Origin of the sequence: Actinoalloteichus hymeniacidonis (assembly GCF_014203365.1) — a bacterium.
GTDB lineage: Bacteria > Actinomycetota > Actinomycetes > Mycobacteriales > Pseudonocardiaceae > Actinoalloteichus_A > Actinoalloteichus_A hymeniacidonis.
The window spans coordinates 5,234,699-5,465,384 of record NZ_JACHIS010000001.1; the positions used below are offsets into that span (position 1 = coordinate 5,234,699).

Below are 230,686 nucleotides of genomic sequence, written 5' to 3' on the forward strand. Positions count from 1 at the left end.
TGAGCCTGCCGAGGTTCTCCTCGGCGATCAGGGCGTCGGTGCCGCCGGGGAAGTCGGCGAAGGCGTCCTGGCACAGCGGGGCGACCTCGGTGACCAGGTCGGCTACGCGGTACTCCTCGCCGTAGGCCTCCCAGTCCCGCGAGTCACCCTCGTTGGCGGTGACCAGGTAGGTCGAGCCGGCTGCCTGGAAGGCGGCCATCCCGTCGGGCTGGTACATGCCCTTGATCGGCCACGACTTCAGCGCGATCTCGTCGTCCTTGTTGGAGACGTCCAGCTCGTTGCCCGGCAGCAGGTGGTCCTTCTGGCCCAGCGGGAGGATGTCGAGGACCTCGGCGGCGGCGATGTCGACGACCGCGATGGCGTTGGCCTCCTGCAATGCCGCGTAGGCGCGGGTGCCGTCGGCGTCGACCGCGATGTACTCGGGTTCGAGGTTCTCCGAGACGCGGGCCGCAGGGTCGGTGTTGGGGCCGAAGACCCGCACGTCGGCGGGCAGTTCACGGTCGCCGCCCGCGTCCCAGGCGTGGAAGTCGGCGGTTCGGACGGACTCTTGGCCGATGCTCTCGATGTCTCCCGAGACGTCGACGACGGCGATGGAGCCCTCCGGGTCGACGGAGTAGTCCTCGGCGGGCTCGCCCTCGTTGGCGATGAGCAGCGTGCCGCCGTCCTCGGTGAAGGTGAGCATGTCGGGCAGCGAACCGACCCGTAGCGCCGAGAGCCGCGCGCCGTCGGTGTCGTAGAAGACGACCCAGCCCGGGTCGGTCTTCGGGTCGGCCTCCACGGCCACCGCGACCACGCCGTCGGCGCGGACCGCGACGGAATTGACCACCGCACCCGCCCCCACCTGTGAGCCGTCGGCGGCGGGGATTCCCACCGTGTCGAGGCTCTCGACGAGGCTCGGCCGGGTCGGGTCCGCGATGTCGAGCACGTCGATCTGCGCTGCGGCCGCATTGACCACGAAGAGGTGCTGGGTCTGTGGGTCGTGCGCGACGATCTCCGCGGCGCTGGCGTCGAAGACACCGGTCTCGTGGGTGCCGAGGACCGACAACTCCAGCGGACCCGGACCGATGGCACCGGGCTCGGCGGACTGCGCGAACACGGGCGGTGCGGCGAGCGCCGCGATGGTGGTCACGGCCAGTGCCGCGACTGCATGACGTCGCATCAGAGGGACTCCAGATTCGATGGGCGCACCCATCACAGGTCAGCCACATGAGGCTCACGTGGAACACACATGTCCGGCCGGTGAGCGCTGACCATCCGCTGGGTGAACAGCCGTGGATCTTGCCCGACTTGCGGAAATACGCTCGCATTCCCGCCACAGGCTGCGGCCGATTCGCCGCAATCGGTATCGGCGCGGGCTCGGCCGGCTAGCGTGTAGCCCGTGATGACCAGGCACCCGGACGACGGCACGCAGCTCAATGCTCCGACGTCGGCCCAGGCGCTGACCCCAACCGTCCTCGGCCTCGTCGCGAGCACAAGCCGGCGGACGGGCAAGCTGCTTCTCGGCATCCTCCTGGGAGCCAAAACGTCCCTTATGGGACTGGCCTTCCTACTGGTCGCCGCCACGATCTTGCTTGCTTCCCGAGTCCACGCCGTGCCACCGGACTGGACGCCCGCGATGGCGCGCCGACTCGTCGGGATCGAACAACGCAGGCTACGGCATTTCTTCGACATCGCACCCGCCGAACGCGATGCCGATGAACGCCTCGTGCGGTACCTGGCGGCGCGAATCCCCATCGGACTGCTCGGTGGGGCGGTGCTGTTCCTGCTGTTCTGGGGCTTGGTGAGCGCGGCGGTATGGGCCCAGGAACTGCTACTGGGCCATAGCACGACGGCAAGGGTGTTATCCCAGGTCCTCGCAGGCGTCGTGCTGTTGTTCCTGGCGGTCCAGGGAATGCTGGGGATTGTCGCGGGCGAGGAACGCATCGTTCGCCGGTTCTTGCATCCGAGCGAGCGGGAGTTGTTGCACCGCCGGATCACCGAGTTGGCCGACAGCCGGGCGGGCATCGTCGCCGCCGTGGACGCCGAACGTCGACGCATCGAACGAGACCTGCACGATGGCGTGCAACAACGGGTGGTCGCCCTGGCGATGCTGCTCGGCCGGGCAGGCCGAGGCAAGGACCCGGCGCGCCGCGACGACCTCCTCCACCAGGCACATGCGGAGTCTCAACGTCTGTTGGTCGAACTGCGGGAGGTCTCCTGGCAGGTCTACCCGACCGCGTTGGACGAACTCGGGTTGGCCGAGGCGTTACAGGAGGTCGCTGCGCGCTCCGCCGTGCCGGTGCGGCTGCGGCTGGCGGACACCGAGGGCTTGCCGCCGACCGTGCAGACGGCCGCCTACTTCGTGGTGCGGGAGGCCGTGACCAATGCCGCGAAGCATTCCGGCGCCCGGTCGATCGACGTGTCGGTACACCGACAGGAGACGATGCTGGTCGTGCGGATCGACGATGACGGCCGGGGCGGCGCCGACGCGGACGGCGGTGGCTTGGCGGGCCTGGCCAGACGGGTGGCTGCGGTGGATGGCGATTTCACGGTGCACAGCCCGATGGGCGGGCCCACGACGATCGGAGCCGACCTGCCATGCGCGTGATCCTGGCCGAGGATTCGACACTGCTGCGCGAGGGCCTGGTCCGGCTGTTGACCGAGGAGGGCCACCAGGTGCTCGCGGCGGTGGGCGACGGTGCCGCGCTGCTCGACGCGGTCGGGCGGGACACGCCGGATGTCGTGGTGGCCGATGTGCGGATGCCGCCGACCCATACCGATGAGGGGCTGCTCGCAGCCCTGGAGATCCGCCGACGTGATCCCGGGATCGGCGTCCTGGTGTTGTCGCAGTATGTCGAACGCCGGTACGCGACCGAGCTGATCGCCGAGGGCACCGAGGGAATCGGCTATCTACTCAAGGATCGGGTGGCCCAGGTCGACGAATTCCTGGCGGCCCTCGATCAGGTGGGCGCGGGCGGGACCGCCCTGGACCCCGAGGTGGTGCGCAGACTGCTGGCGAGCAGCAGCCGAACCGATCCGTTGAGCACCCTGTCCGCGCGGGAGCAGGAAGTGCTCCATCAGATGGCACAGGGCCGGACGAACGCCTCGATCGCCGCCGCCCTGCATGTCTCGCAGAGCGCGGTGGAGAAACACGTCAACTCGGTCTTCGCCAAGTTGGGGCTGTTCGAGAGCACCGGATACAACCGACGGGTGTTGGCGATCCTGCGCTATCTCCAGTCCTGAGAAGCCGAACGGGGCCCGTCCCGATTGGGACGGACCCCGCCGACGATCGAAGCGTCTCAGTTGTCGCGGTAGCGCTGGATCTGCTGGGTGCTGTCGTCTGCGGTGATGATCTGGGTGCGTTCCGGGTCGTTCTCCTCGGCGGCCGGGTCGATGCCCTGCGCCTTGAGCCGACGATTCTTCAGGATTCGCAGCGTCACGAAGGTGACGAGCGCGAGCAGGACGATGATGACCACGGCACGGGAGAACACTCCGGCGTACTCGTCGACGACATGCCAGTTCTCACCGAGCTGATAACCGGCCACCACGAAGATGGTGTTCCAGATAGCGCTGCCCAGCGTGGTGAACAGGATGAACGTCGGCATCGACATCTTCTCGACGCCTGCGGGAATCGAGATGAAGCTGCGGAAGATCGGAATCATCCGGCCGAAGAACACGGCTTTCACACCGTGCTTGAGGAACCATGCCTCCGTCTTCTCGATATCCTGGATCTTGACCAGGGGTAGCCGTTTGGCGATGGCGATGGTGCGCTCGCGGCCGAGCATGGCACCGATGTAGTAGAGGACGATCGCACCGACGAGAGAGCCGATCGTGGTCCAGATGAGGGCACCGACCAGGCTCATGTCGCCCTGGCTGGCGGTGAAGCCTGCCAAGGGCAAGATCACCTCGCTCGGCAGCGGCGGGAAGATGTTCTCCGCTGCGATGGCAAGCCCCGCGCCGGGTCCGCCGAGCGCCTCCATCAGGCCGATGGCCCATCCGGCGAGCCCTCCCGGCGACTCGGACGTGGCCTCTGCCGCCAGGGCGGTGAGATTCATGCATGACTCCTTCGGCTCATGCTGGGAAACGCTAAGAGATCAACCGGCTGGGAAACATGGGGGCCACCATCGTATTACCGAGGACCACACCGCAGCGCCGAGCTGTGGTTCTCCACAGTAGTCGGACACACAGTGTCATTCGGGCACACCGCCCCCTGGCGCATTCAAGGCGGGCACGCTGCTGCCTGGCGACGATTGGAGCGCATATTCCATTCTGACTATATTCCGAGAATGGCAAGTGCATTCGAGGTGCTGGCGGAGCCACGCAGACGCGAGATCCTCGACCTCCTCCGAGCCGGTGAACGCCCCGTCGGCTACCTCGTCGACCGGCTCCGGCTCAGTCAGCCCGCCGTCTCCAAGCACCTCAAGGTGCTGCGGGAAGCGGGCCTGGTGGAGGTGCGGCACGATGCCCAACGTCGTTGGTATCGGCTGCGGCCCGGACCGCTGGCCGAGATCGACGCCTGGCTAGACCCCTATCGACGGCACTGGAGCGAACGACTGGACGCGTTGGAGAGCCGACTCGACGCCATGCCCGACGAGCCGAACACGCCCGATCCCTGATTCGACGACGGAGATCACCCTCCGCTGCAACACCGACTCCCATCGTATCGCTGTCACACCTTCCGCCCCCGTCTCGTCCACCTTGGCGAAGCACCACATCGGCCGAGGAGAGGGACCGGAGATGACCAGAGAGATCACCGTCGTCGGCGGCGGGCTCGCGGGCTTGACCGCCGCGATCACCTGCGCGGAACAGGGCGCCGTCGTCACCCTGCACGAGGCGCATCGGGAGCTGGGCGGCCGAGGCAGAGCCACCGACGGCCCCTATGTGGCGCACGACGGCCCGCACGTCTTCTACGCCGATGGCCCGCACTGGAACTGGCTGGCCGATCGCAGTCTCACCGGACGGCTCGGCACACCGCCCGCCCGCGCCTGGCTGCATGCGGGACTGCGTTACCAAGGCCGGATCGGACGCCGACTGCCCGCGGGTTTCCTGCGGATGATCCTGCAACGCCGCCGCCCCGCCCCGGTGGATCGGGACTTCCTCGGCTGGGCGAGCGAGCACTTCGGCGAACAGGCCGCCCGCGCCGCCGCGAACGCCATCAGCGTGGTCACCTACGACGCCGACACCGGCAGGCTGTCCGCCGCCTTCGTCTGGGAACTGCTGCACCGGGTCTTCGCTCCGAAGCCCCCGGCGGTTCGCTGGGTCGTCGGCGGTTGGCAGGCCGTGATCGATCGGCTCGCCGACCGCGCCCGCGAACTGGGCGTCCGCATCGAACTCGGTTCGCGGGTGCGGGAACTGGACGGCCGACCGACCATCGTGGCCACCGAGTTGAGTTCGGCCCGCGTACTGCTCGACGATCCTTCGCTGCACTGGGAGAGCGGCCATTGCCAGAGCCTCGACCTCGCCGTGCGACAGGATCCCCGCCGCGACTGGTTCGTCGTGTTCGACCTCGATGAGGGCGGCTTCCACGAGTGCTACTCGGCACAGGATCCGACGGTGGCACCCGAGGGCGAGTCGCTGTTCCAACTCGACATACCGGTGCGCGCCGGCGAGTCCACCCGGGAGGCACGCGACCGGCTGGTCGCCTTCGCCGACCTCACGGTGCCGGGCTGGCGCGATCGGCTGAGCTGGCGGCGCAACACCACCGCGCGCGGCCGGACCGGTGCCATCGATCTCCCCGGCACCACCTGGCGAGACCGGCCGAGGATCGACCGGGGCGACGACGTCTGGCTGGCCGGTGACATGGTCGCCGCGCCCGGAATGCGCGGTGAGATCGCCATGAACAGCGCGGTCGCTGCCGCGCGGGGCGCCCTCGCCTCGGTCGGTGTCCGGTCGTCCTGATCAGCGATTGGCGATCCGCAGCACGTCCTCCAGCGCCGCCGAGGCCACGTCGACATCCGGCGGCGGGAACAGTCCGATGCTGTGCACGCCCGCCTCTTCCAGGGCCGCGATGTGGGTCAGCGCGTCCTCGTGGGTGCCGACCGGACCCAGTTCCATCCACCACTCCGGCGGCATTCCGACCAGGCCGTCGACACCGTCCTTGGCGAACAGTTCCACGAGTTCGCCGAAGAACGGCAGCACCGTGAGCCCGGGGGTCTGCTCCGTGATCTTCGTGGCCAACCACGGTGCCATCCGGCGATAGGCGGTTCTGCGGTCCTCGGCGATGCCCAGGAAGGAGAAGACCGTGACCTGGAAGTCGTCGGGGGCCGCCGCCTGCGCCAGGGCAGCACGTACATAAGAGGGACTGGTCGGCTCGGCCAACACGATTCCACCTGCGGCCCGACCCGCCAACGCCAGCGACTTCGGCCCCTGCACCCCGGCCAACAACGGCGGCGGGTCGGCAGGTGGCTGGTCCAGCTTGACGCGGTCCAGCTTGACGTAGCGCCCGTCCACGGTGACCTCTTCACCGGCCAACAGGCGGTTGACCGCCGTGAGCACCTCTTCCAACGCGGTCAGCGGCGAGGCGGGTCGGACACCCATCTGACGCATCCAGGACTGCACGCCGTGTCCGATACCGGGCAGCACCCGACCGGGCGCCAGCCCACACAGCGTGGCGATCTCCATCGCGGTGATCGCGGGGTTCCTGGCCACCGCAGGCAGAATGCCGATGCCCACCTTCAACCGCTCGGTGACGGCCAGCGCCGTGGCGGTCAGGCTGACGCCCGCTGTGTAGAAACAGTCCTCGATAATCCACAGCTGATCGGCACCGCCCGCCTCCAGACGTCGGGCGAACTCCACGACCCGACCTGGGGCGAAAGTCCGGTCGAAACACATCCCGATGTCCGCACGGCGTGTCGTCATGATCACACCCTAGACGTCGCAAACCCGGGTCGAAACCGCCTGCGAGACGCAGGATCGGGCCCACCGCGCGGGACGGCCTCCGGTCGATCAGCCGCGTCCCAGGGAACGACGGATCTCGTCGAGCTTCGCCCGGCCGGCCTCCTCGCGCTTCTCCCACTGCTCGTTCAACGAGTCGGCGCTGGGCCTCGAGCCGCCGAGACCGGCCAGCTCGATCGAGCCCACCGCCGTGTTCGACCGGTTCTCGATCTTGTCGCGGACGTAGTCGAAGCTGGGGACGCCGCCGGTGGTGTAGTCCGTGGCAGGCGCCGCGACGGGCGGCACCGATGTCGACGGCGTGGCGGGTACGGGCGCTGCCGACCCGGAGGTGCCTGGTTCGTCGACGATCTCGGCGTCCACCACGTTCGGATCGTTCTGCTGGGGCCCGCTCATTACTGCCTCCCGGCGTCGGCTGTCGCTTCCTCGACCCTACTTGGGGCCCAGGACCGCAGGCACTCGATCGCGGGGGCATCGGCAGCGGCGCACGGACAGCGCGAACCTCCGCTCACGGTCCCGAGTGGATATGGGCGGCCCAGATCGACGGGTCGCTGGGCGCGCAGGCGCACTGGGTCCGCCTCATCGAGTTGATCAGACCTCGGGTGCAAACTCGGGTCGATCCGGTCAGACCCTTTCGGCAGGTAGTTCTGGAATCAGTCGCGATGCCAAGCCGGACCGGACCGATTCGACGGCGATCTCGCTGGTGGCGTACAGCTGGCTCTCCGCGTCCAGCAGTCCCAACAGTGCTCCGATCTCCCGTTGGCTGGACAGATCGGGCAGCATCAGGGGCATTCGGGCCAGGGTTCGTTGGCTGACATTCTTGATCGCCGATCCTGTCGCGTTGCGTTGCAACCATGCGAGCGCCGAAGTACTACTCAAATAGTAGGTGAGATAACCGGGATCGACACGCTGCATATCCGGACGGAGTCGCAAGCAGCCCGACCCGAGTAGCCATCGTCCTGTGGCCTCGACCAACGCATAGCGCCCGAGATCTCCGGTGCGGGTACAGACGATGTCGCCGGGCCGAAGTCGATATCTCGGATGCTGATCGGCGAAGGCGTCTGCGACGAACATATCGAGAGTCAGCAGGCGGTGGTGCCTGATGTTACGAGGTAGGACAAGCCGCACCGCGTCCGCAGAATCCGCACCGCCTGCCCGCGTGACGGTTGCGGGCCCTGAGATCAGCTCGCACACATCGCCAAGGCTCGCCTCGGTCGCTCGTATGTCAGCGCCCGTCTGCTCCATCAGTCCCGAAAGCCGCGACTCGATATCAGCATGCGTCTGCACTATGTCTGCTCGGAGTTTCGCCAATCTGGATCGTTGTTCGGTTACTTCCGCCAGAACCCGGTGATGGTTCACCGTCACGGGTCGACGCTGTACGTAGCTGAGCGGATTGAGTAGGTATTGCTTCGATCTGATCTCGTCGTAACTCCCCGTCCTCGCGAAGCCGTCCGCGCTGGAACGCTGCCGAGAAACACGCTGCGTCGCCCACGAGAGGTAGGTCTCGATGATGCGGTCGGTGTCGTCCTCGGACAACACCCGTTGGACGCGGTCGACCATCGTGCCCAGTTCGGTGGCATCGATGAAGAGCACTTCCCTGTCATGACTTTCGCGCTTCGAACCCAGGAGCCACAACGACACCGGAACTCCAGTGGTGTGAAACAGCCGAGGCGGCATCGCCACAATGCAGCGGACTACGCCCGCCTCGATCATCCGCTTGCGGATCTCCACTTCTGCACGGTGCTCCGAGCTCGTGGTTAGATTCGGCATCAGTACGGCCGCGCTTCCACCAGTTTCGATCTTGCTAATCGCATGCTGCAACCAGGCGAAATTCGCGTTGTGCGCGGGTGGTTCGCCATAAGGCCAGGCACGCGGCCCGCCGGACAATGGTGGATTGGGTGCGTTGAACGGCGGGTTCGCGAGGACAACCCGGAACTTCCTACCCCGATGCAAGTCCTGTTGTAGCGAGTTCGCGGCTCTGTCACCGAGGTCGACCGAAGCTCCGTGCAGCTCCGCCCGCAGTTTGGTCAGGTCTCTGGACCGTTCGGTCGTTGCCTGTCCGACGACCTGCGAGTGTGCGGGTCCGGATTTGTCGACAGCCGCAATGACGAGTTCCCCTGCACCGCAGAAGGGGTCGTATACCGTGTCTGACGCATCCAGCCTGGTCAGGCCCGTCATACAGCGAACGAGCGATGGAGGGGTGACATGAACCCAGTAATGCGAGCCGAGGGCATGTTGCGCTCGCAGGAGCAGCCGATCGGCTAGCTCAGCAGCGGTCTCCCCGGGTCCCGCCCCGTCAGGCAGTGCGACATCGTCTATTACCTCGACCAAAACGGACAACGATGTCGGATCGGAATCAACCCAACGAGACAACTGTGGATACTGGGTAGATCCAGCCTGTCGCGGCGTATCGGATTCCGGTTGGCCGATGGCTGCGACCACGGAGCCTGCGGCTTTGGAATCGACGAGGAGGCGCCACATTTCCGGCTGACGTGACCGCAGGTGCCACAGCTCCAGTATCAGCTCGATGGTGGTTTCCGACGTGGGAGGGACACCTGCCCCGGCGAGGTTCCGCCACAACCGATCCACCGTCTCGGTGAGTGCCTGCTGCCGGATCTCCTCCTCAGTCGGCTCAGCGGCCGCTTTCGAGTACGCAGCGCGACGGAACCTCAGTCCATAGGTCGTGCCTGGTATCTCATCGTCGAGGAGCCCGTTCTTCGCGATCCGCCGTTCATCCAACCAGCGAACGATCTCGGTAACCGTGAAGCGCTCCCGACCGCCCGTACGTTGGGGCTTGGGGAAATCGGGATGGCGCTTGCGCCAGTTGCTGACGGTCGTCACTCCCACGCCGATGAGATCAGCCAATTGCTTCGCGGTCAAACGCTCACCGACTCGGCGTACAGTCGCACCGACGGTGGTCGTCGTCTCGCCGCTCACCGTTCCACCTCCCGTCGAAGGGTGTCCTCGACACGGTCCACCTCGGCCAGCATTTCGACCATCATCGGCGATATGTAGCCGAGCAGGCGAAGGATCTTCGTGTGGTCCGCAGCCAGATCACGGTGGTGAACGGGCTCGTGGTGCATGATGCGGTTGCGCAGCAGCAACATCGCGGTCAGGTTGTCGTGCAACTGAGCACGACCACCCCGGTAATGCGGGAACGCCTTGTGCAGCGCAGGCACCCACAGCGTCCTGTCATAGGCCGCGCCCCTGCTGACCAGCGATACCCAGAAGCCGAAGGTCAACTGCGCAACGATGTCATCGGCGCTGTGGTCCTTGCCTGCACGACCCCGTACCTTTCGATGTGCTTCCTCGAGGTTCCGGCTGCCCTGCGCGGTCAGCTGCACTGCGACCCACCAGTCCGACCGGGCGAACCGCTCACGGAGCCGTGAGTTCAGAGCGTTGCGCAGCGCCAACTCCAGGCAGTGCAATGGCGTGTAGAACGCCTCAGAGACTCGGACGTTCCACCAGTACAGCCTGACTGCTGCCTCGTGGTCCGAACCCGCAGCTTCCAGGTAGGGCGTGAAGCGAGGAATCGAGAGCGTTGCGGAGACCCATGAAGGAAGGTCAGCGGGCATTCGGTCAACGAAGTCGGCCATTGGTCTTCTCTCCTGGCGTGAAGGAGTGGGCATGGTAGGGTGGCCGAGTAAGCCCCGGGTTCGCCTCTGCTTCGGCATGCCACCCGGGGCACGGCTTTTTCCAGCGGCAACTCGGGATGAACTCACCCTTGCCAGCTAGCCAGCCCTCGTGCTCGTTGATCGTCACCCTAGCGACACACAAGACCCTTCTGCCAGAAGAATAGTACTCATTATTCGTGGAGAGAAGGAGCAGCAGGTCAACTTCGCCAAGCCGAAATCAGCCATACGTGCAGTTCAAGCGAACACTATCCGGTCAACACCAGCACCGAAGCAGTCCAGAATTTTCAATAGTGAACAAAACTGTGAACTTTCTGATTAGGGTAGTCAGCGGATATGCGTGTACCCCGGTGAGCGGGAGGTTGGCGCGTACTGCTGTATGGGAGGTGCGCTCGGACCCCAAGGCAGCTCGCGGCGGGACGGCGACCCACCCTATCCGCGAGCTTGGCCCGGCCCGCCTCCTCGCGCTTCCCCCACTGCTCGTTCAGCACGAAACCGCCGGCACTCGATCGCGGGGGCATCGGCAGCGGCGCACGGACAGCGCGAACCTCCGCTCACGGTCCCGAGTGGATGTGGGCGGCCCAGATCGACGGGTCGCGCGGAGCGGCGGACCGCAGGGCGCGCACGGCGTCGTGCAGCACGCGCGCGGTGTCGCGTAAACGAAGTCCGCCGGAATCCCGCAACGCGGTGTAGAGCGTTGCCGTCACCTCCGGTGCGGTGCGGTCGGGAATGTTCCACAGGGTCGCGATCACGTGCCGGTATCCCGCGAGTTGGAGTGCGGCGGCCAGGTGAATGGCCTCGTCGGGCAGCGTTGTGCCGCCCGTCGCGGTGCTACAGGCCGACAGATAGGCGAGTTCGGCACGTTCCAGACGTAGCTCGGCGACGTCGAGCACCGTCAACGGCCCGTCCCACAGGTGCAGTGCACCGGTCGACGGATCGCGAGGGTCATGACCGCCGTGGCAGGCGAAATGCGCGTAGGCGTGGGTCTGCAGATCGACGGTGATCGCGGCGCGCGTGGCGGTGTCGGCGGTGCGCAGCGTGTGCCCGTTCGGGAAGGCGGTTCGGAAGAACTCGGCCTCCGTCCGGGCGCCGGGCAGTGGGGCCAGAGCCGCCTGTCCCGGGCGGGCCGGAATGTCCGGCAGGCTGACGACCAGTACTCGTCCATCGACAGGCGCAGGCGGGTTCGCCGTGTTCGCCCGAGCCAGCCCGCGCAGGGTCGGCGTGTACGAGGACACGACACGGTCCAGCACCGTGCGTCCGGCGGGGCCATCGGCCGGATCGTGGTAGCCGGCGGCGTGCAGGGGCAGCAGGGTCAGCAGGCCGGTCGGACACCACCAGAGTCGCGGCAGCGGGTCGTCGGCGCCGGTCATGCCGAGGCTGCCGAGCACTGGTTCGGCGATGGTGTCCCACAGCCATTCCAGCGTGGCATGCAGCGTCTGCCGTGCTCCGATGGCAGTCAGTCCGCCGGAACCGCCGGAACGCTCCCACACCCGCAGGGCCTCGCCGTAGGCGCGGGCCCGGTTCACGACCTCGGCTTGGGACAGCGCGGGCAACGGGACGTGCTCGACGGCGCGATCGCGGCGGACGATCAGTGCATCACAGCGCGATCGCTCGATGTTGATCAGGACGACGGGACCGTCGGGCAGCTCCGCGCGCAGCGTCGAGATCGGCGGGATCCGCAGCAGGTACTGCAATCCGGGCAGCGCACGGGCCTCGGCGAGCAGACGATCCCAGTCCTGGGCCAGGCGGATGCGGTCGAATCGGTCCTGGTGGCCACGGTCGGCCCACGGCTCGCTCATGATGCCGCTCTCGGGCACGTCGATCTGCGTCGTGGCCGACAGCCTCGTGGCCACGGCCCGAAGCCGATCGTGCAGCGCGGCGTCCCGCTCCCGTAGTACCGAGAAGTCGTCCCGCGTCTGCAACGCCTGAGACCACAGCATCGACCGTCCCTGTTCGAGCAGCTCCACAGCGCGCTCCGGATCGCCCGCCGACAACGCCGCAGCGGCGGCCTCGGTGGCCAGCCCCTCCCAGGTCCGCAGCCTGCGCTCCCGCGCGCCCCGTTCGATGCCGTGCCAGGCCAGCTGGGGCAGTTCGGCGACGGCTACGGCGAAGGCCGCCGTCGCCTCGGACCATCTCCGAAGCCGGACGGCCGTCTCGGCCCACAGCCGTGCCGCGACGGCGCGAACCAGCGGGGCGGCGGCGGGCGATTCGGCCGCCGTGCGGTAGGCCTGTGCTGCGGCTTCGTCCTCTTGTCGTTGTTCGTGCAGTGTGCCGACCACCCATACGGCCGCGGCCGATCTGGGGTCGCCCGCATCGAGACCCTCGATCGCCCGTTCCGCCCGTTCGATCGCCTCGATTCGATCCTCCTCCCGGCCATCGCGGGCGTAGCGGTCCCGCAGCGTCATGGCGAAGGAGAATTCGACCAGCGGGGCAAGCGGGTGGGTTGCGTCGCAGGCAGCCCGTGCCTCGCTGAGCAGTTCGACGGCGCGGCTCAGATCGTCCGATTCCGACCTTCGACGACGACGGGTTCGCAGTACCTGGGCCAGGTTGACCAGGATCAGCGTTCGATCCCGTGTCCCCGGACCGCTGCGCGCGAGTGCCTGCGACATGACGGTGATCGCCGCCTCGCCGTCCCTGCCGTCTCGTTTCTCCTGCGCGCGAACAGTGAGCGCAGCTCCGAGGTTCATCAGTAACAACGGCGCCCTCGAATAGTCCGATGGCGCGGCGTCGACAGCGGCCCGCCCTGCCTCGACTGCGGCGTCGAGGTCGCTGGTGGAGCCCAGATGCGCCGCCCGCGTGCGCAGCGCATTGGAGAGATCGGTCAGCAGGACGGGTCGCATGGTGTGTGCGGCATGGGCGATGCGCGCTGCTTCCCGCAGGATCTCGATGGCATCGTGGAGGTCGGTGACATTCCCGGTTCGGTCGAAGCGGACCGAGAGCGCCGTCCCCAGAGTGGACAGGGTGATCACACCGCTCACGCGTGCATTGGGCGCTGCCGCCGCCTCGCGGCAATGATCGATGGCCGCATTCAGGTCGTCGAGGTCGCCGGCCCGCAGGAAGCGCATCACCAGGCCACTCGCCAGTGCTGTGCGGTGCATGGCCCGTTCGGATGGGCCTGAGGTAATGATGGACAGGCCGCGTTCGGCGACGGCGATCACCTCGTCCGGATTCCCGCTTTCGGTCAGGATCAGCTGCCGGGCGCGGAGGGCGTTGGCCAGCTCGATCAGTGCGGAGGCCGTCATCGGCTGCGTACTCGCAGTACTCACGGCGCGAGTCAGTACCGCGACGGCCTCGGCGATGACGGTGGCAGTCCCCGTGCGATCGAACCGCAGGGTCGACAGCGTGCCCAGCAGGACCAGCGCGTGGGTGTGGTTGAGGTGTCCCTCGGGAAGGACTTCGATCAGGTTTCGGGCGATCCGAATCGCCTCGGTAAGCAGCTCGGGATCGCCGGAATCCAGGAAGCGCAGGTGCAGTGCGTTCGCCGCGACGATGTCGGCGCTGGTCCGCAGTACGTCCAGCCCCGACGCTCCGTCGATGGCACGGGCCAGGTCACCCGCTTCGACCAGCGCGTCCTGATCATCCGACCAACGCCCCCGCTGCAGCAGCGCCTCCGCCAACATCAGTTGCCCGGTGTGGTCCTCGCCGAACTGTTTCGCAATGACGAGGCCAGCTCGCAGTAGCTCGATCGCTTCGGCCAGGTCGGCGAGCTGAGTCGTGTTCCGGAAGCGAGTGAGCAGGGCTTGGCCGAGGAAGAGTCGGAACGTCCAGGAGATCGGTGCGTCGCTCGCAACGGTCCGGAGCGCGGATCGCAGCGTGGTGATGGCCTCGACGATGTCGGCGGGGTCCCGGGTTGCCCCGTACCGGTCGCTGCGGGCGGCGGCCACCTGCGCGGCCAGCATCACCGTATCCGGCACGCCCGGTGTTGCCTCTTCGAGAACGGACCGGCCCAGGTGGATCGCCTCGGTGAGGTCGCCGACAACACCGCCCCGCCAGAAGCTGCTCCGCAACGCCACGACCAGGCCGATGGCCGAGGCGGTCCCGCTGGGTCCCGCAACGCGCGCTGCGGTGAGGCGGCGCAGGATGGGCAACGCCGCTGCCAGATCAGCGGTGTCACCCGTGATCTCGGCGCGCACCGCCAGCGCACGACCGAGGATGCCCGCGACAGACTCCGGAGGAAAACCTCCCTCCGGAGTCATGGCGCGGCACACGTCGATGGCCTCGGTCAAGCCCGCCACGTCTCGGGACGGGATGGCCACCACCATGAGGGCGGCAGCCAGGATGCCCCGTATCTCGTCCCGATGGGGGTGCTCGTCGCCGGCAGCGGCGACCGCGCGCCGCGCCATTGTTCTCGCGCGCGCCAAATCATCGAATCCGCCTCGGATTTCGAACCGGCGCAGCAGGGCGAGCGCGGCGTCGGCCTGGACAGCGGACAGGGCGGGGTCGTCCTCGGGAAGCAACTCCACGAGGCGGCAGCGGATGGTGGCGATCTCATCGTGGTCGGACGGATTCCAGGTCCGTTCGGTTCGAGCGCTCAATGCGTTGGCGAGCACGGACAGACACTGGAAGAGCGCGGTCTCGTGCTGCGCCAACGGGGCTGCGGTACGCAGGACTGCGATCTGCTCGTCCAGATCCTCGAATCGCCGCGTGTGCTCGAAGCGCATAGCCAGCAGTTCCGCCAACTGCCACAGCTGTCCGCCGCGAACCACGTCGCTGGGCAGGTCGTCGATGACGGCGCGGGTCGTCTCGATGGCCTCGTCGAGAAGGTCGGCCCTGTCGTCGAGGACATCCGAACGCCGGAGCGCCTCGGACAACGCCATCGAGAAGGCCGTCAGCACGGGTGTCCGGCCGAGCGGGCCTGCCGTTCCGGCCTCCGTCGCGGCACGCAGGACCTCCACCGCCTCGCGCAGCATCTCCTGCTCGCCGGTGTGCTGGTGCCGGACACGGAGCGCGTTACCAAGCGAGAACAACGCGGTTCCTCGGTAGGGCGAGCCCGGCGGCAGCCCGGCCAGCACCGCTCGTGCCGCCCGGATCGCGCCGTCGGGGTCGGTACCGGTCTCGGTCGAATCGGAGTCGGCATCCGACACGGTCAACACGCTCGCCAGCATCACGTCGACGGCCGAACGACTCGGGTGATCCCGGGGAACGGCCACATCGAGCCGCCGAACGAGCGCGAGAGCCTCCGCGTGCTCGGCTGGGTCCGCGCCACCGGAATCACCGTGCGCGCGGGCGATGCCGAACTTGGCTTCGAGCGCCCGGACAAGGACGAGTCGTGCGGACACGGCGAGCTCGTGATCCTCGGGGACTCCTGCCACCGCCGCACGCCCACATCGGATGCTCTCCTCGATATCGGCAGGCTCGCCATCGCGAAGGAACCGGGCGCGCAGCGCGTCGCAGCGCAACGCCAGGGCCTCCCCGCGCGCTAGTCCGTCGAGCCCGTCGATCGCACCGAGTGCCTCGGTCACGGCGACGTATTCCGTGGTGAAAGCCGGCGGAGCGCCCAGGTCGCAGCGGATCTGCAAGGCGGCGGCGAGCTGCCCGAGGCAAGCCGCGTACTCCGGTTGGTCGGGCGGGAGGGAGACCGCCGCCGCTCGCAGTTGGTCGATGCCCTCGGTTAGATCGTGCTCACCACCGCGCAGCCCGAATCGGGTGACCAACGCGAGTCCGAGCTGTAGGCGGATCGGCGCGGCGGAACCGGTCGATGTGTCTTCTTCGACGGCGAGCAGTGACATCACCGCAGCAGCACCCGCCGCGATGCCCTCATCCAGATCGGTGTCCTCATTCGTGGTCTCGAGCCGCCGAAGCGACAGAACGAGAAGGTTGTATCGGTGTGCGAGACGATCCACCGTTGGACTCAGCCGTATCGCGGCACGGCAGGAATCGATCGCCAGTCCGATCAGGATTGCATTCGACGACGTCAACGCGACAGCGGCGACCACGGTCGCGTAGAAGGAACCGATCTCCGCGCAAGTCGGTTCCGCAGCGGGGTTGGTGCGAAACCACTGCAGTAGCTCGGGAGGCAACGCGGTGGGGAATTCGACCACGAGCCCGGCGAACAACTCCATACAGACTTGGAGATCGGGGCCGTCATCGACACCGAGGGTGTGATAGCGCAACCAGTGCAGATAGGCGACGTCGCGCAGGTGCTCGGGCGGCAGGCTTCCGCCGATGGCGGGCAGCATCACGCGAGCAGCTTCGACGAGCGCGTCGTCGGCGAGGACTCCCGTGAAGTCACCGTGCTCTGCCGCACGAATCAGGTCCCCCAGCGAAGTCAATTCTTCCTCCCGATTGCGCGGACAATTGGTTTCCAACCGGAGAGCAGTACTGACTACGATTCTGCGCAGGGAGTCGGGGTGGCACAAGAAAGGCGGCGCAATGGCGGAATTCAGCGAAGGAGACGCCCTGGTCTTATGGTGCGCGATGTTGCCGGATCTGCGCCGCGTGGCCGCTGCGGGCAGTTGGAGCGAACGTCTCGAACGCGCCGCGACCCGGGTCCGCGATGGGGGCGCGGCCTTGGATGCCTGCCGACAGTTCGACCTCGTGGACGCCGCAGCCGCCTCGGAACCGACGAGGAGCACGGACGGCTCCGGCGCCCTACCGATCTATCCGACGACGCGGAGCCCGCTCTCGCCGAGAACCGGCCGTGGCGACTACCGCTGTCCTCGGGGCCGGTGTGCACGCCGGGATCGTCGCAACGCTGCCGGACACCCGCCGGTATGCGCCTTGTTCGACGACGAGCCGATGTTGCCGACGGGTGCCACCCCGTGAACCAGTTCCTCTCCACCGTCAGCGGCAAGCTCGCCGAACGGTGGGTGACGACCCTGGTGCTACCGGGCGTGTTCTTCCTGCTGGCGGTGTTGTGCGCGGTTCGTCTGGGCCACGAGCAGGCTTTCGACATCGCCTCGGTGGCCGACTGGCTCGCCGCGCACGCCGACAGCGCCCCGATCGCACTCGCGGCCGTGGCGGTACTGCTGGGCGCGTCGGCAACGGCGATCGCCGCGCAGTCACTCGGCGGACTGGCCGAGGCGATCTGGACCCGGCCATGGCGCGGCCCGGCAGCCTGGATCGCGCGACCGCTGGTGTTCCTGCGCGGCAGGCGGTTCGACCGTGCGGCGGCGCGGGCCGAGGTGGACCCCGTCGCCGTCTACCGTCCCCGGCACCCGATGTGGGTCGGCGAACGGTTCCGACTTCTCGACACACGCATCGCCGCGCAGTACCACGGTCTACGGCTCGGGCCGCTGTGGCCACGGCTCTGGCTGCTCCTGCCGGATACCGTCCGTGCCCCGGTGCAGGCGGCCGAATCGCGGCTGGTCGCGGCGCGCACGCTTTTCGGCTGGGGTGTGCTCTACCTCGGTCTTGGCGCATGGTGGTATCCGGCGGCGATCCTCGGTCTCGTCGCCGCCGTACTGGGGTGGGCGCGAACCCGAGCGGCCGTGGTCGCGGTCACCACCTGGATCGAGGCCACAGTGGACACCCATCTCGGCATGGTGTGCGAGGCACTCGGCCATGCCGTGCCCGAGTCGGGTATCACCAGGGAATTCGCCGCGTTGATCAATGATCGGCTGACCAAGGGCGACTGAGCCCGGGCCCGTCGAAGTGGCCGCGTGACGGGCGCGGGCCACGCCATCGCCGCATCGAAGCGTTGTGCGATCGCAGTCCCGTCCGACCCAACAGTCGTCAGGCTCCTCGATTCCCTGTTCTATCTACCGATCCACCGAAGTTGACCTTGACTTGGGTTGAGGTTCCACCATGTCGGTATGAACCCTGCGGACGAGCAAGAGATCCGGAACATTCTGGCCAGGTACACCGGCCTGTGGATCGAGCATGAGATGGCGGGGTGGGGCCGGTTGTTCAGCGCGAACTCCGATTTCATCACCCATCGCGGGGTTTGGTGGCGGTCGCGCAGCGAGAACGTGGCGGGACATCAGGACATACCCGCCGCCGTGATTGCGCAGAAGGCGAGCTATCAACAGGAGATCGTGAGTCTGCGCGCCATCACCGCCGATGTCGCGATCGTCCACACCGAGTGGAGCTGGCCGAATCACGTTCCCATCGACGGCACAGAACCCGAAGACCGCCGTGGACTCATCACCTTGGTGCTGGCACGAGGTCAAGGCGGCTGGCTGATCGAGGCAGCCCACAACACCCGCCTGGACGGGCTGGAAACTCGTTCCGACTAAGACGACGAGCAACCCTGCGAGCGCGTGCCCGTGGTCGCAGGGTTCGACGTCAGCCGCCCGCCAACCCGACTTCTCCAGGTCCCTTCCCTGCGGTGCTGGCGTGTGGGTGTCGGCGACCGTCGTGGATCAGGCGCGCGTCACATCGCATCCTTCGTGGCTTCAGCCAGCACGCGGGAGAGGCCGCCCGCCGTCGGGTTCTCCAGGATGGTGCGCACCGGCACCCGCAGTCCCAGCTCGCTCCGCAATCTCGCCGCCATCCGAACCGCGAGCATCGAATGCCCGCCCAGCGCGAAGAAGTCGGCGTCGGCATCGACCCGCGGCACGCCGAAGAGCTCGCACCAGACCGAGGCGACAACGGTCGCGACCTCGGCGGATCGGGTTTCGCTATCGGAGGTCACGATGTTCTCCTCGGGTGCGCTCACTCGCCGGTCCCCTGTCTGTTCCGTCGTTGCTGCAACCGGTTCCGGCGGTCACGCAGCCGCGCTCGTGCCTGGTTCGCCGGTTCCGCCACCGGTTGTTCCGGGCGGGAGCCGCCTGCCAGTTGTCGCGCGAGTGCGGTGATCGTCGGGAACTCCAGCAGGGACACCAGCGAGGTCCGCACCCCGATCCGAGCACCGATCAGGGTGTGCACGGTGGCCAGTGCGAACGAGGTGCCACCGAGATCGAAGAAGTTCTCGTCGAGGCCGACGTCCTCGCGGGCCAGTACCTCACGCCAGATCCGGGCGAGGTTCTGCTCCATCTCGGCGAGGTCCGACGCCGGGAGATCAAGATGGGCGGCCGGCGTCGGTGTCGGGGCCTGCGGCGGAGGTGGCACCGGTTGCGGTGGGCGCGCGGCCGGACCGGGCAAGGTTCGGATCGGCGTCGCCGGGTCCGCGACCGCCCCGACGAGCAGCTGTACGAATCCCTCGGCCATCCCGGCGATCGTGGTCGGATCGAACAGGTCGGTCCGGTAGGTGATCGTCAGATCGAAGTCGTCGGGGGCCTCGGGCGACCGGAAGATCATCAGGTCGATGTCGACCTTCGCCCCGGTCGGCGGCAGATCGATTGGAGTGGCGCGCAGCCCGGAGAGGTGTGGGCGCACGATCGGATCCGGTTCGAAGGAGAAGAACGTCTGGACCAGCGGGGCGTGGCCGGGATCGCGGTCGGGCGCGAGTTCCTCGGCGAGCTGCTCCATCGTGACGTCCCGGTAGGTCAGGATGTCCAGCAGCTCCGACTGGACCGACCGGCAGAGCTCGGCGAAACTTCGGTCCCCGTGCGCCTCGACGAGAACCGGGAGGGTGGTGGCGAAGAACCCGATCATGCTGTCCAACTCGGCGCGGTCGCGGGCACTCACCGGGACGCCGACCAGCACGTCCGCAACGCCCGCCAAGCGCGAGAGGAGCACGCCGTAGGCGCTGAGGGCCAGCACGAACGGCGTCACCCGCAGCTCCTGCGCCAAGCGCAGGGCCGGACCCATCACCGCCGCGCCGAGCACCTGCCGATGGTTGCCGCCGTGCGAACCGGCGACCGCCGGACGGGGCCGGTCGGTCGGCAGACGCAGCACGGTCGGAATCCCGGACAACCGCTCCCGCCACCGGTCGAGCTGTTCGGTGTCCACTGGTCGGGTTCGCTGCCAGCTTGCGTAGTCGACGAACCGCAGGGCAGGCGCCGCGCATTCGGGGGCACCGGTGTATCCCTCGGCCAGTTCGTCGAAGAAGACCTGGAGCGACGGACCGTCCGAGACCAGTTGGTGCATCGTGACGACCAGCAGGTGTCTCTCGGGCTCCACGACGAGTAACCGGGTGCGCAGCAGCGGCCCGCGCTCCAGATCGAAGGGCTCGTCGGCCCACGCCTGAGCGCGTCGCAGCGCCTCGGCGTCGGCCGGTTCCTCAGCGGCCGGTTCGGCGGTACCCAGCGCGACGACCGGTAACGCGATATCCGGATCGCCGATCCGTTGGACCGGTTCGAACGGCGGCTCGGTGTTGGGTGCGAAGGTCGTCCGCAGCGCAGCGTGCCGCGTGACGACCCGCGTGATGGCGCGGCGCAGTGCCTGCACGTCGAGCGGGCCCTCCAGCCGGACGGCCACCGTGATGTTGTACATCGGAGTGCCCGGTTGCAGCAGTTCCGCCAGGTACAGCGCCCGCTGAGCACCGGACAGCGGTAGTCCTACCGCCGCCCCGCCCAGCGCCGGGATGCTGTCCGATCCCGCCGGGACGACCCTTTCGATCACGCTGCTCCCCCGCCCGCTGCCGACACCTGTTCCTCGGCGACCAAGGCGAGCCGGTCGACCTTCCCGCTGGGCGTGCGCGGCAGGGAATCGACGACGTCGACCCGCACCGGAACCATGTAGGCGGGCAGCCGGTCGCGCAGCTGCGCGAGCAGACCCGCTGTCCAGGTCGAGGTGTCGGCGGGCGCCGATTTCGGAATGAGGAACGCACGCAGGTTCCGATCCTCGGCAGCGGAGCCCGCGACCACCACCACGGCCTGCGCCACCGAGGGGTCGGCGGCCAGTGCGCTCTCGATCTCGCCGAGCTCGATACGGAAACCCCGCACCTTGACCTGGGTGTCCTGTCGACCGAGGAATTCCAGAAGACCGTCGGGCAGAACGCGGCCGAGATCACCGCTGCGATAGGCGGGCACGGCCGGATCCAGCGGATCGGTGCGGTAGCTGAGCGCCGTTCGCTCGGGGAGGTTGAGATAGCCGGGTCCGACGGCGGCGCCGGTGATCCACAGTTCACCCACCTCGCCGTCCGGAACCGGCGTGCCATCGGGGTCACACACCCGGATGCCGGTGTCGGTGATCGGCCGACCGATCGAGGGCAGGTCCGGCCAGCCGGCCACGTCGGCGGGCAACTCGTGCCAGGTGGCGACGTGGGTCTCGGTGGTGCCCCACTGGTTGACCAGCCTGCAGTCCGGCAGCCGGGTGAACATCGCCCGGATCGTCGCCGTCGACTGCACCTGCTCCCCCGAGGTGAGGATCTCGCGCAACGGATGTCGTTGCGGGGTCACCTCGTCGGCGAAGAGCGCGAGCGACTGGATCATCACGAAGGGCACGAAGAGCCGGTTGATCCGTTCGCGTTCGATGAGATCCCAGAGCAGCTGCGGATCCAGGCGCTCGTCCTCGTCGCAGCAGATCACCGTGCCGCCCGCGCCGAGGGTGGGCAGCACCTCCTGATAGGTCACATCGAAGGAGGCCGGGGCGAACTGCAGCGTCCGGTCGCCCGCGCCGCAACCGCTGGCCTCGGTCTGCCAGGACACCAGGTTGGCCAGGTTGCGATGGGTATAACGCACGCCCTTGGGGCGGCCGGTGGATCCGGAGGTGTAGACGAGGTATGCGTCCGCGTCCTCGTTCACCTCCGGAGCCTCGAAGGGTGCGAGGGGCGCCGGTTGCAGTGCGGTTCGGGCGCAGGCATAGCCCAACCTCCGATCGGTGAGGACGGTGGTGAAACCGCCCAGCCGGTCGAGAGGACCCTGATGGCCGATCACCAGCCCCACCCCGGCGTCGGCACACATGAACCGCAGCCGCTCGGCCGGATATCCGACGTCCAGCGGAACGGCGACGCAACCGGACCGCAGCAGTCCCACCAGCGTCACGATCAGATCCACCGACCGCTCCAGGTGGACGCCGACGGCTGTGCCGCCGACGGCGCCGAGCTGGACGACCCGCGCCGCGACCTGCGCGGACCGCTCCCACAGGGTGCGATAGTCGATGGCCTCGTCTGCCGAACGCACCGCCTCGGCCTCCGGGGTCCGACGCACTCGCTCGGCGACCGCACGCAGCTCGGGCACCGTCGGGTCGGGGTCGGGACTCATTTGCGCCACTCCTCGGTTGTCGCCCGGCACAACGTGATCCGGTGCGGTCGCTCCGCGCGCAGCAGGACGCGGTTGAGCTCGTGCTCGATCTCGGCCGCCTGCCTCGGCCCTGGTTCGTCCACCGCGACGTTCAACCCGTAGCGCAGTTCGTTGCGGTCGTCGCGATAGACGGTGGTGGCGGCGTGCCGCACGCCGGGCACGCCTGCGGCGATCCGGCGGATGGAGGGCAGCCAGATCTTCTCGCCGCCGATGACGACCGAATCGCCCGAGCGGCCCCGGAAGAAGTGGTAGCCCTCGTCGTCGATATCGAAGCGGTCGCCGGTGCCGACGGTGCCCTCGGTGTTGGGTGCGCCGCCGGGAAGTCGTCGGCGCAGCACGGTGTCTGACTCGACGACGAGTTCGGCGCCCGGTCCGTCGCCCGCGAAGTCACGTAGGTAGGTGCGCACGCCCGGTAGGGGCACTCCGACGGAACCCCAGCGGTGGGCGGGCTCGCGGTGGGCGGCCAACGTCGTGACCCTCGGACCGGCCTCGGTGAGGCCGTAGGTGAGGTAGAGCTCTTGCTGCGGACCGTCGGCCAGCAGCGCACCGACGTGGGTCGGTTCCAGGGCATCGCCGCCGACGGTGAGCACCCGCAGGTCGACCGGCCCGTCGAGCGGTTCCCCCGCGAGCCGCACCGCCGCGCTGGGAGTCAGTGCGGACACCGTGACGTCGTGGCCGCGAATGGTCTCTGCGAAGGATCGGGGTGTGAACGGCGGTCCGGAGACGACCAGCCGCGAACCCCGCACGAATGCGGCCAAAGCCTGCGCGACCAGACCATAGGAGTAGTACAGCGGCAGCGACACCAGGACGGTGTCATCCGCGCGTTGGCCGATGGCGGCGGCGTGCCGCTCGGCGTTGCGCAGCAGCGCGTCGACGCCGTGCAGGCAGCCGGTGCCGATTCCGGAGGTGCCGGAGGTCATCAGGACGACCTCGCCCGGCTGGTAGCGCGTGGCCGTGGCCCACTCCCGGCCCGGGAGCACCGCCTCGCAGCGGCCGCCGAGTGGATGTGTCGTCGTCGCGTCGTATCGCGCCGGGTCGATTCGGGGCGCGATCAGGGCCGCGCCGCCGAGCCTGCCGCCGATCTCGGTGATCCGCCGCGCGCCCGCGCCCGGTGGGAGCAACACCGGAACCGCGCCCGCGAGCAGCACGCCGAAGAAGGCGGCGAGGGTGATCTCGCTGTTGGGCATGGCGATCAGCACCGGCGAACCGGGCGGCAGCCCCAGCGCGGCGATCGCGTCCACGACGGCCTCGCAGTCGGAGGTGCCCGCGCCCGGCTCGACGGCGGAAACAGAGCCGTTCAGAAAGGCCAGTACCTCGGCGCGGTCCGGGATACCGGTCCCGGTCGGCCTCACCGCCCCGCTCCCGCCGGACGCAGTCCCCGGGCCGCCTCGATCAGGACGCCGTGCACGTGGTGTCCCCGCTGCGGATCGTGGTCGTGCACGGCGAGCACGACGTGGCTCACCGAAGCGGTCCGCAGCCAGTGTCGGGCCATCGTCACCGCTGCGGGCACTCCCTCGGCCGGTTCGGTGGTGAGCACGAGGGTGGGCCCGCGCAGGCCGTGCACCATACAGACCAGGCTCAGCGGGCCGCCCGCGTTCGCCCCGGCGAACCGCAATGGAGAGACACGTCCGCTCGGTACCGCAGCGGCGATCGCCGACATCGTCGACACGGTGCTGTACGTGCTGATCAGGATCAGGGCGGTGGTTCGGGCTGCCTGCAGCACATCGGGACGACCCTCGATCAATCGGTCGACGGCGGCGAGCACCGTCCAGGACGCCGGATCGGCGTAGAAGGAGGGAATCCGCCGGGGCGGGGGCGCCGTGGCGGGTCGGGTGAGCCGCACCGTGCCCAAGGTGGTCAGCGTGTCCTGCGATCGCGCCAGCAGTTCCTCGATCGACGTCGACTCGTGGGGGTGTGTCACGCGGGAACCTCCAGCGCGAGGCAGGTGGTGAAGCCACCGAAGCCGAGCGTGATGCTGAGACCCACCTCGCCGGTGTCCGGCAGTGGCGTGGCGGCGGTCGGCACCGGCAGCGGGAACTCCGGCGATACCGTGCGCAGACCCGGTATCGGTGGCACCCGCCGGTCCCGCAGGGCCAACAGCACGGCGATGGCCTCCAGGGCCCCGGTGGCGCCCAGGGTGTGGCCGAAGTTGCCCTTGGTGGCGAACACGATGGGGCCCGTCTCACCGGGGAAGGTGCGCGCCAGACCGCGACTCTCGGCCTCGTCGTTGACCGGCGTGCCGGAGCCGTGCGCGTTGACCACCACTACCTCGTCGATGCCTCGGCCTGCGGTGGAAAGCGCGGCGGTGACGGCTTGCACGATGGTGTCGCCGTCCGGATCCGGTGCCGTCGGGCCCGCGGCGTCGTTCGCCGATCCGGCGCCTGCCACTCGACCTCGCACGCGAGCGGATCGGGCTCGGGCCGAGCCGGCTCGCTCCAACACGAGGAAGGCGGCTCCCTCGCCGAGGATCGTGCCGTCGTGGTCGGCGTCGAAGGCCCGCAGGGCGTGCGGCGACATGGTGCCGAGCGCGGAATGTCCGAGCCGTTTGGCCGGTGTCAGCACGTCCGCACCGCCGACGACGCAGCGATCCAACTCGCCCTCGGCGATCAACGCGGCGCCGAGCAGGATCGCATCGGAGGCCGCCGAGCAGGCGGTGTTCACCAGCAGGGGCCTGCGCGCCATGCCCGACTCCGCCGCGAGTCCGATGCCCCAGCGGTCCAGCCGTTCGGGCGGGACGTCCAGGTGTGATCCGTAGCTGGTGCCCGCCACCAGCTGTAGCCCTGGATCGGTGAGGTCGAGTCCGGCGTCGGCCACCGCCGCCCGCAGGGCCCGCGCACCGAGTTCGTGCTGACGCCGTTCGGGACCGAGGTCCATCGGCAGGTCCGACAGGATCGCCGCGTGGTCGTTGCGCAGTCGATGTTGGCTGGGCACCGGGATCATCCCCGTCGTACCGGCCAGCAGCGCCCGCCACACCTGATCCAGATCGGAGCCCAGCGCCGTGGACCAGGCCATTCCGGTGATCAGCACATCGTCGTCGCCGGTCACCACCACTGCGGCCCCAGGTCGGCTGCCTTGCGCCGGACGAGGTTGGCACGGAAGGCCGCGACCGGCGTCGAATCGACGGCCGCCCGACCGGAGAAGAAGAAGGTGTTGTCGATGAGCCGGTCGACCGTGACCGTGATCGTCACCGTGTCGCCTGGCGCGATGATCCGGAAGTACCGCGAGTTCATCGCGCCGACCAGCGTGAGCTCGTCCTCGGCCAGCGGCGAGGTGCTGAGCTGGAACAGGATGATCCCGGACTGCGCGAACGCCTGGCTCAGGTGGCTGGCGGGGTAGATCGCGCGTTCCGGGAAGTGTCCGGCGATCGCGTCCAGCTGTCCCGACGCCGAGAGTCGGCTGACCAGCCGGACACCGGGTTCGTAGTCGAGCACGCGGTCGAGGTAGAGCATCGGGTGCCGGTGCCGCAGCCAGTTCTTGATCTCGGTGAAGCCCATCGACCGGCCCGGAACGGGCGCGGCGGGGTCGGCCGGGGCAACCATGGCGGTGTCATCGGCGGGCATCGGAGCGGCTCTCCTCGAGGATGGCGTGCAAGGCGGGGTGAAGCGCGCAGGGGGCACCGGTGGCGCGGTCGGTCACGGCGATCAGCAGGGAACCCGTGGCGAGTTCGGTGTCCTCGTTGCGGCGGCGGATCGTCGTGTCGATTCGGGCTCTGGCCGCCCCGAGGTGTCCGACGGTGGGTGCCAGGACCAGTTCGTCCGGATAGCGGGCCGGGGAGCGGTATTGCGTCCTGACCTCGGTGACGACCAGGTCCAGTCCGTCGCGGGCGAGCACGGCGAGGCCCGCCCCGAGGCGTTCGAGGTTGGCCAGCAGTGCGGTTTCCAGCAGGACGGGGTACCGGGCGAAGTGCATGACGCCGGACGCATCGGTGTCGGCGTGTTCGACGCGTCGGTGGACCGGCAGCAGCCGCGAGTCCGAGTTCGCCGACGGGGTGGCCGTCATGCCGAGAGCTTCCGCACCGCGCGGGAGCCCTCGACCAGGCGGTCCACGATCTCCGCCGCCTGTCCGGCGGTGACCACCAGGGGCGGGGCCACCCGCATCGTCGGGTACAGATAGCGCAGTCCGCGCGAACGACGGCCCGCACCGGACATGAACTCCACGTAGACGCCGCTGCGGATCATGCAGGTGCGCAACTCGCCGATACGGGTGGCGGCGGTCTCGGTCAGCTCGATCCCGTGCAGCAGCCCCACTCCCCTGGACTCCTGGTAGAGGTCCGGGAACTGCGCCACCAAGCGGTCGCGGAGCAGGTCGCCCAGGTGCGTGCCCACCTCGGCGGAGCGTTCCACCAGCCCTTCCGCGACGATGTGGGCGAGACCGGCCCGGATCACCGCGCAGGTGAGCGGGCGCAGGTCCGAGGTGGACACGGTTCCGGTCGGACGCACCCCGAGTTCCCGGCGGGCGATCACCATCGAGGTGGACAGCACGCCCATGCCGAGGCTCTTGCCGATGACGGTGATGTCGGTGCTGATCGGGCCCTCGTCGTCGGACATCGCGAAGAATCGGCCGGTCTTGGCGAAGGTCAGGACCTCGTCCGCGATCAGCACGGCGCCGTGACGCTTGGCGAGCGCGGCCAACTCGCGCAGGTAGCCGGGCGGCGGCACCAGGATTCCCGCGTCGCCCTGGACCGGTTCGACCACCACGGCCAACACCCGATCCCCGTTGCGGGCGAACCACTCCTCGGCCGCCTCGCGATCGCCGAAGGGAATGTGGTCGGTGCTGAAACCGAACGGCTCCGGCGCGATCCCGGGCAGGCCGACCCGGTAGTGGCGGCGGTTGACCAAGGGCAGCAGCCCACCCGACCAGCCGTGCCACGCCCCTTCGAAGGCGAGCACCAGGTCACGTTGCTCGGCGCCTGCGGCAACCCGCATCCGACGTCGGTCGAAGCGCGATTCCAGGGCAAGCCGCAGGGCGAGTTCCACCCCCTCGGAACCCGAGTTCCGGCCGCTGACCCGGTACTCCGTCGCGGGGAACCGGTCGGCGAACAGCCCGCCGGTGCCGAACAGACCCGCCAGCAGTGTCGAACGCTGCGCGGAGGCGATCTCGTCGGTCACATAGCCGACCTCCCGCACCGCGTCCGCCAGCGCCGTGGCGATCACGGGCGATCCCGCACCGAGACAGGCGGATCCATAGCCGCCGCTGGCATCCAACACCTCGAAGGAACGTCCGGCCTGGTCGCCCGACAACTCGACGAAGTGTTGGACGATGCCGTTCGCCCCGGTGCAGCCGAACGGCAGCGGATCGCCGCCGTAATGGTCGAACTGGACGTCACGGTCGAACCAGGGCCGGTCCGCTTCCCTTCCGGGGAGTCCGATCACCTCGGCGGCTGACATGGATGTGTCCTTTCGGCGGAGCTGGTCAGGGGCCGTAGACGTCCGGGGCGGTCAGTCGCCCGCGACCGACGTCTTGCTCTGCAGGGAGCGGACGAGACCGGCGACGGTGCCGATGCTGGTGAAGTTCTCCGGGGTGAAATCGGCGTCGGAGATGGTGACGCCGAAGGTGTTCTCGCACTGGACGCGCAACTCGACGAAGCCCAGGGAGTCCAGTCCGAGATCGCCACGCAACCGGTCATCGGGGTTCATCCGGTCCTCCGGGACCTCGACGAACAGGTCGGCGGCCAGCATGGAGCCGATGGCTCGCTCGATGTCGTTCACGGAAGACGTTCTCCTTCGGTCGAGGGACTGACGTGGTGGGTGGCGGCGAAGGTCGGATGCGGCACCAGATAGGGGCGCCGCTCGAACGGGTAGGTGGGCAGCTCGACGCGGCGCCGCCGTTCACCCGCGTGCAGGGCCGCGAAGTCGACGGCTGCCCCGGCCACCCAGACTCGGCCTGCGGCGGCCAACGCCGTCCGATAACCGGTAGGCGTCCGGTCGGGCGCGTCGCGGACGTCGACGAAGACCGACTGGCCGAGGTCGGGCGCGGGCGCCTCGGTCTGCCGGGCCCCGAGGTGCACGAGGAGTCGGCCGGGTTCGGCTGCCAACGCCGCCTGCACGTCGCAGAGCCGAGGTCGGTCGGACCGGACCTGCGCCTCGGCGGCGTGGTCGGCATCGGGAGCGCGTCGGGGTTCGGGCCGGGCCGCCGTGCCGAGGCTGCGGGCGAAATCGGCCGCACTCGCGCCCGAGGCGATCGCCTCGGCGCAGTGGGAGCCGAGGCCCTGCCCGGCGACGAGGTCGGGCTGCAGTCCCCAGGACATCAGCAGCTGCGCCGTGGCGTACTGCACGGCCAGCTGTGCCACGGGCGTACTCGCCGAGCCGGGCTCAGTGAGTAGGTGATCGCGCAGGTCGTAGCCGAGATGGGGCTGCGCGGCCTCGGCGATCTCGTCCAGCCGGGCGCGGAACACCGCCTCGGCGGCGTGGATCGCGGCGAGGGAACCTGTGGTGTCGTCGCCGTCGGGCTGGGGCTCGGCGAAGAGGAAGACGGTGCGCGGTCGATGGGCTCGGTCGGCGGCCGGTCCGCCCGACGACGGGCAGGCCCGTAGTGCCGCGATCGCCTCCGGCAGGTTTGAGGCCAGCACGAAGCGACGTTCGGTGTGCCGGGTTCGGCCCGTCTGCAACGTCCAGGCGACGTCGGCCAGGTCGGTTTCCGGGTGCCGTTCCAGGTGATCGGCGAGCGAGTGAGCGAGGTCGCCGAGCGCGGATTCGGTCCGGGCCGAGAGAACCAACAGCTGGGTGGGACGACCGGGGCTGGTCGGCGGCGCGGCGGGCGGCTCGGCCAGCACGGCGTGTGCGTTGGTTCCGCCGTAGGCCAGCACGTTCGTGGCGCCGATCCGAGGGCGGCCCTCGGTCTCCCACGGCACGGTCCGGTCGTTGACGACGAACGGGGTGGCCGCGAGATCGATCGCCGGGTTCGGCTCGCGGAAGTTCACCGTGGCCGGGAGGACACCGCGTTCCACGCACAGCACGGTCTTGATCAGGCCGACGATGCCTGCGGCCGCGTCGGCGTGGCCGATGTTGCCCTTGACCGAGCCGAGCCTGCAGTACCCCGTTCGATCGGTGCTCTGTCGAAACGCCTTGGTCAATCCCGCGACCTCGATCGGGTCGCCGAGCGCGGTGCCCGTGCCGTGCGCCTCGACGTAGCCGATCTCGTCGGCATCGACATCGGCCACCAGCGCGGCGGTGCGGGCCGCCCCGGCCGAACCGGGCACGCTGGGGGCGTGGAAGCCCATCTTGCGTCTGCCGTCGTTGTTCACGGCGGTGCCCCGGATGACCGCGTGCACGTGGTCGCCGTCGTCGAGGGCGTCGGCGAGTGGGCGCAGCACCACCAAGCCGACCGCGCTGGCCCGCACGGTGCCTCGACCGTGCGCGTCGAACGGACGACACCGCCCGTCGTCGGCGAAGATGTCGTCCGGATCGTGTTGCAGCGGCGGGATCGCGGCCAGTACCGAGGCGCCGCCCGCGATCGCCATCTCACAGTCGCCTGCGAGTAGGGCACCGATGGCGACGTGCACGGCCACCAGGGACGAGGAGCAGGCCGACTGCACCGCCATGGCAGGCCCGGTCAGGCCCAGCTTGTAGGCGACCCGGGTGGCGAGGAAATCGACGTCGTTGCCTTGTTGGACACGGGAGTCCGAGATAGGAGCGCCGCGCCTGCGCCCCCAGTCCCGGACGAACGCGGCGTGGTCGGTGACCGATCCGCCGACGAACACGCCGGTCGATCGGCTCTCCGGGCCGCCGTGCCCGGCTCGTTCGAGGGCCTCGTGGGCGCACTCCAGCAGCAGTCTGTGCTGCGGGTCCAGAATCAGGGCGTCCTCGGCCGAGTAATCGAAGTAGTCGGCGTCGAAGAGGTCGGCACCACTCAGTAGTCCGTAGGACGGCACGTACCCGGCGGGAGCCGTCGACAGTTGGTCGGACAGTACCGAAACGGATTCCCGACCGTTGCAGAGGTTGTCCCAGAATTGCTCGACATCCGCTGCCCCCGGGAAACGACCGGCCATCGCAGTGACGGCAATGAAACCGCTGTCGCCAACGTCTTCGGTACTCATACCTCGGTCTTTCATGGAATCGATCTGAGCGCAGACACAACGAAAGGAACGCGAATAGCCACTGCCTCTGACTGCGTGGGTGGGTGACGGTCGGTGGAGCATAATCACACGTCAGCACACGCGAAGGGGGGCACCGAGTGAACAACAGTAAAACTTTCAACGAAGCTGGAGCATTACGCCTGATACATTCCCCATTCCTATGATTCAAGCCCCAAGGCCACTACTGTCCACAGAAGATCCGGGCGGCCGAACTCGCCCCCGGCCGCCCGGCTTGACAACCACGCAAACGACTGGGTCTACTGAGATCGGCCAGCTTATGCGAACGCCATACAGGCCACCATGCGTGCAATCAAGAACGCCGATATAGTCGGTCCGCGCAGCCAGTCGAGGAGACGTTTGTCCCGCAATTCCCGCAACCGTCGGGTATTCGCGCCCGCATTCCACTCGCGGCACGATTCGCGCGCCGGAGTCGACCGGACCGCCCCACGGCATGGTTCGCCGCACGCGCCATGGACCAGCCCCGCTCGCCGCCACCGCCCGCAGGCGCCCGCGTCCGCAAGCGCCGTCGTCGGCCGAGCCTGCGAAACCGCTCCGCCAGCCTGACGATCACCACTCATCGCGAAGGAAGACCAATGCCCAAGACGACCGGATGGCGGTCGGGCCTGCGCCGGAGCCTGTGGGGCGTCGCGGATTACCGCAACCTCTGGATGTCCCAGACCGTCAGCCTGTTCGGCACCGGCATCACCCTGCTGGCGCTGCCGCTGATCGCGTTGTCCCTGTTGGAAGCAACGCCCTTCGAGATCGGCCTGCTCTGGGCGTTCGAGTACCTGGCCATCCTGCTGATCGGTCTGCCCGCCGGCGTCTGGGTGGAGCGGTTACCCCTGCGGGCGGTGCTGGTGGGCGCAGATCTGATCCGGGCGGTGGCGCTGCTCACCGTGCCGATCGCGTTGCTGCTTGGCGTGCTCAGCATGCCGCTGCTCTACCTCGTCGCATTCCTGATCGGCCTCGGCGCACTGTTCTACGACGTCGCACAGTTGTCGATGTTGCCGGTGCTGGTCGCCGAGGACCGCCTCGTCGACGCCAACGGGAAGTTGGAGCTCTCCCGTTCCGTGGCGCAGATCGGCAGCCCGGCAGTCGGTGGTTTCACGGTGCAGCTGCTCACCGCCCCGTTCGCGGTGCTCGCCGATGCGGTGACGTACCTGGCGTCGGCGTTCTACGCGTTGCGGATTCGCAAGCCTGCGCCGGTCGCCCAACCGGTCGAACGCAGTAGCCTGCGCAAGGAGATCCGCGAAGGCGTGCGGTTCGTCTTCGGGCACTCGCTGATGCGCCCGCTGCTGTTGTGCGCCACGTTGGGCGAACTCTCCTCGGCGATCATCCTCGCCATGCAGGTGGTCTTCGCCACCGAAGCGCTGTTCATGACGCCTGCGGTGATCGGTATCGCCTTGGCCGCAGGCAACGGTGGCGGCGTGGTCGGGGCACTGGTCGCGGAGCCCTTCGCGCGCCGGTTCGGCACCGGAACCGCCTTCATGGTCTCGATCGTGCTGTTCACCGCAGGTTCGGCGATCCTGCCGATGTCCACCGGCCCGGTGACCTTCGCGTTCGGAATGTTCGTCGCCTATCTCGGCGCGTTCATCTTCAATGTGCTGCAGGTCAGCCTGTGCCAGGCCGTCACCCCGCCACACATGCTGGGCCGGATGAACTCGGTCTTCCGATTCGCAACCTGGGGCGTCATCCCGCTGGGCGCCGCAGGCGGTGGTCTGCTCGTCGATTACATCGGCCTGGCAGGGGTCTTCTGGTTGGCCGCCGCACTCAACGCCCTGTCGTTCCTGCCGCCGCTGTTCTCCGCGCTCCCCAGGCTCCGCGAGATCCCGCACCACAGCGTGGCGCCGGACGGGCCCTCGACAGGTCAGCGGTAACGACGCAAGGCACCATCCGCGCGATTCGTGGCTCAGCGATCGCCGACGGCATCGACCCCTCCGGCCGATCGCACGGCGGCGCGGCGACGGTTCAGGCGAGCCCGGCCCACACCGCGTCGCACCGCTCGCTCGGACTCGGCGGCATCCCGGCCCGCATCCCCGGCACGATCGTCCAGGAACCGGGCCAGATCGTGGATCGTCGGATACTCGAAGAACGTCACGATCGACAGCTCGTGCCCCCGCGCGGCCAGCTCCCGCTGCACCGAGGCCAACAGCAACGAGTGGCCGCCGATATCGAAGAAGTTCTCATCGAGCCCGACTCGATCCAGCCCCAACACGGTGCACCAGACCTCGGCGAGCCAGCGTTGGGTCCCGGTGTCCGGCGCCCGGAAGTCGAGAGCACGCTCGGCGGGCCCCGGTGCGGGCAGCGCACGCTCGTCCACCTTGCCGTTCCGGTTCAGCGGCAGGGAATCCAACAGCACGAAGTCGGCGGGGACCATGTATCTGGGGAGTCGATCGGCGAGGTGTTCCCGCACCTGCTGCCGCAACATCGGACGGTCCACCGCCTCCAGATAGGCGACGAGGCGCTTCTCGCCTGCCCCATCGGCCGTGGCCAGCACCACCGCGTCGACGATCTCGGGGTGCGCGCGCAGCGCCTCGACGATCTCCGCCGGTTCGATCCGGTAGCCCCGGAGTTTGATCTGTCGATCCCGCCTCCCGAGGAAGGCGATCCTGCCGTCGGGCAGATGCCGGGCGAGATCGCCGGTGCGATACATCCGACGCCCCGGCACGGCGGCGAACGGGTCGGGGACGAACCGCTCCGAGGTGATCGCGGCCGCACCGTGATAGCCCCTGGCCACCCCGACGCCGCCGATCCAGAGCTCACCGGTCACGCCGGGCGGGACCGGCCTGCGCCACGCGTCGAGAAGGTAACCCGCGACACCGGTGATCGGACGACCGATATCGGGCGGGCCCTGTCCGACTCCGACAGGCTCGATTTCGCCTGCCGTCGCCGTCGCGGTGGCCTCCGAGGGGCCGTACTCGTTGAGCACCCGGAAGGACAGGTCGGCGGCGGGCCGCACCCGCAGCCGGTCGCCACCGGTGATCAGCGTCCGCATGGCGGGCCCGGCGGGCCAGGGCAGGGTCAGCACCCGCTCGGCCAGTGCGGTCGGCAACTCGGTGACGGTGATGCGCTCGTCGACCAGCCAGGTCCGCAGCCGCTCCGGATCCAGGCGCGTGTCCTGATCGGGCACGTAGAGCGTCGCGCCGGAGACCAGGGTGGGCCAGATGTCCATCACCGAGGTGTCGAAGCCGGGCGAGGCGACCTGGGCGATCCGGTCGGTCGTCCCCAGCTCGCACCGCCGACAGCGCCAGGCGACCGCGTTGGTCAGCGAGCCATGCTCGATCATCACGATCTTCGGCTGCCCGGTCGAACCGGAGGTCGCGATCAGGTAGGCGAGGTCGTCGGGTGTCGTCGCATCCGGTGGGGCGTCCTCGACCGCCTGGGCGGCGATCGGCAGCCGGTCCATCGACAATCGACGCAGATCACCGGGCAGGCGATCGGCGACGACGCTGTCGGTGATGATGAGGACGGCATCGGCGGCGGCGTACTGGTCCGCCATCCGGGCGGGCGGATTCTCCGGGTCCAGGGGCAGATAGGCCGCCCCGGCGAAGAGCACGGCGAGTTCGGCGATCACCAGATCCGCGCCCCTGGGCAGGCACACGCCCACCACGGTCCGGGGCCGGACGCCTCGATCGCGCAGGATCACCGCCAGCGAGTCGGCCCGCTGGACCAATTCGGCGTAGCCGACCTCCCGGACGCCCTCGCGAATGGCCGGGGCATCCGGAGTGCGCCGAGCCTGCGCGCGGACCGCGTGATGGACGAGCGGACCGTCGTCGGTCGGTTGATCGCGTTCGGGGTTCCATTCGTCCAGGACCAGAACACGGTCCTGTGGGCTGAGCACGGCCAGTTCGAACAGGGGTGCCGTCGGCCGGGTGATCGCATCGGTCAGCAGCCGCTGCCAACTGTCGGCCATCCGCCGAACGGTTGCCGGGTCGAACAGATCGGCGGCGTACTCCCAGAGCATGGTGATCCGGTCATCGGCGGACTCGGCCCCGGCTGCCGGATCCGGCCCGCTCGGAAGCACCCTGACGTTGAGATCCATCTTCGTCGAGCCGTTGCCATGCTCGGTGCTGATTCCCGTCGCCCCAGCGAGATCGAGCTGCGGCAGCGGCGAGTCGTCCATGCTGAAGAAGACGTCGGTCAACGGGTTACGGCCGGCTTCCCTGGCCGGGTTGAGCACCCGGATCAACTCCGTGAACGGCAGCAGCTCGTTGGCCTTCGCGTCCTGCACCCCGGCACGCACCTTGGCAACCAGGTCTCGGAAACCCAGGGTGGCGTCGACCTCGCACCGCAACAGCACCGTGTTGACGAAGCGGCCGAGCAGTTCCTCGGTACCGGGTGTTTCCCGGCCGGGGAACCAGGATCCGACGCAGAGGTCACGCTGCCCGGTGTAGCGGTAGAGCAGCGTGTAGAACGCCGCGAGCATGACCTCGAACGGGGTGGCCCGCTGTGCCGCACAGAACGCACGTATTCCGGCGGCGATCTCGGTTGGCAACTCCACGCGCAGCGTCTCGCCTCGGAAACTCTGGGCGGCGGGCCTCGGGTGGTCCATCGGCAGGTCCAGCAGCGGCGGGAGATCCGCGAGCCGCTCCCGCCAGTAGGCGAGTTGGGCGCCGAGGGCCGAGGTGGCCAGTGCGGCGCGTTGCCAGCGTGCGAAGTCCCGGTACTGGCCGGGCGGCATGGCTGTCCGCTGTTCGATCTCAATGCCCTGGGCATCGGCGTTGTACAGCGCCGTGAACTCGCGCAGCAACAACGCGAAGGATCGGCCGTCGTCCAGCAGGTCGCTGCGCACCACGATGAGCTCGTGTTCGGTGTCCGCCAGCCGCACCACGGTCCAGCGCAGCAACGGCAGCTCGGTGATGCGAAACGGCCTGCGCAGCTCCTGGGCCACGATGTCGGCCAACGCCTCGGATCGCCCGTCCCGGACATCGCCGATGTCGAACCGCGTCGCCCGGACCGGTTGTGGCGGGTGCACCACCTGGCGTGGTTCGCCACCGACCTCCGGATAACCGGTGCGCAGGATCTCGTGTCGACGGCCGAGCTCGGTGCAGGCCCGGTCGAGTCGGTCGAGGTCGAAGGCACCGGTGATCCGGATCGTCGCCAGCGCGTGGTGCGCGACGCTCTCCGGCGCGAGTCGATGCAGGAACCAGATCTGTTCCTGTTGCAGTGACAGGGCGCTCTCGGCCGCCGCGGCCGGTTCGGCGATCAATGGCGGAAGTGCCGGTTCGCATCGCGCCGAGTGCGACCCGCCTGCGGTGTCGTCGGTCATCGGCCCTGCCGGGGCGCTTGAGCACCGGCCTCCACCGGCTGCAGGGCCGCGAGCACCGAGTCAGACGACTCGGGTGCAGGCTCGCTCAGGTAGCCGGCCAGGTGGCTGGGCTGCCAGGATGGGTCGGCGCTTCGGTAGCGGTAGCCCCGAATCACCGATCGACAGCCGGTCGCGCCGCAGAGGCACCGGGAGACGGCGATGCTCACGTACTCGCTCGTCTCGTAATCCCAGGTGATCTCTTCGTCCGGCCCGATCTCCCGAAGCGCGATGAAGTCGAATCCACCCCGGTCGTTGTCCCGAATCCCGGTGTTGGGATCGCAGGAGTGGTTGATGTCCCGAGCTGGTGTGGTCAGGTCGACATGGGAGTCCCAGCCGACCTGGAAAGAATGGGTGGTGCGAGTCGGCACGATTCGCTCGACATCGCCGACGACCACGGTCTGACCGATCGCGAATTCCGAGGTGGAAACGACACAGCGACCTTTATCCGGATCCACCACGATCTGCAACCCAGCACCGTCGATGTTACCCGTGATACGCGCTTCACCTGCACCGACGCCAGAATCCCGCTGTCGCAACGCACGTTCCTTCCGTAGTGTCTTCCACCCCGAGGTCCGACTCGATCAACCCCCGAATTGTGTACCGCTACGGCACAGCTCTCGGGACAATCGAAACTGAACGATCGAGGTCTCGAATATGAACGGTGACCAGAACTTCCCCGCCGACCACCGGCGGTTCGACGAATCCGCGAACCCGGTGATCGGCTATCTCGTTGTCGCCCCGAAAGGCGGCGAATAGCCGAGGCCGAAACGCGCCTACCCGCGCTCGGCGAATCCACTTCGGCAGCATTCGGCGGCGACCACGGACCGTCATCCGCCCATCAGGCGCCCTCCGAGGGAGTCGACGGATGGCGACCCAGCGCCTGGAGCCCGATCACGTCGTCGGGGGTGGCGTCCGGGCTGTCGTCCATGAGCCGGGCCAGCCCCGAGGTCGACGCCACCGCCGCCAGCAGCGCGATGGCCGCCGCGACCAGCAGGTATGCCAGAGCGATTCCCCGACCCGGTCCCATCCCGATGACCGCGCCGACGGTCGATGCCAGTCCTGCACCGGGAGCCTGCAGCGGCTCGAAGGCCGCCGCGCAGGCCGCGATCAGCGCAACGCCGATCGGGATCGCCGCCCACCCACGCACCGTGTCCATCGCGAGGACCCCCGGCCGGAACCGCTCCGGCACCTTGATCTCCACGATCGCGGCGTGCAGGCCACGGAGCATGGTCAACCACAGTGAGGTGCCGAACACGCCGATCCCGATCGTCAACGGGTCCGCACGCACACCGGTCAGCAGGACGAAACCGGCCAGCAAGAGCGTGCACAACAGCACGCTGCGCATCCGACGGCGAGGCGGGCCACCCCACACCGCCATGGCGAGGCCGCCCAACACACCGGCGGACGCCGACGCGAGGAGGACCCAGCCGAGGTCGGCGACCGAACCCGTCGCGAGTACCAGCGGGGGGATCGCCAACAGAAGCGGCGCCGAGAAGACGTCGAACACCACGAAGAAGATCAGCAGCCACCGAAACCTCGGGTGCCGCCACGAGTATCGAAACCCGGCCGCGATCTCGGCCGCCGCCAAGTCCGCCGGGCCCGCCATGGTGGACGGGAAGCGAATCAGGAGCGTGCAGGCGATCGCCACCGCGTAGCTCAGCACGCCCAACACCAGGACGCCCGACAGCCCCACGAGAAGCAGCAGCCCGACCGCCGCCACCGGAACGATCAGCCTGCTCGCCCCGGCGGCCACACCGACGAGACCGGTCGCGTGACCGAGATACCGTTTGGGGATCAGCTGCGGCACGGCCGAATTGCAGGCGAGCCACTGCACCGCGACCGCGATCGACAGGACGGCCAGCAGTGGGTAGAGCTGCCAGGTCCGCAGGTTCCCGGTCCACTGCAACAGCCCGAGTGACAGCGCCACCGCACCCGCCCCCGCGTCGGCCGTCAGCAGCGTCGCACGTCGACCGACCCGCTCGACCACGGCGCCCGCCCACGGCACCACGAGCAGCCCCGGCGCCACTGCGGCCACGACCGACAGGGCGAACTGGGTCAGGGAACCGGTACCGAGATAGAGCTGGATCAGCAGGGCGAACGCGGTAGCCGCAGCCGCGCTCATCGCGACCCACTGTCCCGCCGCCACGGCGAGGAAACGCCGACCCGACGGCCGGGGCTCATCGGCTCTCTCGGTCGGGTCCGCGCGCGAGACGTCGAGCAGCCGCCAGCCGTCGCCCTGGACCGACTCGCCGGCTTCGATGGCCGGATGGGTGGTCGTCACGATCTCGGCGAGTTCCTCGGCACGGTGCCGTTGGAAGAAGTGGCCCGCCTCGTCGAGCAGCACCACGGCCGTGGTGGCACTGAGGAAATGCCACTCGCGGAAGCGTTCCTCGTAGTACTCCGACGCCGGGTCGTGTTCCCCGGCCACGCTGATGACCGGCGCGTGCAGCTGCGCGATGGGGCTCTCGAACAGCTCGGTGAAGTACGCCTCCGCCGCCTCGGTGTCCCGCCGGGTGTTGTGGACGATGGTCCGCGCCTGCTCCGGATCGAGGTCGGTCATGTCGAAGCCAAGCCCGGTCAGGCCGTTCGCGTACGAGCGGTCGCTGCGCACGGTGTCCGGGTTGGCGAGCCTGCCCAGCTGGGTCCATCGACCCCGACCCGGGCTGGCGAAGGGGAAGATCGCGCCGATGTAGACCGCCGTCGGGATCCGACCCACCGCCTCCAACTGCCTGGCGATCTCCACGACGAGCGCCGAGCCGACGCCGCAATGCCCGTAGAGCGCGATCGGCCCGACGACCTTCTCCTGCACCTCACGCACACACCGCGCCGCGACCTCTTTCAACGGCGCACGTTCCTCGTCGATCCCCGGATCATGGCCGGGGATGCCGAGGGACCACAGCGCGTGCGTGGCGGGCAGCGCATCGGCCAGTGGTTTGTAGACCATCGCGCCGCCCCCGCCGTAGGGAACGGTGAGGTAGCTGAGCTCCGGCTCGGCGGCGGGCCGCGGCGTCAGTCGGTGCAGCAGGCCTCGGATCGTCGGCACATCACCGCCCAGCAGCGCGGCGAGTCGGCGGATCGTCGGCTGGGTGAACAGGTCCATCACGGCGATCGTGGCGGCGCCGGACACCTCGCGTCGCAGCCGCTCGATCAACTTGATGGCCAGCAGCGAATGCCCGCCCAGGTTGAAGAAGTCCTCGTCGATGCCGATGTCGGGCTGCTCGAGCACCCGGGCCCACACCGTGTGGATCTCCCGCTCCAGCTCGGTGCGGGGTGCCACCCGTTCGGCGCCCGCGCCTGCGGGGGTCTCGGGGGCGGGGAGTCGGGCTCGATCCACCTTTCCGTTCGCGGTCAGCGGCAGTCGCGGCAGCAGGACGAACGAGGTGGGGACCATGTAGGCCGGTAGCGCTGCGGTGAGGTGTGCGCGCAGTTGCCCGGAGTCGGGCGACCGCCCGGGTTCGGCCACCACGTAGGCCACGAGCTGCGCGGCACTGCCGGTGCCGTGCGTGGTCACCACGCACTCGGCCACCTCGGGATGGCGGGTCAGATGTGCCTCGATCTCGCCCAGTTCGATCCGGTAGCCGCGGATCTTGACCTGGGCGTCGGCCCGGCCGAGGAACTCGATGATGCCGTCGGCCCGATAGCGACCGAGGTCGCCGGTCCGGTAGAGACGGGCGCCGGTTCGCGGGTGGGTCACGAACGCCGCCGCGGTCCGCTCGGGGTCCCGCCAGTAACCGGTGGCCACGCCCACACCGCCGATGTACAGCTCGCCGGGCACGCCCACCGGGACGTCGCAGCTGCCCCGATCGAGAATGTGGAAGGTCTGATTGGCCAGCGGTCCGCCGTAGGGGATCGATGACCACGCTGGATCGACGCGGCCGATCGGGTAGTAGATCGACCAGATCGAACCTTCGGTGGCACCGCCGAGACTGATGATCTCGACGTTCGGGGCCAGCGCTCGGATGCGATCGGGCAAGGTCGGCGGAATCCAGTCGCCCGACATCATCACCAGCCGCAGCGAGCCGAGATCGGTGCCCTCCTGCTCGGCATGTTCCACCAACAGTTCCATCAACGCGGGCACCGAGTTCCACACGGTGATCCGTTCGTCTCGGACGGTCCGAGCCCACGCGGCGGGGTCCTTGTCCGCCGACGGCGGCCCCATGATCAGGGTGGCACCGGCGGCCAACGTGCCGTAGACGTCGTAGACCGAGAGGTCGAAACTCAGGGCGGACAGGGCGAATACCCGGTCGTCGGCGCCGATCCGGAAGCGCGTGGTGATGTCGCGGACGGTGTTGAGCGCGGCCCGGTGCTCGATCATCACGCCCTTCGGCGTGCCGGTCGAACCGGAGGTGAAGATCACGTAGGCGAGGTCGCCTGGGCGCGCAGGGCAGGCAGGTGCCCGGCCGCCCGATTCGTCGGTGACCGCCAGCACAGCCAGTCCGTCCGGCCAGGTCAGTCGGGAGTGCAATGACACCTGGGTGAGTGCCACGGTGCAGCCACCGCGCGCGATGAGCTCCTCGCGGCGGCGTTCGGGGAGATCGGCGTCGACCGGGAGATAGGCGGCGCCCGCCTTGTTGATCGCCAACACCGCGACGACCTGTTCCCAGCCACGCTCCATCACGACGGCCACCAGGTCTCCCCTGGCCACGCCGGAGCCGACCAGCCGCGCCGCGAGGTGCTCGGCCCGCCGGTCTATCTCGCCTTGGGTAAGGCTGCCGCCCGGATGGATCAGCGCGGGGTGGTCGGGCGTCCGGCCCGCCTGCGCCTCGACGGGACGGTGCAGACATTCGTCGGGGCCGAGATCGGCGGCGGTGGCATTCCAGCGGGCGCGTTGCTCGCGTTCGGCAGTGGTGAGCAGTTCGTAACTGGAGATCGGGGCCTCCGGGTCGGCGGCGATGCCCCGCAGGAGGACCCGGAAGTGCTCGCCCAGCCGTGCGACGGAGTCCGAGGTGAACAACGCGGTGTTGTAGACGATCAGGAAGTCGCCATCACCTGCGGTGTGCAGTTCGAGGTCGAATCGGGTCGTGCGGTAGGACAGGGCGACGTCGGCCGCGACGGTGAGCGTGGGGTGGCTGGGCAGATCGGACTCGTAGCTCTGCATGGAGAAGACGACCTGGAACAGCGGGGAACGCGATACCTCACGCGGCACGTTCAGTTCGGTGACGAGGCGTTCGAACGGCAGCTCTTGGTGGGCGAACGCGTTCCCGGCCGTGGTGCGGACCCGCTGCAGCAACTCGACGAAGGTCGGGTCGCCCGCCGAGTCGACCCGCATCGTCACCATGTTGATGAAGCAGCCGACGAGGTTGTCCAACTCGGGTTCGGCGCGGCCCGCCGTCGGCGAACCGATCGTGATGTCGTCCTGTCGGGCGCGGCGGCCCAGCAGGACCGCGAAGGCCGCGAGCAGCACCATGTACGGCGTGGCCCGGTGTCGGCGTCCGAGGCGGAGCAACTCGTCGAGCACGGTCGGCTCGACGGAGAACTCGTGGGCGTCGCCGAGATAGGTCGGGACCGGGGGCCGAGGAAGGTCGATCGGCAGTTCGAGCGGGGCGACGCCCGCGAGCTGTTCACGCCAGTACGCCACGTCCAGCTCGGTGCCCGGTAGCGCGCGCTGCCAGGCCGCGAAATCGCGGTAGCGCACCGGGAGTTCCGGCAGCGGCTCCCCGGCCAGGCAGGCCATCACCTCGGACAGGATCAACTCGGTCGACCAGCCGTCGGCCGCGATGTGATGCACCGCGAGCGCGAACACGTGCTCCTCGGGAGCGATCGTGATCAGCAGGGCCCGGGCCACCGGGCCTGCGGCAAGGTCGAACGGTGCGGTCACGAAGTCGTCGACGAGCGCCGCTGCCGCCTCGGCGGACTCGGCCTGCGCGGTGGCCAGCGGGATCGTGCCGACATCGTCGATGAGCACGACGGGGTGGCCGTCCTCGGTCGCCGGGAAGCGGGTCCGTAATGGCTCATGCCGGTCCGCGACCCGGTTCAGCGCCGCAGCGAGCGCCGCCGGTTCGAGCGGGCCGCGCAGCCGCCACGCTTCCGGGATCGTGTACGCCGTCGTCCCGGGCGCGTAGGCGTCCATGAACCAGAGTCGTTCCTGGGCGAAGGACAGCACCGGATCGCCATCGGGCGCGCCGGGGATCGTCGTCGGCAGCGGCGGCAGCTCGGTCAGGTCGCTCACAGGATTGGTCCTCCGGAGGTCGGCTGGGCCGTCGGCCGTACGCGACGAGCGGAGCAGGCACCGCGTGCTCCGCGACGGCGGCGGGCAGGACACGGGCTACTCATGTTTCTTCGAGCAGCGTGGCGAATTCACGGATCGTGGTGTGATCGAAGATGTCCATGACCGTGAGTCCGGCAGCCTGCGAGCCCAGTGCCGATCGCAGTCGGGACAGCACCCGTGTCGCGTGCAGGGATTGGCCGCCCAACTCGAAGAAGTCGTCGTCGATACCGATCTGCGACACACGCAGTACCTGACGCCAGACGTCGACGATCGCCTTCTCGACCGGGGTTCGCGGCTCGGCGGGCGCTCGCGCCGCTTCGGCGTCCGGTGCCGGTTGCGGGGTGTCCGGTGCTGCGAGTGCCTCGCTCGCGGCGGCGGCGGTGGGTTCGGCGGCAACGGTCTCGCGGCCCTCGATGGCGTACCGCTCACGTTGGAACGGATACGTGGTGAGCGGGACGCGCCGAGGTGGCCGACCGTCGTGCAGCGCTGTCCACCGCACGGGCAGACCGGCCTGCCACACCCCGCCGAGGGCGTGCAGCGCTTCCAGGTGAGCCTCGGAGCCCTCGTCCCCGGGCAGCCCCGGCACGAACAGATGGTCGGGTCCGAAATCGGGATGCCTGCGAACCAGGGTTTCGAGCGTGCGACCGGGGCCGATCTCCACGAGGACCTCGGTGGGCCCGGTGAGCACGGTCCGGAGCGCGTCGGAGAAGCGAACGGTGCGCCGCAGGTGCCCGGTCCAACAAGCCGGGTCGGCGACCTCGCTGGCGCCCACCGGCTCCCCGGTCTGATCGGAGATCCAGGCGATTCGCGGCGGGGCGGGGCGGACGGTGGCCACGGCGGCGGCGTACTCGTGGTTGAGGTCGTCGATGCGGACAGCTTCCCGATGGCGAGCCAAGAGCCGTCCCCGCGTGATCACCAGCGATAAGGCCTCGGATCTGGTGAGTACTCCGGCCGAGACAGCGGCAGCGAAGGCACCCACGCTGTGGCCGAGGACAGCGTTCGGCTCGATCCCCCGCGCGCCCCACAATTCGGCCAGCGCGTGCTGAAGGGCGAAAAGCGCGGGTCCGGCGACCGCCGTCGTCGCTGCTGCTGTTTCGGCGGAGTCTGGATACAACAGCTGTCGCAAGTCCAGGCCGAGATCCGCTGCCGCCAGCTCGGCGCAGTCATCGAAAACCGCGCGGAAGACCGGCTCCGCTTCGTACAGCTCGCGCGCCACCCGCACGCGCAGCTCCGGGGAGTCCGGAAAGAGAAACGCGACCTGCGGGGGCGTCTTCTTCGGCGACCGGCCGGAGGCTTGCGGACCTTCGGCTCCGGCGAGCCCGGCCAGCGATCGGACCGCTTCGGCGCGATCCCGGCACACCACCACGGCGCGGTGCTCGAATTCCGCCCGGCCGGTTTGCAGAGTCCAGGCCGTCTCGGCGATGCCCACTGGATTCCGGTCCAGGTGCGCGGACAGCCGCGCCGCCGATTCGGTCAGCGCTGCGGCGGTGCGTGCCGACAACGGCAGCAGATGAGGGCCGTCCTCGCCTGCGGGTGGCGGCGGGGCGGGTGCCTCCTCGACGATCAGATGCGCGTTGGTGCCGCCGACCCCGGTGGAATTGACCCCCGCGCGTCGCGGCACGGCACCGGCCGGCCATGACGTCGCGGTGCTGGTCACCGTGAACCGGCCTGCCGCGAGATCGAGATGCGGGTTGGGACTGCGGAAGTGTGCGGTGCCCGGAATGAGGCCGTGGCGCAACGAGAGCACGACCTTGATGAGGCCGAGCACGCCTGCCGCAGTGTCGGCGTGGCCGATGTTCGACTTGACGGAGCCGAGCACGCACGGCTGGGGTAGCTCAGCCCCGAATGCCTCCGTCAGCGCACGGAACTCGATCGCATCGCCGATCGCGGTGCCGGTCCCGTGCGCCTCGACATATCCGATGGTGTCCGGGTCGACGTCCGCGAGCAGGTGCGCGGAGCGGATCGCCGCCACCTGCCCGGTCACGCTGGGAGCGGTGAAGCCCATCTTCGTGGAGCCGTCGTTGCCGAGAGCCGAACCACGAATCACGGCGTGGACGTGATCCCCGTCCTCCAACGCCTCGGTCAGCCGTTTCAGCAGGACGACGCCCGCCCCATCGGCACCGACCATTCCGTCGGCCTCGGCATCGAACGGACGGCAGTAGCCGCTCGGCGAGAGAAGGTCGTCGGCCTCGCCCGCGCCTGCAATGCCGCGCACCGTGACTCCCCCGGCCAACGCCAGGTCGCAGTCGCCGGCAAGCAGGGCCTGACCGGCCAGATGGGTGGCCACGAGGGAGGTGGAGCAGGCGGTGTGCACGGTGATGGCGGGCCCGTGCAGATTCAACGCGTAGGCCACCCGGCTGGTGAGGAGGTCCCGGCTGCCCGCGAGTCGAAGCTGTTCGTCGGTCACGTGCGGGAAACGGTGCCGCTGCGCGCGCAGCGCGGTGAGGTGATCCGACTCGCCGCTTCCGGCGTACACGCCGATGGCGCCCGGGTAGGTGTGCGGGTCGTAGCCCCCGTGCTCCAGTGCCTCCCAGGCGCACTCGAGGAACACCCGGGTCTGCGGATCGAGCAGCTGCGCATCCTGCGGCGAGATCCCGAAGAACGCGGCGTCGAACCGATCGGTGTCGGCGAGTAGCCCATACCGGCGGCCGGAGTCGAGCCTGCTGGTCAGATCGCGACCCTCGACCAACGCGGCCCAGAACTCGTCGAGGTCGGCGACGCCGGGCACCCGAGCGGCCAGTCCGACGACGGCTACCGAGGACTGCAGGTCCTCGTCGTATCCCTCGGTGTCGCTCACACGCCCCACTCCCCGGCAGCGGCGGCGGATCGGCGTCGCGGCCCGATTGATTTCGCCGGTCGCACAGGGCCTTCGGGCATTCTCCGCCAATCGCTCGGTCCGGCAAGGCAACAGTCAGCCGCGTATCGATGAGGTATCGATACGCCCTACTGTCGGTTTTCCTGGATTCGAGGTGGGAGTCTCATTGAAACGAGTAAACATCAGGTTAAACTGCCGCAGACATGACGGATATAACTGCCGTCCGACTGTCGAAGCCGGATTGATTGGCTCGAGAAATCGACTAACCCCTCGGGGCGAAGCCCTGTCTCGGCACCCTTGAAGCCGCCCGGGTCGTACCAGCGCACGCGCGCAGGGCGGGGCAACCTGGGCGGCCCGATCAAGCCATTCCGGGTCACGGCGTCCGGCAGCGGTGCCCAGTGACCGTCAGCGGGGCCCGGGAAGAACCAACGGCGAAGGAACCCGGCGCTAAGAGCGACGCCTGGCCTTCCGAACCGAACACAGATTAAGAACGTTGGTCGCCACACACATTATCGTTGACCATGCGACCGGGTAGTTTTCAGATAATCTCGAAGCCGAACTCGGAATTCGAAAGTGCCAAATCGACGTTCAACTGGAGGCAATGAACCCTCGCGATTTCCCCGCTAAGGAATCATTCGCTCCGCATTACCTCCAGCTAGCAGGGAGCGTGATCCAGCTGTGGACCACACACTCCGGGGAGGACATCGAGGCCCGCACGCGATGGCGTGCGGGCCTCGATCATTTCTCACCGCCGACGCAGAAGCGTGACCCGACTTCAGAGTTGCAGCACGGTGGCGAGTTCGCGCAGGGCGGACCTCGGGTCCGTGGTCGGTCCGTCGCCGACGATCTGGACGACGACATGATCGGCACCCGCATCGAGGTGTGCGGTGATCGAGGCTGCGGCCCGTTCTGCGGTACCCATTCCGACCAGCGCGCGGACCAACCGGTCGGATCCGCCGGGGATCAGGTCGGACTCGTCGAAACCCTGCCGCAGCCAGGAGTTCCGGTAGTTCTGCAGCCCCACGTAGAACCCGACGTGAGTATGCGCCCATCGGAGTTGGTCTTCTTCGTCACCGCCGATCGCCACAGCTTGCTCGGGCACGAGCCACTTGTCGGGACCGAGGATGTTCCGAGTCGCCGCTGTTTGTTCGGGCGTGACGAGATAGGGGTGTGCTCCGTCGGCGAGTTCACCGGAGAGCTCGATCATCTTCGGTCCGAGCGCGGCCAGCACTCGGGCGGGCCTGACGCCTTCCTCGATCTCCGCCTGCACCGAGTTCATCCGCTCCAGATAGGTGCGCATCGTCGCGAGCGGCTTGCGATAGGTGCCCTTCATGGCTTCTTCCACGAAGGGTGCGTGGCTGACGCCGAGGCCGAGCACGAATCGGCCAGGATGCAGGGCGGCCAGGGTTCGGGCACCGGTCTCCGCAGGTGTGGGTATCCGGAAGTGGATGTTGGCGATGCCGGTGCCGACGACAAGTCGGTCAGTGGCTGCCAAGAAGGCCGCTGATTCGACGAGTGCGTCCTTGCCGCCACCCTCGGGGATGAACAGCGAGCCGAAGCCCAATGCCTCGATCTCCTGGACGATCTTCTGCGCGTCGCGGATCGGCCAAGGCTCGCTGTTCCACCAGACGCCGATACGGCTCGGGAAGTCAACGTCCACAGTCTTGTTCGTCAAATCTGCTCCTTGGTGAGCTGTGTGGTCGTCAGCGCTTCGCGACGGCAGCAGAAGATGTCGGTCCACCGCAGGGCGGGCAGCGCCGTGCAGGCTTCGGCATTCTCGGGGCGTCGACCGTGACCGATGCGGCAGGCAACTCTTCCCACGTGAGATCTGTGCGGTAGGTGGGTGCGGTGGGCCGCTGAGGCTAGGGCTCGTATTGCCGTCCAGGCCGGCTCGCGGACGTCACCACAACGGCGTGTCGTGCAGCACAACGCTCGCGTCCAACGGCACGCGTCCGATATCGAGGCTGCGCACCGGCGAGTCGGCTTTGGCCGTACCGAAGGAGATACCGAAGAGCAGCTTGAGGTCGTCGGACACGCCCAGCACCGTGCGCACGGTGTCGGCGTACGCGCCGTGCACGGCCTGCGGAATCCCGTGGAACCCTCGCGCGGTCAATGAAAGCAGGAAGTTCTGGGCGTACATGCCGACATCGCTGCCTGCGCGCACCCCGTCGCCGAGCTGCGGCATGAATAACAGGGCCACATGCGGAGCGCCGTAGAACCTCAGATTGTCGCGCACAACCTCGTTGCGCCTCGTCTGATCGTGCCGCGCGATGCCGAGGCGTCCGTAGAGAGCGGCACCATGATGCTGCGACCGTCGCAGATAGGTCCCATCGCCATAGGTCGCCGTGAAGTCCGAGGACGGCCGCTGCTCATCGTGCGCCGCCAACAACTCGGCGCTGAGCTCGTCACGCGTCGCGCCGGAGACGACGTGCACCATCCAGGGCTGGGTGTTGCTGTGCGAAGGCGCCGTTTGCGCGTCCTCGAGCACACCACGGATGACCTCAAGCGGCAAGGGATCGGGCAGGAACTCCCGGGGCGAACTACGGGCTCGGATCACCTCGATGAACGACGACGCGGTGGCGAGCTGTTCGGTCATGCCCCCATCGTCGAACCTTCACATATATGTGAAGGTCAACCGGATGTGGCGGCCGCCTCACCCGCCGACGATGCCCCCTCCTCCGGAGCGGTCGCCGAACCCGCTTCCGCGCGTTCCAATGCCTCGATGTAACGCGAGATCCGATCGCGGTTGTCGGCGAGGAAACCGATCTTCTCCGTCATCCGATCACGCTCCCGTTCGAGTATCGCGCGCAAGCGCGGGTCGGGATCGGCCACCACGATCTCCTGTGGCTGATTGAGACAAGGCAGCATGTCGCCGATGATCCTCGTCGGAATCCCGGCATCGAGAAGCCCACGAATCTTGAGCACCCGGTCGACGGTGTACTCGTCGTAGACCCGGTAGCCGTTGTCGAGCCGACGCGGTGTGATCAGCCCCTGCTCCTCGTAGTACCGCAGCATCCGAGCGGGGATCCCTGTCCGCTCGGACAGCTTTCCGATCCTCATGTCACCTCACCCTGGTTCTGAGGACAGCCCGGTGAACACCTACTACCGGGTGAGCGGGATAACCGGCAGGACGATGTGTGCGGCTCGCACGGCATCGTGGAAGTCGGTGCGCCGGGCGGTTCGCATCGTGCTGTGCAAAAAAGAAGGCCACCCGTCAAACGGGTGGCCCTTCCTCGCCTTCCAGCATCGCGGTACTACTCCAGGCCGTTGGCTCAGGCCCATCTTCGAGTCGTACCGCCAAGGTGGAGGTGCCGGGAATCGAACCCGGGTCCTCCGTCGCCTTACCAGGACTTCTCCGTGCGCAGTCCGTCTTGTCTCTACTCGGCTCCACCGGTCTCACGAACAAGCCGGTGTGACGAGCCCAGCCGCTGTAAGTGTCCTACCAGGCCCCGCGGCCAACCCTGGTAGTTGAGCCTCCTAAATGATGCCGGGGTCCGGGACGGAGGCGCTCCCGGTCCGACAGAGTAATTCCTCGCTCAGGCGGCGAGGGCGTACTCGGCGCGACTCTTGTTGTCGGCGCTTATTGAAGTACGGCGACGCTCAAGGTGGTCTCCCGCCTGCACCTGCACGCTTCTCCTGGTTCAACGTCCGAAGTCGAAACCGTTCACCCCCTCGTGGACACTACTGCACACAGCATAACGCCTCAGCCGCCCACGATCATTCCCATTTAGCCAACAACGCCCTTGACCAGCAAAGATACCGCCAAAAGAGATCGTTTAAATCCGGCCCCGCTTGAAGGCCCGGCCGTACGCCTTGGCGATCTCTCGGTCGGCGTCGCGCTTGGCGATGTCCTGGCGCTTGTCGTGGGCCTTCTTACCCTTGGCCAAGGCAAGCTCGACCTTGACCTTGCCGTCCAGGAAGTACATCGACAGCGGAACCAGGCTCAGACCGCTCTCCCGGGTCTTACCGATGAGACGCAGGATCTCCCCCTTGTGCAGCAGGAGCTTGCGTGCCCGGCGTGGCTCGTGATTCGTCCAGGTACCGAGCTCGTACTCACCGATGTGCAGACCGCGCAGCCAGACCTCGCCGTCGTCGACGGTGGCGAAGGCGTCCACCAACGAGGCACGTCCGGCCCGCAACGCCTTGACCTCGGTACCGACCAGCACCACACCCGCTTCGAACGTGTCCTGGATCTGGAAGTCATGCCGGGCCTTGCGGTTCGACGCGATCACCTTGCGGCCTTGTTCCCTGGGCATGACGACGACTCTAACCCGCTGGGCAACGTCATTTCCGTAAGGCGGCGCCTGCCCAACGCCTGCACTCCAGGGTGGCCGGTACCCAACGGCACCCCTGACAACAGCCGCCACGACAGCCACCGAGACAACGTGGGCCACCGGAGAGGCCGCAGTCCGCGCCGGAAGGCCCGCAGCGGCCGGTAGCGCGCCTTTGAGAACGCACAACGGGCCGCCTCCGCGAGGAGACAGCCCGTTGTCGCGCTATGCCGGCGGCCGCAGCCGCGCGGAGGTCTAGGTCCGCACGTACAACCGGAGGGTGACGTAACCGGTGATCGCGGAGATCGCCACGGCAACGCCGAGCAAAACCGGCGAGATGATCAGCACGTCGGCCATGCCGAGCCTCGGGATGATGCTCGCCTCGATCGGGCCCTGTAGAACGCGATCGAGGAAGGTGAACTTCGCGACCACCATGCCGCCGATGGCCAGCAACGAACCGACCACACCCGCGACCACCGCCTCGATGAGGAACGGCAGCTGGGTGTACCACCGGCTCGCACCGACCAGCCGCATGATCCCCACCTCCGTTCGGCGGGTGAAGGCCGAGAGCTGGATGGTGTTCGAGATGAGCAGCAACGCCGCCACGGCCTGGATCAACGCGACCGCGAACACGGCGTTACGAACGCCACCGAGCACCTCGAACAGTCGGTCCAGGTAGTCGGCCTGGTTGGCGACCCGGTGCACACCGGGCTGACCGGAGAACTCGGCCTCCAGCGCGGGGTAGCGCTCGGGGTCGGTCAGCTTGACCTTCAGGGCGGCGGGCAGGGACTCCGGACGCGTCAGGTCGACCAGCTCGGGCTGTCCCTGGAACAGCTCGACGAAACGGTCGTAGGCACGCTCGCGGCTCTCGAAGTCCACCGTCTCGACGCCGGACGAGTCCTGGATCGACGACCAGAGGGTCGCGCAGGGCTCCTGGGTGCAGTCGGAGTCCGTCGCGCTGACGTCCTCGGTGAGATAGACGTAGACCTCGACCCGTTCCTGGAACAGGTCTTCCATCTGGTCGATCATCCGCACGACGAGCAGCCCGCCGCCGAGCAGACCGAGCGAGATCGCGGTGGTGAGGATCATCGCGACGGTCATCGTGACATTCCGGCGCAAGCCGGTGAGAACCTCGCTGAACACGAAACTGGCGCGCATGGGGGGCTGCGTTCCTCGAATCCGGGGGCGGGGAAGGGGATGGGTACGGGGCTGGGATCGGTCCTAGTCGGGGGCTAGCGACCGACGCCGTAAACGCCTCGCGAGTCGTCTCGGACGACCTTGCCGAGCTGCAGCTCGACGACACGACGCCGCATCGAGTCGACGATCGAGTGGTCGTGCGTCGCCATCAACACCGTGGTGCCGGTGCGGTTGATCCGCTCCAGCAGCAACATGATGTCCTGGCTCGTGTCGGGGTCCAGGTTTCCGGTCGGCTCATCGGCGAGTAGGACCAACGGCCGGTTGACGAACGCCCGTGCGATGGCGACCCGCTGCTGCTCACCACCGGAGAGCTCGTTGGGCATCCGGTCGGCCTTGCCATCGAGGCCGACCAACTGCAGGACCTCGGGCACCACCTTGCGCACGGTGTTCGGCGGTTTGCCGATCACCTCGAGCGCGAACGCGACGTTCTCGGCGACCGTCTTGTTCACCAACAACCGGAAGTCCTGGAAGACGCAGCCGATGCGCTGACGCAGCTTCGGCACCCGTCGGCGGGGCAACTTCGTCAGATTCCAGGTATCCACGTGGATGGAGCCCTTGCTGGGCAGCTCCTCGCGCAGTAGCAGGCGCAGGAATGTCGACTTCCCCGAACCGGATGGTCCGATGAGGAACACGAACTCGCCCTTGTCGACATTGACCGACACATCGTCGAGGGCGGGCCTGGTCGACGTCTTGTACGCCTTGGAGACGTGCTCAAGCCGGATCACGGATGGCCATCCTACTCTTGGGTCACAGCGGTACCGCTCATCGCCCGGCGCTGTCACCAGGCGTGATGATCAACGCCGAATCAGGTGCACAGCGTCGCGAAAAAGATCACTCGCTCTGCTTACGCCAACGGATTCCTGCTTCCAGGAACGCATCGATGTCGCCATCGAGAACCGCCCCCGGATTGCCGACCTCGTATTCGGTCCGCAGATCCTTGACCATCTGATAAGGGTGCAACACATAAGTGCGCATCTGATTGCCCCAGCTCGACCCGCCGTCGCCCTTGAGCGCGTCGATCTTGGCCTGCTGCTCCCGCCGTTGCCGTTCCAACAGCTTCGCCTGCAACACGCCCATCGCGGTCGCACGGTTCTGCAGCTGGGAACGCTCGTTCTGGCAGGAGACGACGATGCCACTGGGGATATGGGTGATTCGCACGGCCGAGTCGGTCGTGTTCACGCCCTGACCACCGGGGCCCGAGGAGCGGTAGACGTCGATCCGGAGTTCCTTCTCGTCGATCTCCACGTGGTCGGACTGCTCGACTGCGGGCACCACCTCGACACCGGCGAACGAGGTCTGTCGACGACCCTGATTGTCGAAGGGCGAGATCCGCACCAGTCGGTGGGTGCCCTGCTCGACCGAGAGGGTGCCGTAGGCGAACGGGGCCACCACCTTGAAGGTGGTCGACTTGATGCCCGCCTCCTCGGCATAGGAGGTCTCGAAGACATCGGTGCGATAGCCGTGGCGCTCCGCCCACCGCAGATACATCCGCATCAGCATCTCGGTGAAGTCCGCGGCATCGACGCCGCCCGCCTCGGCTCGCACCGTCACGAGCGCGTCGCGCTCGTCGTACTCGCCGGAGAGCAGGGTCCGAACCTCGACGCTGGCGATGTCGCGCCGCAGCCGGTCCCGCTCCGTGTCGGCCTCCTCGACCGAACCGGAGTCGCCCTCCTCCTCGGCAAGCTCGTAGAGCACCCCCAGGTCGTCGAGGCGGCCTCGGAGACGCTCCACCCGGCGTAGCTCACCCTGTCGGTGTGCTAGTTGGCTGGTGATGTTCTGCGCGTGTTCGACGTCATCCCAGAGGCCGGGGAGCGCCGCCTCCTCCTCCAGCTCCGCGATGCGGGCCCGCAGATCGTCCAGGCCCATCACTGCCTCGATGCTGCTGAGCGTGCCGGACAGTTCCTTGAGATCGGCTGCGACATCGGGATTCACGGGTTCGAAGGGTACGCGGCAGCCGGCCCGGTTCGCTCAAGTGGGAGGTCTACGCCCCCGGCCCGCGGGCCGGTTTCAGCCCAGTGGAATGGCATCCACCAGCTTCACGAGTGCCCGGCTGTGTCCGACGGCGAAGTCGGCGGCAGCCTTGGCATAGGGGTCTCCCGACGCAGCTCTGGCCGCTGCTTTCGCCGCATCGAGCCGCGCGATGGCCATCGGCCTGGCGTCCTCCACCAGCTTGCGCCGTTGCCGCGTCGTGAGGCTCCCGGAATGGGCCAGACGCAGCACCAACGGGCTGCGCACGCTGTCCTGCCCCACATCGGCGTTCAACCAGGATCGGAAGGCTCGACGGCCTGCTGGGGTGATCACATACTGCTGAGAGGATCGGGGCCCTTGGCGCCCGAGCTTCAACAGCCCTTCCTCAGCCAACACCGGCAGCTCGCGGTATACCTGACTGCGGGTGACGCTGAAGAACACACCGAAGCGCTCACGCGCTGCGGCTACGAGTTCCCCACCCGTCCTCGGTCCTTCATGAAGCAGGCCGAGAAGGGCGGCTGAAGTGGCGTTCAACTCCGACACTCCTTCACGGTGCCACGGGTCGTCGACGCTGTCCACAGTGGCCTGATGATCCGTTCCGCCCCCGGTCACGGGGGTACTGCCGCTCGAATGGGTGAGTCGGGGAGACCCGGCGGCGGTAGGACCGCAACTGCTTTCTCCCTGGTCCCCTATCGCATCGGCTGCACCACCGGTCGGGTCATGTTCGTCGATTGCTCCCCGGAGGCCTCGTCATCCGGGTGGCGGCGGGCCCACGAGCGCCCCATCCATGCGACGAACCACCTTGATCCGGAAGCCATCGGCCCCAAGGCAGGCGCGGATTACCGAATTGCCCGGTTCACCAGGGCGTTCGACAATTCCGTGCGACGGATGAGGAGGCGCGGTGGCCGAGGGAACGAGACCTAGCCAGCCCACCGTCCGAGTCCCGATCGCGCTCGGCACCCTGATGCTCGCCATGCTGCTCGCCGCACTGGACCAGACGATCGTCTCGACCGCGCTGCCCACCATCGTCGGCGACCTCGGTGGCCTGTCCCACATCTCCTGGGTCGTCACCGCCTACATCCTGGCCGCCACCGCGTCGACCCCGCTCTGGGGCAAGCTCGGCGACCAGTACGGCCGCAAGCACCTGTTCCAGATCGCCATCCTGATCTTCCTGATCGGCTCGGCGCTGTGCGGACTGTCGCAGGAGATGAGCCATCTCATCGCGGCCAGGGCGTTGCAAGGGCTCGGCGGGGGCGGGTTGATGGTGCTCACCCAGGCCAGCGTCGGCGACATCGTCTCGCCCCGACAACGCGGCCGATACCAGGGCTATTTCGGCGCCACCTTCGGCCTGGCCAGCGTGGCAGGCCCGCTACTCGGCGGGTTCGTGGTCGACCATCTCTCCTGGCACTGGGTCTTCTACATCAACCTGCCGCTGGGCATTCTCGCGATGATCGTGATCAGCATCGTGCTGCCCGCCAAAGCGGTACGCGAGAAACACCGCATCGACTATCCGGGCATCCTGCTGCTCGCGGGCGCGGCCGTGGCGCTGGTGCTGCTGACCTCATGGGGCGGCACCGTCTATCCCTGGTTCTCGCCGATGACCATCGCGCTGGCGATCGGCGCGGTCATCCTGGTGGTGCTGTGGGTGCTGACCGAGCGGCGGGCCGCCGAACCGGTGCTTCCACTGCGGCTGTTCGCCGACCCGGTGTTCTCGGTGGCCGTGTCCATCGCCTTCATCGTCGGCTTCGCGATGTTCGGAGCGCTGACCTATCTGCCGCTGTTCCTGCAGATCGTGCATGGGGTCTCCCCCACGCTGTCCGGGGTCCATCTGCTTCCGATGATGGTCGGGCTGTTCCTGACCTCGGTGATCAGCGGCAGGCTGATCACCCGCCACGGCCGATACCGACCCTTCCCCATCGCGGGCACCGCACTGGTCACCATCGCCATGCTGCTGCTGTCCACCATGACGGCACAGACCTCGACGCTGGTCATGTCCCTGTACTTCTTCCTCCTCGGCCTGGGCCTCGGCGGCGTGCTCCAGGTACTGGTGATCGCGGTGCAGAACAGCGCACCCTACGAAGACCTGGGCGCCGTGACCTCCGGCAACACCTTCTTCCGCTCGATCGGCGGCTCATTCGGCGTCTCGCTCTTCGGCGCCGTCTTCGCCGCCCGACTCCAGGCCTCGCTGGCCTCCGCCACCCAGGGCACACCGCTGCCACCCGGAACCGACGCGGAATCACTACGCAGCAATCCGGGGGCCGTCGACCAACTACCGCCGCAACAGGCTCAGCAGGCCATCGAGGCGTATGCCGACGCCATCGCGGATGTCTTCCTGGTGGCGGCCCCGATCGCCGCCGCAGCCTTCATCCTGACCTGGTTCCTCCGCGAGGTCCCGCTACGCGGCAGCACCAGCGGCAGCGACCTCGGCGAGAGCGTCGGCGCCGCGTCCTCCCAGCAGAGTTCCCGCGAACGGCTCGACCTCGCCCTGTCCCGACACGCCGACCGGGAGATGCGCCGCGACTTCTATCGCAGACTCGCCGAGAACTCCTCGGTGCGGCTGCCGCCCGGCTCCTGCTGGCTGTTGTGCAACCTCCACCGAGCGGGCCCGGGCACCGGTCCGGAGTTGGCCAGCCGAGCAGGCATCCCGATCGAGGAGGGCAGGCCCTTCGCCCACCAGCTGATGGCGGACGGGTTGGCCGTCGTCGAGGACGGTGTCCTGGTGCTGACCGAGCGTGGGGCCCGGGTCGCCGAACACCTGTTGAGCGTGTGGCGGCAGAGCCTGGAGGACTTCCTCGTCGATTGGTCGCCACACCTGCATCCCGAACTACGCGAGATGCTGGTCATCCGAGCCAGGGAGCTGCTGGGCGACGAGGCGGACCGCCCGATCGGCAACTGAGGCGCGGGGAGCTGCCGTGAACGGCCGGAAGCTCGACCACGAGAACCTGGCGAAGGGATCACCGACGCCGAACCCCAGCACATACGCGAAAGGCCCCCGGACCGAAGTCCGGGGGCCTTTCGACCTGGTAGCGGGGACAGGATTCGAACCTGCGACCTCTGGGTTATGAGCCCAGCGAGCTACCGAGCTGCTCCACCCCGCGCTGCATCTACAACCTTACAGGGCGCGGTACCGATCTCCAAATCGGGTCGGTACCGCGCCCCGGTGTAGGTGTGACTCAGCCGCCGCCCTCGCCCGAGGCGAGCGACTCGTAACGCTCGATCGCGGTGGAGAGATCCTCGTAGGCCTGGCCGAGGTCGGCGAAGTCGCCACTCTGCTGTGCCGCGCGGACCCGCTCCAAGGCGTCGTTCATCTCGGAGACAGCGGCGTCGAGGTCACCGGGTGTGCCGGCATCCGCCTCGTCGCCGGACTGGTCCTCATCGCCGCCGTCCTCCGGCGGCGTGCCCTGCTCCTGCCCCTCGGGCTCCTGGGTGCCGTCGCCGCCACCGGGCAGGTCGCCTTCCACTCCCTCACCGGTCGGATCGGTCGCGCTCTCGCCTGCACCGGTGCCGAACACCTGGTCGAGTGCCTCGGACAGTGTCGCGGCGTACCCGACACGGCCCTCGAAGCTCACCAGGACCCTGGCCAGCTGCGGGAAGGACGACTCCTGGTTGACCCGCTCGATGTAGACCGGCTCCACGTAGAGCAGACCACCGCCCACCGGCAGGGTCAGCAGGTTTCCGAACTGCACGTCGGTGGCCTGCTGCCGCAACAGGTTCAGCTCGGTACTGACCTCGGACGAGGAGACGAACTGGGTCTGCACCTGCTGTGGACCCTGGGTCTGACTGTCCTCGGGCAAGGTCAGCACGGTGATCTCGCCGTATCTCTCCGGGTCGGAGTTCACCGACATGAAGGCCGAGAGGAACTGACGATTCAAGAACACCATCGCGCTGGTGAGCTGGAACGCCGTGTCTCCGGACTCCGGGTCCTCGGCGAGGATGTAGTACGGCGGCTGCGGCGTGTTGGCGTCGCCAGGGTCGTCACCGGTGGTCGGGTCCGAGGGCACGTTCCAGAAGCCGACGTTGGAGTAGAACTCACTCGGGTCGTCGACGTGGTAACGCGAGATCAGGTCACGCTGCACCTTGAACAGGTCTTCCGGGTAACGGAAGTGGGCCCGCAGCTCGTCGCTGATCTGGTCCATCGGCTCGATGACGTCCGGGAAGGCACCGCGCCAGGCGTCCAACACCGGGTCGTTCTCGTCCACCTCGTACAGCGTCACCGTGCCGTCGTAGGCGTCGACGGTGGCCTTGACCGAGTTGCGGATGTAGCTGATCTCGCGGTCCGGGGGCCGGGGAACGCCGGGCGCCTGGCTGGCGCTGTCGTTGGTGGCCTCCGCCAGCGGGGTCCGCTCGGAGTAGGGGTAGTTGTCCAGCGTGGTGTAGGCGTCGACGATCCAGGTGATCCGACCATCGACGACCGCCGGGTACGGGTCGCTGTCCACGGTGAGGAACGGCGCGACGTCGGCCACCCGGTCCCGCGGGTTCCGGTTGTAGATGATCTTGGAGTTGGAGCCGATCGCCTCGTTGAACAGGATGTTGCGCTCGGCGTGGTACGCGGCGAAGGCGAGCCGGTTGAACCAGTTTCCGATGCTGACGCCGCCGCTGCCGGTGTAGAGGTAGCGCTCGTTGTCGGTGTCGTACTCCCGGTAGGCCGCCTCGTCGTCCGGGTTGTCGGCGCCGACGATCGCGTAGTCGGTGACCAGCTCACCGAAGTAGGTCCGGGGCTGGTCGACCGGGATGTCGCCCTCACCGTTGTTGCTGACATCGCTGAAGGTGAAGTTCGGGTATCCGCCCTGACCACCCGCGTCCGCCAGCGCCGAGTTGACCTCGTTGGCAGGCGCGGCGACGAATCCGTTGCCGTGGGTGTAGACGAGGTGCCGGTTGATCCAGGTGCCCTGGTTCTCCGCCAAGCCCTCGGTGTTCATCTCGCGCAGCGCGACGATGTAGTCCTGGGTCTCGCCGTCGACGGTGTAGCGGTCGACGTCGAGCTGATCCGGGAAGCCGTAGAAGTTCCGTCGCTGCTGGAGCTGGGTGAACGTGTCGGTGAGGACGCTGGGATCGAGCAGCCGGACGTTCGGGATGGTCGAGGTGTCGTCCCGCAGGTCCTCGGAGGACAGTTCGCTGGTGCCCTCGTAATCGACGAAGTTGACGTCGTCGATGCCGTAGGCCGCTCTGGTCGCCTCGATGTTGTTCTCGATCGACGGCGCCTCCGCCACGTTGGCGTTGGGCCGCACCGAGAACTGCTCCAGGGCCGCGGGCCACAACGCACCGAGCAGCACGCTGGAGACGACCATCAGCGCGGTCGCGATCGCGGGCCACTGCAGGTTCTTGCGGACGGCGCCGACGAAGAAGGCCGCCGCACAGATGACCGCGATACACATCAGGATCAGTCGGGCGGGCAGCACCGCGTCCAGGTCGGTCGCGCTGGCGCCGGTGAAGTTCTCATTGCGCTGGGAGAACAGCAGCGCGTAGCGGTCGAAGAAGTAGGCAACCGCCTTGAGGAGCACGAAGCTTCCGGCGAGCACCGCGAGCTGCACCTTGGTCGCGTCGGTCAGTTCGCCGCCCCGACCTGCCAACCGAATGCCGCCGAACAGGTAGGCGACGATCGCGGAGCCGACGAAGCCGACGGCGATCGCGATGAAGCCCCAGTTCATCAGGAACTGGTAGAAGGGCAGATCGAAGGCGTAGAACCCGATGTCCAGGCCGAACTCCGGGTCGGTCTGACCGAAGGGCGTGGAGTTCATGAACAACTGGGCCATCTGCCAGTTGGTCTGGGCCGTGAAACCGGCGACCACACCCGCGATCACCGGCAGGCCGATGCCGACGAGCTTGATCCGAGCCGTGATGGCGGATCGGTAGCGCGCCACGGGATCGTCGGGGCCGGATACCGGTGCGAACACCGGCCGGTTCCGGTAGGCAAGCCATAGACACAGGGCCAGCACGCCACCGACGAAGGCGCCGACGGCCAAGAACAGCGCGATGCGCGTGAACAGCACCGTGCCGAACACGTCGCGTCGGCCGACTTCGCCGAACCACAACCAATCGACGTAAGTACTCAACAATCGGGAACCGCTCAACAACAGCAGGAGCAGGATCGCACCGACTATGACGAGGATTCGGCTCCGGCGGGAAAGCTTCGGCATACTGACCGGGCTCCGCATCGCCACAGGGCACGCTCCAGGTTCGGGATCAGTTCCACGGACGGACCCCGGTGATGAGCAGTCCGTCCTGCATGTCCAACTCTACGACGGGGGCGGTTAGTTCCCGCGCCCCCCTTCACAACACGGACTTCACACCCGACATCGGCTACTGACAAGGAATTCTGGCACCGTGGTCAACGAGCCCGCTCCCGATCTGTCCGCCACGCTGCCCGCCGCCGCCCGTGAAGTGGAGGATTTCGTCTCCACCGGCGGTTGGGATCAGCCGACCCAACTCTTCGCCTTGGTGCGCACCGAGGAGCTGCTGGCCAGAGAACCCGGCCTCGCCGATCGGATCGACAGTGCGGCGTCGTTGACCCCCATCGCGCAGGACGAACTGCCCGATGGCGATCTCGGGGACGCGTTGGCAGGCATCGTCTGGCCGGAAGGCGTCGATGGTTGCGCCCTGGCACAGGAGATCGTGGTGTTGCCGCCGGAGGCCGAGGAGCAACTGCCCACCGACGACGACCCCGAGCTGGCCAAGCGGATCGCAGCCGAGCACCCGGATCGCCGGGAGGCGCGGGTCGTGGCCGCGGTGTTGCGGGACGGCACGGCCGCCTGTGTTCTACGGCTGCGCAGCGAGGACTCCGATGGCCCCGACGAGGAGATCATCGAGCATCCCGAGCTGGCGCCGAATCTCGTCGACGCGCTCCGGGCGACGTTCCGCCCCTGATCCGACAGCGACCGGCCCCGCCCGCGAGATCCGAGGTGGGGCCGGTCGTCGGTTGTTCTCTCCGTGATGTCGGCCGCCCGCCGTCGGATCAGCTACAGCTGGGCGCCTCGCCGCCCTCGGCCAGGCTCTCCAGGGAATCGATCGCGCTCTCCAGCGTCTCGACTCGAACCAGGCGCAGCCCGTCCGGTGCGTTGGGCACCGCCTCGATGCAGTTGTCGGCGGGCACCAGGAAGATCGAGGCGCCTTCCTCCTTGGCGGCGGTCATCTTGAACTGGATGCCGCCGATCGGACCCACCCGGCCATCGGAGGAGATCTCCCCGGTGCCCGCGATGATCGTGTCGTCGGTCAGGCTGCCCTCGGTGAGCTTGTCGACGATCGCGAGGGCGAAGATCAGCCCGGCCGATGGACCGCCGACCTCGGACAGCTCGATGTCGATGTCGAAGTCCGCCTCCGGTTCGGTGACCGGGACGATGCCGAGGAAGCCGCGCTCGCGGTCCTCATTGGATCCGAGCGCGATCGTCTCGGTGCGCTCGTCGCCATCGCGGGAGATCACCACGCTCACCTCGTCGCCGGGCGCGGTGTCGGTCAGCGCGTCCTGAACCTGTTGGTCGTCGATCGTCTCGCTCTCGTGCACCCGCAGGATCTCGTCCCCCGGCTCGAGGATCCCGTCGCTGGGCCCCTCCGCGACGACCTGGCCGACCGAGACGCGCGTCGGATACCCGAGATAACGCAGTGCCGCGCTCTCGGCGCTGCTCTGCGAGGTCTCGAAGGCCTCGCGGTTCTCGGTCTCGACCTCCTCCGGGGTGCGGTCCGGCGGGTAGAACTCCTCTTCGGGCGCCAAGGCGTATCGCCCACTGCCCCACAACCCGAGTGCACCGAACAACGAGAGCTCGGTGGTGACCGAGACCGTGGTCATCCGCAGCTCGCCGCCGGTCTCGAAGGTCTCCGGACCCTCGCCGATCGAGATGACCTCCTCGGGCTCCGCATCGGGGTCCACCGACACATCACCCAGCGTGTCGTAGGTCGGTCCCGGACCTAGCGCGACGTAGGGCACGCGGACGAAGGCACCGAGGAGGCCGAATGCGGCGACCAGCAGGGCGCTGACCACAAGGGTCCAGGTTCGGCGATTCACGCACCAGAGCGTACGGAAATGACGGCGAAGACGATGACTCGACCAGAGCACCGCACTGTTCGCCCTCGGCAGAGCGAATACTGTGGTCGTCTGAGCACATGCGCTGATGGTCCGCCGCGTACCGTGGGGGTATGACCGATCTGCCGTTTGGGTTCAATCCGCCCGACCCAGAAGATCGGGGGGACCGGGACCGACCCTCCGACCGCCCCGACCGGGATTCCGGTGAGAACCCGTTCGGCTTCAGCGGCGCGATGCCTCCCGGTGGACTACCGCCCGGCGGTTCGCCACTGGGCGGGATGCCCCCCGGCGGGATGCCGCCCAATTTCGACATGAACTCGCTCGGGCAGATGTTCAGCCAGCTCGGACAGATGTTCAGCCAGGCGTCGCAGGGTGGCGGGAGCGGCGGTGGCCCGGTCAACTACGACCTCGCCAAGCAGCTCGCCTTCCAGCACCTCGACTCGCAGGGGCGCAACGAGGACACCACCTCGCAGCAGCGCACTGCGGCAACCGATTCGGTGCGGCTGGCCGAGCTGTGGCTCGATGAGTCGACGACGCTGCCCGCGGGCGCGAGACGAGTCGAGGTCTGGTCCCCGAAGCAGTGGGTGGAACAGACCTTGCCCACCTGGCAACGCCTGTGCGATCCGGTGGTGCAGCGGATGTCCGCCGCATGGATCGAGACGCTGCCCGCCGAGGCGAAGCAGACTGCGGGACCGTTGCTGTCGATGCTCGGGCAGATGGGCGGCATGGCCTACGGCTCCCAGCTCGGCGGTGCCCTCGGCCAGTTGAGCGCCGAGGTGCTGACCGGTACCGAGATCGGGCTGCCGTTGGGTCGCGAGGGCGTCGCGGCGCTGCTGCCTGCCAACATCGATCGGTTCACCGGCGGGCTGGAGCGGCCCGCGCACGAGGTGCTGGTGTTCCTGGCGGCCCGCGAGGCGGCGCACCACCGGTTGTTCACGCACATCTCCTGGCTGCGGCAGGGCTTGGTGGGCGCGGTCGAGGAGTTCTCGCAGGGAATCCAGGTCGATGTCTCGGCGATGGAGGACCTCGCGGGCAAGATCGACCCCAGCAACCCGGCATCCCTGGAAGAGGCGATGAAGTCCGGGTTGTTGGAGCCGGAGCGGACGCCCTCCCAACAGCAGGCCTTGGTTCGATTGGAGACGCTGCTGGCGCTGGTCGAGGGCTGGATCGACGTCGTGGTCGGCGACGCCGTCGCGGAGCGGCTGCCCGGGGCCGATGCGTTGCGCGAGACGCTGCGGCGGCGACGGGCCAGCGGCGGCCCCGCCGAGCAGACCTTCGCCACCCTGGTCGGCCTGGATCTCCGCCCCCGCCAGCTGCGGGCGGCGGCAACGCTGTGGCGCGGGCTGTCGGACCGCCACGGCACGGAGGCCAGGGACGCGCTCTGGGAGCACCCCGACCTGCTGCCCACCGCCGACGACCTGGCCGAACCGGTCGAGTTCGTCGAACGTTTCGGAGCGCAGCGGGGCGAGCTGGACGACCCGCTGGCCGCGTTGGAGGCCATCCGGCGCAAGAAGGAATCCGGTGAGCACAAGCCCGAGGACGGCTCGGCAGGCTAGACCCGATCTTCACAGTCGAACTCGACGCCTCGGCATTCTTCGGATGCCGAGGCGGTCGTCTCTTATGGCGCCCCGGTCGGGAGATCGCAGCGGTCTCGGACCGGTCTGCGGTGGTCGCAGCGGCCCACGGGCGATCGGTCGAGGTGGTTTCACCTGCGGTTTCTCGACGCGCTACGCCGCTCGATCGGCCGGTCAGGCCCGAGCGGGCCGCCACCCACCTGATTGAGTGGGCGGCGCTGCCCGGTTGCCTCGGGCGGATCGTCGTCACGCCTCGATCGAGACGGGTTCGTCGTCGTCGGTGATCTCCCAGCCTGCTGCGGCGGCGAGGCCCTCCAGGTAGCCGACGGCCCGTTCGGTCTTCGGGTACCGGTGGACCAGCGCCCAGAAGTCCGGACCGTGCCCCGGCACCAGCAGGTGTGCCAACTCGTGCAGCAACACGTAGTCGAGCACCCAGCTCGGCACGTCCCGAAGTCGTTCGCCGACGCGGATCGACGCGTCCGACGGCGTGCAGGATGCCCATCTGGTGCGCATCGACGGGACCCACCGAACCGACGCGGGTTCGGGGCATTCCGGCAGATGACGACGTAGTAGTTCCCGGCACCGGCTGAGCAATGCGGTATCCGACGCCCTGGCGGGCGACCGTCGGCGCGTCTCGCTGCGCCGCAGTCTGCCGAGCATCTCCGCGACCCAGTGTTCCTCCTCGGACCGCGTCATCCTGGCGGGCAGCAACACGATGACTCGGTCGCCGTCCCGGTACGCGGTCACCGTGCGGCGGCGCCGTGCGCTGCGTCGCACCTCGACCTGAGGCTCTCCCACGCCACCTACGGTATGCGCCCTCAATCGATGCCTTAGGCGGGCCCGTGGTGGGGCTCACACCAAGATCCGGGATTCCCGGTGACGAACCGATTACCTGTAGCTAGCCGAGTCATCCCAGGGAGCGGGAAGGCTCATCCTGCCGGGGAGAAACGCGGCGACGAGCTGTGACATTCGACCGAATGCTTGTTTGGCGACATGCACTGTGACCTGCTGAAAGTGGACACGCGACACACCACATGCGCCGCTGAGCATCAGTGCACAGGTAGCGTGGCGCCTGGTTCTCGCCCGACGCCGCACCAGGCGCAGGCACGCGGTGGGCACCGCGGGCACGGGCACAGCGAGCAAGGGAGGCAATCGTGGCCGAGACCTACAACGGCTACTGCGTCAAATGCCGTGCGAAGCGCGACTTCGAAGGCAAGGTCGAGGAGTCGAACAACCGACGCATGGCCAAGGGCATCTGCCCGGTCTGTGGAACGAAGATGACCAGAATCCTCGGCAAGGCCGCCTGACACCTGGCCATCCGGACGGGAGGAGCGCAGCACCGCGTTCCTCCCGCCGCCGAGCGGAGGCAGGCCGGGTCGACGAGACGTCGAACCCACGCCATCGAGTACTCGGATCACGGGCGATACCCCGGGAGCGGATGGCATCACTCGATCTCGTGCGCCACGGCCCGCAAGGTCGGCGCGGGGTAATCGACGCGGACCTTTCGCGACGCTCACCTCGAACGTCCGAGACGGATCCACGAGGATCCCAGCCGGACGACTACCGCAGGTAATCAGCGATGCGCGACACGACCCGCAATGGGCCGACACCGGCTGCGGCCGAATCGCCGAGTACCGGACACCATGCCTAGCGTGATCGCGTGAGCACTTTCCGCAGTCATTCCCGGCTCCCCGATCGACCACGCTTGGCGCCGGGATTCGCCCCGCTTCGCCGGGACGCCACCGCCCTGCAATTCGGTACCGAGCACAGTCGAGCGGTGGTCGCCGAGAATCTCGCGCCCGCCGTCGCGGCCCAAGCCGAGCGGCTGACCGGCGAGTTCAGCACCCACCAGCTCCTTCGAGACTGTGCCTCGGCGGGCGGCGATCCCGCCGATTGTCTGGCGCTACTCGGCCAACTCACCGCCGAGGGACTGCTCGTCGACGCGGCCGCCGATCACGCCGGTTCGCCACGCGCCGCCGCCGAGGCGATCTATCGAGCCCATCGCGGTGGGAAGGACACCCGGGTTCGTGCCCGGGACTGCGCGGTCTCGGTCGTCGGCTCCGGTCGCATCGCACCCGCGGTCGCGACCCTGCTCGCCGCCGCAGGCATCGGCTCGGTTCGGCTGCACGCGGCAGGCACGGTCACCATGGACGACCTCGGCCGCGACTACACCGAGCAGCACCTCGGACGGGCTCGGACCGAGGTCACCACCGATCTCGTCCACGAGGTCGCCATCGAACCGAACGCCGGGCGCCGTTCGCCGCGACGCCAACCGGACCTGGTCGTTCTGGCCGACTCCCTGGTTCCCGATCCCGCCCGGCTCGCCGCGTTGCACGCCGAGCAGATCGCGCATCTGTTGGTGACCTCGGCAGCCGGCGGCACCGTCGGTCCGCTGGTGCTGCCCGGTCGGTCCAGCTGTCTGCGCTGCATCGACCACCATCGCAGCGCGCTCGATCCGCAATGGCCGGTCCTGGCCGCGCAACTGGCGGGGCGGACACAGCGAACCGATGTGGCGAGAACGGCATCGATCGCGGCCCTCGCGGTGGCGCAGAGCCTGCGATTCCTGGAGAACGACACGACCTCAGCGGCGCCGCCGGTCTGGAACGGCGCACTGCAGATCGATCCGGTGGGCGGCCGAATCCGACGGCGACCCCGGCCCGCGCATCCGGATTGTCCCTGCGGAGCACGTGGGTCGATCAGCCGTTGCCTCGGTCTCCGAGTCGTGGGGTTCGGCGAATCGACCACCCGGAAAGGCTGCGTTTCGCCATCGAATCACGAGAGAATGCAGGGGTGAGCGACATCCCCCGTCGGACCGTACAGCGCACCGCGAAACTCGCCAGCCTGCCGCTGGGTGCCGCAGGCCGCGTCGCCGCGGGCTGGGGACGCCGACTTGCAGGCCAGAGCGCCGAGAACGTCAACGCCGATGTCACGGCCAAGACGGCCGAGCAGGTGTTCGCGGTCCTCGGCCAGCTCAAGGGCGGCGCGATGAAGTTCGGGCAAGCCCTGAGCGTCTTCGAGGCCGCCGTGCCGGAGGAGATGGCCGAGCCCTACCGCGAGGCGTTGACCAAGCTCCAGTCCGCGGCACCGCCGATGACCGCCAAGAGCGTGCACCGGGTGCTGGCCGAACAACTCGGCAGTCGCTGGACCACTCGTTTCGCCGAGTTCGACGACGAGGCCACCGCCGCCGCCAGCATCGGCCAGGTGCATCGGGCCGTCTGGCACGACGGCCGCGAGGTCGCGGTCAAGATCCAGTATCCCGGCGCGGACGAAGCCCTGCTCGCCGACCTTCGGCAGCTCCGCCGCTTCAGCAAGCTGTTCCAGATGTTGGTGCCGGGCACCGAGGTCAAGCCGCTGCTCGCCGAGCTCGAGGCGCGCATGTCCGAGGAGCTCGACTACCGCAGCGAGGCCGACAACCAGCGCCAGTTCGCTGCAGGCTTCGAGGGCGACGACGAGGTGATGATTCCGCGCATCATCGCGAGTGCCCCCAAGGTGGTCGTCTCGGAATGGGCGGCGGGAACACCGTTCTCCCAGATCATCCGGGACGGGACCCAGGAGCAACGAGACAGAGCGGGCTACGCGCTCTCGCTCTTCCACTTCTCCTCGCCCGCCAGAACCGGGCTGCTGCACGGTGATCCGCACCCCGGCAACTACATGCTGCTGCCCGATGGTCGGCTCTGCGTGCTGGATTTCGGTGCGGTCGCCCGCCTTCCCGACGGGTTGCCCGTGACCCTCGGGCTGATGGTCCGGCTGGCTCTCGAACAGCGGTCCGGCGACCTGTTGGATCTGTTGCGCAGGGAGAACTTCATCCAACCCGGCCGTGAGCTGCTCGCCGAGGACGTGCTCGCCTACCTCGCGCCGTTCGCAGAGCCACTGACCAGCGAGATCTTCCACTTCAATCGGCCATGGCTGCAGAAACAGGCGGAGCGGGTAAGCGATCTACAGGGCAATGACTTCCGGATTGGACGGTCGTTGAACCTACCGCCGGATTACCTCATCACCTATCGCGTCACCCTGGGCACGACCGGCATTCTCTGCCAACTCGGTGCCAGGGTTCCCGCGCACGAGATCGTCAGTGCCTGGCAGCCGGGCTTCGCCGACCAGCCCTGATCCACATCGGATGCGGCAGAACCGACGCCGCGCGCCGAGAATCGGTCTAGCGGAAACGACAATGGGCCGCCGATCAATCGATCGGCGGCCCATTGTGTCGGAACAGTCGGCTCAGCTTGCGTTCAGAGTCGACTCCACGAGAGCAGCCCGATTCGACGCGTGCCGCGACAGCCAACGCCACCACGAACGACTACGCAATCGGGCCGATAATCGACATCGTCGTACCTCGTCTTCAAACGCCTGTATTCGGGCGTGAGCTAACGCATCGGACACATAGGTCACCGTGTCGGACCCGGGCAGATTTCGGTGTCGAACGTCGATTTCGGGCAGATTGTTCATGCCGCTGCCTCCTTGCCCGCAGTGAGCGGGGTGGCAGTCTTCCTCGGCCGGCCCCGGGGCCGCTTCTTCGCGATGACCGCACCGCGTTCAAAGATCTCGCCGCCCCACACTCCCCACGGCTCACGCCGGGTGAGCGCGCCTGCCAGGCAGGCGGCCTTGATCGGGCAGGTCTCACAAAGTTGCTTCGCCCGCTGCAGCTCAGCGGGGTTCTCGGCAAACCAGAGATCGGGGTCCTGTACTCGACAGGGCAACGCCATCTCGTCGTCGGGGACGGCGACCAACAGGTCGCCCATACCGACCACGGTGGAGTCGGAAACCCTAGGCTCCGGCAGAACGTCTCGCGCAAGAGAGACGGTCGCGCTGGACATACGTTCTCCTTCTGATTTTCATCGAATTCTCATCGGGCCCGCGACAAGCCAAGTCGTCCAGAGACGACAAAGAGGCCGCGGATTCCGTAGGGAGTCCGCGGCCTGGATCAACCAGTCGTTCTGACTAGGTCAGCGACTGAGCTCCTGCGCGGACAGGATGGGTTCGTTCGATGGCGAACGGGCTGAACCCGTTCGGCCGTGGGTCCTGCATGGCGATACGCAGCGAAGGTGCCTGCTCCGAGCCGGCGACGGAAACCACCGAATCGTGAGGGCGACGTGCGCAGCCTGCTTCCATGGACACGGCAACAACCCCGAGCTTCAGGTAGCCGGGGATCACCGTGAGGTTGATTGTCTTCACCGCGGCCACCTCCTCTCAGGGGAATCGAAGAACGTCGTCAGGCCCTTCCCGGCCTGCCTCACGCAGGTTATTGGTCGCACATCGACGCGCGCAACTTATTTTCCGACGGTTTTTTCGATGATCTTGATTTCGTTCGGCCGTTCGACCGTCCGAGGACATCTTTGCAGCTAGCAGCCTTGCCTGTCCGGCGAACCGACCAGAAAGATTCCTCGGATCCGGCCGCCGGGACCCGGCGGAGGGCGGCAGACGCCAAGCCGACCGCCGCTACTCCGTTCGAGTGAACTCCGCCGGGTGTCCGGCGTCACGCACCAACGAGATCACCTCGTCGCCGAAGCGGTCCAACTTGGTGGCGCCGATCCCGGCGATCCGGACCAAGGAGGGAACATCGGAGGGCCGCTGCTCGGCGATCGCCGTCAGCGTCGCATCGGTCAGCACCACGAAACCGGGCACGCCCAGCTTTCTGGCCCGCTCGCTGCGCCAAGTCCGCAGCCGCCGCAACAGATCCTCGTCCAGATCCGCCGGACACCGCTCGCAGCGGCCGAGCTTGATGGCCATGATCGCCGTCAGTGCTGCGGAACAGACCCGACAGCGCGCCACCTCGGACCGGAAGTCCGGCGCGCTACGGCCGGTCGTCCGCCCGAGCGCCGCAGCGGGGTGGTCCTGGTGCGCCAGCCCCGAGAGGAAGCGGCTGCGCCTGCGGTATCGCCGGCCGCCCGCCATCCTGGCCAACGCCCAGGACAGTGTGAGGTGCTGGCGGGCCCGGGTCACGCCGACATAGAACAGCCTGCGCTCCTCCTCGATCGCGGCGTCGTCCCCGTCGGCGTGCTGGATCGGCAGGGTGCCCTCCGCGACGCCCACCAGGAACACCGCGTCCCACTCCAACCCCTTGGCGGCGTGCAGCGAGGCCAGCGTGACGCCCTCCATCGTCGGTGGGTGCCGCGCCTCGGCCCGTAGATCGAGTTCGACGACGAATCGCGCCAGGTCCGTGCCCGGCGCCAATCGGACCGTCTCCTCCGCCAGTTCCGCCAACGCACGCAGGGACTCCCAGCGCTCGCGGGCCGCGCCACCCTCGGGCGGCTGGGCGACCAGTCCCAGCCTGGCCAGGACCGCGCGCACCCGGTCCGGCAGGGGACGTTCCTCTCGCAGCGCGCCCTCGGTGCGCAAGGCGGCGACTGCTTGGCGCACCTCTGTCCTGGCGAAGAACCGCTCCCCACCGCGAACCTGATAGGGAACGCCCTGATCGCCGAGCGCCTGCTCGTAGGTCTCCGATTGCGCGTTGACCCGGAAGAGGATCGCGATCTCGCTGGCCGGGGTGCCCGCCGCGAGCAGATCACGGATTCGGCGGGCCACCTCGGCGGCTTCGGCCGGTTCGTCGTCGTGCTCGAGGAACACCGGCGCCGGGCCCGGCGGTCGTTGGCCGATCAACCGCAGGCGGGTGCCCGCGGGCCGGTCGCGGGCGACCTCGATGACCCGGTTGGCCAGCGACACGATCTCCGGGGTGGACCGGTAGTCCCGCTCCAGCCGGACGACCACCGCGCCCGGGAACCGGCGGGGGAAGTCAAGCAGGGGACGGGCCGACGCCCCGGCGAAGGAGTAGATCGTCTGATTGGCGTCCCCGACCACGGTCAGATCGTCGCGTTCGCCCAGCCAGGCGTTGAGCACCCGCTGCTGGAGCGGGGTGACGTCCTGATACTCGTCCACCACGAAGCTGCGATAGCGATCGCGGAACTCCTCGGCGACGTCGCCGTGCTCCTCCATGACCGCAGCGGTGTGCAACAGCAGGTCGTCGAAGTCCAGCACGCTGGCCTCGTTCTTGAGGCGTTCGTAGTTCGCGTACACGGCGACGACCTGCTCGGCGGGCGCCGGGGTGGCCCGGTGCACCCGCGCTACGGCTGCGGGGTACTCCTCCGGGCTGATCAGCGAGGCCTTGCTCCACTCGATCTCGCTGGCCAGGTCACGCAACGTCTCCCGGTCGGTTCCGGTCCCCGCCCGCCGGGCGGCCTGCGCGACGACCGGCAGCTTGCTGTCCAACAATCGCCACTGGTCGTCGCCGATCACCCTGGGCCAGAAGTACCTGAGTTGCCGCAACGCCGCCGCGTGGAAGGTCAGCGCCTGCACTCCGACGGCGTCCAGAGCCAGTAGCCGGTTGCGCATCTCGGCGGCGGCCCGTTTGGTGAAGGTGACCGCCAAGACCTGGCCGGGGGCGACGTGCCCCTGGGCGACGAGGTACGCGATCCGCCGGGTGATGGTGCGGGTCTTGCCGGTGCCCGCCCCCGCCAACACGCAGACCGGGCCTCGGGGGGCCAGCACAGCCGCTCGCTGCTCGGGATCGAGTTCCGCCGCCGGATCCTGCTGCCCACCCATCCGAGCATCCTCGCATCGTGCCTGCCCTCCGGTCGCCGCGACCTCGGCCACCGGCGCGTCCGCTCAGGATTGCGCGGTGCGCCGCGAGATCGGCGCCCACTCCCACCAGGTCGCGCTCCGCCACAGCCACTCGACAGGCCCGTACCGGAACCGCCGCAGCCACAGCCGACTGAACACGGTCTGCAGGGTCAGGATCGACACGGCCAGCAACAACATCACGCCCCATCGGCCGGACTCATTCATCTCCAGCGGTCCGTCCACCGCGATGATGATCACCGTGGCGACCAGATAGTTGGTCAGAGCCATTCGTCCCAGCGGTTCGAACACGGCCGACAGCACCGGAGCCACCGGGGTGCGCAGCAACAGCAGCAGGCCTGTCACATACACCACCGCGAGACCGAAGCCCGCCACTCCGGAGACGACGTTGAAACCGCTGTGCTGCAAGGAATCGGCCTGGAGTGGCAGCGTGATCGCCGCGGTGATCGCGCCGGCCGCCAACAACGCGGCAAGCTGCCAGCCGCGCTTCGCGAGGGTGTGCACGATCCCGTAGCGGGTGGTGGCCAGGCCCAACAGGAACAGCCCGGGAACAAGCAGCAATCCCCCACCGGTCACGGCCAGGGGTACCAGGGTGCCCACCACACCGCCCGCCAGGATGAGCGGCTTCGGTAGCAGACTCACGGGCAGCAGAATCACCACGCCGACGATCGCGTAGGGCAGCAGGGCCTCGCCCGGATGGATCATCTGATGCAGCCAGCCGAACACCGCCAGCACCAGCAGGCGCCGTAGCAGGACCAGGTAAGGCTTCTCGGTCCGCTTGGCCGCGCTGTCGAGGAACAGCGCGAAGCTCAGCCCGAAGAGATACGCGAAGATCGGGAAGAAGCGTTGGCTGAACAAGAACTCCATCGCGGCGGCGATCGGATAGAAATCGCCGTTCTCGTCGCTTCGCATCAGGTAGGTCAGTTGCGGAATGTTGGTGAAAAGAATCCCGCAGAGCGCCAACCCCCGGACGACGTCCACCTCGCCGATGCGGCGACCGAGGCGCGTGACTGGTTGGGCACCGATCGATGTCTCATGCACCCCGGCACGGTATTTCGGGGCACGCCGGAGTCGCCTCGGCCGAAAGTCGGGAAATCACCGACCATTCGGCCGAGATGTGAGATCCGACGCGGCAGGTCTTTCGCCGCGTCGGCAGCACCCACGATCCGAGGGGTCAGGCCGCCCAGCCTTCGAGCATCCGATACGCGATGGAGGTCTTCCCCGGCAACGCGAAATCGGGGCCGTTCCCACCGGCGGCCAGCGCGGTTCGCACCCGCTCCCTGCTGACCCAGAACGCGGCCTCGATCTCGCCGTCGGCCGGGATCAGTGGTTGGGTCGGGTCGGCCACCGCGGCGAACCCCACCATCAACGAGCGGGGAAACGGCCACGGCTGGCTGCCCAGGTAACTGATGTCCGAGACATCGACCCCGACCTCCTCGGCGATCTCCCTGGCCACGCAGGCCTCCAGGGACTCGCCCATCTCGACGAACCCGGCCAGCACCGAGTACCGGCCTGCGGGCCAACTCGGTTGCCGAGCCAACAGGACCCGATCAGCGCCGTCGTGCACCAGGCAGATCACGGCGGGATCGGTCCTCGGGTAGTGCTCATACCCACAGGACTCGCAGTGCCGCATCCAGCCCGCCCGCACCGACCGGGTCGGATCGCCGCAGACCGAACAGAAACCCGACGAGTGGTGCCAGGCCAGCAAGCCGACGGCCGTGGTGAGCAGGCCGGCGTCGGTGTCGGACAACGCGGCCCCGGCCTGCCGAAGATCCTGCCAACCCGACTCGGGATGCTCCTGCGGCAGCCGACGAGCCCAGAAGCCCACGTCGTCCTGGACACCGAGCAGCACCACATCGTCCGGCCTGGCCAGATCGGCGGGAATGGGCGCGGTGACCAGCTCGCCCGTCTCCCGTACGCGGGCCCGACCCTTCGGGTCGACCTCCAGCAGTCGGCCCGCCGCCCACAGCCGATCCAGGGCCTGCCCGTCGGCGCGGACCGGTTCCCGGCGATCCACCGTGGACCGCGACAGCGCGGGTAGTTCGAGCAATCCGAAGGCCGCCGGGCCGGACACGGTGATTTCCTCGGTTCGGCTGCTCACGAGAGGGCGACGCCTCCCAGGGCACGCAGCGGTGCCGCCAGGGTCTCCGCGTCGCCGACCACCACGCCGGTGAAGGCGGTGGGGGCGAAGAACTCCCTGGCCGCGACCGCGACCTGCTCCGAGGTGACCTCCCGCAGGCGGTCCGGGTGCCGCTGCAACCAATCCAGCGGCACGTCGATCGCCGCCAGAGCCGACAGTGTCCCCGCGAGCCCACCCTGCGATGCCGTCGAGATCAGCAGCGAACCGATCAGGTATTCGCGCGCCGACTCAAGCTCCTCGCTCGTCGGCGGCACCACGCCGATGCGCCCGAGCTCGTAGCGCATCTCCAGCACGGCGGCGGCGGTCACCTCACTGGCGGTGTCGGCGTCGATGTCCAGCACGGCACCCTGCGGCGTGTACTCGAAGGACGAGTGGGCACTGTAGGTGTAGCCCTTGTCCTCGCGGATGTTCTCCACCAGCCGCGAGGAGAAGTAGCCGCCGAAGACCACGTTCGCCAGCTGCAATGCCGGGAAGCGCGGGTCCAAGCGCGTGATGGCCTGCGCGGACAGCCTGATCTGCGACTGCACGGCGCCCGGCCGGTCGACCAGCAGCAGGTCACCGCCCCGAACCAGCGGCAACGGCGAGAGCACCGAGGCGGTGCGATCGCTGGTCCAGCCCGCTAGCGCCTTGGTCACCGTCTCGACGATCTTGTCCAGGTCGATGTCGCCGACCAGGACGAGGGTCGAACCGTTGGGCACCACGGCGGCGCGGTGCAGCTGTCGGACCACGGCCGGGTCCACGGTCAGCACCTCGGCGCTGCTGGGCATCTCCCGGGTGTACGGGTGGTCGCCGAAACGCTGCCGCTGCAACGCCTCCCTGGCGATCACCCTGGGCTGCGAGCGCGCCACGTTGATCCGCTCGGCGAGCCGATCACGTTCGCCGAGCACCTCGGCGTCCCGGTAGGCCGCGCTGGTGAGCGCGTCGCTGACGACGTCGAGGAAGGTGTCCAGCCCGCTGCTCAGGGTGGACCCGGATACCCGCAGCCGCTCCGGGTCGACGATGGTGTGCAGGTCGGCACCCACCCCGGCCAGATCGGTGTCCATCAGGATCCGGTCCCGCTGCTCGGTGCCGGTCAGCATCGTGGTGGCGAGCAGTTCCGCCACGGCGGAATGCTCGTCCGAGTCCCCCGCGAACGGGATGCTCATCCGCATCTCGACCATGGGCACCGTGGCCTGACGCACGGCGACGAGGCGCAGGCCGTTGGCCAGCACGACGTCCAGCCGCTGCGGCGGGTCGTCCAGTCGGGCCACGCCCAGTTCGGGCAGCGGACGCGGGCCCGTCTCGGTGCGGCCGATCTCCTCGGCGCTGCGGTGGGTGGCGTTGGACGTCGCGGTGTTCACAGGGCGTCTCCAGCGGAAGCGGTGGGCTCGACGGTCAGCACGGCCCGTGCGTCGGGACGCAGATTCTTTGCGGCCTCGGCGACATGATCGACGGTGACCCGCCCGATCAGCTCCGGCAGCTCGGCGCTCAGTTCGGCACGCCCATGCAGCAACTCGAAAGCGCCGTAGGCCAAGGTCCGGGAGATGAGTCGGTCGTGCTCCCCGTGCAGGGCCGCCGTCCAACGAGCGGTGACCCTGGCCAGCTCGTCCACATGGGGGCCCTCGGCGGCCACGATCGCCAACTCCTCGTCGAACGCGGCCAGCACCCTGGCCTGCTCGACATCGCCGGAGTGGATGATCGTCGCGGAGAAGAGATCCGGGTCCCTGGTGTCCAAGGGCTGGAACAGGCCGCAGCCCGCCCCGACCTCGATGGCCAGGGCCTCGCCGTGCACCAACCGGTGCGGCAGACGTGAGGAGTCGCCGTCGGAGAGCACCTGGGACAGCACGACGTACGCGAGGTAGCCCTCCAGGTCGACGACCGGGTCCGGCACGCGGTAGCCCACCGCGATGGCGGGCAACGGTGCGTGCGCGTCGACGTGGGTGCCGCGCAGCTCGGTGGTCGGCGCCGGCTCGGCGAACGAGGGGCGCACCGGGGTGGGTCGGGCCGGGACGTCACCGAAGTGGCGGTGCACCAGCTCGGTGGTCCGCTCGACATCGAGATGCCCGGCCACGGTCAGAACGGCGTTGCTCGGCGCGTAGTAGGTGTCGAAGAAGGCCGCGCAGTCGTCGACCGACGCCTGCTCCAGATCGGTGAAGTCGCCGTAGCCGTTGTGGGCGTTGGGGAAGGTATCGAAGAGCACCGGTGGCAGCAGGATCCAGGGGAACCCGCCGTAGGGCCGGTTGAGGACGTTGAGTCGGATCTCCTCCTTCACCACGTCCACCTGGTTGCGCAGGTTCTCCTCGGTCAGCTTCGGGGCCCGCATCCGGTCTGCTTCGAGGAACAACGCCCGTTCCAACGCAGCCGACGGCAGCATCTCGAAGTAGTCGGTGTAGTCCTGATGTGTTGACCCGTTGAAGGTTCCGCCGGAGCCCTGCACATGCCGGAAATGCGCCAGCTTTCCGAGGCTCTCGCTGCCCTGGAACATCAAATGCTCGAACAGGTGCGCGAAGCCGGTCCGACCCTCGGGTTCCGACCGGAACCCGACGTCGTAGTGCACGCTCACTGCGACGACGGGCGCCGTGTCATCCGGTGCGAGGACCACCCGCAGGCCGTTGGGCAGGGTGAATCTGTGGAGCTGGTGGTCGACCATTCCAGCAGCCTACGACGTATGCGTCCGACCCCGTTGAGTGATGCCGCGCTGGATCCGGCAGCCGTCGGTCGAACAACACGCGAAGTAACCGGGGATACCGCCGTACGAGCGAATCACCGCAGGGATCGGAGATGTCCCGCCTCGGCCAGCACACCATCCAGCTCGGCCAGGAAACTCGGGAAATGCGCCGCGAACCGACGCAGATCCGGGCTGGTCGACTCCTCGCCGCCGAGGTCCTCGCCGTACCAGTAGAGGCCGGGGGTGCCATCGGCGCCGCCGTCGATGGTCGCGAACTCGCCCAACCAGCGGCGGGTCTCGCCGAGAACCACGGCGTAAGGCAGGGATCGGGAGAACACCATCTCGCGGTCGTCGGCCGGGATGTCCCGGTGGGACGCCGTGTCGAGGTAGGTGCGCAAGCCGCGTACCTGCGCCACCAACCGGCTGCCGCGTGCGGTCCTGGCAGGTAGCCGACGCGAGTCCAGCGCCACGATCACGCCGCTGACCAGCACGCCGAGCCCGATCAACGCGGAGCCGCCCAGCACGGCGAGGACCACGGTGAGCACCGCGCCGAGCGCCGCGACCGCGAGTCCCGACCACCACCAGCGGTTGCGAGCCCGATCGGGCCGGATGCCGAACCAGCGCCGTTCGACGACATCGGCGTATAAGGCCGATTCGACCCCGGCCAGATCCAGGTTGCCATCGGCGGCCAGTTCGGAGACCAGTACCTCTTCGCGACGGTCCGGGCCCGCATCGGGACCGAGCAGGCTGGCGTAGACGGCCCGCTCGTAGTCGTGCAGCGCCTCGTCGGGCTGGTTGCGTCGGACGATCCGCCAGTCCAGGGCGTCCTGGTCGACGTGCAGTTCCTCGATCCACAGGTAGTTGCGGACGGCGAGGTCCACGACGGTGGAGGTGATGTCCACCACGTCGACGTGTTCATCGATCACGGTCCCGACCTGACCCGGCAGCACACCGTCGGGCGAGGCGAAGGCCACCGATCCGTCCGGCTCGGTCAGCAGGACATCGACCGGGCCGATCTCGGCGGCAAGCGCGGCGCGGTCCTGCTTGCGGCGTCGGGCGGGCACCGCCAACGCGATGAGGAGCAGGACCAGCAACCCGCCGAGCATCGCCCCGGTCACCGGGGTGAGGGCGAAGGCCCTGGCGATGCTGAAGTTCTCCTGGAATTCCGCGTTCGCGGGAACCGTCTCCGAGGGCAGCCCGATGCTCAGTTCGAGCCGATCGCCCGCAGGCAGGCCGGATTGGGTCGCCGTGGCGAGCTGACCTGCGTCGATCTGCGCCACGGTGCAGGTGCTCGACGACGCGGGCGCCCCCGCCAGACAAGTGATCGACTGCGGCGCCGACGGCGACACGAACGACACCCTGGCCGATTCGAGCTCGGTGTCCCAGCCGCCGGTGACCTGCCAGCGGACCTCCTGGCCCTGCGCGAGATCGGTGACGGCCCCCAACACCTGATAACGCACCGTGCTGGTTCCCGGCCCCGCCGTCATGGCGAGTCCGGCGTCGGTGACCGTCGCCTCGGTCTCGCCTTCGACCTCGATGTCGCGGACCTGATAGATCCGATCGGTGTCCACGCCCGCGAGTTCTCGCAACGGTGTCTCGCGACTGATCGTCTCGGTACCGGGAACGGTGATCTGCTCTTGGACGCTCAGGGCGCCGTCCGGCTCCAATCGTAGTTCGACCAGTACCGATGGGCCGCTCTCCGTTGTCTGATCCGGCTCCTGCGCCGAGGCGGGCGACCCCACCGCGAGAAGAGTGACAACGGTCATGAGGGCGACGGGGCCCCGGACAGAGAACACGGCTGCGGAGGATAGCGGAGTCGCCCTATGCTCGTGGCCGATAAGCGCCGGAGAGAGGGGGCCGACCGACCATCCGCCTCGATGTCGATGGTTTCCGGTCGGATGCAATCGGGCGCTATCTCCGGGCCACACAACAGATAGCGTTCGGCGCGAGCGTCACCCAACGCGACGGGCGTTGTCGCGACGATCGTGGCGAGAACCGTTCCCGGTGTGCCGATTCACTGCGGTATCACTGAATGGGGAACGGTCGAGGGGGAGACGAGAACACCGATGGGGCAGTTCCAACCGCCACACAACGAAGGACCCGGGTACGGCGGTCACCGATCGCCGCATCGCCCGCCACCGAGGCCGGTGGCGCCACCGCCCGCAGCGCGGCCGATCCACGCGGAGCCGGTGACGAAACCGATTGCCGCACCGGGGCATCGGCCGCCGGGGTCGAGCGGCTACGAGCAGCCGATGGCGGCGGGGCCGACACCGGGCGCGCCGAGATCTCGTCCGTCCACTCCGGACGCGGCAGCGCGATCGGGACACACACCGGATGGCCTGACCGGCCAGCTTCGACGCCCGCTGCCACCGCCTCTGCCGCGCGCCCCGGAACCCACCACCGCCGCGCGGGCGGTGCCTCGGACCGCAGCGGCATCCTCGGTCGGCACCGCACCGGCCACCGCCGCCCAACCGAGGTCCCCCGGCCTCTTCGCCATGGTGTCGTTGGCGGTCGTCGGGTTGGCGGCGGTCTGGTTCGTGGGGGCACTGGCCAACGGCGCGCTGTCCTCGTCGACGCAGACCGCACCGCCCGCACGGACCACGCCGGAGTTCGCGCCACCCGCCCCCACGACCACCATCGAGACCGAGCCGACGACCACCGCCCCCGAGACCACCGAGCCGACGGAACCGACCGAATCGGAGCCGCTCCCGCAGCAACCGTCGGCTCCGGAACCGATCTATCTCCTCGGCGATCACCCGATCAACGCCGACGGCCTGTTCGCCGCCGACACGACGGCCTGCACGCTGGCACCGTTCAGTCCGGACCCGGCGGGTCAGGATGCGCTGTATCAATCGGCGATGCCGTGCATGGTCGATGCGTGGCGCTGGGCGTTGGAGACGACCAACCTGCCCTCTAGCGAACCGGAGCTGATCACGGTCTCCGGACCGGTGGAGACGCCCTGCGGCACCGCGCAGTCCTCGTACTACTGCAGCGGGAACCACACGCTCTACATGTCGGCGTCGGTGCACGCCGAGCAGGAACAGCTCGGCGATCAACCGGGGCCCTACCTCAGCGTGCTGTTCCACGAGTACGGCCACCACGTCCAAGGCCTGTCCGGCATCATGCAGGCCGCCTGGGACCAGCGGTACGAGGTCGGGCCGAACAGCCCGGCCGGGCTGGAGATCTCGCGCAGGTTAGAGCTCCAGGCGAGCTGTTATGGCGGGATGCTGCTGGCCGCGACCACCAGGACCGGCGTGGTGGATCTCGACACGATGTCGATGGCCTTGAACGACGCCCGCAACCGGGGTGACTGGCCGGATCGGGGTCTGCCGCCGGATCACGGCGCCCCCGAGATCAACGGCGGTTGGATGGAGCAGGGCTACTACGAGAACAACACCAGGCAGTGCAACACCTGGTTGGCGGAGCCGAGCGCGGTCCGCTGAGCACCGGGATCGATCTCGGCCCCTGATCAGGTACCGGGGTGGATCGTCACCGGCGGCAGATCGGTGACGGTCTGCGCCGCATCGTCGTCCTCGACCGGCGCAGAACGGCCGGTCTGCGTCGAACCGTCGACCGCCAACAGATCGCCGGAGAACGCGGCGTCGGTCGCGGTACCCGCCGTGGCGGTCGGCTCTTGGCCGGGTAGCACCGCGACATTGGGATACAGCACCGTGCCCTCGGGCTGATCCGCGACTGGCTCCGGCGCCTCGGCGGCCTGCACGGTGGTCGCGGTCGCAGCCTGCGCAGTCTCCGGTCGGGACCGACGACGCGGTCGTCCGATCAGGATGACCAGCGCCGCCCCGGCCAGCCCCGCCACGGTCAGCAGCACCGCCGACATCCGATCGGCCGGGTCGGCCGCACCGACCGCCGTTCCGGCCAGCCAGATCTCGATCTCACCGGACTCCGACTCGATCACGTCGACGTCCAACTGCGCGCCGACGGTATGCCCGCACGCCGCCAGATCGGCCTCGCGGAACTCGGCATCGAGTTGCACCTCGACCCGGTCACGCGCCCCGGAATCGCCACAGTCCGACGAGCGGATCACCACCGCGGTCGCGGATCGGACGTCCTCGCTCGAGGCGCCTTGGAACGGCAGCAATCGGCCCGTGGCCAGCAGAATCCCGATGGAGAGCACGGCGAGGACCATGATCGCCAAAACCGACCTGCCAGGTCCCTGTCGAACCGCCACGGCAAAGATCGTGGCAGATGCGCGAGGCGGGCTCTGCGGCGGAGGGCCGAGGAGCGATGCATCCGGCGCCGCACCAGCCGCGCCGATCACGGTCGCGGGATCGATGGCCGAACGCATCGATTCGCGGTCACAACGCGGGCAACCTGCGCATGAGGTGCGTCACGCTGCCCTCGGTCGGCCATCCGACACTCGGATGGCCGGGTCCGAGGCTCTCGCATCGAGCGTCAGTCGGGGGCGCCGTCCGGCGGAGTGACCTTGCGCACGTAGATCAGTCGATCGCCCGGTTCCAGGGCATCGGCCTGCGGCGCGTCGATCCGATGCAGAACGCCGCGCCGGACCACCCCGAGCACGATGTCGGCCAAATGCCGTGGCGAGCCGCCGACCTCCTCCGGTTCGACGAAGCGCTCCCCCATCGCCAGCCCCTCGTCGGTGGTCAGCAGATCCTCGAAGATCTCCACGACCGCGGGAGTGGTGGTGGCCATCCCGAGCAGCCGGCCCGCCGTCTCACTGGAGACGACCACCGAGTCCGCGCCGGACTGGCGCAGCAGGTGCACGTTCTCCGCCTCGCGGACCGCGGCCACAATGGTGGCCTTGGGCGCCAGTTCCCTGGCGGTCAGGGTGATGAGTACGGCGGTGTCGTCGCGGTTGGCCGCCACCACGATGGCCTTGGCGCGTTGCACGCCCGCGACCCGCAACACGTCGGATCGGGTGCCGGAGCCGTGCACGGTGACCAACCCGAGGGCGGCAGCGGCATCCAGCATCGCCTGATCGGAGTCGACGACCACGAGACTGGCGGGATCCACATCGTCGCCGAGCAACGATCGGATCGCCGATCGACCCTTGGTCCCGTAGCCGATGACGACTACGTGGTCACGCACCTTCGACCTCCAACGTTGGATCTTCAAGGCCTGCCGGGACCGCTCGGTGAGCACCTCGAGGGTCGTTCCGACGAGAACGATCAGGAACAGCACCCGCAGCGGGGTGATGATCAGGATGTTGACCAGTCGCGCGGAGTCGGAGACCGGGGTGATGTCACCGTATCCGGTCGTCGACAGCGAGACCGTCGCGTAGTAGATGCTGTCCAGCAGCGTGACGTCGCCGTCGGCGTTGTCCTGGTAGCCCGCCCGGTCGACATAGACGATGATCACGGTCGCCAGCAACGCCAGCAGTGCCCCGATGACGCGCTTGCCGATCGCCTGGACCGGCCCGACGCCGCCGCTGGGGATGTGTACGACGCCCACCAGGGTGTGATCCGGCGTGATGTTCTCGGTACGAGTGGCACGCGATCGCATCAGGGTGACTCCCGGCCGGAGCCGAACGCAACGCTGTCTGTCATGTCGCCGTCCCACCCATCGCTGTCACCGAGGCCACGTCGTGATCCCGGCCCGCGCAGCGCGAGAGTAAACGGCGCAGTCGAAGCGAGTCGAGCCGAACACTCCGGAAACGACAATGCTCGCATCAAGCTCATCAAGATTGGGACGCGGCGCCGACCAAGCGCCACCGGGATGGGATTAGGATGCCTCCGTGCCGTCACTCCAGCAGGCTGCTCAGGCGCTCGGTTGGCACGGTCACGTCGTTGCCGATGTCACCGTGCTCGGCCAGCAGGTGTCCACGGTCGTGAAATTACACGCCGATGTGCATCGCTGGCGTACGGAGAACGGTTGGCCACCGGAGCCGAACCCCTCGTGGTTCCGTTCCTGGTTCGAACCGACCTACTACGATCACATTCCGGTTCCGGCCGTCGAACTGATCGGTGTTCTGGTCACCGAATCGAAGGCAGGCCGGGCATTACGGTCCTGCGGAACCCTGATGACGCTGGCGCCCTGCGCCGTCGTGCTGCCCGTTGCACAGACCAACGACCCCTGGCCGCTGGCGGAGCTCGACTACTACGGCATCGGCGTCGTGACCACCGACATCGATCACGAACCCGCCGTGGCGATCTCCCCGGAGGACCGCTCGACGGAGTTCGGCGGCTCGCTGTTCGGCCGATGGTTGTTGGAACTGCTCTACCACCGAGTGGTCACCGAGGTGCTGACCTCGAAGAGGTGAGGCCGACCGAGACGGGAAGCCCCGACCGGCGCTTCCCGCGCGGGTCGGAGCCTGGCCATTTCGGCGATCTTCGGGGAAATCGGCGCCGCTGATCACGAGCTCGGCGCGAATTCGTCGTGCCAATCCGCCCCACCGGCTCGGCCAAACGATCCTTGGTTGGCCACAAGCCGATCGCGGTCCCGGCGAGATCTGCGGATATCCGGTGCGGACGTGGCGAATTCGCCCGCACCGATCGGGCCCGCCGGGTACGACGAACCGACATTTCGACCACTCAGGCGGGCACCAATTCGTACTCCTGCCAGTTGAGTGCCTCCGCATTCCATTCCATGCCTCGGCCGTCCTGGAGCGCACGCAGCGCGTGCAGGGTGTGCGGCCAGCGGCGCACCACATCGACTATCGCGATGGCGACCATCTCGTCGGCCTGCCGCTGCTGCTCGCCGGGCCCCAGCACGATCGTGTTGCCACTCTCGCTGCGGAGGTCGGTGAGCGGCTGCTGACCGGACAGGACGGCCTTCTCCACCAGCACCGGCCGGTTCGGCGGGACGTCGTCCGGCCAGGCCTTCCGATCGATGTCGGCCGCTTGCGGCTCGCCGCATTGGCCGCAGGTGCAGCCGCCGCCGACGGCCCAGCCGTGTTGTCCCCAATGCCAGACGGCGGTGGTTCCGGTGCGTAGGTCGCTGAGCCCGGCGACATGCGGCCAGGCATCGACGACACCGCCCAGCGTGGTGGCCCTGGTGGGCCCGTCCGCCTCTCCCGGACCGAAGAAGGACCACACGCCGTCCTCGTTCCGAGCCACCCGGACCAGCGGCGCGCGCAGCGCCACCACATCTTCTGCGACCTGAACCTCCGTCGTGGGCGACGTGGTCAGCTTCCAGTACAAGTTCTCGGACATCGTCCGAGATCGTTCCCAGCGCACGAGAGCACGACAAGCTCGTCCACTCGATCAGGGGTCACCCGCATCGGGGATCTTTCGAAGAATCGCTCGGATGCCCTCGGAATCGAGCAGGTCGGCGGGTTGCACGGTCCGATTCGCCCGCACGTAGTGGAAGGCGGCGCGGACCTGAACCAGCGGCGTGCGCGACAGCGACGCCCAGGCGAGTCGATACGCCGCCAACTGCACAGCGAGCGCGGGTAGCCGGTCCGGGGACGGCGGTGCCCCGGTCTTCCAGTCCACCACGGTCCAGCCGCCGTCCTTATCGGCGAAGACGGCATCCATCCGGCCCCGCAGCGCCACCCCGTCGACCTCGGTCTCGAAGGACACCTCCACCGCGTAGGGCGTCCGATCCGCCCAGGAGCCCGCGAGAAAGGCCTCCTGCAGCTCGGAGAGCGCCGTGATCGGCTCCTCCACGTCATCGTCGGCGGCACCGGGGAGATCGTCCATGTCGAGCAGACTGGTGACCGCGAACCGTCGTTCGAGCCAGGCGTGGAAGGCGGTCCCCCGGCGGGCCGACTGACTCGGCGGATGCGGCAGCGGCCGCCGCAGCTTCCTGGCCAGCGCCTCGGGATCGGCGGCCAACTCCACGAGTCTGCTGACCGACAGGTGGGCGGGCAGCAGTACCTCGTCGCCGCCCGAATGGGCCGAGGCGCGCTCCGCGAGCAACACCGAGACGTCCCGCTGCCAGCCCTCCGGATCGTCCTCGGCTGCTGATCCGGTCTCGGCGACCGCATCGCCCGTCGGCTCCGGCTGCTGATCGCCCGGAGTCGAGGACAACTCGGCCAAGGCTGCACGCACCCGCTCGGCGCCCGCCAACACATCGGCTCGCCGCCTGCCCAACGGATCCTTCGGCCATTCGGCCGAGTTGATCGTGGCGGCCAACGGATTCTCCGCGTCCGGCTCCGGCGGGGCCGCCCAGTGATCGACGACGCCGACCCCGGTCCGAGCGCTGAGCACCTCGCGGATCTCCGTCAGGAAGTCCGAGGGTCCGCGTGGGCTCTTGCCCGTCTCGCCCCACCAGTGCCCGGAGACCAACAGCGTGCGCTCGGATCGGGTCAACGCGACGTAGCAGAGCCTGCGCTCCTCCAGCAGCCGCCGTTGTTCGAAGTCCTCGGAATGCTCGGTCAGCGTCTCGATGACGACCTTGCGGTCGGCACCCGGTGGGATTCGCAGCTGCGGGAGGTCCACCGCGTCACCGCGCAACTCAGCGGGCAACTGGACCACCGAGCCGAGCCAGTCCGCCGAACGCCTGCCGCCGGGGAAGACCTTCTGCACGACGTGCGGAACGGCGACGATCTCCCATTCCAGGCCCTTGGCCGCGTGCATGGTCAACACCTGCACCCGGTCCTCGGCCACCTCCACCTCGCCGGGTTCCAGGCCGTCCTCGGCCCGCTCGGCCACCTTCAGGTAGTCCAACAGCGCCGAGACGCCCGCGATCGGACTCGCGGCGGCGAACTCGGCGACCACGTCGGCGAAGGCGTCGAGGTGCGCCCGGCCGATCGCGCCGGGCCTGGCCAGGCTCTCCACGGTGAGCAACAACGTCCGCTCGACGTCGGCCACCAGTTCGGGCAGCGGTTGATCGAGACGGCGGCGCAGCATGGCCAGTTCCCTGGCCAGTCGTTGGATGCGACGGAATCCCACCGCCGAGTACGCCTCGGGCGGTCCGGGGTCCTCCAGAGCGTCGATCAGCCCGGCCTGCTCGGCGTGTTCGCCCGGCAACGCGTCGACCGGCGAACCGGTGTGCTCCTGCCGCGAACCACCGTCGGCCAGTTGTCCCGCCCTGGTCCACAGGGCCGCGAGGTCGGCGACACCCAGGCGCCAACGAGCCCCGGTGAGCAGTCGAGCCGCCGCCGTGCCCGCCAGTGGGTCGACCAGCATCCGCAGCGCGCTGACCAGGTCACGCACCTCCGGTTCGTCCAGCAGACCGCCCAGTCCGACGACCTCCACCGGCAGGCCCTCGGCCCGCAGCGCGTCCGCGAGTTCGGCCATGTCCGCCCGACGACGAACCAGGACGGCCGCGGTGGGCGGGCTGCCGGTGTCGGCCACCACCTGCCGCCAGCGGGTCGCCATCGCCTTGGCCAACCAGGCTCGTTCGACACGAACGTCGGGCAGCAACGCGCACCGCACATCGCCGGTCTCGGCCCCCGGCTTGGATCGAAGCTCCTCGACCTCCAGACCCGCCTGGCGCAGCGGCGCGGACACCGCGTTGGCCAGCGTCAGCACCTCGGGCGGATTACGGAAACTGGTGAGCAGTCCATAACCGCGCGCGGGTGCGAGCTCGCCGTGGGCGTCGATGCGCGGGAAGTCGGTGCGAAACCGTGGCAGGTTGGCCGCGCTGGCCCCGCGCCAGCCGTAGATGGCCTGGGCCGGGTCGCCGACCGCCGTCACCGGGAGCCGATTCCCGCCGCCGAACAACGCCCGCAACAGCACCCGCTGGGCATGCCCGGTGTCCTGATACTCGTCCAGCAACACGGCGCCGAACCGGGATTGCTCAATCTCGGCGACCTCGGGATGCTCGTCGGCCAAGCGTGCGGCCGAGGACATCTGATCGGCGAAGTCCATCACGCCCTCGCGGCGCTTGCGGGCCGCGTAATCGGCCAACAGCGGCAGCAACGCCACGCGAAGTCGCTGCACCGCCAGTTTGTCCCGCAGGTCCTGCGGCAGCGCAGCCCGTTGGCGGGCGACCCTCGGCGCGTCCTCGACCACCCGGCAGAACTCGGCGGCGTGCGCGCTGAGCCGTTCCGGGGTGACCAGGTGCTCGGCCAGCTCGCCCGCGAGACCCAGCAGGTAACCGGTGATGGTGCTGGGAATCTTGTCGGTGTCGATGTCCTCGGTCCAGGTGGACACGACCCGATGGGCGAGCTGCCAGGCCGCCGTCTCGCTGAGCAGCCGGGCGCCGGGTTCGGCGGGCAACCGGAGCCCGTGTTCGGACACCAATCGGCCCGCGTAGGCGTGATAGGTCAGGATCGTCGGCTCGCCCGCGAGGACGGCCGAGGTCCGGCCGCCGCCGGGGTCGAGTCGATCGAGCAACCCGGAGCCGACCAATCGGCGCAGCCGGGCCCGGACCCGGTCCGCGAGTTGTCGGGCCGCCTTCCTGGTGAAGGTCAGCCCGAGGATCCGTTCCGGCGCCACCAGACCGTTGGCGACCAGCCAGACCACCCTGGCCGCCATCGTCTCGGTCTTGCCCGCGCCCGCGCCCGCGATGACCAGGGCGGGCTCGGACGGCGACGCGATCACCGCGACCTGTTCCTCGGTCGGGGTGGGCAGGTCGAGGGCGTCGGCGATCTCGGCTGGACTGACGGCGATCCTGCTGCCGGTGGGCGCGCCGCTCATTCGCTCACCTGCCTGCCGGACGGATGCAACGGACAGCTGGTGCGGACCGGGCAGCGCGGACAGTCGATGTTCTCGGTGGCCGCGTAGTGCGGCCCCCGGCTGGCGGAGGCGGCGTCGGCCAGCGTCAGCCGCCAGCGGGCCACGCCCTCATCGCTCAGCGGCGGTTGCACCCGCTCGGTCGCGGCGCCGGTCCGTCCGTCCGGTTTGGCCACGTACAGCAGTCGGGCACCGCCCGGCTCGATGTCCGCGCCGACGTCCTTGAAGGCGCCGAGCGAGGCAGCCAACTGGTAGACGGCCAACTGCGGGTGGTCCTCCGCGTCCTTCGCCGACACCGCGCTTCGGCTGGTCTTGACGTCCACCACCACCGGTCTGCCCAGGGCATCCGAGTCCAGCCGGTCCACCCGCCCCCGGACACGCAGCCACGGGCCCTCCGGATCGGCGGGCAGCGAGACGTCCATGTCGTGTTCCACCGCGAGCTGGGTGAGCTCGGAACGGCTGGTGGCGTACCAACCGAGGAAGGAGTCGAGCATCGCCTCCACCCGGATCCGCTCGCGGCGGGAGAACCACGGTGCGCCCGCGTCGACCGCCGCCCATGCCTCGTCGAGACTGCGTTGCAGGGCCGCGCGGTCGGCGCCCTCCCCGGCCGCCTGCACCAGGGCGTGGACGAGCGTGCCGGTGACCGAGGCCAGCTCGGCCTGATCCTGGCCACCGTGTCGCTCGACGACCCAGCGGGTCGGGCACTTGGTCAGCACGTCCACCGTGGACGGCGAGACGCGGACCTGATCGCCGTCGACCCACAGCGGTTCCTCGGTGGAGGGATCCGCGAGTCCGTACCAGGACGAGGGGTCGCTGCCGGGGACGCGTTCGGCGGCCAGGGTGGCCAGGGCCTTCGCGGCGCGGTCTCGACGGTCGTCCGCCGCGCTCGGATCGCAGACCACTCGCCGTAGCTCGCCGACCAGCTCCGGCAGGGACAGTCCCCGCTGCGGGCGGAACAGCGGGCGGGCCTCGGCCTCGGCATCGGTGGTCGCGTCGTCGAGCTCGTCGAGGAATCGGGACGGCTGCTCGTCCTCGCCGCGCACCGCGCTGACCAGCAGGGTGTGGCGGGCCCGACTGGCCGCGACCAACAGCAGCCTGCGTTCCTCCGCCAGCAGCGGAGCGGTCGCCGAGACCGTCTCGTGCGGCACTCCGTCGAGCACGTCCACGAGCCGTTCGACGCCCAGCAACGAGCCGCGCAGCCGCAGGTCCGGCCAGCTGCCCTCCTGGACGCCGGGGACGGCCACGACCGTCCATTCCCGCCCGGCGGCGGCATGCGCGGTGAGCACGGCGACCGACTCGCCCGGCGGCGTGCGGGGCGCGAGCGTGTCGCCGGGAATCTGCTGGGTGAGCAACCGGTCCACGAAACCGGCGACGCTGAGGCCGGGCATCCGTTCGACGTGTCGCGCCGCCGAGTCGAACAGGGCCAGGATCGCGTCGAGATCACGGTCGGCCTGCGCCGCCGTCGGTCCGCGTCGTTCGGTCTGCGCCACCCAGCGTGCCTCGAGTTCGCTGTGCTGCCAGACCCGCCAGAGCACCTGTTCGACGCCGAGTCCTTCGGCGATGGCGCTTCGCGCGGTGGCCAGCAGTGCGGCGATCGCCTGGACCGGCGCCGCTGCCTCCGGCTTCATGCCAGCCAGCCGGTCGGGTTCGTTCATGACCTCGACGAGCAGTTCGCCGCTGCCCTTCTCCACCCCGGCGGCCACCGCCAGTCGGCGCAGCTCACGACGGACTCGTCGCTGCGCCAGGGTGTCCGCGCCGCCCAGCGGCGAGCCCAGCAGCATGGCGGCGAGCTCCGGGGTGAGCTTCTCCGGGAGATCGGCGCACTTCAGCAATTCCAGCAGCGGTCGGACGGCGGGTTGCTGGGCGAGCGGCAGTTCGTCCAACGGCACGGTCATCGGGACCCCGGAGGCCAACAGGGCACGCCGCAGCACCGGGAGCGAGCGGGACGCCGAGCGCACGATCACGGCCATCTCCGACCACGGAACCCCGTAGAGCAGTCGGGCCCTGCGCAGCTGATCGGCCACCCAGGTGGCCTCCTGGGCCGCCGAGGCCAGCAGGCGTACCTGCACGACGCCGTCCTTGGCCAAGGGCAGCCGGTCGGGGTCCGCGTCCAGGTCGATGCCCGCCGGTTCGGGGGCTTCCTCGTAGGGCGGTTCGTCGTAGGGCGGCTCCACGTCGAACGGCGGCTCGTCGTCGGGGAAGGGCGGTTCCTCGTCGTACGGCGGCTCGTCCGGCAACGGCGGCTCGTCCGGCAATGGCGGCTCGTCGTCGTACGGCAGCTCGTCCGAGAACGGCAGCTGGTCGAGCAACGACGGTTCGTCCACCGGTCGTTCGGTCTGCTGCTGCGGCACCGGCACGGCGGGCGCGGTGAGGTCGCGTTGCGGGCCCGCGCCGGGCAGCCGGGCGACCAGCCGTCGTACGGCCCCCCGAACCGCAGGCGACATCCGATGGTCGGCGGTGAGCACCACGGTGCGGTCGCCGTCCTCATCCGCGTCGAGCAGACACGTCGGGTCCGCGCCCCGGAAGGAGAACACCGATTGGTCGGGGTCGCCTGCCAGGATCAGTTCGGCGGCCTGATCGCCGACCAGCCGGATGAGTTGATACTGCAGGGGATCGAGGTGTTGGGCATCGTCGACGATGAGATGTCGAACCCTGGCGTGTTCGACCGCGAGCAGGTCGGCCTCGTTCTCCAGGGTGATCAGCGCGGAGGAGACCAGTTCGGCGGCGTCCAGGGCAGGCGCGGCATCCGGGCCCGATCTCGGATCGGCGGCACCGAGCTGCGTCACCTGTTCGTAGACCACGCCGAATCGGCCCGCCGCGACCCATTCCGGTCGACCGTGTTCCTCGCCGAGCGCCACCAGGTCCTCCGGCCCGAGGCCGCGTTCGGCGGTGCGCAGCAGCAGATCACGCAGTTCGTCGGCGAAGTCGGGCAGCGGCAGCGCGGGGCGCAGCGCGGTGGGCCAATCCTCGGCGCCGTCCTCGATCTGACCACGCAGCAGTTCGCGGATGATCGCGTCCTGATCGGGAACCGGCAGCAATCTCGGCTGAGGCAGTCCGGCGAGGTCGGAATGCCTGCGCAGCACCGCGAACGCATAGGAGTGCAGGGTGCGGACCATCGGCTCGCGCACGGTCTTCGGCACGCCCTCGGAGGATTGCGGACCACGCAGCAGAGCGGTGATCCGGGTGCGCAGGGCCTGTGCCGCCGGGCGTCCCGCAGTGAGGACCAGTACCGATTGCGGGTCGGCGCCTCCTCGGATCCGATCGGCCACCGTCTCGGCGATGAGTGTGGTCTTCCCGGTGCCCGGCCCGCCGAGCACCCGAAGGAGGCCGCCCGGGTGTTCGAGCACCCGACGGCCTGCGGCATCCCAGCCGGTCTGTCGGTGAGCGACCCACCGACGCCGTACCAGTGACGGCGAACTCCGTTCCACCCTGAGGATGCAACCATGCGCGGCGGACATCATCACGATCGGTATGCGGTGTGTCGATATTCCACGCCCTGCGTCGAGTCCGCATCGGATCGACGCTCGGCGAGTTCGATTCCCTCTGGTGTCCGCGAACGGACCGGTCGAGCGTGGCGTGCCTGTGGCGACAATCGGCGAGCAGCCCCGACGGCGGCGATCGGTGGTACGACGCCACCATGAACATCGATGCGACGCGATCCATCGGGCCGCGCGCGACGTGATCGGCCTCACCGGATCGTCCGATCATGGCGAGGCGAATTCGCGAACAGCCGAGCGGGAGTGCAGATGAGCGAGGAAATGGCCGAACGCGTGCGCGAGGTGGTCGCCAGCATTCCGGCAGGTCGGGTACTGGCCTACGGCGAGGTGGGCGCCATCGCCGGAGTGCCGTCACCGAGGTACGTCGGTGCTGTTCTGGCGGACGACGGGGCGGATCTGCCCTGGCATCGGGTGTTGCGGGCCAATGGAACCGTGGCCTCGCATCTGGCAGGCCGACAGCTGGAGTTGCTGGCGGCGGAGGGCGTCCTGGCCGAGAACAGTCGGGTGGACATGTCCCGCTACCGGTGGACGGACGGGTTGGCCGCGGCGCCGACCGCCGAAGAAGGCCTGTGGTGAGGCGATGTCCTATGCCCATCGGTGATGCCATTCTTGGCGGGTGACCGACGACCAGCCGCTGACCGGGTTCACCATCGGAGTGACCGCCGAACGTCGAGCCGCCGAATTGATCGGCCTGCTCGAACGCAAGGGAGCCGAGATCCGTTTCGGTCCGGCGATTCACACCGTGGCGCTGACCGACGATCGCCTGCTCGCCGATGCGACCGCCTCGGTACTGGCCGCGCCGGTGGACATCGTCGTGGCCATCACCGGGATCGGTTTTCGGGGCTGGTTCGAGGATGCGACGCGGCTCGGTCTCGGTGAGCGACTGCTGACGCACCTGAGCCCGGCCACGATCCTGGCCCGGGGTCCCAAGGCCCGTGGCGCGGTGCGGGGCGCGGGTCTGCCTGATCCGTGGACCGCCGAAGGCGAGACGGTCGCGGAGGTGATGCAGCGTCTACGGGAGATCGGGGTCGCCGGGCGGCGCGTCGTGGTGCAGGTCCACGGGGATCCGATGCCGGAGCTGCTCGCCGAGCTGCGGTCCGCCGGTGCCGAGGTGGTTCCGGTGACGGTGTACCGCTGGACCGACCCGGTCGACCTCGCTCCGTTGGACGCGTTGATCGAGGCGGCGGCGGCCCAGGAACTCGACGCGGTGACCTTCACCAGCGCGCCCGCCGCGACCAATTTCCTGACCCGCGCCGACCGGATCGGCCATGGGCCCGCGCTTCGCCGAGCGGCGCATCGGCGACTTCTGCTGGCCTGCGTCGGATCGGTCACCGCCGCACCACTACAGGCCGAGGGCCTGCCCTGCCTGCTACCAGAGCGGTCGAGGACCGCAGCCCTGGTGCGCGCGGTGGTCGACGAACTGCCTCGCCGCCGCGAAAGCGACCGGATTTAACCCCTGACCATCCCGAAGTTGTGGCAAGGTGCGTTGTGGTCGACGACCGATCCCAGCCGATCGGGCCAGAGCGGGCCGCTCTCGGCGTCACGTAACTCTCCCGTATCGAAATTTTCAAATCGCTTTTCTCGCCCTTAGGATCGCCGGGACTTGCGACCTGGACACAGACGAGACTGGCGGGTACGTGATGCGAAAGCCGGGGATGGACCTCACCGGACTCGACCTCACCCAGCCCAACTCCGCCCGCGTGCACGACTACATCCTCGGCGGAGCACACAATTTCGAGGTGGATCGGCGAACCGGCGACGAGATCCTCTTGGAGAACCCGTGGCTGGCCGAGGCGCTCCGTGAGGACCGGCATTTCCTGAGACGGGCCGTGCGGCACCTCTGCGCGGGCGGCGTCCGGCAGTTCATCGACATCGGCTCCGGACTGCCCACCACCGGCAACGTCCACGAGATCGCACAGCAGACCGCCGAGGACGCCGTGGTGGTCTACGTCGACATCGACCCGCTCGTCGTCGCCCACAGCCTGGAACTACTCGCGGACAATCCTCGGGCCACCGCGATCCTCGGCGACGTCCGCGAATCCCGTCGGATCCTGGCCGACCCCACCGTGAACGCGCTGCTGGACTTCGAGCAGCCCATCGGCGTGATCCTCGGCGGCGTCCTGCACTTCATCCCCGGCGACGTCGAGCGCGCCCTCGAACCGCTTCGCAATGCGATGGCACCGGGCAGCCACCTGGTGATCACCCACGCGGGCACGACCAATGCCGTTCGATTCGGCGCGTTACTCCGGAGCTCACGGCCGTCGATCACCGTGCGCGACAGCGATGAGATCCTCGCGATGATCCAGGGGCTCACCCTGGTGGAGCCCGGCGTGGTCCCGGTGCCGCTGTGGTGTCCCGAGCAGCCCGGCCGCACCCTGGAATCCGCGCCGCCCGCGCTCTCCATCGCCTGTGTGGCCCGCCGCGACTGATTCGCGACCGGGAAGAACGCCGTCGACGGTCGGCGAACCCACACGGCCGTTCTGGGGCGGTTGCGGCGCGGTGTGTAGCGGGCGGCGGTCCCTGCCGGGATCGGACGAGCCGTCGACGATCCGACGTGCCGGGCGACGCGGCCTACCCGGCTTGTCCGCGGGTCGAGAAACCCATCCCGACCCGCAGCCGCTCAATGGCGGAAGCCGAGCCTCACAACACTTCGAGGATGAACTGGGCCGCTCGCTCCAACCCGGCCAGCGACTCCGGAGTCGAGCGGGGATGCAGTGCGTTGACGGCGAGCCGGAACAACAATGCGCGCAGTAAGGCCTGCTGCCACTCCGGCAGATGCGCCCACCGATGGATCAAGCCCGGGTCTGCCGACCCCCAGGCCAGCCCATCGACGGCCACCACCGCGGCCGCCCATTCCACCGGCCGCCAATACGGCGTGAAGTCGATCACGGCGGGCGGGCCGTCGCCCGCGAACAACACGTTGCCGAACAGGTCGCCGTGCACCACCTGAGGGCGCAACGCCGTCGACCTACGCGAGGTCACCAGCACTTCGAACAGCCTGCCACCGCGTTCGAGGTCCAGATGTGGATCCTCTTCGCCCCAGGCCATCCGGTCGGCCACCGAGAACACATCCCGGCGCTCGTCGACGAAGCGAGGCCTCGGCAACCTGGCAGTCGCCCGATGCAGTCGCAGCGATACCGCGATCACCTCATCGTGGCGGGCCTCCGGCGCACCGGCGAGCACCCTGGTCGCGGTCCAACCCGACACCACCCAACGTCCGTCGGTGGAACGCAGCGGCTTGGCGAGCCGGATGTTCTCCGGCTCCAATCCGTCCAGTGTCTTGGCCACCCACGCAGCCTCGGCCGTGTTGGCCACCGGCTTGAGGATGATCTCGCCGCATTGCCACGCACCGGAGGAACTCATCGGCTCCGGCTCGTCGTCGCGGGCACCGAACGCCGCTCGAACATGAGTCGGCGGGGGGTCCGGTCGTCTCATCACAAAGGGGGACGCTACCGGGCTCACACACAGGCACGACGCGTCAGTCCCGAACACAGGACGGGGCCGCCGATGATCGACGGCCCCGACCGCGAAACCGTTCGGGGATCAGTAGGTGGGCAGGCTCGGATCCACGTCACGCGCCCAACCCAGCACACCGCCACCGACGTGCACCGCATCCGCGAAACCGGCCCGATGCAGCGCCGCCAACGCCTCCGCCGACCGGACACCCGACTTGCAGTGCAGTACGATCGGCCGATCCTGCGGCAGCTCCGCGAGCGCGTCACCGGACAGGATCCGATCCTTGGGGATCAACACCGAACCGGGAATGCGGACGATCTCGAACTCGTGCGGCTCCCGCACATCGACGAGGGTGAACTCGCCGCCGCCGTCGAACCGCTCCTTGAGTTCACGCGGAGTGATCGTGTGCCGGGCCGCCGCCTGCTGCGCGTCATCGGAGACCACACCGCAGAACACGTCGTAGTCGATCAACTCGGTGATCGGCTCCGCCGCCGGGTCCTTGCGGATCTTGATGGTGCGGTAGCTCATCTCCAGCGCGTCGTAGACCATCAATCGGCCCAGCAACGGCTCGCCGATGCCGACGATCAGCTTGATGGCCTCGTTGACCATGATGGAGCCGATCGAGGCGCACAACACGCCGAGCACGCCGCCCTCCGCGCAGGAGGGGACCATTCCCGGCGGCGGGGGCTCTGGGTAGAGGTCGCGATACTGCGGGCCGTGTTCCGCCCAGAAGACACTCGTCTGGCCCTCGAAACGGAAGATCGACCCCCACACGTACGGCTTGCCCAACAGCACCGCGGCGTCGTTGACCAGATACCGGGTGGCGAAGTTGTCCGTGCCGTCCAGGATCAGGTCGTAGTCCCGGAAGATGTCCAGGGCATTGGAGGAGTCCAACCGCACCTTGTGCAGATTGACCTGCACGAAGGGGTTGATCTCCGCAATGGAGTCCTTTGCCGACTCGGCCTTGGACCGCCCGATGTCGGACTGACCGTGGATCACCTGCCGGTGCAGATTCGATTCGTCGACCTCGTCGAAGTCGACAATGCCGAGCGTGCCGACGCCTGCGGCGGCGAGATAGAGCAGCGCCGGGCTGCCCAACCCGCCCGCGCCGACCACGAGCACCTTCGCGTTCTTCAGCCGCTTCTGCCCGGTCATCCCGACATCGGGGATGATCAGGTGCCTGCTGTAGCGCGCGACCTCTTCCTTGGTCAACTCCTCCGCAGGTTCGACCAGCGGGGGTAGTGACGGCCCTGGCATCGGCGGTCCTCCTCGGATAAGCGCACACACCTTCTGCTGCTTATACAACGCGGTAACCGGCCCACGACATTCCGCTCCCAGCATCTAGGACGGCTTGCCGACTGCCGAGGCAGAAGCATCGCTCAGGGCGCGGGCCAGCCGTTGGGTTCGCAGACCTTGCCATCGGCGACGTAGGCCTGCGGCGACAACTGGGCGAGCACGTCGTTGGACAGGCTCCAGCTCTGCTGCATCATGATCGGCGCGGGATCGCCGTCGACCGCGCAGGGCACGTGCTGGCGGCGACCGAGGGCGTGTCCCACCTCGTGATTGATCAGGTACTGCCGGTAGCGGGTGGTCTCGCCCTGGAAGTCGCGGGCGCCGCGCACCCAGCGGGCGGCGTTGAGGTAGACCATCTCCTCGATCCGGCAGGAAGCCTCGTACTCGACGCCGCCGCTGCAACGCTCCTCGGCCAGGGACTGCGAGACGAGGATCACCCGGAAATCGGGGACGACCCCGGAAGTCTCGTCGACCCGCCGGATCCCGATGTTCTGCACGTCGGGGTGGCCGTTGCCGATCCAGCTGCGCTCATCGGACAGTGTGTCCTGCACCATCGTCGAGAAACCGTCCTCATCGACGGGAACATTGAGCCCGTCCTCGACCTCGACGGTGTAGTCGTAGGTGTCGCCGGTGGCCACTCCGAGCATCTCGGTCGTGCCAGGTAGGACCCGATAGCTGCGATTGCCGGTCTCGGGGAACGGACCGCCGCCCGGCAGTTCGGCCGCGATGATCGAGGGATCGAACTGCGCTCCAGGCATCGCCTCGTTGACGGCGGGATCGGGCGCGGACCCGGCCTCCCCGTTCTCCGGCGGCGTGGCGTCCTCGGCCGGCTCGTTCCGGCCCTGTCCGGCGTTGCCCAGTGCGACGTCGCCCTGCGGAGCCGCCGGGCTACGAGCCACGTCCAGCACGATGAACAGCGAGAGCACCAACAGCAACGGCAACGCGTAGAGCCGCCAGCCGTACACGGCCAGCAGACCCCGCCGCCCACGGGCTTCCTCCTGCGCGCGGGATTTGACGTCCCGATCGCGCGCGGACCGCTCTACGTCGGGACGCCAGTCGGCGGCCAGTGGCTCCGCCGAGGTTCGACGGTCACCACGCCGGTCCCGGCGTCCGCTTGGTCGCCGCTGGGTCGAGGCCACGGCTTCCTCTCTCTCGTCTGCGTGCACGGTCCCCCGACCTGACAACCACGCTGGTCCGTTCGAACTAGTCGATGACGGGAAACGGCCAGGCATTCGGTCTGCACACGGCACCTTCGGCAGGCACATCCCCGTCGATGTCACCGGCCTCGCCCAACAGGCTCAGATCATCATCGGCCAAGCTGACCGTCTGGTCCATCATCACCCGCGCCAACTCGCCGTCGGTCCCGCAGGCGACATGACGCAGACCGAGATGATGGCCGACCTCGTGATTGACCATGTATTGGCGGTAGTCCGCGAGATTCGACTCGTAAGAGTGTGCACCTCGGGCCCAACGCGCCGCATTCAGGTAAGCCCGATCGCCGCCGTCGTCCGACACCAGGCAGGAGACCTCGAAGGGCATTATCTCGCCACAGGCGGCCGAGGTCGTCTCCTGGGAGGCCAGCGTAATACGAAGATCGGGTTCGGCTCCCGGATCGTCGGTCCGCTGCATCGTGACCCCGCCCAGCCCGGGCCAGCTGCGAGGGTCGGCCAGCGTCTGATCCACCGATGCGGAGAACGCCTCCTCGTCCATCTCCACCTCCATCCCGTCCTCGATCTCGACGGTGTAGGTGTGCAGCGCGCCCTCCTCACCGATCACCTCGGTGGAACCGGGCAGCACGCGGAACTCGCCGGAACCCGTCGCCGGGAAGTCGTCGCCCTCCGGGAGCTGGGCTGCGCCGATCTCCACGTCGACCGGCTCGAACGAGATGGGCCCGTCCGTCGGCTCGGTAGGCGACGGACCGCCCCCGGCATCGACGGGCGCCCCATCGGCACCGCCCGCGTTGGCAGGTGGTTCGGCGGGGGTACGCACCACGTCGAACACCACGACGACGGTGAGCACCAACAGCAGCGGCAGCGCATAGAGCCGCCAGCCGAACCGGGTGTGCAACCCACGCAATCCGGACGGGTTCTCCGGCTCCTCCGCCGCACGACGTCCGTGGCCCGTTGCGGGCTGCCAGGAGGCCGCCAGCGGCTCGAGATCGGCGGAACCACCCTCCGATACGCCGTCCGCACGCCCGGTCTGACCGGGCCTGGCACGGCGCCGAGGTTCGGAGGACTTCGCCGCGACGGGCCTACCGCGAGGGTCGGCGTCGCGACGTGATCCCTGCGAGGTCGACGGCACTGAATCAGAGTGCCATATCGCCGGAACGGCCCCATCCATCGCCGCCGCCGACCGGCGTGTCGGCCAACCTGCCCACGTCGAGAGCTGCGGAGTGCTTCTCTACCTGCGGCGACGTCGGCCACGGATTGGCAACCATGCCCAATACGGCCTTGGCCACCAATACCGGTCGCTCCATCTGTGCGACATGACCGGTGAACGGCAGCATCAACAAGCGCCCATTCGGCAGCGCCGTCGCGGTCCGCAGGGCCTTGCGGGCACTCATCAACCGATCCTCTGTGCCCCAGATCACCAGGGTGGGTGCGGCCACTCTCGGCAGCACCCGCCACAACGAGCGGTCGCCCCTGGTGAGCCAGAACCGGATCATCGCCGTCGTGGTCCGGTCCAGCGCGGGCCCGGCCCACGAGGTGCGGCCGAGCCTGGCGATCTCGGCAGCGGCCTCCTCCAGCCGGTGCTTGGGCACCCGGTCCGGTCGGGCGAAGCACAGCCGCATCATCTGCTCCGCCCGCGCCAGCGGGGTCATCGCGGCCAGCGCCCGCCGCACGGGCTTGCCGACGAACGGCAGGTAGGACAGCGGGAAGCGCGGGTCGGCCAATCGGTCTGGGCTCGGCCGTAGATCCGGCACGGCAGGCGAGATCAACGTCAGCGTGGCCACGAGGTCGGGGCGGGCGGCCGCGACGATCGAGGCGACCAGTCCACCGAAGGAATTGCCCAGCAGGTGTACCGGCCTGCCACCCCGGCTCTCCAACAACCGGACCACCGTCCGGACGTGGGCCGCAGGCGTGTACCGGAACCCGTCGGGCGGGGCCGACCGGCCGAAGCCGGGGAGGTCCACCGCGACACCGCTCATCTGGACCCGCAGCAACCCGGCGAGATCCGTCCAGTTCGACGCCGACCCGGCGAGCCCGTGCAGGTACACCGCCGTCTCGGCGTCCGGGTTCTCGGCGGGCGTCTCGCGGACATGAATGGGCGTGCCGTCGACGCGGATCGTCCGGCCCGGCCACGGCCGCTGATTGAGATCGAGTGGTGGTAGCGCCGCGTCCGACATCGGCACCCAGGTGAGGTCCGGTCGAGGCGGAACCCGTCTCGGCACGAAACTCGGCCGACGCAGCGCGCGTGCCGCACCACGCGTCGCCTGCCGCTGCGCTGCCTGCGACTGCCCCGTGGCCCGAGGTGGATTCGACGGTGTCACCCCTCCAGCATGCGGGAGGATGTCCGTCCGCTCATCCCGAATCGCTCTCGATCTCGCCACGGCCCCGCGCGTGCGACCCGGGGTCGGACCACTTCGTCGACGACCATGAAACCGCTGTTGTCGGGCCTCGGTAACCCCTGGGCCTGCACGAACACCCCTGCCATTACCCAAGGTGAGCTACTGACGAGTACGGTCAGGTGGTTCCGACACCCGCCCGAAAACGCCGGAGGTCTGGAACGAACACCCTGTCGAGTCAGTCAAACTGCACTGCCGGGGGGACGAACTGTCGGGAGGCACAGAAATGACCGAGACGGCGCCGCAGGAGACCGAGGGCACCGCACGTGGAGTGCGGCTACCGCGCACCGCGCGACGAGCACAGCTCCTCAGCGCCGCCCAGCATGTATTCGTCGCCAACGGGTACCACGCTGCGGCCATGGACGAGATCGCCGAGCGGGCCGGAGTGAGTAAGCCAGTCCTCTACCAGCACTTTCCCGGCAAGCTCGACCTCTACCTCGCCCTGTTGGAGACGCAGGCCGAAGAGTTGGTCAACCGGCTCGACGAGGCCATCGCCTCGACAACGGACAACAAGTTGCGGGTCCACGCAGCGGTGGCCGCCTACTTCGATTTCGTCAACGGCGAGGGGCACGCCTACCGCTTGGTCTTCGAATCGGACCTGCGCGGCGAACCGGCGGTGGAGAAGGCCATCGAGAACGCGACCTCGCAATGTGTCGAGACGATCACCAGAGCCGTGACCGCCGATGCGGGGCTCGACGAGGAGAGCGCCAGACTGCTCGCCGTCGGACTGGCCGGATTGAGCCAGGTCACGGCCCGCTACTGGTTGAACGACGGCCGCGCACTACGCCAAGAGGATGCCGTGGCGCTCATCGCGGGCCTCGCGTGGCGCGGCATCGGCGGCTTCCCGCTGCAGCAGGCCGAGGCCTAACAGGCGGAGCCCCCCGGGGCGCTGTCCGAACGCGGTCGAGGCTGGCGGTGAGGACCGCGCGGCATGGAAGCTGCTGCCTCGCGGCCGTCACCGTGCCTGGGTCAGCCGCTGATCGCGAAGCCGACTCGTCGCGCGTCGCTCGGGCCGATCTCGACGTAGGCGATGCGCTCGGTCGGGACCATGTATCGCCTACCCTTCTCGTCCGACAGGGTGAGCAGGGTCCGCTTGTCACCCAGTGCCTCGGTGATGAGCTTCTCCACCTCATCCGGCGACTGCGAGCTCGTCAGGACCAGCTCCCGAGAGCTGTCCGCGACGCCGATCTTTACCTCCACGCCGACCTCCGGTCGTCGAAATACACGGGTTTCCCAGCCAGGCTAGTCCAGTTGGACCCGGCGACCGTGCTGCCCCGACCGCCGGTGGGCACGCGGGGAGACGATCTCCCCAGGTCCGCCGGTCGAGCACCAATCCGTCGACATCGGGGTGTGTCGACCCACAGGTCGGCGGGCGGGCTAGCCCAAGCCCAGCGCCGCCATCCGCTTCGTGTGGCTGTTCTGCAGCCTGCGCAACAACGCGCCGATCCCCGCCAGGTCGCCGCTGCCGCGAATGATCAGCTCGGTGAGCCCGTCCCGCTCGGCAGCCACGTACTGCGCCTGAGTGACCGCCTCACCGAGCAACCGCCGTCCCCAGAGGGTCAATCGGTCCCGCACGGTTCGATCCGCCGCACACGCCGCCTGCACCTCACGCTCGGCGAACTCCGACAACCCCGTGTCGACGAGGGCCTCCTGCACGAGTTCCTTGAGCGGTGAATCCAACAGATTGCCGATCTCGCGGTAGAAATCCGCGGCGAGGCCGTCACCGACGTAGGCCTTGACCAGCGATTCCAGCCAGGACTTGGGTGCTGTCGAGGCGTGGAAGCGGTCGATGGGCTCGGTGAACGGGCGCATGGCCAGCGTCAGCGAGTGCCCGCGCTCGGCCAGGTACGCGTCGAGAGTGCGAAAGTGCCCGATCTCGGCGGCGGCCATGCTGGCCAGTGCGGCGCGTCCCTCCAGCGTCGGCGCGATCCTGGAGTCCTCGGCGAGTCGGTCGAAGGCCGACAACTCGCCGTAGGCGATCACACCGAGCAGGTCCAGGGCACCCTCGGGGATCGCCGGATCCAGTGAACTCGCGGGTACCGCCTGTTGATCAGCCTCGGTCATGCCTTGCACCCTAGCCATCGGAGGGCTTGCGTCACACCTGCGAGACCGCAGCGCGGCTGATGCTTCATCGGCATGGGATGTCCAGGTAGGCTGGGGTGCGATGCAGAGGCAGTTCGCCACGCAGCTATCGGCCCATCGGATGGGTCGGGCGTCGCGAGAGGCAGCAACGGGCCGTCCTGCAGGAACAAGCGATGGCGGTCAACCGTCACGCGAAAGGGCGCGCGCACTGTCGTCTCGGCCCTCCCGCGCCAGGCACGAAAGAGACTATTCAGACGTGTCGGCGACGGTCGAGCGGGCTTCACCAGGGCCGTGCGCGCTGGTACGAGAGAGGCGATCCCCCTGACAACACGCACCGAGAATGAGCGCAACGAGGCCGAGAACGACGGCACAGATCCGAGAGCACTGGACCACAGCCAGACGGGTGTGTCCGGCGAGGATTCCTCCCACCCGCTGCAGCCTGCCGCACAGACCCCCGCTGAGGCGTCCACCTTCGCCGAGTTGGGCGTGCACCCCGACATCGTCCGTGCGCTGGCCGAAGCCGGGATCGAACGTGCGTTCGCCATCCAGGAGCTCACCCTGCCCCTCGCTCTGCAGGGCGAGGACGTCATCGGGCAGGCACGCACCGGCACCGGCAAGACCCTGGGCTTCGGCATCCCGCTTCTCCAGCGGGCCGAACTACCGGGCGACGGCACCCCGCAGGCGCTCGTGGTGGTTCCGACCCGCGAACTGTGTCTGCAGGTGACACGCGACATCAACGACGCAGGCAAGCACCTGGGCGTTCGGACCCTCTCCGTCTATGGCGGTCGGCCGTACGAGCCCCAGATCCAGGCATTGCGCACCGGCGTCGACATCGTGATCGGCACGCCGGGCAGACTGCTCGACCTGGCCGAACAGGGTCACCTGGTGCTGGGCAAGGTCCGCAACCTCGTTCTGGACGAGGCGGACGAGATGCTCGACCTCGGCTTCCTTCCCGACATCGAGCGCATCCTGCGCATGGTCCCGGACCAGCGTCAGACGATGTTGTTCTCCGCCACCATGCCCGGCCCGATCATCACCTTGGCCCGCACCTTCCTCACCCAGCCCACCCACATCAGGGCGGAGGAGGTCGACGCGGGCGCGGTCCACGAGCGGACCCGTCAGTTCGTCTATCGGGCGCACGCCCTGGACAAGGTGGAGTTGCTGGCCAGGGTCATGCAGGCGGCCGATCGGGGCCTGAGCATGATCTTCACCCGGACCAAGCGCACCGCGCAGAAGATCTCCGACGAGTTGAGCGAGCGTGGGTTCGCCGCCGCCGCCGTGCACGGAGACCTCGGCCAGGGCGCCCGCGAGCAGGCACTACGGGCCTTCCGCTCGGGCAAGGTCGACATCCTGGTGGCCACCGACGTGGCGGCCAGAGGCATCGACGTCGCCGGGGTCACCCACGTCATCAACTATCAGTGCCCCGACGACGAGAAGACCTACGTGCACCGGATCGGCCGAACGGGTCGGGCGGGACGCGAGGGCGTCGCGGTGACCCTGGTCGACTGGGACGAGGAATCGCGATGGAAGCTCATCGACGATGCCCTCAAGCTCGGCATCCCCGCCCCCGTGGAGACCTATTCCACCTCGGAGCACCTCTACGCCGACATCAACATCCCGGAGTCCGTCAGCGGCAGGCTTCCCCTCGGCCAGCGGACCAGGGAGGGGCTCAACGCCGAGCCGGTGGAGGAGCTGAGCTCCGGAGATCGGCGTCGCGGCAAGAAGCGCAGCGGTTCGCGCACTCGGAAGGCCACCACGGAGTCGACGAGCTCCGATGCTGGCGACGAGGACATCCCGCGCAGCGCGCCGCGACGTAGCCGGTCCCGGCGACGCACCCGAGGCGGTGTCGCGGTCGAGGAGCAGAAGGAGACCGGCGTCGAGACCCGGTCGGACAGCGTCGGGCCCGACTCCCCCTCTCCGGAACGGTCGCGGCGACGCAGGCGGCGTAGGCGCGGTGGGCAGACCGACGCCGCGAGCGGCACCGGCGTCGAGGCAGATGCGGAGCTCCCGGCAGACTAGGGTTCCGGGCGCGGGACAAGACCGCCTCCTCGACGAGACAGCCGGAGCGGGAGATGGTTCGACCAGAACGACGGACGAAGGTCGACCTACTCGCGGTCGCGCTGATCACGGTGGCCGCAGTGGTGGTGGGTGCCACGCTCTGGCACACCGGTGATCTGCGGGCGACCACCCTGCGCACGGCGTCGGAGGCGGCCGTGGTCCCGGCCGCACCCAGCTCACTGCCGCCCTCGTTGGGGGAGGTATGGAGCGAACCGAGTCCTGCCACCGACCATCCCGCGGTGGCGGGCCCCTCGGTAGTCGTCGGTGCGGAGGGCACCGTCCGTGGACTCGACCCGTTCAGCGGAGCGGAGCGGTGGAGTTACCGCCGCGATCTGCCGCTGTGCACGGTGGGCGCGGCGTGGGACCGCGCCGTCACCGTCTATCGCAAGACGCGTAACTGCAGCGAGGTCACCTCGTTGGAGGGCGATACCGGGCAACGCGGACCGCAACGCAACACCGACGCCGAGGTCGGCACCCGACTGATCGGCGATGGCACCTATCTGGCCGCCGTCGGGGAGCGCCTCACCGAGGTGTGGGGTTCCAATCTCGTTCGCACCCTGCAATACGGGGAGGTCCCCGCCCCGGTCAACCCGGAGCGGCAGCCTCGGACCGATTGCGACCAGCGTTCCTTCGCCACCGGCAATGCCAGGTTGGCCGTCATCGAGCGCTGCGGGGACGACACCGCCGACCGGCTGACCGTGCTGTTGTCCCGTCCCGATGACGATGACGAGCCCGAAGAGGTCTTCAGCGTCTCGCTCGACGAGCAGGATGCCACGCTGGTGGCGGTCACCGACGCGCACGCCGTGATCGCCACGGTCGACCCGCCCAGGATCATCACCTTCGACTCCGATGGCACCCAGGTAGGCGAGCTGCCGCTGGCCGATGGCGAGGTGCAGCCGACTGCCCAGGCACGCCGGATTCCGTTGACGACGACCACCGATCATCAGACGTTCTGGTACACGGGCACCTCGACCATCGCCCTGTCCAACGAGGATGCGTCCGTGCAGTGGACGATGCCGGGCACCCTGGGCTCCGGAACGCTGTTCGCGGGCAGCCTGCTCGTTCCGGTACCGGATGGCCTCGCCGTACTCGATCCGACCAGCGGCGACTGGCTCGGCGAGCTGCCCGTCGACCGAGGCGGGTACTCCGACGAGGTCACGATGGATTCGATCGGGCCGATGGTGCTGGAACAACGAGGCGACACGCTGGTGGCCTTGCGCTGAACCTCGCGGCTCGACGCAGCACTCGGGTCGGCGGCTGGCGGCTTCCCTCGCCCGGGTCCCTCCCGCCGGCCGCGCGGATCGGGCAGACTCGGGCTGTGAGTTCGCCTGTCTCTTCTCAGATCTCCGCACACCATGCCGAACGCGTCGTGTTCCCCGGCGGCGCAGGCGAATTGGTCGCGCTGCGACACCGCCCGGCAGCCGATGTCACGCCGAGAGCGACCGTGCTGCTGGTCCCGGGGTACACCGGCTCGAAAGAGGACTTCGCGCCACTGATCGATCCGCTGGCCGCAGCCGGCTTCGACGTGATCGCCATCGACCTGCCCGGCCAGTACGAGTCTCCCGGGCTGCCCGACCGAACCGATCATCTGCCCGGCCCCTTGGGCGAGGTGGTCGCCAAGCTCATCGAGGAGGTCCGGGAGGACGGGCGCGAGCTGATCCTCGTCGGGCACTCCTACGGCGGGCTGGTCGCCAGGGCCGCGATCCTGGCCGGTGCGTCGGTGACGGGACTGGTGCTCTTCAGCTCGGGCCCCGGCGAGCTGCCCGAGGGCACCCGACGAAAGATCCTCGACGCGGGCGAACCGATCCTGCTGGAACACGGGATCGAGGCGGCACAGCGACTCCGGGAAGCGCAGGACACCGCGTCCCCCAAGTCCGACGAGCAACCCGCCGAGCTACGGAAGCTATTGCGAGACCGCTTTCTGGCATCGGCACCGGCGAGTCTGCTGGGCATGGCCGATGGGCTGCGGCACGAACCCGATCGCGTCGCCGAACTCGCGACGGCGCTGGCCCGCTCCGCGACGCCCGCTTTGGTCGTCTGCGGGGAGGACGACGATGCGTGGCCGGTCGAGGCCCAACGGGAGATGGCCCGGCGGCTGGACGTCGACTTCCAACTGATCGAGTCCGCGGGGCACAGCGCCAACACCGAGAATCCCTCGGCGTTGCTGCGGGTGCTGTCGGCGGCCTGGGAAGGCTGGCTCCCGTCGGCGGACGGCGCGGTCGACGCCGCCACCGAGTCCAGGGCCATCGACCCGGTGAGCTGATCGTGACCGGCGGCCGGGCGGGGGGTCGTTCGGAGGTGCGTAGAGCAGCCTCGTGGAGACGGGCTCACGCACCTCCGCCGCGCGGTCGCCTCACTGCCACCAAGCGAACCAGAACAGCAGCGCACCCAGTAGCAGGATCAACAGCGGTCCCTGCCAACGGATCCCACGACGGCTGTGGTCGGAGGCACGCTGCAGCAGCACCGCCACGATCGCGGCGCTCAGATGCACCACGACCATCAGGATGCCGGGCCCCGGATGACCTGCTCTGCCCGCGATCACCTGTGCGATGACCAAGGTGATCGCCAAGACGACGAGACCCGCCGTCAACGCACCACTCACTCCGCGCAGCAGTTTGCCCGCCGTGCTCGCTTGCTCGGTCATCTTCACCGTCTTAGAACCCGCTGTCATCACCATGATCGTCCGATCATCCGCTCACGGCCGGAGTAGCGCCCACGGCTCGATGCTGGGTGCCGCCGCTCTGCCATCGGCACAACTCGATCGGAATTCACACCACGAGCACCGCCGCCCGGCGCGGGTCGGGAACAACCGGTCCGCGTCCTTGGCCTTGGCGGTGCTCAGTTCGTCCGTGGCGGCCTGCATGTCCTGCGCGGCCGCCGAGGCCGCCGCGAGGTGTTCGGCCATCGAGGACTCGTCATGCTCCCAGGCCTGCACCGTTCCGGTGGGCAGGTGGTGCAACTCCACCCGGCGGCACGCCTTGCGGAGGTTGCGCCCGACCGCCAACGCGTACAGGGCCAGCGCAGGCGAGTCCTTGGCATCGGCCAGCGAGATCCCGTGCCTGCCGGTCTTGTAGTCGACCACCACCAGTTCGCCCGCACGGTCGTCGATGCGATCGACTCGGCCCTCGACGATGGTCGTCTCGGTGGGGGCCGAGACCCAGCGCTCCACCCCGATGGGTTCGAGCTCCGGATCGGTGCTCTCGACGTAGTCGGCGACCCAGTTCTGGGCCCGCTCGCGGTACTCGGCAGCCTGCTGGGCATCGCGGAAGCCGTCGCTCTTCCAATGCGTGCGAACCGCCGCCTCGGCCCGAGCGGGCGTCCGCTCGGTGCCGGGCAGCATGAAGAGCTCTCGCAGCGCGTTGTGCACGACGGCGCCGAGCGTGCTGTGTGCCCAGGCACCACCACGCGGGGGCGAGGGACGATCCAGATAGGTCAGTCGATAACGGCGAGGACAGTCCGCCCAGCGGGCCAACCTGGCCGGAGTGACCCGTACCAGCCTGCTCGGCATTCCCTCCAGGCCCAACTGCACCCCGATACCGTAGCCAGCCGGATCAAGCGGGCTGTGGGCGGGACCGTGACCAATCGGCGACCTAGGCCGACGACTCGATCACCGTTCGAGGCCGATCCGCACCATGCTGCCGCTGGTCTGCCCGATCAAGCGATCGAACTGTTCCGGGTCGGTGGTCTCCTGGCCGATGTGCAACGTCTTGTTCGTCCCGTGGTAATCACTCGATCCGGTGATCACCAAGTCCAGTTCGGTCGCGAGTTCGCGCAGCTCCAGCCGTGTCGCCGGGTCGTGGTCGGGATGGTCGACCTCGATGCCCGCGAGGCCTTCGCCTGCGAGTTCGACGATGGTGTCGGCGTGCACGACCGGTCCACGACTTCTGGCGAAGGGGTGGGCCAACACCGTCGCGCCGCCTGCGCGGCGGATCATCTCGACCGCGGTGCGGACCGGGGTATCGGCACGCGGCAGGTGGTACCGGCCGCCGGTGCCGAGGAAACGATCGAACGCCTCGTTGACGCTGCTTACCACCCCGGCACGCATCAACGCTCTGGCCAGGTGCGGCCTGCCTGCGGGGGCGTCCGGCGGTAGGGCGTCGAAGAGCTCATCCACATCGATGGGGTGGCCCTGTTCGACCATCATCTCCGCCATCAGCCGCAGCCGGCTCCGACGTTCGGCCCGCAATCGACTCTGTTCGGCGATGATCTCGGGCGCTGCCGGATCGAACAGGTAGGCCAGCAGGTGCACCGTGACCGGCCTACCCGTCTCGTCGAGCGCACCGCACGACAGTTCCGCGCCGGGAACGAGCCGCAACCCTGGCGGCAGGGCGGCAGCGGCTCGCTCCCAACCCGCAGTCGTGTCGTGGTCGGTCAACGCCACCACGTCGAGGCCGGCTCGGGCTGCCGCCAGAACCAGTTCCTCCGGGGTGTCGCTGCCGTCTGAGGCGTTCGAATGGGTATGCAGGTCGATGCGCACCACGACAGTGTCGTTCAGATGCGTTGGAGACACGGTGCTTCGGTCGAAGTCACCGCCGAGCACCGACCCGACGACGACCCAGTGCCGCCCGACGGGCCTTCATCATCGAGAAGCGTTCGGTCTGGGCCTTCTTGTCGCCGAAGACGAGTTCGGAGATCGCATCGTTGATCTCCTCCGGGTTCGGGCAGTAATCGACCTTGTTCAAGGCCTGGATCTGACCGGCCGACTCGATCACCAACGTGCCGTACCCGAAGAACCGCCCCATCAGGGTGCGGCGAAAGGTGAGGTCGGTGACCTTGGTGACCGGCATCATCGCCACGTTGGTCTCGAAGACCCCCGTGGTCAGCATGAAGCGCTTGTCGGTCACCACGATCCGCTCGACCCACCACTCGATCACGTAGTAGGAGAATCTGAGGACCACTACCAGCCCGGCGTACCAGAGGATGTTCTGCACGAGAGCAGATCCCTCGGGCATCAGGCTGGAGATCAGCATTAAACCGACGAGCAGTGCCGTGGCTTCGAAGATGTCCCACAGCATGCTCGCCCAGTGCCTGCGCACTCTGATGACGCGCCGCTCGCTTTCGAGCAGATACTCGTCTGGATCTCTGGGTGCAAGCACAGTGCAACGACTCCTCGCTCCAAGTCAGCACCGGCTCGACGGAGCCGGTGCTTCGACTTGCTCAGAACAGATTCTGAACGAACGTGATGATCGACTCGGCTGCGCCTTGGAGCGTGGCGAGGATGCCTAGGACCATGTTGGCGGACTCGTCGGGTCGGCTGATCAGGAAAAAGAGGAGCAAAGCGATCCCAGCGAACATGAGGATCTTCTTGAGGTTCACGACGACCATCCCCGTCTGCTAGCTGCACCACTGCAGGCGCCTGCTGATCCGTTGTACCGCACTCTGCCGCCCGCCGGCAGACATGTCCCGCGCTTGGGTCGGGAATTCGCACACCAGCCTGAACCTGATTACGCTCCGTGCCAATGGGCGATCCGGGTGAACTATACGGACGATCTGTCACACGGGTGATCCACCGCCGGTCAACATGGGTCGTTGAGATCGCTGGCTGCATCGCACTCACCCAATCGGTCGATCGCCCGGTTGTAGCACTAAGTGATCTTGATCGGTCGACTGGAATCGGTCCGAGAGCAGGCCGAACGCGGATTTCACCACCGTCGCCGAGGCGCCGAACGAGGCCGCCGCGCCACGCCGACGGCGGATGATGCGCGATTCGTCCACAATGTCCGATTACTTGCGCAAATGACCAGGCAGAGCCCCTGTTGCCCACGCCGAGAATCCGGTAATGCGATCTTCGCCACACTACGTCCAGCGACCGGACCGGTCCTTCTTCACCCTCGGAGACAACCTGGTGTCGACCATGGTCCGATCAGATTAACTCAATCAAGTTTGTGGTTGAACGAACTCCGGATTTGGTCACTTTCCGCTATAGAACCCCCCAATCCATCCGCCGACCGTGTGCATCCGTCCGCGCGAGGATGGTGGCTTCGGGCACCAGCGGCTTCACTCCGGCCGTACTCCGCTCTCGCCACCGCACCATGCCGAGCAGGTGGTCCCCATCCGCTGGGTCGGCCGCACCGGGAGCATCGAAGGCCGCTGCGGGCACGATCGACCTGAACGTCTCGATGCCCGGCTCGACACCGACCCACCACAGCGGACGATCTGCGGCCAACGAGCTGAGCTGACGCGCGTAGGCGGCCAGTCTCTCCTCGCCCTCCCCCGCTAGGCTCCGGCCCTGGATGACCACCAGCGGCGTCTCGTCGGGGATATGAGCCGCTGCGGCGGCCAATCCTTCGATCGGGTCGCCGATCACTAGTTCAGGTGGCTCTTTGCGCTGAATGGACACAGCGAGTTCCAAACGCCGCAATCGATCGGGTTGATCGGCCCAGACGCAGGCTTCCAACCAGGCGACGTCGTCGGAGTCGGTCAGGTCCACAGTCACTCGGTCGAGTGCGACCCGACTTCCGATCGCCAGCTTCGCCGACAGCGGTGGCAGCGCAACGCCCTCGGCCGCCCGCAGCGCCGTGCTGAGTACCAGGGACGTCTTCTTCGGTCCGGCGGCGATCTCGCCGACGCCTGCGCCCTGATAGCGATAGCCGTACCGATGCGGATTCAGCAGCAGTCCGACGCTGGAGCCCGCGGCGAGCAGGCCCAGCGGGCTACGGGCCTGTTTGGCGATCATGGTCAACGCCGGATAGAACAGCGCGGCCCGCCCGACCTCCTCGTCGCAGACCGAGCGGGTCGTGAGCAATCGGACCGCCGAGGCCGAGCGCTCCAGGAGGAAGTCGCGGAACAGTCCCCAGGTCTGCCGGTCCACCCCGAAGGTCCCGCCGAGCGTCGGATAGTAATTGGAGAGCGTCAGCCAGGGCTCGGCCTGCAGTAGCCGGTGGGCCACCGCGAGCAGCAGGGCGGGCGTCGCGGTGTTGGGCGGGGCCTGGGCCAACAGGCTGGAGACCTCGGGGTCGGTGGCGGAGTGCGCCGCCAGATGTCGATAGAGCGGCGAGGCTGCGGTCTGGTCCGACTCGGCGAAGTCCCGGAGTCGGTTTCGGACGAGTTCCAGTTCCGTGCCGTGCATACGTCTCCTCTGCCGGGCCCGAACGACGGGCGGTGACTCCGGTCGACCCCCACCAGCGGATGGGCCTCGCCTACCGGGTGGTCCCAGTCTGCCCGGCAGCCGCGTAAGCTGGGCACGCGACTGACGCAGATCTTCCGTCTTTCGGACGGACTGAGCAGAGGAGGTGGGGAATCGTTGAGTAGCGCTGATAGTCCGTTGCCATGCAGTACGCCCACGTCCCTGTCCTCGCGGGCCGGTCAGCACGGCTGATCTCGCCGGAGTCGGCAGGGGCGCCTGAGTTACACCGCTCGATCACGAGCAGTTGACAGGCTCCTCCCCTGCTGCCTCAGGAGGTCGTCATGGCAGTTCTCCCTTCGCGGATTCTCCGCAATCGTTCAACACGCTCACCTGCATCGAGGCCTGCGCAGGCGGAACGCAGCGAGGTCAACTCCGTCGTCGACTGCGCGGTCTACGTGGACGGCGGCAGGCTGCCAGGGCATCGGACGCACGGCGAGGCCCTCGCCGAGGTCCGCAGGCGCGGCACCGGCTTCGTCTGGATCGGGCTGCACGAGCCGACCGAGAACGACATCAAGGGCATCGCCGAGACCTTCGATCTGCACGAGTTGGCGGTCGAGGACGCGGTGCACGCGCACCAGCGCCCCAAGCTCGAACGCTATGGCGACACCCTGTTCATGGTGCTCAAGACCATCCGCTACCTCGCAGAAGCGGACCCGCGGCAGACCGGTGAGGTCGTGGAGAGCGGCGAGATGATGGTCTTCCTCGGCCGTGATTTCGTCCTCACGGTTCGGCACGGCAACCACTCCGGCCTGGCCGGTGTCCGACGACAGCTCGAAGCCGATCCGGAGCACCTCGCGTTGGGGCCCGCGGTCGTGCTGCACGCCATCGCCGATCAGGTCGTCGACAGCTATCTCGCCGTGGGCGCGGTGTTGGAGACCGCGATCGACGAGATGGAGGCGCGGGTCTTCGCTCCGAAGACCACGGTGGACGCCGAACAGATCTATCTGCTCAAGCGTGAGGTCCTCGAACTGCGCAGAGCGGTCAAACCGTTGGGCACCCCGTTGCGCAGGCTGGCCGACGGCTACAGCGCCGTGGTGCCGGAGAAGGTCCGGTCGTATTTCCGCGACGTCGAGGACCACCTGACGAAGGTCTCCGAGCAGGTCGCCGGGTTCGACGAACTGTTGACGACCCTGGTGGACGCCGCGCTGGCCAAGATCACGCTTCGGCAGAGCAGCGACATGCGCAAGATCACCTCGTGGGCGGCGATCATCTCGGTGCCCACCATGGTCGCGGGCATTTACGGGATGAACTTCGACTACATCCCGGAACTGCACTACCAGTACAGCTATCCCGTTGTGCTGCTGGTCATCCTGGGCAGCTGTCTCACCCTCTATCGCACCTTCCGCCGCAACGGCTGGCTCTAGCCGCCGCGCGCGATCCGAGATCACACGAGAAAGGACGGTGACACGGTGATCCGTCTCATCGGAAACCTACGATTCTGGGCTCTGACGGGCATCCTGCTGTGGATCGCCGTCGTCACGGTGTTAATCGCCGTCGACGGTGTCCCCAGCTGGAATTAGTCGACTAGCCGCACCCCAACCACCGCCGTCACACGCCCCGGCTGATCAGGGGCAACGCTGCGGGTGGTCGGCCGTCGTTACCGCTAAGAGCACGAACGCACCCGATCGCCAAGATTCTCTCCGGCTTTCCGTTCAACATTCCGGCGCCCTGCTGCGTGTGAGGAGCGACCGGAACAGGAAGGCAGGCATGTGACGTTCGACGACTTCGTCACCACCCGACTCGGTGATCTGCTGCGTTACGCAACGGTGCTGTCCTGCGATCCACATCTAGCGCAGGACATCGTTCAGGAGGTCTTACTCCGCGCCCAAGGACGATGGCGGCGGATCGAGAACCTGGACTCGCCACTGCATTACGTGCGTCGGATGGTGACCAACGAATACCTCTCCTGGCGCCGCAGACGCACCACGAGAGATGTGAGTGTCCCGCCGGAAACGCTCGGCGGACTCGCCGGAGCGGGCCAGGACCCGATCTCGGCCTATGACGAGCGCGATGCGATGTTGACTCGGATCGCCTCGCTGCCGCCGAGACAACGAGCGGCACTGGTCCTTCGGTACTACGAGGGACTACCCCATGCGGAGATCGCCTCGATCATGCGCTGCTCGGAGGGAACGGCGCGCAGCAATATCTCTCGTGCGCTCTCGACATTGCGCGGCGAAACCCGTTCGAAGGACATCGTTTCAGCCGGCTCGCTGGGTAAGGAGTGGTGAGCGACATGGACACCTCACAGACCGAGGAACTGATCCAGTCCGCACTGGCACGGCAGGCGGAGGCGGCACCACCACCCGGCGACATGGTCACGCGGCTACCGAAGCTTCAGGCGCGACGGCGCCAGCGAAATGCCCTGACCGGACTCGCCGTGGTCGCCGTGCTGGGGGCGATGGCGGTTCCGACCCTGCTGCGTACGCTGCCGGGCGATTCCACGCCGCAGCCTGCGGTGGTTCCGACGGAGACCAGTTCCGTCGAGGAACCGGAACCGTCGGGAATCACGATGCGGTACACGGCGGATTGGATTCCCGATGGCTTTACCGAGATCGCCCGGTCGGCCGAGTTCAACCGCCCGAACCCGCAATACAGGTATTGGGCACCCGTGGAAGAACTCGGGGATCAGGATCCGAGCTGGATGCGACAGAACCGGATCAGGTTGACGGTGCACGAACCGACCGCACCCGCCTGGGATGTGGCGGACATTCTCACCGATGAGCGCCCCATCAACGGACATCCGTCATACGGGGAAATGAGTACGTATGACTTCCGGTTGATGTGGATGCCCGACGACGAGACGGTCTTGCACGTAGCGGTCGCCGAGATCCCCGGAGCCGACATCGAGGAAATCGCCTATCGCGTTGCCGAGTCGGTCCGGCCGGACGGCGAAACGCTCCTGCAGCCCGCAGTCGAAGCGCAGTGGGTTCCCCCGACGATGGAACTCGCGAGCACTCTGGTGTTTGAGAGCAGCGCGGACTGGGGCGCGCGTATCTCGGTCCGCCGGCCTGCGGACGATCCAGCCGACGAAGTATGGCTGACCGGCGAGTTCCTGCCCGCCCCATCGCAGGACATCGAGTACGGCGAGGGCGTGCCGGTCCAGGTCGGCGGGCACGAGGGGACGTTCTGGGCCGGCTTTGATGGGGGCGAGGCCTATATGAACGCTCGGTTGAAGGTGGAGCTACCAGATGGCCGTTGGCTATACGCCCGGCTCGACGGCGGCGACGGATACACCGAGGCGGACCCCGAACTCGGCTCCGAGGAGAACATGATCCGCTTCGCCGAGGGACTGATCCTGCAGCCCGAGCCCGAGGGTGGCTGGTTCGGCGAATGAGCCACGGGGCCGGGGCCGAGCTTTTGAGGGTGGCCTCGGCCGGATAACGGGGAAAATGGGGCGTCGTTCATACGTGAGCGACGCCCCATCACCGTCTCAGCCGGGGCCGAGTTACTGCTCAGGCCTCCCGGGTCAGATTCCGCCCGTCGGCCGGGTCGAACAGCTGGATCTTGTCGGCGTCGAACCAGACCTCGTGGTTGGCGCCCTCCCTGGCCGCCGAGGTCGCGGCGAGTCGGGTCACCAGGTGCCCGTCCGAGGAGGGGACGTCCGAGGTGCCCGCGTCGGCGGCCAACTCGTCCAGCTCCGCGGAACTCGCCCGCTCCTCGACCGCCAGGTAGACGTACTTGTCCGAGCCCATCGACTCGACCACGTCGACCTCGGCGGTGAACAGGCCGCCCTGGCCGCGCAGCGATTCATCCACGTGCGAGGCATCCTCGAAATGCTCCGGTCGGACCCCGAGGATCACCTCGCGTGGCGCCTTCGACTGCTCCAGCAGCCGACGGATCCGGTCGGTGATGCGCACCGAACCCAACGGCGTGCGCAGGGTGTCGTCGGCGATCTCACCCGTCAGGAAGTTCATCGCGGGCGAGCCGATGAATCCCGCGACGAACAGGTTCGCCGGATGGTCGTAGAGGAACTGCGGCGAGCCGATCTGCTGCACCGCACCGCCGCGCATCACCACCACCCGATCGCCGAGGGTCATCGCCTCGGTCTGATCGTGGGTGACGTAGACCATCGTGGTGCCCAGCTTCTTCTGCAGTTTGGACACCGAGGTCCGCATCTGCACCCGCAGCTTGGCGTCCAGGTTGGACAGCGGCTCGTCCATCAGGAAGGCCTTGGGATTACGGACGATCGCCCGACCCATCGCCACCCGCTGCCGCTGCCCACCGGACAGGTTCGCGGGCTTGCGCTCCAGATGTTGGGTGAGATCCAGCGTCTTGGCTGCCTCGGCCACCTTGGCGTCGACCGTGGCGTCGTCGACCTTGGCCAGCCGAAGCGGGAAGGCCATGTTCTCCCGCACCGTCATGTGCGGGTAGAGCGCGTAGGACTGGAACACCATCGCGATGTCCCGGTCCTTGGGCGCCCGGTCGTTGACCCGTTCCCCGCCGATCCGCAGCTCACCCGAGGTGATGTCCTCCAGGCCCGCGATCATGTTCAGCGTGGTGGACTTCCCGCAGCCCGACGGGCCGACCAGGATGACGAACTCGCCGTCGGCGATCTCGATGTCCACGTCCTGCACCGCGACAGCGCCGTCAGGATATTGCTTGGTCACCTTGTCCAGGACTATCTCAGCCACTGGTCACCTCATCCCTTCACGGCGCCGGAGGTCAGCCCGGCGACGATGCGGCGTTGGAAGAACAACACGAACAGAATGATCGGGATCGTGATCACCACGGCCGCCGCGGAGATCGATCCGGTCGGATCCTCGAACTGCGAGTCACCGGTGAAGAACGACAGCGCCACCGGCACGGTCCTGGACGCCTCCGTCGAGGTGAGCGTCAGGGCGAACAGGAAGTCGTTCCAGCAGAAGATGAACACCAGGATCGCGGTGGTGAAGACACCGGGAGCGGCCAGCGGGGCGATGACCCGACGGAAGGCCTGCGCGGGCGTGGCACCGTCCATCTTCGCCGCCTTCTCCAGCTCCCAGGGGATCTCTCGGAAGAAGGCCGACAGCGTGTAGATCGCCAGCGGCAACGAGAAGGTGATGTAGGGCAGGACCAGTCCCAACCAGGTGTCGAACAGGCCGAGCGCGCGTTCGATCTCGAACAGCGGCGAGACCAGCGAGATCTGCGGGAACATCGCGATGAGCAGCGACACCCCCACCAACAGCCGCTTGCCGGGGAACTGCAGGCGGGCGATCGCATAGGCGGCCATGGTGCCGAACACCACGGCGATCAGCGTCGCGATGAGCGCGATGCCGATCGAGTTGAACAGCGCCCGGGTGAACTGGTCGGTGCTGAAGATGGACTGGTAGTTCTCCAGCGTCCATTCGGCGGGGATGAAGTTCCCGTCGTTGATCGTGCCGGGGGTCTTGAAGGACAGCGACACGATCCACAGCATCGGCACCAGCGCGTACACCACGACGACCGCGTTGATGAGACCCCAGCCGACCTTGCGCTTGGTGGTCCCGGTCGCACCGAAGGCGGCCATCAGCGCCTCCCCTCGTTATCGCTGCCCGGCGCCGAGGTACCGAACAACTTGATGAAGATGAACGCGATGATCGCCACCGCAATGAAGATCAACACCGACATCGTCGAGCCGATACCGAGGTTCAACCCCTTGATCAGGTTGGTCTGCGCGAGCATCGAGACCGACGAGGTGTCCTGCGCTCCCGAGGTCAGCACGTAGATGTTGTCGAAGACCCGGAAGGCATCGAGGGTGCGGAACAACAGCGCCACCAGGATGGCGGGCTTCATCACCGGGATGATCACCTTGGTGAACCGCTGCCAACCGCCGGCGCCATCGATCGCGGCCGCCTTGATGAGGTCGTTCGGCACCAGCGCCAAGCCCGCCATCAGCAACAACGCCATGAACGGCGTGGTCTTCCACACCTCGGCCAGGATGATGATGCCCAGCGCGCTGGCCTGCTCGGTCAGCGGAGCGCCCTCACCGAAGAGGTTGGCCAGATAGCCGGTCTCCGGGGTCCAGGCGTACCGCCAGGAGAAGGCGGCCACGACGGTCACGACGCCGTAGGGAACCAACGCGGAGGTGCGAACCAACCCGCGACCGACGATGGTCCGATGCATGACCAGGGCCAAGGCCATGCCCAGCACCAGCTCGATCGCCACCGAGACCAGGGTGATCAGCGCGGTCACTCCGAAGGCGCTCCACCAGTACCCGTTGGTCAGCACCGTGACGTAGTTCTCGAACCAGATGAACTGGCGTTCGTCCGGGAACTTGAGGTCGAATCGCTGCAGCGACAGCCAGACCGAGTAGATGATCGGCCAAGCCGTCACCAACACCATGATCAACGCGGCGGGCGCGCAGAGCAGCCAGCCTAACCTGCGCTCGGCCCGGCGCCCCTCGGACAGCGGTGCCCGACCCCGACGCTTCGGGGTCGTCGCCTCGGCGGCCGTCGATGTTGTGGTGGTCTCCTCGCTCACGGCAGGACCCCCTTCGACTCCAGTGCGTCCTGAACGGACAGTCGCAGTGCCTCGGCCGTGGCCTCCGGATCGATCTGCCCCGGCGGCGACAACGTGGCCGCCAACACCGTGGAGACGCTCTGATACGCCGGGGTCAGCGGCCGGTTCGCGGCGTCCTGTAGTTCTTCGAGGATGACGTCGCGCATCGGATACGCCTCGGCCATCTCCGACTCGGAGTACACGCTCTCGATGGTGGGCGGCACGCCGTCGTTGATCGCGGAGAACTTCTGGTTCTCGGCATTACGCAGGCAGAGCGCCGCCTCGAAGGCCTCGTCCGGGTGCTCGCTGTACCGGCTGATCCCCAGGTTGTAGCCGCCGATCGAGACCCGCGACGGCACCCCCGGTTCGACACCCGGATAGCGGGCCCAGCCGACGTTCTCCGCCAGTTCGGGCGCATCGGCCTGCATCGCGGGGTAGACGAAGGGCCAGTTGAGCTGGAAGGCACCGTTACCCGACTGGAAGGCCAGCCGTGCCTCGTCCTCCATCGCATTGGTGAAGGAGGGGTCGGTGACGCCCGAGGTGGCGAAGTCCCGCAGGATCTCCAGGCCCCGGACGGCCCCGTCGTCGAACACGGCGCGCTGGCCGTCCTCGGAGAGGATCTCGCCGCCTGCCGAGGCGACGATGCTGTTGTACATCGCGACCAAGCCCTCGTACTGCGCCCCGGTGGCGTTGACCTGGTAGGTCTCGCCCGCGTCCCGCAGCTCGGTCGACATCTCGATCAGCTCGTCCCAGGTCTCCGGCGGCGAGTCGACCAGATCGGTGCGATACCAGAGGAGTTGGACATTGGTGTTCTTCGGCGCGGCATACACGCCGTCCTCAAACCTCGCGGAGTCCAACGGCCCCTCCAGAGTGCCGTCCTCGACCTCGGCGAGGTTCTCCCCCGTCCACTCCAGAATCCAACGCGCGCCCGCGAACTCCTGGGTCCAGGTGATGTCCAAGCCCAGGATGTCCATGCTGGTGTCCTGGGCAGCCAACCGTCGGGCCATCTGGGTGCGCTGATCATCGGCGCCCCGGGGCAGTTGGTGGTAGACGATGCGATAGCGCCCGTCGGCAGCCGCATTGCAGTTGTCGACGACTTGCTGGAAGTTCTGCTCCGGCGCGTAGTACAGGTTGATGGTGGTTCCGTCGTCGGCACCGGTGGCGCATCCTGCCAGTGGTGCGACGAGCAGAGCTGCGGCGCATACCGCCGCTCCCCGTCCGGGGGCCTTTCGTGGTCGCGGCCGAGCTTCGGGACCGCTCATCCCAGTTTCCTTCCCGCCGCACCGACGCCAGGTCGGCCCGGGCGGTCGTCGACGACCCGGACCACCACGCACGGCCGGCACCTCACTGTGCCCATCCCGAAGTTCACCCGTTGGGGTGAGCCGGGAACGAGGTGTGAAAGAACCCACACCTCGGGAACGATGGGTAGAACCTAGGCCGGACGATCACCGGTGGCAACCACTCATACGTGGTTTGCCCGGGGCTGCCGCCAGCCTGTTACCAAACCGGCGCGGTGGGAAAGGGAGCGGCGAGTCAGGAAGAGGTGTGTCGTGGCCCCATCGCGAGGCGGGCGAGGATGTCGCGGCCCTTCTCGGCATGCCTCGGTTGGCACAACACGTCATACCGACCGGCGACCAGCTGGCTGGCCGAGACGAAGTCACGCCTGCCCCTGGACGAGGCGTAGGTGGCTGCGGCGAAGAGGATGCCGAACAGCACACCGGTGGCAAGACCGACCAGGATCGGGCCGATCACGAAACCCTCCGGGCTGCTGAACAGGCTCAGCAGAACACCGACGAAGAGACCGAACCAGGCACCCGAGGCAGCCCCGCCGCCGATGACCTTGCCCCAGGACAGCTTGCCGGTCACCCGCTCCACCAGCATCAGGTCGACACCGACGATGGTGACCTCCTGGACGGGGAAGTCGCCATCGGCGAGGTGATCCACCGCCCGCTGCGCCTCCTCGTAGGTGGCATAGGACCCGATGGGCCACCCGGTGGGAGGCGTTGGCAATCTTGGCGCTCCCGGGGCTCCGCCACCGGTACCGCCGAACGGACTTGTCACCGTTACTCCCCTCCGCGAATGAAGAACCTGCATCCTGCCAACGATCGGCACGCCTGAGGGTTCCGCCCCTGGCAAAAAGACGAATCAGACACAGCCATGATCCATCCTGTCTACCTGCTCGACCACTCCATGGCGCGTCGTCCCTCTTCCAGATCATCGGTGATGACCCGACCGGGTTGTCCGACGAGTCGAATCCCTCGGGGGTGGAGTCCCGACGATCAGGACTCGGGACGCCAGACGTCCGTTCTGGACAGACCGGCCGCCCGGCCCTTGGCTGCGATCACCAGGGCCATCTTCCTGGAAGCCTCGTCGATCATCTCCGAACCGAGCATCACGGCACCGCGAGCGCCGCCCTCGACGGACGTGTGCCATTCGTAGGCGTCGAGGATGTTCTCGGCGTGGGAGTAGTCGGCCTGGCTCGGTGCGAACACCTCGTTGACGGCGTCGATCTGGCCGGGGTGCAGCACCCATTTCCCGTCGAAGCCCAGCGCCGCGGAACTCGATGCGACCCGGCGAAGTCCGTCGACGTCGCGGATCTGCAGGTAGGGACCGTCGATCGCCTGGATGCCCGCCGATCTGGCCGCCACCAGCAGCCGCATCAATACATAGTGGTAGGCGTCCCCCCGGTCGTAGCCCGGCGGCTGCTCGCCCACCACGAGGCTGCGCATGTTGATGGACGCCATGAAGTCGGCCGGGCCGAAGACCAACGCCTCCAGCCGGGGAGACGAGCAGGCCAGTTCGTCGGCGGCGACGAGCCCTCGCGCGCTCTCGATCTGCGCTTCGATGCCGATGCGCCCCACCTCGAGTCCGTTGGCCTGCTCGATCTGGGTCAGCAGGACATCCAGCCATCTGACCTGCTCGGCGGATTCGGCCTTGGGCAGCAACAGGCAGTCCAGTTGGGCACCGGCGCCTTCGACGACCTCGATGACGTCCCGGTAGGCCCATTCGGTCCCGAGGTCGTTGATCCGCACGACTCTAGTTCGGCCGTCCCAGCCGCCCTCGTTGAGCGCGGCCACGGCGTTGCGGCGCGCCTGCGGTTTGGCTGGCGGGGCGCAGGCATCCTCCAGATCCAGGAAGAACTCGTCGACGGGCAGGCCCCTGGCCTTGTCGATCATCTTCTGGCTGGACCCCGGGACCGCCAGGCAGGAACGGCGGGGACGCAGACGCTGGACCACGGTGAACTCCGCTCGATCAGGCAGGATCCGTCCCCGGCGATGCTATGAGGCGCTCCAGGACCACGGCGCGGCGGGCGCGGCGCGGGCTCGGTCGAGCGCATCGAAGGTCCCCATCCGAGAACCCCGGGCAGGACAGCACCCGGTGGGCGGCAGGGCAGGAGACACCGCGGTGGGCAGGATCCAAAGCCGAAGGCACCAGTGGTTACCCAGCGCTACCAACGGCAGCGGCCATTCAGGTGTCGACGCCGCCACTTGGTGTTGGAATTTTTCCGTCCGCTAATTTCGCACAGGTTTCCCCGAGGACGTCTAACTGATACTCGGCCAACTGGGAGCTGAAATACCGGACGACTCCGGTCAGATGAGTTTCGGTCGCCTCCCGCAGCCTTTCCAGACCATGCGGCGTGAGTACCGCCATTACTCCCCTTCCATCCGTATCGACGCGACTCCGACGAACCAGTCCAGCACGTTCCAGCCGGTCAACGAGCCTGGTGACGCCGGATCGCGAAAGCAATACAGCATCTGCCAACTCCGTCATCCGAAGCCGGTAATCGACGGACTCCGCCAATTGGAGTAGTACGTCGTATGCGGCCAGCGACAGTCGTTGTTCCGCTATCAAATCCGCTTCCAACGAACGGGTGACTCTGGCGTGAGCCCGCAGGAACGAGCGCCAAGCCGTCATCTCTCCGTCGGTTGGTAATCGGGCAAGATCGGTATCCGCCACAGAAGTCGATGTTACTCACCGCGTCCGCCCGAGTGCACGAAATTGGACAGAAAGATCGTCGTCCGACTCGACCGACACTGCCTCGCGCAGGATGCGGCCGGTATGGGCACCGACCGGCACGAGGGTGGCGAGACCGCTTCCGACCAGCCCGTAGCATGGGGCGCAGAGTCAATCCCGTACCGGAAGGTCGGTGCTCAAGCGTGACCACAGTTCAGCCCGCAGACACAACACCCTCGGCGGCATCGGTACAGGAGGCACTGGCCCGGGTCAACGATCCGGAGATCCACCGGCCCATCACCGAGTTGGGGATGGTGAAGGACGTCGCCATCGCCGACGACGGCGTCGTCACCGTGGCGATCTACCTGACCGTCGCGGGATGTCCCATGCGGGATCGAATCACCAAGGACGTCACCACAGCCGTGAGCGCCCTACCGGGCGTCCGCGAGGTGCTCGTGGAACTCGACGTCATGAACGACGAGCAGCGCACCGAGCTGCGGCGCAGCCTGCGTGGCGATGCGGGCGAACCCCGCATCCCCTTCGCCGAGCCGGGGTCGCTGACCCGTGTCTACTGCGTGGCCTCCGGTAAGGGTGGCGTCGGCAAGTCCAGTGTGACCGTGAACCTCGCCGTGGCGATGGCCGAACGCGGGCTCTCGGTGGGCGTGGTCGATGCCGACATCTACGGCCACTCGATCCCCCGGATGCTCGGCGCGGGCGGCAAGCCCACCAAGGTCGAGTCGATGATCATGCCGCCGCAGTCCCATGGCGTGAAGCTCATCTCCATCGGCATGTTCACCCCCGGCAACGCACCCGTGGTGTGGCGGGGACCGATGCTGCATCGGGCGCTCCAGCAGTTCCTCTCGGATGTCTTCTGGGGCGACCTGGACGTCCTGCTGCTCGACCTCCCGCCCGGTACCGGCGACGTCGCCATCTCGGTCGCCCAGCTGGTGCCCAACGCGGAACTGCTCGTGGTCACCACCCCGCAGCAGGCCGCCGCCGAGGTCGCCGAGCGGGCGGGCGCGATCGCACTGCAGACCCGGCAGCGGGTGGCGGGCGTGGTGGAGAACATGTCGTGGATGGACATGCCCGACGGAACGCGGTTGGACGTCTTCGGCTCCGGTGGCGGCAAGATCGTCGCCGATTCGCTGAGCCGCTCGGTGGGCGCCGAGGTGCCGTTGCTCGGTCAGGTTCCGCTGGACCAGCGGCTGCGTGAGCAGGGCGATGCAGGCACCCCACTGGTGATCGCGGAGCCGACGGCCCCGGCCTCGGTCGTGCTCTCCGACATCGCCAAGCGGCTCACCGTGCGCGCCAGGGGCCTGGCGGGCCAGATGCTGTCGGTCACGCCGGTCAAACGCTGAACCACTCCGCTCGGGGGTGCTGGTCGATGGCGGCATCCCCGAGCGTCGAGGCGTTCCGTCGCGGAGGTGCGGCGGGTCGGCCGATCAGGTGGCGTCCGGATCGATCGGCGGCCGCTCACCCGGCTTCAAGGCAGGCTCCACTGGACGCGGTGCCGCCGTCGGCGGCTTACTCGTCGCCGCCGAGCCCGTCGTACCGCTGGCCGGGTCCTCATCGAAGAACTTGCGGGCCTGGTTGGTGACCATGCTGCGCGGGTTCATGTTGCGCAGCCCACGGAGATCCTCCAGTGGTTTACGCAGCTCATCGAACTCCGGGCCGATCTCGTCACGGAGCTGCTGCCGGGCGCCGGTCGCATAGTCCCGGACCTTGCGAATCGTCCGGCCGAACGATGCGGCCGCAGCAGGCAGCCGCTCGGGACCGACGATGAACAACCCCACGATGAGCAGGACGATCAGTTCACCCCAGCCGACGCTGTCGAACACTCGCCACCCCCTCGGACATCGCCGACAGCCTAACCGCAAATCCGGTTGGAACCGAGAGTCCACCCATCGCTAGCTGTCCTCGTCCGACTGCAGGGTCACCGGAATGACCAGGATCTCGTCGCCCCGGACGACCTCCAACTCGACCTCGGCACCGATCTGTTGGTTGCGGACCGCCGCAGCAAGCTCGTCGGCGCCGTAGATCTGCTGGTCACCGACTCGGATGATGATGTCCCCCTCACCGAGTCCCGCCTGCGCCGCAGAGCTGTCCGCCCGCACGTTGACCACCTGGGCGCCGCTGATCTGGTCGGTGATCACGCTGGTCGAGTTGACCCCGAGATCGGGGTGATGGATCTCGCCGCTGCGGATCAGCTCCTCGGCGATCCGTCGGGCCTCGTCCACCGGGATCGCGAACCCGAGACCGATCGAGCCGCCTTCGCCCTCGCCGGTTCCCGGGGCGGCCCGCATCGACGTGTTGATCCCGATCAAGGAACCGGTCGTGTCGACCAGGGCGCCGCCCGAGTTGCCGTAGTTGATCGCGGCATCGGTCTGGATCCCATCGAAGATCACCTCGCCGCCGTCGCTCGCCAACGTCCGCACCGGGCGGTCCAGGTAGCTGACGATGCCTTCGGTGACCGTCCCGGAGTATCCGAGGGGGTTTCCGACCGCGATCACCGAATCCCCGACTTCGAGATCGGCGGACCGCCCCATCGGCAGAACGGTGAGGTTGTCCACCTCGACACGCAGCACCGCGAGATCGGTCCGGGGATCGCGGCCCACGATCTCGGCGGGCGCCCGGCTGCCCTCGTGGAAGATGATGGTGAGGCTCGATTCCGGGTCCTCCGCCGATGCGGCGATCACATGATCGTTGGTGACGATGAAGCCGCCTTCGTCGATGACCACACCCGAACCCACACCACCCGCCGTGTCCTGCACGGAGACCACCGCAGGACGCACTCGGCTCGCAAGCTCGGCCACCGAGCCCGGCTCGCGTTCCACTCCCGGCCGCACCTCGGCCAGTTGGACGTCCGGGCCCCGCAACAGGCTGCCGCCCTCGACGGTGATCCTGCCGATCACCCCGCCGAGCAGGCCGATCGCCAGGGCGATGGCCCCGAGCATCAACAACGACCTGGGCTTGACTCGGCCGCCGAACAGCACCTCGCGGGCGCTCAGGCGGGTGCCCTCCGGCAGCGAGCCCTCGTCCGGCGGCGGAGCCGCCTCCCCACTCGCGACCGCAGGTGGGCCGAGGACGGCGGTGGCGCTGGGATCCCGCCAGACGGTGTCCCCGGTCGACCAGAAAGCCGGTTCGATCGGTTTCGACAGCTCGGTGGGGTCGCCCCCCGGGGTGCCGGGCGGGCGTTGCAGGCCGGACTGCGCGCCAGGCTGACGCCCGAATGCCTCGGCGAGAGCCGCAGGCGGCGGTGCGGTGGGCAGCTCCTGCCTGGCCGCCGACGGGTGTCTGTTCCGCTCGTCGAAGCCCGAACTCACGTCGTCCGGTCGGGCGAAGACCGCCGCCGCAGCCGGATCCACCGGCGGACGCTCCTGTGGCCGGGGCGCCAGCCTGGGGGCTCCCGAATCGGTCGGGTCCGACTGCGGACGCTCAGGTCCCGACGGCGATGCAGGCGACTGCGAACTCATATTTCCCCGGGCGGTAGACGACGGGAGGGTTCTCATTCGGACAGCAGGCGGGGACAACGCGCCCACCGCGTCAGCTTAAGACTCTCCCAGCGATCGTGAAATCGGCGTGGCGAACCGTGCGATCGATACCAGGTGGATGAACGGGCGGTCAGTTACCGAGACCGGGCGCAGGCAGCAGTCCCGCACCCAGCGGCGCGACGGGCGCGGTGTGCGTCGGTCGGGCCGGTGGCACCGCCGTCGGGGGAACCGATGGCGCCGACGCCGCAGGAGCGCCCGCGGAGCCGTTGATCGATTGCGGCACGATCTCCGGCGAGGGGGTGTCGGTGGTCTGGGAGGCCACGGGCGCGACGGGATCCGGGGTGGCACCCATGTCGTAGGCCTTCGGCGCCGAAGCGCCGATGCCTGCACTCGCGCCGCCCACGTTGCTCTCCGCCCCGAAGGTGGCGTTGCCTTGGATGCGCTCCGGTTGTTCGACGGGGATGACCAGTGCCACCGCGCCGAGAACCAGGCCGGAGACGACCACGCCCGCGCTGTTGCGCATCCGGCGTTCCATCCCCTTGACGCGCTCCTGGCCCGCCCGGCGACCACCGCCGAGGACACTGTCGCCCTCGCCCAGTCGGGGGCCGGAGCCCAGCTGTGCCCCGGAGCCGAACGTGGTGGCGCTCGACTGAGCGACGGATCTGGCCGACCGGGAGGTCGATCGCACGGCGACGAACTGGCCGTCCGAGGTCACCGCCAGCTCATCTGGTCCCGGCGGGAGGTCGGCATGCTGTGGGATGGCGCACAGCGCTTCGAGAAGCCCTACCGGCATCATCGGGGCCGCCGCCGAGCGGACCGCCGTCCGCGCCTGTCGTTGGGCGGTGGCCCGCCCGGAACAGGTCGGGCAGCGGGCGAGGTGGCTGACTGCGCGGTCGTGTGCGGATGGGGAGAGTTCTCCGTCCACCAACGCGACGAGCGCGTCGAGAGCCAGATGCTGCTCCGGCAGCGCAAAACCGCGCAGTTCCGTCATACGGATGCCTCCTGGGCACGCTCACGACGATGCTCAAGGGCGTCCTTCAATGCCTGACGCCCACGATGGATTCTGCTCCGAACTGTACCCAGCTTCACCCCGAGAGTGGCGCCGATCTCCTCGTAGGAGAGACCTTCGACATCGCACAGCACGACGGCCGCCCGGAACTCCGGCGGCAGCGCATCGAGCGCGGCCTGGAGATCGGGATCCAGGTGCATCGAGCTGTAGACCTCCTCCGGGCTCGGCCCACCGCCGGGCAGCCGGTCGGTGTCCTCCGGTAGGCCCTCCATGCGCAGCCGCGCACGCCTGCGAGCCATGTCGAGGAAGAGGTTGGTGGTGATGCGATGCAGCCATCCCTCGAAGGTGCCGGGTTTGTACGAGGCCAGCGAGCGGAAGACCCTGATGAAGGTCTCTTGGGTCAGATCCTCGGCGTCGTGCTGGTTGCCGGTCAGTCTGAACGCCAGTCGGTACACCCGATCAGCGTGCTGCTGCACGACCTCCGCCCAGGTCGGCGGGGTCCATTCGGTCGCCTGGTCATTCGACAGGCTCACCACCGGACCGGCCGTTTCAGTGCTCGAGTGTGCTGGCATCGTCGGACAGGACACCTCCTCAGGGCTGTACTTGCCCCTTGTAACGTCGGATCGACCCACGGTGTTCCCGAGTCGCGAGAGAACCCGGTGAGTGGCTTGGGGCCGTCCCACCTGTTCTGCCTCCATTACTCTGCGCCACCCAGGTGAGACAAGGATGAGAACGTCCTGAGAGCAGCCTGAGAAGCCGGGTGAGGGGCCCCTTTCTGGCGCGTTCCTCTGTTTTCCAGAGCCACGCCGCTAACCTCCTATCCTGTGACACCCGAGACGCCGATCGCCGCAGCAGACGCGGTTCAGGACTACGTTGCGGCGTACCTCGCGCAAGACGAGGTGTTGGCCGCGGCTCGGACGCGCGGGATCGAACTCGGATGTGCACCCATCAGCCTCGGTACCGGCGCCGCATTGCGGTTCCTGACCACCGCGTTGCAGGCCAGGGCGGTGGTCGAGGTGGGTACCGGCACCGGTGTGAGCGGGCTGTGCCTGCTGCGCGGCATGGCCCCCGACGGAGTGCTGACCTCCATCGACGTCGATCCCGAGTACCAGCGGGTCGCCCGGCGGGTGTTCGCCGATGCCGCGCTGCCCTCCGGTCGCACCCGCCTGATCATGGGACGCGGTCTCGAGGTGCTACCCCGGCTCGCCGATGGCGCCTACGACCTGATGTTCGTCGGCAGCACGATCAGCGACTACCCGCTGTATCTGGAGGAGGCGCTGCGGTTGCTTCGACCCGGCGGGGTGCTGGTCCTGGACAACATGCTCGATCCGGAACTGCTCGCGGCGGTGGACGACCGCGATCCCGAGGCGCAGGCCCTGCTCGAGGTCGCCAGGACGGTCCGGTCCGACGAGCGGCTGGCCCCGTTGCTGTTGCCGCTGGGCGATGGGCTTCTGTTGGCCGCCAAGGCACCCTGATCGAGCGAGCGCTCAGCGTTCGGCGCGGGCGCCCTTGCCGAGTACGACCACTCCGCCGCTGCTGACGGTGTAGGACTCGCGATCTCTGGCGGAGTCGACACCGATCGCAGCGCCGGGGCCGATCACCACGTTCTTGTCCAGGATCGCCCGTCGCACCACGGCACCCCGCCCGATCCGCACACCCGGCAACAGCACACTGTCCTCGACGATCGCACCGTCGTCGACCATCACGTCCGCGCTGACCACCGAGCCTCGGATATCGGCGCCTGAGATGACCGAACCGGGGCCCACCATCGACTCGCGGGCGGTGCCGTGTTCGATGAACTTGGCGGGCGGCAACGGCGGCGTCGCGGTTCGAATCGGCCACTGCTGGTTGTAGAGATTGAAGACCGGATGGACCGAGACCAGGTCGCGATGCGCGTCGTAGTAGGCGTCCAATGTCCCCACATCGCGCCAATATCCGTGATCGCGTTCGGTGGAACCCGGTACATGGTTGTCCCCGAAGTCATACACGGCGGCGAGTCCGCGATCCACCAACATCGGGATGATGTCGCCGCCCATGTCGTGCACCGAATCCGGATCGGCGGCATCGGCACGCAGGGCATCGAGCAGGACCTCGGTGGAGAAGACGTAATTACCCATGGAGGCGAAAGTGACCTCCGGGTCGTCCGGCACGTGCGGTGGTTCGGCTGGTTTCTCCAAGAATCGGGTGATCCGGCCCGATGCGTCGGAGTCGATACAGCCGAATGCCTTGGCCTCGTTGCGCGGAACCCGGATGCCTGCCACCGTGACGCCCGCGCCGGATTCGATGTGTTGTCGAACCATCTGTTCGGGATCCATCCGGTACACGTGATCGGCACCGAAAACGACGATGTGGTCCGGATGCTCGTCGTAGACGAGGTTCAGGCTCTGATAGATCGCGTCGGCGCTGCCCGTGTACCAGCGGGGACCGAGTCGCTGCTGCGCCGGAACCGGGGTGATGTAGTCGCCGAGCACGCCGGAGAGTCGCCAGGTGGTGGAGATGTGTCGGTCCAGCGAGTGCGATTTGTACTGGGTGAGTACGCAGAGCCGCACATAACCGGCGTTCACCAGGTTCGACAACACGAAGTCGACGAGCCGGTAATTACCTCCGAACGGCACCGCGGGCTTCGCCCGGTCTGCGGTCAAGGGCCACAGTCGTTTGCCCTCACCGCCTGCGAGCACGATCCCGAGTACGCTCGGCTGCGCTTTCACGATCACCGACCCTAGTCGTCTCGGCGCCGGTCTATCCAGTCCAGAGCGCCTCGGGTTCTTCGAGTTCTCATGGAAGCATTCACCCGTTCACCAGGCTGCGCCCATCCGCGTGAGGCATCTAGTGTCGCGTGCTGTGCGCATCGGACTGATGACCCGTGAATATCCGCCGGACGTCTATGGCGGTGCAGGAGTCCACGTCGGCTTCCTCGTCCCGAGACTTCGGGAAATGATCGAAGTGGATGTGCATTGTTTCGGCGAGCCACGAGCAGAAGCGCAGGCGCATCGACCCGATTCCGGGCTGGCCGGAGCCAACGCCGCGTTGCAGGCGCTCTCCGTGGATCTGTCCATGACCCAGGCTGCGGGCTCGGTGGATCTCGTCCATTCCCACACCTGGTACGCGAACCTGGCCGGCCAGCTGTCCGCGCTGCTGTACGGCATCCCGCATGTGGTGACGGCGCACTCGCTGGAGCCGAGAAGACCGTGGAAGGCCGAACAACTCGGCGGCGGCTATCGGCTCTCCTCCTGGGTGGAACGCAATGCCTACGAGTCGGCCGACGCGGTGATCGCGGTCAGCGACGCGATGCGGACCGACGTGCTGGACTGTTATCCGAGCCTGGCACCGGATCGGGTTCACGTGGTGCGCAACGGCATCGACACCGACACCTACCACCCGGTGACGGAGACGGACGCCTTGCGGGCGATGGGCGTCGATCCCGATCGACCCACGGTGGCCTTCGTCGGCCGGATCACCCGGCAGAAGGGCGTCGCGCACCTGGTGGCCGCCGCGCATCACATCGATCCGGCAGCGCAGATCGTGCTGTGTGCGGGCGCCCCGGACACACCGGAGATCGGGGCGGAGATCGAACGAGCGGTCGCCGAGCTCGCCGCCGTCCGGCCCGGGGTCGTCTGGATACAGCGGATGCTCGAACCCGCCGAGGTCCGGCAGGTGCTGAGTCATGCCACGGTCTTCGTCTGTCCGTCGGTCTACGAACCGCTGGGCATCGTCAATCTCGAGGCGATGGCCTGCGGGACCTCGGTGGTGGCCTCCGATGTCGGTGGCATCCCCGAGGTCGTCGACCACGAGAGGACCGGGCTGCTGGTCCATTTCGACGAGAACGACACCGAGACCTTCCAACGCGGACTGGCGGATGCGGTGAACACCGTGCTGGCCGATCCGGACCGCGCGACGGCGATGGGCCGGGCGGGCAGGCAACGGGCGGTGACGGAGTTCACCTGGGCGGGGGTGGCCGAACAGACCGTGCGGGTCTACCGCGCGGCGCTGGGCCGCAGCGACGGAGCCTGAGCCCGGTCCGTCGAACGCCGTTGGGCGACGGCGGCCAACATCGCCGCCACTGCGGCCAGCAGCAGCCAGCCGACCACCACGACGACCAGTCCGGTCCAGCCGAACCGGCCGTAGGCCACGCCGCCGACGGCACCGCCGACGCTGCTGCCGAGGTAGTAGGCCAAGAGGTAGAGCGCCGGGGCCTGAGTCCGGGCCCGGCCGGACGCCCGGCTGCCCACCCAGCCGCTGGCGACCGCGTGCGCGGCGAAGAAGCCGCCGGTGAGCAGGCCGAGGCCGATGAGGATCGGTGCAAGGTGGTCGGGCACGGTCAGCAGCACGCCGACCAGGGTGATCCCGAGCCCGCCGATCAGCACCCCTGGCCTGCCCAGGCGGTCGGCGGCGCGGCCTGCGGTGGCGGAGCTGACGCTGCCGATCGCGTAGGCGAGGAACACCAGGGCGACCACGGCCGGTGCCAGCAGGAACGGCGGCTCGAGCAGGCGGAAGCCGAGGACGTTGTAGAGCGAGACGAAGCCGCCGGTGCCGAGCGCGGCGACGATGTAGGGGCCGTAGAGCACCGGGTCGGTCAAGGCGGCGCGCAGTCCGCCGACGACCTCGGCGAACCGGAGTGGCGCAGGCCGGGGGCCACTCGACGCCGGGAGCGCCAGTACGAAGACCACCGCGCAGGCAGCCGCGAGCGCGGTCACCGCCCACAGACCGATGCGCCAGTTCGTCAGATCGGCGAGCACCCCGGTCAGGAGCCTGCCGGACATCCCGCCCAGGCTGTTGCCCGCCACGTAGAGGCCGATCGCGGCGCCGAGTCCGGCGGACCGGGTCTCCTCGGCGAGATAGGCCATCGCGACGGAGGCCAGGCCCGCGACGGCCAAGCCCTGCAACGCCCGCAACGTGATCAGCATCGGGAACGAGCCCGCCAGCGGGACCACAGCGCCGATCAACACCGCCGCCACCACCGAGGCGATCATGACCGGTCGGCGACCGATGGCCTGCGAGAGCACCGCCAACGGGATGAGGCCGATCGCCAGACCGCCGGTGCCCGCCGAGATGGCCAGCGAGGCGCCGCCCGGACCGAGGCCGTATTGATCGGCGAATTGCGGCAACACGGGTTGCACGGCGTAGAGCAGCGCGAACACCGCGAAACCCGCGACCAGCATCGCCAGCCCGATTCGGCGGGAACGACGAGCATCGGTGCCGGGCGTCGTCTCCGCAGCCCGGCCCGCGCGGGGACCATCGGTGACTGCGGGACCAGCGGCATCAGATGCGGAGGCGAACACGACATCCGACGCTAGGCCGCTTCAACAACCTCGTCCAATGAATGTTTCTACGATTTACCATGCAGAAATGGATGATTCTGCCGGGCTGCTGGCCCGCAAGCTCGCGCCGAGGTTGGCCCTGTTGCGCGCGGTAGCCAGTGAGACACACGTCACCAGGGTCGCCGAGCTGCTCGGTGTCCCGCAGCCGACGGTCAGCCGGTGGCTCGCCAAGCTCAGCGCCGACCTCGGTACCCCGGTCGTGGTGCGCTCTGGTCGCGGCATCCGGCTCACCAGGGCGGGCGAGCTGCTCGCCGAGGCGGCAGGACACGCGCTCGCCGCATTGGAACCGGGCTGTCGCCGAGCGCTCGACGAGGCGGATCCGGAACGCGGCCTGGTGGCGTTGGCCTTCCTACACACCCTGGGCGGGGTGCAGGTGCCCGAACTGCTCCGAGGCTTCCGCGCGCAACGTCCCTCGGTGCGCTTCACCCTCGCGCAGGCTCCGAGCGCCACGATCCTGTCCCAACTACGCAGCGGTGTGGTCGATCTCGGACTCACCTCGCCCATGCCCACCGACGTCGCCGACCTGCGCTCCGCACCGCTGTTCGAGCAACCGCTGGTGGTGGCCGTGGCGACCGGTCATCGACTCGCGCGGCGCAAGGTCATCCGGCTCGCCGAACTGGCCGACGAGCAGTTCGTCGGCCTCGAACCAGGGTTCGGGCTCCGTCTCCTGACCGATGAACTCTGCGCGGCCGCCGGATTCGTGCCCAAACTGGCCTTCGCCGGTCAGGAAACGGACACGGTGCGCGGCATGGTCGCCGCCGAACTCGGGATCGCCGTGGTGCCCGCCTCCGACGGCACGCCGCCGCCGGGGGTCGTGGAGATCACCCTGAGCCCCCGGTCGGCGCGCACCATCGGGGTGGTCTGGCTTGCCGGGCGTCCGATGACCTCGGCTGTCCGGGCCTTCCGCGATTTCGCTATCGCGACGCGCCCTCGCCCGTCGACGGGCCGACCACCGGCCACCCTGGGCCCGCAGCCCCGCCTGTGACGCCGCCTGGGCCACCGGGACGACCCCGGCGGCCCACCGGCGCCCATCGGGCGTCGGCGACCGTCTCAGGAGTTCTGAGACGGCACCTGCGCGGCGGCCAACTCGATCAGGGTCCGCGCGGCGAAGCCGGTGGCGCCGGGGACGACCTCGGCGTAGACCCGGTCGGCTCTGGCAGGCCCCGCGATGTCGAGGTGCGCCCAGGGCAGTTCGCCGACGAACTCCTGTAGGAACAGCGCCGCCATGATGCCGCCCGGTCCGGGCGGGCCCTGCCGGACGTCCGCCCATTCGCCGTGCACGTCCTCGGCGTGGTCGTCGAGCAACGGCATCCGCCACCACGCCTCGCCGACCCGATCGCCCGCCGCTGCGAGGGACTCCGTGAGTGCGTCGTCGGAGCCGAAGAGGCCGCCGGTACGCAGGCCGAGCGAGACCTTCATCGCGCCGGTCAGGGTCGCGACGTCCACCAGCGCGGTGGGTTCGAGCCGCTCGACCGCATAGGCCAGCGCGTCGGCCAGAACGAGCCTGCCCTCGGCGTCGGTGTTGGTGATCTCGCTGGTGCGGCCGCCGAAGTGCGTGACGACGTCGCCGGGACGATAGGCCGCCCCGGACACGTGGTTCTCCGCAGCGGGAACCAGCCCGGTGACCCGAATCGGCAGGTTCAACGCTGCGATACCGACGAGTGCGGCGATCACCGAGGCGCCGCCCGACATGTCGGTGCGCATGAGGTGCATGCCGTCTGCGGGCTTGATCGACAGGCCGCCGGTGTCGAAGGTGATGCCCTTGCCGACCAGCACCAGGTGTGGTCCCTCGGCGACGCCTGCGGGCCGCCATTCGAGTTCGATCAGCCGGGGCGGGGTCGCCGAGCCGCCACCGACGGCCAGCACGCCGCCGAAGCCCTGCTCGGCGAGCCAGTGCTCGTCGCGGGCTACGACGTGCAGGTCGGGATGCACCGCGCTCGCCGTGAGCGCCTGCTCGGCCAGCCAGCCGGGGTTCTTCACATTCGAGGGCGCGTTGGCGAGGTCCCGGGCTAGGGAGGTGGCCGAGGCGAGGGTCGCCGCCTTGGCCACGGCGGCCTGCAGCGTCGCGACGTCCTCGGTCTTACCGTCGTCCTCGCCTGCGGGAACGGCGAAGGTGACGGCCGAGATCCGCGCAGGCCGGTCCTTCCCGGTCACGGTGAACCGGTAGCCGCCCAGGCTCACGCCGAGGCTCAGCTCGGTGATCTCGTCGGAGCCGATGGTGGCGGGCAATCCGATGGTGAGCTCGGTCGTCACGTCGGGCGCCACATCGAGTTCCTCGGCGCGGCTCGCCTGCTCCGCGACCGCGCGCAGCAACGCGGCTCCACCCGAACGCCAGTCGGCGGGCGAAGCCGAACCGACGCCGAAGAGCCACTGTGGACCATTGTCCAGTTCGATTCGCTCGACCTGGCCGACCTTGCCGGTGAACCCCGCGACCCGAAGGCGGGCGCCCGCCTCGCGGAGGTGTTCGGCACCGAGGGCGGGCAACGGCGCCGAGGCCTCGGTGTCGCCGGTGTGGCTGGTGTGCGCGGCCGAGAACACCGGCCACGCCTGGACCGACGTGGCTGCCGGATCCAGGTCGCCTACCAGCCCGAGCCGGGGCGTCAACGCGGGAACTTCGGGCATGGTGTCGACGGACAACGGACTTCCTACTTCCGAATTCAGTCAGTGGGACAGTCGAAGGCCCCGGCGTCCTTGGCGAGGAAGCCGGGGCCGGGGCTCCGCTGAGCTAGGTCAGACCGACCACGGCAGGATGGCCGCATCGGCTTCGCCTCATCCGGCGGTGGCCTTCAGTGCATCGCCAAGGTTGCTGGCCTCCTCTGCCGACATCTCGACGACGAGGCGCCCACCACCCTCGAGCGGGACCCGCATCACGATGCCGCGCCCCTCCTTGGTGACCTCGAGGGGACCGTCGCCGGTCCGGGGCTTCATGGCCGCCATAGCGTGCTCCCTCCATCAACACTTCCCCGCCCGACGCACCGCACCGCTCGTCGGGCACGCGAGCATTCTCCCCCATCTGGACGCAAGCGTGAAACCGAACCGCTGGCTTGGCATCGCAGAGCGTGTGCACAGAGACCTGGTAGTGCGGGCAAACGGGTGTCAGACTCGGGTGTCGTGCGAGCTCGGTCAGCATTGTTCGATCTCTTCGGCGGCCACCTTCGAGCCCGGGGCGGCCTCGCGCCGATCGCTGCCCTGGTGCGGCTGCTGGAGCCTCTCGGATTCACCTCGCCCGCCGTGCGCACCGCTGTGTCCAGAACAGTGCGTCAGGGCTGGTTGGAGCCGGTTCGGCTGCCTGGCGGGCCGGGCTATCGGCTGACGTCCAAGGCGGAACGACGGCTCGACGAGGCTGCCGCGCGGATCTATCGAACCCGTCCCGACGACTGGGATGGACGCTGGCACATCGTGGTGTTGGAGGAGCTGCCGGCCCGCGAGTCGCGAGATCGACTCACCTCGTCACTCCGACTGTTGGGCTACGGCGAACTTGGTCCCGTGACCTGGGTCGCACCCCGGCCCGCCAACGAGTTGACGGACGTCTTGGCGGTGGAATCGACCCGAGCCCACAGCTTCCTAGGCACCCATCAGGGTGACGACGGGGAACTGGCGCGTCGCGCGTGGAACCTCGACGCCCTGGCCGAGGACTACCTGGCCTTCATCCAGGCGTGGGAGGGCCGGATCACCACCGTGAACGAGGCCGACGATGCCGCGTCTTTCGCGGCGAGCCTCGAGCTGTTGCACGCTTGGCGCGGTTTCCTCTTCCGCGACCCGGGCCTTCCTGGCACCGTCCTCCCTCAGGAATGGGGTGGCGACCTCGCTGCCGAGTTCTTCGACCGACACACCGCTCGGTTGGCCCCGGCAGCGGACCGATTCGTCGGGTCGTGCCTGGCGAACCCCGCAGGACCGTAGCCGACCTTCACCTGACCAGGGCGAACGGCGGCAGGACTAGGAAAGGAAGGCCATCGTGCTCGATCGACCGGTGTCCACCAGCCCGACCGATGACCACCACACCGCCGCCACCCCGGCCGGCGAGAGTTCCTCGGTCCACGGCAGCGGATCGACCGCGCCTGCGCAGCCGCAGCACCCGACGGACCCCGGTAAGCCGCTCTTACTGATCGAGGACGACGGCGGAGTCCGGACGCTGACCTTCAATCGCCCGGCCGCTTTCAATTCCCTGACCGTGCAGCTGAAGAACGATCTGCTGGTGGCGCTGCGCGACACCGCCGTCGACACCTCGGTTCGCGCGGTGGTTCTCACCGGGGCGGGCCGCGCGTTCTGCGCGGGCCAGGATCTCCGCGAGCACATCGCGCTGCTCCAAGCGGGCGACGAGGCCCCGCTGCGCACCGTGGAGGAGCACTACAACCCGCTGGTCGAGCTCATCACGACGATGCCGAAACCCGTCATCGCCGCGGTGAACGGCACGGCGGCGGGCGCCGGGGCCTCGTTGGCGTACGCGGCCGATCTGCGGATCGCGGATCGCTCCGCGAAGTTCCTGATGGCTTTCGCGGGGGTCGGGCTCACCGCCGACTCCGGTGCCTCTTGGACGCTTCCCCGGCTGATCGGTTACGGCCGGGCGATGGAGATGATGTTGTTCGGGAAGCCCGTGCAGGCCGAGGAGGCGCTGCGGATCGGGATGATCAACCGACTGGTCGAGGACGGCGAGTCGGTGTCGACCGCGCACGAGCTGGCCAAGCAGTTGGCCGCAGGACCCACCACCGCGTACTTCAAGATCAAGCAGGCCATGCGCGCCTCGGCATCCGCCGAGCTCACCGAGGCGCTCGCCACGGAGGCCAGGACACAGAGCGAGGCCGGGCAGACCGCCGATCATCGGGAAGCGGTTGATGCGTTCGTGACCAAGCGCGAGGCGCGATTCCTCGGACGCTGATCGCGGACACGGGTTCTCTCGACTCCGGCGGCGCGGCAGATGGGCGACATTTCGAGCCCGCCGCGCCGCCACACTCGAGAGAATCGTTGAAAAATCAGCTAGCGCCCCTCGATACGCCTTCCGGTGAACACGTCCGCCGATTACTGAATTAAATTCATATACCGGCGCGCGGATATCACCATCGCCAACACGATGACCGCGCTATCAGGCATTCGAGCAGTTCAGAGGCCTCTTCGGGCGCAGGGAGGACGTCGTGTTCGGCCGCTCCGAACGCTTCCCGACCAACACTTCGGGCAAAATGGGACGTTTCTTCCTCCATCATGCCCCGATCCCGCGCCCACTCGGTGGATACTCGGCATGCACTGACACGGAAGCCGAAATGAAAATTGCAGCGTCGGCCGGACTATCCCGGCCCGATGCGTATCAAGGGGCGGCACGCGATGGACATCGAGAGCGACGGATCGGAAATTCCGCACACCCGATACGAGGGTTATTCGCTGCAAGAGAAATTCGACTGGTTGCGCGGCGGCTCCGGCTCGGCGGCCGCCGAGCAGGTGCGGGCGGCGTTGAGCAGGCTCGCCGCCGCCATGGCGGAATCCGATCAAGCCCTGCGAGCCGCACTGCGCCCACTCGGCGCCGACTGGCAGGGTTCGGCCGCCGATTCGCTGAGCGCGACCGGCACCGCGACCTCCGCCTGGGTACTGGCCGGTGGCGATGCCGTCCAACTCGGCAGCAGTACGGCCGACACCGCCGGGGCGGGCTTCGTCACGGCCCGGCTGCTCGTGGAACAACCCGACTCGGCCGGGGGGCAGGGCAACGACGCCACCGTCGATGTATTCCTCGGGCCGTGGGGCGGGCACACAGATCTCACCGTGGCCGCCGAGATCGAGCGCGGCCGGGAGGACGCGGCGAATCGTTCGCTGTATGCCTACGAGGACACCCTGCGCGAGGCAGTGCGGACCCTGCCTCCGCTGGGGCCGCCGCCCGGTCTGGCCATCACCGTCACCGGGCCGAACGGGGGCGACGCGGCATCCTCGGTGGTCCGGCAATCGGGGTCGGCGACCGAGACGGCCGTCGGGGTGGCCGTCGAGGCAGGCCAGTCGACTACGGGCGTGTTCGCGCACCCCGCCGTCGATGGGCTTTCCGAACTCGGCCCGCAGACGGTCCGGGTGTCGGCGCTGGGCATCGAGGTGGCCGTCGACGTCGACCCGCAGGCACTTGCCGACAGCACGCCCTCCGCCGAAGAACCATCTGCCGCCGCACCACCCGTCGCCGCACCGCAGCAGCCCGAGACAGTGCCACCGGCCGTCCCATCGAGCGGCCCCGACGTCGAGACCGCAGGCACCGGGGTCGCCGCCCCCTCGCCGCAGCCGCCTGCGCAGCCGCACACCGGCGCGGTGAGCAACATCGGAGCGGGTGGCAGCGGAGTCGGAGTCGTCGGCGCACCCGCGTACCGAATCGATGCCTACGCGCCGATTCGCAGCGCCGAGGGCCCCCTGGTCTGGGACGGCCGTCGACGCATCACCGGCGCGGTCTCGGAGGCGCCCGGTCAGCTTCGAGGCATCGACGCACCCGACGACGCACACCGGAGTTGGGTTGGTCCCACCATCGACCGGGCAGGCGGAACAGCCGTTGTCGGCAGCACCGCGTCGGAGTCCGAGGGCTCGACGGCCCTGTCGCCCACGACCGCCACCGGGTGGGACAGCAGCGGACTCGCCGCCATCGGCGGAGTGCCGTACGCCACCGGGGAGGCAGGCGGGTGGTCCGGCAGGCGACGCACCCAGCGGATCGAGGACGATGGCGATCGGCCGATCGACGTGACGAACTCACGGTTCGAGCCGGTTCTGGATCCCCCGATCGCCGAGGCGGGCGCCGAGAGCGGCTCGGCGACGCGAACGCGAGGCAGCGGCCGCGATTCCGTCGACGGCCGTCCCCGTGCCTCGGGGACGCAGGACGCGGACCTGCTCGACCCGGCATTGGCGCCGTCCGGGGTGCACACGGTGGCTCCCGCCGTGTTCGGTGTCGACGCATCCGGGGCCTCGGTATGACCGCCGCCCGGCTCGCAGAGTCGTTCCTGATCTCCGTGGCGGAGTTCGATGCCTGCTGGGAGATTCTCCGCCTCGGCGAGCCGCCCGCGCAGCTCGCCATCCCGAGCCCGGGACGAACGAGGGCGGCGCGCCGTGAGCTGCTCGTGGCGCGCATGGCTGAACTCGCGCAACGCGACCTGGCCGCGCAGGGCGAACCGACCCCGGCGCTCGCGGCCGACCTGGAAACGCTGGCCCACCCGCAGGAGGCGGTGGACGCTCACCTGCTGCTCCCCCAGCCGATCAACGCGGTCGGTGCGATCCGACACGGCAGAGGCGCACTCGCCGCCCGCAGCGGCGATCGAGTGTGGATCGGGACGATGACACCGCAGCAGCTGATCCCGGAACTGGTCGCTTTGGCGGGTGATGTGCCGCCGGGCCCCGGCGAGTCGGCCAGCGTGCGAGCCGAGGTATTGCCGGACGCGGCGCGGCGCGCGGACGGGGATCCGCACGTCATGGCGGAGGAACTCATCGCCCGAGGCGAACGCCCCACGCCCGCCGCGATGCTCGCCCAGATGGCACACCGCCCGATCCGGCAGGGCCAGTTCGGGGCAAGCGTCCGCACGGCGTCCGGAGTACGCAGGCGGGCCGCGCGGCTGGTCACCTTCCACGACACCCAGGCAGGCAGGTATCTCCAGGTCCGGCGCGGCATGGGCCGCGATGAGTGGGTGACGATGACCCCGGCCGACAACGGCAAGATCGTGCACGCGCTGCGGGAGCTGGTCGAGGAGGCTGGTTGAGGCTCGCTCGGCGGTGGGCGTCGCCGCCCCGGTCGCGGCGAGTCCGTTTGGACTCGCCGCGTGCAGGCGTTCGGCCGGGAGCTCGGTTCGGTCGGGTGGGGGCGATCAGCACCGTCGCCGGGGTAACCGCCCCGATCTGACTCCCGCGAGGAAGGCGACGAAGGAGCCGCCGGTCAGGGTTAGCATCCCGCCGTCCGGGTTCTTACTGTCGCGGAGTCGAACCAGAGCGGAACCCTGCCTCGCGGTGGCGTCATCTATCCGCCAACGAACTTCCACGCAGTCGGTCTGCCCGCTTGCCGACGCTGTCCGCCAACCATCCGTGGGTTCATTCATCGTCGAGGTCCTCCAGCTCGCCCAACATCTCAGCAATGAAATCTAGAGAACGGGCAGGCGACATCGCACCAGCACGTAGCCGAGGGCATAGCTCGACGTAATCGCGCACGTCTGGCCCCGAATACAGGTACAAGGGCGCCCGATAATGCTCCAAATGGACGATCGGGCCCTGTGTCTTGAAACTGAGCAGTAGGAACGCGCCAACCGGCGGTAGCACAGCGCTCGGGCCAATCGGGTCAACCCGCACGGTCACGTTGGGCAGTTCTGCCATCGCGAGGATATGAGCGAGCTGGTCTGCAGCCACCGTCCGGCCACCGATCACGCTTCTCAGCGCGGTCTCCCCAACGACAACATCCAGCTCGACGGGCGACCTCTTCGTCAGAAGTTCGCGACGTCCGAGACGAATTCCGACGCGGTTCTCGATCTCCGATTCGGATATACCGATAGCAGGCATCAAGGCACGCGCGTAGGCGCCAGTCTGAAGTAGGCCTGGAATGAGCAACGGCGCCGCGCAGAAGATCCCAGTAGCGGTTCGCTCGTATTGCAAGAGCGTCCTCAGCTCCTTATGGACACCCGGTATTCCCGGCAGGAGCAGGTTCTCCTGCGGCGCATGGCGTGCGAGCTCGATGACTCGTTCGAAGTCGTCGTGACTGGCCCCGAGCGCGCCAAGAAGGCGGGCCACGGATTCAACCTGCGGTACTCGCTCGCCCCGCTCCCAACGGCTGATCGTTCCGTATGCGATTCCCAGCTCGTTGGCCAGCTCTCGAACCGAGCGCCCGGTGGCATTACGCAGAGCGCGCAACTCGGCGCCGAGTTCGCGAGCGCCCGGGCTTCCACCGTTGATCACCATGCCGGAAGCCTACGAGTTTGCCCAGCCGATCAATGAACACCTGATCGGGGAATTGCCCCGCTTGCGTCCGGACTCATAGCTTTGTGTCCGGACACAAGGAGGTTGACCCGTGAACATGCATCGAGAGTCCTCGCCGGATGCGGCGGTCCCGGAGTGGGAGCGTCGGGCTCAGGATCGCCATCCGGCGCGGAGTTTCGCCTTCTACCGGCTCTTCTATGGGCGCGATACCGCCTACGGGCCCTGCAAGGCGCAGTTGGAACTGTCGGAGTGCCGCAGGCGGCTGATCCTTCGGCCGGGCTGCGTCTATCCATTCGCCGTCCTGCTGGATCGCGCCGAGGTGCTGTTCTTGGTGCTCGGCTTGTCCGGGGATGTACGCAACGAGCTGCGGGTGACGCGGGAGCGACCGCGCGCGGACGAACCGACTGTCGCGGGCCTCACGGTGGAGCAGCACGGCAGGCGGCTGGGCATCGCGGTGCGGTGGGGCGATCAGGAGATGGTGATGACCTTCAGCCCGGAGCAGCGCGAGGCCTTGGTGGAGCTGCTGCGCGCCGGCCTGGCGATGTTCCCGTTGCCTCCCGGCGAGCAGCCCAGCGAACCCACGGCGTCGCCAGCCGAGCCTGCCGCCTAGGGAACCGGAAGCTGAGGTGGCCGCGACCATGATCACCTGCCCTGCACCCCGCTGGCCCACCGTCGATCCCGACGCGCCGGGCCAGGACCGGTGCTCTCAGACGACTCGGACGAGGAAGCGTCGAACCGCCTGTTCCGATCACCACCACAGCTGGCGCCAGACCAAGACGGTCGATCACGGCCAGGTCGCCCTCGTGCATTACCGGTGCGCCTGTCGGTCCTGCGTGGACTGTCCGGCCGCACTCGTCTTCCCACTGACCCCGCATCGTTGGCGGGGCAGCCATCGAGGCGGCGAGTCCGGCGGCAGGCCCACGCTGCTACGTAGGCTGGGCCGGTTACTCGGCAGCCTCGGCTCGGCACGAGACCGACGTCAACGACACAGAAGCGCAGGAAACGACTGTTCGAGCTCCAACTTGAATGCGAAAACAATTCAATTACCGACCGTCGGGCAGCCTGGTCGACTTATCAGTATTCGGAACATCGGAAATAGCTGCCGAGCGAGACGGATTCGCAGCTAAAACCCCCCTTGCCTGCGGTTATCTGCTCCATTCGTGGCGATCTGTCTGGTTACGACGTAGCTGCGAGAACTCGCTGTTACCGTGTGATCAACACCAACAGTCGCGGGTGGACCGTCGAGGGGGAAACGGGATGTCCTGGCTCGATGACCTGGGAAATCAGGTCAATCAACAGGTCGGTCGGATCGGTCAGATCGGATACAACAACCGCGTCGACTTCGGCCCCGGCGACACGGCCGGGAACAGCACCATCAACCTCAAGGTCGACCCGGCGAATGTGCTACAGGCCAGGAAAGTGCTGTTGGACGAGGCAGATCGGCTGCGCCGCCTTCTTAACCATGTCAGGTCCAGGCTTCAGCTACATCCGATGGGCGGCGACCCTGCATCGATCGACTACGCCAGGGTCGTGACCGACAAACTCCTCGACAACCCCGACTCCTACTTCAACCGCTGCAGTCAGTACGTGGAGAACCTCCGGGCGGGCGCCGTGGCACTTGCCGAGACCGCCCGGCAGTACGGCTACACCGAGGACGAGATCACCGACTCACTGCGCGCCGCAGGCAACACGCTGCCGGGAGACACCGATGCGTAACCGACCCACCGTCCTCGCTCTGGTGCTCGCCACCACCCTGCTTGCGGGCTGCGCGACCGAGATATCAGGGCACCCAACGCCGTCCACCCCCACCAACCCCACCTCGCCCAGCGGGACCGATTCGGTCCTTCCGCCACCACCGCAGGAGATCGACATCAACCAGGTCAACGAGGACCCATGTGTTCTGTTGACTCCGGAGCAACAGGCCGAATACGAGTTCGATGTCGATCCCGAGATCACCCACGACTTCATCCAGGACGGCACTCGGTCCTGCTACTTCGCCAAGATCCAGGAGAATCCCGCACACAGCGTCGTCGTAATCCCGCTCCCCACCGAACCGGCCGACCTCTTCTGGGGCAGCCCCAACGGTGTACAGGAGATCATCGAGATCGCCGGGTTCCCCGCGATGCAGAACCACCTCACCGGCGATTCCGCAGGCTGCTTCGTCTACGTCAGTACCGCCCAAGATCAATCACTCGCGATTCAATTCAACGACGACGACATGGACAGCAACATCGAAGCGGTCTGCGAGAACGCCCGCCGCGTCGCCACCATGGCCACCGAGACTCTCGTCGCGCTCCACGGCAGCTGAACCATCTCCACGGGGGAGAACAACACCATGCACGTCGAAGGCAGCGGGGACGAGATCCGCTACACCCGCTACGAGGGCTTCTCGCTTCAGGAGAAGTACGACTGGATGCAGGCGGGCCGGGGACCCGATGCGGCCGAGCAGGTTCGGGAGGCGCTGGGTGAGTTGGCGGGCTCCATGGCCGAATCCGACGTGGTGCTTCGGGGGGCGTTGAAACCACTCGGGATGGAGTGGGAGGGCGCGGCGGCCTCGGCTTTGGGCGCGGCGGGTGCACAGGCAGCCGCGTGGAGCCTGGGCAGTAGCGACGCGGCACAGGCCGCGAGCATGGGCATGACGGCCTCCGGCGCGAGTTTCGCGCTGGCCCGCAACAGCGTCGAGCCGCCCGCCGCCGTGTCGGGTCCCAGCACGGGTGAGCTATTCGGTCAGGTCTTCACCGGGCCCTTCGGCGGGCTCGACGACACCGTTGCCGAATTCGAGGCCGAAGCGGCCAAGGGCCATGACGCCGATCGGGCGCTCTACGCCTACGAGAGCATGTTGCGCGAGGCCAACAGCGGGATGGGGCCGATTCCCGCACCGCCGCAGATCGTGACGCAGGATGCGCGCCATGATCCGGCGGCACCGGGGCAGGACCGCACCGGGCCGGTTGGGCCGCCACCACCCGAGGTGGTCGGGCCCCCGTCGCCCGGGCCTGCCGAGCCCACCGACCCACCCGGCAGCCGAGCGCCGATCCCGCCCACCGAGCCGGGCCCCGTTCCAGAGCCTCCGCCGCTCGAAGCCGTTCCGCCGCCGTGGGGCGGCGAGCGTCCTCCCCTCCAGCCCGAACCACCGTTCCTGCCCGAACCACCGGTGTTTCCCGGGCCACCACCCGCCGATCCCGGCCCGCCCGGCCGGATCGACCGGCCGGATCCCCCCAGCCTCACACCATCGTGGAACCACCAACCAACGCCGGTTACTCCGGCACCTCCCTCGACCGGCCCCGCTCCGATCGGCGGCGGGCACGGTGGCAGCGGATTCGGTCCGTTCGGTTCCGGCGGTGTCCCCGCGCCGGGCGGCGGATTCGGCAGCGTAGGCGGTCCCGGCGCAGCTCCCGGTGTTCCGGGCGGGCCCGGCAGGTTCCCCGCAGGCACTGGCGGTCCGACCGGACTCGGCCCCGGCTCGGCTGCGGCGGGCGCCGCAGGTCGCCCGGGTATGGCGGGTGGATTGGGCGCGGGTGGCCTCGGCGCCCCCGGTGGCGGCAGATCCGATTCCCCCGAGGACGTGGAGCACAGCAACCGGTACGCCGCGCCCAGCGACGAGTTCTTCGGGCTGGACGATCTGCCCTCGGTCGCGCCTGCCGTCTTCGGCGACGAGCCGCCCAGGCGCGACCGGTGATCGACGCAGCACCCCTCGAACGCCACATGACCCTGTCCAGCACCGAGTTCGACGTTTGTTGGGAGCTGCTCGGACTCGGTGAGAGTCCCGTGCAACTCCAACTTCCCAGTCCGGGCCGAACCTGGGCCGAGCGCAGGGAGATCGTCGAACACGCCCTGGCCGGGCTGGCTCAACGGGAGCTGGTCCGTGGCAGGGAACCGATTCCCGAGCTGGCCGCGACGCTGGAGTTGCTCGTCCGCCATGAATGGACGGTCGACGCCCACCTCAGCCTCGGCAGGCAGGTGACCGCGATCGGAGCCGTCCACGGAGTCAGCGGGGCATTGGTGGTGCACTCCGGCGACGCGGTCCGGCTCACCGCGCTCGACGGCAGGCGGGTGGTCGCCGCGATCGTCGAGCTGCTGGGCGATGCCCCCGCCGCCGCAGGGGATTCGATCAGCGTCCGAGCCGATGTCCTCGGGACGGCGGCCCGAGACGCGGCAGGCGATCCGCACCGCTTCGCCGAACTGCTCGCCGCCGGTGGCGAACGTCCGGCGACCGCCCGTGCCCTGGCTCGAATGGCCGGGGCCCCGATCCGATTGGGGCAGTTCGGGGTCGGAGTGGCACTGCCCTCGGGAGGTCGCAGGCGGGCGTCGCGGGTGCTCGCCTTCCACGACACCGAATCGGGGAGACACCTCCAGCTTCGGCGTCGCACCGAGAGCGGTGATTGGCTGACCATGACGCCTGCCGACAACAGGAAGATCACCGCCGCGCTACAGGAGCTGATCGACGAGACGCGGTCCGACTGATCGGGCGCGTTTCGACCGCTGGCAGCGCAATCCCCGGTACGGTGCTCACCGAACGTTGCAGAGTGATCACTGTGCGAAAGGTTTTCGGTGATGGACTGGCTGGCGGATCTGGGCGATCACATCCGGGAAACCCCCCGGCGTGGTCCTGAGCAAGACAACAATCGCATCGTCGTCGGTGGCGATGCGGGTTCGGAGCAGGGCACCGTCGACCTCGCCGTCGACCCCGACAACATCCTGCAGGTCCGCGCGGCGCTGCTGGCCGAGGCCGAGCGACTGAGCGGAGTTCTCGCGGAACTCCGGTACGGACTTCGTTTCGAGCCGATGGGCTCCGATCCCGCGTCGATAGCCTTCGGGCAACTCGCGACCGGCAGGCTGTTGACCAACCCGGACTCCTACTTCCACCGCTGCACGCAGTACGTGGAGAACCTGTACGTCGGCGCCGAGGCACTGGCCGAGACCGCTCGACGCTACGGCCACACCGAGGACGCCATCGCCGCGTCGTTCGTCTCGCTGACCGTCACCGCAGGGGGATCGAATGCGTGAACACGTCGCCAGAGCCCTGTTGGCGGCCTGCGCCGTCGCCGGTCTGACCGCCTGCAGCTCCGCGAGCACCGGCCAACCGCATCGCGTGTTGCCCGAGGAGAGCCCGACCATGTCGAACTCGCGCGCGATGGCCACCTTCTCATCCCCGACCTCTCAGAGCACGGCCCCCGCCTCGGAAGCCGATTCCTGTTCTGCCGAAGCCGACGGACGGCCCCACTCTGCTCAGCAGACCGCGCCGACCGAGATGCCGGTCTGCCCGAGCAGCGAGACCAGCAGTAGACCCGCCGACCACATCGACTCGAAAGCCCCCGAGGGGCCCTCGGCTCCCATCGAGAACCCGAGCACAACGCCGCACCCCGCCGAGAACGCCGAAACCACCAGCGCGCCCGAACCCACCGCCGCAGCGGAACCGCCGTCCGATCAAGAGGCAGACTGTCTCGCCGAGGTCGCCGCCGCAGCGGGCGAATCGCTCAACCTGCCGATCCCGGTGCCCGCCGAAGGCCAAACCCAGGGCAGCGGCGATCCCTCCTGCGAAGAGGCTCGCCGGGCGGCCGCGTCGGCGGCGGAGCACTTTGCCGAGTTGCGAGGCAAATAGTCGGGCACAGTGCCGAGTTGCGAGGCAAATAGTCGGGCACAGTGCCGAGTTGCTAGGCAAATAATCAGACACAGCGCCGAACTGCGAGGCAAACAATCAGACACGGCTCCGAGCCATTGACGCCCCGCCCGGCCCCACCCCGGAACCGGTCAGTCCGGGTAGTCCCGGCAGAACCGCGCGAAGTCTCGGAGCGACTTGCGCAGGCCCCATTCGACGGCGGGACGCGCGGCCACCCAACCGATCTCGCCGAGGATTCCCAGCGGCAGGCTGAAGCTCTCGTACCAGAGGAAGATGCTGTGGTCCTCGGTCACCGGGTCGGGCAGGATGCGGAAGCCGCCCACGCCTCGGACCACTTTTCCGGTGTGCCGCACCTCGACGGACCTCGGCGGGTTCCAGGCGGTGATCTCCATCCGGTCCAGAATGCCGATTCCGCCGATAGCGCTGAAGGCCGCGAGCCGAGATCCGACTCCTCGGCCGTCGCCCTCGACGACGTCGACCTCGGTGCCGAGCATCCATTCGCCTTGCCGGGCCCAGTCGGTCGCCGCCGCCCACACCGTCGAAATCGGAGCCGGTACCGGCTCCTGCAACCGCACCGTTCCACCGGTCATGATGCCCCTCCCGTCTCCCCGTGCCCTTCGCTCGCACCGGGACGATCCGATGGAGTGCTTTCCTGGTCGGGCACCGTCGTTTCAGCAGCACTGCGCACGTCGGATCCGGCGACCGAGGTACGCGATGCCGAGACGCCTTCCGCGTCGGCCGAGACCGCGGAGTGCTGTTGTGGGCCCGGGGCTGGAGTCTGCTCGGCGCTGCGCTGCCGCGACACCTCCAGCTGCGTTTCCAGCTGTGATACCCGCGTCCGCAGTCCATCGAGTTCGTCGGCGATCTTGTCCAACGCCCAGTCGACCTCGGTCATCCGATAGCCGCGAACCGCCTGTTGGAAACGCAGAGCCCGGACGTCGTCCCCGGTGGAGCCGTTCTTCGGCAGGGTCGTCGGGGTGACACCGGGTGGCAGTGGCGCCAGCTGCTCACCGTTGCCGAAGATCACCGAGGCGAGCAGGAAGACGACTGCGGCAACCAACAGCATGACGGCGAGGTAGATGAGCAACGTGGTCACAGCATCAGATCGTGGCATGGTCCGCCACGCGGGACACGGAGGGACCGTTCAATGATCGGGTGTGTGGCGCGATCAGAGCCGAAGGCTCTGCATGGCGAGCCAACCTAGTCGGCTCATCACCAGCGAGGTGACCGACATGACGATCACCATGCCCGCGTCGTGGAATGCCTCGGGCCGGTAGTACATCCCGAGGCCACACACCAGGAACAACGTGGTTCCGTAGCTCAGGATGGCCACCATGTTGAAGCGGGTGAGCATGGTGCTCAGGACTCGGGGCGAGATGCGGCGGCTCATCACCCGGACCACTAGGAGTACGGCCAAGACGATTACCGCGAGCACGATTCCCGACAGCGCGGCCGCACCGAAGGCCAGTCCGGCCAGCGGGGTGTCCTGCGCAGCGGTCACCGCGCCCGACCAGTGCCCGGTGATCAGGCGTCTGCCGCACTCCCATAGCGCGACGAGTAGGACGGTGGCCGCCAGCAGGGTTCGGACCGTGCCGAGTCCGTGGCTGACGGCGAGTTCGGCCTGGCATTCCTCGGCGACCAACTCCACCCGGCCGAATTCGACCACCGCTCGGTGTTGGGCGTCGGCTTCGGAGAACCCGCCGTCGCGGTATGCCTCAGCGGCGTCGTCCAGACTGTGCCGAATCTCGGCGAGCAGCTCCGACTTCACCGATCCGGGACCGGAAAGCCTGCGGTTGAGCGCGACGAGATAGTCCTCGATCATGCCCGAGCAGGCCATGCACCGCCTCCGAGTACGCCTTCGATGGCTCGGGTGAACTCATGCCAGGCGGCCCGTTCTGCCGTCAGCGCTCGTTCGCCCGCTGCGGTGAGAGTGTAGGTACGCCGCTGCCTGCCCCCGACAGTGCTCCACTCGCTGCCGACGTAGCCCGCTCGTTCCAGCCTGCGCAGTGCCGGGTACACGGTGCCGGTGGGTAGGTCGAGAGCCCCGCCGCTGCGGAGTTGGAGTGCCTCGATGATCGCGTAGCCGTGCAACTGTCTGCCGTCGAGGGTGGCGAGCAGGAGTGCGTCCAGATGACCGCGCAGTGCGTCCGACTTCACAACAAGAGTGTAGGGCGTCACACGACACGCAGTAGCAGCACTACCCATCAGTAGCACCCGCCCCGTTCCGCGCAACGGAGTCCGATCAGCGAATTCAGCCCGCGTCACCTGCGGGGATGACTCCACTCGCACCCCACGGCCGAAATGGCGGGTTCCCCCGATTCAGCCTCAGTCTATTGCTTAAGCAAACATCATCCCAGTCGGTGGATGAGCGGCGGGATGTCGGTGGGTCGATCGGCCTCGACGACCGGTCGGTTCACGCCAGTGCGCGGAGCACCCGCGCAGGCGGCCGGGTGCCCGCGATCGAGGCGACCATCTCCAATACCTGCCGGGTTCGCCCCACCTCGTGCGCTCGGAACACGGCCGCGCCCTGCCAGGCCGCGATGGAGGTCGCGGCCAGGGTGCCGTCGACCCGGTCCTTGGGCCCCGCATCCAGGGTCTCGCCGATGAAATCCTTGTTGGAGACCGCCATCAGCACCGGCCAACCCGTGCCGACCAGTTCGTCGAGTCGGCGCAGCAGGGCCAGTCCATGCCAGGTGTTCTTGCCGAAATCGTGGGTCGGGTCGATGAGGATGCCCTCGCGAGGCACGCCCAGCTCCACCATGCGTTCGGCCCGCTCCACCACCTCGGAGATCACCTCGGCGACGACGTCGGTGTATCGGACGCGATGCGGATCGGTCCTGGGTGGCAGTCCGCCGGTATGCGAGCACACCAATCCGACCTCGAATTCGGCGGCCACCTGGGCGAGGCCGGGATCGGCCCCGGCCCAGGTGTCGTTGAGTAGGTCGGCACCCACCGCGCAGACCTCCCTGGCCACCGACGCCCGCCAGGTGTCCACGCTGATCACCAGGTCGGGGTGGCGTGTGCGCACCTCGGCGACCAGCGGAACCACCCGCTCGATCTCCTCGGCGGCGTCGACGTGCTCGCCCTGCGCCCCGGCGCGGACCCCGCCGATGTCGATGATGTCGGCGCCATCGGCGACGGCCTGAGCCACGGCGGCCAGTGCGGCCTCCCTGGCGAAGGTCGCGCCCCGGTCGTAGAAGGAATCCCTGGTGCGATTGACGATGCCCATCACCAGCGCACGATCCGAGTCAATCCGTCGGTTTCCGAATCGCAGTGAGGGCACCTCTCGATGCTGCCACGATCTCGGCTGCGGTGGCAGCACCGGTCAGTGCGCGTCCTCCCAGGCCTGGTAGGCCTCGTGAACCACCCGGACCGCGTCGTCGACGTCGTCGGTCAGATGCAGCAGCGCGAGGTCTTTCTCGCCGATCTTGCCGCCAGCGTGCATGCTGTCGCGCAGCCAGTCGTAGAGACCGCCCCAGTAGTCCCGGCCGAAGAGCACCACCGGGAACTTGGTGACCTTCTTGGTCTGCACGAGGGTCAGCGCCTCGAAGAGCTCGTCGAGGGTGCCGAAGCCGCCGGGCAGCCCGATGAAGGCCTGCGAGTACTTCACGAACATCGTCTTGCGGGCGAAGAAGTAGCGGAAGTTGACGCCGAGATCGACCCACGGGTTGAGGCCCTGCTCGAAGGGCAACTCGATGCCCAGCCCCACGGAGTAGCCGCCCGCCTCCGAACAGCCCCGGTTCGCGGCCTCCATCGCGCCGGGGCCGCCACCGGTGATCACGGCGAAGCCCGCCTTGGCCAACTCGGCACCCAGCCTGCGACCGATCTCGTACTCGGGGTGCTCCCGTGGTGTGCGGGCCGAGCCGAACACGGTGACCGCCTTGGGCACCTCCGCCAGCGAACCGAAGCCCTCGACGAATTCGGCCTGGATCCGCATCACCCGCCATGGGTCGGTGTGCACCCAGTCCGAGGGACCGCGTGAATCCAGCAGCCGTTGGTCGGTGGTCGTCGTCTCCTCGCGTTGGCCGCGCCGAAGCACCACCGGGCCACGCCGTTTCTCCTTCGGATTCTCCTGGCTGTCGCCGCCGGTGTACCCGGGTCCGTCACCGTTCGTCGTCGAATCGGGGTCGATAACGCTCATGTCGACCAGGGTAGGAGCACAGCGTGACGATGGAGACGACGGTGGATGTGCAGGCGGCCGAATACCGGGTTAAGAAGAACGCTGACCGAACGCATCGGACGACACCGGCTGGAGTGGATCCATGAGTGTGCCTGAGCCGACGAAAGTGGCGATCATCTATTACAGCTCGACCGGCAACGTCTACACGCTCGCGCAATCGATTCTCGCGGGTGCCGAGCAGGCCGGGGCCGAGGTTCGGCTGCGCAAGGTGCACGAGCTGGCGCCACCGGAGGCGATCGCGGCGAATCCGGCCTGGCAGGAGCATGCCCGCTCCACCGAATCCGTGGCGGAGGCGACGGCCGACGACGTGCTCTGGGCCGACGCGGTGGTCTTCGGAACCCCGACCCGCTACGGCAATGTGGCCGCCCAGTTGAAGCAGTTCATCGACACGCTCGGACCACAGTGGTCGCAGGGTCTACTCGCCGACAAGATCTATTCGGGTTTCGTCTCGACGGCGACCCTGCATGGCGGCCGGGAATCGACCCTGCTCGCCCTATACAACACCGTGCATCATTTCGGTGGAATTCTCGTCACCCCGGGTTACACCGATCCGATTCAATACGAGGTCGGCACGCCCTACGGGCCCTCGCATGCCGATGGTCAGGGCAGCATCCCGGTCGCCGACGCGACCAAGCGGGCCGCCGAGTTCACCGGACGTCGCATCGTCCAGATCACCACCCAGTTCAAAGTGGGCAAATCCTCGGTGCATTAGTCGCCTGTTCAACGGCCCCTTCCGGCGGTCGATCGACCCACCGGAAGGGGCACGAGCAGTGACCGTCCAGCCGCCGATTCCGTCTTTTATGGGCATTTCCGCGCTTTCACCGCCATACCGACCGGCCTGCCGTTAGCTTCTGCGGCGAGGCGGAAGGAGCGGGCGTGGAATACACGATCACCATCGAGACGCTGCACACTGCGGCGGCCACGGCTCGGTCGGCGGGCGAACAAGCCGGGGCGGTCGCACTGGGAAACGCCTCCGAGGCACTGGCCGAGGCGATGCCGGGCGGGAGCACCGCCTCGGCGGCCCAGCAACTCACCGAGCGTTGGAGCACCCGGTTGACCCGCTGGTGCGAGGACGTCGTCGAGCATGGAACGGCGTTGGAGACCTCCGCCGCGACCTATCAGGACGGCGAGGACACCGCTAGGGACGACCTGATCCTCGCGGGCGATCGGCTACCGGACGGGGGCCGGTGATGGTCGGTCTCTCCGAGGTCCGAACCTGGCGACCCGCGGCGCTGGAGACCGTCTTCGATCAGCTCGGCAGACACCGCGACACCCTCGTCGGGCTGGACGACGAGCTCTCCGACGCCAAAGCCCCCGAAGGGTGGTCCGGCGAGGCGGCGGATGCGGCGGGCCGACGACACGACGAGATCAGCGAGGAGATGCGCAGGCTCGTCGCCGGAATAGCCGCGGTACGTCGCGGCACCGCGGAGGCGGCCGATGCCCTGGTAGCCGTGCAGCAGGCGCTGACCGAGGCCGAGGAGCTCGCCCGCGTCAACGGTTTCCAGGTGCAGGACGACGGCGTCGTGCTCGACGTCGCACCGCCGCAGGTGGAGCCCAGCCAGGTCGAGACGGTGCGACGGGAACGCGAGTTGGTGCGTGCCGAGGTGATCGAGCGGATCGCCCAGGTCGTGCGGCGGGCCGCCGATATCGACGCGGACCTCGCCGCGATCCTGACCGCCGCCGCCGATGACGCGGTGGACGACGGCGATGCCGTCTCGCTGGCCGATGCCGAGAGCGCAGGCGCCGACCAGGGCGCGCTGTCCACCCTCGGCCCGCCCGAATCCGACAACCCGGCCGCCAACGCGGGTTGGTGGAACTCGTTGTCCGAGGAGGAACAGGCCCAGCTCCTCCAGGATTCCCCTGAGTTGATCGGCAACCTGGACGGGCTGCCCGCCTCGGTCCGCGACGAGGCCAACCGGGCCCAGCTGGACGGTGAACGGCAACGGTTGGAGGCGGAGATCGCCGATCTCGAAGCGCAGTTGGACGATCGCTTCCTCGGCGGCTGGTTCACCGATCTCGACGACCGACTCGATCAGGCCCGGGAGCAGCTCGCGGCCGTGGACGCCATCGAGACGACCTTGGATCGCGGCGACCGGCAACTCCTGCTCTTCGATCTCTCACACGAGCAGGCCCGAGCGGCGGTCGCGGTCGGCGACGTCGACACCGCCGATCACGTCGCCGTCCTGACCCCGGGTTTCACCACGACGGTGCAGGACAGTCTCGAGGGATACGACAACCAGATGCGTGATCTGCAGCGGCAGGCGGAGGACGAGTCGCTGCGCTACGGCGACGGCGGTTCGGTCGCCACGGTCGCCTGGCTCGGTTACGACGCCCCGCAGGCCGATCTGGGCCTGTTGAACCCGAAGGAGGCGGTGTGGAGCCCGCAGCCCGCCCAGCGCGGCGCGGAGGATCTCGCCGACTTCTATCGCGGCATCGACGCCTCGAGGACCGAGGACCCGCATCTGACCGCGCTCGGTCACTCCTACGGGTCGACCACCACCGGTTATGCCCTGCAGCAGGAGACCGGCGTCGACGATGCCGTCTTCTTCGGATCGCCGGGACTGGGCACCTCGGACGTGACCGACCTCCAGGTTCCGGCGGGCAGCACCTACGTGATCGAGGCGCGTAACGACTTCGTGGCGGATCTCGGCGGAACCGCGCCGTTCGGCATCGACCCGAACCAGATGGACGGGGTCACCGGGCTGTCGGCTCGCGAGGAACAACTCCCCGATGGCAGACGCCTCAACGAGTCGGAGGGCCACAGCGCCTACCTGGCACCGGACAGCACCAGCCAGTACAACATGTCCGTGATCGTCAGCGGCAACGCCGACCGCGCGGTGCACGACGACGGTCGGGGCTTCGGCGACTGGCTCTCGCGGCCCGTGCCGGGCACGTACTGATGGCGGGCGACCCGGTGCGGACGACGAACTCGATACTGACGAATGTGGCGCTGCCGAAGCGGCGACGCGCGCGGGGGCTGCGGGCCATCGCGCTCTCGGCCGTGTTGCTCGCGGCACCGTTGCTCGCGGGCTGCGGCGCTACGACGGGAGAAGGGGACACCGTGAACGACGATCGTGCGGTTCTGCTGGAGCGGCCCAGCATCGAGCAGATCAGCGAACGTTACGAACAGATGCAGGAGGCCATCACCGCGCGGCTGTCCGATGAGCTGGGCCCCTGGGAATGGGTCAACGACGAGAACGCGACCAGCGCGGGGTGCGCGGAGTTCCCGAACGTCGGCGGCGAGAGCCGCGCCCTGGACCGCAGGCACTTCAAGGGCAATCTGCCCGATGAGAGTTGGAATCGGGCCGTGGAGATCGTCGTCGAGATCGGCGGCGAGTACGGCTTCGGCGAGCCGGAGACCGTGGTGGACCGCCCCGGCGACCACGAGATCGTCGGACGCGATCCGTTCGGCGCGCGCTACACCTTCGGCACGGCGGCGAACACGCTGCTCACCGTCATCACCGGCTGCCATCTGCCCGAGGAGGCCATCGACGGCGCCTGATTCGCGGTCCGGCACGTGGCCCGCTTCGCTCGCGTTCGGTGTCCGAGCGAGGCGGGCGCATCCGATCAGGCCAGGAAGTCGCGCAGTACCCGGGCGCAGCGGGTGATGTCGGCGACCCGGACGTGTTCCTGCTGGGTGTGCGCCAGAGTGGGGTCGCCGGGGCCGAAGTTGACGGCGGGCATGCCCAGGGCGGCGAACCTGGCGACGTCGGTCCAGCCGAGCTTCGCCGCGACATCACCGCCTGCGGCGGCCACCAGTTCACCAGCCGCCGGTGCGTGCAAGCCCGGCAGCGCGCCTGCGGCCCCGTCGACGACGGTGATGTCGAAGCCATCGAAGATCTCGCGCAGATGATCGGTCGCCTGCTCCAACGAGCGGTCCGGCGCGAAACGGTGGTTGATCCGCACCACGCAGGAGTCCGGCACCACGTTGCCCGCGACGCCGCCCTCGATCGCCACCGCCTGCAGACCCTCGTGATAGCGGCAGCCGTCGATGTCGACGATGCGCGGCTCGTAGTCGGCCAGCCTGCGCAGTACCTCGCCCGCGCCGTGGATGGCGTTGCGGCCCATCCAGCCGCGCGCGGTATGCGCCCGCTTGCCCTCGATGCGGATCTCGATCCGCATGGTGCCCTGGCAACCGGCCTCGATCGAGGCATTGGACGGTTCGCAGACCACCGCGAGGTCGCCAGCCAGCCAGTCCGGTAGTTCGCGTTCGATCCGGCCGAGTCCGTTGAGCGCGGCGTCGATCTCCTCGCAGTCGTAGAAGACGAAGGTGAGGTCGTGCCTCGGTTCGCGAACGGTGGCGGCCAGGTGCAGCATCACGGCGTCGCCGCTCTTCATGTCCACCGTGCCGCAGCCGTGCAGGACGGTGGCCTCGCCCGTCCCCGTGCGACGCAGCGGCAGGTTGTCGTTGATCGGCACGGTGTCCAGGTGCCCGGCGAGCACCACTCGCGAGGCACGGCCGAGCCGGGTGCGCGCCAGGACCGCGTCGCCGTTGCGCACGACCTCCAGATGCGGTGCCTGGGTCCGCAACGCCTGCTCGACGGCGGTGGCGATGGTCGCCTCGTCGCGGGAGACACTCGGGATGTCCACCAGGGCGGCGGTCAGCTCCACCGGATCGACGGTCAGGTCCAGGTGCGGCACGGTGACGGTCACGATCAGCACGGTACCGACCTCGGTCGCCATCGCGCGCCCGACCTTCCCAAGCTGCGCTGCTCCGTCCGAGGGACGAGGTCGGATTCGCCCCCGGCTGACCAGCGGAGGTGAATATCTTGTGCTGGTTTGCCCGTTCTCGAAGGCCTAGGAGCCGACCACCGTGCGACCCCTCAGTTATGCCCTGTTCCTCCCGCTCGTGCTGGCGGTCGGCGCATGCAGTAGCGGTTCCAGCCGCGACACCGCCGCCGAGCGGGGACCCAGCGAACAGGAACTGACGATGAACGCGATCTGCGAGGACTTCTGCCCTCGCTATGACGAGCTCGACAACGACCCCTGCGCCAGCCTCGATTCCTCCGCGCACCACGGCGCGAACTGCGTCGGCTTGGTGCAGGGACACCTCGACCTGGTCGACGAACTGGAGGTTCGGCTGCAGACCGATTTCGATCGTCCCAGGTTCGACGACCAGATCGAGCGGGTCCGGAGTAATGGCCAGGAGTTCCTTGAGAAGTGCACGGAGCCTGCCGACGACCCGGAGTCCGACGGCGGCCAGGCACAGCCGCCTGCAGGCGGCGGGCCGAGCGGTTTCGTCGGCGACGCCCCCGCAGGCTTTCCCTTCCCGTTGCCCTTCCCCACCCCGCCGGGAGACGAACGGCCGACGACCGAGCCACAGGACGACGTCGAGACGCCCGAGGCGCCGCCTCTCCCCGAGACCGAGGAGGCCCAGGACAACTCTCGTGAGGGCATCCGAGGCCGGTTGCGCGAGGGACAGTGCGAGAACAGGGTCTACGCGATCAAGACAGCCGCCTATGACATCAGCACCAGCCTGGCGTGGGACATGCCTTGAGGGCTCGGGTGCCTGCCTACGAAGTCAGAGATACCGTGACGCCGTGACCACAGCGCAGAACCCGGATCAGCAGAGCATCGGAGCCTACGGCGTCGGCCTGGCGACCATCACCGGCGACGGAACGGTGTTGGACACCTGGTTCCCGATCGTTCGGCTCGGCCGGGCGGAGGAGAGCGGGCAGGCGAACAGCGCGGCGACGACGGAACCCGTCGCGACCAACACCACCGCCACCGACGACACCACGACGATCGAGACCACCGGTTCCGGTTCGGGAACCGTGCGACTCGACCCGGCAGCGGCGTCCGCCGCGCTCGGGGCCGCAGGTGCCGCCCTCGTCGGAACCGACGAGGCCCGGGGCGTCGAGATCGTCGCCGTGCGCACCGAGATCGGTGCGCTGTCGGACGCGCCGATCGATGCCCACGACATCTACCTCCGCCTGCATCTGCTGTCCTCTCGGCTGGTGCGGCCGCACGGCCTCAACCTGGACGGCATGTTCGGCCTGCTGTCGAACGTGGTGTGGACGAACCACGGGCCCGCGCCCGTCGAGGACTTCGAGGCCACCAGGCTGCGGTTGCGGGCTCGCGGCCCGGTCACCGTCCATCAGGTCGACAAGTTCCCCAGGATGGTCGACTACGTGCTGCCCTCCGGTGTTCGGATCGGCGATGCCGACCGCGTCCGGCTCGGCGCGCACCTGGCGGTGGGGACGACCGTCATGCACGAGGGCTTCGTGAACTTCAACGCGGGCACGCTGGGCGCGTCGATGGTCGAGGGTCGGATCTCGGCGGGTGTGGTGGTCGACGACGGTTCCGACATCGGCGGCGGTGCCTCGGTGATGGGCACGCTCTCCGGCGGCGGCACGGCGACGATCTCGGTCGGACGCCGCTGCCTGCTCGGGGCGAACGCGGGCCTGGGGATCTCGCTCGGCGACGACTGCGTCGTGGAGGCGGGCCTCTACCTCACCGCAGGCACCAAGGTGGCTCTGCCGGACGGCGTCGTGGTGGCGGCCCGCGACCTCTCCGGTCGCTCCGGCCTGCTCTTCCGCCGCAACTCGACCACCGGCGCCGTCCAGGCGCTGCCCAAGACGGGTACCGGGGTGGAGCTGAACTCCGCCCTGCACGCGAACGACTGAGCAAGCACGGTCGGTCCGGCGGGGACGGCGCGGCGCGGCCCGTCCCCCCGGTCGACCTCAACCCGGGTCAGCCGCCGTACTCGGCCCTGATCCGGTCCGCGTAACCGGCGTACTCGGCGGCGGCGAGGAAGGCGGAGCGCATCGTGCCGTGGTCGGCGATGCCCTGGCCGGCGATGTCGAACGCGGTGCCGTGGTCCACCGAGGTACGCAGAATGGGCAGGCCGACGGTCACCGAGATGGTGCCGTCGAAGTCGAAGGTCTTCGCGGCGATATGCCCTTGGTCGTGGTACTGGGAGAGCACGCCGTCGTACTTGCCGACCAGCAGCTGGTGGAAGACCGAATCGGCCGGGATCGGACCGAACACCTGATCGCCCTGTGCCTTCGCCCGTTCCACGGCGGGCCCGATGTGCACGATCTCCTCGTCGCCGAAGGCGCCGTTCTCGCCGCCGTGCGGATTGACCGCAGCCACCGCGAGTCTGGGCTCGTCGTGGCCGAAGACCCGCAGCGCGGTCAACGCCTCCTGGATGCCGTGGAACACCCGTTCCTCGGTGAGCTGATCGAGCGCCTTGCGCAGCGAGAGGTGTCGGGTGGTGAAGAAGATCTTCTTGTTCCGCACCACGAACATGGTGTTGTTCCTGGTGCTTCCGGTCAGGGTGCCGAGCATCTCGGTGTGACCGAGGTGTTCGGAGCCCGCCGCCCAGATCGCCTCCTTGTTGATCGGGGCGGTGACCACGCCCGCGACCTGCCCGGCCAGTGCTGCCTCGGTGGCGACCTCGATGGCCCGGACCGCCGCGGCGCCCGCCAAGGCCGAGACCTCGCCGTAGGGCACCTCGCGGTCGCCGACCACGCCGATGTCCCAGCAGTGCACGACACCTGGACCAGCGGGTTCGACATCCCAGGAGGTCACCGGCTCGACTCTGGCATCGAGCCCGTAGGCGGCCAGTGCCCGGCGCAGTACCGAGGGGTCGCCGACGGCGATACCCCGGGCGGGGGCGTCGCTGTCGAGTTCGGCCAGCGTTCGCGCGGTGATCTCCGGGCCGATGCCCGCCGGATCGCCGACGGTGACGGCCACGACCGGAATGCTGCTCATCGCTGCACTGCCTCCTGGTACCCGCGGACGTCGGCGTCCGTCGTTCGCTGCTTAAGGGGAAGACGGTCAGCTGGAGTCGCTCAGCCGCTCCACGGCCGAGGCGATCCGCTCGTCTGTTCCGGTGAGGGCGACCCGGACATGCGCGGCGCCCGCCGGTCCGTAGAAGCTGCCGGGCGCGACCAGTATTCCGCGTTCGGCGAACCAGGAGACGGAACGCCACACGTCCTCGCCACGGGTGGCCCACAGATAGAGACCGGCCTCGGAATGCTCGATGGCGAAGCCCGCCGCCCGCAATGCGGGGGCCAGCAGGTCACGCCGCGCCGCATACCGCGCGCGTTGTTCGACCAGATGCTCGTCGTCGGCCATCGCCGCCGCCATCGCCGCCTGCACCGGCCGGGGAACCATCATCCCGGCGTGCTTGCGGGTGGCGAGCAACCGCTGCACCAGCGCGGGATCGCCGGTGACGAAGCCCGCTCGGTAACCCGCGAGGTTGGCCGATTTCGACAGCGAGTGCACGGCGAGCACGTCGGTGTGGTCGGAGACGACGTCCCGATCGAGCACCGATCGGGGTTCGGCCTCCCAGCCCAGGGCCAGGTAGCACTCGTCGGAGGCGACCACGGCGCCCACCTCGCGGGCGGCGCCCACCGCGGCCCGCAATGCGGCGACGTCCAGGACCCGACCCGTCGGGTTCGACGGCGAGTTCAGCCAGACCAGGGCCGTTCCGGGCGGCGGTGCCTGCCCGTCGGCCAGTCGGACCACCTCGGCGCCCGCCAGTCGCGCACCGGCCTCATAGGTCGGATAGGACAGCTCGGGAATCGCCACGATGTCGCCGGAGCCCAACCCCAACAGGGTGGGCAACCAGGCCACCAGCTCCTTGGAGCCGATCACCGGCAGCACGTCCGACGGGCTCAGGTCGGTGATGCCGTGTCGTCGAGCGAGACCCCCGACCACGGACTCCCGCAACGCTGCGGTGCCGTGGGTCGTGGGATAGCCCCCCTGGTCGGCCACCGAGGCCAACGCCTGTTGGATCGGAGTGGGCACCGGGTCCACCGGAGTTCCGATGGAGAGGTCGACCACCCCGCCTGCGTGGGTCTCGGCCAGCACCCGGTACTCGGTGAGCGAATCCCAGGGGAATTCCGGCAACCGGTCGCCCGGAGTGCGCCGGATGGTGGACCCGCTCATTCCGCCTGCGGAGGGAGCGCCGCGACCAGCGGAACGTCCGAGTTGATCTTGCCGATCTTGGCGGCGCCGCCCGGCGAACCGATCTCGTCGAAGAAGTCCGCGTTGGCCTTGGTGTACTCCTTCCACTGATCGGGGACGTCGTCCTCGTAGTAGATGGCCTCAACCGGACAGACGGGCTCACACGCCCCGCAGTCGACGCACTCGTCGGGATGGATGTACAACATCCGCTCGCCCTCGTAGATGCAATCGACCGGGCATTCCTCGATACACGCCTTGTCGAGCACATCGACGCACGGCTCGGCGATCGTGTAAGTCACGGCGGCTCTCCTGCTCGTTCCTCGGTGCACCCATGCGGCTCACAATGCACAGTACGTCCAGTATCCCCCGACTGTGCTCGTCACATCCAGGCCCCCTCCATCCGCGCTTTCGGGTGATCTATGGACGCGAAGGGCACCCTTTCGGCGGATTGCACCTCGAACAAGATCAGCAGTGCGTGCCTGAATCCCGTCAAGCAGACCGACCGGACGTCGACCGCATTGTGGGCTGGCACAACGGGTGCAGCCGGGAAAAACCCTAGTCGGACCCGGCGTGTCGTCAGCTCACGGCTTCGAGCACCGGCGCGGCGATCAGGTGGTCGCCGCTTGTCCTCGCGCGAGCACCGTGCCGACCGCCATCGCGGCGGGCAGCGAACCCACCGCCAACAACAGCAGCGAACGCCAGTCGTCGAGCAGCACCACGTCGCCGCCCGGCCGGATGAACGCGAACAACACCACCACCGTCAGCCAGGCCGCCAGCGGCGCGGCGACCACCGCGACCCGGGTCGACAACCGAGCCGCCTCGCGGACCAACCACAGGTTGGCGATACCGGCGACCAACGCGCTGACCGGCACCGGGACGGTACCCACGTACAGCGGCAGGAAGAACATGCCCAGCAGGGCGATCAGTACCGCGTCCAGTATCAGCACCACCAGGACCGCCCGGTCCGTCCACCGCAGCATCAGCGGGTCCGGACCGAGGGCTCGACGCTCTCCCCCGACGCCGCAGCACCGGTCTCGGGTTCGTCGGCCGACGCCGCCGCACGGGCGTTGCGGGCCAGGGCCGCCGCCAATCCGGGCGGCTGGGCGATGACCTCCGGCGGGATGGTCGCACCGAACAGGCCGTGCTCGATCGATGTTCCCCGAGGTTCGCCGTCGGCTCGGGTGAAGTACTCGGTGGGCAGCACCGGTTGGGCGACCCCGTTGGACAGGGCGAACACGGCGGTGCCCGCGTTGTCCTGCCAGACCTGCACCTGTGTGGCGTGGGCCCGCAGCGCGTTGAGCTTCGCGGGCAGCTGCTCGGCGACGTCGACCTGATGACTGATCGCCTCGGGGCCGACTCCGGCCAACTCGCCGGGCGCGGGCAGCTCGAAGGGCACGCCCGGTGCCTCGGACAGCCGGGCCACCGCAGCCTCGATCTCGGCCAACGGCGGCACGACGTGGAAGACATCCACACCGGGAATCGCCTTGGTGGCCGCCATCGTCACCTCGTGGGCGCGCACATGGTCGGGATGTCCGTAGCCGCCGTCGGCGGCATAGGTCACGACCACCTGCGGCCGGACCTCGCGCAGGATCTCGGTCAGCGCGCCGACCTGCTCGTCGACGTCTCCGATCGCGAAGGCCCTCGGATGCGGCGACAGCCTCGGCGCGGCGAGCCCCGGCGCCTCCCAGCGCATCCCGGAATCCCGCCAGCGGCCCACCCCGCCCAGGAAGCGGTGGTCGGTCACGCCCAGTGCCGCACAGGCCGACCGCAGCTCGCCGAGCCGGTAGCCGCCCAGCTGATCGGCCGCATCGGGCCCCAGCCCACGGAGGCCGGTGGGGATGATCTCGCCTTCCTCGCCCATAGTGCAGGTCACGACGGTGACGGCGACGCCGAGCGCCGCGTAGTGCGCGATCGTTCCGCCCGTCCAGATGCTCTCGTCGTCGGGGTGTGCGTGTACCAGAAGAAGCCTGGGTACAGCCGTCAGTCGGAAGCCGGGCGCGGTCGTCACCATCGCAGGGTAATCGTTGACACGGCCTGCTCGACGGGGTGGGAGGCACGGCGCCCACCGACCCCGCCGATCGGCCGAACGAGCTACTCCGGGCGACCGAGATCCACAGCACCCGAGGTGTGACGCAGACACAGAACGACCCCGACCAATGGATGGTCGAGGTCGTTCGTGCAAATCGGATTCAGCCCACGATCTCGGGCTTGACCTCGGCGAAGTGACAGGCCGACAACTGGCCGTTCGGGCCGTGCGGTTCGAGCTTCGGCTCCTCGGTGGCGCAGATGTCCTGTGCCTTCCAGCAGCGAGTTCGGAACCGGCAGCCCGACGGCGGGTTGACCGGGCTGGGCACATCCCCGGACAGCACGATGCGCTGCCGGGTCCGCTCCAGCTTGGGGTCCGGCACCGGCACCGCCGAGAGCAGTGCCTGGGTGTACGGGTGGGTGGCCCGGCGGTAGATGTCCTCCCTGGTGCCGATCTCCACGATCTTGCCCAGGTACATCACCGCGACCCGGTGCGAGATGTGTCGCACCACGGAGAGGTCGTGCGCGATGAACAGGTAGGCGAGCCCGAGCCGCTGCTGCAGCTCCTCCAGCAGGTTGACCACGCCCGCCTGCACGGAGACGTCCAGCGCCGACACCGGCTCGTCGAGCACCAACAGCTTCGGCTCCAAGGCCAGTGCCCTGGCGATGCCGATGCGCTGCCGCTGGCCGCCGGAGAACTCATGCGGATACCGGTTGCGGTGCTCCGCGTTCAGTCCGACCAGTTCGAGCAGGCTGTTGACCTTCTCCTGGATCTTCTTGTCACCGATGCTGCGGTGATGGATCTCCAGGGGCTCACGAACGATGTCGTTGACCTGCCACCTCGGGTTCAACGAGGCGTAGGGGTCCTGGAAGACGATCTGCATATCGCGACGCACCGCACGCAGCCGCTTGGTGTTGAGCTTGGTCAGCTCGCGGCCCTCGAAGCGCACCGACCCGGAGGTCGGCTTGTGCAACTGCAGGATCGCCCGCCCGGTGGTGGACTTGCCACAACCGGATTCGCCGACGAGCCCGAGGGTCTCACCCTGGTGCAGGTCCAGCGAGACACCCGACACCGCCTGCACCTCGCCGACGGTGCGGGGGATGATCCCGCCGCCTCGGACCGGGAAGCTCTTGACCAGGTCGGACACCGACAGCAGCGGCTCGCCCGACTTAGCGGGCTCGACGCCGCTACCCGTGGCCTCCTCGCCGGTCACCTTCGCGGTGGTCATCACCTGCTCCCCTCTTCCTGCGGTGCGTTGTCGTCCGACTCGACCGTGCCCGCGTCCGGTTCGAGTTCCACCAGCACGGCCGGGTTCTCGATCGAACCGATCTCCTCGTGCGCGAACAGTGCCTTCGAGTGCTCCGCTTCGGCCAGTGCCTGCCAGCGGATGCACCGGCTGGTGTGCGGCCCGGAACCGATCTGGAGCAACTCGGGCTCGGCCGAACTGCAATCGTCGATCGCCAACGGGCACCGAGGAGCGAAGGTGCAGCCGGTGGGCAGGTTCAACAGCGAAGGCGGCGTGCCCTTGATCGGGGTGAGCGGCTGGCCGAGCTGCTCGGGATGCGGGATGGAGCCGAGCAGGCCCACCGTGTACGGCATCCGAGGAGTCTCGAAGACCTCGTCGACCCCACCGGACTCGACGATGGTGCCGCCGTACATCACCTGGACTCGGTCCACCATACCCGCGACCACACCGAGGTCGTGGGTGATGAGCATGATGCCCGCGTTGACCTTGTCCTTGATGTTGATCAGCGTCTCGAGGACCTGGGCCTGGACCGTGACGTCCAGTGCCGTGGTCGGTTCGTCGGCGATGATCAGGTCCGGGTCGTTGATGACCGCCATCGCGATGACGACCCGCTGTCGCATACCGCCGGAGAACTCGTGCGGGTACTGCTTGGCCCGCCGGTCCGGCTGCGGGATGCCGACCAGTTCCAGCGCCTCGACGGCCTTGTCCCAGGCGGCCTTCTTGGGCACCTTGTGGTGTGCTCGGTAGGCCTCCGACAACTGCCAACCCACGGTGAACACCGGGTTCAGCGAGGTCATCGGGTCCTGAAAGATCATCGCGATGTCGTTGCCGCGGATCTTCTCCAGCCGCCGGGCCGAGACGCCGACGAGCTCCTCGTCCTGGTATTGGATCGAGCCGGTGATCCGCGCCGTCTTGGGCAGCAGACCCATCAACGCCATCGAGGAGACCGACTTACCCGAGCCGGACTCGCCGACGATGCCCAGGACCTCGCCCCGCTTCAGCGAGAAGGAGAGGTTGCGCACGGCGTGCACGACGCCGTCGTCGGTGGGGAAGCCGACCGACAGGTCGGTCACCTTCAGCAGGTCTTGGGAAACAGACTGGGTCATCAGGCACGCACCTTCGTCTGCCGTGGGTCGAACGCGTCCCGGATGCCGTCGCCGATGAAGTTGATCGTCAGCGAGATCAGCAGAATCGCCAGGAATGGCGCCCAGAACAACCAGGGCCGGGTGAGGAACTGGTTGTAGTTCGCGTTGATGACCAGGCCGAGCGAGGTGTCCGGAATCTGCACCCCGAGACCGATGAACGACAGCGCCGCCTCGGCCAGCACGGCGGTCGCGACCGCGAGCGTGGCGTTGACGGTGATGATGCCGGTCAGGTTCGGCAGGATGTGCTTGATGATGATGCGCGTATTACTCGCACCCATCGCCCTGGCCGCCTCGACGAATTCGCGTTGCGCCAGGGACAGCGTCTGCCCCCGGTTGATCCTGGCGACCGACATCCAGCTGAACAGGCCGAGCGCGATGGCGACCAGATACCAGCTGCCGCCGAAGATCGCCGCCGCGATACCGACCAACGCGATCTGCGGGATGATCAGCATCAGGTCGACGAACCGCATGACCAGGCTGTCGACGAAACCACCGAGCAGGCCCGCCGTCGCACCGAGCAGCACGCCGATGGCGGTGGCCATCAACGCGACCACCATGGCGATCAGCAGGGAGAACTGGGTCCCGCGCAGCAGCACGGCGAACATGTCGCGACCGATCTGGTCGGTACCCAGCGGGTGGTCCGGGCTCGGGTCCTCGAAGCGCCCACCACCGGTGTAGGTGTAGCTGTACTGCCAGAACATCGGCGCGATGATCGCGAACAGCACCAACAGGACCAGCACGATCAGGCTGATCACAGCCAGTTTGTGCTGCATGAAACGCCGCAGGATGATCTGCCACTGCTTGCGCGCTGCCGTGCCGAACTCGCCCGCCGGAGGGGTGGGGCTGCCGGGGGTGGCAGGTGTCGGAGTCGAAGTTGTCTCAGCCAATGCGGATCCTCGGGTCCAGGAAGCCGTAGACGATGTCGGCGACCAGGTTGAACAGCACGGTGATGATGGCGGTGACCATCAGCCAGCCCATCAGCATGGGGGCATCGTGCTGCTGGACGGCGTTCACCAGCAGGTTGCCCATCCCGGTCCAACCGAAGACCTGCTCGGTCATGATCGCACCGCCAAGGACGGCGCCGAAGTTCAGCGAGATCAGGGTGGTCACTGGGATCAGGGCGTTGCGGAACGCGTGCCGGAAGATGACCCGTCCGGGACGGAGGCCCTTCGCGCGAGCAGTACGCACGTAGTCCGAGCCGAGGGTCTCCAACATGGCACTGCGTTGGAACCGGCTGTATGCGGCGAAGCTGATCAGCATCAAGCTGATCGTCGGCAGCAGGTAGGTGCCGGTGTACTGGAAGAACTGTTCGCCGAAGTCACCGGAGAAACCACGGGCGGGCGGGATGGTGCGCAGCCAACGCTCACCGCCGAGGGAGACGAGCAAATCGTTGAACTGGATGCCGTACGTCTTGAGCAGGATGGCGACGCAGAACAGCGGCATCGAGAACATCATGAACGCGAGCGTCGTGGCGGCGTAGTCGAAGATCGAGTACTGCTTGACCGCGGTGAACACGCCGACGGCGATGCCCAGCGTGATGGCCAGCAGTTCGGCGCCGAGAACCAGGCGGAAGGTCACGCCGAAGGCCCGCATCACCTGGTCGTAGACATCGACCTGGGCTGAGCCGAGGGCGACGCTGGATCCCCAGTCGCCCTGAACGAAGTTGATGAGCCAGTCCCAGTAGCGGACCAGCAGGGGTCGGTCCAGACCGAGTTCTCTGGCAGCGGCCTCGATGACCTCCGGTGAGACGTTCGGGTTCATTCGCATCTCTGCGATGGGGTCCCCGGCGGCGGCCACCATCAGATAGGCCAGAAACGAGCCGATCAGCAGGATGGGGATCGAGATCAGGATTCGTCGAATCACATAACGGAACACGGTGTCTTCCTCGGGACTGGGCCGGGATCATCCGGGGTGCCTGCGGGCACCGGAGCGCCTGTCGACAGCGAGTGTGCCGGTGCTGTCAGCACGACCCCCGGCCGGGGCCCCGCCGGTGGGCGGGACCCCGGTACCGGGGACGTGAGGTCAGGAAGTGACCTCCCACTCCCAGACGTTCCATGCAACGCCGTCGGAGCCCTGGTAGGTCACCTTGTCGACACTCTCGTTGTAGGCCCAGCTGTTCGGGACCGAGAACAGCGGCAGCGAGAAGACCTCTTCGGCGTAGATCTCGTCCGCGGCGATGAGCGCCTCCCTACGAGCAGTCTCGTCGAGCTCGCCGTTCACGATCGCCAGCTGCTCGGAGGCCTCGGGGGACTCCCAGCCGGACCAGTTCTGCCCGCCACCGTCGGTGTAGAGCGAGACCTTGGAGGAGTGGAACGGGGTGCCGACCCACGCGAACAGCGCGACGTCGTAGTCACCCTGGCTGACCCGCTCGTCGAGGAACTGGTCGTCGTTGTCGTCGGTGACCTCGATGCCCGCGTCGGCACAGTGCGACTGGACGAGGGCGACGGTCTCGTTACGACGGGGGATCGAGGTGTGGCTGATGGAGAAGGAGAGGCGCTCGCCGTCCTTCTCGTAGACGCCGTCGTCACCCTGGGTCCAGCCGGCCTCTTCGAGGATGGACATCGCGGCCTCGGGGTCACCGAGGATGACGTCCTCGTAGCGGTCCGCGTAGCCCTCGGCGGTCGAGGTGAACAGCAGGCTGCCCAGCGGCTGCGCCTCGGGGTTCACGCCACGAACCAGCTTGTCGACCAGGTCCTCACGGTCGATGCAGGCCGCGAAGGCCTGGCGGACGGCCGGGTCCTGGAACAACGGGTTGTCCATGTTGAGGTCGAGGTGCTCGAAGGTGATGCCCTCGGCCGCCTCGTAGCGGATGCCCTGGTCGGCCAGTGCCCGCAGCTGCTCGGCCACGTTGTTGTCGGCCTGCGGCTGGATGACCTGGACCTGCTGGTCCTGCAGGGCGCTCTGCTGCGCGGACGCGTCGGCGATGGCCTGGAAGGTCACGCTCTCCGGGCCTGCCGGGTTACCGATCCACTCCGGGTTGCGGACCAGGGTGATCGACTCGTTCGGGTTGAACGTGTCGATCGTGTAGGGACCGGAGCCGGGAGCGAGCTCCTCGGTGAAGCCGTTCCAACCCTCGTTCCAGAACTCGGCGACGGCCTGCTTGTCCTCGAGCGGCGAGTCGTTGGTGATCGTGGTGATGTCCTCGACGCCCGACTCCTGCTCCAGGATGTGCGCGGGCAGCATCGAGACGGCCTCGAACTCGCCCTTCCAGTCGGCGTAGGACTCGTCGAAGGCGAGCTGACCGGTCAGGTCGTCGTCACAGGTGAAGGTCGCGTCCTCGGCACCGGAGGTGCTGGCGGGCACGAACAGCGGCTCATCGTTGTCATCGCGGATCTTGCCGGACCGCGAGAGCCAGCTGAGGTAGAAGTCGTCGCAGTCCCAGGCCTCGCCGTCGGACCAGCGCACGCCTTCCTTGATCTTGTACTCGACGATCTGCGGGTCTTCCTGGATGACCTCGGCAGACTCCATCACGTCGGTGTTCAACAGGATCTCGAGCTGGTCGTCGATCTTGAACGGGTGGGTGAGCACCGAGGACAGGACCAGCGTGTTGTTGAAGTTGTTGCCTGCAGCCGCGCTGTTGTTGTACGTGGTGAACGGCGCGTCGTGCGTGATGGTGACCGGCCCGCCCGGGGTGACCTCTGGCGCGTTGTAGGTACCGTCGCCGTTGTCGCCCTTCGCACCGGTCTGGCTGTCGCTGTTCAGCCCGGCCCCGTCGTTCCCGCCGCCGTCGCCACCGCCACCGCAAGCTCCCAGAACGAGAGCCGCGCTGACGGACAGCGCCAGCGCGGAGACCGTCTTCGTTCTCCTCATAGGTTCGTGCCCTCCTAGCACTGAATCGCCCACCGTCGCTCGACGGCCACACGACCCGAGAATTCAGCACGCACGATGTCATCACCCGCGCGCCGTTGGCGGGAACGGTAGGAACTCGACCCCATGCCTGCCACCCGTGTACGACCGATCGTGACCAAAAGGTAACTCCGTGATTACCCGTGGTAATCGGTCGCTGACCGAACGGTCACGTCCGTTTTTTGAACAATTTTGCCGTCAGGTTACTCGACGGTAGCCCATTGTTCGCCAAAAGTGGAGCTGGGATCCCGGACCGGAAATCAGCTCCCGTCCCGCTGCCAACTCGGTGCGTCGGCGAACGGGCCGAGATACGGACGCCAGGTATCGGCACCACTCATTCCCGAGCCGAAGACCACGGTGTCGGCGAGTTGGAACAACGGCAGTGAGATGGCCCGATCCCAGAGGATCGGTTCGAGTTCATCACGGACCTCGGCGAACGGAACCTTGCCGGTCAGGGCCTCGTTGAGCAGCTCGTCGACATCCTCGGCGCAGTAACCGGCGAGGTTGGCCGCCTGCTCCGCGTCGGTGTCGTCGGCGGCGACGGGACAGGCGAGGCGAGTAGCCGCGGCGGCGGCGGGATCGGCGGCGACGCCCATCGGAAGCACCGCGATGTCCACCGGCGCCGAACCGGAATCCCCGTTCTCCTCCGAGGCATCGTCCGTCTCGTCGTCCGGCGAGGAAACAGTCCCGTCATCGCCCTGCAACATCTCGTCGTAGAACTCGCCGGGATCGGACTCACGGAGCTCGATCTCGATGCCCGCCTCGCGAAGTTGCCGCGCGACATGCCCCGCGAGCGAGGTGTAGGGCTCCTGGTCCGCCGGACCCGCGACCACCAAGCGCAGCGGTTCGCCGTCCCGCAACCACTGTTCGTCCTCGCGTTCATACCCGGCCGCGGTCAACAGGCCGTACAGCTCCGCCGAGTTGCCGGCGCCGAGCCGTGAACCCGAGGGCTGGGTCGCGCTGTATCCCGGCTCGGAGGGCGCCAGCAGTTGGGACTCGGCAGGCAAATCGGAGGCCGGACCGCTGCGAGTACCGATCGCGATGAGCGCCTCGCGGTCCAGGGTCGCCCCGATCGCTCGACGCAACTCGACATCGGCGAGGGTCTGGCTACTCGGCCGCAGCAACACCTGGGCGATCTCCGGCCGGGGCAGCGTGCGCGTCACCAGCGGCTCGGTGGGCTCTGCCTCGTCGATCATGTTTAGCGCGACGGCGTCGGCGGTGAGCACGGCGATCTGGTTGTCGCCGGTGGCCAGGGAGTCGGTCAGACCCGGATGACTGTTCTGTCGTAGGACCAGTCGCAGGACGTCGCTGGGCTGCTCCCAGTACCGGTCGTTGCGCTCCAACACGATCTCGCCTCGGCCCCGGTCGAAGGCCACCATGGTGAACGGGCCACCGGACAACGGGTATCGCTGCGCCAGCGCGCGCTGCCAACCACCGGGAGCGTCCTTGATCAGGTGAGCGGGCAGCAGGTGCGAGAACAGGCTCCGCCAGCCCGGATACGGCTCGGTGAAGACGACCTCGACGGTCTTGCCGCCGTCCCCCGGCGTGATGTCCTCGATCAGTCGGTAACCCGCCGCATCCACCACCGCGGGCTCGGACCGCATCTGCTCCCAGAGGTAGACGAAGTCCTCGGCGGCGATCGGCGCCCCGTCCGACCAGGAGGCGTCGGCCCGGATGTCGTATCTCACCGTGAACGGCGCCGTGCCGACCACCTCGGCGCGGGTCATCAAGGTCGTGTCCAACCGAGGCGTGCCGTCCGGACCCGGTCGGAACACCGAGGGCAGCATCAGGCTCGCCAACGCCGTGGTGGGAACGGACAGGTCCGCCAGGCGGTGCGGGTTGAAACCACCCGCGAGCGAGTCGATGCCGACGACGATCTCGCTGGGGATCTCCTCCTCGATGATGTCCGGGGCATCGGAGGGCGCGACCAACGGCGGTGGTGGCGTCGTGCATCCTGCCAGGACGGCGATCACGAGCGCCGACACCAGCAGGGCACGCCGTCTCGCTCTGCGCACCCAAACGCCTCGGCTCGATACCGACACGCGAGCCCTCAGCGGGCTTGCGGAACGAGCCACCGCGCGAACCTCCTCGTCAGCTGCCTGCCCCCCGACCGACATGGCGAGGGTGTTCCTGAGGGGAACCCCGGCAGAACTCGGTGTCGAGGGTGGCAGAACCGATGCCACGCCCGCTCTCGAAGTGCCCAAAGTGACCAGAGGCACACCTCGGCACCCTGGGGAAGACGCCCCAGGGTGCCGACGGGTTGCTTGGATCAGGCGTCGCGCGCCTTGCTGCGGGCCCGCTCGCGGCCGCGCTGCGTGGAGTCCAGGATCAGCTTGCGAACCCGAATCACCTCGGGGGCGACCTCGACGCACTCGTCGGAGGAGCAGAACTCCAGCGCCTCCTCCAGGCCCAACTTGCGGGGCCTGGCCAACCGCTCCAGCTCGTCGCCGGTCGCGGAGCGCATGTTGGTGAGCTTCTTCTCCCGCGTGACGTTGATGTCGAGGTCCTCGGCGCGAGGGTTCTCGCCCACGACCATGCCCTCGTAGACATCGGCGCCCGGCTCCACAAAGAAGGAACCCCGGTCGGCGAGCTGGATCATGGCGTAGGCCGTCACCGCTCCGGTGCGGTCCGACACCAAGGACCCGCTGTGCCGGGTCCGCAGCTCGCCCACCCACCGCTCGTAGCCGTGGAAGACGTGGTTGGCGATACCGGTGCCCCGGGTCTCGGTGAGGAACTCGGTACGGAAGCCGATGAGTCCCCTGGCCGGAATCAGGTAGTCGAGCCGCATCCGGCCGCTGCCGTGGCCGCCCATCTGCTCCATCTGCCCCTTGCGGTTGGCGAGCAGCTGGGTGAGGGCGCCGAGGAACTCCTCGGGGATGTCGATGGTCAGGCGCTCGAACGGCTCGTGCAGCTTGCCGTCGATCGTCTTGGTGACGACCTGCGGCTTGCCCACGGTCAGCTCGAAGCCCTCGCGGCGCATCTGTTCGACGAGGATGGCCAGGGCCAGCTCGCCTCGGCCCTGCACCTCCCAGGTGTCGGGACGCTCGGTGGGCAGTACCCGGACGCTGACGTTACCGATCAGCTCCGAGTCCAACCGGCCCTTGAGCAGCCGGGCGGTGATCTTGGTGCCGCCGTTGCGCCCCGCCAGCGGCGAGGTGTTCACGCCGATGGTCATCGAGATGGCGGGCTCGTCGACCGTGATCCTCGGCAACGGCTCCGGGTTCTCGATGTCGGCGAGGGTGTCGCCGATGGTGATGTCGGGGATACCGGCGATCGCCACCAGGTCGCCCGCGACGGCCTCTTCGGCGGGCACCCGGTCCAGCGCCTGCGACATCAGCAGCTCGGTGACCCTGACCCGCGATACCGATTCGTCCTCGCGGCACCACGCGACGGTCTGGCCCTTGCGGATCCGGCCTGCGTGCACCCGGCAGAGCGCGATTCGACCGAGGAAGTTGGAGGCGTCCAGGTTGGTGACCAGCGCGCGCAGCGGCGCGTCCGCGTCGCCGGTCGGGGCCGGGACGTGCTTGAGGAGAACGTCGAACAGCGGGTCGAGGTTCTCGCTGTCGGGCAGTCCGCCGTCCTCCGGGGCGGTCAGGCTGGCCCGACCGGCGCGCGCGGAGGCGTAGACGACCGGCAGGTCCAGCAGGGCGTCGACGTCGAGGTCGTCCTGGTCGAGGTCGCCTGCGAGGTCGAGCAGCAGGTCGTGGGTCTCCTCGACGACCTCGGCGATCCGGGCGTCGGGACGGTCGACCTTGTTGACGACCAGCACCACGGGCAGTCCGGCGGCCAGGGTCTTACGCAGCACGAAACGGGTCTGCGGCAGCGGTCCCTCGCTGGCGTCGACGAGCAGGACCACGCCGTCGACCATGGACAGGCCGCGCTCGACCTCGCCGCCGAAGTCGGCGTGACCCGGGGTGTCGATCACGTTGATGGTGACCGGGCCCTCGGCCGTCTGGCGGAGGATGGCCGTGTTCTTCGCGAGGATCGTGATGCCCTTCTCGCGTTCGAGCTCACCGGAGTCCATGACTCGGTCGACGAGCTCGGCACGATCGGAGAAGGCGCCGGATTGACGCAGCATGGCGTCGACCAGCGTGGTCTTGCCGTGGTCGACGTGTGCCACGATGGCGATGTTGCGAAGATCGGTCCTGGTCAGCTCGGCAGTGGCGACGCTGGAGGCGGGCACGCGAAAGCTCCTGATGAATTGCGGTAGGTGGAGAAGGTCTGTGACTCGCTATCTGGTTCGAAGCCGCCTGCAAAAGGCACTCGCGACCCAGTACAGCGTACAGCGCGGGAGTGGCGGTCCAGGTGCCTGCTTGGTCACGCCGCGATGAGAGGCGCCGGTCACCGCCTCGCGACGCGCTCGACCGCGTCGGCGACCGGCGATTCACATCACGCCTGAATAGTCGATCATTGCGTGCGTGGGAAATGGCCGCGGCAAGGGACGAAGCCCCAGGTTTACCGCCGCTGATTCGCGCTGTTCTCGGCACTGGCCGTGAGGAACCACCGCAGGTCGGGAAGCAGATCCAGATCTGCGGGCAGCCAATCGACCTCGTCCAGCTGTTCTGCCGACAACCACCGCAGTTCGCGATGTTCCCTGGCCTGTGGCTCGTCCGAGGCGGGGTCGAGCATCGCGAGGTAGATCCGCAGCACCCGTCCGTCGGGCAACGGCAGGTCGGGTCCGATCCTGGGGCCGACTCTGACCTGGGCACCGAGTTCCTCGACACACTCTCTGACCAGGGCGTTCTGCTCGGTCTCCGCCGTCTCCACCGCCCCACCGGGCAGCTCCCACCGGCCCGCCAGGGTCTCGGGGCGGGCTCGTTGCGCGGCCAGCACCGTCTCGGCGCGCACCAGTGCGGCCCCGACCACTGCGGGCGCGGCGCGAAGCCGCTGCACTGCGGCGCGGATGGACGCCTCTCTGGCGGCGAACATCCGCAGCACGATCCGCCGGATGAAGAGCGCACCGAGGATCTCGTCGAGCAGGCCACCGAACCAGTACCAGCGCAGTGACTCGGTCAGCAGGGTGCCTGCCCTGGTCTCGGTCACGGTGATCCGATGGTCCAGCCGCCATGGCGAGCCCGCCACCGCCGTTGCCCGGAGTTCGCCGGAATCCACCGAGGTCAGCCGGGTCCGTACCGGTATCCGGGTCCGCCCGAACGGGATGCCGTAGACCACCCGGTCCCCCACGCCCAGCAGTTGCCCCGTGCCCATCGTCTCGATCCGCGCCGCCGAATCCGGCGTGGCCTCGGTGGCCGCCGGGGCGTCTGAGCTGTCGAGACGAAGGCGCAATGCGGCGACGACGGTGGAGGGTTCGGCCTCGATCAGGGCGGAGGTTCGCAGCAACGGCACCCTCCGATCATTACCGTCCGCGTCCCCCGGCACCGCGACGGGGTGGCCGGTGTGGGCCGAGGGCGCCGGATCTGGGAGACGGAGATCCCACCAACGCGCGGCGTCGATGCTCACGGCGCGGGCCAGGTCACCTGGAACCGGGCACCACCGTCCGGGGAGGTGTGCACCGAGGCGGTCCCGCCCCGCCTGCTCACCACCTCGGCGACCAGCGCCAGGCCCAGTCCGCTGCCGCCGGTCTCCCGGGCCCGGTCCTGCTCCAAGCGGAAGAACCGGTCGAACACCCGTTCCCGGTCGGCCGGTTCGATCCCGGTGCCGTCGTCGTCGACCAGCAGCTTTCCGAATCGACCGGTGGGCAGGACCGAGACCCGCACCAGCACTCGGGCATGTCGCACCGCGTTGGCGACCAGGTTCTCCAAGACCCGGTCCACCTCGACGGGATCGGCGAGAATCTGCACGGCGACGGGCGCGTACAGCACCACCTTGACCTCGCCGCCGCGATGACGGCTGGTGACCTGCCGGGCGATCTGGGTCAGCTCGACGAGGCCCGATTCGCGGAACTCGCCAGCGTCGGAGCGGGCCAACGCCAGCAGGTCCTCCACCAGCATGGTGAGCCGTTCGGTCTCGTCGACGACCTCGTGCAGCACCTCCAGCGAGTGTTCCGGGTCGGGATACTGCACGGCGACCTCGGCCTGCGCCCGGATCGAGGTCACCGGCGAACGGAGTTCGTGCGCGGCGTCCCCGGTGAACCTGCGAAGTCGGCCGACCGCCTCGTCCCGGTGTCGGAGCAGGTCGTTGATGGCGTCGGCGAGTTCGCTCAGCTCGTCACTGGTGTTCGGCACGGGAAGTCGCGCGCCGGTCGGCAGGCCGACCGAGGCATTGCGCATCCGACGCACCGACCGCAACGAGCCCCGTACGGAGAAGACGGTGACCACCGCGACCACCGCCACGGCCAACACGGCGCTCACCGAGACCAGGATCAACCCGGTGTTCAGCATCGAGGCGAACCCGACGAGCTCGGTGCCCGCCAGGACGAGTCGCGGCGTGCCGTCGGGGGTCGGGACCACGTTGCCCGTCCAACGACGGGTGCCCTCACCGGTGGTCTTCAAGACCAGTTCCCCGGTGCGCAGTCGCTCCACGTCGGCTTCGTTGAGATCGGGCGGGTTGATGCCGTCGACCGGGTTGCCTGCGGTGTCCAACACCCGGACGAACACGGTCTCGGCGCCGAACTGTTCCGGGGGAAGACCCTCGCCCACTCGGCTCGATGCGGCCAGAACGGTCCGCTGCAGGTCTGGGTCGACCGCGCGCACCACCACCTGGCCGATCACCGCACTGCTGCCCACCACGATCAGGACCAGGAACAACGCCGTCACCGAGGTGTTGATCATCGCGATCCGGGCGGCCATCGAACGGCGGCGCCACCAGCGACGCAGGGGCGATCTGGTCATGGCTTGGGGCGGAAGAGCCGACGAGGGGCGATGGACTTCGCCCGGGGACGCTGGGCGCGCTGCGACGTCGGCCCAGGCTCGGGGGTCGAGGAGGTCTCGGACACCGCGTCGGGTTCGGGCTCGGCGGCGAGGTAGCCGTGTCCGCGGACCGTCCGCACCACCTGATGGGCGCCCGCCGCCTGCAGTTTGCGGCGCAGATAGCCGACGTAGACCTCGACGACGTTGCGGGACGCGGCCTCCTCGTCGCCCCAGACCTCGCGGAGCAGCTCCTCCTTGGTGACCACGGAACCGGCCCGGCGGAGCAGCGCGGCGAGCACCGCGTACTCGCGAGGGCTCAGCGAGACCTCGTTGCCGTGCCAGGTCACCCGGCGCGCGCCGAGGTCGACGGCGAGGTGGCTGACGGTGAGCACGGTGCGATCCTCCCGATCGCCCGCGCGGCGCAGCACAGCGCGCAGCTGCGCGAGCAACACCAGGAAGGAGAACGGCTTCACGACGTAGCCGTCGGCACCCAGGTCGAGCCCGTCCGCCTGGTCGACCTCGCCGTCCTTGGCCGAGACCAGCAGGACCGGGGTCTCGTTTCCGTCCGCTCTGATCTGCTGCAACACCCGATAGCCGGACAGACCGGGCAGCATGATGTCGAGCAGGACGGCGTCGAAGGAGCCGGTCGAGGCCAGTCGGAGGGCCTGCGGCCCGGTGCCTGCGGTGACGACGATCATCCCCTCGGCGGTGAGCCCCCGTTCCAGGGCTCGGCGGACTCCGGGTTCGTCGTCGGCGACAAGCACTCGTGGTTGCACGCCCCCAGGATGCACGCTCGGACTCCGAGGGACGTGGATCTCTCAGCGCTTCCTCAGCGTGCTCCGCTCCATCGAGCGGGGCGCCTCGCGCGTGAGCGATGCGCGGGCGCAGATTGGTCGACAATCGGCTCCGCGAAGTGCGTTTCGGCCGAGGTCGGCGGCACCTCGTGGGCAGCGTTGCCGTTCGACGGATAGGTCGCCGAGGGCCACCTGTCCCCCGAGGTCTGGCCCAGGCATCCGCAGGCGAGGAGATCGACATCCTCAGCGGACTCTCAGCGAGTCGACTTCGAGGCATAATGGATCTGACCTGCGGGAACCCGATCGTGCGCCGCTGTGGTCAGTGGGCGATCGCCGGCCGCGAGCGCTCGTCTCAGCACGTTCTCAGGCACGCCAGTCCAGGCTATGAATCACCACGACGACATCGTCGAGGGGATGGCAGGAGGAACGGATGCAGAAACGGAAGATGACCGCAGGGGTGGCTGCGGCAGGCGTGCTGGCTGGCACCGCCGGACTCGTCTGGTTGGCGATGCCCGCAGGCGCCGACCAGTCGCCGACGCTTCCCGAGATCTCGCCGGAAGCCTTGGTCGAATCGATGCTGACCGCCGACTCCCCCGCACTGGCAGGAACCGTGGAGGTGACCGACAACCTGGGGCTTCCCATGAGCGCGCTGGAACTCACGGGAGTCGGCGCCTCGCAGGCCCAGCTGTTCCTGGACGGAGGAGACAAGCGGCGGGTCAACCTGATTCGGTACGGAAACGATCAGTCCTACATCGACAACGGTGAGACGTACTGGCAGTGGGATTCGGCCTCGCGGACCGCCTCGCACATGCCCGCTGCGGAAACAGTTGAGGAATCCGGCGCGGAATCCCATGCGGAGACGGCACTGGACGATCCCGCCGAATACGCCCGCAACATGGTCGAGACGCTCCGCGACATCAGCAGCGTCACGGTCGATGGCACGGCCGCAGTCGCGGGCCGGGATGCCTACGAACTCGCGCTTGCTCCCGGACCGGACGAGCGCACGCTGCTCCGCGAGGTCCGCGTCGCGGTGGACGCCGAGAACCGGCTGCCGCTGCGGATGAGCGTCTTCGCCAACGGCTCCAGCGATGCGGTGTTCGAGGTCGGCTTCACCGACATCGACTTCGGCGCCCCGGCAGCCGACGTCTTCGAGTTCACCCCGCCCGAGGGCGCCACGATCGTCGACATGCTGGAGCCCGCCCCGGATCAAGAGGAAGACGCCTTGCCGTCCGAGGCGTACATCGAGACTCCGGCCGACGAGATCCTGGAGTCGCGCACCGAGGTCATCGGCGACGGTTGGGACACCGTGGTGTTCGCTTCCGGTTCCGAGTTCGTGTTGCCGGAAGAGGGCGCCGTCACCGGCGAGACCGACTCGATCAGCGCCGAGCTGATCAACGAGATCAGCGAGCCGATCGAGGGCGAGTGGGGCTCGGGCAGGCTCGTCAGCACGGCCGTGGTGAACGCGATCATCACCGACGACGGCCGCATCGCGGCAGGCGCGGTGCCCGCGCAGGTGCTCACGGACGCGCTTGGCGAGCAGCGATGACCCTGTCGGACGTATCGGCGGGGTCGGCTTCGGCCGGCCCCGCCGCCGGGGCGGACTTCGCCGCTGGCGCGGAGAACGAGAACTGGGCAGCCCGCACCCGAGGTCTGCGCAAGACCTACGGGAAGACGGTTGCGGTCGACCAGGTCGACCTCGATGTCCCCTCGGGTGCGGTGCTGGGCATGCTCGGCCCCAACGGCTCGGGCAAGACCACGACCATCCGGATGCTGCTCGGCCTGACCCAGCCGACCGAGGGCACCGTCGAACTGCTGGGCCGGTCGATGCCGGACGAGGCCCGCCAGGTGTTGCCGTCGGTCGGCGCCCTGGTGGAGGGCCCCGGTTTCCACCCGCACCTCTCCGGCCGGGACAACCTGCGTCGCTGCGCTGCGGCGGAGCCGCTGATCGAGACGCGCTACGCGAAACAGGCCGTGTCGGAGGCTTTGGAACGGGTGGGCTTGGCCGACGCGTCCGATCGACCGTTCAAGGGCTACTCCCTCGGGATGAAGCAGCGGCTCGGGTTGGCCGCAGCGCTGCTGGTGCCCCGCAATCTGGTGGTACTGGACGAACCCACCAACGGACTCGACCCGGCGGGCACCCGGGAGATCCGGCAGGTCATCGCCGATCTGCACCAGGCGGGCACCACCGTGATCGTCTCCTCACACCTGCTCGCCGAGATCGAGGCGACCTGCACCCACGTCGCCGTCCTCAAGCGTGGCCTGCTGGTCGCGCAGGGCAGCCTGGGCGATCTGCTGTCGGCGAGCAACGCCACGTTGCAGGTGACCACGCCGGACGCGGAACGCGGTGTGGAGGCGCTGCGCTCCGCAGGCGTGCCGGCCCGGGTCGAGGGCGACGGCATCCGCGCCGAACTCATCGACAGCGCCGCGCCATTCGTGATCGCGACTCTGGTGCGTGCCGATGTCGAGGTGTACGAGGCCAAGCCGCACCGCACCGGGCTGGAGGACTTCTTCGCCCTGGTCACCGAGGAATCGGATAGCGAGGAGCAGGCTCGATGAGCGTCACCGGGACCATTCGTCCCCCCACCAGCGATATTCCGATCGCCACCGGACGCACGGCGGCTCCGTTCCTCCGACTGCTCGGCTCCGAGCTGTGGTGGATGCTGCGTCGGCCCAGGACGCTGGTCTCACTCGGCCTGCTAGCGCTGATCCCCGTCGTCATGGGTGTGGGCATGGCGCTGGAAAGCGGGCAGCCGGGCGGCCCGATGCTGATGGGCCTGATCGAAGGCAGCGGCACACTGGTCGGTCTGTTTGCGCTGACCATGACGCTGGCCCTTCTACTGCCGTTGCTGATCAGCGTGATCGCGGCGGACTCGTTCGCGGGCGAGGCCGCAGCAGGCACCCTGCGCGGGCTGCTGCTGGCTCCGGTGAGCCGGGGAATGCTGGTGCTGGTCAAGACGGTCAGCGTCTTCATCTTCAGCGTGATGGCCGTATTCGTGGTCGTCATCGTCGGCGTCGTGGTGGGTCTCGTGTTGCTGGGCGGCGACTCGATGATCACCTCATCTGGCCACTCGATCGGTCTGGGGGAATCGCTGAGCCGAATGGCGTTGATCGCCAGCTGGGCGATCCTGCAGATGTGGGCGGTGGCCGCCATCGCCCTGGCGGTGTCGGCGATGACACACCGCCCGATCGTGGTGACCGCCTCGGTGATGGGCGGCTTCGTCGGCTTTCAGATCATCACCGGCTTTCCGCAGTTCGATTGGCTGCACCCGGCCGTACTCACCCACCGCTGGCTCAGTGCCCAGAACGCGATGCTCAGCTATCCGATGGACTTCACCGACCTCGAGATCAGCGCGCTGCGGGCGGTCTTCTATCTGCTGATCGGGCTGTCGCTGACCGTGTGGCGGGTCAACTCCAAGGATCACTGACTCCAACCACGACAATCATCGGCGTGATCACCGATGTCGGTTCACCGCACAGAAGTGCCAGTGGTTCGGGGCCCGGCACAGTAGCTGCGGCGGACCTGCGGTCGCGGCCCGCTCGCCTCGGGGGGCGAGCGGGCCCGAGCCGTTTCCGGTCGACATAGCCGGATCAGTGGGTTCGCACGATGGCGATCCCCTCGGCTGCCAGCGAAAGCCGCACCGGCTCACCGGGTGCAGGCGCATCGGCCACCGGGGCGACCGCCTCGACGATGGCGTCCGCGCCTTTCGCAGTTCGGACAGCCGCCGAGATCGCCGGGTCCCGCGGTTCCACGAGCAGCCGGACATGATCGCGGCGGTGCACCCGCTGGATCACCGTCCCCGCCAGCTCCCCCACCGGATCGGCGGTCAACGCGGTCGAACGCAAGCCCAACAGCACCGAACCGTCCTGCGGCACTGCTGCCTCGGCCAGCCGCACCGAGCCCAACGCACAACTCGCGATCCCGTCCTGCACCTCGCCGGGCAACTGGGTGGTGCAGCCCAGGAACGCGGCCACCGTCGGCGAGGCGGGCCGCCGCCACACCTCGTCGGGACGCCCGATCTGCTCCAGCCGCCCCCGATGCATCACCGCGACCCGATCGGCCAGCGTGAACGCCTCATCGTGGTCGTGGGTCACCACCAACGCGGTGCTCCCCGTGGCCCGCAGTACCTCCGCGAGATCGATGGCCAACTGTTCCCGCAACACTCGATCCAGCGCCGACAACGGTTCGTCGAGCAACAGCAGTCGCGGCCTCGGTGCCAAGGCCCTGGCCAAGGCCACCCGTTGCGCCTCACCGCCGGACAGGCTGGTCACCGACCGGTTGCCATAGCCCCGCAGCCCGACCAATTCGAGTAGTTCGGTCACCCGTTCAACCCGCGCCGCCCGGTCGATCCCGGCCATCCGCAGTCCGAAGGCGACATTGCCCGCCACATCGCGATGCGGGAAGAGTTGGCCGTCCTGGAAGACCAGACCGAAGCCCCGTCGATGCACGGCTACGGCCGCCAGATCCTGTTCGTCCCAGCACACCGCGCCCGAAGCGGGCTGTTCCAAGCCTGCCACCGCCCGCAACAGGGTGGACTTCCCGCAGCCGGAGGGGCCGAGCAGCGCCACGACCTCGCCGTCGGCCACCGTCAGGTCCACCTCGGACACCGCGATCGTCGAGCCGTAGTGCACGGACAGCCCGCGCAAGCCCAAGGTCATCAGAACTCTCCCATGGTGTCCGAGCCGCCGGAAACGCGAATCCGCTCCACGAGCACCACGGCGGCGGCGGTGACCAGCATCAACATGGTGCAGGCCGCATAGGCGGTCAGGGTGTTGAGCTCACCCGGCCGGGAGATGAGCCGCGCCACCGCGACGGGCAGCGTCATCGTCTCGGCCCGAACCAGGAAGCTGGTGGCGCCGAATTCGCCCAGGGCCACCACGAATCCGAAGGCGGCGGAGGTGATCAGCGATCGAGCCGCCACCGGCAGGTCGACCTCCCGCCAGACCCGCCACGGGGACGCGCCCAGCGAGGCGGCGGCCTGGCGCAGCCGGTCGTCGACGGCCCGCATGACCGGCAGCAGGATGCGGATCACCAGTGGCGTGATCACCAAGGCCTGCACGAAGGGCACCAACACCGGTGAGCCGCGCAGCTCATCCGGCAGAGCGCCCAGGGTGACCAGGTAGCCGAAGCCCACGGTCACCGCCGACACCCCGAGCGGCAACATCAGCACGCCGTCGAGCAGCTGGGCGATGCCCCGACGTCGCGTGCGGGCCAGCACGATCGCGGCGAGCACACCGAAGATCATCGCCAGCACGGTGGCATCGGTGGCGGCCCGCAGCGAGTTCGACGCCGCGTCCCAGGCAGAGACGGCCAGCGTCCCGTTCTCGGGTTCGCCGGTCAGCGCGCGATAACCGGCGAGCCCGAAGCCCTGCGAGGTGGACACCGATCGGATCAGCAGGGTCCCGACTGGGATCAGCAGGCCGATCAACACGGTCAGCGCCGCACCGACCACCCACCAGTCGCCGCCCACCGGTTTGCGTGCCGAGTTGACCGCCGGGCTCAGCCGCAGGGCGGTCTCCCGTCGCCGCCGCGCCATCCCGCCCGCCGCCAACGCCGCCACGACCGCCACCAGTTGGATCAGCGACAGCGCCGCCGCCCCGGAAAGATCCAGCAGTTGCACGGTCCGCAGGTAGATCTCGGTCTCCAGCGTGCGGAATCGAGCGCCGCCGAGCACCAGGACGACACCGAAGCTCGTCGAGCAGAACAAAAAGACCACGGCGGCGGCCGAACCCAGCGCAGGCCGCAACGCGGGCAACGTCACCGAGGTGAAGGCCCGCAGCCTGGACGCGCCCAACGCCCTGGCGGCGTCCTCGGCGCGGCGATCCAGGTGTGACCAGAGCCCGCCGACGGTCCGCACCACCACGGCGATGTTGAAGAAGGCGTTGGCCAGCACGATCGCCAACACCGAGCCGTCGCCGAACAGCGCCCGGAACGCGATGCCCACCACCACGGTCGGCAACACGAAGGGCACCGTGACCAACACCCGGATCAGGCCACGGCCGGGCAGATCCAGCCGGGAGAGCACATAGGCCACCGGCATCCCGGCCACGACGGCGACCAGCGTCGCCAGCGCCGCCTGGCCGAGGGTGAACCCGACGATCCGCCAAGTGCGGACGTCCAGCAGGGTCTCGCCGAGGCCGCCCTCGCCCAGCCCACGCAGCACGATCGCCGCGACGGGCCAACCGAAGAACAGCAGTAGGAAGCCCAGCGGCACGACCGCCGCGACCAACAGGCCGATCCGGCCTGCCCTGCCGGGCCTGCGTTGCGAGCTACGGGTGCTCGGGGAGATCAGCCCAGCACGATCGTGCGCCACTGCTCCACCCAGTCCTCCCGGCCCGCGTCGACCTCGGCGGCAGGCAGTGCTGCGGAGTCCTCGGGCAACGGTGCGGCCTGCTCCCAGGACTCGGGCAGCTCGACGTCCTCCCGAACGGGGTAGACGTACATGTACTCGGCGACCTGCGACTGGAACTCGGCCGACAGCAGGAAGTCGACCACCTCCCGGGCTCCCTCGGGGTCTGCGGCTCCGGCGAGCACCCCGGCGTACTCGACCTGGCGATAGCAGGTCTCCAACAGCGCCTCGGTGCGCGGTTCGCCGTCCTCGCCGATCTCGGCGGCGGGAGAAGACGCGTAGGACACCACGATCGGGCGCGGGCCCGCACCGCTGGAACCGGAGAAGTCCTGGGTGTAGGCCTCGGTCCACCCGCCGGTGACCTTGACACCGTTGTCGCGCAGGTCAGCCCAGTAGTCGGCCCAACCTTCTTCTCCTCGGTGTTCGATCGTGGCCAGCAGGAAGGCCAGGCCGGGCGAGGAGGTCGCGGGGTCGGGGACGACCGTCAGATCGCGGTACTGCTCGTCTACGAGGTCGTCGAAACCGGCGGGCGGCTCGATGTCGTTCTCGGCGAACCAGCCGGTGTCGATGTTGAGGCAGACGTCTCCGACGTCGACCGCGCTCACCGCGTCCGTGTCGCCCGCCCGGTAGCGGTCGGCGCCCTCCTCGACAGCCGGGCTCCGGTACTCCTCGAAGACCCCCTCGTCGATGGCCCGGGAGGCGAAGGTGGAGTCGACACCGAAGGCGACGTCACCGATCGGGTTGTCCTTGCTCAAGATCAGGCTGTTGGTCAGTTCGCCTGCGTCGCCGCTCTGCCGGATGTCCAGGTCGATGCCGCTGGCGGCCTCGAAGTCGGCGACGACGGACTCGTCGTAGGCGAAGGAGTCGTGGGTGACCAGGACGACGCTTCGGGCAGCCTCACCATCGGAGTCGTCGGAACCCCCGCCGATGAGCGAACAGCCTGCGAGCGCGGCGACGAGCATCGATGTCGCGGTCAGCGTGGCTGCGCGATGGGATCTTCCTGACACGAAGTCCTCCTCATGACGGGTGCGGACGCCAACCGTCCGCCCATCACGAGGGCACCTCCCTGCGCCGGCATGATCCGGATCAGGTTCGGAGAGGCGGGCGCGCGGTCGTCGAACGCGAACCCGACTCTGGACGGTCGAGGGCTTCGTCTGTGAACCGATCCCCTGCGCCTCGCGACCTCGCGAAACGTGCTGATCGACCCACGCCCTCCTCTCAGCCCGGCGCACCGGACTCCCGTGGCACCGCCCAGGCTACGCGTCGATCCCGGCAGGAGTGGCACGGCCATCGCACGATGGCCCGCCGGCTGACCTGCGTAGTCGCCGCCGACGATGAGTTCTCGGACCTACCTCGGCCGAGCACGACGCGCCGGAACAAGCCAAGGTGCCTCCGCCGCGACCCGCTGACGAGTTGCGCCGCGAGCCCGGACGGACTCCCATTGAGGCCATGGCGGAGCTGCTGACAGACGACGCAATCAACAAGGCCCTCACCCGGCTGGACGGGTGGCAGCGTGATGGGGCGGAGCTGGTGCGCCGCGTCGACCTGCCGTCCTTCCCCGAGGCGATCGCGGTGGTGAACCGGGTGGCGGAGATCGCCGAGAGCGAGGGACACCATCCCGACATCGACATCCGCTACTCCAGCTTGGTCTTCCGGCTCAGCACCCATTCCGATGGCGGGCTCACCCAGCTCGACGTCAACCTGGCGCAGGAGATCGACAACGTGGTGGACATCGCCAGAGGCGAGTGACGTCCTGTAGCCGCGTCATGAGGGGCGGGCTGGCTGCATCACTCCGATGTGAGCCACAAGGCGATCGGCGGCGACCACATGGCCTGTTTCGCTGTCGGTCGACCTGCGTCGACCATACGATCGGACGGTGCTGTATGTCCTCGTCAGCGTGGTCGGGATCGCCCTCTTGACGTTGAGCCTGGTATTGACGTTGCGTGGCCGACCGGTCGTTCCCAAGGTCGAGTGGCGGCGCTGCGCCGATTGCGGGCATTCGCGGTCCGAGCACAGCGCGAAGCCAGCGCGCTGCCGAGTCGCGGTGGGTGGAAGCAGCGACCGGTACGACGGCGGCGGCAATTGGATCGGTTGGTGGAACGAGACCTATTGCGACTGCTCCGGTTATCGCGAATAGCGGACAGGTCGATGGATCATCGGATTCACGGCAGCCGGTCCACTGTCGATCCAGGAATGGGGGCGGGCAATCGGCCTGGAAACGGGCGCTCGCCGAACAAGGCATTCGCACCGATCGAGCATGCTGTTCTCGACGGCCCCCGCCGAAGGCCACCGGCGCCTTTCCCGCACGGCAGGTTGCGCGCTCCGGGACCGGACACATCGAGCAGTCCTAACCCATTTCCGCTGGTCACCACCACCGGTCACGCAATGGCCGCCGGATGTCCTCCCGTTCTAGGCCGTGTGCTTCTTAGGTTGGCCGCACCACAGTGAATCACCAACCGGGAGGCACCAGCGTGAAAACGATTCGACGGCGATTCATCGGGATCACGGGCGCATTGACGCTCGTACTCAGTCCGCTCGTGTTGCCGACTGCGGCCGTGGCACAGGAGGACCACGCGGCGACGCAGGAGGCACTCGATCACTACCGGGCAGTGGGCGGGCCGGGCGCGGCCGTCTACGCGGGTGACACCGAGTCCGCGTGGACAGTGACCTCCGGAACCGCACAGATCGGACAGCAGCGGCCAATCGCCCCTACCGACCACTTCCGCAACGGTAGTCAATCGAAGACCTTCACGGCGGCCGTGATCATGCAGCTCGTCGACGAAGGGCTGATCGACCTGGACGCACCGATCGAGACCTACCTGCCCGGCGTGTTCACCGGCAACTACGACGGTAACGTCATCACCACCCGCCAACTGCTCCTCCACACCGCCGGAATGGTGCGGGATGTTCGCGACGCGCAGGCCGAACCGGATGGCACCTACGCGCTGGCCGAGCTGGTTCGCTCCGCGATGGACGAACCGCCGATGGGCGCCCCCGAATCTGGCGTGTACTACTCGAACGTCAACTACCTGGTCCTCGGTCTGCTGATCGAGGAGATCACCGGTCAATCCGCACATGACGCGCTGACTGAACGAATCATCGAACCACTCGGACTGACGGGCACGTCACTTCCGGCTCGGGGCGATCGAGCCTTGCGGGAACCCTTCATCAACGGTTACGCCATCGTCCGGATCCCGCCGCTGGTGTTCTGGACGGAGACCACCACCTCGACCGAGCTGTCGGTGTGGAGCACGGCGGCCGGGATGGAAAGCACCCTTGAGGATTCGGTGACGTTCTACCGCGCCTTACTCGACGGTGAGGTCGTCTCGGCTGAGGCGTTGGCCGAGATGCGGGACACCGTGCCGTACCTGAACGGCTACGGCATGGGCCTCGGGCTCAACGATCGTGAACTCTCCTGCGGCGGTACCGCCTGGTTCAAGCACGGGGCCTTGTCGACCGGGCACACCTCGGTGACTGCGGTGACCGACGACGGTCGATTCGCCTCTCTGGTAACGAATTCCTTTGTGACCACCATGGAGGCCACGAACAGGGCCGACGCAGTCTTGGACGCGGCGCTCTGCGACTGACCGGCACAGACGGGAACGATCGGGCTGGCGCGTTCCTCTGTGCCAGCCCGCTCACCGCGCCGACGAACCCGCAGCCGCACCTGATTCGTCGATGCCCTGGCTCCGCAGATACGCCAACACGGCCAACACCCGGCGGTGGCCGCGTTCCTGCGGCGGCAGGTCGAGTTTGGCCATGATGTTGCCGATGTGTTTGGCCACCGCCGCCTCGCTCACGGTGAGCATCCGGGCGATCGAGGGATTGGCGTGGCCCTGGGCCATCAAACCGAGGACCTCGTGTTCTCTGGCCGACAGCCGGGTCACCGGCGAGGTGGTGCGGTTGCGCGACAACAGCTGGCGGACGACCTCCTGATCGACGACGGTGCCACCCGACGCGACCTGTTGCACGGCGGAGATGAACTCGCGGACATCGCCCACCCGGTCCTTCAGCAGGTAACCAAGGCCGGGGCCGCCGTCGGCGAACAGCTCGGCGGCATAGGTCTGCTCGATGTACTGGCTGAGCACCAGGATCGGCAGATTCGGGGTGGCGGCGCGTAAGGCGATCGCCGCGCGAAGCCCCTCATCGGAATGATCAGGCGGCATCCGGACATCGGTGAGCACCAGGTCGGGTCGTTGCGCAGTCACTGCGGCGACCAACTCCGTCGCCGTGCCCACGGCGGCCGATACCTCGTGGCCGGTCCGTTCGAGGAGATGCACTAAACCATCGCGGAGCAGGACCGAGTCTTCGGCGAGGGCGACCGTCAGCGGCCGTCGGTGGTCTCCAGCTTCGGCTGACACGGAATCTCCAGGCGCAAGGTGGTCGGGCCCCCGATCGGGCTGGCGAGCATCAGTCTGCCGCCCACGGCAGCGACCCGATCGACCAAGCCTTGCAATCCGCTGCCCGCACCGGGATCGGCTCCGCCCGCGCCCGCATCGGAGATCTCGACAGCCAGGGTCGCATCGTGCAGGCCGCCCGTCACCGTCGCCGAGGACGCGCCGCTATGCCGGACTACGTTGGTCAGCGCCTCGGCGATCACGAAGTACGTGGCGACCTCGACGAAGCTCGGTGGCCGAAGCGGTAGGTCGATCCGCATGTCCACCGGGATCGGCAATCGGTCGGCCAATTCGGCGACGGCGGCGGGCAGCCCCCGATCGGTCAGCACCCTGGGATGGATTCCGCGCACCACCTCGCGCAGCTGCGACAACGCCTCGCGAGACGCGTCGTGCGCGCCGCGCACCAGCTGGATCGACTCCTCGTCGGCGGCCTTGTCCTCCAGGGTCATCACGGCCATCCCCAGATTCAGGTGCAGCGCGAGCAGCCGCTGTTGCGCACCATCGTGGAGATCTCGCTCGATGCGGCGCCGCTCCACCTCGAAACCGTCCACCAGCCGCGCCCTCGATTGGCGCAATTCGACCAGTTCCGAGCCGAGGTCTTCGCTGGCTCCGCCGAGAAGGACGCGGGTGACCCGGCCGCGAATCCAGGCCACCACGGTGACCAGATACGCCGCGAACACCGCGAAGATCGGCAGCAACAGCGGTCCGAGCCACCGCATCGGTGATTCGGCAGCGAAGCTGGCACCCAACATCGCGCTCTCGGTCCCGCCCAACGCCACGGCGGCGCCGCCGATCAGCACCCACCCACCGATCAATACGAAGGACAACGACACCAGCTCGAACAGCCACAACAGGGTGACCGCAGGGAGTCCGGCCGCCAGCTCCCGCCAGGTCGCGGGCTCGCGAAGCCGTAATCGCCACCAATCGAGGATTCCTTGCCTCGGCGCAGGCAGATGGGCCGAGGCAAGCGGTTCGGCGTCGATCCAGGACAACCTGCGGCGTTCCAGGGCGGCCGCCGGGATGCCCAGCACCACGAAGAGCGCCAGCAGAACGAGACCGCCGCCCACCGGAGTGAACACGACCCCGAGAAAGGCGAGAAGCACCCCGAGAATCAGCCAGATCGGACCGACCAGCACACCGGTCAGCAGGTAACCCAGGCTTCGCCACGGCCAGCTGGTGAACAGATACCGCAACGGCGCGGCGCGCAGTGCCGCGAACGCCGAAGGAGTCGGTGCCGAGTCATCGGCGGCGGGCGGCATCACGCCGCTGGCCACGGCCCCTGCCGACACCATCGGGTTGGTTTCCGACTGCGGACCGGATTGCACTCCCGACACGTTAAGCGCTACTCGGCACGCGGCGCGGTGTTCCGCAGAACACCTGCGGGGTAGTGCAGGGTCTACCCCCGGATGTCGATCGACTACCAGTGTTCACGCGCGGCCGTGTCGCTTCGATGAGAAGCATGAACGCACCCAACCGATTCGACCCCGTGTTGCGGACGATCTCGGCCACCCGCACCTTCGGCAAGGGCAGCGGCCGGGTCGTCGCTCTCGACAGGGTCAGCCTGGACATCACCGGCGGTTCGTTCGTCGCCATCATGGGCGCGTCGGGCTCGGGCAAGTCCACCCTGCTGCACTGCGCGTCGGGACTGGAGACCGTGACCGAGGGTTCGGTGCTGCTCGCCGGCACCGATCTCGCCACCCTGTCCGAGGAACAGCTGACGTTGTTGCGGCGGGAACTGGTCGGCTTCGTCTTCCAACAGTTCAACCTGATGCCCGCGTTGACCGCCGCGCAGAATGTGGCGCTGCCCCGCAAACTGGCCGGGCATCGGCCCCGCCGTGCCGAGATCATGGATGCCCTAGGACAGGTCGGCCTTGCCGATCGGGCCGACCATCGGCCTGCCGAGCTCTCCGGTGGTCAACAGCAGCGGGTCGCGGTGGCCAGGGCATTGTTCACCCGCCCGGCCGTGCTCTTCGCTGACGAACCGACCGGGGCGTTGGATCGCCGCTCGGGCAGGCTGGTGCTCGCGCTCCTGCGCGATCTGGTCGACTCGGCCGGGCAGACCGTGGTGATGGTGACCCATGATCCGTTGGCCGCCTCCTACGCCGACGAGGTCGTCTTCCTGGCCGACGGCCGGATAAGCGACCGGTTGCTCAGCGCGGATGCCGCACAGATCGCCGAGCGGATGACCCACCTTGAGGCCGCTGCCGAACTCCCACCGGAGGGCGGCAGGATCGCCGAGGTCGATGGGTGGATGGCCGGGTCATCGCAGCCGACTGCACACCGGCGCTCCGCAGGCACGGCACCACAGCTCGCGACGAATCGGCGGGTCATCTGATGCTGATGGAGATCGCGCGGCAAACCGTGCGCCACCGGCTTGCGACCTTCGTCGGCGCCTTCATCGCACTGACCTCGGGCGTGGCGATGTTGTCGTCGGCCAACCTCGTCGTCCTCTCCGCCAACGTGGGCGGGATGCCGGCAGAGGAAGCAGCGGCGATCAACGAGATCAGTTCCCTGTTGTTCATGCTCGCCAGCATCGCCGCGTTCCTGTCGGTGTTCGTCGTCGCCGCGACCTTCGCCTTCGCGGTCGGCCGCCGGGAACGCGAGCTCGCGCTACTGCGCGGAATCGGCGCCACACCCCGCCAAGTTCGACGACTGGTGTTCCTCGAAGGGCTGCTCGTCGCCATTGCCGCCGGGATCGTCGGGACGCTGTTGGGGCTGCCGGGCGGCGCGCTGCTGGTGTCGGTGCTGGTCTCCAATGGGTTGGCGCCTGCTTCGTTCACGTTGACGCTCAGTGCGGGAACGGTACTCATCGCGGCGGTCGTCTCGACGACGGTCTGTGGCTGCGTCGCGACACTCGGCACCTTGTCGGCTGCCCGGCGCGCCGCCGCGATCCGGCCGATCGAAGCCCTGCGCGATGCGGCCGTCGAACCGTCGGCCATGACCCGGTCTCGATGGGCGATGGGGCTGCTCTTCTCGGTCGGCGGCCTGGCGACGGCCGCATTCGGCATCTCGCAGGGCGGACAGCTCGGCGGGGCGCTGTTGATGTTCTGCTGCTATCCGATGGTGATCGGATTGGCGCTGCTCGCACCCACCTTCGTGGGACCGGTGACCGCGCTGGTCACCGCGCTACCCGCCCGGCTGACGACGGTCACCGGAACACTGGCCGCAGGCAACATCCGTACGGCGACCCGCCGGTCCGCAGGCACCGCCGCGCCGGTGTTGCTCGCCGTCGGCGTCACCGTGTCGTTTCTGGGCACGCTGGGCGTGTTGAGCGCCGCCGGAGAGTCGGAAACCCGGGGATTCCACCGGGAGGACGCCGTGGTGATGCCGGGGTCAGTGTCCGAAGCGGCCGTGATCCGGGGCGAGGCCGCGGCCATCGACGGGGTGGCTCTCGCCAGCACCACCTGGGAGACGCGAGTCGCGCTGGCCAGAATCGACGATGCCTGGGAGATGGATAGTCAACACGCCCTCGGCGTCGATCCGAGCCACATCGAGCAGTTGTTCGACGTTACGGTCCTCGCCGGTTCCCTCCGTGAGTTCACCGAGGATTCGGTCGTGGTCGACGCGGGACAGGCCGCGATCCTCGGCTGGTCGGTTGGCGACGAGGTCCGGATGACCGTCCCGGATGGTGGAGCCGGCACCGAGGTCGTCGTCCGGGTTGCCGCGATCTTCGCGGGCGGCGAGATGGCCGCTCTGCCGCTGCTCATCCCCGCCACCTTGGTCGAGGAACATGCCCCGGCCGGCGCAACTCCCGCGATCCGCGTTGTGGCGGAATCGGATCGGCTGATCTCCTCGGTACTCGGCGATCTGGGCGGAATCGGAAACGCAACGGGCCGGGTGCTCACGATCGACGACTGGTTCGACGAGCTGATGGCACCCGACCGCATGGCCCGGCAGGCCGCCAGCTGGGTACTCGCCGGTTTCGTCCTGACCTACACGCTGATCGCGGTGGCCAATACCTCGCTGATGTCCTTCGGCAGTCGCCAGCGCGAATTCGAGCTGCTCAAGAAACTGGGTGCCACCCGAGCTCAGACGCTGCGGCTGATCGCCTGGGAATCACTGTCCCTCGGTGCAACGGGCATCCTTCTCGGCGGCGTGGTCGCCGTGGGCACGTGTGTAGCGACCTGGCTGCTCGCCTTGGAATCGCTGCCGACCGCGCCGTTGGCCCTACCCTGGATTGAGTTCCTGTTGGTGGGCGGAAGCTGCCTGCTCATCACCGTCGGCACCGCGTTGCTGCCGACCTTGTTCGGTTCGCGCGACACCCGGGTCGGTGCGTCGACCTCGGAATGAGTCTCGGGCTTCGCGATGCTTCTGCGGCTGCATGATCGGCCCCCGACGATGCCGAAGTCGGGGGCCGAGGTCGATACGGGTGTCTCAGACGCCCTCAGTCCTTGAACGACCCATCCATCCGACGCGCATGCAGCTTCATCCGATGCTCGCACTGTGGGCATCTGCTTTGCAGGGCTCGCACCATCCGCGCAAGCACCCACCCGATGCCCAGGGTCACCAGGTAGAACAGCCCGATGGCCAGCGATCGACCCCCTTGGACGATGCCCGGCTCCGTGCAGAACCGGCAGTCACGACAACCCATGTCATCCCCCCGCTTCCGAGCCAACGCTGTTCGAGAACTCTTGATCGACATTACCGGCGGGATACCCGCGCCTTCGTCGATCTCTTGTTCCGATCCTCAACCGCTAGACGTCTCAGCTCGCCTCGGCGTTGTCATGGCGGCGATCACCCGCTGCGCCCGGCGGCTCATTCGGCGTCGTAGCGCTCCAGGAAGCTGTAGACGTCGGTCTCGTCCACGCCGGGGAACGTCCCCGGCGGCATGGCGGCCAACACGTGGGAGTTCCCGCGCGCCGAGGGCCAGGCGAAGCCCTCCCAACGACCTGCCAGGTCGGCCGGTGGACGACGGCAGCACTCGCCGGTCGGGCATCGCGACACCGCCCGGTTGGTGGTGTCCCGACCCCGGAACCAACGGGAATCGGCATAGGGCACGCCCAGCGTGATGGCGAAATTACGCTCCCGGCTCGGGTCGACATGCGAGACACACCAGTGCGTGCCGTTGGGCTTGTCGGTGTACTGGTAGTGGATCGAGTACCGATCCGGTGAGCCGAAGACCCGTCGGCCGGACCACTGGCGGCACATCCGCTGTCCCTCGATCGCGCCCGCGGCATCGGTCGGCAGGATCAGGCCGTCGTTCTCGTAGGCCTTGAGGATGATGCCGGTCTCGTCGTTGCGCACGAAGTGTCCGACCAGGTCGAGATGGCGGGTCGACAGGTTGGTGAATCGGTGCGCGGCCATCTCGTAGGACACCGAGAACACGTCCCGCAGGTCCTCCACCGCGAGGTCGCGATCCGCCTTGGCCTGCGCGAGAAACGGCACCGCCGACGACTCGGGGATCAGGGTCGCCGCGGCGAAGTAGTTCGCCTCGACCCGTTGAGAGAGGAAATCCGCGAACCCCTTCGGCTGAGAGTGACCGAGAACGAAGTGTCCGAGGGTGTGCAACAGAATCGTGCGCGGGCTGTGCATCCCGACCGACTCGCGCTTCAGGTAGATGCGCCGATGGCGCAGATCCGTGACCGATCGCACGGTCCTCGGCAGGTCGGGGACATAGCGCACGGTGAACCCGCAGTGGGCGACGATCGACATCACCGTCCCCTCCGACAAGGCGCCGCCGGTGTAGCCGACGGCCGCCAGGGTTCGGGCGGCGGCCTGTTCGACCTCGGGGAAATAGTTGTCCTGTTCCCGCATCCGCGTCCGCAGGGCGGCGTTGGCCAGCCGGGCCTCCTCCGGGGTCGCGGCGCGCCGGGCATCGCGGCTCCGCAGTTCGCCGTAGAGCCCCAGCAGGTGTTCGAGGACCTCATTGGGCACCCGCCTGCCGATCTTGAGGTGGCCCAGGCCCAGCGAGGCGTACAGCGGATCCCGTTGCGCCTCGTCCAGTGCGATCTCCAGCTCGTCGCGGCGGGTCGGCGCCTCGCCGGAGAGCAGTTCCTCGATCGACACCCCGAGCGCGTCGGCGAGCCGGTGCAGCAGCGAGAGCTTCGGTTCCCGCTTGCCGTTCTCCAACAACGAGAGCTGCGAGGGCGCCCGCCCGACCCGCTCCCCCAGCTCGGCCAGGGTCAGGCCCCGGCGGCTGCGCAGGTGCCGGAGGCGCTTGCCAAGCGTGATGAGATCGCGGTCGACGCCTAATTTCGTGGAATCTTCCGAACTGAAGCCCGCCATGCCTTGATGGTAAGAGAAGTTCTACCGTTCTTTCCAGGGTGCAGGACTAGAAGTAGCGGGCGAACCCGGCCGATCCTCGATGCCAAGCACAACGGGCGAGTCGAGGGAAGGCGGACACCATGACCAGTCCAGACACCGACCGAGGCCGGGTCGATCGCGCGAACGCGGTCACCGAGCTGCGCATCCAGTGGGACGCCGATCCCCGATGGCGGTCCACCCGGCGCGAGCACACGGCCGAGGACGTCGTCCGGCTCCGAGGTTCGGTCACCGAGCAGCACACCCTGGCGGACTTGGGCGCGCGGCGGCTCTGGGACCTGCTGAATCGAGACGACGGCTCCTACGTGCACTCGCTCGGCGCGTTGACCGGCAACCAGGCCGTCCAGCAGGTCCGCGCCGGGTTGCAGGCCATCTACCTGTCGGGCTGGCAGGTGGCCGCCGATGCCAACCTGGCGGGCCAGACCTATCCCGATCAGAGCCTCTACCCGGTCAACTCGGTCCCGCAGGCGGTGCGCCGGATCAACAACGCGCTGCTGCGGGCCGACCAGATCAGCTGGTCGGAGGGACAGACCGACAGCCCGCACTGGTTGGCCCCGATCGTCGCCGATGCCGAGGCGGGCTTCGGCGGAGTGCTCAACGCCTACGAGTTGATGAAGTCGATGATCGAGGCAGGCGCGGCGGGCGTGCACTGGGAAGACCAGCTGGCCGCGGAGAAGAAATGCGGTCATCTCGGCGGCAAGGTCTTGGTGCCCACCAGCCAACACATCCGCACCCTGGGAGCCGCCCGACTCGCCGCCGACGTCGCCGGGGTGCCCAGTCTGATCATCGCCAGGACCGACGCGCAGGCGGCGAACCTGCTCACCAGCGACATCGACGAGCGCGATCAGCCCTTCCTCACCGGCGAGCGGACCCGCGAGGGCTTCCACGAGGTCACCGGCGGCATCGATCCCTGCATCAGCCGGGGCCTCGCCTATGCGCCGTATGCGGATCTACTGTGGATGGAGACCGGCACCCCCGACCTGCCCACCGCGCGCCGCTTCGCCGAGGCCATCAAGGCCGAGTACCCCGACCAGCTGTTGGCCTACAACTGCTCCCCGTCGTTCAACTGGCGCAGGCACCTCGACGACACCACCATCGCGGGCTTCCAACGGGAATTGGCCGCGATGGGCTATCGCTTCCAGTTCATCACCCTCGCGGGCTTCCACTCCCTGAACCACGGAATGTTCTCGCTGGCCAAGCGCTACGCCACCGAGGGCATGACCGCCTACGTCGACCTCCAGGAAGCCGAGTTCGCCGCCGAGAACGACGGCTACACCGCCACCCGCCATCAACGCGAGGTCGGCACCGGCTACTTCGACCTGATCAGCAACGCGGTCTCCCCCGGCGGCTCGACCACTGCGCTGGCCGGGTCGACGGAGGCGGCGCAGTTCTGAGGTCCCTCGGCGCATCGCATGCCGCTACGGCGATCTGAAGGTCGGCCGTCGTAGCGGTGTGCACGACCAAACGTGCACTTAATGCCACCTGGTCCTCACATAGAGTATTGAAGGGGTGGGATGTTGAAGTGCTGGCATGGATTGCCAGGTCCACGGGAGCCGGCCCTGATGACATGCGCTGACAACTGGAGAGAGACGTGCCGGGAAACGCAAAATCGCAACCACAAGGCCAATGGCCAGCGCGGATTGACTTGAGGTCCTTCGGTGGACACGGGGATCTGTTCGAGGCGTTTCCCGCACGGTGGCGCATCGAGCGCTCGACGTGATCATGCCAACCAGGGACATTCCACCGGACCGCTGTCTGCTGGCAGTCGGGGCCCAAATCCTGCTTCAACTAAGCGAACCGTGCTCCGTCAGTCGAGTGTGGAGCCGATTGACCGCATGGCGAGCGGAGAACGATCACCGATCCTCGGTGCCCTTTGGCTGGTTCGTCCTAGGCCTCGACATGCTGTACTGCTTGGGCGTGGTCGAGTTGGACCAAGGTGTTCTCATCGTGAGAAACGTGCCTCCCACTCCCGCTATGCCTTGTTAACACTTCATACAGGAACGACTAGCAGCGCTCGCATCGCCGAGGGTCATTCGACCCGTGGCGTGCAGCCGAAAGGCCGGGGCCGCTTTGCTCTGTATGGCCGAATCCGAGCATCTAGTCCGAATAGTGCCCGCGAACAGCCCACGCGGTCACCGAAGGAGCGCTAACGTCCTTCTTCGGTGGTCAGACACGTCGTCTGCCCTCACACGGAGGTAGCAATGACGGGGCCCGAAGATCGACGCGCTCGGTTGGAGGCACGCAACGCGGCCATGCGCGAGCAGGTCGACCAGTTGATGGGTCAATTGCGCAAACAGACGGATCAGCTCCGCGATGCACAGGCGGAAGCGGCTGCAGCCAGCGCCAAGGTCAGCTCCGCGGACGGCCTCGTCACCGCCACCGTCGACGCGAGCGGCGCATTGACCCGCTTGGAGTTCGCGCCGAGCGCCTTCGCGCGCAGCACCCCCGAGAAGCTGGGTCGAACCGCCACCGAGGTGGTGCGGCAGGCATCGACGCAGGTCGGGCAGCGCGTCGCCGACATCATGGCTCCGCTCCACGAGGGCACGCCCGACCTCGCCGACCTGGTCGAGGGCGCCCCGTCGTTCCGCGATCTGCTCAATCCGAACCTCAAGCCGACCGCCCCGCCGGAAGCGGCACCACCACCGGCCCAGACCCGGCCGAAGCGGCCGGTTCGCGACGACGCGGATGACGAGGAGCCGCAGAGTTGGCTGACCGGCGGTGACTCCAGATGAGCGACGGCTACGAGGTCGATCCGGCCGCGCTGCGCACGGCGGCATCGGGATTCACCGGGGCGTCGGATTCATTGGAGGCGGCACGCACCAGTCTGGAAGGGGCCCTGAGTTCCGAGGGCAACTGCTGGGGTGCCGATGAGGCCGGCGAGACCTTCAGCAGCGAGTACGTGCCGAACTCCCAGATGGCACTCGAGGCCTTCGTCAATCTGGTCGCAGGGTTGACCGGATTGAAGACCAATCTCGATGGGGCCGCCGACACCTGGGAGACGATGGACGAAGAGAGCGCCGACTCGTTCCGGAGTGGGTCATGACCGCCACCGCTGGTTTTCCCGATGGCCCGTACGGCGTCTGGCGCGGTCAGGTTTTCCGAGTGGCGACGGCGGGCCCCGGCCGCGTGGTGCTGACCGTCCTCCATGGCGATCCCGTACCTGCGGGTTTCCAGGCCCGTGCGAACGGTCGAGTGGTCGGCAAGGTCGCGGAATCCGAGCTGTTTGAACGGTTCTCGCTGAGCACCTACGGCCTCGTCGACGGTGAGCGCTACCTCGTCACCGGTGAGGACGGCGACAGGCTGCAACTCTCCTGGACCGGCCGAGACGCCGTCCGAGCCCGCGAACTGGGTCTGACCGTGTATGAGCGCACGGGCTTCTTCGGCTCCGCGACGCGGGCCGAACTGGTTGCCCTGTGGCAGCAGCGCACCGAGACCGCCCGGGCCGACGATGTGCGATCCGATGCCGACCGTCCGTTGCGGACCGAGGCCGAGCTGCGGCAGGCGATCAGTGCCGCCGTCATCGCGTCCGTTCCCCCGCCATGGCGGGCCGTCGACCTCGAATTCCGTGAGGTCGGCGGGCATGCCGAACTGATCTGTCGCAGTGTCGGCGCGGACGGCGCCGCGCGATTCTGGTCGCCGCATCCCGCCGTGAGCCAAGCCTTCGGTGAGCTTCGTACGACCTCGGCCGCTTCAGAACGGGGAGTCTGGTTGGCCGCCGCCCTCCGTGTCCGGCCGGACGGCAGCCCGGGCGGGATCTCCCACGACGACGAGACCACCTGGTTCGTCCCGCCGCCGATCGCGGCGCTGGACACGGAAATCTCGCGGCATCCCCGTCCCGAGGATGCGCGGCCCGCATGGTGGCGGGCATTGACGAACAACCGTCGCTGATCTCTCGGGACACGCCTCGGCGGGTCCCTACACGCACCACCATGGCCCGCCTGGGCCGGTTCTCGCTCCGACTCGCTGTTCACCCGGCCTGTTTCGCGGCCCGAAGACACTAGGTGCGCCCCATGGGTATGGAGATCCCCGACGAGGTCAAGTGGCTCATCCCGATCTGTGTGGGGATGAGCTGGCCCGAGGGTGACGAGACGGCGCTGCGCAGGCTGGGCGAGGCATGGCGCCAAGCGGCCAGTGAAGTCGGCGGTGTGATCCAGCAGGGTCAAGCGGCGGCCGATGCCTCGCTGGCCTGTATGGAGGGCGAGACGGCCGACGCCTTCCAGGAGATGTGGAATCAGTTCGTCGCGGGTGATGAACAGTTCCTCGTCTCCTTACAGGAGTTCTGCGAGGGGCTCGGGGCGAGCTGCGACGATTCCGCGCTCGAGGTCGAATACACCAAGTACATGATCATCGCATCGCTGATCATGTTGGCGATTCAGATCGCGGCGATGATCGCGGCGGCGTTCGTCACCTTCGGCACCGCGAGTGCGGGCATCCCGGTCGCCCAGGCGGCGACCAGGCTCACCGTGCAGATGATCTTCCGGCAGCTCATCATCTCGATTCTGAAGAGTGTGGCCATCGAGGTGGCCATGTCGGTCGGCCTCGACGCCGCCATCCAGGGCCTCCAGATGCTGCAGGGCAACCGGGACGGGATGGACTGGGGCAAGATCAAGGATTCCGCGATCAGCGGGGTCGTCTCCGGTGTCGTCGGCGGCGTCTCCGGGGTCGTGCCGACCGGTGCGACCGGCGCGCTGTCCGACAGCGTGGGCGGAACCCTGGCCGACCAGGCGTTACGCGGGGCGACCAGGGGTGCCGCCGAGGGCGTCGCGAGCACCGTGGCCGAAGGCTTGGTCACCGGCCAGGGCTTCACCGGCCAAGACCTGCTCTACGGTGCGACCTCCGGTGCGGTCGGCGGCGCGGTCGACGGGGCGCAGAGCGGCGCCGAGGGGCTGAGCGCCGCGAACATCGATACCGACGGCGGCGGGTCCGGGGCAGATGGTGGGTCCGGCTCGGACGGCGGCGGGTCTGGCTCGGACGGTGGTTCTGGTCCGGATGGTGGCTCTGGTCCGGCGGGCGGGCTTCCGTCCGAGTCGGGTACACCCAACTCCCTGCTCAGCGCCACCGGCGGCAGCCCCGATTCCGGCGGCTCGGGGTTGGGGAACACGAGCAGCGGCGGGTCTTCCGGCGGCTCTGGGAGCAGTTCGACCAGCGGCTCGAATTCGGGTTCGAGCAGTGGTGGTTCGGATGGTGGCGGCGGTTCGGACAGCGGCGGCACCAGCCCGAATAGCACCGCGAGTACGACGCCGAGCAGCTCCGGGCTCGGCGACAGCGGACCGAGCACGACCAGTACGGCCCCGGACTCGAGTCCCTCGACCAGCGGCGGCCCCGATTCGCTCGGCGCTCGTCTCGATGGCGGGTCCGACTCGGGCGGCTCGGCACCGACCGCACCGGATTCGGGCTTATCAACGCAGTCCGCACCGCTAGCGGCGGATTCGGGTTCGCCGGGCGGCAGTCCCTCGGACGGCGGCGGCACCTCGACAGGCGGCAGCCCGCCGGACGGCGGAAGGCCGGACAGCGCCGGGCCGAGCACGGATGCGCCCGCGTCCTCCTCGACGACGTCCGCACCACAACCCGACGGGCCCGCCGCCGGACCGACGCCGGATTCCGGTTCCACAACTCCGTCTTCCTCGGCGGCGCCGGATGCAGCCACGCCCGACGCTGCGGGGTCGTCGAACCCATCCAGCCCGGGCGGTCCGACCAATCCGGCTCCGGACGCCGGATCCGGTAACGGCGGGCCGGGAGGCGGCGGTTCCGGTGGCGGTGCAGGCGGCACTCCGGCTGGCGGCACTCCGGCTGGTGGCAGCGCACCGGGAGGCAGCAGCCCGGATCGCAGCGCCACGGCGGGCCCGCCGGATGCACCGACCACCTCGAACGGCCCCTCGGCGGGGCCGATATCCGCCCCGGATCTCGATGGCGCTCCGGACCCAGCCCGCAGCGGGTCCACCGCGTCCGCCGCAAGCTTCGACGCCCCGTCGGGAGCCGCGCCCGGCGGCGCTCCGACGAGCCCCACCGCCGATTCGACCGGCGGCCCAGGCAACGGCGGATCGACCCCCGGATCGTCGCAGTCCCCCAGCGGACCTCGCCCAGACCAGGTCCCGAGCGGTGCGACCCCGCGTCCAGGTGACTCCGCGCCCCAGGCGCCGGGCAATCCCGGTGGGTTCGGCCCGAGTAGCCCCAACGACCCGGCGGGTTTCGGCCCCAGCGGTGGCGTGCCCGGTCCAACGAACCCCGGGCCGAATGCCCCGCACTCGACCGGCGGACTGGACGCCGCAGGACCGGCGGGCTTCGGCCCCACCGGTCCCGGTGCTACCGGCCCCAGACCAGAAGCGCCCCCGTCGGCGCCTCTGACGATCTCGGCGAGTTCGACCGGTGGATCCGACGCGCCGTTCTCCGGCGGACAGCCGGGTTTCCAGGGCGGCGGCTCTCCCAGTGCTCCCGCGGCCGGTAACCCGGCGGGTTTCGGCGGCTCGGCTGGCGGCCCAGCGGGTGGCATGGCCGGCGGCATGCCCGGGTCCGTGCCGTTCGGACCGGCTCCGGGCGGAATGGGCGGGCAGCCGGGCGGCGGTCCGGGTTCGTTCGGGCCCGCCGGACAGCCGGCTCCGCAACCCGGCGGTGGGCAACCCGGACCCGGCAGGCCCGGACCACAGCAGCCCGGCCTCGGACATCCCGGCTCGCCGCCGCCCGCGGGTCCGCCGCCTGCGGGTCCGCCGCAGCCCGGCCACAGCGGGCCACCACCACGCGGCCTGCCACCACAGAACTTCGGCGGACCGCCGCCGAATCAGTCCGGTGGCCCGACCCCACCGCAGGGCGGACCGGGTTACCCGACGCAACCGCGTCCGGCAGGCCCGCCTATGCCCTTCGGGCCAACCGGCCCGGGTGGTCCGGGCGGTCCCGGCGGCTTCGGTCAACCGGGCCCCGGCCCCGGCCAGCCAGGCCCGCAACAGCTAGCGCCGCACCAGGGCGGGCCTGGGAACCCCGGACAGCAACGACCATTCGGCCCACCCGGCCAGTTCGGTCCGGGGACGCCGCCCGGCGGTCCGAACCAGTTCGGCCCCGGTCAACAAGGGCCTCCCCAAGTCAATCAACCCCACGGCCCGCGTCCCGGACAGTTCGCGCCGCCCCCCAATGGTCTCGGCAACCAGCCCGGCGGCTTCGGCAACCAGCCTCCGGGCTTCGGCCAGCAACCCGGCCATCCCGGCGGTCAACAGCCCGGTGGATTCGGTCAACCGCCGAACAGACCAGGGCAGTTCGGCCCCGGCCCGGCACCACACGGTGGTCCCGGCCAGTCCGGCCCGTTCGGTGGCCAACCCGATGGCCCACCACGCCCGCACCAGCAGGCCGGACCGCCGCAGGCTCCGCCTGCCCAGGTCCCGCCGCAAGGTGGACCGAACCGACCCGGACCCGACGGCCCGGCACCGCAACCCGGCCGCACGGATGTGCCTGCGCCCCGCAGCGACACGCCCCCGGCCGGAGCCGATCGCAACGCGGCACCCGTCCCGCGCGGCGACGGCGGCGCGGACCGCACCCCGCCTGCGGACCGGAAGCCGACCACGCCGGAGTCCCCGCAGGCCCCCGCCACGCCGAGGACGCCGGACAGCGCGTCGCCCGTCGGAGGCCCGCCTGCCGATGCGGGGCCGGGTTCCGGAGACCCGATTCCGAGCTCCGGGCCATCGGATGCCGCGTCGCCGACCGACTCGGCAGACAGCACACCGGATACCGATAGCGGTCTCCCGCCGATCGAGCACGAGTACCCCTTGTCCGACGGCTCGACGTACGAGACGAGCCTCGGTGCCGACCAACTCGACACCACCGACGGTTTCGAGAGCAGCCTGGCCGAACGGTTGGAAGGCACCGGACTCACTCCGGAACAGTTCGACGAGATCCGGCAACGCCCGGTCGAGAGCTACACGGCTGCGGAGGTCGAGGCGATCCGGGACGTGCGGGACGGGGTCGAGACCCCGCCCGGCGAGGTCGTGCAGCGGGTGCTGACCGGCGAGGTCGCGGCGAACTACCTGCAGAACAATCCGGTGTTCATCCCCGATGGCAGCGGCGGCCAACGACAGATCTTCGACCCGACCGAGGCGGGCGGCTTCACCACCCGCTATCGGGATGTCGCGGAGTTGCGCAGCCCGGCCGACGTCATCGAGGGACTGCGGCTGGACTACACCGACGGCGGCTACGAGGACCGCAACGGCCGTCCGCCGTATCTGCCGGACGACGCGAGCATCCCGGTGCTGCGGTTCCCCTTGGACCAGCCCGACAACCTGGCGATTCCCTATGGCGGCACGACGCCGGAGGGCATGGCGAACATGGGCGGCGACACCCGCCAGGACCCGCCGTTCACCGGCAACGGCTTCCCCGGCAGCGAACAGCACGCCACCCCGGAGTTCATCCTGAGCCCGACCGAACTCGGCGAGGTCGCCGAGCTGTGGGTGGTGGATCGAGACGGCAACGAGAGCCTGCTCGGCGCCTTCGACCCGGACAACGGGCAGTGGAACACCACCCCCGACGGCGATGCCTGGCTGGCCGCGAACGAGGCGAGCCGCACCGAGCTACTGGCGGAGCGCGATGCGGCGGCGGGCGCCGACCCCGCCACGCCGAGACCCGACACCACGCCGGACGCGGACCCGACGTCGACACCCGACCACGATGCCGATTCGAGCACGGACCCCGATTCGTCCCCCGACCGCGACGGCGACCCCGGCGATCCGGCCGACAGCCCCGCCGACCCGCGACCGCTGACAACGGAACAACAGGCGATCCTCGACGCCAGCACCACGACCCCGGCAGGCCGGGCCTTCTTCCCCGACGAGCCAGAAACCCAACGCTCGGCGCAGACCGTCGCCCCCGACCCGGATGGCCGCCGGACCTACGACCTGCACGGCGACCAACAGAACGTCTTCATCGGCGACCAGACACTGGACGCAGCAGGCTTCGCCGACATCGTCCGCGCCGACCCGGACTGGAACGGCGAGGCGATCCGCCTGCTGTCCTGCGACACGGGTGGCCTACCGGACGGATTCGCCGCCGATCTAGCCCGCGAACTCGGCGTGGAGGTACTAGCCCCGACCCAGATGGGCTGGGCCAACGCGGACGGCAGCCTGTTCTCCTCGTCCGGCACCCAGGACGCCGACGGAAACTGGACTCCCGCCGACCCGCCGGACGGCACCTGGCAGGCCTTCCAACCGGACGGCACCACCACCGATTTCAGTGACGGCCCCTACCTCGGCGACAGCGCGGCAGAGGGTGGTCCGGACGATGCTCGGGCACGGGCGAATACGCGGTCGACGAATCAGGTGCCGGATTACGTCCCACCAGTCATGGATCCGAACGTTCCACCGGTTCCCGTGTTACTCGGCCCGAATCAACGATTCGCCGATGCGGTACCAAATCCGGAACCGAACACGTGGTATCGAGTTGATCTCGAATTCGAGAACGCTCAAGGTTCCCTAGAAATCAAGACCGTTGGCGATTATTTTGTCGGCGAGCGTTGCGCGGATACCGGAAGGCCAAAACTTGAATACGTCACTGCCGCAGTTCCCAACGAGAGTCCGGGAAAAAGTGCAGACGCCTATTTCCCACCAGGGGGCGCCACAGGGCCGGCATTGGGCGCCATCGACCTGCTGTTAGATCCAGAAGTCGTCTACAATGTGGCCGACGGCCACGGAAATCAACGGTTCCGCACCGATGGCGAGGCTGAACCGCCGCCCGCAGTTACATGGGACGTCCCCGACGCAGCATTACCGAACGAGGGTTCCTCAGATATCCCTCCCGGCGAAGCCTCGGAGGACACGCGGTCAGCACCTTCGCCACCGTTCACTGTTGTGTTAACCGAAGAATGGAATCCACAGGAAGGCTCCTTTACCTCAGGCTGGGGCGCCCGACCCGAGGAAGACCGCCCAGCAAACGCACAGATCACTCTCAACAGACCGAATGGTGACGGCTGGCATGCCACAATTTTCACCGACGACGCTGGCAACATCAGTCGAATACTCACCTGGGCGGGACCGCATGAGAATCTGTTCAACCCTGAACTCGGCAACCGAGAAACGATGCATTTCCATCATGAACATACCACCGCATCCGACGTCCAGCCACGGACAGGAGCGCCGATCCCAAATGTAGTATACGGAGTGGTCGATCCACCGAAAATCGGGGAATCACCGGGCGATCCGCGCTGGCTTTTTCACACCGACGAAAAAGGTAATACCGCTGCCGCCAGCGGTGCCTTCGATTACGACAAGAGTCATCGGCATGCTCGGGAGAGTGCCATCCAACTGGCCGTTGGCCAAGTTGCCTCAAAGAACGAGTACTCGGGTGTTATGGAAGCCGCAGGTGGGCATATTTTCGGCCACGCAGCGGCAGGCATCAGCGAGCGGGTAAATTATATGGCGCAATGGGCGGCACAGAACGCAACTTTTGGCCAGCATTTTATCCCTACCAGCTGGGGCGAGATGGAAAACCATCTCAAGGCTATTGCCGGACCTGATCTCAGGGTTGATCGATTCGATTTCTGGGCTGACAGAAACGGGCGGGAAACTCCGGAAGCTGTCCACGTACGGTTCCAACTTACGATGGGCGACCCGCCCGTCACATCGACGCACCTGAGGAGCTTTCCGAATGTACCCCCTACAGTCCCTTAACGAGCAGGAGTTACAGCAGCGGATCGGGGGAAGGCTACTCGCCGCTACTCCGTCCGGCTGGCACCGCATCGACCTAAAGGCTTTAATGGCTGTCGCCGTGCGCGACCTGTCGCTCACGGTTCTGACCGCCGACGGCGGCAGCGTGCCCGTCGCGCCTACTCCTGAACTGGGTGAGGATCTCGCATTGTTACGACAGGTCACCTACCGCCCGGAGAAGGGCGCTTGGTTCTCGGTGCGATTCACCATGGACCCCCCGGCTGCGTTCCGTGTGAGCTACAACTACACCTATGAACCACAGTGGGTTCCGCCGGTGCCGCCCGAGGTGTTCGCGACCGACTTGCTTGCCTTTCCACGCACAGCGCAGTACGTCCCCGAGTGGCTGGCGAGCAGACTTACCCAAGCTAGCGGCGCTGTCGACCCCGGCTCTACCACCGGAACCGACCACGATGCATGATTTCGCTGTTCCCACTTCGACGAAAAGGCATGGTTGATGACCACCCCCTCCGCCCCGCTGACCCCACCGGAAGAAAATGCGCTGATCGAAGAGATCACCGCCATCGTCCAACACGAAATACCCGCCGGTTGGCGCGAGCTTTACCTCCAATACTGCGTGGTGGGTTCTTACGTCGAGACCATCAGCACCGTCAAAGACACCGCAGGACGCCCTCAACACTGGAACCTCCCCACGTCAATCCTCAACCTTCTCGAACGCCTCCGCGCCGGGATGTACCGGCCCGGAGGCGGAACCTGGAACTTCTTCGCCGCACTCTTCACCTACCCTGGCACCTACTCAGTCAAATACGAACGCGAACGCGAACCAGACTGGTTCAACTACCCCGCACAACACGACTTCCAAACAGAACTCACCCAGTTCCCACGCACAATCGAAAACACCCCTGACTGGCTACAACGCGGAGCACAAGAAGAACAGCATGAACTGCCGACAATAAGTAGGCCGGAACTATTCGACGGCGTAACACCCGACCAAAAGCCCATCATTACTCGGCCGCCAATCCCTGCTTCCGAGGTGCCCGCAGTACTAACTTACCTACGAACGGCCCCAGCAATTCAAATACGAGAAACAGGAGGCTTCTACGATCTGCTTGAAGACCGAAAGCTAATCCCTGGAACTATCGTTCGCACGGACGGCACATGGGTATGGCCCACACCGGTGGCTCACTACCTGGAGAAATACGGAATCTCACCTGATCCCGCCATGCTGGAGCACATCCGCACCAACAATTTCCAGGTCCCACAAGAAATACCCGAAGTCAATCTCCGCGTCGCCTACGCCGTAATCACCAACGAAAAGGTCCGACGACACCGCCTCCCCATAACCACCGAAATCCAGACCTACCTCGCGCAAGTCGCCGCCCGCAAAGCTCCCATGCCCAGCCAATCCTACGACTTCTATCACGCCCGAGTCTTCGACGGCCAAACCGAGAATGGCGACCCGGTAGTCAACCGGGAACCTCTGACGCCCGAAGAGAAGGAGAAGGTCCTCGCCTACCTCGTCGCAGGCGACATAGTCCTCTCCGGCCGAGGCCGAGTCCCCGACCAACTCGACCCCGAACACCCCCGCCGAGTCCCCGTCGCCTGGCTCACCGACGGCACCTGGCTCTGGCAACCCGCCGTCCGCTACTACCTCGAAAAACACGACCTCGCACCCGACCCCGCCTTCCTCACCCACATCCGACAACTCAACTACCAAATCCCCACCGTCAACGACGACACCCGCCAAGCCGCCACCCGCGCCGTCACACCCGCGCCCAGTAACCCAGCCAATCCCAGCTGACAGCCGTGAACCACCGAGGTGGCATTGCTGTTCCGGGGCCGTCCAGCCGAATCCAGCAGTCCGATATTCGCTTGGGCGGCCGCTGATCGGTTGCTACCCTCCTCGCCATGGCAGTCTTCGCAATAGTCCGCTTTCGCATCGCCTGACGGCGGTGTGATGGCGGCTCGCCTCGGCTGATCACCCGCCAGGCAAGCACGAATTCACCTCACCCGTACCCCTTCACCCGTTCTCGGGCCAGGTACGGGCTTCCCGCCGTCGGCAAGCGTCTTCTGCCCTGCGCGCGAATCGATCACCTCCGCATCGGTGTGTCGCGCGACGCCAGCCATCGAACGGGAATCCCCATGTCCAAGAACCACCCTCGGCTGCCCGGACGTCACGAACTCGGTCAGAACCATCTCGTCGACAAGCGGGTACCAACCCGCATCGCGGAGCTGCTTCGAGAGGAAACCCCAGGTCCGATCCTCGAATACGGCGCGGGAGACGGGGCACTGACCAGCGCCTTGCTCACCACCGGCCGAGACCTCACCGCCATCGAGATCGACCCGCGCCGGGTGCGGGATCTCCGACGCCGCTTCGGCTCCCGAGCCGAGGTCGTCCACGCCGACCTACTCACCTATCGACCCGCCACGGTCGGCCACCACATCGTGTCCAACGTGCCGTTCCACCTGACCACGCCGTTGCTACGCAAGCTGTTGGACGCCGACGACTGGAGTTCGGCGATCCTGCTGCTTCAGTGGGAGGTGGCTCGAAAACGCGCCGGGGTCGGCGGAGCCACGATGCTCACGGCACTGTGGTGGCCCTGGTACGAGTTCCACCTAGCCGGTCGGGTCGCCGCGACAGCGTTCCGGCCGGTACCTGCCGTCGACGGCGGGGTGCTCATCATGCGACGCAGGGCTGCCCCCTTGGTAGCGGTGGCGGAACGCGCCGCCTATCAACGGCTGGTGCGATCGGTGTTCACCGGCAGAGGCACCGGGCTTCGCGGCATCCTGACCAGGTTGGCCCCGCCGCCCTCGATCAACCGGTGGCTTCGCGCCGAGGGCCTCACCGGAGGCGAACTGCCCCGACGGTTGACCGCAGAACACTGGGTCTCGCTCTATCACGAATTCGAGTCCACCCCGGCCACCGGCGCACCCGCTCGACGCCGACCCAACCGGAATCCGAGATCGCCAAGGGCGAAAGCCCACGACTGACCGCCTGCTGCCCGGGGTAGTCGGGTCGGCCCCCGACTACCCCGGCGATGTCCGATCTCGCCTCGGCGGCATGGCCCGACGGCCTGTGGGTACTCGCCCAGAGCTCGCCGCCCCGAGCAGTGTCACCCAGCCGAACACCGGAGATGCCATGGCTACGACAGCACCTCGCCACGCCATCGACGCCCATGCCCACGTTTATCCCGCTGACTACCTCGACCGACTCGAATCGATCGGCGTCGACCCGGCGACCACCAAGGTTGCGCGCAACATGAAGGCAAGCGACGACGACGCGGATCTGAGTGCGCGGCTACGCATGATGGATGCCGCCGGGGTGCAGGTCCAGGTGATCTCGGCGGTTCCCCAACTCCCCATGGTCGACGACGCCGAGGCAGCCCGCGATGCGGCACAGCTGGTCAACGACACCTACGCCACAATCCTCCAACGGCATCCGAACCGCTTCGTCGCCTATGGCGCGATCGCCCTCCCCCACATCGACGAGTCCTTGCAGCAGATCGCCTACGGCCTGGACGACCTCGGCTTCGCGGGAATCGGAATCACCTCGCTGGTGCAGCAGACGATCTCACCGGCCGACGCGCGCTTCGAGCCCGTCTTCGCCGAGCTGAATCGACGCGGTGCCATCGTCTACCTGCATGCCACTGGTAACGGCGCACGCTGCCCCATGATCAATGCACAAGGGCTCGAATGGGCGGTCGGAGCTCCCATCGAGGACGGATTGGCCCTGTTGCACCTGCTCAAGGCCGATATCCCGGCGCGCTATCCCGGCATTCGCTTCCATATCGCGCACCTCGGCGGTGATCTGCCGTTCCTCGCGCAACGCATCGAGGACAACTACGAGGACTGGCACGCGTTCCCGTCGTCTCCGCTCGCTGCGCTGCGGCGAATGTGGTTCGACGCCGCCAACTTCCACGGCCCGTCGCTACGGATGACCCTGGACACCCTCGATCCCACGCGCATCATGTGCGGGTCGGACTACCCGTACTTCCAGGACGCGAAGTACACCCGGGCAATCGAGTACATCCGCGAAGCCGGTCTCGACGACGACGCCGTGCACGCCGTGCTGTCGGGCAACGCGCAACGGCTCTACGGCGACTCGTTGCCTGCCGCGACCTACTGACGAGCAGGTGTTCTCGCGGCTGGGGCAGGATGCGCCGGACACCGAGTCCCTGAGCAGCGCGTTCAGCGATGGAAACGCGTCGTCTCGCCCAGCGGCTCCCGGCCGACCGCGACCGTGTTGACCGCGGCCGCCGGATCGGCGTAACCGAACGCGATGCCGAACAGCAGCTTCCCGCCCGTGACACCCAACGTCTCGCGCACCGTGTCGGCGTAGAAGCTCAACAACGCTTGCGGGCAACTGGCGATCCCGTGGGCGGCCATGGCCAGCAGAAGCGTCTGCGCGTACATGCCGACATCAGCGGTCAGTCTGGGGTCGCCGGAATCCGCTGCGTACAGCAGCGCGACGTGGGGCGCGCCGTAGAAGTCCAGGCTCTTGGCGTCGTAGGCGGCGCGCAGATCGTGGTCTTCGCGACCGATGCCGAGGGTGCCGTACAGCGCGGCGCCGAATGCGGCACGCCGACGTTGGTGCACCGACGAGAAGTTGTCGTCGGTGAAAGGGAAATCGACGGTCCGACGGCCATCCCGATGCGCGGTCATGAGTGCCTCGGCGAGGTTGTCCCGCATGCCGCCACTGAGTACCTCGACCTGCCAGGGCTGCGTGTTGGAGTTCGACGGCGATGCGCCTGCGAGCCCGAAGACCGCCTCCATCGTCTCCTCTGACACCGGATCGGGCAGGAATGCCCTGGTCGCACGCCGAGTCCGAATGAGTCGCTCCGCCGCGTCCACTAGCCCAGTCGTCGCCACTGCCACACACTCTCCTTAAGTACACGACCACGTTTACCTAGACGACCGTAGCGCATCGCGGCGCGCAATGTAAACGGTGTCGTATAGTTGGGCCATGAGCGACGAACCCGGACGCCGAGCAGGCCGGGGCGGGAGGGAACGCATCCTCGCCGCCGCGATCACTCTCTTCGCGGAACGGGGAATCACCGCGACCACCATGGAGGACATCGCGGCCGAGGCTCCCGTCTCGAAACGCACCCTGTACGTCCACTTCCCGAACAAGGAAGATCTCGTGCTGGCCCAACTGGCACACCTGCTACAGGCCGGACCAACGCTGCTCAAGACCCTGACCCGCACCGATCTCCCGCCACGAGACCGGATCATGGCGATGTTCAGCGTGGTGCAGGGGCCTGACGACGAGACAGTTCGGGGCTGCCCGTTCATCCGTGCCGCAGTCGAGCACCCCGGCCCCGACGACCGGGTGCACGTCTTCGCTCGCGAACAGAAGCTGCTCATGCTCGCGCTGGTGATCGACCTTTTGAAAGAACTCGACGTCGACGAGCCGGAGCCGCTCGCCGAGCAGCTCGTCACGCTCTCCGACGGCGTCGCAAGCCGCGCCATGGTGCTCAACGACCCCGATTACGGCCGTTTCGCTCGGGCCGCCGCCGAGACTCTTCTCGACCACGCACCCCGCAAGACCGAGGTGGGCACCGACGACCGACCGGAAACGGGTGTTGCACAAGCCGGCAAATGACTCGGACTTCCCGCACATCCAAGCCATCCGCGAACCCGTCCCTGCCGCAGCGTAGGGCGCACGCGTCGGCCCGCAGATGGCGGCAGCACCTCAACGAGCCGGCCAAACTAGCCGTGGCAACTCAGCGACTCACCGAGTTCTCGCGATCAAGGCGGACCAGTTTCTCGGGATTGCGTACCGCGTAGAGACCCGTGATGAGTCCCTCCTGGACGAGCACCGACAAGATGGTGTCGATCTCACCGGCTCGACGGACCACGAATGCGGGTGAACCATTGACCGCCGCCAGCTGAAACTCCAGTTCGGCGCCGAGCACGCGCAACAGACCCGCCACCCGGTCAACGCCCGTCACCGGGGTGCGCGAGGCCCCGACGACCCCACCGCCATCCGTCAGCAGAACGACGTCGGGCGAGATCACATCGAGAAGACCTTGCAGGTCACCCGTTTCGAGGGCCGTTCGAAACGCGGTGAGCACCTCTCGCGCGTGTGCTGCCGAAACCACACCCCGAGGCCTGCGCGCAGCGACGTGTGCTCTGGCTCGGTGTGCGATCTGCCGGACGGCCATCGAGGTCTTGCAGACGGCCCGGCCTATCTCGACATAAGGCAGAGCGAAGACCTCGCGCAGCACGAACACCGCCCGCTCCGTCGGATTGAGTGTCTCCAGCACCAACAACATCGCCGTCGAGACGCTGTCGGCCAGCTCGATCTCCTCGGCAACGTCGGGCGTCGTCAGCAGTGGTTCGGGCAGCCAAGGCCCGACGTAGGACTCCCTACGTCGACGAAGCGTTCGCAGTCGCGTCAAGGACTGTCGTGTGGTGGCGCGGATCAGATAGGCGCGTGGTTCCCGCACCGAATCGACATCGACCGCTACCCAACGCAGCCATACCTCCTGGAGAACGTCCTCCGCGTCGGCAACCGACCCGAGCATCTCGTAGGCGACGGTGAAAAGGAGATTGCGGTGGCTCATGAACGTCGCCGTGGTGGACTGCCGTCGAACCTCGGTCACACGACTTCCTGGAGTCTCGGGCGTGGGCTCACCGTGCTGAGTCATCGCGATCCCCGTCCGCTCGCCCGACCGTGTCACACAAACCGACGCCGCATCGAGCCATCTTGTGACAGGCGAGATCCGCGATCCAGGTCACACCGGCAGAACTGTCACGTCGAGGGTGTACCCGGCGTCTCGTGCTCGTCAGGACGCCGCACCCGAAAGGGTGCCGGCGCGCAACGCCATCGCATCGAGGAGGACGAAGCCATGGAGCCTCGAATCAACCTGTTCGCCAATGGCACGGGTGTCAAGATCAGCAAGCGCATCTACGCGGTCAGCCGGGCGATCGAGGAGTCGACGTTGCCCAGAACCACTCGTGATCTGGTGCAACTGCGCGCCAGCCAGATCAACGGTTGCGGATACTGCGTCGACCTCCACGCCGCGGACTCCGCTGCCACCGGAGAAAGCCCGGCGCGGCTCAGCCTGGTTGCGGCCTGGCGCCATTCCTCCGTCTTCACCGAAGCCGAACGAGCTGCCCTGCGGCTCGCCGAGGAGGGCACCCGTATCGCCGACGCCGCACACGGTGTCTCCGATGACACCTGGAGTCACGTGCGCGAACACTACGACCAGGACCAGGCCGTCGCGCTGGTCGCTCTGATCGCCATGATCAACGCCACGAATCGCCTCGGCGTGATCCTGAATATCCCAGGCGGTTCTCATGATGGTGGCAGTCTCGCCAGCATGACGAGCTGACCACCCGAGCTGCCCTGCCCCCGACGCAGCACGTCGTCGCTGGGCCGGAGCAGGGCAGCGGCCGGTGTCCGGCGGGCGAGGAATCAGCCGCCGTGTTTTCGGTCAGCCTCGAAGCACCGCGACGACCGCCGCATGCGTGCGCTTTCCAGTGGCGGTGCGCGTCTGCACCTCGGTGACCTCGAAGCCTGCCGACGCCAGCACTTCCTTCATGGCCGGAACAGACCAGTAGTAGGCGGGCACCACCGCGTGGTCGAACGGTTCCACTCGCTCACCCTCAAAGAAACCCAGGAGTAAGGACCCACCCGGCCGCAGACAACGCACGAATTCGCGTAGGATCGCGGGTACCTCTTCCGGCGCCGTGTGGATGATGGAGTACCACGAGAGCAGACCGCCGAGCGCATCGCTTTCCACCGGAAGCGAGTCGAGGGTTGCCTCGTGGAATCGCACCGCCGGGAACCGTTCTCGGGCGCGGGCGAGGAACTCGGGCACCATGTCCACGCCCTCGATGTGCACCCCGTGCTCGTGCAGGTAGTGCGCCCAGTGCCCCGGCCCGCAGCCTGCGTCGAGCACCGGCCCGTCGATGCCCTTTCCCCAGCGCAGGATCAGGTCCCGGTCCTGCTCGGCCAGTTTCTCGACCGTGCCGACCAGGTCGATGTACTCATCGGCGCGGGCACCGTAGGCATTGCGCACGTCAGCAAGCGGCATGTCGTGATCCTTCCATCAGCACGCGACGCGATTCATCGAGTACACGATGGGGCCGTCGGGAATCCTGGTCGTCGCTGTAGTCGTGAATCCGAGCCGTTGATAGAGGCTCACGTTGCGCTCGTCCGAGGTCTCAAGTGCGATCGGATCACCTCGCTTATCAACCAACGCGAGCCCTTCCGAAATCACGGCCGTACCGAGGCCCGCTCCTTGGTGCGCCACCTCGACGCCGACCGTTTCGAGAGTCCAAGATCCTGCGGGCGCCTCGGGCAGTGAAAGCCCCGTCAGCGCGGTCAGACGCGATCCGTGCAGATCGGCTACCCGCTGTTGAATCCGTTCAGTGGGCGCAGGGGCGCCTGGCGGCAGAAAGGCAGCAACGGCACGCACGGGCTCGTCTACCAGCACGATGCCATGTTCGAGCGCGTGAGCGAGATACAACCGCTGCGCTTCTTCCAGACGTGCGAGGTATCCGTCCTCGGGGAGAGCCCAGCGCGTCCAGGGGTACGTCTCGAAAGCCCCCGCAAGGACCCGTGCAGCAGGGTCCAGATCCGCCACTGCGGCCAGCCGAATGCGGTAATCCACTTCAACTCCAAAATTTCCTTACTGATGCGCAACCGTGGGGTCGTCCACCACGCGCGGGCCGGCGACTGACGGCAGGTCTATCCGATTCCAGACGCAATTCCCTCCGCCGAGGCCGCACCTATGTTGGGCGCGGGAACCACCGTCTTCGCACCGCTGGTGCGGCACAGTATCCGCCTCGGAACCCCGACCAACCTGAGACGCCACCTGCGGGCCGCCGTCTCCCTAAGACGCGACGCAGTTCGTCGAGTACCCGATGGGGTCCTCGAAAATCCTGGTCACACGGGCAATGGATTGCAGACGCCCCGCCCTGGACTCGATGCGCGTCGGCCCCGTCGACGACGGCGATCACACAATGTTCGTCGTCGAGGCCACCACCCAGCCAGCGAATTGCGACTGCGAGCCCCATCTCCGGCCAGCCCGCGCTCGGATTGGTAATCCTGGATCGCCGCTCGAACGCTACCGGTCGACGTCGTCCTAGAGTAAGAGCGTCCTAGAGACGACCAGCGCCGCACGGCCGTAGCGGAGTCCGCCCGCTGACCGTGCAGAGCGACCTCACGAGTGAAGCCGAAATGCCTTCACTGGCGACTCTTCCTGTTCCACAACTGATGGGTCAGTCCGCTGGCCGTGCTGATGGATTCGACGCTGAAGCGGTCTTCCAAGCCAGCCAGGTCGTCCCAAATCCGGACGCCGGTCCCGAGCACGATCGGGGTGATCGCAAGGTGCAAGAAGTCAACAAGGTCCGCTTGGAGGAACGCACTCACGGTCGACGGCCCGCCGCCGATTCGGACGTCCAACCCATCGGCGGCGGCTCCCGCCAAGCGAAGAGCCTCCCCTGGCGATGCATCCACGAAGTGAAAACTGGTGCCATTGGCGAACTCGATGGCTTCGCGTGGGAAGTGCGTCAGAACGAAGACCGGTGTGCGGAACGGTGGCTCGTCTCCCCACCATCCCCGCCAGCCGTCGTCCAACCATTCACCCGACTGAGGGCCGAATTTGCGACGCCCCATGATCTCAGCGCCGATGCCCTGACCCCACATGCTGAACAACGCCTGATCCACCGTGACAGGGTCGTCGATGCCACGAATGCCATGAATAACGCGTCCGTCGAACTTACTGAAGAGCGCTCCGGCTTCACCGATCGGCTGCTCAAGCGTCACGCGATCGCCCGCAGCATATCCATCCGAGGAGACGAATAGGTTGTGGACTCGAGTGCGGAACACGGCTGCTCCCTGTGTTGTCTCAGATCACCTGGATTCCCTTGGAACCTACTCGCGCGCACCGACACTCGATCACATCGTGAACCCGAACTCCGCCACCTCGCCGTCGACCATCAGGTAGTCCTCGCCTTCCATCCGGACTTTCGTTGTTGCTCCGTTAGCCCGCGAGTCGATGTTTCCTCATCCGACGTAGGAGAACGACGCGGAGAACAGGACCCGAGCACGCTCCTCGACGTCCACCACCTCAGGCTCGTCGAACACCCGGATGACCTGGCACATCGCATTCGCCTCACGACGAAGCCGTCGATGCTCGCCAACATCAACGGCGTGTGCTCCACCTGGGGTGACGACCGAACTTCTGCGCTGCGGGGCCCTTCAAAACGCGGACGCCTCGTCATCGCTGTGCCACAACTGCCGAACATGGATGCCGATGGGTGCTCCTGGATCGTCCGCCTCCCCAGCGGCCGAACCACTACAGGAAACACGGCTGCGCCCGGTCGCCGCCAACAACTCTGCCGCGAGAGCGTCGGCGGGCTGGCCCCACACATCCTGCGCTGTTCCAGTACGGAGAAATATCAGCGGAGTCGGATCACACCTGCCGATGTCGGTCGGAATCCGCACCGCTTCACATAGAAGGCTGCGAGATCGGCTTCGAAATCCACATGCAGCCACTCACAACCGCGCGATCGAGCTTCGGCAACGGCCAGCTCGATCAGCTTTCCACCGATGCCCCGACGTTGATGGGATGGAAGCACGACCGCGTCCACAATGAACGCGTGAACGCCCCCATCGCCAACGACGTTCACGAACCCGACCAGGTTCGACTCCTCCTCGGCAGTCACCCAGACGACGCTATGCCGCTCCAGACGTGCGGACCACGGGACCACCTCGACCGAAGAGGCGTCGAAAGCGCGACGGTGCAGCTTCGACAACGCTCGATCATCGATCACCGGGGAGACACGGAACACGACGGACATCGTCAAGTACACCTCCGGGCGCCCACGCCGGACCTCGCGGCCGAAGTCTCCCTACCCACCGCTGGCCAGCGGCGTTCAGTCCTCAGCGCAGGAGCCTAAGCCGAGCAACGCACCCGCTCACGATGGTCTCCGTCGCGGGCGGCAGCCCGATGGCCGAGCCACGCCTTCCCTCGCCGAATTACCGAGTTCGGCACGTAGCTACCACTACACGTTGAACCGGAACTCCACGACGTCGCCGTCGGCCATCACGTAGTCCTTGCCTTCCATCCGAACCCGGCCCGCTGCTTTGGCCTCGGCCATCGAGCCCGCGGATTCCAAGTCATCGAAGGACACGATCTCGGCCTTGATGAAACCGCGCTCGAAGTCGGTATGGATGACGCCGGCTGCCTGCGGGGCGGTCCAACCGCGGCCGATGGTCCACGCCCTGGCCTCCTTCGGGCCCGCGGTGAGGTAGGTCTGCAGGCCGAGAGTGTGGAAACCCGCGCGCGCCAGCGAGTACAGGCCCGGCTCGGCCTGGCCGATCGACTCCAGGAGCTCGCGGGTCGACTCCTCGTCCAGTTCGAGCAGCTCCGCCTCGACCTTGGCGTCCAAGAAGACCGCGTCTGCGGGCGCGACCATCTCGCGGAGTTCCTTGATCCGCGTCTCGTTCGTCAGCACCGCCTCGTCGGCGTTGAAGACGTAGAGGAAGGGCTTCGCGGTGAGCAGACTCAACTCGCGCAGCTCGGCGAGGTCGACCTCCGCCTGAGCAGAGAACAGGGTGCGGCCGCCGTCGAGGATGTCCTTGGCCTTCTGCGTCACCTCCAGGGCGGCGCGCCGCTCCTTGTGGGTGCGCGCTTCCTTCTCCAACCGGGGCAGCGCCTTCTCCACCGTCTGCAGATCGGCCAAGATCAGCTCGGTGTTGATGGTCTCGATGTCGTCTGCCGGGTCGACGGCCTCCTCGACGTGCATCACGTCGGGATCCTCGAACACCCGGACCACCTGGCAGATCGCGTTGGCCTCACGGATGTTGGCCAGGAACTGGTTGCCCATGCCCGCGCCCTCGGACGCGCCCTTGACGATGCCCGCGATATCGACGAAGGAGACCACCGCAGGCACGGTGCGCTGCGAAGAGAAGATCTCCGCAAGCCGATCCAGCCGTGAATCGGGCAGCGGGACGACACCGACGTTGGGTTCGATGGTGGCGAACGGGTAGTTCGCAGCCAGCACCTCGTTCTGCGTCAAAGCGTTGAACAGGGTGGACTTACCGACGTTGGGCAGACCGACGATGCCAAGGGTGAGACTCACGACAAGCGAGTGTAGAGGCGACCGAACGGTGCTCGTCACCACCAGGTCTGGCGGAAGCGAAAATCGGGTGGTCAGGCGCCGGGCGTGAGATGGAGCCCACCTTGACGAGCAGCCGCGGCCTCAGCCGACATAGCGGTCTCGACCGGAGAGGACCCGGGCGATCACGAACAGCAGCAGCAACCCGCCAGCCGCCACCGGCACCACGATCGCCGCGCTGCCGACCTCGTACTGCGCCGACGGAACCGGCGGCCAGATGCTGGATTGTTCGACCTCGATCTGACCGCCGAGAGTGGTCTCGTCGTCGGCCGTCAGTAGGTAGAAGCCTTCGCCTTCGGCGCAGACCACCCAGTTGCGAACCCTCGGCTCGCCCTCATCGGTACGGCCCGGCACCGGGTCCCGAACCTCGACCGTGCAGCTTTCGACGCTGCCGGTGGCCTCGGTGCCCAACTTCGCGCCATCGACGGTCAACACGACCAACGCCCATGCCGAGAAGACCAGTCCGATGAGGGCCAAGGGCCAGCGCCGCCCGCCCGCAGTGAGCAACAGGCCGATGGCGAACGCGAGCACACCGCCCATGCCCCACGGAGTGAAGGCCGTATCCACCTTGATCGGCCCGGCCGAAGAGGCACGCCACGCCAGCACCACCCCGATCACCATCGCGACCAGCCCGCCCAAGACGACCAGCGTTCCGATCCCCCGGCGCGGCCTGCCGAGCACATCGCCCGTCCGCTCCATGATCCGGTCGCGTCGTTCCCGACCTGCCGACGTCACATCGTCACCGTCTTTTCCCACCCTTAAGCCATCTCCATCTCCAGGGTGGACCCAGTTCGAGAGCGGCGCACCCGCAACCGTGTCGGGATGCGTTGCCGCAGTTCCTCCACGTGCGAGACGAGACCCACGACGCGTCCGCCCGCACGAAGTTCGTCGAGGGTATCCATCACCAGGTCCAGGGTGTCGGCGTCGAGGCTGCCGAACCCCTCGTCGACGAACAGGGTGTCGAGCAACGCGCCGCCCGTCTCTGCCGCGACCACGTCGGCCAGTCCCAGGGCCAGCGCCAACGACGCGAGGAAGGACTCACCGCCGGACAGCGTCTTGGCGGACCGAGCCCGGCCGGAGTAGTCGTCGATCACGTCCAGCCACAGGCCGCCCCGCTTACCCCGACTACCTGCCGCATCCGAGTGCACGAAGGAATAGCGGCCTTGGCTCATCCGCTGTAGTCGACGGGTCGCGGCGACCGCGACCTCTTCGAGGCGGGCCGCCAGCACATACGAGCGCAGCGACATCTTGCGGTTGTTCTGCCCGCGTCCGTTGACCACATCGGTCAACGCGTCCAGGGTCGCGTAGTCGGCCTCGATCGGCGCCAGTTCACGTTCGGCCACGGTCCAGCGGCCCAGCAGGTCGGCCAATTCCGAATCGGCAGCCTCGGCTGCGCGCAGCCGGGCCACCGCCTCCTCCGCAGCTCGGCGGGCCTCGTCGGCGGTCGAATCCAACGCCGCCAGGTCGGGCGGGGTGCTGTTCTCGGCAGCAACCACCTCCGGGTCCGCCAGCTCGGCCCGCAGTGCGGCCTCGTCTCGATCGGCCTGGCGAAGCGCCTCATCGAGCTTGCCGATGGAAGCCTCGTCGCGGGCCGATTCCAAAGCATCGGCTAGGTCGTCGAACCCGGCTTCGGTAACGACGACGGCCACCCGGTGTCTGCGAGCGGCCAACCGATCGATCGCCTCGACCACGGCACTCAAGCGGTCGGCCAGTTCGTCGACCAGTTCGGCGGCGCGTAGCAGGGCGCCGCGCCGGGCCGCGACATCCGGATAGCCGCCCGCCGCCGTGGTCAACCGATCGGAACGCTCGGCGATGACCCGGTTCAGATGCGCCTCTTCGCTGCGTATCGAGGCCAGCTCGCTCTGCAGCGCCGCTCGGCGCCGCTGCGACTCGGCCGACTCGGCCTCGAGAACAGCCAGCTGATCGGTCCGCCGCTGGTGGACTGCGGCCAGTTTCTCGGCCGCGTCGAGTTCCGTCTCCGTTTCGGCGAGTGCCGAGCTCAACGTGGATTCGGAACGCCCGGCCAACTGCGTCACCAAAGCATCCCTGGCATGCAGACACTCTTGGCGGGCCGCGGTCGAGGCCTCCCGTTCAGCGGATGCGACCTGTTCGGCGCGGACCGCCGCTCGTTCTTGAGCGTCGGTCACCAAGGCGGCGTGTTCAGCCGGGACGGGGTGCTCCGGCGATCCGCAGACCGCGCAGGGCTCACCCGCGACCAGCGCACCCGCCAGTTCGCCCGCCATCCCGCTCAGCCGTTGTTCTCGGAGGTCGAGCAGGAGGTCACGGGCGGTCTGATGGGCGTCGACTGCCGAGGCTCTGGCTGCTTCGGCTGCCGCCAACCGCTGTTCGGCGCCCGGCAGCTCCCGTGCCGAAGCGGTCAACTCGATCAGCTCGTCTCGTCGAGCGCGGATTCCCGGCACAGCCGCCGCAGCCGTCGCCGACTCCTCCAGTTGGGTCCGCACCCCGGCGAGTTCGACGGGCAACTGCTCCGCTCGGCGTTCCGACTCGGCCAAGGCCATCTCGGTCTTCTCGCGGGTCGAGGCCATCTCGACCGATCGCGAACGGTCGGGTTGTTGCAGCGCCGCCTCGTCGACCAGGCTCGTCAGGGCGCCCGCGGACTCTCTTCGTGCAGCGGCGAATTCGCGTAGTTCGACGACCACCCGCTTTTCGAGGCCCCGGCGGGCGGTGCCGTCGGGCTCGCTACCGCCGTCTGCGGCGACCACCGATTGATCGGCGGGTATGTCGGCATCGGCGTCGCCGAGTGCAGCGACGAGGTCGGCACTCGAGAGCATCCGATGGAGTGCCGAATCGCCGCTCGCTGTTGATTCGTCGACGGCGGCGATGGCGGTGTGCCGGGTCTTCTCCGCACGGTCACGGCGGTGTCGAAGGTCTGCCTCGGCCCGGATGCGTTCGTCGTTCTCGGCGGCCACCGGGGCCGCGGCGCGAGCCGCGGCGAGTTCGGCCGTCCACGCGAGACGCGTCTCGTGCTGTTCGTCGAGTCGCGCAAGGCGGGCCAGTAGCTCGGTCCGCCTGGCGATTGCCGTTGCGAGCCGATGCCCGGCTACGGCGGTTTGCTCGGCCCGCCGTCGCTGATCGGTGGTGGCAGCCACGGCCTCCTGGGCCGACTGTCGTTGATCGGCCGCCTGCCGTGTCAGCTCCTCCACCCACCGGCCCGTCGGCTGCTCGACCGAGGGTGGTTCGACGCCTGCCGCCTGGGCGATCCGGGCCAGCAGTTGCTCCACCCCGCGACGGGCGTTCTGGACGTCGTTGAACCGGGCGGTCCGGCGTTCGCGAAACCACTTCTCGGTCTCGGCGAACCGCTGGGTGCCGAAGAGTTGTTCCAGCAGTTGTTCCCGCTCATCGGTATCGGCGCGCAGGAACCTGGCGAACTCGCCCTGTGGCAGCAACACCACCTGGAAGAACTGTTGGTGGGTCATACCGAGAAGCCTGCTGACCGTCCTGGCGACCTCGTCGATCCGGCTCAATCCATCCGGATAGCCGTCCGGAACACCGCCGAGCCAAGCCAAGGAGACCTTCGCCTGCACGGTGGTGGTGCCCTCGCCCCGCTTCTTGCGCCGCTCGAACTCGGGACTACGGACGATGCGCAGCCGGTGCCCCTGGATCGTCACCTCAAGTTCGACCCTGGTCGCCACGGTGTCGGGCGCCTGATCACAGCGCAGTCTGCGCACCTGTCCCCTGGCGCCGGGAACCTGTCCGAACAACGCATAGGCGACCCCGTCGAGCAGCGTCGTCTTACCCGCGCCCGTCTCGCCGTGGAGCAGGAAGAGCCCATCGGCGCCGAGCGCATCGAAGTCGACCTGCACCGTGTTCCGGTACGGTCCGAACGCCGTCATCGCCAACCGATGAAGCCTCACGAGCGCACCTGCTCCCCGCAGACGGAATGCAAGGCCTCGTCCAACAACCGGGTCTCGGTCTCATCGGGCAGCGCCCCTCGGCAATCCGCGACGAACGACGCGGCCAACTCCCGATCGTCCTTGCCTCGAATCGCCGCCGAATAGTGCAGCCGGGCATCGTCGAGGCCGCCTTCCGGCCGCCAATCGAGATGCACGGCGTGGGGGAACCGCTCTTGCAGGCGTCGCATCGGCTCCAATGGACGAACCCGGTCGGTCAACGTGATCGACAGGTAATGCTCGACACTGTCGGCGTGTCCCGGGTCGGCGAGCAGCTCGTCCAGCGTGCCGGTGAGGACCGCGAGCGGCCGTGGCACCGGAAGATCATGTCGCCGCACCTCGCCGAGGCCCTCTGCGGTGAGGTCGACCAGCCAGACCGATTTTCGGTGGTTTCGCTCCGAGAACGAGTAGGCGAGTGGACTACCGGAGTACCGCAACGCGGGCCGCAGCGTCTGCGGACCATGGAGGTGGCCGAGGGCCACGTAATCGATGTCGTCGAAGACTCGGGCCGGGACCTGCTCGACACCGCCGACCGCGATGCGTCGTTCCGATTCGCTGCCCTCGCCGCCGGTGACGAAAGCGTGCGCCAACACCACCGACCGCACCCCCGGCCCTCGGGTGGCGAGATCCGCCTTGATCCGCCGCATCGCCTCGGTGAGCACACCGGTGTGGCCTACCGAATCGGGGCCGCTGATTCCCAGGCTGGCGCGGGCCGGATCCGGGTCCAGATAGGGAATTCCGTAGAACGCGACCGGGCCGTGCTCATCGGCGAGCAGAACCGGACTATCCAACTCCGAGATTCGTGTCCGCAGGTGTAGCCCGCCTGCGGCGGCGAATTCCGAATATGCGCCGAGCCTGGCCGCCGAGTCGTGGTTTCCCGAGGTGAGCACGATCGAGGCACCCGCGGCGCGAAGAGCCGCCAGGATGTGATGGCAGACGCCCACCGCCTCCCCGGATGGCACCGCCCGATCGTAGAGATCACCTGCGATGACGACCGTGTCCACTTTCTCCGAAGCCACCAGATCGGCCAGGCCCGCCAACACATCCCGCTGCTCGCCGAGCAGATCGCGGCCGTGAAAGGTACGGCCGAGATGCCAGTCGGAGGTGTGGAGGATGCGCATGCTGCCACGCTAGAGGCCAACGGTGTTGAGATCACTTCTCACCCCCCAAATTCACTCGAACTGATGTTCGATAGCCGGATTACGAGCATTGCGACCTGCAGGTGTGCATGATCGGTTTCGGGTAGCACTGTCCACCCGGGATTTCCGGAAACGACGAGGCAGGAAGGAGGCGAACCATGTCCGCAGTAGTCATCAGCACGGCGGCGATCGTGCTCGCATTGGCGATGGCCTGCGCTCTGGCGATGGTTTGGCGGCTGTACACCGACAGCATGCGTCGAACGGACGCGACCATGCAGCTCGTCGAGCAGGAGCGAGCCAGATCCGCCACGCATCAGGCAGCACTCCGCCGTTACGAGGTCGCTTTCGCCTCGATCAGCGGGCGCGGCGAGCTGGGCGAACAGGTGCTCGTCGAAACGGCCCGAGCCTTAGGGCTTCGCGAAGGGCTCCATTTCACGGTCCAGACCGATCTCGCAGGTGGCGGAGCGGCCCGACCGGACCTCGTCCTCATGGTCGGGGACGGACGCCGGGTGCCGGTCGATGCCAAGACGAGCCTGGCTGTTTGGTTGGAGGCCGTCGAGACCGACGATGCAGCCGAGCGGGCCGACGCGCTGCGCGTGCATGCCCGCAACATCCGGTCGCGAGCGACCGAACTCGCCGGGAAGGAATATCAGCGGTGGGCCGACGCCATCTACGGCGCCATCATGTTCGTCCCGTCTGATGCAGCCGTCGTCGCCGCGCTGGATACCGACCCACACCTGCTGCGCTGGCTGCTCGATCGACGGGTCTTCCTTTGTGGACCGACCGGCTTCGGCGTACTTGCCTCGGCTGCGTTGTTCGCCGCCACCGAGCACGCCCTCGCCGAGGACGTCGAACAGGTCCGGCGCCAGGCCGCCACCGCTCATCGATCGGCTGGCGCTGCGATCGACGCGGTGAACCTGTCAAGCACGCATCTGCAGCGCTTCCTGTCGGCGAGAAGACGCGAACTCGACGCCTTGGAGAGCTTCCGAACCGCCACCGAGCCGCTGAGAGAGGCGGCCGCGAGCCCGACCGAGGTCGCGGCGGTCCGTCGCGACGAGACAGTCGCAGCGCTATTGCCCGCCGATCGACAAACGACGACAGAACTGTCGGCCGAGCAGCCGACTGCGGAAGGAGAACGGGTCATGAACCGGGATTGAACGGGCAAGGCCGACATTCACTCGACCGGCTACATGCGTGAAGTTCCCGGTCCGACCGAATCCATACGGTGAACACATTACGGTGGACGCCGTGAGCGCTTCCCGCGACCGTGAACAGCCGCCGTCGACCCTTGACGAGCAAGCAGCGACCCCCTGGGCCGAACGATCCGCATTCCGTGATTCCCGAGGCATTACCTGGTGGGCCGCGTCGCTGCTCGCGATCGGGGCCACTTTGGTCGGGACCTTCGTGGATGTGCTGTTCCTGGGCGGCCCTCGGCTCGTCTCCCAGGTGATTTACGCCATCGGCTGTCTGCTGGCGATCCTCCTGGTTCAGCGACAGAGTCTGTTCGGACCGATCGTCCAGCCGCCGTTGATCCTGGGTGTGTCGCTTCCGCTGGTCCTGTGGCTCACCGGCGAAGCTGCGGGTGCCGGGATGGCCACGGCGGCGCTCAGCCTCGCAATGCCCCTGCTCAATGCATTTCCCGTGATGGGCATCACTACGGTACTCACGGTCGGTATCGGGCTCGCCCGTTACTTTCTGCAACGCCAACCATTGGCCGTTGAGGAGGACACGGCAGACAAAGTCAAGGTCAGTGCGAGCGACCGTCCGGCCAAGGGCGGCAGGCCCACAACGGACCGGCGTGGCCGATCCGAGCGCACGGGCGGTGGGCTCGATTCCGGTCGGCCGAGCGCGGCCAAGGCCGAGGGCCGTGGAAGCCGACCCGCAGGGCAGGGCAAGACGCCGGGCCGAAGTTCTGCAGCGGCGGGCCAGGCACGGTCGTCGGCAGAGCGAACGGGCGGGCAGCGTCGTCCCGGTAGGCCTAGCCCTCGATCGGGCGACGAGGACGGTGCGCCGCGTGGGTCGGCACGTCGCACCAGTGCCGCAGGTGGGCCGGCTAAGCAGGGGGGTCGACCGGGTCGACCAGACCAGCGATCGGGTCGCCCCGTTCGGAACGCTCGTGACGCGGGTGACGGGGGGCCGGCTGGTGGCAGGCCTCGGCCGGATCCCCGGCGTAGGCCACCGCGCAGTCGGGATGATTTCGACGACTGAGTTGTCGACGACCAAGCCGTGCACGACCGCGCAGCTGACGACGACCACCAGCTAGAGCTGTTCAACGACGGGCGCGTGAGGCGCGATTGCGCCAGCTCGTCCGATTGGCACCCGACTGACCCGTCGGGAGTGAGCGGCGCGCAACCACAGGCTTCGACCGATCGGCGCCCGACCGATCGGTTGATGACCGAGGCCGATCGAGCCGAGAGCGCCGATCAAGCCGAGACCGCTGATCGAGCCGACTGGGCCGATCAAGCAGAGTGCGCCACGTACGGCGGGCCCGATCGATGCGGGCCCGCCGAGGACGTCAGCGCACGTCCGACATCGCCTGCCGCAGCTCGCGCGGCAGTGCGAAGGTGATCTTCTCGTTGGCGGTGGTGACCTCTTCGACCTCGCCGTACCCGCGTTCTGCCAGGTAGTCGATGACGCCGAGCACCAGGATGTCCGGTACCGAGGCCCCACTGGTCACCCCGACCGTGGTGACGCCTTCGAGCCACTTCTCATCGATCTCGCGGGCGTAGTCGATGAGATAGGCGGCGTCGGACCCCGCCTGCACGGCCACCTCGACCAGCCGCTTCGAGTTCGACGAGTTCTGGGAACCGACTACCAGCACGAGCTCGCATTCCGCAGCCATCGCCTTGACGGCGACCTGGCGGTTCTGGGTGGCGTAGCAGATGTCGTCGGACGGTGGGTCACGCAGCTCGGGGAAGCGCTCCTTGAGCTGGTCGACGCGCTCCATGGTCTCGTCGACGCTCAGGGTCGTCTGCGATAGCCAGATCACCTTCGACGGGTCCCGCACCTCGACCTTGGCGACGTCCTCCGGACGGTCGACCAGCTGTACGTGGTCCGGGGCCTCGCCTGCGGTGCCCTCTACTTCCTCGTGACCTTCGTGCCCGATCAGCAGGATGTCGTAGTCGTCGCGGGCGAAGCGGCGGGCTTCCTGGTGGACCTTGGTGACCAACGGGCAGGTGGCATCGATGGTGCGCAGGTTCCGACGCTCGGCCTCCTCGTGCACGGCAGGCGACACGCCATGGGCGGAGAAGACGACCAGCGCACCCTCGGGCACCTCGTCGGTCTCGTCGACGAAGATCACGCCTCGGTCCTGCAAGGTCTCGACGACGTGCTTGTTGTGCACGATCTCCTTGCGGACGTATACCGGTGCGCCGTAGGTGTCCAGGGCCTTCTCGACCGTGATCACCGCGCGGTCCACCCCCGCGCAGTAGCCGCGCGGCTTGGCCAACAGCACGCGTTTCCGGGCGGTCGTCTCGGCCTGCTCCTGCTCCGGCTGGCCGAGCGGCTGCGAGGAAGAGGCTTCTGGGGTCGAGGCGGTCATGGGTCCCAGCGTACGGATCCCGATCTGAGGGTCCCACTCTGCCGCCCGACCACCGGTACAGCGGATTTGCCGGTTCGCGCTGTGCAGTCGCCGTCACCTACGGCACGCTGAAGTCATGACAAACTTGCCACTACCCGTTCGGCTGGCCGCGGGTCTGGCGGTAGCCGCCGTCGAACAGGCCCGAAGATTGCCAGAGCAACTCGCCGGATTGCCGGTCACGGTGGTCAGTCAGGCGTTGTCGCTGTCGATGCGCGTTCAGCAGCAGGTGACCGAGCTCGCCATCAAGGGCGACGAGGCGCTGTCCGGTCTGCGTGCGCCGGAGGAGAACCCGGAGTGGGCCACCTTCGACGAGGATCTCGCTCCCGAGGGCACCGCAGCCGGCGATGCCCGTCCGAACCGATCGGACGGGCAGGACAGGTCGGAGCCAACCCGGGCCTCCGACGCGGACGACACCGAAACCGACGATCTCGACGACTTCGATGATGCGTTGGCTGTCGACGCATTGGGCAACGGCTCCTTCGGTGTTCCCGTCACCGGCGACACAGCCGGCCCGGGCCCGGCGAAGTCCGAGCGGACCGGCACGGCGACGAGAACTCGTACGCCCGCCTCGACCGCGAAGCGGGCCCACCCCGACTACGAGGACCTCGAGGACCCGATCGACGATGCCGATCCCGGGCGGTCCCTGGTGGAGCCGCGACGCGCGGAGGCCGTGTTGATCTCGGAGGAGCCCGTCACCGGCTACGATGGGTTCAGCCTTGCTCAGCTGCGGGGCAGGCTCCGGGGCTTCTCGCCGGAGCAGCTGCGCGCGCTGCTCGCCTACGAGAAGAGCGGCACCGCGCGGCCCGACTATGTACGTATGCTTTCGAATCGGCTGGCGACGGTGAGCGCCGAGTGACCTCTCAATCCAGACAACCCTCGCAGTCGAACCAGTCCGCAGCCGAGGGTTCCGCCGCGCCGCCGACCTCACCGGCACAGCCGTGGCCGGTTCGGACGGTGGCGCGCAAGATCTCCGAGTGGGTCAACCGCCTCGGGTCGGTGTGGGTGGAAGGCCAGATCACGCAGATCTCGGCCCGTCCCGGTACCGGCACGGCGTTTCTGACCTTGCGTGATCCGGCGGCCGAGGTGTCGCTGACCCTGACCTGTCCGGCGGGTCTGGTGCGGTCGGCCAGCCCGCCGCTCACCGATGGGGCCCGTGTCGTGGTGCACGGACAGCCGACGTTCTATCTCGGTCGGGGCACGTTGAGCCTGCGGGTGGACGAGATCCGGGCCGTCGGGATCGGCGAGTTGTTGGCGAGGATCGAACGTCTGCGCCGGTTGCTCGCGGCCGAGGGCATGTTCGATCCGGCGCGTAAGCGCAAGCTGCCGTTCCTGCCGAGCAAGGTGGGGCTGATCACCGGTCGGGCCTCCGCCGCCGAGCACGATGTCATCACCAACGCGACGGCTCGATGGCAGTCGGTCCGATTCGAGGTCCGCAACGTCGCGGTACAGGGCACGACGGCGGTCCCGCAGATCGTCACGGCCCTGCGCGAGTTGGATGCCGATCCCGATGTCCAGGTGATCGTGATCGCCAGGGGCGGTGGCAGTGTCGAGGATCTGCTGCCGTTCTCCGACGAGACCCTGTGTCGAGCGGTGGCGGCCTGCGGGACGCCGATCGTCAGTGCCATCGGCCACGAACCGGACACCCCGTTGTTGGACCACGTCGCGGATCTTCGCTGTTCAACGCCTACCGGCGCGGGCAAGCGGGTCGTGCCCGACATGGCGGAGGAGGTCTCCAGAATCAGTCTGCTGCGGGACCGGGGGCGGCGTGCCCTGCATGGTTGGGTGGACCGTGAAACCCGGTTGTTGACGTCCTTGCGCAGCCGTCCGGTCCTGGCGTCTCCGCTTGTTCCACTGGCACATCGGGCGCAGGAAGTGGCAACATTGCGCGAGCGCAGCCTTCGTGCGGTGCTGACGGGGTTGTTGACCGCGGAGTCTGGTCTCGATGCGACCCGATCCCGATTGACCACTCTCGGACCGGCAGCCACGTTGGCTCGCGGTTACGCGGTCGTACAACGTGTTGACGCGGATGGAGCTGCCGGGGTGCTCACATCCATCGCCGATGCCACACCGGAGACGGTGTTGCGGGTTCGCGTAGTCGACGGCGCGGTGCAGGCCATCGTGACACACCCGACTGACAGCGGTGACCGGAGGTAGCGGTGCCCTACCCGGCGAGCAAGCCCACCTTTCTTCCTCTCACCTTGGCTGCGGTAGGTACCTTGCCGACCGCTGTCGAGGAGCCGGCGAGACCGCCTGCCACCCAGATGGTCCGGCAGAGCGCTGAGGAGGCCGATCGTGCTGCGGCCGACTGCTGGCTCGGGCTGCTCGCGGGCTGCGATTCGCCTGCACGGCGGGATCTGATCGGTCGGCTCCGGGTGTTATTCGATGCGTTGTCCTCGGAGGCGGGGCGGGATCACTGGCGTGATTCCGCTCATCGGCTGCGAGTGGCCGAGGCGACATCGCGGGTCGGCGACGCCGTCGATGAGGGAGATGGCGCAGAGTTCGCCGAGGCGATCAACAACTACGACCAGACGGTGGCCACCGCAGTGGTCTCGCTGCGGATCCACCTGGGAAGCTCGACGGTGTGAAGGAACAGGACGAGCAGTCGATGTCGGCCTCGGTGGAACCGGATGCCGAACAGTCCGCGCTGGGCTACGAACAGGCCAGGGACGAGCTGGCAGAGGTGGTCCGCAGGTTGGAGGCGGGCGGGCTGTCGTTGGAGGACTCGCTCGCACTCTGGGAGCGCGGGGAGGCCCTGGCGACGGTCTGCGAACGCAGGCTGGCGGGCGCCCGGCAACGCGTGGAGCAGGCGCTGGCAGCCGTGCAACCGCCTGCCGAAGAGCAGTGACCCGCCCATCGGGGCACGGCAGCGAGCACTTGTCGTCGGGAGATGTTCGGCCGAGTCAGACCCGGCGGATGGCCGCAGCCCATGGTTCGGACTACGGCCTCCGCACCGATGTGGTCAGTTCCCGGCTCCGGGTTCAGTGACCGGCTCGCAGGGCAGAACTTCGCCTTGGCCCTGGCTCACCCCGAGGCCGGTGATGGGCAACGTCCCGGCCGCCTCGATCACCAGTGTGGTCTCGCCGTCGGCGAAGTCGCCCGGGTTCAGGACGAAGGCCGCATACGAATTGCCATCGGAGTCCATTCCGATCTCGACGGAGGTCGCGCCGTCGGGCACAGCAATCGGGTCGAGTTCGGCCCCGGTAGCCGGGTCGTCGGGCCCGGCCATCCCGTCGATCGAGGTCTCGACCCCGTCTTCCATGATACTGCCGCCCACCTCGACGTCCTCGTCGATGATGGAATCCTCGGGGCCTGGAGCGGCGGGCTGCTGATCGAGGAACCGAGGCTGCCTGCAGAACTGGCCCTCGGGTAGGTAGTCCACCAAGGCCGGGATGCCTGCTTCGGCGAGTGCGTCCTCCAGTTCCTCGGCATCCCGGAGATCTGAGATCTCGATGCGCACCAATCCGTCGTTCTGCTTTTCGACGGAGAAGGCTGCGGTGCTGGTGCCGAGCATCAACGCGACCACTCCGGTGGTTCCGAGGGCGGTGAGCCCGGCAGCGGCGACCAACCGAGGGCCCCGCGATCGGCGCGCGGGTTGGGGTGTCGGCTGCAGCTGGCTGCTGTTTTCGGCGATGACCTCTTTGAGCTCGACGAGGAGACGGTCCTCGAATCGACGGGTTGCGCTGCGTTCGCTGGTCATGTCCGTGCCTCCACAATCCTGGTCGCGTTAGCGGACTTGCTCTTCGCGGTCGGCCTGCGCACTCCGGTGGGTGCCGTGCCCGCGTGCTTGTTCGGCGCCGCGTGGTTGTTCGTGCCGGCGTCCAAGTGGTGTCGCATCCGCTTCCTGGCTCGGTGCAGCCGCACCCTGGCGGCGACCGAGGTGATACCGAGTGCCAGCGCCGCGTCGGCCACCGATAACCCATCCAGCGCCGTCAGTTCGAGTACGGCACGTTCTCCGTCGGCTAAGCGCTCCATCGCCACCATGAGCGTGCGGGAGGAGGCTGCGGCGTCGATGCGGTCCACCAATGCGGCGATGTCGTCCTCGTCGGCGAGGGCCCGGCCTGCGATCCGGCTCGCGGCGACGAGGCCTCGGGCGCGGCGCCTGCGCTCCGAGGACACGACGTTGCGTGCCACACCGAACAGCCAGCCGGTGGCGCTACCGCGTCCCGGTCGGTAGGTGTGGGCGGAATCGATCACGGCCAGGAAGACCTCGGCGGTCAGGTCGGCTGCGAGGTGTGGATCGTCGACCCGACGGGCGACGAAGCGCTGCACCGCCTCCACGTGGGCCCGGTAGAACCGTTCGAATGCCTGTTGATCGTGCGATATCCGTGCGAATTCTGTCTCGGATTGCTCTGCTGTCATTCCGTCACCCGCTTGCCCTCATCGGTTTACGACAGTTCTTGGCTGCGGGCGGGGCAGGTGTTACCGATGTTCGTTTCGTGGTCTTGCCAGTGGCGTCGCCGGGACGCGAGCGCCTGCCCTGGCAGTCGAGGTCACACCCGGTCAAGGGCAGGAACGCATCAACACCGGGCAGTCAGCTGAAGAACGCCGTATCGCTGTCGCCCGGCTCACCGCTGCCAGTGTCGAAGAGCTTGCTCAGTCGGCGGCGACCACGTCTGCCGCGACGACGGCTTCGGCCATCTGGTGGAAGTCGGACTCTGCGGCGCTCCCGGTGAGCAGCAGCATCGTGCCGTCGAACTCGGTGACCCAGATGGATTCGTCGCGTTCACCGAGGTAGTGGACCCATTCGAGGTCGGCGGCCGTCACCACGCCCTGGCCTCTCGGGTCCTGTCGCGCCTCATAGCGGACCAGGGCCCCCTCGTCGGCCACGGCTTGGGAGAGTCGCAGGTAGGAGCCGTCGGGGGTCAGCCAGCCGACGCGGACGGCTTGGTCCCCCTCGGGGGTGAGCTCGTCGACGCGCATGGTGGTGGCCTGCCAGTCCGCTCCCGGCTCCGGTGAGCGAACGGGGAAGTCGACCCGGTCTGCCGCCCGTGGCAGGTCGGTCTCCAGGTCGACGGTGCGCGCGGGGATGGACTGGGGATCCGGGCCGGACGGGTTGAACGAACACCTGCCCAGCACACCCATCAGCACCAGGATGGCCACCGCGAGGAACAGCATCGAACCCACCATGTCCTTACCGGTCAGGTTCGCCCGGTTCGGTTTCTGCAGGGGTGGCGGGGTCGACTTCGGCACTGTCACCACACCATCGTCTCAGCAGCCGTTCCTCGATCTGTCCCGGCATCGGCTTCCGGCCTGCGCTCCCGCCGCAGGCGTCGAACCGGGGCTGACCTGACCGGATCCGCCGATCGCGGGATGCGGTCCCCCTTCCGGGCGCATCGAACGAGTGTGTCGTGCCACCTTGCTCGATCCACGTCCGCGTCAGCTCCCAACAAGACCGCGATCTCTGCCAACATCGACGCACCCTCCTACTCTTCGAACGAGTGGGTCCACCATTCCGGGAGACGCCATGACCACGCCGCCGCCCGCAGCACACCACCTCGCCGAGCCCGATCCGGCCGCGCCGCATCGGGAGGCTCCGGACCGCAACCTCGCCATGGAGCTGGTCCGGGTGACCGAGGCCGCCGCGATGGCCTCCGGACGCTGGGTCGGCCGAGGCGACAAGATCGGCGGCGATCAAGCGGCCGTCGATGCGATGCGCAAGTTGATCGGCACCGTCTCGATGCGCGGGGTCGTGGTGATCGGGGAAGGCGAGAAGGACGAGGCCCCGATGCTGTTCAACGGGGAGAAGGTCGGCGACGGTAACGGACCCGATTGCGACGTGGCGGTCGACCCGATCGACGGGACGACGCTGATGGCCAAGGGGATGCCCAACGCGCTGGCGGTGTTGGCGGTGGCCGAGCGCGGCGCGATGTACGACCCATCGGCGGTCTTCTACATGGAGAAGCTCGCGGTCGGCCCCGAGGCGGCGGCCTCGGTGGATATCGCGGCGCCGGTGGCGGAGAACATCCGGCGGGTCGCCAGGGCCAAGCAGATCGGGATCTCCGATGTCACGGTCTGCATCCTGGACCGTCCCCGGCACGAGACGCTGGTCCGGGAGGTGCGGGAGGCCGGGGCGCGGATCCGCTTCGTCTCCGATGGCGACGTCGCGGGCGCGATCGCCGCAGCGCGGCCCGGCACCGGTGTCGATCTGCTCCTCGGGATCGGCGGAACGCCGGAGGGGATCATCGCCGCAGCCGCGTTGAAGTGCCTCGGCGGAACGATGCAGGGCAGGCTGTGGCCGAAGGACGACGAGGAGCGGTCCCGGGCGGTGGCGGCGGGCCACGATCTGGATCGCGTGTTGGAGACCGACGACCTGGTTCGCGGTGACAACGTCTTCTTCTGCGCCACCGGCATCACCGACGGTGATCTGCTACGCGGGGTGCACTACCGCGCGGGTGGCTGCACGACCCAGTCGATCGTGATGCGCTCGAAGTCGGGGACCGTCCGTTTGATCGACGGCTACCATCGGATCACCAAGCTCCGCGAGTACGCCTCGGTGGACTTCGGTTCGGCCGGGGACCCCCAGGAGTTCTAAAGCCCCGCAGCCCTGTTCGACGCTCGACACCACGCAACGGACCGGTGGCCACCCCACCGTCACCGGTCCGTGAGCCCGGACGCGGGTGCATCCGCCGCAGTCGGCTCGACGTCGGCTCGCTGCACCAGCCAGATCTTTACCGCCCTCTTCGATCCTGTGGTGCACAGGTTCGTTCACGAGAAGAGGGTTCATGCGACTCCGAAAGTCCATCGCGGCAGTGTTCGCCGCCGCCGTCGCCCCCGTCTTGATCGCCACGGCAGGGCCCGCCTCGGCGACCGAGGACGCGGACACACGTATCTCGCAGGTCAGCGAGGCCGAAGCAATCTCGGACGCCGACCGCATCGAGACGATGATCGTCGGCGGCCGGGATGCGACCGAGGACTACCCGTTCATCGCGACGTTCATCCGTCCCGACGGCTCGCTGGGCTGCTCCGGCAGTCTCGTCGACGAGAACTGGGTCGTGACCGCAGCGCACTGCGTCTACGACGGCAGGGTCGATGGCAACACGCTTCGAGTGGGCAGCATCAACGGCGACGAGGGCGGAACGGTCGTCGACTTCACCGAGATCATCATCCACCCGGATTACGACGACTCCGAGGTGACGCGCGTCGACATGGACATCGCGCTGCTCCGCTTGGAGAACCCGATCCCCGACGCCCAGCCGATCACGCTGCAGGCACGGCGTCCCGCCGACGACCAGTTCGGTTTGTTGTTGGGCTGGGGTCAGCAGTGCGCGGAGCCGGGTGGCTGCGGCCAGGCCGACATCCTCCAAGAGCTGGAGGCTTTGATCGACAACCGGATGGACTGCCAGTACGGATTCAACGCGGAGACCGAGTTGTGTCACGTGTCGGCCGAGGGCACCGGTCCCTGCTACGGCGACTCCGGCGGCCCGATGCTGGCCGAGCGCGAGGGCATCACCTACCTGGCTGGTGTCACCGCTCGCATCGCCTACCCCGGCGAGGACGGCGCTTCGCCCACCTGCGCACAGGGCGTGTCGATCTCGACCGACGTCGCCTACCACTACAGCTGGATCCAGTCGCACATCGCGGCCTGATCTAGGACGGTTCTTCGGAGGTGGCGGTCGTGGATCTCGCGGCCGCCACGTCCCAACTCGAGTGTCCGAGGAACCATAAGCAAGGAGCAGCCGTCGTCAGGCTCGCCGAGGCAGGCTTCGATCGATCGGCGCTCGCCCTAGGCTCGGTCGTTCTGCGATGTCCACGCTGTCCTGTTTGCTACACCAACCGGATCTTTACCCCCCTCTTCGACCCTGTGGCACACAGGTTCGTTCACGAGAAGAGGGTTCATGCGATTCCGCAAGTCCATCGCGGCAGTGTTCGCCGCCGCCGTCGCCCCGGTGCTGTTTGCCACGGCGGGGCCCGCAGGCGCGAGCGAGGACGTCTCGCAGGTTGATACGGCCGCCATCCAGGCTTCCGGAGCCGACAACATTGAAACGAAGATCATCAATGGTGGAGATGCGACCGAGGACTACCCGTTCATCGCCACGCTGCTCCGTCCCGATGGCACGCTGGGCTGCTCCGGCAGTCTCATCGACGAGAACTGGGTCCTGACCGCCGCGCACTGCGTCTACGGCGACCGGGCCGACAACAACAGCCTCCGCGTCGGCAGCATCAACGGCCACGAGGGTGGCACCGTCGTCGACTTCACCGAGATCATCATCCACCCGGACTACGACGACTCCGAGGTGACCCGCATCGACATGGACATCGCGCTCCTCCGCTTGGAGAACCCGATTCCCGACGCCCAGCCGATCACCAGGCACTCGCGTGGACCCGCCGATGTCCACCCCGCCCGGGTGCTGGGCTGGGGCCAGCAGTGCACCGAGCCCGGCGGCTGCGGCCAAGCCGAGATCCTCCAGGAACTGGACACCATCATCGATCGCAACCTCGGTTGTGAGGGGGGCTTCAACGCCCGGACCGAGCTGTGCACCAATCCCGGCCCCGGCTTCGGCACCTGTTACGGCGACTCGGGCGGCCCGCTGATGATCGAGCGCCTCGGTCAGTGGGAGCTGGCCGGGGTGACGGTCCGGTTCGGCTACGCGGGCGTCGATGGTGCATCGCCCTGGTGCGGCGACGGCAACACGATCTCGTCGAGCGTCGCGTTCCACAACGACTGGATCGACTCGCACATCGCCTGATCCTCGAACGCCGGGCGTGACGGCTCTCGATCGAGCCGTCACGTCTCGGTGGAGTGGCCGGGAAACAGATGCGCTGCCGGGTCGAGCGAGACTGCGATGTTGTTCACCGCCGTGGCCGCCTCGCCGAAACCGGTGGCGATCAGCCGGACCTTCCCCGGGTAGGCGGCGATATCACCCGCCGCGTAGATCCGGTCTCTGGACGTCCGCATAGTGGTGTCGACGGGAATCGTCCGCTGCTCGACGGTGATGCCCCAGGTCTCGATGGGTCCCAGGTCGGCGACGAAGCCGAGCGCGGCGATGACCCGTTGGGCGGGAAGCGTGCGGACTCCCCCGTCGGCGAGTCTGATCACCACCGCGTCGAGTCCGCTCGGTCCGTCGTGGAGTTCGGCGACCTCGGCCTCGGTGATGATCGGCACGCCGAGTTCACGGACGGTACGCACCAGCATCGGCTGGGCACGGAACCTGGCCCGTCGATGCACCAGGGTCACGCTGCGCGCGATGGGGTGCAGCGCATGCGCCCAGTCGAACGCCGAGTCGCCGCCACCGACGATGACGACGTCCTCGCCCTCGTGCGCGGACAGGTGTGGCACGAAGTGCAGCACCGAGCCGTCTGTCCGATTCCCTGCCCCCGGCAGCGGACGCGGCCGGAATTCACCGAGCCCGGCGGTGAGCAACACCGCCCTGGCGTCGATCCGCAGTCCGTCCGCGAGACCGACCCGGCTACCGCCGTCCGGTAGGGCGACCAGGGTGCGGGCCTGCCTGCCCAGCAGGTAGATCGGGTCGGCCCGGTCGGCTTGTTCGACCAACGCGGCGACCAGCTCCCGCCCGCGCACCGAGGGGAAGCCCGCGACGTCGAAGATCAGCTTCTCCGGATACATCGCGGTGATCTGACCACCGGCTTCCGGCAACGCATCCACGATCACGACCGAGAGTCCCCGGAAGCCCGCGTAGTAGGCCGCGAAGAGTCCGGCGGGGCCCGCGCCGAGCACCAACAGGTCGACCTCGTGATCCTGGTCTGCCGCCATCGACGCTCCGCTCTGCGAACTGGCTGCGGGCACTGTGGTGTGGACTACATCCAGGCTATGTGGTGGAGGTCGCGGTGCTCAGACATACACCCAACCGGTACAAACAGGAGCCATGACAGAGCAGCAGAGTGGCGCTCCGACCAACGACGGCGAATTCCGCATCGAACACGACACCATGGGCGAGGTCCGGGTCCCCGCCGACGCATTGTGGCGAGCACAGACCCAGCGGGCCGTGGAGAACTTCCCCATCTCGGGCCGGGGGTTGGAACGGGCCCAGATCAGGGCGTTGGGGCTGCTCAAGGCGGCGGCAGGCCGCGTCAACGGCAGGCTGGGCGTGTTGGACGCCGATCTGGCCGAGGCCATCGCGCAGGCTGCGGGCGAGGTCGCCGAGGGGCACCACGACGCGCACTTCCCGATCGACGTCTTCCAGACCGGCTCCGGAACCTCGTCGAACATGAACGCCAACGAGGTCATCGCGACGCTCGCGACGCGGATCGCGGGACGTGACGTTCATCCCAACGATCACGTCAACGCCTCGCAGTCCTCGAACGACACCTTCCCCACCACGATCCGGGTCGCGGCGACCGAGGCTGTGGTGACCGATGTGATCCCCGCGTTGGAGCACCTGGCCGCGACGCTGAACAAGCGGGCCCAGGAGTGGGCGACCGTGGTGAAGTCGGGCCGCACCCACCTGATGGACGCCGTGCCGATCACGCTGGGCCAGGAGGCGGCGGCGTGGGCCGCGCAGGTGCAGTACGGCATCGAGCGCCTGCACAGCAGCCTGCCCCGGCTGGGCGAGCTGCCGATCGGCGGCACTGCGGTGGGCACCGGGCTGAACGCCCCGGAGGGCTTCGGCGCGGCGGTGTCCGAGGAATTGGCCAACATCACCGGGTTGCCGCTGACCGAGGCTCGGGACCACTTCGAGGCCCAGGCCACCCAGGACGGT

197 protein-coding genes, 1 tRNA gene, 1 other RNA gene and 3 pseudogenes (2 of these 202 cut by a window edge) are annotated in these 230,686 nt (G+C 68.2%); 78 read left to right on the forward strand and 124 right to left on the reverse strand.

The window, feature by feature from the left end; genetic code table 11:
• Positions 1-1,159, reverse strand: partial view of a choice-of-anchor I family protein gene (locus BKA25_RS28065; RefSeq protein WP_069846974.1) — the 5' portion only. 800 nt of this gene lie to the left of the window's left edge; 1,159 of the gene's 1,959 nt are visible here — the first part of the coding sequence; its start codon is at positions 1,157-1,159; the stop codon falls past the left edge of the window.
• Positions 1,160-1,381: 222 nt separating this feature from the next.
• Between BKA25_RS28065 and BKA25_RS22075 the strand changes: the two genes are divergently transcribed.
• Positions 1,382-2,587 (forward strand): sensor histidine kinase, encoded by a 1,206-nt coding sequence (locus BKA25_RS22075; RefSeq protein ID WP_216637792.1) that lies wholly within the window; start codon positions 1,382-1,384, stop codon positions 2,585-2,587.
• Positions 2,578-3,222, forward strand: a complete 645-nt coding sequence (locus BKA25_RS22080) for a response regulator transcription factor (protein ID WP_069846972.1) — start codon at positions 2,578-2,580, stop codon at positions 3,220-3,222. Before BKA25_RS22075 ends, BKA25_RS22080 begins: the two co-directional genes overlap by 10 nt.
• Before the next feature lie 56 nt (positions 3,223-3,278).
• On the opposite strand, the gene BKA25_RS22085 is transcribed toward BKA25_RS22080, so the two are convergent.
• Complete coding sequence (locus BKA25_RS22085; RefSeq protein ID WP_069846971.1) at positions 3,279-4,034, reverse strand: DedA family protein; 756 nt, start codon at positions 4,032-4,034, stop codon at positions 3,279-3,281.
• A gap of 231 nt (positions 4,035-4,265) precedes the next feature.
• On the opposite strand from BKA25_RS22085, the gene BKA25_RS22090 reads away from it, so the two are divergent.
• Together BKA25_RS22090 and BKA25_RS22095 are read left to right on the forward strand one after the other, a co-directional pair.
• On the forward strand, positions 4,266-4,595 hold the full coding sequence (locus BKA25_RS22090) for an ArsR/SmtB family transcription factor (RefSeq protein ID WP_069846969.1): 330 nt from the start codon (positions 4,266-4,268) through the stop codon (positions 4,593-4,595).
• Between the two features lie 121 nt (positions 4,596-4,716).
• The gene (locus tag BKA25_RS22095; RefSeq protein WP_069846967.1) at positions 4,717-5,877 is read left to right on the forward strand and encodes an NAD(P)-binding protein; all 1,161 of its coding nucleotides are present in this window, start codon (positions 4,717-4,719) and stop codon (positions 5,875-5,877) included.
• Here the strand turns inward: BKA25_RS22095 and BKA25_RS22100 are convergent, their stop codons facing one another.
• The 5 genes from BKA25_RS22100 to BKA25_RS22120 all read right to left on the reverse strand — a co-directional run bounded on the left by BKA25_RS22100 (position 5,878) and on the right by BKA25_RS22120 (position 16,774).
• Complete coding sequence (locus tag BKA25_RS22100) at positions 5,878-6,837, reverse strand: LLM class flavin-dependent oxidoreductase (RefSeq protein WP_069853297.1); 960 nt, start codon at positions 6,835-6,837, stop codon at positions 5,878-5,880.
• 87 nt (positions 6,838-6,924) lie between these two features.
• Complete coding sequence (locus BKA25_RS22105) at positions 6,925-7,266, reverse strand: hypothetical protein (protein WP_069846966.1); 342 nt, start codon at positions 7,264-7,266, stop codon at positions 6,925-6,927.
• Between the two features lie 228 nt (positions 7,267-7,494).
• Positions 7,495-9,807 (reverse strand): N-6 DNA methylase, encoded by a 2,313-nt coding sequence (locus BKA25_RS22110; RefSeq protein ID WP_069846964.1) that lies wholly within the window; start codon positions 9,805-9,807, stop codon positions 7,495-7,497.
• Positions 9,804-10,466, reverse strand: a complete 663-nt coding sequence (locus BKA25_RS22115) for a hypothetical protein (protein ID WP_236750487.1) — start codon at positions 10,464-10,466, stop codon at positions 9,804-9,806. Before BKA25_RS22115 ends, BKA25_RS22110 begins: the two co-directional genes overlap by 4 nt.
• Before the next feature lie 590 nt (positions 10,467-11,056).
• Complete coding sequence (locus BKA25_RS22120) at positions 11,057-16,774, reverse strand: CHAT domain-containing protein (protein ID WP_157420958.1); 5,718 nt, start codon at positions 16,772-16,774, stop codon at positions 11,057-11,059.
• Between the two features lie 100 nt (positions 16,775-16,874).
• Between BKA25_RS22120 and BKA25_RS22125 the strand changes: the two genes are divergently transcribed.
• From BKA25_RS22125 to BKA25_RS22135, 3 genes are all read left to right on the forward strand, one after another.
• Positions 16,875-17,267, forward strand: coding sequence for a hypothetical protein (locus tag BKA25_RS22125; RefSeq protein ID WP_069846958.1), 393 nt, complete (start codon positions 16,875-16,877; stop codon positions 17,265-17,267).
• On the forward strand, positions 17,264-18,079 hold the full coding sequence (locus tag BKA25_RS22130) for a hypothetical protein (RefSeq protein WP_069846957.1): 816 nt from the start codon (positions 17,264-17,266) through the stop codon (positions 18,077-18,079). The genes BKA25_RS22125 and BKA25_RS22130 overlap by 4 nt, the downstream gene beginning before the upstream one ends.
• Positions 18,080-18,256: 177 nt before the next feature.
• Complete coding sequence (locus tag BKA25_RS22135) at positions 18,257-18,679, forward strand: YybH family protein (protein ID WP_069846955.1); 423 nt, start codon at positions 18,257-18,259, stop codon at positions 18,677-18,679.
• A gap of 137 nt (positions 18,680-18,816) precedes the next feature.
• Here BKA25_RS22135 and BKA25_RS22140 read toward each other — a convergent pair whose 3' ends face one another.
• The 11 genes from BKA25_RS22140 to BKA25_RS22190 are packed head-to-tail and all read right to left on the reverse strand — an operon-like array spanning position 18,817 to position 30,545.
• The gene (locus BKA25_RS22140) at positions 18,817-19,077 is read right to left on the reverse strand and encodes a phosphopantetheine-binding protein (RefSeq protein ID WP_172803736.1); all 261 of its coding nucleotides are present in this window, start codon (positions 19,075-19,077) and stop codon (positions 18,817-18,819) included.
• A gap of 20 nt (positions 19,078-19,097) precedes the next feature.
• Complete coding sequence (locus BKA25_RS22145) at positions 19,098-20,888, reverse strand: condensation domain-containing protein (RefSeq protein WP_069846952.1); 1,791 nt, start codon at positions 20,886-20,888, stop codon at positions 19,098-19,100.
• On the reverse strand, positions 20,885-22,471 hold the full coding sequence (locus BKA25_RS22150; RefSeq protein WP_069846950.1) for an amino acid adenylation domain-containing protein: 1,587 nt from the start codon (positions 22,469-22,471) through the stop codon (positions 20,885-20,887). The genes BKA25_RS22145 and BKA25_RS22150 overlap by 4 nt, the downstream gene beginning before the upstream one ends.
• Positions 22,468-23,862 carry an adenylate-forming 2-oxoglutaryl-ACP ligase AmcH gene (gene amcH / locus BKA25_RS22155; protein ID WP_069846949.1) on the reverse strand — a complete coding sequence of 465 codons (1,395 nt, stop codon included), beginning with the start codon at positions 23,860-23,862 and terminating at the stop codon, positions 22,468-22,470. Before amcH ends, BKA25_RS22150 begins: the two co-directional genes overlap by 4 nt.
• The gene (gene amcG / locus BKA25_RS22160; RefSeq protein WP_069846947.1) at positions 23,859-24,431 is read right to left on the reverse strand and encodes a cispentacin moiety biosynthesis protein AmcG; all 573 of its coding nucleotides are present in this window, start codon (positions 24,429-24,431) and stop codon (positions 23,859-23,861) included. The genes amcH and amcG overlap by 4 nt, the downstream gene beginning before the upstream one ends.
• On the reverse strand, positions 24,428-25,555 hold the full coding sequence (gene amcF / locus BKA25_RS22165; RefSeq protein ID WP_216637791.1) for a cispentacin biosynthesis acyltransferase subunit AmcF: 1,128 nt from the start codon (positions 25,553-25,555) through the stop codon (positions 24,428-24,430). Before amcF ends, amcG begins: the two co-directional genes overlap by 4 nt.
• Positions 25,552-26,070, reverse strand: coding sequence for a cispentacin biosynthesis cyclizing decarboxylase AmcE (gene amcE / locus BKA25_RS22170; protein ID WP_216637790.1), 519 nt, complete (start codon positions 26,068-26,070; stop codon positions 25,552-25,554). Before amcE ends, amcF begins: the two co-directional genes overlap by 4 nt.
• On the reverse strand, positions 26,057-26,509 hold the full coding sequence (locus BKA25_RS22175; RefSeq protein WP_069846945.1) for an acyl-CoA thioesterase: 453 nt from the start codon (positions 26,507-26,509) through the stop codon (positions 26,057-26,059). Before BKA25_RS22175 ends, amcE begins: the two co-directional genes overlap by 14 nt.
• Positions 26,506-27,897 carry an amipurimycin biosynthesis protein AmcC gene (gene amcC / locus BKA25_RS22180; protein ID WP_069846943.1) on the reverse strand — a complete coding sequence of 464 codons (1,392 nt, stop codon included), beginning with the start codon at positions 27,895-27,897 and terminating at the stop codon, positions 26,506-26,508. Before amcC ends, BKA25_RS22175 begins: the two co-directional genes overlap by 4 nt.
• A 51-nt stretch (positions 27,898-27,948) precedes the next feature.
• On the reverse strand, positions 27,949-28,218 hold the full coding sequence (gene amcB, locus BKA25_RS22185; RefSeq protein WP_216637789.1) for a cispentacin biosynthesis acyl carrier protein AmcB: 270 nt from the start codon (positions 28,216-28,218) through the stop codon (positions 27,949-27,951).
• The gene (locus BKA25_RS22190; protein ID WP_069846942.1) at positions 28,215-30,545 is read right to left on the reverse strand and encodes a type I polyketide synthase; all 2,331 of its coding nucleotides are present in this window, start codon (positions 30,543-30,545) and stop codon (positions 28,215-28,217) included. Before BKA25_RS22190 ends, amcB begins: the two co-directional genes overlap by 4 nt.
• A 632-nt stretch (positions 30,546-31,177) precedes the next feature.
• Here BKA25_RS22190 and BKA25_RS22195 point away from each other — a divergent pair.
• On the forward strand, positions 31,178-32,461 hold the full coding sequence (locus tag BKA25_RS22195) for an MFS transporter (protein WP_069846940.1): 1,284 nt from the start codon (positions 31,178-31,180) through the stop codon (positions 32,459-32,461).
• Between the two features lie 32 nt (positions 32,462-32,493).
• Here the strand turns inward: BKA25_RS22195 and BKA25_RS22200 are convergent, their stop codons facing one another.
• From BKA25_RS22200 to BKA25_RS22260, 13 genes are all read right to left on the reverse strand, one after another.
• Complete coding sequence (locus tag BKA25_RS22200) at positions 32,494-35,853, reverse strand: non-ribosomal peptide synthetase (RefSeq protein ID WP_069846938.1); 3,360 nt, start codon at positions 35,851-35,853, stop codon at positions 32,494-32,496.
• Entirely contained in the window at positions 35,850-36,350 is a 501-nt protein-coding gene (locus tag BKA25_RS22205) for an SET domain-containing protein-lysine N-methyltransferase (protein ID WP_236750909.1), read from the reverse strand. The genes BKA25_RS22200 and BKA25_RS22205 overlap by 4 nt, the downstream gene beginning before the upstream one ends.
• Positions 36,351-36,730: 380 nt before the next feature.
• Entirely contained in the window at positions 36,731-42,061 is a 5,331-nt protein-coding gene (locus BKA25_RS22210) for a non-ribosomal peptide synthetase/MFS transporter (RefSeq protein WP_069846935.1), read from the reverse strand.
• 100 nt (positions 42,062-42,161) lie between these two features.
• Positions 42,162-44,897, reverse strand: a complete 2,736-nt coding sequence (locus BKA25_RS22215) for a type I polyketide synthase (RefSeq protein ID WP_069846933.1) — start codon at positions 44,895-44,897, stop codon at positions 42,162-42,164.
• A gap of 793 nt (positions 44,898-45,690) precedes the next feature.
• Positions 45,691-46,590 carry an LLM class F420-dependent oxidoreductase gene (locus BKA25_RS22220; RefSeq protein WP_069846931.1) on the reverse strand — a complete coding sequence of 300 codons (900 nt, stop codon included), beginning with the start codon at positions 46,588-46,590 and terminating at the stop codon, positions 45,691-45,693.
• 225 nt (positions 46,591-46,815) lie between these two features.
• On the reverse strand, positions 46,816-47,511 hold the full coding sequence (locus BKA25_RS22225) for a nitroreductase (RefSeq protein WP_069846930.1): 696 nt from the start codon (positions 47,509-47,511) through the stop codon (positions 46,816-46,818).
• A gap of 35 nt (positions 47,512-47,546) precedes the next feature.
• Positions 47,547-47,975, reverse strand: coding sequence for a MerR family transcriptional regulator (locus BKA25_RS22230; RefSeq protein ID WP_069846928.1), 429 nt, complete (start codon positions 47,973-47,975; stop codon positions 47,547-47,549).
• A gap of 240 nt (positions 47,976-48,215) precedes the next feature.
• Positions 48,216-48,587, reverse strand: a transfer-messenger RNA (tmRNA) gene (gene ssrA, locus BKA25_RS22235).
• A gap of 104 nt (positions 48,588-48,691) precedes the next feature.
• Positions 48,692-49,171, reverse strand: coding sequence for an SsrA-binding protein SmpB (gene smpB / locus BKA25_RS22240; protein WP_069846926.1), 480 nt, complete (start codon positions 49,169-49,171; stop codon positions 48,692-48,694).
• 270 nt (positions 49,172-49,441) lie between these two features.
• Positions 49,442-50,344 carry a permease-like cell division protein FtsX gene (gene ftsX, locus BKA25_RS22245; RefSeq protein WP_069846924.1) on the reverse strand — a complete coding sequence of 301 codons (903 nt, stop codon included), beginning with the start codon at positions 50,342-50,344 and terminating at the stop codon, positions 49,442-49,444.
• A gap of 74 nt (positions 50,345-50,418) precedes the next feature.
• On the reverse strand, positions 50,419-51,108 hold the full coding sequence (gene ftsE / locus BKA25_RS22250; RefSeq protein WP_069846923.1) for a cell division ATP-binding protein FtsE: 690 nt from the start codon (positions 51,106-51,108) through the stop codon (positions 50,419-50,421).
• Between the two features lie 106 nt (positions 51,109-51,214).
• The gene (prfB, locus tag BKA25_RS22255) at positions 51,215-52,315 is read right to left on the reverse strand and encodes a peptide chain release factor 2 (protein WP_069846921.1); all 1,101 of its coding nucleotides are present in this window, start codon (positions 52,313-52,315) and stop codon (positions 51,215-51,217) included.
• Between the two features lie 75 nt (positions 52,316-52,390).
• A complete protein-coding gene (locus tag BKA25_RS22260; protein ID WP_069853293.1) occupies positions 52,391-52,894 on the reverse strand; it encodes a PadR family transcriptional regulator in 504 nt (167 codons plus the stop codon).
• Positions 52,895-53,252: 358 nt separating this feature from the next.
• On the opposite strand from BKA25_RS22260, the gene BKA25_RS22265 reads away from it, so the two are divergent.
• Positions 53,253-55,247: an MDR family MFS transporter gene (locus BKA25_RS22265; protein WP_069846919.1), complete on the forward strand. Its 1,995-nt coding sequence runs from the start codon at positions 53,253-53,255 to the stop codon at positions 55,245-55,247.
• 125 nt (positions 55,248-55,372) lie between these two features.
• On the opposite strand, the gene BKA25_RS22270 is transcribed toward BKA25_RS22265, so the two are convergent.
• Positions 55,373-55,449: transfer RNA gene (locus BKA25_RS22270), tRNA-Met, on the reverse strand.
• 75 nt (positions 55,450-55,524) lie between these two features.
• Positions 55,525-58,506: a UPF0182 family membrane protein gene (locus BKA25_RS22275; RefSeq protein ID WP_084643558.1), complete on the reverse strand. Its 2,982-nt coding sequence runs from the start codon at positions 58,504-58,506 to the stop codon at positions 55,525-55,527.
• Positions 58,507-58,675: 169 nt separating this feature from the next.
• On the opposite strand from BKA25_RS22275, the gene BKA25_RS22280 reads away from it, so the two are divergent.
• Complete coding sequence (locus BKA25_RS22280; RefSeq protein WP_172803735.1) at positions 58,676-59,215, forward strand: PPA1309 family protein; 540 nt, start codon at positions 58,676-58,678, stop codon at positions 59,213-59,215.
• Between the two features lie 88 nt (positions 59,216-59,303).
• Here the strand turns inward: BKA25_RS22280 and BKA25_RS22285 are convergent, their stop codons facing one another.
• On the reverse strand, positions 59,304-60,347 hold the full coding sequence (locus BKA25_RS22285) for a YlbL family protein (RefSeq protein WP_069846918.1): 1,044 nt from the start codon (positions 60,345-60,347) through the stop codon (positions 59,304-59,306).
• Positions 60,348-60,478: 131 nt separating this feature from the next.
• Between BKA25_RS22285 and BKA25_RS22290 the strand changes: the two genes are divergently transcribed.
• Positions 60,479-61,921 (forward strand): zinc-dependent metalloprotease, encoded by a 1,443-nt coding sequence (locus BKA25_RS22290; RefSeq protein ID WP_069846916.1) that lies wholly within the window; start codon positions 60,479-60,481, stop codon positions 61,919-61,921.
• Between the two features lie 264 nt (positions 61,922-62,185).
• Here the strand turns inward: BKA25_RS22290 and BKA25_RS22295 are convergent, their stop codons facing one another.
• Entirely contained in the window at positions 62,186-62,737 is a 552-nt protein-coding gene (locus BKA25_RS22295) for a M48 metallopeptidase family protein (RefSeq protein WP_069846914.1), read from the reverse strand.
• A 356-nt stretch (positions 62,738-63,093) separates the two neighbouring features.
• Between BKA25_RS22295 and BKA25_RS22300 the strand changes: the two genes are divergently transcribed.
• From BKA25_RS22300 to BKA25_RS22310, 3 genes are all read left to right on the forward strand, one after another.
• On the forward strand, positions 63,094-63,246 hold the full coding sequence (locus BKA25_RS22300; RefSeq protein WP_172803734.1) for a DUF5679 domain-containing protein: 153 nt from the start codon (positions 63,094-63,096) through the stop codon (positions 63,244-63,246).
• Positions 63,247-63,599: 353 nt separating this feature from the next.
• On the forward strand, positions 63,600-64,733 hold the full coding sequence (locus tag BKA25_RS22305; RefSeq protein WP_084642557.1) for a ThiF family adenylyltransferase: 1,134 nt from the start codon (positions 63,600-63,602) through the stop codon (positions 64,731-64,733).
• Positions 64,730-66,046, forward strand: a complete 1,317-nt coding sequence (locus tag BKA25_RS22310; RefSeq protein ID WP_069846910.1) for an ABC1 kinase family protein — start codon at positions 64,730-64,732, stop codon at positions 66,044-66,046. Before BKA25_RS22305 ends, BKA25_RS22310 begins: the two co-directional genes overlap by 4 nt.
• Before the next feature lie 335 nt (positions 66,047-66,381).
• On the opposite strand, the gene BKA25_RS22315 is transcribed toward BKA25_RS22310, so the two are convergent.
• The 8 genes from BKA25_RS22315 to BKA25_RS22350 form a co-directional block, all read right to left on the reverse strand.
• Positions 66,382-66,753, reverse strand: a complete 372-nt coding sequence (locus BKA25_RS22315) for a WhiB family transcriptional regulator (protein WP_069846908.1) — start codon at positions 66,751-66,753, stop codon at positions 66,382-66,384.
• 124 nt (positions 66,754-66,877) lie between these two features.
• Entirely contained in the window at positions 66,878-67,111 is a 234-nt protein-coding gene (locus tag BKA25_RS22320; protein ID WP_157420957.1) for a hypothetical protein, read from the reverse strand.
• A gap of 264 nt (positions 67,112-67,375) precedes the next feature.
• Positions 67,376-69,475, reverse strand: a complete 2,100-nt coding sequence (locus BKA25_RS22325; protein WP_069853290.1) for an ATP-dependent DNA helicase UvrD2 — start codon at positions 69,473-69,475, stop codon at positions 67,376-67,378.
• Positions 69,476-69,538: 63 nt separating this feature from the next.
• Complete coding sequence (locus tag BKA25_RS22330) at positions 69,539-70,552, reverse strand: DUF418 domain-containing protein (protein ID WP_069846904.1); 1,014 nt, start codon at positions 70,550-70,552, stop codon at positions 69,539-69,541.
• 133 nt (positions 70,553-70,685) lie between these two features.
• Positions 70,686-71,612 carry an NAD(+) diphosphatase gene (gene nudC, locus BKA25_RS22335; protein ID WP_236750486.1) on the reverse strand — a complete coding sequence of 309 codons (927 nt, stop codon included), beginning with the start codon at positions 71,610-71,612 and terminating at the stop codon, positions 70,686-70,688.
• Positions 71,609-72,991: a M16 family metallopeptidase gene (locus BKA25_RS22340; protein ID WP_069846902.1), complete on the reverse strand. Its 1,383-nt coding sequence runs from the start codon at positions 72,989-72,991 to the stop codon at positions 71,609-71,611. Before BKA25_RS22340 ends, nudC begins: the two co-directional genes overlap by 4 nt.
• On the reverse strand, positions 72,988-74,280 hold the full coding sequence (locus BKA25_RS22345) for a M16 family metallopeptidase (protein WP_069846900.1): 1,293 nt from the start codon (positions 74,278-74,280) through the stop codon (positions 72,988-72,990). The genes BKA25_RS22340 and BKA25_RS22345 overlap by 4 nt, the downstream gene beginning before the upstream one ends.
• A gap of 113 nt (positions 74,281-74,393) precedes the next feature.
• Positions 74,394-76,064: a DUF2207 domain-containing protein gene (locus BKA25_RS22350; protein WP_069846898.1), complete on the reverse strand. Its 1,671-nt coding sequence runs from the start codon at positions 76,062-76,064 to the stop codon at positions 74,394-74,396.
• Between the two features lie 423 nt (positions 76,065-76,487).
• Here BKA25_RS22350 and BKA25_RS28500 point away from each other — a divergent pair, with 423 nt between their 5' ends.
• Positions 76,488-77,741, forward strand: a complete 1,254-nt coding sequence (locus tag BKA25_RS28500; protein WP_172803733.1) for a neutral zinc metallopeptidase — start codon at positions 76,488-76,490, stop codon at positions 77,739-77,741.
• Between the two features lie 26 nt (positions 77,742-77,767).
• Here BKA25_RS28500 and BKA25_RS22360 read toward each other — a convergent pair whose 3' ends face one another.
• Entirely contained in the window at positions 77,768-78,487 is a 720-nt protein-coding gene (locus tag BKA25_RS22360; protein WP_157420956.1) for a hypothetical protein, read from the reverse strand.
• A gap of 224 nt (positions 78,488-78,711) precedes the next feature.
• On the reverse strand, positions 78,712-79,779 hold the full coding sequence (locus tag BKA25_RS22365) for a potassium channel family protein (RefSeq protein ID WP_069846891.1): 1,068 nt from the start codon (positions 79,777-79,779) through the stop codon (positions 78,712-78,714).
• Positions 79,780-80,011: 232 nt separating this feature from the next.
• Between BKA25_RS22365 and BKA25_RS22370 the strand changes: the two genes are divergently transcribed.
• A complete protein-coding gene (locus BKA25_RS22370; protein ID WP_069846889.1) occupies positions 80,012-80,536 on the forward strand; it encodes a hypothetical protein in 525 nt (174 codons plus the stop codon).
• Positions 80,537-80,807: 271 nt separating this feature from the next.
• Here the strand turns inward: BKA25_RS22370 and BKA25_RS22375 are convergent, their stop codons facing one another.
• Genes BKA25_RS22375 through BKA25_RS22385 form a run of 3 tightly spaced genes read right to left on the reverse strand, consistent with a single transcriptional unit; the run spans position 80,808 to position 88,267 of the window.
• Complete coding sequence (locus BKA25_RS22375) at positions 80,808-81,428, reverse strand: hypothetical protein (protein ID WP_069853288.1); 621 nt, start codon at positions 81,426-81,428, stop codon at positions 80,808-80,810.
• A gap of 51 nt (positions 81,429-81,479) precedes the next feature.
• Positions 81,480-84,803: an ATP-dependent helicase gene (locus BKA25_RS22380; RefSeq protein ID WP_069846887.1), complete on the reverse strand. Its 3,324-nt coding sequence runs from the start codon at positions 84,801-84,803 to the stop codon at positions 81,480-81,482.
• A complete protein-coding gene (locus BKA25_RS22385; protein WP_375791864.1) occupies positions 84,800-88,267 on the reverse strand; it encodes an ATP-dependent helicase in 3,468 nt (1,155 codons plus the stop codon). Before BKA25_RS22385 ends, BKA25_RS22380 begins: the two co-directional genes overlap by 4 nt.
• Before the next feature lie 318 nt (positions 88,268-88,585).
• Here BKA25_RS22385 and BKA25_RS22390 point away from each other — a divergent pair, with 318 nt between their 5' ends.
• The 3 genes from BKA25_RS22390 to BKA25_RS22400 all read left to right on the forward strand — a co-directional run bounded on the left by BKA25_RS22390 (position 88,586) and on the right by BKA25_RS22400 (position 90,765).
• Complete coding sequence (locus tag BKA25_RS22390) at positions 88,586-88,912, forward strand: MGMT family protein (protein WP_069846883.1); 327 nt, start codon at positions 88,586-88,588, stop codon at positions 88,910-88,912.
• Positions 88,913-88,952: 40 nt separating this feature from the next.
• A complete protein-coding gene (locus tag BKA25_RS22395; protein ID WP_069846881.1) occupies positions 88,953-89,789 on the forward strand; it encodes a uroporphyrinogen-III synthase in 837 nt (278 codons plus the stop codon).
• 187 nt (positions 89,790-89,976) lie between these two features.
• Positions 89,977-90,765 carry an SAM-dependent methyltransferase gene (locus BKA25_RS22400; RefSeq protein ID WP_084642553.1) on the forward strand — a complete coding sequence of 263 codons (789 nt, stop codon included), beginning with the start codon at positions 89,977-89,979 and terminating at the stop codon, positions 90,763-90,765.
• A gap of 211 nt (positions 90,766-90,976) precedes the next feature.
• Here the strand turns inward: BKA25_RS22400 and BKA25_RS22405 are convergent, their stop codons facing one another.
• The 5 genes from BKA25_RS22405 to BKA25_RS22425 all read right to left on the reverse strand — a co-directional run bounded on the left by BKA25_RS22405 (position 90,977) and on the right by BKA25_RS22425 (position 96,575).
• On the reverse strand, positions 90,977-91,771 hold the full coding sequence (locus BKA25_RS22405; RefSeq protein WP_069846878.1) for a TIGR02569 family protein: 795 nt from the start codon (positions 91,769-91,771) through the stop codon (positions 90,977-90,979).
• A gap of 108 nt (positions 91,772-91,879) precedes the next feature.
• Positions 91,880-93,049 (reverse strand): adenylyltransferase/sulfurtransferase MoeZ, encoded by a 1,170-nt coding sequence (moeZ, locus tag BKA25_RS22410; RefSeq protein ID WP_069846876.1) that lies wholly within the window; start codon positions 93,047-93,049, stop codon positions 91,880-91,882.
• Positions 93,050-93,171: 122 nt separating this feature from the next.
• Positions 93,172-94,224 (reverse strand): DUF3152 domain-containing protein, encoded by a 1,053-nt coding sequence (locus tag BKA25_RS28505; protein ID WP_069853287.1) that lies wholly within the window; start codon positions 94,222-94,224, stop codon positions 93,172-93,174.
• Positions 94,225-94,288: 64 nt separating this feature from the next.
• Positions 94,289-95,386, reverse strand: a complete 1,098-nt coding sequence (locus tag BKA25_RS22420; RefSeq protein WP_172803732.1) for a DUF3152 domain-containing protein — start codon at positions 95,384-95,386, stop codon at positions 94,289-94,291.
• Between the two features lie 4 nt (positions 95,387-95,390).
• A complete protein-coding gene (locus BKA25_RS22425; RefSeq protein ID WP_236750485.1) occupies positions 95,391-96,575 on the reverse strand; it encodes an alpha/beta fold hydrolase in 1,185 nt (394 codons plus the stop codon).
• A gap of 301 nt (positions 96,576-96,876) precedes the next feature.
• Here BKA25_RS22425 and BKA25_RS22430 point away from each other — a divergent pair, with 301 nt between their 5' ends.
• Positions 96,877-97,518: a TetR/AcrR family transcriptional regulator gene (locus BKA25_RS22430; protein ID WP_069846869.1), complete on the forward strand. Its 642-nt coding sequence runs from the start codon at positions 96,877-96,879 to the stop codon at positions 97,516-97,518.
• A gap of 101 nt (positions 97,519-97,619) precedes the next feature.
• On the opposite strand, the gene BKA25_RS22435 is transcribed toward BKA25_RS22430, so the two are convergent.
• Together BKA25_RS22435 and BKA25_RS22440 are read right to left on the reverse strand one after the other, a co-directional pair.
• Positions 97,620-97,850 (reverse strand): DUF3107 domain-containing protein, encoded by a 231-nt coding sequence (locus BKA25_RS22435; protein WP_069846868.1) that lies wholly within the window; start codon positions 97,848-97,850, stop codon positions 97,620-97,622.
• Between the two features lie 177 nt (positions 97,851-98,027).
• Positions 98,028-98,714 carry a ferritin-like fold-containing protein gene (locus BKA25_RS22440; RefSeq protein WP_069846866.1) on the reverse strand — a complete coding sequence of 229 codons (687 nt, stop codon included), beginning with the start codon at positions 98,712-98,714 and terminating at the stop codon, positions 98,028-98,030.
• A gap of 423 nt (positions 98,715-99,137) precedes the next feature.
• Here BKA25_RS22440 and BKA25_RS22445 point away from each other — a divergent pair, with 423 nt between their 5' ends.
• The 3 genes from BKA25_RS22445 to BKA25_RS22455 all read left to right on the forward strand — a co-directional run bounded on the left by BKA25_RS22445 (position 99,138) and on the right by BKA25_RS22455 (position 103,053).
• Positions 99,138-100,751, forward strand: coding sequence for a DEAD/DEAH box helicase (locus BKA25_RS22445; protein ID WP_236750484.1), 1,614 nt, complete (start codon positions 99,138-99,140; stop codon positions 100,749-100,751).
• Positions 100,752-100,804: 53 nt separating this feature from the next.
• Positions 100,805-102,013, forward strand: coding sequence for an Rv3212 family protein (locus BKA25_RS22450; RefSeq protein WP_069846862.1), 1,209 nt, complete (start codon positions 100,805-100,807; stop codon positions 102,011-102,013).
• A gap of 95 nt (positions 102,014-102,108) precedes the next feature.
• Entirely contained in the window at positions 102,109-103,053 is a 945-nt protein-coding gene (locus BKA25_RS22455) for an alpha/beta fold hydrolase (RefSeq protein ID WP_157420953.1), read from the forward strand.
• A gap of 90 nt (positions 103,054-103,143) precedes the next feature.
• Here the strand turns inward: BKA25_RS22455 and BKA25_RS22460 are convergent, their stop codons facing one another.
• The 6 genes from BKA25_RS22460 to BKA25_RS22485 form a co-directional block, all read right to left on the reverse strand.
• Positions 103,144-103,434, reverse strand: a complete 291-nt coding sequence (locus BKA25_RS22460) for a hypothetical protein (RefSeq protein WP_172803731.1) — start codon at positions 103,432-103,434, stop codon at positions 103,144-103,146.
• Between the two features lie 51 nt (positions 103,435-103,485).
• Positions 103,486-104,298 carry a RecB family exonuclease gene (locus BKA25_RS22465; RefSeq protein ID WP_069853283.1) on the reverse strand — a complete coding sequence of 271 codons (813 nt, stop codon included), beginning with the start codon at positions 104,296-104,298 and terminating at the stop codon, positions 103,486-103,488.
• 99 nt (positions 104,299-104,397) lie between these two features.
• Positions 104,398-105,267 carry a PHP domain-containing protein gene (locus BKA25_RS22470; RefSeq protein ID WP_084643556.1) on the reverse strand — a complete coding sequence of 290 codons (870 nt, stop codon included), beginning with the start codon at positions 105,265-105,267 and terminating at the stop codon, positions 104,398-104,400.
• 49 nt (positions 105,268-105,316) lie between these two features.
• The gene (locus BKA25_RS22475) at positions 105,317-105,886 is read right to left on the reverse strand and encodes a PH domain-containing protein (RefSeq protein ID WP_069846860.1); all 570 of its coding nucleotides are present in this window, start codon (positions 105,884-105,886) and stop codon (positions 105,317-105,319) included.
• Between the two features lie 61 nt (positions 105,887-105,947).
• A complete protein-coding gene (locus BKA25_RS22480; protein ID WP_172803730.1) occupies positions 105,948-106,106 on the reverse strand; it encodes a hypothetical protein in 159 nt (52 codons plus the stop codon).
• A gap of 604 nt (positions 106,107-106,710) precedes the next feature.
• On the reverse strand, positions 106,711-107,859 hold the full coding sequence (locus BKA25_RS22485) for a DUF2332 domain-containing protein (protein ID WP_069846859.1): 1,149 nt from the start codon (positions 107,857-107,859) through the stop codon (positions 106,711-106,713).
• A gap of 338 nt (positions 107,860-108,197) precedes the next feature.
• On the opposite strand from BKA25_RS22485, the gene BKA25_RS22490 reads away from it, so the two are divergent.
• The 3 genes from BKA25_RS22490 to BKA25_RS22500 all read left to right on the forward strand — a co-directional run bounded on the left by BKA25_RS22490 (position 108,198) and on the right by BKA25_RS22500 (position 111,250).
• Positions 108,198-109,280 (forward strand): magnesium and cobalt transport protein CorA, encoded by a 1,083-nt coding sequence (locus BKA25_RS22490; protein ID WP_069846857.1) that lies wholly within the window; start codon positions 108,198-108,200, stop codon positions 109,278-109,280.
• Positions 109,281-109,625: 345 nt separating this feature from the next.
• On the forward strand, positions 109,626-110,144 hold the full coding sequence (locus BKA25_RS22495) for a SigE family RNA polymerase sigma factor (protein ID WP_069846856.1): 519 nt from the start codon (positions 109,626-109,628) through the stop codon (positions 110,142-110,144).
• A 5-nt stretch (positions 110,145-110,149) separates the two neighbouring features.
• Positions 110,150-111,250, forward strand: a complete 1,101-nt coding sequence (locus BKA25_RS22500; protein WP_157420951.1) for a hypothetical protein — start codon at positions 110,150-110,152, stop codon at positions 111,248-111,250.
• A 118-nt stretch (positions 111,251-111,368) separates the two neighbouring features.
• Here the strand turns inward: BKA25_RS22500 and BKA25_RS22505 are convergent, their stop codons facing one another.
• From BKA25_RS22505 to BKA25_RS22535, 7 genes are all read right to left on the reverse strand, one after another.
• The gene (locus tag BKA25_RS22505) at positions 111,369-112,547 is read right to left on the reverse strand and encodes an ABC transporter ATP-binding protein (protein ID WP_069846852.1); all 1,179 of its coding nucleotides are present in this window, start codon (positions 112,545-112,547) and stop codon (positions 111,369-111,371) included.
• A gap of 8 nt (positions 112,548-112,555) precedes the next feature.
• Complete coding sequence (locus BKA25_RS22510) at positions 112,556-113,401, reverse strand: carbohydrate ABC transporter permease (protein ID WP_069846850.1); 846 nt, start codon at positions 113,399-113,401, stop codon at positions 112,556-112,558.
• Entirely contained in the window at positions 113,401-114,354 is a 954-nt protein-coding gene (locus BKA25_RS22515) for a carbohydrate ABC transporter permease (protein WP_069846849.1), read from the reverse strand. The genes BKA25_RS22510 and BKA25_RS22515 overlap by 1 nt, the downstream gene beginning before the upstream one ends.
• A complete protein-coding gene (locus tag BKA25_RS22520; protein ID WP_084642545.1) occupies positions 114,351-115,634 on the reverse strand; it encodes an ABC transporter substrate-binding protein in 1,284 nt (427 codons plus the stop codon). Before BKA25_RS22520 ends, BKA25_RS22515 begins: the two co-directional genes overlap by 4 nt.
• Before the next feature lie 271 nt (positions 115,635-115,905).
• Complete coding sequence (locus BKA25_RS22525) at positions 115,906-116,466, reverse strand: YflT domain-containing protein (RefSeq protein WP_221312399.1); 561 nt, start codon at positions 116,464-116,466, stop codon at positions 115,906-115,908.
• A gap of 185 nt (positions 116,467-116,651) precedes the next feature.
• Positions 116,652-117,608, reverse strand: coding sequence for an HpcH/HpaI aldolase/citrate lyase family protein (locus tag BKA25_RS22530; RefSeq protein WP_084642544.1), 957 nt, complete (start codon positions 117,606-117,608; stop codon positions 116,652-116,654).
• A gap of 232 nt (positions 117,609-117,840) precedes the next feature.
• Complete coding sequence (locus tag BKA25_RS22535) at positions 117,841-118,329, reverse strand: MarR family winged helix-turn-helix transcriptional regulator (RefSeq protein ID WP_375791865.1); 489 nt, start codon at positions 118,327-118,329, stop codon at positions 117,841-117,843.
• 200 nt (positions 118,330-118,529) lie between these two features.
• On the opposite strand from BKA25_RS22535, the gene BKA25_RS22540 reads away from it, so the two are divergent.
• Positions 118,530-119,684, forward strand: a complete 1,155-nt coding sequence (locus BKA25_RS22540; protein WP_069846843.1) for an Mrp/NBP35 family ATP-binding protein — start codon at positions 118,530-118,532, stop codon at positions 119,682-119,684.
• An 84-nt stretch (positions 119,685-119,768) separates the two neighbouring features.
• Here the strand turns inward: BKA25_RS22540 and tatB are convergent, their stop codons facing one another.
• From tatB to sigE, 4 genes are all read right to left on the reverse strand, one after another.
• Positions 119,769-120,164: a Sec-independent protein translocase protein TatB gene (tatB, locus tag BKA25_RS22545; protein ID WP_069846842.1), complete on the reverse strand. Its 396-nt coding sequence runs from the start codon at positions 120,162-120,164 to the stop codon at positions 119,769-119,771.
• 69 nt (positions 120,165-120,233) lie between these two features.
• A complete protein-coding gene (locus tag BKA25_RS22550) occupies positions 120,234-121,691 on the reverse strand; it encodes a S1C family serine protease (RefSeq protein WP_236750483.1) in 1,458 nt (485 codons plus the stop codon).
• A 256-nt stretch (positions 121,692-121,947) separates the two neighbouring features.
• Complete coding sequence (locus BKA25_RS22555; protein ID WP_069846840.1) at positions 121,948-122,808, reverse strand: anti-sigma factor family protein; 861 nt, start codon at positions 122,806-122,808, stop codon at positions 121,948-121,950.
• On the reverse strand, positions 122,805-123,398 hold the full coding sequence (gene sigE / locus BKA25_RS22560; RefSeq protein ID WP_069853279.1) for an RNA polymerase sigma factor SigE: 594 nt from the start codon (positions 123,396-123,398) through the stop codon (positions 122,805-122,807). The genes BKA25_RS22555 and sigE overlap by 4 nt, the downstream gene beginning before the upstream one ends.
• 252 nt (positions 123,399-123,650) lie before the next feature.
• Between sigE and BKA25_RS22565 the strand changes: the two genes are divergently transcribed.
• Positions 123,651-124,301 carry an O-methyltransferase gene (locus tag BKA25_RS22565; RefSeq protein ID WP_069846838.1) on the forward strand — a complete coding sequence of 217 codons (651 nt, stop codon included), beginning with the start codon at positions 123,651-123,653 and terminating at the stop codon, positions 124,299-124,301.
• A gap of 12 nt (positions 124,302-124,313) precedes the next feature.
• On the opposite strand, the gene glgC is transcribed toward BKA25_RS22565, so the two are convergent.
• On the reverse strand, positions 124,314-125,534 hold the full coding sequence (gene glgC, locus BKA25_RS22570) for a glucose-1-phosphate adenylyltransferase (RefSeq protein ID WP_069853278.1): 1,221 nt from the start codon (positions 125,532-125,534) through the stop codon (positions 124,314-124,316).
• A 133-nt stretch (positions 125,535-125,667) separates the two neighbouring features.
• On the opposite strand from glgC, the gene glgA reads away from it, so the two are divergent.
• A complete protein-coding gene (gene glgA / locus BKA25_RS22575) occupies positions 125,668-126,837 on the forward strand; it encodes a glycogen synthase (RefSeq protein ID WP_084643555.1) in 1,170 nt (389 codons plus the stop codon).
• Here the strand turns inward: glgA and BKA25_RS22580 are convergent.
• Complete coding sequence (locus BKA25_RS22580) at positions 126,801-128,105, reverse strand: MFS transporter (RefSeq protein WP_236750482.1); 1,305 nt, start codon at positions 128,103-128,105, stop codon at positions 126,801-126,803. The two genes, glgA and BKA25_RS22580, sit on opposite strands and share 37 nt — an antisense overlap.
• A gap of 67 nt (positions 128,106-128,172) precedes the next feature.
• Here BKA25_RS22580 and BKA25_RS22585 point away from each other — a divergent pair, with 67 nt between their 5' ends.
• Complete coding sequence (locus BKA25_RS22585; RefSeq protein WP_069846832.1) at positions 128,173-129,129, forward strand: LysR family transcriptional regulator; 957 nt, start codon at positions 128,173-128,175, stop codon at positions 129,127-129,129.
• 65 nt (positions 129,130-129,194) lie between these two features.
• Here the strand turns inward: BKA25_RS22585 and BKA25_RS22590 are convergent, their stop codons facing one another.
• Together BKA25_RS22590 and BKA25_RS22595 are read right to left on the reverse strand one after the other, a co-directional pair.
• The gene (locus tag BKA25_RS22590; protein ID WP_069846831.1) at positions 129,195-130,781 is read right to left on the reverse strand and encodes a leucyl aminopeptidase family protein; all 1,587 of its coding nucleotides are present in this window, start codon (positions 130,779-130,781) and stop codon (positions 129,195-129,197) included.
• 132 nt (positions 130,782-130,913) lie between these two features.
• Positions 130,914-131,081 (reverse strand): DUF3117 domain-containing protein, encoded by a 168-nt coding sequence (locus BKA25_RS22595; RefSeq protein WP_069846829.1) that lies wholly within the window; start codon positions 131,079-131,081, stop codon positions 130,914-130,916.
• Between the two features lie 174 nt (positions 131,082-131,255).
• Between BKA25_RS22595 and BKA25_RS22600 the strand changes: the two genes are divergently transcribed.
• From BKA25_RS22600 to BKA25_RS22615, 4 genes are all read left to right on the forward strand, one after another.
• Positions 131,256-132,044, forward strand: a complete 789-nt coding sequence (locus tag BKA25_RS22600) for a PaaX family transcriptional regulator (protein ID WP_069846828.1) — start codon at positions 131,256-131,258, stop codon at positions 132,042-132,044.
• Between the two features lie 202 nt (positions 132,045-132,246).
• Positions 132,247-133,020, forward strand: coding sequence for an enoyl-CoA hydratase-related protein (locus BKA25_RS22605; protein ID WP_069853277.1), 774 nt, complete (start codon positions 132,247-132,249; stop codon positions 133,018-133,020).
• 416 nt (positions 133,021-133,436) lie between these two features.
• Positions 133,437-135,068, forward strand: coding sequence for a hypothetical protein (locus BKA25_RS22610; protein ID WP_069846826.1), 1,632 nt, complete (start codon positions 133,437-133,439; stop codon positions 135,066-135,068).
• Positions 135,065-135,844 (forward strand): ESX secretion-associated protein EspG, encoded by a 780-nt coding sequence (locus tag BKA25_RS22615; RefSeq protein WP_069846824.1) that lies wholly within the window; start codon positions 135,065-135,067, stop codon positions 135,842-135,844. The genes BKA25_RS22610 and BKA25_RS22615 overlap by 4 nt, the downstream gene beginning before the upstream one ends.
• Positions 135,845-135,949: 105 nt before the next feature.
• Here BKA25_RS22615 and BKA25_RS22620 read toward each other — a convergent pair whose 3' ends face one another.
• The gene (locus BKA25_RS22620; RefSeq protein WP_084642537.1) at positions 135,950-136,177 is read right to left on the reverse strand and encodes a DUF397 domain-containing protein; all 228 of its coding nucleotides are present in this window, start codon (positions 136,175-136,177) and stop codon (positions 135,950-135,952) included.
• Complete coding sequence (locus BKA25_RS22625; protein WP_069846823.1) at positions 136,170-137,027, reverse strand: helix-turn-helix domain-containing protein; 858 nt, start codon at positions 137,025-137,027, stop codon at positions 136,170-136,172. Before BKA25_RS22625 ends, BKA25_RS22620 begins: the two co-directional genes overlap by 8 nt.
• A gap of 109 nt (positions 137,028-137,136) precedes the next feature.
• On the opposite strand from BKA25_RS22625, the gene BKA25_RS22630 reads away from it, so the two are divergent.
• The 7 genes from BKA25_RS22630 to BKA25_RS22660 all read left to right on the forward strand — a co-directional run bounded on the left by BKA25_RS22630 (position 137,137) and on the right by BKA25_RS22660 (position 142,644).
• On the forward strand, positions 137,137-137,655 hold the full coding sequence (locus BKA25_RS22630; protein ID WP_069846821.1) for a hypothetical protein: 519 nt from the start codon (positions 137,137-137,139) through the stop codon (positions 137,653-137,655).
• A 647-nt stretch (positions 137,656-138,302) separates the two neighbouring features.
• Positions 138,303-138,761: a hypothetical protein gene (locus tag BKA25_RS22635; RefSeq protein ID WP_069846820.1), complete on the forward strand. Its 459-nt coding sequence runs from the start codon at positions 138,303-138,305 to the stop codon at positions 138,759-138,761.
• Complete coding sequence (locus BKA25_RS22640; protein ID WP_084642536.1) at positions 138,754-139,353, forward strand: DUF3558 domain-containing protein; 600 nt, start codon at positions 138,754-138,756, stop codon at positions 139,351-139,353. The genes BKA25_RS22635 and BKA25_RS22640 overlap by 8 nt, the downstream gene beginning before the upstream one ends.
• Before the next feature lie 27 nt (positions 139,354-139,380).
• Complete coding sequence (locus BKA25_RS22645; protein ID WP_069846817.1) at positions 139,381-140,721, forward strand: PPE domain-containing protein; 1,341 nt, start codon at positions 139,381-139,383, stop codon at positions 140,719-140,721.
• Positions 140,718-141,506, forward strand: a complete 789-nt coding sequence (locus BKA25_RS22650) for an ESX secretion-associated protein EspG (protein ID WP_157420948.1) — start codon at positions 140,718-140,720, stop codon at positions 141,504-141,506. Before BKA25_RS22645 ends, BKA25_RS22650 begins: the two co-directional genes overlap by 4 nt.
• Positions 141,507-141,596: 90 nt before the next feature.
• The gene (locus tag BKA25_RS22655; RefSeq protein ID WP_069846813.1) at positions 141,597-142,049 is read left to right on the forward strand and encodes a hypothetical protein; all 453 of its coding nucleotides are present in this window, start codon (positions 141,597-141,599) and stop codon (positions 142,047-142,049) included.
• Positions 142,042-142,644 carry a hypothetical protein gene (locus BKA25_RS22660; protein ID WP_069846811.1) on the forward strand — a complete coding sequence of 201 codons (603 nt, stop codon included), beginning with the start codon at positions 142,042-142,044 and terminating at the stop codon, positions 142,642-142,644. Before BKA25_RS22655 ends, BKA25_RS22660 begins: the two co-directional genes overlap by 8 nt.
• Before the next feature lie 149 nt (positions 142,645-142,793).
• On the opposite strand, the gene BKA25_RS22665 is transcribed toward BKA25_RS22660, so the two are convergent.
• The 6 genes and pseudogenes from BKA25_RS22665 to BKA25_RS22690 form a co-directional block, all read right to left on the reverse strand.
• Entirely contained in the window at positions 142,794-143,252 is a 459-nt protein-coding gene (locus BKA25_RS22665) for an SRPBCC family protein (protein ID WP_069846810.1), read from the reverse strand.
• Positions 143,253-143,452: 200 nt separating this feature from the next.
• A pseudogene (locus tag BKA25_RS28080) lies at positions 143,453-143,758 on the reverse strand (DivIVA domain-containing protein); the annotation flags it as partial.
• 72 nt (positions 143,759-143,830) lie between these two features.
• Positions 143,831-144,484 carry a permease prefix domain 1-containing protein gene (locus tag BKA25_RS22675; protein WP_157420947.1) on the reverse strand — a complete coding sequence of 218 codons (654 nt, stop codon included), beginning with the start codon at positions 144,482-144,484 and terminating at the stop codon, positions 143,831-143,833.
• A complete protein-coding gene (locus BKA25_RS22680; RefSeq protein WP_069846804.1) occupies positions 144,481-144,819 on the reverse strand; it encodes a PadR family transcriptional regulator in 339 nt (112 codons plus the stop codon). The genes BKA25_RS22675 and BKA25_RS22680 overlap by 4 nt, the downstream gene beginning before the upstream one ends.
• 256 nt (positions 144,820-145,075) lie before the next feature.
• The gene (gene folP / locus BKA25_RS22685; RefSeq protein ID WP_157420946.1) at positions 145,076-145,945 is read right to left on the reverse strand and encodes a dihydropteroate synthase; all 870 of its coding nucleotides are present in this window, start codon (positions 145,943-145,945) and stop codon (positions 145,076-145,078) included.
• Between the two features lie 42 nt (positions 145,946-145,987).
• Positions 145,988-146,803 (reverse strand): LOG family protein, encoded by an 816-nt coding sequence (locus BKA25_RS22690; protein WP_084642533.1) that lies wholly within the window; start codon positions 146,801-146,803, stop codon positions 145,988-145,990.
• 121 nt (positions 146,804-146,924) lie between these two features.
• Between BKA25_RS22690 and wrbA the strand changes: the two genes are divergently transcribed.
• From wrbA to BKA25_RS22710, 4 genes are all read left to right on the forward strand, one after another.
• Entirely contained in the window at positions 146,925-147,554 is a 630-nt protein-coding gene (gene wrbA / locus BKA25_RS22695) for an NAD(P)H:quinone oxidoreductase (protein WP_069846803.1), read from the forward strand.
• 164 nt (positions 147,555-147,718) lie between these two features.
• Positions 147,719-148,033 carry a hypothetical protein gene (locus BKA25_RS22700; protein ID WP_069846801.1) on the forward strand — a complete coding sequence of 105 codons (315 nt, stop codon included), beginning with the start codon at positions 147,719-147,721 and terminating at the stop codon, positions 148,031-148,033.
• Complete coding sequence (locus tag BKA25_RS22705; protein WP_069846799.1) at positions 148,033-149,742, forward strand: alpha/beta hydrolase; 1,710 nt, start codon at positions 148,033-148,035, stop codon at positions 149,740-149,742. Before BKA25_RS22700 ends, BKA25_RS22705 begins: the two co-directional genes overlap by 1 nt.
• Before the next feature lie 44 nt (positions 149,743-149,786).
• Positions 149,787-150,344, forward strand: a complete 558-nt coding sequence (locus tag BKA25_RS22710) for an LppA family lipoprotein (protein WP_236750481.1) — start codon at positions 149,787-149,789, stop codon at positions 150,342-150,344.
• Between the two features lie 65 nt (positions 150,345-150,409).
• Here the strand turns inward: BKA25_RS22710 and dapE are convergent, their stop codons facing one another.
• Positions 150,410-151,483, reverse strand: a complete 1,074-nt coding sequence (gene dapE / locus BKA25_RS22715; protein ID WP_069853273.1) for a succinyl-diaminopimelate desuccinylase — start codon at positions 151,481-151,483, stop codon at positions 150,410-150,412.
• A 172-nt stretch (positions 151,484-151,655) separates the two neighbouring features.
• Here dapE and BKA25_RS22720 point away from each other — a divergent pair, with 172 nt between their 5' ends.
• Together BKA25_RS22720 and dapD are read left to right on the forward strand one after the other, a co-directional pair.
• Positions 151,656-152,339, forward strand: a complete 684-nt coding sequence (locus BKA25_RS22720; RefSeq protein ID WP_069846797.1) for a hypothetical protein — start codon at positions 151,656-151,658, stop codon at positions 152,337-152,339.
• A gap of 43 nt (positions 152,340-152,382) precedes the next feature.
• Entirely contained in the window at positions 152,383-153,468 is a 1,086-nt protein-coding gene (dapD, locus tag BKA25_RS22725; RefSeq protein ID WP_236750480.1) for a 2,3,4,5-tetrahydropyridine-2,6-dicarboxylate N-succinyltransferase, read from the forward strand.
• Positions 153,469-153,535: 67 nt separating this feature from the next.
• On the opposite strand, the gene pdxA is transcribed toward dapD, so the two are convergent.
• The 15 genes and pseudogenes from pdxA to BKA25_RS22800 all read right to left on the reverse strand — a co-directional run bounded on the left by pdxA (position 153,536) and on the right by BKA25_RS22800 (position 171,606).
• Complete coding sequence (pdxA, locus tag BKA25_RS22730; RefSeq protein ID WP_069846796.1) at positions 153,536-154,558, reverse strand: 4-hydroxythreonine-4-phosphate dehydrogenase PdxA; 1,023 nt, start codon at positions 154,556-154,558, stop codon at positions 153,536-153,538.
• A 66-nt stretch (positions 154,559-154,624) separates the two neighbouring features.
• Positions 154,625-155,740: a succinyldiaminopimelate transaminase gene (dapC, locus tag BKA25_RS22735; RefSeq protein WP_069846794.1), complete on the reverse strand. Its 1,116-nt coding sequence runs from the start codon at positions 155,738-155,740 to the stop codon at positions 154,625-154,627.
• Complete coding sequence (fdxA, locus tag BKA25_RS22740; protein ID WP_069846792.1) at positions 155,737-156,057, reverse strand: ferredoxin; 321 nt, start codon at positions 156,055-156,057, stop codon at positions 155,737-155,739. Before fdxA ends, dapC begins: the two co-directional genes overlap by 4 nt.
• A gap of 309 nt (positions 156,058-156,366) precedes the next feature.
• Positions 156,367-156,738 (reverse strand): hypothetical protein, encoded by a 372-nt coding sequence (locus BKA25_RS22745; RefSeq protein WP_069846791.1) that lies wholly within the window; start codon positions 156,736-156,738, stop codon positions 156,367-156,369.
• Positions 156,739-156,887: 149 nt separating this feature from the next.
• Positions 156,888-157,769 (reverse strand): annotated as a pseudogene (mshB, locus tag BKA25_RS22750) (N-acetyl-1-D-myo-inositol-2-amino-2-deoxy-alpha-D-glucopyranoside deacetylase); the annotation flags it as partial.
• Positions 157,770-157,947: 178 nt separating this feature from the next.
• Positions 157,948-159,012, reverse strand: coding sequence for an ABC transporter ATP-binding protein (locus BKA25_RS22755; RefSeq protein WP_069846786.1), 1,065 nt, complete (start codon positions 159,010-159,012; stop codon positions 157,948-157,950).
• Complete coding sequence (locus BKA25_RS22760) at positions 159,012-160,136, reverse strand: ABC transporter ATP-binding protein (protein WP_069846784.1); 1,125 nt, start codon at positions 160,134-160,136, stop codon at positions 159,012-159,014. Before BKA25_RS22760 ends, BKA25_RS22755 begins: the two co-directional genes overlap by 1 nt.
• Complete coding sequence (locus tag BKA25_RS22765) at positions 160,136-161,062, reverse strand: ABC transporter permease (protein WP_069846783.1); 927 nt, start codon at positions 161,060-161,062, stop codon at positions 160,136-160,138. The genes BKA25_RS22760 and BKA25_RS22765 overlap by 1 nt, the downstream gene beginning before the upstream one ends.
• Positions 161,055-162,050: an ABC transporter permease gene (locus BKA25_RS22770; RefSeq protein ID WP_069846781.1), complete on the reverse strand. Its 996-nt coding sequence runs from the start codon at positions 162,048-162,050 to the stop codon at positions 161,055-161,057. Before BKA25_RS22770 ends, BKA25_RS22765 begins: the two co-directional genes overlap by 8 nt.
• Before the next feature lie 147 nt (positions 162,051-162,197).
• Positions 162,198-163,985, reverse strand: a complete 1,788-nt coding sequence (locus tag BKA25_RS22775; protein ID WP_069846780.1) for an ABC transporter family substrate-binding protein — start codon at positions 163,983-163,985, stop codon at positions 162,198-162,200.
• 296 nt (positions 163,986-164,281) lie between these two features.
• Complete coding sequence (locus BKA25_RS22780; RefSeq protein ID WP_069846778.1) at positions 164,282-166,036, reverse strand: ABC transporter family substrate-binding protein; 1,755 nt, start codon at positions 166,034-166,036, stop codon at positions 164,282-164,284.
• A gap of 254 nt (positions 166,037-166,290) precedes the next feature.
• Positions 166,291-168,204: a translational GTPase TypA gene (gene typA / locus BKA25_RS22785; RefSeq protein WP_069846776.1), complete on the reverse strand. Its 1,914-nt coding sequence runs from the start codon at positions 168,202-168,204 to the stop codon at positions 166,291-166,293.
• 272 nt (positions 168,205-168,476) lie between these two features.
• Positions 168,477-169,367, reverse strand: coding sequence for an NUDIX domain-containing protein (locus BKA25_RS28085; protein WP_236750479.1), 891 nt, complete (start codon positions 169,365-169,367; stop codon positions 168,477-168,479).
• A gap of 110 nt (positions 169,368-169,477) precedes the next feature.
• Complete coding sequence (locus BKA25_RS22795; RefSeq protein ID WP_069846775.1) at positions 169,478-170,812, reverse strand: sensor histidine kinase; 1,335 nt, start codon at positions 170,810-170,812, stop codon at positions 169,478-169,480.
• On the reverse strand, positions 170,809-171,606 hold the full coding sequence (locus tag BKA25_RS22800; RefSeq protein ID WP_157420943.1) for a response regulator transcription factor: 798 nt from the start codon (positions 171,604-171,606) through the stop codon (positions 170,809-170,811). The genes BKA25_RS22795 and BKA25_RS22800 overlap by 4 nt, the downstream gene beginning before the upstream one ends.
• 448 nt (positions 171,607-172,054) lie before the next feature.
• Here BKA25_RS22800 and BKA25_RS22805 point away from each other — a divergent pair, with 448 nt between their 5' ends.
• Genes BKA25_RS22805 through BKA25_RS22815 form a run of 3 tightly spaced genes read left to right on the forward strand, consistent with a single transcriptional unit; the run spans position 172,055 to position 175,049 of the window.
• Positions 172,055-173,170, forward strand: coding sequence for a LolA family protein (locus BKA25_RS22805; RefSeq protein WP_069846773.1), 1,116 nt, complete (start codon positions 172,055-172,057; stop codon positions 173,168-173,170).
• Entirely contained in the window at positions 173,167-174,180 is a 1,014-nt protein-coding gene (locus tag BKA25_RS22810) for an ABC transporter ATP-binding protein (protein WP_069846771.1), read from the forward strand. Before BKA25_RS22805 ends, BKA25_RS22810 begins: the two co-directional genes overlap by 4 nt.
• The gene (locus BKA25_RS22815) at positions 174,177-175,049 is read left to right on the forward strand and encodes a DUF2705 family protein (protein ID WP_069846770.1); all 873 of its coding nucleotides are present in this window, start codon (positions 174,177-174,179) and stop codon (positions 175,047-175,049) included. The genes BKA25_RS22810 and BKA25_RS22815 overlap by 4 nt, the downstream gene beginning before the upstream one ends.
• Positions 175,050-175,212: 163 nt before the next feature.
• On the opposite strand, the gene BKA25_RS22820 is transcribed toward BKA25_RS22815, so the two are convergent.
• Genes BKA25_RS22820 through BKA25_RS22830 form a run of 3 tightly spaced genes read right to left on the reverse strand, consistent with a single transcriptional unit; the run spans position 175,213 to position 178,933 of the window.
• Positions 175,213-176,280 (reverse strand): ABC transporter ATP-binding protein, encoded by a 1,068-nt coding sequence (locus tag BKA25_RS22820; protein WP_069846768.1) that lies wholly within the window; start codon positions 176,278-176,280, stop codon positions 175,213-175,215.
• Positions 176,280-177,935 carry an ABC transporter permease gene (locus BKA25_RS22825; protein WP_084642527.1) on the reverse strand — a complete coding sequence of 552 codons (1,656 nt, stop codon included), beginning with the start codon at positions 177,933-177,935 and terminating at the stop codon, positions 176,280-176,282. Before BKA25_RS22825 ends, BKA25_RS22820 begins: the two co-directional genes overlap by 1 nt.
• Positions 177,911-178,933, reverse strand: a complete 1,023-nt coding sequence (locus BKA25_RS22830) for a thiamine ABC transporter substrate-binding protein (protein ID WP_069846766.1) — start codon at positions 178,931-178,933, stop codon at positions 177,911-177,913. The genes BKA25_RS22825 and BKA25_RS22830 overlap by 25 nt, the downstream gene beginning before the upstream one ends.
• Before the next feature lie 487 nt (positions 178,934-179,420).
• Here BKA25_RS22830 and BKA25_RS22835 point away from each other — a divergent pair, with 487 nt between their 5' ends.
• The 3 genes from BKA25_RS22835 to BKA25_RS22845 all read left to right on the forward strand — a co-directional run bounded on the left by BKA25_RS22835 (position 179,421) and on the right by BKA25_RS22845 (position 181,558).
• Positions 179,421-179,720, forward strand: coding sequence for a 4a-hydroxytetrahydrobiopterin dehydratase (locus tag BKA25_RS22835; protein ID WP_069846764.1), 300 nt, complete (start codon positions 179,421-179,423; stop codon positions 179,718-179,720).
• A gap of 127 nt (positions 179,721-179,847) precedes the next feature.
• Positions 179,848-180,108 (forward strand): hypothetical protein, encoded by a 261-nt coding sequence (locus BKA25_RS22840; protein WP_069846760.1) that lies wholly within the window; start codon positions 179,848-179,850, stop codon positions 180,106-180,108.
• Positions 180,109-180,442: 334 nt separating this feature from the next.
• On the forward strand, positions 180,443-181,558 hold the full coding sequence (locus tag BKA25_RS22845) for a serine hydrolase domain-containing protein (protein WP_069853269.1): 1,116 nt from the start codon (positions 180,443-180,445) through the stop codon (positions 181,556-181,558).
• A gap of 51 nt (positions 181,559-181,609) precedes the next feature.
• Here BKA25_RS22845 and BKA25_RS22850 read toward each other — a convergent pair whose 3' ends face one another.
• The gene (locus BKA25_RS22850) at positions 181,610-182,332 is read right to left on the reverse strand and encodes a response regulator transcription factor (protein WP_084642526.1); all 723 of its coding nucleotides are present in this window, start codon (positions 182,330-182,332) and stop codon (positions 181,610-181,612) included.
• Entirely contained in the window at positions 182,296-183,702 is a 1,407-nt protein-coding gene (locus BKA25_RS22855; protein ID WP_221312408.1) for a sensor histidine kinase, read from the reverse strand. The genes BKA25_RS22850 and BKA25_RS22855 overlap by 37 nt, the downstream gene beginning before the upstream one ends.
• Before the next feature lie 125 nt (positions 183,703-183,827).
• Here BKA25_RS22855 and BKA25_RS22860 point away from each other — a divergent pair, with 125 nt between their 5' ends.
• Positions 183,828-184,703 (forward strand): ABC transporter ATP-binding protein, encoded by an 876-nt coding sequence (locus tag BKA25_RS22860; RefSeq protein ID WP_069846759.1) that lies wholly within the window; start codon positions 183,828-183,830, stop codon positions 184,701-184,703.
• Complete coding sequence (locus BKA25_RS22865) at positions 184,616-186,658, forward strand: FtsX-like permease family protein (protein WP_069846757.1); 2,043 nt, start codon at positions 184,616-184,618, stop codon at positions 186,656-186,658. The genes BKA25_RS22860 and BKA25_RS22865 overlap by 88 nt, the downstream gene beginning before the upstream one ends.
• Positions 186,659-187,123: 465 nt before the next feature.
• Here BKA25_RS22865 and BKA25_RS22870 read toward each other — a convergent pair whose 3' ends face one another.
• On the reverse strand, positions 187,124-188,593 hold the full coding sequence (locus BKA25_RS22870) for an XRE family transcriptional regulator (RefSeq protein ID WP_069846756.1): 1,470 nt from the start codon (positions 188,591-188,593) through the stop codon (positions 187,124-187,126).
• A gap of 119 nt (positions 188,594-188,712) precedes the next feature.
• Between BKA25_RS22870 and aceA the strand changes: the two genes are divergently transcribed.
• The 6 genes and pseudogenes from aceA to BKA25_RS28750 all read left to right on the forward strand — a co-directional run.
• Entirely contained in the window at positions 188,713-190,023 is a 1,311-nt protein-coding gene (gene aceA / locus BKA25_RS22875; RefSeq protein WP_069846754.1) for an isocitrate lyase, read from the forward strand.
• Between the two features lie 328 nt (positions 190,024-190,351).
• The gene (locus BKA25_RS28685) at positions 190,352-190,615 is read left to right on the forward strand and encodes an ABC-three component system middle component 6 (RefSeq protein ID WP_375791893.1); all 264 of its coding nucleotides are present in this window, start codon (positions 190,352-190,354) and stop codon (positions 190,613-190,615) included.
• A 215-nt stretch (positions 190,616-190,830) separates the two neighbouring features.
• The gene (locus tag BKA25_RS22880) at positions 190,831-191,361 is read left to right on the forward strand and encodes a YbaB/EbfC family nucleoid-associated protein (RefSeq protein ID WP_069846752.1); all 531 of its coding nucleotides are present in this window, start codon (positions 190,831-190,833) and stop codon (positions 191,359-191,361) included.
• Positions 191,358-191,672, forward strand: a complete 315-nt coding sequence (locus tag BKA25_RS22885) for a WXG100 family type VII secretion target (protein ID WP_069846750.1) — start codon at positions 191,358-191,360, stop codon at positions 191,670-191,672. Before BKA25_RS22880 ends, BKA25_RS22885 begins: the two co-directional genes overlap by 4 nt.
• A complete protein-coding gene (locus BKA25_RS22890) occupies positions 191,669-192,517 on the forward strand; it encodes a hypothetical protein (RefSeq protein WP_069846748.1) in 849 nt (282 codons plus the stop codon). The genes BKA25_RS22885 and BKA25_RS22890 overlap by 4 nt, the downstream gene beginning before the upstream one ends.
• A gap of 176 nt (positions 192,518-192,693) precedes the next feature.
• Positions 192,694-193,029: pseudogene (locus tag BKA25_RS28750) on the forward strand (WXG100 family type VII secretion target); the annotation flags it as partial.
• On the opposite strand, the gene BKA25_RS22895 reads toward BKA25_RS28750, so the two are convergent.
• The 3 genes from BKA25_RS22895 to BKA25_RS22905 all read right to left on the reverse strand — a co-directional run bounded on the left by BKA25_RS22895 (position 193,002) and on the right by BKA25_RS22905 (position 196,005).
• The gene (locus tag BKA25_RS22895; protein ID WP_157420940.1) at positions 193,002-193,421 is read right to left on the reverse strand and encodes a hypothetical protein; all 420 of its coding nucleotides are present in this window, start codon (positions 193,419-193,421) and stop codon (positions 193,002-193,004) included. The pseudogene BKA25_RS28750 and the gene BKA25_RS22895 overlap by 28 nt on opposite strands.
• Positions 193,422-193,451: 30 nt before the next feature.
• Complete coding sequence (locus BKA25_RS22900; RefSeq protein WP_069846745.1) at positions 193,452-194,636, reverse strand: hypothetical protein; 1,185 nt, start codon at positions 194,634-194,636, stop codon at positions 193,452-193,454.
• A 934-nt stretch (positions 194,637-195,570) separates the two neighbouring features.
• Complete coding sequence (locus BKA25_RS22905; RefSeq protein ID WP_069846743.1) at positions 195,571-196,005, reverse strand: hypothetical protein; 435 nt, start codon at positions 196,003-196,005, stop codon at positions 195,571-195,573.
• 930 nt (positions 196,006-196,935) lie between these two features.
• On the opposite strand from BKA25_RS22905, the gene BKA25_RS22910 reads away from it, so the two are divergent.
• From BKA25_RS22910 to BKA25_RS22930, 5 genes are all read left to right on the forward strand, one after another.
• Positions 196,936-199,269, forward strand: coding sequence for a DUF8616 domain-containing protein (locus BKA25_RS22910; RefSeq protein ID WP_512699160.1), 2,334 nt, complete (start codon positions 196,936-196,938; stop codon positions 199,267-199,269).
• Positions 199,247-199,723, forward strand: a complete 477-nt coding sequence (locus tag BKA25_RS22915) for a hypothetical protein (protein WP_069846740.1) — start codon at positions 199,247-199,249, stop codon at positions 199,721-199,723. Before BKA25_RS22910 ends, BKA25_RS22915 begins: the two co-directional genes overlap by 23 nt.
• 36 nt (positions 199,724-199,759) lie before the next feature.
• Positions 199,760-201,064: a hypothetical protein gene (locus BKA25_RS22920; protein WP_157420938.1), complete on the forward strand. Its 1,305-nt coding sequence runs from the start codon at positions 199,760-199,762 to the stop codon at positions 201,062-201,064.
• Between the two features lie 341 nt (positions 201,065-201,405).
• Complete coding sequence (erm, locus tag BKA25_RS22925) at positions 201,406-202,254, forward strand: 23S ribosomal RNA methyltransferase Erm (RefSeq protein ID WP_069846737.1); 849 nt, start codon at positions 201,406-201,408, stop codon at positions 202,252-202,254.
• A 148-nt stretch (positions 202,255-202,402) separates the two neighbouring features.
• Complete coding sequence (locus BKA25_RS22930) at positions 202,403-203,389, forward strand: amidohydrolase family protein (protein ID WP_069846735.1); 987 nt, start codon at positions 202,403-202,405, stop codon at positions 203,387-203,389.
• Positions 203,390-203,451: 62 nt separating this feature from the next.
• Here BKA25_RS22930 and BKA25_RS22935 read toward each other — a convergent pair whose 3' ends face one another.
• Positions 203,452-204,132: a nitroreductase gene (locus tag BKA25_RS22935; protein WP_084642522.1), complete on the reverse strand. Its 681-nt coding sequence runs from the start codon at positions 204,130-204,132 to the stop codon at positions 203,452-203,454.
• A 94-nt stretch (positions 204,133-204,226) separates the two neighbouring features.
• Between BKA25_RS22935 and BKA25_RS22940 the strand changes: the two genes are divergently transcribed.
• Positions 204,227-204,865, forward strand: coding sequence for a TetR/AcrR family transcriptional regulator (locus tag BKA25_RS22940; RefSeq protein WP_069846732.1), 639 nt, complete (start codon positions 204,227-204,229; stop codon positions 204,863-204,865).
• 121 nt (positions 204,866-204,986) lie between these two features.
• Here BKA25_RS22940 and BKA25_RS22945 read toward each other — a convergent pair whose 3' ends face one another.
• Positions 204,987-205,913: an RNA polymerase sigma-70 factor gene (locus BKA25_RS22945; RefSeq protein ID WP_069853265.1), complete on the reverse strand. Its 927-nt coding sequence runs from the start codon at positions 205,911-205,913 to the stop codon at positions 204,987-204,989.
• A gap of 201 nt (positions 205,914-206,114) precedes the next feature.
• On the opposite strand from BKA25_RS22945, the gene BKA25_RS22950 reads away from it, so the two are divergent.
• A complete protein-coding gene (locus tag BKA25_RS22950; protein ID WP_069846730.1) occupies positions 206,115-206,600 on the forward strand; it encodes a carboxymuconolactone decarboxylase family protein in 486 nt (161 codons plus the stop codon).
• 102 nt (positions 206,601-206,702) lie between these two features.
• On the opposite strand, the gene BKA25_RS22955 is transcribed toward BKA25_RS22950, so the two are convergent.
• From BKA25_RS22955 to BKA25_RS22990, 8 genes are all read right to left on the reverse strand, one after another.
• Positions 206,703-207,305: a class I SAM-dependent DNA methyltransferase gene (locus BKA25_RS22955; protein ID WP_069846729.1), complete on the reverse strand. Its 603-nt coding sequence runs from the start codon at positions 207,303-207,305 to the stop codon at positions 206,703-206,705.
• Between the two features lie 15 nt (positions 207,306-207,320).
• Positions 207,321-207,884 (reverse strand): GNAT family N-acetyltransferase, encoded by a 564-nt coding sequence (locus tag BKA25_RS22960; RefSeq protein ID WP_069846727.1) that lies wholly within the window; start codon positions 207,882-207,884, stop codon positions 207,321-207,323.
• 575 nt (positions 207,885-208,459) lie between these two features.
• Positions 208,460-209,104, reverse strand: a complete 645-nt coding sequence (locus BKA25_RS22965) for a dihydrofolate reductase family protein (protein ID WP_069846725.1) — start codon at positions 209,102-209,104, stop codon at positions 208,460-208,462.
• Positions 209,105-209,676: 572 nt separating this feature from the next.
• Positions 209,677-210,078 (reverse strand): GNAT family N-acetyltransferase, encoded by a 402-nt coding sequence (locus tag BKA25_RS22970; protein WP_069853264.1) that lies wholly within the window; start codon positions 210,076-210,078, stop codon positions 209,677-209,679.
• A gap of 204 nt (positions 210,079-210,282) precedes the next feature.
• Positions 210,283-211,362 (reverse strand): redox-regulated ATPase YchF, encoded by a 1,080-nt coding sequence (gene ychF / locus BKA25_RS22975; protein ID WP_069846723.1) that lies wholly within the window; start codon positions 211,360-211,362, stop codon positions 210,283-210,285.
• 120 nt (positions 211,363-211,482) lie between these two features.
• Positions 211,483-212,133: a hypothetical protein gene (locus BKA25_RS22980; RefSeq protein WP_157420937.1), complete on the reverse strand. Its 651-nt coding sequence runs from the start codon at positions 212,131-212,133 to the stop codon at positions 211,483-211,485.
• 23 nt (positions 212,134-212,156) lie between these two features.
• Positions 212,157-215,273, reverse strand: a complete 3,117-nt coding sequence (locus BKA25_RS22985) for an AAA family ATPase (RefSeq protein ID WP_069846720.1) — start codon at positions 215,271-215,273, stop codon at positions 212,157-212,159.
• Positions 215,270-216,430, reverse strand: coding sequence for an exonuclease SbcCD subunit D (locus BKA25_RS22990; RefSeq protein WP_069846718.1), 1,161 nt, complete (start codon positions 216,428-216,430; stop codon positions 215,270-215,272). Before BKA25_RS22990 ends, BKA25_RS22985 begins: the two co-directional genes overlap by 4 nt.
• Positions 216,431-216,606: 176 nt before the next feature.
• On the opposite strand from BKA25_RS22990, the gene BKA25_RS22995 reads away from it, so the two are divergent.
• A complete protein-coding gene (locus BKA25_RS22995) occupies positions 216,607-217,605 on the forward strand; it encodes a DNA recombination protein RmuC (protein WP_069846716.1) in 999 nt (332 codons plus the stop codon).
• Between the two features lie 91 nt (positions 217,606-217,696).
• Positions 217,697-218,656 carry a DUF6542 domain-containing protein gene (locus BKA25_RS28690; protein WP_375791866.1) on the forward strand — a complete coding sequence of 320 codons (960 nt, stop codon included), beginning with the start codon at positions 217,697-217,699 and terminating at the stop codon, positions 218,654-218,656.
• A gap of 307 nt (positions 218,657-218,963) precedes the next feature.
• Here BKA25_RS28690 and BKA25_RS23000 read toward each other — a convergent pair whose 3' ends face one another.
• Positions 218,964-219,989, reverse strand: coding sequence for a 4-hydroxy-3-methylbut-2-enyl diphosphate reductase (locus BKA25_RS23000; protein ID WP_084642520.1), 1,026 nt, complete (start codon positions 219,987-219,989; stop codon positions 218,964-218,966).
• A gap of 115 nt (positions 219,990-220,104) precedes the next feature.
• Here BKA25_RS23000 and BKA25_RS23005 point away from each other — a divergent pair, with 115 nt between their 5' ends.
• The 4 genes from BKA25_RS23005 to BKA25_RS23020 are packed head-to-tail and all read left to right on the forward strand — an operon-like array spanning position 220,105 to position 222,873.
• Positions 220,105-220,884: a lipid droplet-associated protein gene (locus BKA25_RS23005; protein ID WP_069846711.1), complete on the forward strand. Its 780-nt coding sequence runs from the start codon at positions 220,105-220,107 to the stop codon at positions 220,882-220,884.
• Positions 220,881-222,182 (forward strand): exodeoxyribonuclease VII large subunit, encoded by a 1,302-nt coding sequence (gene xseA, locus BKA25_RS23010; protein WP_084642518.1) that lies wholly within the window; start codon positions 220,881-220,883, stop codon positions 222,180-222,182. Before BKA25_RS23005 ends, xseA begins: the two co-directional genes overlap by 4 nt.
• A 2-nt stretch (positions 222,183-222,184) precedes the next feature.
• Entirely contained in the window at positions 222,185-222,613 is a 429-nt protein-coding gene (locus BKA25_RS23015; protein WP_069846709.1) for a hypothetical protein, read from the forward strand.
• A 20-nt stretch (positions 222,614-222,633) separates the two neighbouring features.
• The gene (locus tag BKA25_RS23020; RefSeq protein ID WP_069853261.1) at positions 222,634-222,873 is read left to right on the forward strand and encodes an exodeoxyribonuclease VII small subunit; all 240 of its coding nucleotides are present in this window, start codon (positions 222,634-222,636) and stop codon (positions 222,871-222,873) included.
• Between the two features lie 114 nt (positions 222,874-222,987).
• Here BKA25_RS23020 and BKA25_RS23025 read toward each other — a convergent pair whose 3' ends face one another.
• The 3 genes from BKA25_RS23025 to BKA25_RS23035 form a co-directional block, all read right to left on the reverse strand.
• A complete protein-coding gene (locus tag BKA25_RS23025) occupies positions 222,988-223,725 on the reverse strand; it encodes a hypothetical protein (RefSeq protein ID WP_069846708.1) in 738 nt (245 codons plus the stop codon).
• The gene (locus BKA25_RS23030; RefSeq protein WP_084642517.1) at positions 223,722-224,387 is read right to left on the reverse strand and encodes an RNA polymerase sigma factor; all 666 of its coding nucleotides are present in this window, start codon (positions 224,385-224,387) and stop codon (positions 223,722-223,724) included. Before BKA25_RS23030 ends, BKA25_RS23025 begins: the two co-directional genes overlap by 4 nt.
• A gap of 234 nt (positions 224,388-224,621) precedes the next feature.
• Positions 224,622-225,224 carry a DUF4245 domain-containing protein gene (locus BKA25_RS23035; RefSeq protein WP_157420936.1) on the reverse strand — a complete coding sequence of 201 codons (603 nt, stop codon included), beginning with the start codon at positions 225,222-225,224 and terminating at the stop codon, positions 224,622-224,624.
• A gap of 355 nt (positions 225,225-225,579) precedes the next feature.
• Here BKA25_RS23035 and glpX point away from each other — a divergent pair, with 355 nt between their 5' ends.
• From glpX to BKA25_RS23050, 3 genes are all read left to right on the forward strand, one after another.
• Complete coding sequence (glpX, locus tag BKA25_RS23040; RefSeq protein WP_236750891.1) at positions 225,580-226,560, forward strand: class II fructose-bisphosphatase; 981 nt, start codon at positions 225,580-225,582, stop codon at positions 226,558-226,560.
• Positions 226,561-226,750: 190 nt separating this feature from the next.
• The gene (locus BKA25_RS23045; protein WP_069846703.1) at positions 226,751-227,614 is read left to right on the forward strand and encodes a S1 family peptidase; all 864 of its coding nucleotides are present in this window, start codon (positions 226,751-226,753) and stop codon (positions 227,612-227,614) included.
• Positions 227,615-227,863: 249 nt separating this feature from the next.
• Entirely contained in the window at positions 227,864-228,715 is an 852-nt protein-coding gene (locus BKA25_RS23050) for a S1 family peptidase (RefSeq protein WP_069846701.1), read from the forward strand.
• Positions 228,716-228,753: 38 nt separating this feature from the next.
• Here BKA25_RS23050 and BKA25_RS23055 read toward each other — a convergent pair whose 3' ends face one another.
• Positions 228,754-229,740, reverse strand: a complete 987-nt coding sequence (locus BKA25_RS23055) for an NAD(P)/FAD-dependent oxidoreductase (RefSeq protein WP_069846699.1) — start codon at positions 229,738-229,740, stop codon at positions 228,754-228,756.
• 112 nt (positions 229,741-229,852) lie between these two features.
• On the opposite strand from BKA25_RS23055, the gene BKA25_RS23060 reads away from it, so the two are divergent.
• Positions 229,853-230,686, forward strand: the 5' portion of a protein-coding gene (locus tag BKA25_RS23060) for a class II fumarate hydratase (protein WP_069846698.1). 591 nt of this gene lie beyond the right edge of the window; the window shows 834 of its 1,425 coding nt (coding positions 1-834); its start codon is at positions 229,853-229,855; the stop codon falls past the right edge of the window.

Bases quoted from the DNA above. Each gene is read 5' to 3' on its own strand.
- BKA25_RS22225 (WP_069846930.1), bottom strand. From the start codon at position 47,511: ATGACCGAACAGCTCGCCACCGCGTCGTCGTTCATCGAGGTGATCCGA.
- erm (WP_069846737.1), top strand. From the start codon at position 201,406: ATGTCCAAGAACCACCCTCGGCTGCCCGGACGTCACGAACTCGGTCAG.
- BKA25_RS22150 (WP_069846950.1), bottom strand. From the start codon at position 22,471: ATGAGTCCCGACCCCGACCCGACGGTGCCCGAGCTGCGTGCGGTCGCC.
- BKA25_RS22525 (WP_221312399.1), bottom strand. From the start codon at position 116,466: ATGCAGGTTCTTCATTCGCGGAGGGGAGTAACGGTGACAAGTCCGTTC.
- BKA25_RS22105 (WP_069846966.1), bottom strand. From the start codon at position 7,266: ATGAGCGGGCCCCAGCAGAACGATCCGAACGTGGTGGACGCCGAGATC.
- BKA25_RS22870 (WP_069846756.1), bottom strand. From the start codon at position 188,593: ATGGCGGGCTTCAGTTCGGAAGATTCCACGAAATTAGGCGTCGACCGC.
- BKA25_RS22625 (WP_069846823.1), bottom strand. From the start codon at position 137,027: ATGGTGATCAACGGTGGAAGCCCGGGCGCTCGCGAACTCGGCGCCGAG.
- BKA25_RS22125 (WP_069846958.1), top strand. From the start codon at position 16,875: ATGGCGGAATTCAGCGAAGGAGACGCCCTGGTCTTATGGTGCGCGATG.
- BKA25_RS22970 (WP_069853264.1), bottom strand. From the start codon at position 210,078: ATGTCCGTCGTGTTCCGTGTCTCCCCGGTGATCGATGATCGAGCGTTG.
- BKA25_RS23020 (WP_069853261.1), top strand. From the start codon at position 222,634: ATGTCGGCCTCGGTGGAACCGGATGCCGAACAGTCCGCGCTGGGCTAC.
- BKA25_RS22990 (WP_069846718.1), bottom strand. From the start codon at position 216,430: ATGCGCATCCTCCACACCTCCGACTGGCATCTCGGCCGTACCTTTCAC.
- moeZ (WP_069846876.1), bottom strand. From the start codon at position 93,049: ATGCCAGGGCCGTCACTACCCCCGCTGGTCGAACCTGCGGAGGAGTTG.
- smpB (WP_069846926.1), bottom strand. From the start codon at position 49,171: ATGCCCAGGGAACAAGGCCGCAAGGTGATCGCGTCGAACCGCAAGGCC.
- BKA25_RS22450 (WP_069846862.1), top strand. From the start codon at position 100,805: ATGGTTCGACCAGAACGACGGACGAAGGTCGACCTACTCGCGGTCGCG.
- BKA25_RS22645 (WP_069846817.1), top strand. From the start codon at position 139,381: ATGCACGTCGAAGGCAGCGGGGACGAGATCCGCTACACCCGCTACGAG.
- BKA25_RS22195 (WP_069846940.1), top strand. From the start codon at position 31,178: ATGCCCAAGACGACCGGATGGCGGTCGGGCCTGCGCCGGAGCCTGTGG.
- BKA25_RS22660 (WP_069846811.1), top strand. From the start codon at position 142,042: ATGCGTGAACACGTCGCCAGAGCCCTGTTGGCGGCCTGCGCCGTCGCC.
- amcE (WP_216637790.1), bottom strand. From the start codon at position 26,070: ATGCCCGCCGATGACACCGCCATGGTTGCCCCGGCCGACCCCGCCGCG.
- BKA25_RS22190 (WP_069846942.1), bottom strand. From the start codon at position 30,545: ATGAGTACCGAAGACGTTGGCGACAGCGGTTTCATTGCCGTCACTGCG.
- BKA25_RS22390 (WP_069846883.1), top strand. From the start codon at position 88,586: ATGAGCGAGGAAATGGCCGAACGCGTGCGCGAGGTGGTCGCCAGCATT.
- BKA25_RS22635 (WP_069846820.1), top strand. From the start codon at position 138,303: ATGTCCTGGCTCGATGACCTGGGAAATCAGGTCAATCAACAGGTCGGT.
- BKA25_RS22325 (WP_069853290.1), bottom strand. From the start codon at position 69,475: ATGGGTGGGCAGCAGGATCCGGCGGCGGAACTCGATCCCGAGCAGCGA.
- BKA25_RS22200 (WP_069846938.1), bottom strand. From the start codon at position 35,853: ATGACCGACGACACCGCAGGCGGGTCGCACTCGGCGCGATGCGAACCG.
- BKA25_RS23045 (WP_069846703.1), top strand. From the start codon at position 226,751: ATGCGACTCCGAAAGTCCATCGCGGCAGTGTTCGCCGCCGCCGTCGCC.
- BKA25_RS22290 (WP_069846916.1), top strand. From the start codon at position 60,479: ATGACCGATCTGCCGTTTGGGTTCAATCCGCCCGACCCAGAAGATCGG.
- BKA25_RS22880 (WP_069846752.1), top strand. From the start codon at position 190,831: ATGACGGGGCCCGAAGATCGACGCGCTCGGTTGGAGGCACGCAACGCG.
- BKA25_RS22115 (WP_236750487.1), bottom strand. From the start codon at position 10,466: ATGGCCGACTTCGTTGACCGAATGCCCGCTGACCTTCCTTCATGGGTC.
- aceA (WP_069846754.1), top strand. From the start codon at position 188,713: ATGACCAGTCCAGACACCGACCGAGGCCGGGTCGATCGCGCGAACGCG.
- BKA25_RS22940 (WP_069846732.1), top strand. From the start codon at position 204,227: ATGAGCGACGAACCCGGACGCCGAGCAGGCCGGGGCGGGAGGGAACGC.
- BKA25_RS22835 (WP_069846764.1), top strand. From the start codon at position 179,421: ATGGCGGAGCTGCTGACAGACGACGCAATCAACAAGGCCCTCACCCGG.
- BKA25_RS22585 (WP_069846832.1), top strand. From the start codon at position 128,173: ATGGATGATTCTGCCGGGCTGCTGGCCCGCAAGCTCGCGCCGAGGTTG.
- BKA25_RS22830 (WP_069846766.1), bottom strand. From the start codon at position 178,933: ATGCTCGTCGCCGCGCTCGCAGGCTGTTCGCTCATCGGCGGGGGTTCC.
- BKA25_RS22375 (WP_069853288.1), bottom strand. From the start codon at position 81,428: ATGTCCGAGAACTTGTACTGGAAGCTGACCACGTCGCCCACGACGGAG.
- BKA25_RS22085 (WP_069846971.1), bottom strand. From the start codon at position 4,034: ATGAATCTCACCGCCCTGGCGGCAGAGGCCACGTCCGAGTCGCCGGGA.
- BKA25_RS22775 (WP_069846780.1), bottom strand. From the start codon at position 163,985: ATGAGGAGAACGAAGACGGTCTCCGCGCTGGCGCTGTCCGTCAGCGCG.
- BKA25_RS22275 (WP_084643558.1), bottom strand. From the start codon at position 58,506: ATGCGGAGCCCGGTCAGTATGCCGAAGCTTTCCCGCCGGAGCCGAATC.
- BKA25_RS22595 (WP_069846829.1), bottom strand. From the start codon at position 131,081: ATGGCGGCCATGAAGCCCCGGACCGGCGACGGTCCCCTCGAGGTCACC.
- BKA25_RS22365 (WP_069846891.1), bottom strand. From the start codon at position 79,779: ATGCGATCGCGTGCCACTCGTACCGAGAACATCACGCCGGATCACACC.
- BKA25_RS22795 (WP_069846775.1), bottom strand. From the start codon at position 170,812: ATGACCAGATCGCCCCTGCGTCGCTGGTGGCGCCGCCGTTCGATGGCC.
- amcC (WP_069846943.1), bottom strand. From the start codon at position 27,897: ATGTCAGCCGCCGAGGTGATCGGACTCCCCGGAAGGGAAGCGGACCGG.
- BKA25_RS23030 (WP_084642517.1), bottom strand. From the start codon at position 224,387: ATGACAGCAGAGCAATCCGAGACAGAATTCGCACGGATATCGCACGAT.
- BKA25_RS22615 (WP_069846824.1), top strand. From the start codon at position 135,065: ATGACCGCCGCCCGGCTCGCAGAGTCGTTCCTGATCTCCGTGGCGGAG.
- BKA25_RS22655 (WP_069846813.1), top strand. From the start codon at position 141,597: ATGGACTGGCTGGCGGATCTGGGCGATCACATCCGGGAAACCCCCCGG.
- BKA25_RS22510 (WP_069846850.1), bottom strand. From the start codon at position 113,401: ATGGCCGCCTTCGGTGCGACCGGGACCACCAAGCGCAAGGTCGGCTGG.
- BKA25_RS22920 (WP_157420938.1), top strand. From the start codon at position 199,760: ATGACCACCCCCTCCGCCCCGCTGACCCCACCGGAAGAAAATGCGCTG.
- BKA25_RS22910 (WP_512699160.1), top strand. From the start codon at position 196,936: ATGGGCGGCGACACCCGCCAGGACCCGCCGTTCACCGGCAACGGCTTC.
- BKA25_RS22930 (WP_069846735.1), top strand. From the start codon at position 202,403: ATGGCTACGACAGCACCTCGCCACGCCATCGACGCCCATGCCCACGTT.
- BKA25_RS22610 (WP_069846826.1), top strand. From the start codon at position 133,437: ATGCGTATCAAGGGGCGGCACGCGATGGACATCGAGAGCGACGGATCG.
- dapC (WP_069846794.1), bottom strand. From the start codon at position 155,740: ATGAGCGGGTCCACCATCCGGCGCACTCCGGGCGACCGGTTGCCGGAA.
- glpX (WP_236750891.1), top strand. From the start codon at position 225,580: ATGGAGCTGGTCCGGGTGACCGAGGCCGCCGCGATGGCCTCCGGACGC.
- sigE (WP_069853279.1), bottom strand. From the start codon at position 123,398: ATGCCAGCACACTCGAGCACTGAAACGGCCGGTCCGGTGGTGAGCCTG.
- BKA25_RS22080 (WP_069846972.1), top strand. From the start codon at position 2,578: ATGCGCGTGATCCTGGCCGAGGATTCGACACTGCTGCGCGAGGGCCTG.
- BKA25_RS22345 (WP_069846900.1), bottom strand. From the start codon at position 74,280: ATGGTCGACCACCAGCTCCACAGATTCACCCTGCCCAACGGCCTGCGG.
- BKA25_RS22640 (WP_084642536.1), top strand. From the start codon at position 138,754: ATGCGTAACCGACCCACCGTCCTCGCTCTGGTGCTCGCCACCACCCTG.
- BKA25_RS22500 (WP_157420951.1), top strand. From the start codon at position 110,150: ATGGACACCTCACAGACCGAGGAACTGATCCAGTCCGCACTGGCACGG.
- BKA25_RS22230 (WP_069846928.1), bottom strand. From the start codon at position 47,975: ATGAGGATCGGAAAGCTGTCCGAGCGGACAGGGATCCCCGCTCGGATG.
- BKA25_RS23055 (WP_069846699.1), bottom strand. From the start codon at position 229,740: ATGGCGGCAGACCAGGATCACGAGGTCGACCTGTTGGTGCTCGGCGCG.
- BKA25_RS22135 (WP_069846955.1), top strand. From the start codon at position 18,257: ATGAACCCTGCGGACGAGCAAGAGATCCGGAACATTCTGGCCAGGTAC.
- BKA25_RS22100 (WP_069853297.1), bottom strand. From the start codon at position 6,837: ATGACGACACGCCGTGCGGACATCGGGATGTGTTTCGACCGGACTTTC.
- BKA25_RS22315 (WP_069846908.1), bottom strand. From the start codon at position 66,753: ATGTCCAGCGCGACCGTCTCTCTTGCGCGAGACGTTCTGCCGGAGCCT.
- BKA25_RS22400 (WP_084642553.1), top strand. From the start codon at position 89,977: ATGCGAAAGCCGGGGATGGACCTCACCGGACTCGACCTCACCCAGCCC.
- BKA25_RS22745 (WP_069846791.1), bottom strand. From the start codon at position 156,738: ATGCTGCGGTGGACGGACCGGGCGGTCCTGGTGGTGCTGATACTGGAC.
- BKA25_RS22555 (WP_069846840.1), bottom strand. From the start codon at position 122,808: ATGACGGAACTGCGCGGTTTTGCGCTGCCGGAGCAGCATCTGGCTCTC.
- BKA25_RS22465 (WP_069853283.1), bottom strand. From the start codon at position 104,298: ATGCCGAGCAGGCTGGTACGGGTCACTCCGGCCAGGTTGGCCCGCTGG.
- BKA25_RS22810 (WP_069846771.1), top strand. From the start codon at position 173,167: ATGACCCTGTCGGACGTATCGGCGGGGTCGGCTTCGGCCGGCCCCGCC.
- BKA25_RS22890 (WP_069846748.1), top strand. From the start codon at position 191,669: ATGACCGCCACCGCTGGTTTTCCCGATGGCCCGTACGGCGTCTGGCGC.
- BKA25_RS22690 (WP_084642533.1), bottom strand. From the start codon at position 146,803: ATGAGCGTTATCGACCCCGATTCGACGACGAACGGTGACGGACCCGGG.
- BKA25_RS22520 (WP_084642545.1), bottom strand. From the start codon at position 115,634: ATGAGCGGTCCCGAAGCTCGGCCGCGACCACGAAAGGCCCCCGGACGG.
- BKA25_RS22620 (WP_084642537.1), bottom strand. From the start codon at position 136,177: ATGAATGAACCCACGGATGGTTGGCGGACAGCGTCGGCAAGCGGGCAG.
- BKA25_RS22665 (WP_069846810.1), bottom strand. From the start codon at position 143,252: ATGACCGGTGGAACGGTGCGGTTGCAGGAGCCGGTACCGGCTCCGATT.
- pdxA (WP_069846796.1), bottom strand. From the start codon at position 154,558: ATGAGCAGCATTCCGGTCGTGGCCGTCACCGTCGGCGATCCGGCGGGC.
- BKA25_RS22885 (WP_069846750.1), top strand. From the start codon at position 191,358: ATGAGCGACGGCTACGAGGTCGATCCGGCCGCGCTGCGCACGGCGGCA.
- BKA25_RS22705 (WP_069846799.1), top strand. From the start codon at position 148,033: ATGGTCGGTCTCTCCGAGGTCCGAACCTGGCGACCCGCGGCGCTGGAG.
- BKA25_RS22485 (WP_069846859.1), bottom strand. From the start codon at position 107,859: ATGCACGGCACGGAACTGGAACTCGTCCGAAACCGACTCCGGGACTTC.
- ftsX (WP_069846924.1), bottom strand. From the start codon at position 50,344: ATGCGCGCCAGTTTCGTGTTCAGCGAGGTTCTCACCGGCTTGCGCCGG.
- BKA25_RS22760 (WP_069846784.1), bottom strand. From the start codon at position 160,136: ATGACCCAGTCTGTTTCCCAAGACCTGCTGAAGGTGACCGACCTGTCG.
- BKA25_RS22090 (WP_069846969.1), top strand. From the start codon at position 4,266: ATGGCAAGTGCATTCGAGGTGCTGGCGGAGCCACGCAGACGCGAGATC.
- BKA25_RS22075 (WP_216637792.1), top strand. From the start codon at position 1,382: ATGACCAGGCACCCGGACGACGGCACGCAGCTCAATGCTCCGACGTCG.
- BKA25_RS23050 (WP_069846701.1), top strand. From the start codon at position 227,864: ATGCGATTCCGCAAGTCCATCGCGGCAGTGTTCGCCGCCGCCGTCGCC.
- BKA25_RS22945 (WP_069853265.1), bottom strand. From the start codon at position 205,913: ATGACTCAGCACGGTGAGCCCACGCCCGAGACTCCAGGAAGTCGTGTG.
- BKA25_RS22755 (WP_069846786.1), bottom strand. From the start codon at position 159,012: ATGACCACCGCGAAGGTGACCGGCGAGGAGGCCACGGGTAGCGGCGTC.
- BKA25_RS22490 (WP_069846857.1), top strand. From the start codon at position 108,198: ATGGCAGTTCTCCCTTCGCGGATTCTCCGCAATCGTTCAACACGCTCA.
- BKA25_RS22405 (WP_069846878.1), bottom strand. From the start codon at position 91,771: ATGAGACGACCGGACCCCCCGCCGACTCATGTTCGAGCGGCGTTCGGT.
- BKA25_RS22430 (WP_069846869.1), top strand. From the start codon at position 96,877: ATGACCGAGACGGCGCCGCAGGAGACCGAGGGCACCGCACGTGGAGTG.
- BKA25_RS23005 (WP_069846711.1), top strand. From the start codon at position 220,105: ATGACAAACTTGCCACTACCCGTTCGGCTGGCCGCGGGTCTGGCGGTA.
- wrbA (WP_069846803.1), top strand. From the start codon at position 146,925: ATGAGTGTGCCTGAGCCGACGAAAGTGGCGATCATCTATTACAGCTCG.
- BKA25_RS22440 (WP_069846866.1), bottom strand. From the start codon at position 98,714: ATGACCGAGGCTGATCAACAGGCGGTACCCGCGAGTTCACTGGATCCG.
- BKA25_RS23025 (WP_069846708.1), bottom strand. From the start codon at position 223,725: ATGACCAGCGAACGCAGCGCAACCCGTCGATTCGAGGACCGTCTCCTC.
- BKA25_RS22815 (WP_069846770.1), top strand. From the start codon at position 174,177: ATGAGCGTCACCGGGACCATTCGTCCCCCCACCAGCGATATTCCGATC.
- BKA25_RS22380 (WP_069846887.1), bottom strand. From the start codon at position 84,803: ATGAGCGGCGCGCCCACCGGCAGCAGGATCGCCGTCAGTCCAGCCGAG.
- BKA25_RS22675 (WP_157420947.1), bottom strand. From the start codon at position 144,484: ATGATCGAGGACTATCTCGTCGCGCTCAACCGCAGGCTTTCCGGTCCC.
- BKA25_RS22350 (WP_069846898.1), bottom strand. From the start codon at position 76,064: ATGACCGTTGTCACTCTTCTCGCGGTGGGGTCGCCCGCCTCGGCGCAG.
- BKA25_RS22805 (WP_069846773.1), top strand. From the start codon at position 172,055: ATGCAGAAACGGAAGATGACCGCAGGGGTGGCTGCGGCAGGCGTGCTG.
- BKA25_RS22860 (WP_069846759.1), top strand. From the start codon at position 183,828: ATGAACGCACCCAACCGATTCGACCCCGTGTTGCGGACGATCTCGGCC.
- BKA25_RS22095 (WP_069846967.1), top strand. From the start codon at position 4,717: ATGACCAGAGAGATCACCGTCGTCGGCGGCGGGCTCGCGGGCTTGACC.
- BKA25_RS28685 (WP_375791893.1), top strand. From the start codon at position 190,352: ATGCCAACCAGGGACATTCCACCGGACCGCTGTCTGCTGGCAGTCGGG.
- BKA25_RS23000 (WP_084642520.1), bottom strand. From the start codon at position 219,989: ATGACCGCCTCGACCCCAGAAGCCTCTTCCTCGCAGCCGCTCGGCCAG.
- BKA25_RS22955 (WP_069846729.1), bottom strand. From the start codon at position 207,305: ATGCCGCTTGCTGACGTGCGCAATGCCTACGGTGCCCGCGCCGATGAG.
- BKA25_RS22460 (WP_172803731.1), bottom strand. From the start codon at position 103,434: ATGACCGAGCAAGCGAGCACGGCGGGCAAACTGCTGCGCGGAGTGAGT.
- BKA25_RS22175 (WP_069846945.1), bottom strand. From the start codon at position 26,509: ATGACGGCCACCCCGTCGGCGAACTCGGACTCGCGGCTGCTGCCGGTC.
- BKA25_RS22950 (WP_069846730.1), top strand. From the start codon at position 206,115: ATGGAGCCTCGAATCAACCTGTTCGCCAATGGCACGGGTGTCAAGATC.
- BKA25_RS22820 (WP_069846768.1), bottom strand. From the start codon at position 176,280: ATGACCTTGGGCTTGCGCGGGCTGTCCGTGCACTACGGCTCGACGATC.
- BKA25_RS22995 (WP_069846716.1), top strand. From the start codon at position 216,607: ATGTCCGCAGTAGTCATCAGCACGGCGGCGATCGTGCTCGCATTGGCG.
- BKA25_RS22915 (WP_069846740.1), top strand. From the start codon at position 199,247: ATGTACCCCCTACAGTCCCTTAACGAGCAGGAGTTACAGCAGCGGATC.